General features: G+C 73.0%; 132 protein-coding genes, 4 pseudogenes and 5 riboswitches. Of the genes and pseudogenes, 67 read left to right on the top strand and 69 right to left on the bottom strand.

Translation table 11 applies throughout. From position 1 onward, the window contains the following. The 4 genes and pseudogenes from NX794_RS21415 to eccCa all read right to left on the bottom strand — a co-directional run. A pseudogene (locus NX794_RS21415) lies at positions 1 to 1,144 on the bottom strand (hypothetical protein); the annotation flags it as partial. A gap of 5 nt (positions 1,145 to 1,149) precedes the next feature. Continuing rightward, positions 1,150 to 2,439 (bottom strand): type VII secretion protein EccB, encoded by a 1,290-nt coding sequence (gene eccB / locus NX794_RS21410; protein WP_258780251.1) that lies wholly within the window; start codon positions 2,437 to 2,439, stop codon positions 1,150 to 1,152. Positions 2,440 to 2,450: 11 nt separating this feature from the next. Next, entirely contained in the window at positions 2,451 to 3,848 is a 1,398-nt protein-coding gene (eccD, locus tag NX794_RS21405) for a type VII secretion integral membrane protein EccD (RefSeq protein WP_258780250.1), read from the bottom strand. Beyond that, the gene (gene eccCa, locus NX794_RS21400) at positions 3,845 to 7,879 is read right to left on the bottom strand and encodes a type VII secretion protein EccCa (protein WP_258780249.1); all 4,035 of its coding nucleotides are present in this window, start codon (positions 7,877 to 7,879) and stop codon (positions 3,845 to 3,847) included. The genes eccD and eccCa overlap by 4 nt, the downstream gene beginning before the upstream one ends. 229 nt (positions 7,880 to 8,108) lie before the next feature. On the opposite strand from eccCa, the gene NX794_RS21395 reads away from it, so the two are divergent. Then, entirely contained in the window at positions 8,109 to 8,735 is a 627-nt protein-coding gene (locus tag NX794_RS21395) for a response regulator transcription factor (RefSeq protein ID WP_258780248.1), read from the top strand. A gap of 169 nt (positions 8,736 to 8,904) precedes the next feature. Next, a complete protein-coding gene (locus NX794_RS21390) occupies positions 8,905 to 10,188 on the top strand; it encodes a ricin-type beta-trefoil lectin domain protein (protein ID WP_258780247.1) in 1,284 nt (427 codons plus the stop codon). Between the two features lie 12 nt (positions 10,189 to 10,200). On the opposite strand, the gene NX794_RS21385 is transcribed toward NX794_RS21390, so the two are convergent. Both NX794_RS21385 and NX794_RS21380 read right to left on the bottom strand, forming a co-directional pair. Next, positions 10,201 to 13,668, bottom strand: coding sequence for an ATP-binding protein (locus tag NX794_RS21385; protein WP_258780246.1), 3,468 nt, complete (start codon positions 13,666 to 13,668; stop codon positions 10,201 to 10,203). A gap of 97 nt (positions 13,669 to 13,765) precedes the next feature. Further along, positions 13,766 to 14,338, bottom strand: a complete 573-nt coding sequence (locus tag NX794_RS21380) for a TetR/AcrR family transcriptional regulator (protein ID WP_258780245.1) — start codon at positions 14,336 to 14,338, stop codon at positions 13,766 to 13,768. Positions 14,339 to 14,428: 90 nt separating this feature from the next. Here NX794_RS21380 and NX794_RS21375 point away from each other — a divergent pair, with 90 nt between their 5' ends. Further along, a complete protein-coding gene (locus NX794_RS21375; RefSeq protein WP_258780244.1) occupies positions 14,429 to 15,661 on the top strand; it encodes an FAD-dependent monooxygenase in 1,233 nt (410 codons plus the stop codon). Here NX794_RS21375 and NX794_RS21370 read toward each other — a convergent pair. Together NX794_RS21370 and NX794_RS21365 are read right to left on the bottom strand one after the other, a co-directional pair. Next, positions 15,654 to 17,015, bottom strand: coding sequence for a uracil-xanthine permease family protein (locus NX794_RS21370; RefSeq protein WP_258780243.1), 1,362 nt, complete (start codon positions 17,013 to 17,015; stop codon positions 15,654 to 15,656). The two genes, NX794_RS21375 and NX794_RS21370, sit on opposite strands and share 8 nt — an antisense overlap. Next, on the bottom strand, positions 17,012 to 18,130 hold the full coding sequence (locus NX794_RS21365; protein ID WP_258780242.1) for an aryl-sulfate sulfotransferase: 1,119 nt from the start codon (positions 18,128 to 18,130) through the stop codon (positions 17,012 to 17,014). Before NX794_RS21365 ends, NX794_RS21370 begins: the two co-directional genes overlap by 4 nt. A gap of 102 nt (positions 18,131 to 18,232) precedes the next feature. Between NX794_RS21365 and NX794_RS21360 the strand changes: the two genes are divergently transcribed. Together NX794_RS21360 and NX794_RS21355 are read left to right on the top strand one after the other, a co-directional pair. Continuing rightward, positions 18,233 to 18,829 carry a helix-turn-helix domain-containing protein gene (locus tag NX794_RS21360; RefSeq protein ID WP_258780241.1) on the top strand — a complete coding sequence of 199 codons (597 nt, stop codon included), beginning with the start codon at positions 18,233 to 18,235 and terminating at the stop codon, positions 18,827 to 18,829. Positions 18,830 to 18,943: 114 nt separating this feature from the next. Next, positions 18,944 to 19,657: an aminopeptidase P family protein gene (locus NX794_RS21355; protein ID WP_258780240.1), complete on the top strand. Its 714-nt coding sequence runs from the start codon at positions 18,944 to 18,946 to the stop codon at positions 19,655 to 19,657. Positions 19,658 to 19,673: 16 nt separating this feature from the next. Here NX794_RS21355 and NX794_RS21350 read toward each other — a convergent pair whose 3' ends face one another. Together NX794_RS21350 and NX794_RS21345 are read right to left on the bottom strand one after the other, a co-directional pair. Then, a complete protein-coding gene (locus NX794_RS21350; protein ID WP_258780267.1) occupies positions 19,674 to 20,012 on the bottom strand; it encodes an STAS domain-containing protein in 339 nt (112 codons plus the stop codon). 231 nt (positions 20,013 to 20,243) lie between these two features. Next, positions 20,244 to 21,209, bottom strand: a complete 966-nt coding sequence (locus NX794_RS21345; RefSeq protein ID WP_258780239.1) for an alpha/beta hydrolase — start codon at positions 21,207 to 21,209, stop codon at positions 20,244 to 20,246. 171 nt (positions 21,210 to 21,380) lie between these two features. Between NX794_RS21345 and NX794_RS21340 the strand changes: the two genes are divergently transcribed. Next, a complete protein-coding gene (locus NX794_RS21340; RefSeq protein WP_258780238.1) occupies positions 21,381 to 21,839 on the top strand; it encodes a MarR family winged helix-turn-helix transcriptional regulator in 459 nt (152 codons plus the stop codon). An 89-nt stretch (positions 21,840 to 21,928) separates the two neighbouring features. Here the strand turns inward: NX794_RS21340 and NX794_RS21335 are convergent, their stop codons facing one another. Continuing rightward, entirely contained in the window at positions 21,929 to 23,023 is a 1,095-nt protein-coding gene (locus NX794_RS21335) for a YncE family protein (RefSeq protein WP_258780236.1), read from the bottom strand. 126 nt (positions 23,024 to 23,149) lie between these two features. Here NX794_RS21335 and NX794_RS21330 point away from each other — a divergent pair, with 126 nt between their 5' ends. Then, a complete protein-coding gene (locus tag NX794_RS21330; RefSeq protein ID WP_258780234.1) occupies positions 23,150 to 24,121 on the top strand; it encodes a LysR family transcriptional regulator in 972 nt (323 codons plus the stop codon). A 44-nt stretch (positions 24,122 to 24,165) separates the two neighbouring features. On the opposite strand, the gene NX794_RS21325 is transcribed toward NX794_RS21330, so the two are convergent. Then, positions 24,166 to 24,570: a RidA family protein gene (locus NX794_RS21325; protein ID WP_258780233.1), complete on the bottom strand. Its 405-nt coding sequence runs from the start codon at positions 24,568 to 24,570 to the stop codon at positions 24,166 to 24,168. 122 nt (positions 24,571 to 24,692) lie between these two features. On the opposite strand from NX794_RS21325, the gene NX794_RS21320 reads away from it, so the two are divergent. Together NX794_RS21320 and NX794_RS21315 are read left to right on the top strand one after the other, a co-directional pair. Next, on the top strand, positions 24,693 to 25,292 hold the full coding sequence (locus NX794_RS21320) for an isochorismatase family protein (protein ID WP_258780232.1): 600 nt from the start codon (positions 24,693 to 24,695) through the stop codon (positions 25,290 to 25,292). A gap of 10 nt (positions 25,293 to 25,302) precedes the next feature. Further along, a complete protein-coding gene (locus NX794_RS21315) occupies positions 25,303 to 26,235 on the top strand; it encodes a GlxA family transcriptional regulator (protein WP_258780231.1) in 933 nt (310 codons plus the stop codon). Between the two features lie 18 nt (positions 26,236 to 26,253). On the opposite strand, the gene NX794_RS21310 is transcribed toward NX794_RS21315, so the two are convergent. Then, positions 26,254 to 27,087: an SAM-dependent methyltransferase gene (locus tag NX794_RS21310; RefSeq protein ID WP_258780230.1), complete on the bottom strand. Its 834-nt coding sequence runs from the start codon at positions 27,085 to 27,087 to the stop codon at positions 26,254 to 26,256. 483 nt (positions 27,088 to 27,570) lie between these two features. Between NX794_RS21310 and NX794_RS21305 the strand changes: the two genes are divergently transcribed. The 3 genes from NX794_RS21305 (at position 27,571) to NX794_RS21295 (ending at position 30,688) form a co-directional block, all read left to right on the top strand. Then, on the top strand, positions 27,571 to 28,164 hold the full coding sequence (locus NX794_RS21305) for an RNA polymerase sigma factor (RefSeq protein WP_258780229.1): 594 nt from the start codon (positions 27,571 to 27,573) through the stop codon (positions 28,162 to 28,164). Beyond that, positions 28,164 to 28,859: a glycoprotein gene (locus NX794_RS21300; protein ID WP_258780228.1), complete on the top strand. Its 696-nt coding sequence runs from the start codon at positions 28,164 to 28,166 to the stop codon at positions 28,857 to 28,859. The genes NX794_RS21305 and NX794_RS21300 overlap by 1 nt, the downstream gene beginning before the upstream one ends. A 218-nt stretch (positions 28,860 to 29,077) precedes the next feature. Next, the gene (locus tag NX794_RS21295; RefSeq protein ID WP_258780227.1) at positions 29,078 to 30,688 is read left to right on the top strand and encodes an oleate hydratase; all 1,611 of its coding nucleotides are present in this window, start codon (positions 29,078 to 29,080) and stop codon (positions 30,686 to 30,688) included. 130 nt (positions 30,689 to 30,818) lie between these two features. On the opposite strand, the gene NX794_RS21290 is transcribed toward NX794_RS21295, so the two are convergent. Further along, positions 30,819 to 31,565 carry a dienelactone hydrolase family protein gene (locus NX794_RS21290; RefSeq protein WP_258780226.1) on the bottom strand — a complete coding sequence of 249 codons (747 nt, stop codon included), beginning with the start codon at positions 31,563 to 31,565 and terminating at the stop codon, positions 30,819 to 30,821. A 130-nt stretch (positions 31,566 to 31,695) separates the two neighbouring features. Then, positions 31,696 to 32,295: a TetR/AcrR family transcriptional regulator gene (locus NX794_RS21285; RefSeq protein WP_258780225.1), complete on the bottom strand. Its 600-nt coding sequence runs from the start codon at positions 32,293 to 32,295 to the stop codon at positions 31,696 to 31,698. A 91-nt stretch (positions 32,296 to 32,386) separates the two neighbouring features. Here NX794_RS21285 and NX794_RS21280 point away from each other — a divergent pair, with 91 nt between their 5' ends. After that, complete coding sequence (locus NX794_RS21280) at positions 32,387 to 33,091, top strand: SDR family NAD(P)-dependent oxidoreductase (RefSeq protein ID WP_258780224.1); 705 nt, start codon at positions 32,387 to 32,389, stop codon at positions 33,089 to 33,091. Positions 33,092 to 33,109: 18 nt separating this feature from the next. Here NX794_RS21280 and NX794_RS21275 read toward each other — a convergent pair whose 3' ends face one another. The 4 genes from NX794_RS21275 to NX794_RS21260 form a co-directional block, all read right to left on the bottom strand. Beyond that, the gene (locus NX794_RS21275) at positions 33,110 to 33,460 is read right to left on the bottom strand and encodes a hypothetical protein (RefSeq protein WP_258780223.1); all 351 of its coding nucleotides are present in this window, start codon (positions 33,458 to 33,460) and stop codon (positions 33,110 to 33,112) included. Between the two features lie 176 nt (positions 33,461 to 33,636). Beyond that, on the bottom strand, positions 33,637 to 34,647 hold the full coding sequence (locus tag NX794_RS21270; RefSeq protein ID WP_258780222.1) for a 3-oxoacyl-ACP synthase: 1,011 nt from the start codon (positions 34,645 to 34,647) through the stop codon (positions 33,637 to 33,639). Position 34,648: 1 nt separating this feature from the next. Beyond that, positions 34,649 to 41,674, bottom strand: a complete 7,026-nt coding sequence (locus NX794_RS21265) for a non-ribosomal peptide synthetase (RefSeq protein WP_258780221.1) — start codon at positions 41,672 to 41,674, stop codon at positions 34,649 to 34,651. A gap of 59 nt (positions 41,675 to 41,733) precedes the next feature. Beyond that, complete coding sequence (locus NX794_RS21260) at positions 41,734 to 47,589, bottom strand: non-ribosomal peptide synthetase (RefSeq protein ID WP_258780220.1); 5,856 nt, start codon at positions 47,587 to 47,589, stop codon at positions 41,734 to 41,736. A gap of 362 nt (positions 47,590 to 47,951) precedes the next feature. On the opposite strand from NX794_RS21260, the gene NX794_RS21255 reads away from it, so the two are divergent. The 7 genes from NX794_RS21255 (at position 47,952) to NX794_RS21225 (ending at position 56,740) form a co-directional block, all read left to right on the top strand. Then, positions 47,952 to 48,260, top strand: a complete 309-nt coding sequence (locus NX794_RS21255) for an acyl carrier protein (protein ID WP_258780219.1) — start codon at positions 47,952 to 47,954, stop codon at positions 48,258 to 48,260. Beyond that, on the top strand, positions 48,253 to 49,440 hold the full coding sequence (locus NX794_RS21250; protein ID WP_309506012.1) for an acyl-CoA dehydrogenase family protein: 1,188 nt from the start codon (positions 48,253 to 48,255) through the stop codon (positions 49,438 to 49,440). The genes NX794_RS21255 and NX794_RS21250 overlap by 8 nt, the downstream gene beginning before the upstream one ends. Continuing rightward, entirely contained in the window at positions 49,437 to 50,477 is a 1,041-nt protein-coding gene (locus NX794_RS21245) for an HAD-IIIC family phosphatase (protein ID WP_258780218.1), read from the top strand. The genes NX794_RS21250 and NX794_RS21245 overlap by 4 nt, the downstream gene beginning before the upstream one ends. Next, positions 50,477 to 51,442, top strand: a complete 966-nt coding sequence (locus NX794_RS21240; RefSeq protein ID WP_258780216.1) for a 3-hydroxyacyl-CoA dehydrogenase family protein — start codon at positions 50,477 to 50,479, stop codon at positions 51,440 to 51,442. The genes NX794_RS21245 and NX794_RS21240 overlap by 1 nt, the downstream gene beginning before the upstream one ends. A gap of 134 nt (positions 51,443 to 51,576) precedes the next feature. Further along, positions 51,577 to 52,824, top strand: a complete 1,248-nt coding sequence (locus tag NX794_RS21235) for an acyl-CoA dehydrogenase family protein (RefSeq protein WP_258780214.1) — start codon at positions 51,577 to 51,579, stop codon at positions 52,822 to 52,824. Between the two features lie 52 nt (positions 52,825 to 52,876). Further along, complete coding sequence (locus NX794_RS21230) at positions 52,877 to 54,091, top strand: CaiB/BaiF CoA transferase family protein (protein ID WP_258780213.1); 1,215 nt, start codon at positions 52,877 to 52,879, stop codon at positions 54,089 to 54,091. A 204-nt stretch (positions 54,092 to 54,295) separates the two neighbouring features. After that, positions 54,296 to 56,740, top strand: coding sequence for a hypothetical protein (locus NX794_RS21225; RefSeq protein ID WP_258780212.1), 2,445 nt, complete (start codon positions 54,296 to 54,298; stop codon positions 56,738 to 56,740). Between the two features lie 29 nt (positions 56,741 to 56,769). Here NX794_RS21225 and NX794_RS21220 read toward each other — a convergent pair whose 3' ends face one another. From NX794_RS21220 to NX794_RS21205, 4 genes are all read right to left on the bottom strand, one after another. Continuing rightward, positions 56,770 to 59,073, bottom strand: a complete 2,304-nt coding sequence (locus tag NX794_RS21220) for a trypsin-like peptidase domain-containing protein (RefSeq protein WP_258780211.1) — start codon at positions 59,071 to 59,073, stop codon at positions 56,770 to 56,772. Positions 59,074 to 59,132: 59 nt separating this feature from the next. Then, positions 59,133 to 60,149, bottom strand: coding sequence for a trypsin-like serine peptidase (locus NX794_RS21215; RefSeq protein WP_258780210.1), 1,017 nt, complete (start codon positions 60,147 to 60,149; stop codon positions 59,133 to 59,135). A 62-nt stretch (positions 60,150 to 60,211) separates the two neighbouring features. Continuing rightward, a complete protein-coding gene (locus tag NX794_RS21210) occupies positions 60,212 to 60,604 on the bottom strand; it encodes a cupin domain-containing protein (RefSeq protein ID WP_258780208.1) in 393 nt (130 codons plus the stop codon). A 31-nt stretch (positions 60,605 to 60,635) separates the two neighbouring features. Continuing rightward, complete coding sequence (locus NX794_RS21205) at positions 60,636 to 61,841, bottom strand: glycosyltransferase (protein ID WP_258780207.1); 1,206 nt, start codon at positions 61,839 to 61,841, stop codon at positions 60,636 to 60,638. Positions 61,842 to 62,018: 177 nt separating this feature from the next. Between NX794_RS21205 and NX794_RS21200 the strand changes: the two genes are divergently transcribed. Continuing rightward, entirely contained in the window at positions 62,019 to 62,708 is a 690-nt protein-coding gene (locus NX794_RS21200) for a glycosyltransferase family protein (RefSeq protein ID WP_258780205.1), read from the top strand. Between the two features lie 51 nt (positions 62,709 to 62,759). On the opposite strand, the gene NX794_RS21195 is transcribed toward NX794_RS21200, so the two are convergent. The 3 genes from NX794_RS21195 to NX794_RS21185 form a co-directional block, all read right to left on the bottom strand. Continuing rightward, positions 62,760 to 63,371 (bottom strand): hypothetical protein, encoded by a 612-nt coding sequence (locus NX794_RS21195; RefSeq protein ID WP_428985939.1) that lies wholly within the window; start codon positions 63,369 to 63,371, stop codon positions 62,760 to 62,762. Positions 63,372 to 63,494: 123 nt separating this feature from the next. Then, positions 63,495 to 63,923, bottom strand: a complete 429-nt coding sequence (locus tag NX794_RS21190; RefSeq protein ID WP_258780203.1) for a VOC family protein — start codon at positions 63,921 to 63,923, stop codon at positions 63,495 to 63,497. Positions 63,924 to 63,986: 63 nt separating this feature from the next. Continuing rightward, entirely contained in the window at positions 63,987 to 65,381 is a 1,395-nt protein-coding gene (locus NX794_RS21185) for an amidase family protein (protein ID WP_258780263.1), read from the bottom strand. A gap of 409 nt (positions 65,382 to 65,790) precedes the next feature. Between NX794_RS21185 and NX794_RS21180 the strand changes: the two genes are divergently transcribed. Beyond that, positions 65,791 to 65,952: a DUF5670 family protein gene (locus tag NX794_RS21180; RefSeq protein ID WP_258780202.1), complete on the top strand. Its 162-nt coding sequence runs from the start codon at positions 65,791 to 65,793 to the stop codon at positions 65,950 to 65,952. Positions 65,953 to 66,184: 232 nt separating this feature from the next. Beyond that, positions 66,185 to 68,395 (top strand): protein kinase domain-containing protein, encoded by a 2,211-nt coding sequence (locus NX794_RS21175; RefSeq protein ID WP_258780201.1) that lies wholly within the window; start codon positions 66,185 to 66,187, stop codon positions 68,393 to 68,395. A 19-nt stretch (positions 68,396 to 68,414) separates the two neighbouring features. Here NX794_RS21175 and NX794_RS21170 read toward each other — a convergent pair. Then, positions 68,415 to 69,251, bottom strand: a pseudogene (locus tag NX794_RS21170) (aldo/keto reductase). Here NX794_RS21170 and NX794_RS21165 point away from each other — a divergent pair. Both NX794_RS21165 and NX794_RS21160 read left to right on the top strand, forming a co-directional pair. Next, positions 69,246 to 69,866 (top strand): TetR/AcrR family transcriptional regulator, encoded by a 621-nt coding sequence (locus NX794_RS21165; RefSeq protein ID WP_428985940.1) that lies wholly within the window; start codon positions 69,246 to 69,248, stop codon positions 69,864 to 69,866. The pseudogene NX794_RS21170 and the gene NX794_RS21165 sit on opposite strands and share 6 nt — an antisense overlap. 272 nt (positions 69,867 to 70,138) lie before the next feature. Beyond that, positions 70,139 to 70,579 (top strand): subtilase-type protease inhibitor, encoded by a 441-nt coding sequence (locus NX794_RS21160; RefSeq protein WP_428985938.1) that lies wholly within the window; start codon positions 70,139 to 70,141, stop codon positions 70,577 to 70,579. A gap of 36 nt (positions 70,580 to 70,615) precedes the next feature. Here the strand turns inward: NX794_RS21160 and eno are convergent, their stop codons facing one another. The 4 genes from eno to NX794_RS21140 form a co-directional block, all read right to left on the bottom strand. After that, complete coding sequence (eno, locus tag NX794_RS21155; protein WP_258780200.1) at positions 70,616 to 71,890, bottom strand: phosphopyruvate hydratase; 1,275 nt, start codon at positions 71,888 to 71,890, stop codon at positions 70,616 to 70,618. Between the two features lie 32 nt (positions 71,891 to 71,922). Continuing rightward, positions 71,923 to 72,702 carry a 2,3-bisphosphoglycerate-dependent phosphoglycerate mutase gene (locus NX794_RS21150; RefSeq protein WP_258780199.1) on the bottom strand — a complete coding sequence of 260 codons (780 nt, stop codon included), beginning with the start codon at positions 72,700 to 72,702 and terminating at the stop codon, positions 71,923 to 71,925. 3 nt (positions 72,703 to 72,705) lie between these two features. Continuing rightward, a complete protein-coding gene (locus tag NX794_RS21145; protein WP_258780260.1) occupies positions 72,706 to 73,194 on the bottom strand; it encodes an inorganic diphosphatase in 489 nt (162 codons plus the stop codon). Between the two features lie 152 nt (positions 73,195 to 73,346). Beyond that, positions 73,347 to 73,411, bottom strand: a riboswitch (Fluoride riboswitch). A gap of 105 nt (positions 73,412 to 73,516) precedes the next feature. Then, entirely contained in the window at positions 73,517 to 75,208 is a 1,692-nt protein-coding gene (locus NX794_RS21140) for a dynamin family protein (protein WP_258780198.1), read from the bottom strand. A 276-nt stretch (positions 75,209 to 75,484) separates the two neighbouring features. Between NX794_RS21140 and NX794_RS21135 the strand changes: the two genes are divergently transcribed. Next, positions 75,485 to 75,826, top strand: a complete 342-nt coding sequence (locus tag NX794_RS21135) for a hypothetical protein (RefSeq protein ID WP_258780197.1) — start codon at positions 75,485 to 75,487, stop codon at positions 75,824 to 75,826. A 44-nt stretch (positions 75,827 to 75,870) separates the two neighbouring features. Here the strand turns inward: NX794_RS21135 and NX794_RS21130 are convergent, their stop codons facing one another. Both NX794_RS21130 and ettA read right to left on the bottom strand, forming a co-directional pair. Beyond that, positions 75,871 to 76,260, bottom strand: a complete 390-nt coding sequence (locus NX794_RS21130; RefSeq protein WP_258780196.1) for a hypothetical protein — start codon at positions 76,258 to 76,260, stop codon at positions 75,871 to 75,873. A gap of 21 nt (positions 76,261 to 76,281) precedes the next feature. Next, the gene (ettA, locus tag NX794_RS21125; RefSeq protein WP_258780259.1) at positions 76,282 to 77,955 is read right to left on the bottom strand and encodes an energy-dependent translational throttle protein EttA; all 1,674 of its coding nucleotides are present in this window, start codon (positions 77,953 to 77,955) and stop codon (positions 76,282 to 76,284) included. A gap of 35 nt (positions 77,956 to 77,990) precedes the next feature. Next, positions 77,991 to 78,054, bottom strand: a riboswitch (Fluoride riboswitch). A gap of 99 nt (positions 78,055 to 78,153) precedes the next feature. Continuing rightward, a riboswitch (Fluoride riboswitch) is annotated at positions 78,154 to 78,217 on the top strand. A 28-nt stretch (positions 78,218 to 78,245) separates the two neighbouring features. On the opposite strand from ettA, the gene NX794_RS21120 reads away from it, so the two are divergent. Further along, entirely contained in the window at positions 78,246 to 78,737 is a 492-nt protein-coding gene (locus NX794_RS21120; RefSeq protein WP_258780195.1) for an inorganic diphosphatase, read from the top strand. Between the two features lie 28 nt (positions 78,738 to 78,765). On the opposite strand, the gene NX794_RS21115 is transcribed toward NX794_RS21120, so the two are convergent. The 5 genes from NX794_RS21115 to NX794_RS21095 form a co-directional block, all read right to left on the bottom strand. After that, positions 78,766 to 79,311 (bottom strand): hypothetical protein, encoded by a 546-nt coding sequence (locus NX794_RS21115; protein ID WP_258780193.1) that lies wholly within the window; start codon positions 79,309 to 79,311, stop codon positions 78,766 to 78,768. Next, positions 79,308 to 79,592 carry a DUF211 domain-containing protein gene (locus NX794_RS21110; protein WP_258780192.1) on the bottom strand — a complete coding sequence of 95 codons (285 nt, stop codon included), beginning with the start codon at positions 79,590 to 79,592 and terminating at the stop codon, positions 79,308 to 79,310. The genes NX794_RS21115 and NX794_RS21110 overlap by 4 nt, the downstream gene beginning before the upstream one ends. 10 nt (positions 79,593 to 79,602) lie before the next feature. Beyond that, complete coding sequence (locus tag NX794_RS21105; RefSeq protein WP_258780190.1) at positions 79,603 to 81,225, bottom strand: MutS-related protein; 1,623 nt, start codon at positions 81,223 to 81,225, stop codon at positions 79,603 to 79,605. Beyond that, on the bottom strand, positions 81,222 to 82,781 hold the full coding sequence (locus NX794_RS21100; RefSeq protein WP_258780189.1) for a MutS-related protein: 1,560 nt from the start codon (positions 82,779 to 82,781) through the stop codon (positions 81,222 to 81,224). The genes NX794_RS21105 and NX794_RS21100 overlap by 4 nt, the downstream gene beginning before the upstream one ends. A 55-nt stretch (positions 82,782 to 82,836) precedes the next feature. Continuing rightward, a riboswitch (Fluoride riboswitch) is annotated at positions 82,837 to 82,900 on the bottom strand. A 70-nt stretch (positions 82,901 to 82,970) separates the two neighbouring features. Beyond that, positions 82,971 to 83,204 carry a hypothetical protein gene (locus NX794_RS21095; protein WP_258780187.1) on the bottom strand — a complete coding sequence of 78 codons (234 nt, stop codon included), beginning with the start codon at positions 83,202 to 83,204 and terminating at the stop codon, positions 82,971 to 82,973. A gap of 327 nt (positions 83,205 to 83,531) precedes the next feature. On the opposite strand from NX794_RS21095, the gene NX794_RS21090 reads away from it, so the two are divergent. Then, positions 83,532 to 84,824 carry a PP2C family protein-serine/threonine phosphatase gene (locus tag NX794_RS21090; protein WP_258780186.1) on the top strand — a complete coding sequence of 431 codons (1,293 nt, stop codon included), beginning with the start codon at positions 83,532 to 83,534 and terminating at the stop codon, positions 84,822 to 84,824. A gap of 47 nt (positions 84,825 to 84,871) precedes the next feature. Here the strand turns inward: NX794_RS21090 and NX794_RS21085 are convergent, their stop codons facing one another. Continuing rightward, complete coding sequence (locus NX794_RS21085; RefSeq protein ID WP_258780185.1) at positions 84,872 to 85,099, bottom strand: hypothetical protein; 228 nt, start codon at positions 85,097 to 85,099, stop codon at positions 84,872 to 84,874. 201 nt (positions 85,100 to 85,300) lie between these two features. Further along, positions 85,301 to 85,375: riboswitch (Fluoride riboswitch) on the top strand. Positions 85,376 to 85,410: 35 nt separating this feature from the next. Between NX794_RS21085 and NX794_RS21080 the strand changes: the two genes are divergently transcribed. The 11 genes from NX794_RS21080 (at position 85,411) to NX794_RS21030 (ending at position 96,568) form a co-directional block, all read left to right on the top strand. Next, on the top strand, positions 85,411 to 85,617 hold the full coding sequence (locus tag NX794_RS21080; RefSeq protein WP_258780184.1) for a DUF2180 family protein: 207 nt from the start codon (positions 85,411 to 85,413) through the stop codon (positions 85,615 to 85,617). 562 nt (positions 85,618 to 86,179) lie between these two features. Further along, complete coding sequence (locus NX794_RS21075; RefSeq protein WP_258780182.1) at positions 86,180 to 86,656, top strand: phosphatase PAP2 family protein; 477 nt, start codon at positions 86,180 to 86,182, stop codon at positions 86,654 to 86,656. Continuing rightward, positions 86,653 to 87,912, top strand: coding sequence for an MFS transporter (locus tag NX794_RS21070; RefSeq protein WP_258780180.1), 1,260 nt, complete (start codon positions 86,653 to 86,655; stop codon positions 87,910 to 87,912). The genes NX794_RS21075 and NX794_RS21070 overlap by 4 nt, the downstream gene beginning before the upstream one ends. A gap of 207 nt (positions 87,913 to 88,119) precedes the next feature. Beyond that, positions 88,120 to 89,076, top strand: coding sequence for a respiratory chain complex I subunit 1 family protein (locus NX794_RS21065; RefSeq protein ID WP_258780178.1), 957 nt, complete (start codon positions 88,120 to 88,122; stop codon positions 89,074 to 89,076). Continuing rightward, complete coding sequence (locus NX794_RS21060; RefSeq protein WP_258780177.1) at positions 89,076 to 89,759, top strand: hydrogenase; 684 nt, start codon at positions 89,076 to 89,078, stop codon at positions 89,757 to 89,759. The genes NX794_RS21065 and NX794_RS21060 overlap by 1 nt, the downstream gene beginning before the upstream one ends. Before the next feature lie 20 nt (positions 89,760 to 89,779). After that, complete coding sequence (locus tag NX794_RS21055; RefSeq protein WP_258780175.1) at positions 89,780 to 91,249, top strand: proton-conducting transporter transmembrane domain-containing protein; 1,470 nt, start codon at positions 89,780 to 89,782, stop codon at positions 91,247 to 91,249. Next, positions 91,246 to 92,772, top strand: a complete 1,527-nt coding sequence (locus tag NX794_RS21050) for a hydrogenase large subunit (protein WP_258780173.1) — start codon at positions 91,246 to 91,248, stop codon at positions 92,770 to 92,772. Before NX794_RS21055 ends, NX794_RS21050 begins: the two co-directional genes overlap by 4 nt. Continuing rightward, positions 92,772 to 93,596 (top strand): NADH-quinone oxidoreductase subunit B family protein, encoded by an 825-nt coding sequence (locus NX794_RS21045; protein ID WP_258780171.1) that lies wholly within the window; start codon positions 92,772 to 92,774, stop codon positions 93,594 to 93,596. The genes NX794_RS21050 and NX794_RS21045 overlap by 1 nt, the downstream gene beginning before the upstream one ends. Continuing rightward, on the top strand, positions 93,593 to 95,674 hold the full coding sequence (locus tag NX794_RS21040) for a proton-conducting transporter transmembrane domain-containing protein (RefSeq protein ID WP_258780169.1): 2,082 nt from the start codon (positions 93,593 to 93,595) through the stop codon (positions 95,672 to 95,674). The genes NX794_RS21045 and NX794_RS21040 overlap by 4 nt, the downstream gene beginning before the upstream one ends. A 39-nt stretch (positions 95,675 to 95,713) precedes the next feature. Then, entirely contained in the window at positions 95,714 to 96,175 is a 462-nt protein-coding gene (locus NX794_RS21035; protein ID WP_258780168.1) for a universal stress protein, read from the top strand. A 42-nt stretch (positions 96,176 to 96,217) separates the two neighbouring features. Further along, on the top strand, positions 96,218 to 96,568 hold the full coding sequence (locus NX794_RS21030; RefSeq protein WP_258780167.1) for a DUF190 domain-containing protein: 351 nt from the start codon (positions 96,218 to 96,220) through the stop codon (positions 96,566 to 96,568). Here the strand turns inward: NX794_RS21030 and NX794_RS21025 are convergent. The 9 genes from NX794_RS21025 to NX794_RS20985 form a co-directional block, all read right to left on the bottom strand. After that, positions 96,538 to 98,115: a sensor histidine kinase gene (locus tag NX794_RS21025; protein WP_258780166.1), complete on the bottom strand. Its 1,578-nt coding sequence runs from the start codon at positions 98,113 to 98,115 to the stop codon at positions 96,538 to 96,540. The genes NX794_RS21030 and NX794_RS21025 overlap by 31 nt on opposite strands. Continuing rightward, positions 98,112 to 98,846 (bottom strand): response regulator transcription factor, encoded by a 735-nt coding sequence (locus NX794_RS21020; RefSeq protein WP_258780258.1) that lies wholly within the window; start codon positions 98,844 to 98,846, stop codon positions 98,112 to 98,114. The genes NX794_RS21025 and NX794_RS21020 overlap by 4 nt, the downstream gene beginning before the upstream one ends. 163 nt (positions 98,847 to 99,009) lie before the next feature. After that, on the bottom strand, positions 99,010 to 100,641 hold the full coding sequence (locus NX794_RS21015; RefSeq protein WP_258780165.1) for a CotH kinase family protein: 1,632 nt from the start codon (positions 100,639 to 100,641) through the stop codon (positions 99,010 to 99,012). Continuing rightward, positions 100,641 to 101,318 (bottom strand): DUF4956 domain-containing protein, encoded by a 678-nt coding sequence (locus NX794_RS21010; RefSeq protein WP_258780164.1) that lies wholly within the window; start codon positions 101,316 to 101,318, stop codon positions 100,641 to 100,643. The genes NX794_RS21015 and NX794_RS21010 overlap by 1 nt, the downstream gene beginning before the upstream one ends. Further along, complete coding sequence (locus tag NX794_RS21005) at positions 101,315 to 102,202, bottom strand: polyphosphate polymerase domain-containing protein (RefSeq protein ID WP_258780163.1); 888 nt, start codon at positions 102,200 to 102,202, stop codon at positions 101,315 to 101,317. The genes NX794_RS21010 and NX794_RS21005 overlap by 4 nt, the downstream gene beginning before the upstream one ends. A gap of 221 nt (positions 102,203 to 102,423) precedes the next feature. Beyond that, a complete protein-coding gene (locus NX794_RS21000) occupies positions 102,424 to 104,658 on the bottom strand; it encodes a mannosyltransferase YkcB-related protein (protein ID WP_258780162.1) in 2,235 nt (744 codons plus the stop codon). Between the two features lie 67 nt (positions 104,659 to 104,725). Next, positions 104,726 to 106,639, bottom strand: coding sequence for an ABC transporter ATP-binding protein (locus tag NX794_RS20995; protein ID WP_258780256.1), 1,914 nt, complete (start codon positions 106,637 to 106,639; stop codon positions 104,726 to 104,728). Between the two features lie 124 nt (positions 106,640 to 106,763). Then, complete coding sequence (locus tag NX794_RS20990) at positions 106,764 to 106,895, bottom strand: hypothetical protein (protein ID WP_258780161.1); 132 nt, start codon at positions 106,893 to 106,895, stop codon at positions 106,764 to 106,766. A 187-nt stretch (positions 106,896 to 107,082) separates the two neighbouring features. Continuing rightward, entirely contained in the window at positions 107,083 to 107,577 is a 495-nt protein-coding gene (locus NX794_RS20985; protein WP_258780160.1) for a DUF6924 domain-containing protein, read from the bottom strand. A gap of 224 nt (positions 107,578 to 107,801) precedes the next feature. Between NX794_RS20985 and NX794_RS20980 the strand changes: the two genes are divergently transcribed. Then, a complete protein-coding gene (locus tag NX794_RS20980; protein ID WP_258780159.1) occupies positions 107,802 to 108,761 on the top strand; it encodes an amidohydrolase family protein in 960 nt (319 codons plus the stop codon). 39 nt (positions 108,762 to 108,800) lie between these two features. On the opposite strand, the gene cynR is transcribed toward NX794_RS20980, so the two are convergent. After that, positions 108,801 to 109,709 (bottom strand): transcriptional regulator CynR, encoded by a 909-nt coding sequence (cynR, locus tag NX794_RS20975; RefSeq protein WP_258780158.1) that lies wholly within the window; start codon positions 109,707 to 109,709, stop codon positions 108,801 to 108,803. A 125-nt stretch (positions 109,710 to 109,834) separates the two neighbouring features. Between cynR and NX794_RS20970 the strand changes: the two genes are divergently transcribed. The 6 genes from NX794_RS20970 (at position 109,835) to NX794_RS20945 (ending at position 115,386) form a co-directional block, all read left to right on the top strand. Next, positions 109,835 to 110,428, top strand: coding sequence for a carbonic anhydrase (locus NX794_RS20970; RefSeq protein WP_258780157.1), 594 nt, complete (start codon positions 109,835 to 109,837; stop codon positions 110,426 to 110,428). Between the two features lie 50 nt (positions 110,429 to 110,478). Beyond that, a complete protein-coding gene (gene cynS / locus NX794_RS20965; protein WP_258780156.1) occupies positions 110,479 to 110,949 on the top strand; it encodes a cyanase in 471 nt (156 codons plus the stop codon). 54 nt (positions 110,950 to 111,003) lie between these two features. Further along, positions 111,004 to 111,513, top strand: coding sequence for a nucleoside deaminase (locus NX794_RS20960; protein ID WP_258780154.1), 510 nt, complete (start codon positions 111,004 to 111,006; stop codon positions 111,511 to 111,513). Positions 111,514 to 112,065: 552 nt separating this feature from the next. After that, positions 112,066 to 112,347, top strand: coding sequence for a hypothetical protein (locus NX794_RS20955; protein ID WP_258780153.1), 282 nt, complete (start codon positions 112,066 to 112,068; stop codon positions 112,345 to 112,347). A gap of 133 nt (positions 112,348 to 112,480) precedes the next feature. Continuing rightward, a complete protein-coding gene (locus NX794_RS20950) occupies positions 112,481 to 113,098 on the top strand; it encodes an ABC transporter ATP-binding protein (protein WP_258780152.1) in 618 nt (205 codons plus the stop codon). After that, the gene (locus tag NX794_RS20945; protein WP_258780151.1) at positions 113,095 to 115,386 is read left to right on the top strand and encodes an ABC transporter permease family protein; all 2,292 of its coding nucleotides are present in this window, start codon (positions 113,095 to 113,097) and stop codon (positions 115,384 to 115,386) included. Before NX794_RS20950 ends, NX794_RS20945 begins: the two co-directional genes overlap by 4 nt. Before the next feature lie 49 nt (positions 115,387 to 115,435). On the opposite strand, the gene NX794_RS20940 is transcribed toward NX794_RS20945, so the two are convergent. Continuing rightward, positions 115,436 to 116,086, bottom strand: coding sequence for an SRPBCC family protein (locus NX794_RS20940; RefSeq protein ID WP_258780150.1), 651 nt, complete (start codon positions 116,084 to 116,086; stop codon positions 115,436 to 115,438). Between the two features lie 211 nt (positions 116,087 to 116,297). Here NX794_RS20940 and NX794_RS20935 point away from each other — a divergent pair, with 211 nt between their 5' ends. Both NX794_RS20935 and NX794_RS20930 read left to right on the top strand, forming a co-directional pair. Then, positions 116,298 to 116,975 (top strand): TetR/AcrR family transcriptional regulator, encoded by a 678-nt coding sequence (locus NX794_RS20935; RefSeq protein WP_258780149.1) that lies wholly within the window; start codon positions 116,298 to 116,300, stop codon positions 116,973 to 116,975. 43 nt (positions 116,976 to 117,018) lie between these two features. Further along, on the top strand, positions 117,019 to 117,555 hold the full coding sequence (locus NX794_RS20930) for a 2'-5' RNA ligase family protein (RefSeq protein WP_258780148.1): 537 nt from the start codon (positions 117,019 to 117,021) through the stop codon (positions 117,553 to 117,555). Between the two features lie 167 nt (positions 117,556 to 117,722). Here NX794_RS20930 and NX794_RS20925 read toward each other — a convergent pair whose 3' ends face one another. Next, positions 117,723 to 118,805, bottom strand: coding sequence for a tartrate dehydrogenase (locus NX794_RS20925; protein ID WP_258780147.1), 1,083 nt, complete (start codon positions 118,803 to 118,805; stop codon positions 117,723 to 117,725). A gap of 200 nt (positions 118,806 to 119,005) precedes the next feature. Between NX794_RS20925 and NX794_RS20920 the strand changes: the two genes are divergently transcribed. Next, positions 119,006 to 119,920 (top strand): LysR family transcriptional regulator, encoded by a 915-nt coding sequence (locus NX794_RS20920; protein ID WP_258780146.1) that lies wholly within the window; start codon positions 119,006 to 119,008, stop codon positions 119,918 to 119,920. A gap of 64 nt (positions 119,921 to 119,984) precedes the next feature. On the opposite strand, the gene NX794_RS20915 is transcribed toward NX794_RS20920, so the two are convergent. Together NX794_RS20915 and NX794_RS20910 are read right to left on the bottom strand one after the other, a co-directional pair. Then, complete coding sequence (locus NX794_RS20915; protein ID WP_258780145.1) at positions 119,985 to 120,602, bottom strand: SUKH-4 family immunity protein; 618 nt, start codon at positions 120,600 to 120,602, stop codon at positions 119,985 to 119,987. Positions 120,603 to 120,790: 188 nt separating this feature from the next. Then, positions 120,791 to 121,462, bottom strand: a complete 672-nt coding sequence (locus tag NX794_RS20910; protein ID WP_258780143.1) for a hypothetical protein — start codon at positions 121,460 to 121,462, stop codon at positions 120,791 to 120,793. A 198-nt stretch (positions 121,463 to 121,660) separates the two neighbouring features. Here NX794_RS20910 and NX794_RS36095 point away from each other — a divergent pair. From NX794_RS36095 to NX794_RS20865, 10 genes and pseudogenes are all read left to right on the top strand, one after another. Further along, a pseudogene (locus NX794_RS36095) lies at positions 121,661 to 121,783 on the top strand (SAM-dependent methyltransferase); the annotation flags it as partial. Positions 121,784 to 121,785: 2 nt separating this feature from the next. Beyond that, positions 121,786 to 122,196: pseudogene (locus NX794_RS20905) on the top strand (SAM-dependent methyltransferase); the annotation flags it as partial. A 270-nt stretch (positions 122,197 to 122,466) separates the two neighbouring features. After that, positions 122,467 to 125,058 carry a sensor histidine kinase gene (locus NX794_RS20900; RefSeq protein ID WP_258780141.1) on the top strand — a complete coding sequence of 864 codons (2,592 nt, stop codon included), beginning with the start codon at positions 122,467 to 122,469 and terminating at the stop codon, positions 125,056 to 125,058. Positions 125,059 to 125,250: 192 nt separating this feature from the next. Beyond that, complete coding sequence (locus NX794_RS20895) at positions 125,251 to 127,098, top strand: APC family permease (RefSeq protein ID WP_258780139.1); 1,848 nt, start codon at positions 125,251 to 125,253, stop codon at positions 127,096 to 127,098. Positions 127,099 to 127,330: 232 nt separating this feature from the next. After that, positions 127,331 to 127,420, top strand: a complete 90-nt coding sequence (kdpF, locus tag NX794_RS20890) for a K(+)-transporting ATPase subunit F (RefSeq protein WP_016434100.1) — start codon at positions 127,331 to 127,333, stop codon at positions 127,418 to 127,420. Between the two features lie 8 nt (positions 127,421 to 127,428). Then, entirely contained in the window at positions 127,429 to 129,090 is a 1,662-nt protein-coding gene (gene kdpA / locus NX794_RS20885) for a potassium-transporting ATPase subunit KdpA (protein ID WP_258780138.1), read from the top strand. A gap of 32 nt (positions 129,091 to 129,122) precedes the next feature. Continuing rightward, entirely contained in the window at positions 129,123 to 131,225 is a 2,103-nt protein-coding gene (gene kdpB, locus NX794_RS20880; protein ID WP_258780137.1) for a potassium-transporting ATPase subunit KdpB, read from the top strand. Between the two features lie 5 nt (positions 131,226 to 131,230). Continuing rightward, on the top strand, positions 131,231 to 131,938 hold the full coding sequence (locus NX794_RS20875) for a potassium-transporting ATPase subunit C (RefSeq protein WP_258780136.1): 708 nt from the start codon (positions 131,231 to 131,233) through the stop codon (positions 131,936 to 131,938). A gap of 111 nt (positions 131,939 to 132,049) precedes the next feature. After that, positions 132,050 to 132,733, top strand: a complete 684-nt coding sequence (locus NX794_RS20870; RefSeq protein WP_258780135.1) for a response regulator — start codon at positions 132,050 to 132,052, stop codon at positions 132,731 to 132,733. Positions 132,734 to 132,783: 50 nt separating this feature from the next. Then, on the top strand, positions 132,784 to 133,224 hold the full coding sequence (locus NX794_RS20865) for a VOC family protein (protein WP_258780133.1): 441 nt from the start codon (positions 132,784 to 132,786) through the stop codon (positions 133,222 to 133,224). 101 nt (positions 133,225 to 133,325) lie between these two features. On the opposite strand, the gene NX794_RS20860 is transcribed toward NX794_RS20865, so the two are convergent. Then, positions 133,326 to 133,907, bottom strand: coding sequence for a universal stress protein (locus NX794_RS20860; RefSeq protein WP_258780132.1), 582 nt, complete (start codon positions 133,905 to 133,907; stop codon positions 133,326 to 133,328). A 189-nt stretch (positions 133,908 to 134,096) separates the two neighbouring features. After that, positions 134,097 to 134,615: a MarR family winged helix-turn-helix transcriptional regulator gene (locus NX794_RS20855; protein WP_258780131.1), complete on the bottom strand. Its 519-nt coding sequence runs from the start codon at positions 134,613 to 134,615 to the stop codon at positions 134,097 to 134,099. Positions 134,616 to 134,868: 253 nt separating this feature from the next. On the opposite strand from NX794_RS20855, the gene NX794_RS20850 reads away from it, so the two are divergent. Next, a complete protein-coding gene (locus NX794_RS20850; protein WP_258780130.1) occupies positions 134,869 to 135,939 on the top strand; it encodes an alkene reductase in 1,071 nt (356 codons plus the stop codon). Positions 135,940 to 135,980: 41 nt separating this feature from the next. Further along, positions 135,981 to 136,886, top strand: coding sequence for an NADP-dependent oxidoreductase (locus tag NX794_RS20845; protein WP_258780128.1), 906 nt, complete (start codon positions 135,981 to 135,983; stop codon positions 136,884 to 136,886). Positions 136,887 to 136,907: 21 nt separating this feature from the next. Here the strand turns inward: NX794_RS20845 and NX794_RS20840 are convergent, their stop codons facing one another. The 8 genes from NX794_RS20840 to NX794_RS20805 are packed head-to-tail and all read right to left on the bottom strand — an operon-like array spanning position 136,908 to position 144,714. Next, positions 136,908 to 138,080 carry a 4-hydroxybenzoate 3-monooxygenase gene (locus NX794_RS20840; RefSeq protein WP_258780127.1) on the bottom strand — a complete coding sequence of 391 codons (1,173 nt, stop codon included), beginning with the start codon at positions 138,078 to 138,080 and terminating at the stop codon, positions 136,908 to 136,910. A 2-nt stretch (positions 138,081 to 138,082) separates the two neighbouring features. Further along, positions 138,083 to 139,261 (bottom strand): bifunctional 3-oxoadipate enol-lactonase/4-carboxymuconolactone decarboxylase PcaDC, encoded by a 1,179-nt coding sequence (gene pcaDC / locus NX794_RS20835; protein WP_258780126.1) that lies wholly within the window; start codon positions 139,259 to 139,261, stop codon positions 138,083 to 138,085. Continuing rightward, complete coding sequence (gene pcaB, locus NX794_RS20830; RefSeq protein WP_258780125.1) at positions 139,258 to 140,712, bottom strand: 3-carboxy-cis,cis-muconate cycloisomerase; 1,455 nt, start codon at positions 140,710 to 140,712, stop codon at positions 139,258 to 139,260. The genes pcaDC and pcaB overlap by 4 nt, the downstream gene beginning before the upstream one ends. After that, on the bottom strand, positions 140,699 to 141,292 hold the full coding sequence (pcaG, locus tag NX794_RS20825; protein ID WP_258780124.1) for a protocatechuate 3,4-dioxygenase subunit alpha: 594 nt from the start codon (positions 141,290 to 141,292) through the stop codon (positions 140,699 to 140,701). Before pcaG ends, pcaB begins: the two co-directional genes overlap by 14 nt. Beyond that, positions 141,292 to 142,062, bottom strand: coding sequence for a protocatechuate 3,4-dioxygenase subunit beta (pcaH, locus tag NX794_RS20820; RefSeq protein WP_258780255.1), 771 nt, complete (start codon positions 142,060 to 142,062; stop codon positions 141,292 to 141,294). The genes pcaG and pcaH overlap by 1 nt, the downstream gene beginning before the upstream one ends. A gap of 23 nt (positions 142,063 to 142,085) precedes the next feature. Beyond that, positions 142,086 to 143,300: a thiolase family protein gene (locus NX794_RS20815; protein ID WP_258780123.1), complete on the bottom strand. Its 1,215-nt coding sequence runs from the start codon at positions 143,298 to 143,300 to the stop codon at positions 142,086 to 142,088. After that, a complete protein-coding gene (locus tag NX794_RS20810) occupies positions 143,297 to 143,944 on the bottom strand; it encodes a CoA transferase subunit B (protein ID WP_258780122.1) in 648 nt (215 codons plus the stop codon). Before NX794_RS20810 ends, NX794_RS20815 begins: the two co-directional genes overlap by 4 nt. Next, complete coding sequence (locus NX794_RS20805; RefSeq protein ID WP_258780121.1) at positions 143,944 to 144,714, bottom strand: CoA transferase subunit A; 771 nt, start codon at positions 144,712 to 144,714, stop codon at positions 143,944 to 143,946. Before NX794_RS20805 ends, NX794_RS20810 begins: the two co-directional genes overlap by 1 nt. Positions 144,715 to 144,857: 143 nt before the next feature. Between NX794_RS20805 and NX794_RS20800 the strand changes: the two genes are divergently transcribed. Beyond that, positions 144,858 to 146,513, top strand: a complete 1,656-nt coding sequence (locus tag NX794_RS20800) for an IclR family transcriptional regulator domain-containing protein (protein ID WP_258780120.1) — start codon at positions 144,858 to 144,860, stop codon at positions 146,511 to 146,513. 454 nt (positions 146,514 to 146,967) lie between these two features. Here NX794_RS20800 and NX794_RS20795 read toward each other — a convergent pair whose 3' ends face one another. Further along, on the bottom strand, positions 146,968 to 147,708 hold the full coding sequence (locus tag NX794_RS20795) for a dienelactone hydrolase family protein (RefSeq protein ID WP_258780254.1): 741 nt from the start codon (positions 147,706 to 147,708) through the stop codon (positions 146,968 to 146,970). A gap of 487 nt (positions 147,709 to 148,195) precedes the next feature. Next, entirely contained in the window at positions 148,196 to 149,323 is a 1,128-nt protein-coding gene (locus tag NX794_RS20790; RefSeq protein WP_258780119.1) for a glycoside hydrolase family 113 protein, read from the bottom strand. Positions 149,324 to 149,508: 185 nt separating this feature from the next. Between NX794_RS20790 and NX794_RS20785 the strand changes: the two genes are divergently transcribed. The 3 genes from NX794_RS20785 (at position 149,509) to NX794_RS20775 (ending at position 152,192) form a co-directional block, all read left to right on the top strand. Further along, positions 149,509 to 150,114 carry a helix-turn-helix domain-containing protein gene (locus tag NX794_RS20785; protein WP_258780118.1) on the top strand — a complete coding sequence of 202 codons (606 nt, stop codon included), beginning with the start codon at positions 149,509 to 149,511 and terminating at the stop codon, positions 150,112 to 150,114. 100 nt (positions 150,115 to 150,214) lie between these two features. Further along, entirely contained in the window at positions 150,215 to 151,102 is an 888-nt protein-coding gene (locus NX794_RS20780) for a C1 family peptidase (protein ID WP_258780117.1), read from the top strand. Between the two features lie 481 nt (positions 151,103 to 151,583). After that, on the top strand, positions 151,584 to 152,192 hold the full coding sequence (locus NX794_RS20775) for a hypothetical protein (RefSeq protein WP_258780116.1): 609 nt from the start codon (positions 151,584 to 151,586) through the stop codon (positions 152,190 to 152,192). A 234-nt stretch (positions 152,193 to 152,426) separates the two neighbouring features. Here the strand turns inward: NX794_RS20775 and NX794_RS20770 are convergent, their stop codons facing one another. From NX794_RS20770 to NX794_RS20750, 4 genes are all read right to left on the bottom strand, one after another. Then, positions 152,427 to 152,927: a hypothetical protein gene (locus tag NX794_RS20770; RefSeq protein WP_258780115.1), complete on the bottom strand. Its 501-nt coding sequence runs from the start codon at positions 152,925 to 152,927 to the stop codon at positions 152,427 to 152,429. Positions 152,928 to 153,142: 215 nt separating this feature from the next. Then, positions 153,143 to 153,973 (bottom strand): SAM-dependent methyltransferase, encoded by an 831-nt coding sequence (locus NX794_RS20765; protein WP_258780114.1) that lies wholly within the window; start codon positions 153,971 to 153,973, stop codon positions 153,143 to 153,145. 71 nt (positions 153,974 to 154,044) lie between these two features. Continuing rightward, positions 154,045 to 158,139 carry a type I polyketide synthase gene (locus NX794_RS35915; RefSeq protein WP_309506011.1) on the bottom strand — a complete coding sequence of 1,365 codons (4,095 nt, stop codon included), beginning with the start codon at positions 158,137 to 158,139 and terminating at the stop codon, positions 154,045 to 154,047. Positions 158,140 to 158,193: 54 nt separating this feature from the next. After that, positions 158,194 to 169,995 carry a type I polyketide synthase gene (locus tag NX794_RS20750; protein WP_258780113.1) on the bottom strand — a complete coding sequence of 3,934 codons (11,802 nt, stop codon included), beginning with the start codon at positions 169,993 to 169,995 and terminating at the stop codon, positions 158,194 to 158,196. 366 nt (positions 169,996 to 170,361) lie between these two features. Here NX794_RS20750 and NX794_RS20745 point away from each other — a divergent pair, with 366 nt between their 5' ends. Together NX794_RS20745 and NX794_RS20740 are read left to right on the top strand one after the other, a co-directional pair. Next, positions 170,362 to 170,883, top strand: coding sequence for a pyridoxamine 5'-phosphate oxidase family protein (locus NX794_RS20745; protein WP_258780112.1), 522 nt, complete (start codon positions 170,362 to 170,364; stop codon positions 170,881 to 170,883). Positions 170,884 to 171,066: 183 nt separating this feature from the next. Further along, positions 171,067 to 172,447: beta-ketoacyl [acyl carrier protein] synthase domain-containing protein (locus tag NX794_RS20740; protein ID WP_258780111.1), on the top strand; the 1,381-nt coding region annotated here is incomplete at its 3' end.

Genomic DNA, 172,447 nt, shown 5'->3' with positions numbered 1-172,447 from the left:
CCGGGGGAACCGGGTCGGGCTGCTGGGGTTCGGTGATCTCCGGAGCCGGTTCGGGGGACGGTGCCGGGGAGTTCGGCGGGAACGGGAGGGGCGCCGCAGCCGAAACGGCCGCCTGCACTGCCTCGGGCGACGGTTCCGGAACGGACGTCGGCTCCGTGTCTGAGCCCTTGGCCGTCCCCGCGCCCGCCGCGGCAGTGGTCCCCGCGGCGGACCCGCCCCCCGACTCCGTCCGAATGCGCGGCAGCGGCAGCGGCACGGGCACGGGCACGGACGCGGAATCCGGAACCGGCAGCGCGACCTCGGAGGGCACGTACACCGCCTCGGCCGCCTCGGCAGCCGCACCCGTCTCGCCCGGGACCGGCCCGCCGTACAGGACGGTCCGGTGGCCCAGGGCGTCGGCGAGGGCCTGGCCGGGTGCGCGGTCGGCCGGCGTGTCGAGGGCGCCGTACAGCAGGAACCGTACGGCGGACCGGGCGCCGGGCAGCACCGTGTCCCAGAAGCGGGCCACGTCGGCGAGTGCCAGCGGCGGGGTGCCGGGGCTGCCGAGGGCGACCAGGTAGAGGTCCGCGTCGATGGGCAGGGTCTCCATCGCGCGCCGGTACCGGCCGGCCGGCGGGTCCCCGTCGGTACGGCGCAGCCACACGCCCGCCGGTACCGGCTGGGCGACGGAGTGGGTGCCGGCCGGCCGGGTGCGGGCCGGCGCCGAGAACTCCCAGTGCGGTTTGGGGAAGCGCTGCCCCACGGGCTCGGCGTCGCGGCCCGGCCGGAAGCGCAGCCAGGCGGCGCCGTCGTCGCCGGGCACGAACAACTGGCCGGAGCGGGTGGGGATGAGGTCGCCGTCGGGGGCGAGCACCTCGCGGCCGAGCCGGGTGGCGATGAGGCGGCCGGCCGTGCGGACGTCGTCGCCCGTGCCCCGGCCGAACACCAGCCGCGGGCTGCCGTACCGGGAGGACGACAGCAGCTTGGCCACCGCCTCCCACTCCGTGGCGAGGGCGCCGGCGGGCAGGTCCACCACGACGAGGGTGTGCCCCGGGTCCCCGGTGATGCCCTCGGCGAAGGCGGCGGCCCGCTCGTCGAAGCGGCCCTTGGGATGGATCAGCAGGGCGTCGCCCACCCGCGTCGAGCGCAGCCGCAGTCGGCCCACCGGACTCAGCCCTTCGCCGCGGCGGACCGGCTGAGCACCGGGCCGTCGGGGACGAGGGCGAGGACGCCCGCGGGCAGCGTCAGCCGGTGCTCGCCGTCGTGGAACCCGAGGGCCCGCGCGGCGTCGGCGTCGGCGATCCGGTACTTCCGGCCCTGCTCGGTGATCAGGTACTGGTTCCGGCCGCCGTCGGAGGTCGCCAGGGCACCGCCGCCGGGCGGCAGGACGACGCCTCCGTCACCGGGTGCGGTCACGGTGATCCGGTGCCGGCCGCCGGTGAGTTCGGTCAGGCAGACGGTGGCGCCGTCCAGGGCGTGGACGCCGGAGAGGTCGGGCACCCGGCCGGTCGTGCCGTGCTCGGCCGAGACCGGGACGGCCGCGATGTCCGCCTGCCCGACCTGTCGCGGCGCGGGCGCGCCGGGGCGGGCGGCGAGCAGGGCGTACTCGGTGGCGTTGACGCGGGCCAGTCCGTCGGCGTGCATCAGGTAGTCGTGCTCGGCGGTGCCGGTGCCGGCGCGGAAGACCTCGCCGACCCGCGCGGCCTGTCCGGCGACCTTCCCGGCCGCCTTCCCGCTGCCGGCCGGCACCGGCGCGGCGAGCGGGGCGCCGGTCGGGACGGCGGCCAGCCAGTCGGCGGTGGCGGGCAGCACCGCCTGGTCGTCCAGGCCGAGGGCGACCAGCGCCGAGGCGCCGGGCACCGGGTACTTGACGCCGCGCACGAGCAGGTACCGGGCGCCCTTGGGGCCGCCGAGCAGCACCAGCCGGTCGTCGGGCAGCGCGGTGCGCGCGGCGGAGCCGCCGAAGACGAGGGTCTGGCCCTTGCCCGCCGTCGCGTGGGCCGGCAGACAGCGCGACCACGCCCCGGTGGCCAGCGCGGACGCCTCGGGGACGGTGTCGGGAGCACCCTGGATGCCGACGGGCGTGCTGTGCCGTACCCCGGCCAGGGACTTGGCGGACACTGTCTCGGGGGCGGTCCGCTCGCCCGCGATGAGCAGGGCGGAGGCGTAGTTGCGGACGGGACGCAGGACGCCGTCGGCGTAGACGTAGCGGGTGCCGGTGTCCTGCTCCAGGACGACGGTCCCGTCCTTGCGCCAGTCGTCCTCGGCCGCCGGGGAGATCAGCCCGTACACCCCGAACCCGGCGCACAGCAGCACCACCAGGCCCGCCCCGAAGACCGAGCCGAGCGCGGACCGCCGGGTCGGGCTGTCGCCCCGGCCGGGGTCCCCGCTGACCAGGGAGGAGGCGAGGCGGCCCATGGCGAACTGGTAGGCCTGCACGTGATCGCGTCGCGTCTGCATGCGTGTCCCTCCTAGCCCGCGAGGCCGCGGAAGTACGCGTACGCGTGCAGCACCTGGAGCAGCAGCGGCAGCAGGGCGATGGCCGTGAGGATCTCCAGCAGGTCGCCGAAGTGGCCCCACACCGGCAGCAGCCGGGCGCGCGGCAGCCGCCAGGCGCCGACGAGCAGCGCCAGCGCGGCGGCCAGCAGCACGGCGAGTACGACGGCCCGCCCGCCCGGACCGGTGGGCGCCACGCGGACGATCAGCACGAGCCCGATGCCGTAGGCGCCCGCCAGGACGGCGGAGACCCGCTGGAGGGTGCCGTTGGTGCCGCGCGCACGGAGCAGCACGGCCAGGCTGAGCGCGAGCGGCAGCAGCCAGCCCGCCCAACCGCGCTCACGGTCGACGAGCAGCCAGAGGGCGACGCCCCACACCAGCGCGGAGGAGACGCTGATCATGTCGACGCAGGCGGTGGCGACGGCGACCCGGCGGCCGACGCTCTCGCCGGGCTCGGGCTCGATGTCCTGCTGGAGTTCCTCGGCGTCGTGCGGCAGTTGGGGCACCCGCAGCCGGGCCGTGCGCAGGGCCAGCCGGGGTGCGAGGTGCCCGAGCACGAACAGGGCCACCGCGACCACCGAGGCGGCCTGGACACCGTGCAGTCCGGTGCCCTCGGCCAGTCCCGCGCCGGCCGCGGCGGCGACCGCCGTGAGCAGCACGGTGCCGGGCACCACCAGCGGGAGCGCGTCCAGCGCGAGCAGCACACCGGCCAGCGCGACCACGCAGACGGCGCCCGCGAGCACGCCGGTCAGCCCCGGGGCGAACTCCCCGGCGGGGCCTTCGCGCAGCGTGGTGCCGGCCAGGGCGGCGAAGCCGAACGCACCGGTCCCGGCGACCAGGACGCTGCCCCGGTCGGCCCGCATCCGGGCGGCCGTGGCGCAGCCGACGGCCAGTACCAGGGCGATCGCCGCGGCGGCGGCCGCGGTGCCGGGGCCGGGGCCCGCGCCGAGCGTCGCGGCGGCGAGCGCGGCCAGGGCCAGGCAGGACAGGGCGAGGCCGAGGCGGCGGGTGAGCTCGGAGCGCCAGCGGCCGGGTCCCGCGCCGACGGCGTGCGCGACACCGTCCGCGATGTCGTCGTACCGCAGGGCGGGCAGCGCCGCGTCGGCCGGCCGCAGATGCAGGATGTCGCCCTCGCGCAGCCCGGCGCTCTCGGGGGTCGCCTCGGGGTCAAGGGGCTCCTCGCCGAGGCGTTGCAGCACCCAGGGGGCGCCCTGCGCGCCGGGGGCGGTGGTGACCTGGCGCAGCAGGACCGGCAGCAGGTCGGAGACCGTGGTGGTGACCGGGACGGCGAGGTCGGCGCGGCCGTCCGGTGCCTCGACGGTGAACCGGCAGACCTCGGTGGCCGGGGCGGGCGGGGAAGCGGCGTGGGTCATCGTGTTCCTGTGGGGACGGAGGCCGCCGGCACCAGGCCGGTCTGGACGAGCCTGAGGGAGCGCCGGGTGACGAGCTGGGCCCGGCCGGCGGGCAGGGTGCGGGGCTTGGCCTCGCCGATGAACTTGCCCTCCTCCTTGGGATAGGAGAACAGCAGCGCCGGGTTGCCCAGCTCCCACATGCGCCGGATCAGCGGGTCCATGACGGAGCGCATGGCGCCGGAGGTGGAGCGGGCGACGACCAGGTGCAGCCCGATGTGGGCGCCCTGCGCGAGCAGCGGCACCAGCGGCATCATCGGGGAGGGCGTACCGGGCGCGCCGGCGAACAGGTCGTAGTCGTCGACGAGGACGAACAGCAGCGGACCGCTCCACCAGTCCCGCTTCTCCAGCAGTTCCGGGGTGACGTCGGCGCCGGGCTGCCGCTTGGCGACGGAGACGGCGGCGCTGTCGGCGAGCTTGCCCAGCGCGTCGTTGTCGACCACGTACCCGACCCGGTACTCCTCCGGCACGTCCTTCAGGAGTCCGCGCCCGGGGTCGGCCAGCAGGATCCTGGCCTCCTCGGGGCGGTAGCGGGCGGTGATGGCGCGGATGGCGAGCCGCAGGGCGTTGGTCTTGCCCGTCTCGCCGTCGCCGAAGACCAGCAGGTGCGGGGTGGCCCCGAAGTCGTGCCAGACCGGGGAGAGCCGCTGCTCGTCCCAGCCGAGGCAGAACCTGAGATCACGCGTGTCCGCGGGGGCCGGCAGCCTGCGGGCGTCCAGGCTGGTCGGCAGCAGCCGCACGCCGGGTGCCCCGGGGCCGGTCCAGAAGGTGTCGATCTCGGCGACCGCGGCCTTGGTGGCGGCCGTCAGGTCGTCGGTGCGCGAGGAACTGTCGAGCCGGGGCAGGGCGGACAGGAAGTGGTGGCCGGAGCCGGTCAGACCACGGCCCGGCTGGTGCGGGACACCGGCCGCCGCCCGGGAGCCGACCTCGGACTCCATCGAGTCCCCGAGCCGGAGTTCGAGCTTGGTGCCGAGCATGTCCCGCAGCCGGGGCCGCACTTCGGACCAGCGGACCGCCGAGGCGACCACGTGCAGACCGAACGACAGCCCTCGCGCCGCGAGTTCCATGACCCGCTGCTCCAGGTCGTCGAAGTCCTGGCGGAGCGTGGCCCAGCCGTCGACGACGAGGAAGACGTCACCGAACGGGTCGTCGATCGTGCCGTCCGCGCGCAACGCCCGGTAGGCGGCCATCGATTCGAGCCCCCGGGAGGTGAACAGCTGCTCCCGCCGCTCCAGGAGCTGGGACAGCTCCTCGACGGTGCGCAGCACCCGGTCGCGCTCCAGCCGGGTCGCCACCGAGCCGACGTGCGGCAGCCCGGCCGTGGAGACGAGACCGCCACCGCCGAAGTCCAGGCAGTAGAACTGCACTTCGCGAGGTGTGTGGGTGAGCGCCAGGGACAGCAGCAGGGTGCGCAGCAGGGTCGACTTGCCGGTCTGCGGCGCCCCCACCAGGCCGACGTGGCCGTCCGCCCCCGACAGGTCGGCGACCAGCAGTTCCCGCAGCTGCTCGAAGGGGCGGTCCACCATGCCCAGCGGCACCCGCAGCGCGCCCTGCACCCGGGGATCGGCCGCGCCCATGCCGCGCAGCGGGTCCGGCACGATGCCGGGCAGCAGCTGGTCGAGGCCGGGCGACTCGGACAGCGGGGACAGCCAGACTTGCCGGGCCGGCGGACCGCTGTCCTCCAGACGCGCGACGAAGACCTCCAGAAGGCTGTCCTCGGCGGCGCCCTCACCGCCGTCCTCGCCCGGCCGCTCCGCCTCGCCGTCCTGGTCGCGCAGGACCTCCTCGGCCAGCGAGACCAGGCGGGCGCCCGCCTCCTCGGCGGCCGGGGCCGACGGCCCCTGCCGCTCCAGGCCGAAGGCCGTCACCTCGCGCACGGCACCCGCCTGCTCCGCCGTCTCCTCCGGGCCCGGAGGAGCGGGCGCGGGACCGGAGACGTACGCGGCCTTGAACCGCACGAGGTTGGTGGTGTCCACCTTCAGATAGCCGTTGCCGGGCGCGGAGGGCAGCTCGTAGGCGCTGGAGGTGCCGATCACGCTGCGCGACTCCATCGAGGAGAAGGTCCGGAGCGCGATCCGGTACGACAGATGCCCCTCGACCCGGTGGATCCGGGACTCGTCCAGCCGCTGGGAGGCCAGCAGCAGATGGACGCCGAGGCTGCGCCCGAGCCGGCCGATGGAGACGAACAGCTCCACGAACTCCGGCTTGCTGGCGAGCAGTTCCGAGAACTCGTCCACGATGATCAGCAGCGACGGCAGCGGGGCCAGGGTGCCGGCCCCGGCCGCGCGCGCCTTCTCGTACTCGTGGAGCGAGGCGTAGCCGGCCTCCCGCAGCAGTTCCTGACGGCGGATCATCTCGCCGTTGATGGAGTCCCGCATCCGGTCCACGAGGTGGAGTTCGTCCGCGAGGTTGGTGATGACGGCGGAGGTGTGCGGGAGCCGGTCCATGTTGAGGAACGTGGCGCCGCCCTTGAAGTCCACCAGCACCAGGTTCAGGATCTCCGAGGAGTGGGTGGCGGCCAGTCCGGTCACCAGGGTGCGCAGCAGCTCGCTCTTGCCGGAGCCGGTGGCGCCGATCAGCAGGCCGTGCGGGCCCATGCCGCCCTGCGCGGACTCCTTCAGGTCGAGTTCGACGATCTCGCCGTCCTCGGTGACGCCGACCGGCACCTTCAGCCGTGCCTCCAGAGCCTGGCGCGGGCGCCAGGTGGCCGGCACGTCGAAGCCGCGTACGTCACGGACGCCGAGCAGGGTGGCCAGGTCGAAGTCGGACTCCAGGGGCCGGTCCACCAGGTCCACGCCGCCACCGGTGCGCATCGGGGCGAGGGCCCGGGCCAGCGTCTCGGCCTCGACGCGGCCGAGCCGGTCGGCGGCGCCGCTGACGGTCTCCGCGCCGCCGGGGAACTCGACCCCGCCGTCCCGGACGCCGAGCCGCAGCACCTTGGGCCCGCCGGGCACCGCGCCGGTGAGGTCGAGCAGCACCACCCCACGTATCCCGGCGCCCAGCAGGCGCGAGGTCCCCGGCAGCCGGACGCCCTGGGCGACGATCACCGTGAACGGTTCGGCCACGCTGGGCGAGGCGGCGGGGTCGTGATCGGGGCGCTCGCGGACGTCCTGCCCGAGCAGGTCGAGCAGTTCGTCGTGGTCGCCGGCGGCGAGGCGGACCCGGCCGGCGGAGTCCTCCTGCGCCGGATGGGCGTTGTGCGGCAGCCACTTGAGCCAGTCCCACTCGCGGCGCGCGGCCTCGTCGCCGAGCACCGCGACCCGCAGCTCGTCGGGGGAGTGGAAGACCGCCAACTGGCCCAGCACCGCGCGCGCCAGGGCCAGCGCGTCCTCGGTCTCGCCCGTGAACTCCACGCTGGTGAAGCGGCGCAGCGCCACCGGCACGGGCAACCCCGGAACGGTCTGGTGCGCCTTGGTGAACCGGCGCAGCGAGACCGCGCACAGCGGTTCCAGGTCCTCCACCGGCTTGGTCTGCGGCGGCAGGAACTCCAGCGCGGCCCGGCGGGTCGCCAAACCGATCCGGACCCGGGCGAAGTCCTCGTGACCCGGCCTGCGTTCCCACAGCCTCGGTCCGGCCGCGAGCGCCCACAGGTGCGAGACGTCCGGGTTGTCCCACAGCAGCGCGGCCCGCTGGGCGTCGGCGGCTCCCCGGGCCTGCGCCCGCTTCTGACCGAGGTAGCGCAGGTAGTCGCGGCGTTCGGCACGCATCCGGCGACGCCGTTCCGCGCCCGGCCGGCCGATCTGGGTCAGCGTCATGCTGACCATGGCGACGCCCATCATCCCGGTCATCATGTACATCGACGTGCCGCCGCTGCCGACCGAGTACATCAGCACCATGGCCCCGGCGCCCAGGCCCATCGGCAGGTACGTCATCACGGAGCCGAAGTCGGCGGTGGCCGGTTCGCCGAGGACCGGGGGCTCGGCCAGTTCGACCTGTCCCTCGGGCATCGGGGGGCCGTCGGCACGCGGAGAGCGCTTCGCGATGACGGTACTCAACGTGCTCTCTTTCCTTCTTGCCCGAGCCTGGATCTGCCCTGGACCTGCGCGCCGAGCGTAGGCAGCGGGGCGCCCCCGGCCCGCGTCGTACGGCCGATGTCTGTCCCGGCGGACACCGATGCCTGGTCGCGGGGGCAACGTCGCCAAGTGCACGCCAAGTCACCGCCAAGGCGGGCCGGTCACGATCCCCGGGCGTCCACCACCCGGAAGGAAAGCAAGAACGTTGGGGATGATCTCGATCGCGGTCCTCGCCGGTGACCCCCTCACCGGCGAGGGAGCCGTCAGCTGCCTGCGCAGATACCCAGGGCTGCACGTCCTGCCTCAGGACGAGCACCCGCACGCGGACGTGGTCCTCATGATCACGCCGGACGTGACCGAGGAGACGATGCTGCTCATGGAGTCGGTGTCCGCCCGTTCGGCCCGCCCCGGCATGGGCATCGTGCTGGTCACCGGGCACCTCGGCGAGGCACACCTGCTGCGGGCGATGCGGTACGGACTACGCGGGCTGATGTGGCGTCAGGACAGCACCTTCGACCGCATAGTGGAGGCCGTGCGCGGCGTGGCCGACGGCGGGGCCGCCCTGCCGCCGGCGGTGCAGGGCCGGCTCGTCGACCACCTGCGGGCGATCCAGCGCGACGTGCTGGCGCCGTTGGGGCTGACCACCTCCGGCCTCGAAACCCGTGAGGTCGATGTGCTGCGGCTGCTGGCCGACGGCCTCGACACCACGGAGATCGCCCAGAAACTGAACTACTCCGAGCGCACCATCAAGAACATCGTCAGCGTCATGATGAACCGGCTCGGCCTGCGCAACCGCACCCACGCGGTCGCCTTCGCCCTGCGCACGGGAACCCTGTAGCCGCGATCCCGGCCATCGCGGGCGCGGCTGCCGGGAAATCCGGTACGCAGGGGAAGGGATGTCGGTCCTGCCGGGCAGACCGGGCGCCGCCGGCCACCGCACGCGGCCCGCCGGGCCCTAGGGTCACTCGCCGGCAGACCTTCACACGCGGAGACAGGGGCGGGCAGACATGGAGCGCACGACGGGGCGTCCGGACTCCCCCGAGGAACCGGCCGTCTGGGAACGACCGCTGCCGTGGCTGGGGGAGACGGAGTCCCGGGGACTGGCGGAGGCGGAGGGCGAGTCCGGGGCTGCGGCGGAGTCCGCACCTGACTCCGCCGTAGAGCCCGAGTCCGGGAACAGGCCCGAGCCCGAGACCGCGTCCGAGACCGCGTCCGAGCCCGAGGCCGAGCCTCGGTCCGAGGACAGGCCCGACGCCCGAACCGACCCGGAACCCGAGACCGACTCCCACCCCACCCCGGCGGGGGACTCTCTCACCGTCCCGGAACCGGTACCGGCGCCGACCCCCCGGCCGGGCGACGAGGACACCCCGGTCCCCGGCACCGCGGACGCCCCGTCCGGACGCCTGTTCCGCCTGCCGGTGACGCGGACGCAGGCACCCGGCGGCACGGCCGAGGCACGTGCCCGGCGCGCCGAACCGGAGCGTGGCGCACGGGTCGTGGGCGCGGCGATCGCCGGCGGCGCCCTGCTGGTGCTCGGCCTCGGCACCGCCGGGTTCATGGCGATGCCCGGGGACGGCGACTCCGGACCGCGCGCCGCGACCGTCGGCGACGGCGCCCGCCCGCACCTCGCCGAGGACGGAGCGGTGGCACCCTCCCCGTCCCGGTCCGCGTCCAAGTCGGCATCGGCGGACGGCCGTCCGGCCCACCACGACAAGGCGACGCCGGACCACCCCGCCGAGGACGCCCCCGCCGGCAAGGGTTCCTCCCCGAAGCCGGCGGCCGGCCACCGGCACGAGGCAGCCGACGCCTCGGCCACGCACACCTCCAAGACCGCCGGCGCCTCCCCCCACGGCTCGAAGCCCAAGCCGAAGCCGGCCGCCAAGCCGGCCGGACGGGCCACCGTGGTGGCCGGGGACGCGATCGTCGGCTACGGCTCCGCCAAGTGCGTCGAGGTGAGCGCCCACGCGGGCAAGGACGGCTCCCCGCTGCGGCTGTGGAGCTGCGACGGCGACGCCTGGCAGAAGTGGGTCTTCAAGTCCGACGGCAGCGTGCGCTCCATGGGCCTGTGCCTGGACATCGCCAACGCCTCGCAGGCCGACGGCGCGGCCATCCAACTGGCCAGGTGCAACGGCGGCTGGGCCCAGCGCTTCCGCCTCAACAGCGCCCACGACCTGGTCAACACGCAGATCGGCAAGTGCGTCGACGCCAAGGACAACGGCTCCGGCAACGGCACCCGGCTCCAGCTGTGGGAGTGCTCCGGCACGTCCAACCAGAAGTGGCATCTGGGCTGAACCGGCCGCCTGTCACCCTCGGGGTGCGGAGGCCGACCGGGCCGCCGCCGCCAGATGCCGCGAACCCCAGCGCAGCGCCACGTCCTCGGCGAGGGCGAAGTACCGGCGCGCCGCCGCCTCGTCACCGAGGAGCCGGTACAGCTCTCCGAGCGAGTGGGCGAAGGGCCGGGTGACGAAGGAGACGCTCGCGGCGCCGGCGAGCTGGGCGCGCAACGGGAGCAGCAGCGGGACCAGTTCGCGGGCGGCGGGCACGTCCCCGAGGAGGAAGGCCAGTTCGGCCCGGAGGGACAGGGCGATGCCGTACAGGTGGTCCGGTACGACGGGCACGGCCGCCGGAGTGCGCCGGCCCAGCGCGTACGCCTGCTCCAGCTCACCTTGCCGGGCGAGCACCACGCCCAGCGCCAGTTCCGCGGTGGGCATGGCGGCGGTGTCGAGGGCCCGTAGCAGGGGTTCGGCTTCTTCGGGGCGGCCCTGGCCGAGTCGTACGGTCGTCAGGCCCAGGGCGTGGACCAGGTCGCCGTGCGGTGAACCGTGCGCGCGCAGGCGCTCCCGCACCTGGGCGTAGCCGGCCTCGGCCTCGGCGAAGCGGCCCTCGACGTGGGCCAGCATCGCCAGGGTCGTCAGGGTGATCGACTCCGCCTCCGCCAGCCGGTGCCGACGGGCGACCGCCCGCCCTTCCCCGGCGTGTGCGCGCACCCGGGCGACGTCGCCCCGCACCGCGGCGGCCATGGCCCCGATGTGCTCCCGCACCCAGCTGTTGGCGGGCAGGTCGTGCGCGTACCCGAGCACCCGCAGTTCGGTCGCCAGGGTCTCGCGGCGGTCCGGGCACGCGTGCGGCGTGACGGCGGACACCACGGTCAGCGCGGAGGCGAGCAGCAGCGGGTCCCCGACGGCACGGGCGACGGCCAGCCGCCGCGTGGCGTCCGCCACCCGGTCCGTCGCATACGGGTCGTCACCAGCGCTCGTACCGCCGGCGTCCTTCGGGCCGGGCGGCAGGGCGCCGAGGACGGCGGGGTCCAGGTCGGCCCGTGCGAGCAGCCGGTCGACGAACGTGTAGAGCGCCGTGGAGTCGACGAGCCCCCGGGGCCCGCTCAGCGCCGGCCCCGGGCCGAGCCAGGCGCCGAGCGCGGCCGTCGCCAGTTCGTCGGGCGCGATGCCCTCGGCCGCCTCGACGGCGCGCTGCCGGGTGTGCCGCGCCGCCATGATGGACCCGGCCCGGATCTGGGCGCGCAGCAGCCGTCCGAGGAGGACGACCAGCCGCCCGGGCCCGCCGTCGGCCGTACCGTCGTCCGTGGCGGCGGGGATCAGCGCGAAGATCTCGATCGCCTGGTTGAGCAGCTCGACGGCGGTGTCGTGGGCGTAGCTCCGCTCGGCCAGGTCCGCCGCGCCCAGCGAGTAGTCCACGGCGAGTGACGCGGTCCGCGCGCTCGCCGCCCGGGCGAAGTGGTGTGCCAGCGCCGCGAAGTCGTCCGGACGGCGCCGCCGCAGCACCTCGGCGAGCCGCGCGTGCAGGCGCGCCCGGCGCACGCCGACGAGGTCGGTGTAGAGGGTGTCGCGCACCAGGGCGTGGGCGAACCGGACCACCCCGGGCGCCGGTTCGGTGAGCAGCCCGGCCACGACGGACGCCTCCAGGGCGTCGAGTACGGCGTGCTCGTCGTGCGTGCCCGGATCCGCGGCCTCGACGAGCACCCCGACCTCGGTCTCGCGGCCGACGACGGACGCGAGCTGGAGGACGGCGAGCGCCCCGGCGGGCAACTGCCGCAGCCGTCGGCGCAGGACGTCGCGCACCCCTTGCGGCACCTCGGAGATCGCCACCAGCGCGCCCTCGCTGGCGAGCAGCCGGGCGCTCTCCCGCACGTAGAAGGGGTTGCCCTCGGTGCGGGCGGCGAGCGCGCTCACGGTCGCCGCGTCGACCCGGTCCCCGCACAGGGCTCTGACCAGGGTGTCCACGTCGGAGAGCGGCAGCCCGTCGAGCGCCAGCCGGTACGGCGAGCGGTGGGCGAGTTCGGCGAGGGTCTTGGTCAGCCGGTCCTCCGCGTCCGCCGGGCGGTAGGCGGCGATCGCCAGCACCGGCGATCCGACCAGCTCGGCGGTCCGCTCCAGCAGGGCCAGTGTCTCGCCGTCCGCCCGGTGCAGATCGTCGACGATCACCGCCAGCGGCGCGTCCGCCGCCGCCTCCCGCAGCCAGGTGCTGAACGCCCGGTGGAGCCGGAACCGCCCGGCGGACGGCAGCGCGTGGTCGGCGGGTTCGCCGTCTCCCCCGCAGGAGCCGCACGGGCCGCCTTGCTCCTCGCCCGCGCCGTCCTGTTCCGCCGCTCCGCTCCCGGGGCCGTCCCCGTCGCCGTATCCGGCCTGGTGGACCAGTGCGCCGAGGGCGCCCGGGTCGGCCGGGGGCGTCCGACGGGCGAGGGCGCCGAGCGCCTCCACCCACGCCCAGGCCGAGGGCGCGCCGCCGAACTCGGGGCAGCGGCCGAGCACCACCGTCCAGCCCTGCTCCCGCAACCGCCGCTGGAAGCGGCCGAGCAGCGCCGACTTGCCGGCACCGGCCTCGCCGGTCACCAGGATGACGCCGCCGGTCCGCCAGGCGTCGCGCGCGGCACTTTCCAGGGCCCGCAGTTCGTCGCCGCGGCCCACGAAGAGTTCGTCGGCGGGCGGGGCGAGAACCGCCGCCGGGGAAGGCTCGGCCTGTTCCACCGCCGTCGAGGGAGCCGACGGCACCGCCGCGCGCAGTACCTCCGTCCGCCCGGTCCGCAGGGCCCCTTCCAGCTCGGTCAGGGCGTCGCCGAGACCCAGACCGAGTTCGTCGGCCATGACGGCGGCCGCCCGGTCCAGTTCGGCCAGTGCGTCGGCGCGGCGCCCGCAGGCCCACAGCCCGAGGGCCAGCAAGCGCCGGCCCTCCTCGCGCAGCGGATGCTCCCGTACGAGCGCCTCGGCCCCCGGCACCGCCTCCGCCGGGGCTCCGGACGCGAGGGCCGCGCCGACCGCCAGCTCTTGTGCCACGAGGTGCAGTTCACCCAGCCGGGCCGCCTCGGCGCGCGCCCACTCCTCGTCGGCCCACTCGCCGTAGGCCGCTCCGCGCCACCAGCCGAGCGCCTCCTCCAGCAGCCGCCGGGCCTCCGTCGGGGGCGCCGTACGCGCCTGTCGTACCGCCGCCTCGAACCGCCAGGCGTCGACCGCGTCCTCCGGCAGCCGTAGGGCGTATCCCGGCGGGGCGCTGACCAGGACGCCGGCCGGGGCGCGGGGTATGCGGCCGGGTTCGAGCGCGCGGCGCAGATTCGAGACGTAGGCGTGCAGGGAGACGGCCGCCTTCTCCGGGGGCCGGCCCTGCCAGAGGCTGTCGATGAGACGGTCGACGGGTACGACACGGCCGCGGCTGGCCAGCAGGAGGGCGAGCACCGCACGCTGCCGGGGACTTCCCAGGTGGACCGGCGCACCGTCTACCTCGGCGCCGATCGGTCCCAGGACCTGAACACTGAGCATGAGTCGTGAATCTACAGCGCCGTTTCTCCGGCTCCGAGGCGCCTCCGGGCGTGTCAGCGGGCGCTCTCGCCCGCCGTGCCGTCAGCCGGCCGGTCCGTCAGGCGCTCTCGCGTGCGGACCGGACGGCCATGAGGTTGTCGACCAGCCGGGCGGCGTCGGCCGCCGGGTCCATCGGCAGGGACAGCAGGGCACGCACGTAGGCCGGGGACAGGAGCAGCTCGAAGACGTCCATCCAGGTCAGCGCGGTGGCGCCGGCGGCGTCCAGGGCGGCCTGCATCTGTCGGACCCGCGGCTCCACGAAGTCCAGTCCGTTCTCGCCCGCGCCGCCCGCCCGCAGCAGGGCGCGGAAGAAGGCCAGTTGGCCGGGCTGGTTCAGGTCGGTGAGGAGGTTGGTGACCCAGGTGAGGAGGTCGGCGTGCAGGTCACCGGTCGCGGGCAGCGGGGAGCGGCTGTCCAGTTCGTCCACGATCGTGTCGATGATCAGGCCGTCGGCGCTGCGCCAGCGCCGGTAGATGGTGGCGGGGTGCACGCCCGAGCGGGCCGCCACCTCCGCGATCTCGACGGTGCCGTCCGCCGATTCGGCCAGCAGTTCACGGGTGGCCCGGTGCACGGACTCGCGGGTGCGGGCGGTACGGCCACCGGGTCGGGAGGTTCCTGTCGCTTGCGTCACGACACCAGTCTATCGCGAAACAGTTGCGTTTATCGATGGAGGGGCGCTACGTTAAACGCGAATGATTCGCATCAGGCTTCGGAGGTTCCCATGGCACACGTACTCGTCGTCGGTGGCGGAATCGCGGGGGACACGCTCGCGCTGCTGCTGGAACGGCAGGGCTGGCAGGTCACCGTCGCCGAGATCGCCCCGGGCCCGCGCCCCGGCGGTCAGACCGTCGACCTGCGGGGAGACTCCCGGGAGGTGCTGGCCGAGACCGGACTGCTCCCGCAGGCCCTGGACTGCCTCGTGCCGCAGCGCGGCGCGGCATGGATCGACGCCGACGAGCGGCGCCTGGCCGAGATGCCCGTGGAGGCCTTCGACGGACGCGGCTACGTCTCCCGGGAGGAGCTGCTGCGGACCGACCTCGCGCGGATCATCCACGAGGCGGCCGGACCGGGGGTGACCCACCGCTTCGGCGAGACCGTGGACGCGCTGGAGGACACCCCGACGGGCGTGCGGGCCCGGTTCCGCGGCGGCGCGGAACAGGAGTTCGACCTCGTGGTCGGCGCCGACGGCGCGCACTCGCGGGTCCGCGCGCTGCGGTTCGGCCCGGAGGAGCGGTACCGCAAGCCCCTCGGCCTGGCGCACGCCTGGTTCACGCTCACCGAACAGCCCGGAACGCCACGGGTGGACGGCTGGTTCCTGACGCACAACGCCCCCGGCCGCCGGAGCGTGGAAGCCCGTCCCGGACACCCGGGGCAGCAGGAGATCGGCCTGACCTTCGCCGCCGACACCCTGCCCCCGCGCGGGGACCGGGAGGCCCGGTTCGCCCTGCTGGAGCGCACGTTCGCCGATGTCGGCTGGCGGGCCGCCGAATTCCTGGCCGCCGCCCGGCAGGCCCCCGACTTCGCCCTGGACACCTTCGACCAGATCCACGTGCCGCGGTGGTCCGACGGCCGGGTGGTGCTGCTCGGCGACAGCGCGTGGTGCGCGAGCCCGCTCAGCGGTCTGGGCACGGCCCTGGCCCTGCGCGGCGCCGCCGAACTGGCGACCGCGCTGCGCGCGGCCGGGGCCCCCGACGACACCGGCCGGCTGCCCGCCGCCCTGGCGGACTTCGAGCGGGCGATGCGCCCAAGGGCCGCCTCGGCGCAGCAGCTCCCGCCCGGCCGCGTCGCCTCCATGGCTCCGAAGACGGCGCTCGGAATCCGGGTCAACGCGCTCGTGATGCGCGCACTCCAGTCGAAGGCGGCCCGCCCGCTCGTCAACCGGGCCTTCGCCGCCACCGAACACGGCCGCGCCACGGCGACCGCCGAGACGGCACCGGAGACCTCCGCTACCTGACCGGCGGGGGAGTGCCGGGAGCCTCCGGTGCCGGGATGCCGTCCTGCCGGGGCCGCGGCCGGGTGGCGGTCGGCGCCCGGTCGGGCCCCAGCAGCCGGAACACCGCGCTGAGCACCACCGCGGCGATCGCGCCGGCCGCGACTCCGCTGCCGAACAGGATGCGGGCCCAGGACGGCAGACCCGCGTACATCTCGGGCGCCACGATCGGCAGCAAACCCACGACCAGGGCGAGGGCCACGACGATGCCGTCACTGCCGTGGGCCAGGTCGGCGCGGGAGAGCATGCCGAAGCCCATGACCGCGATCACCGCGTAGACCACCAGCCCCGCGGCGCCCACCACCGGCTCCGGGATCGCCGCGAGCGCCCGGGTCAGCGGCGTGAACAGCCCGCACACGATCAGCAGCACCCCGGCCGCCGCCGTCACGAACCGGCTGCGTACGTGCGTGAGTTGGACGATGCCGATGTTCTCGGCGCTGGTCACCATCAGCGACGTACCGAAGATCCCGGAGCCGAGCGAGACGAGGGCGTCGGCGCGCGCGATGCGCGGGACGTCGCGGCCCGGGTCCGCCGGGCGGCCGACGGCCTCGCTGTTGAGGACGGTCTGCCCGGTGGCCTCGGCGAGCGAGGCGAGCGCGAAGACCAGCAGCGGTACGGAGGCGAGCAGGTCGAAGTGCGGCGGCCCGTACGGGAAGGGGTCGGGCAGCGCGAACGCACCGCCGTGCGCCATGTGCGGCTCGGTGCCGGTGAGCACCGCGACCAGCGTCCCGCCGGCCAGGCCGAGCAACACCGCCAACTGCCGCCACACACCGCGCAGGACGAGGAAGAAGAGGGCGATGACGGCGAGCGTCGCGAAGCCGAGGGCCGGCCCCGAGGCGACCATCGGCGCGGTCACCTTGATCATGTTGATGCCGATGAGGACCACGGCCGTGCTCATCACCAGCGGCGGGAAGAGCCGTATCAGGCGCCCGTAGAAGGGCAGCACACAGAGCAGGAACGCGGCGGCGAGCAGCACCGAGCCGGACGCGGTCGCCGGGCCGTACTCCCGCGCGATCTGGAGGAAGATCGCCACCGCGGCGCCGCCCGGCAGCATCAGGAAGGGCAGCCGGGCGCCGACGCGCAGGGCACGCACCCCCACGGACTGGGCCAGCGCGCCCACCCCGCACAGCACCAGCGTCGCGCTGAGCAGGGACGCGGTCTGCCCGGCCGACAGCTTCAGGGTCGTGGCGACGAGGATGGCCGAGGACACGGGCGCGGCCACACCGGCCAGCAGGTGCTGGCAGGCGAGCGGCGCGAGACGCCGGAGCGGCAGCCACTCGTCGACCGGTTCCACGGCCGGCGCCGTCGTGGCGGTCACCGGTTCAGCCACGGCAGTTCGGCCGCGGAGTAGCGGTAGGAGCGGAAGACCGCGTTGGGTTCGGACGGGAACAGCCGCCGTACGTCGCTCTCCTGGTAGCCGCCGAAGTACGGGACCACGTACTCCCAGCACAGGTAGCCGTCCCGGGTCACCTCGAAGAGGCGGCCGGCGGGGGAGTCGGTGACCAGGGTGTTGCCGTTCGGGAGGCGCTGGGCGCTGCCCATGAACGGCGCGAAGAACGACTCGCGCGCCGGGTCCTGGTACTCCCACACGACCTCGCCGCTCGCGCGCCCGATCTCGACGACCCGGCTGAACGGCACGTCCGACCCCGGCCGGAAGACGCCGTTGTCGAAGACGAGGAAGTCGCCGTTCGGCAGCTCGGTCGGGCAGTGCTGCTGTGAGACCACGCCCGGCTCGGAGCGCCACACGATGTCGCCGGTGGCGCGCTCGATGACGACGACCGCGGAGACCGAGCGGAAGCTGGCGAGGACGTTCCCGTCGGCGAGCGGCAGCACGCTGTTGATCAGCGGGTAGTGCTCGCGGGCGTAGTCGGGGTGGAGCGGGAAGGCGTCCCGGTCGAGGCGCTCGGAGACCCTCCACTCCCAGGTGCGGTTCCCGTCGGCGTCGACCTCCACGATCGTGTCCGCCCAGACGGTTCCGCCGTCCGCCTCGGAGCCGGGCACACCGCCCCGCACGGCCGCGGCCGCCGCACCGGTGAGCGGTTCCAGGGCGGTGTACAGCAGCCGGCCGTCGCCGTAGTGATGGGCGTCGTGGTGCTGCAGCGGGTCGCGGTGCTCGCGCAGGACCGTCCCGTCCGGGGCGATCTCCCGCATCAGGCCGCCGCGGTACTTGTGCCACATCGGGAACAGGGCCGGCTCGCCGGGCAGGACGCCGTTGTGGGCGAGGTTGCCGTTCGGGAGGATCCGGGCGTGCCGGCCGGGCCGGTGCGGCAGGTCCCACCGGTGGACGACCGCACCGCGCAGATCGATCAGGTAGACGGCGCCGCCGCCGGTCAGCGGCGCGAACAAGGTGTAGCCGCCGTACGAGGCGTCCTCGTCCAGGGCGATCAGGCCGGTCCCGCGGCGGCGCCGCTGGTTCTGGTCCACACGAGCCATGGAGGCCCCCTTTACTTAACTTTCTTAAGCAGCGGTGAAGGAGTTAACCACGGCATAGGGTGCTCGGGAACGGGCTCGGCGGCGGAAGGGCGTTACAAGTTCATGAACGGCGGCAAGGGCGGCAGCAGCGCCGGCACAGGGGCCGGCGGCGACGACACACCGCGGGTGGGACCCGGCATCCGGCGCAGGCGCCGCGCCCTGGAGCTGACCCTCGCGGAGGTGGCCCGCCGCGCCGGGGTCTCCGTCCCCTTCCTCAGCCAGGTCGAGAACGGCCGCTCGCGCCCCAGCATGAGTTCGCTCCAGCGCATCGCCGACGCCCTGGACACCACCGCCGTCCAACTGCTGGCCTCGGCCCAGGCGCCCCGCCCCGTGGACGTCGTGCGCGGCGACACCGAGCCGGCCACGCGGGGCGGCGTACGGCCCCTGGTCCGTGGCCGGCAGCGGCTGCACGCCCTGGAGTTCACCGGCGACCACGACTGGGGCCGGGAGTACCGCCACCGAGGCGACGAGGTCCTCTACGTGGCGGACGGCTCGGCCGAGGTCGAGGCGGACGGCGCCCGGCATCTCCTCCGGCGCGGCGACACCCTCTACTGCGCCGCCGAACTCCCGCACCGCTGGCGTCCCTTGGAGCCGGGCACCCGGGTCGTGGTCGTCGGCATCGCGGACCACGTGCAGATCCTCGACGACACCGGCCCCTGATCCGGGGGCACGCCCGGGCCCGCCCCGGCCGTACGTGCGGCCTTTTCCCGGGCGAAGCCTGGCATATGCGAGGATGTGCCAGGTCACGTCGGCAGAGACAGACGGGGGAACGCGATGACGCTCGGGGACGGCCGCGCGAGGCCTGACGACGGCAGCCGGGCCGCCGGACTCGTCGCGGCACAGGAGAAGGCGATCGCCCTCTTCGACGAGGTCGCCGCACGCGGCCTGGTGGCACCCGGCGCGGGCGAGCGCGAGGTCAGCGACCGTATCCGCGATCTGGCCAACGAGATGTTCGGCACCACCAAGCACTGGCACAAGCGCATCATCCGCTCGGGCCCCAACACCCTGCTCCCGTACCGGGAGAACCCGCCGGACCGCACCATCGGCGAGGACGACATCGCGTTCGCGGACTTCGGCCCGATCTTCGAGGAGTACGAGGCGGACTTCGGCCGCACCTACGTCTTCGGCGACGACCCGCTCAAGCACCGGCTGCGCGACGACCTGCCCCGGATCTTCGCCGCGGGCCGGGCCGCCTTCGCCGCCGACCCCGCCATCACGGGCCGGCAGCTCCACGCGGAGGTGGACCGTCTGGCGCGCGACGCCGGCTGGGAGATCGGCATCTGGCACGCGGGCCACCTCGTCGGCGAGTTCCCCCACGAGGTCAACGACGGCGCGAAGGCGGAGTCCTACATCACGCCGGAGAACACCACCCCGCTGCGCCGCACGGACCGCACCGGGCGCACCTGCCACTGGATCCTCGAACTCCACCTGGTGGACCGGGCGCGGGGCTTCGGCGGCTTCTACGAGCAGCTGCTCGACCTGGCCTGAGAACAGCCGGCCGGCCTCAGCGGTCGAGGGCCTCGCCCAGGGTGGGAAAGCAGTCGACGACCGTGTCGAGGCCGACGATCCGTACCGTCCGCCAGATGAACTCCGAGGGCGCGGCCAGCCGCAGCCAGCCGCCCGCCGCGGTGAGGGCACGGTGAGCGGTCAGGAGGATGCTGATGCCGCTGGAGTCCATGAACGAGACCCGCTGGAAGTCCGCCACCACGCGCGGGTGAGTGGTCGTGGAGGCGTCCAGGGCCTCCCGGAGCGTCCCGCCGGTGTCACGGTCGATCTCACCGCTCACGGTCAGGACACGGATGTCACCCCTCATGGCCGAGGTTACCGACAGCGGACCGGGCACCGCGGCCCCTCCGGCCCCCGCCTTCGCTTCCTCGGCCACGCGCACGATACTGGCACACCGAGCACCGCGCCCGAAACGGTGCCGGAGGAGGTTGGGGCCGCCGACGCGGACCGGATCGGGCGGCATGGCCCGGAGACCGTCAAGGCCGTCGCCCACAGCCTCGAAGCCCGCCCCGCTCCGGTCGGCAAGCGCGTCGCGGCCCGCCTGCGCCTCACGGAGGGGACGGCCGGGTCACACGGTGCCGAGGGCCGTGCGCAGGATGGCGACGGCCTGGCCGATGGCGGCTTCCGCGGCATGGGTGTCCCGCAGGGCGTTGAGCATGACGAAGTCGTGGATGACGCCCTGGTAGCGCACGGCCGTGACCGGGACGCCGGCCTGCCGCAGCTTGGCGGCGTAGGCCTCGCCCTCGTCGCGCAGCACGTCGGCCTCGGCGGTGATCACCAAGGCCGGGGGCAGGCCCCGCAGTTGGTCGGTGGTGGCGCGCAGCGGTGAGGCGGTGATCTCGGCTCGCGCGCCCTCGTCGGTGGTGTACTGGTCCCAGAACCACCGCATGGCGTCGCGGCGCAGGAAGTACCCTTCCGCGAACTGGTGGTAGGAGCCGGTGTCGAAGGCCGCGTCGGTCACGGGGTAGAACAGCACCTGCTGGACCAGCGGGACGTCGCCGCGTTCCTTGGCCATCAGGGTCAGCGCGGCGGACATGTTGCCGCCGACGGAGTCGCCGGCCACCGCGATCCGGGCCGCGTCCAGGCCGTGGGCCGCGCCCTCGCGGACGATCCACCGGGCGACGGCGTAGTTCTGCTCGATCGCGACCGGGTAGCGGGCTTCCGGAGACAGGTCGTACTCGGGGAAGACCACGGCCGCCCGGGAGCCGGCGGCCAGTTCGCGCACCAGGCGGTCGTGGGTGTGGGCGTTGCCGAACACCCAGCCGGCGCCGTGGATGTAGAGGATCACCGGCAGCGTCCCCTCGGCGCCGGCCGGCCGCACGACGCGGGCTCTGACCGATCCGGTGGGTCCGCCCTGGACGGTGACCCACTCCTCGGTAATCCGCGGCTTGTCGATCTCCCCGGACTGCACCTCGTCGACGGCCTTGCGGCCCTCGGCCGGGCCGAGGTCGAAGAGGTACGGCGGGTTCGCGGTGGCCTCGGCGAAGGCGGCGGCGGCCGGCTCCAGTACGGGGCGGACGGTGGACTCGGACATGGGGTGCTCCTCGCTCAGGGACGTGACGGCGGCCGGGGAGGCCGTCCGGCGGAACGAGGGCAACAGTACTGTGCGATTAAGTCGTGCACAACTGAATCGGTAGCGACTTAGTCGAGGGCGCTGAGACTGGTAGGGTCACAACGGTTACTTCCCGACGTTTGGACCGAAGTCATGGACCCGGACGCGCACCGCGCCGCAGAACAGGGCTCTCTCCTGCTCCAGGACCAGCTCTGCTTCGCCCTCTACGCCGCCTCGCGCTCGGTCATCGCCCGGTACCGGCCGCTGCTGGAGGAGCTGGGACTCACCTACCCGCAGTACCTCGTCATGCTGGCGCTGTGGGAGCAGGACGCGGTCTCGGTCCGGGAGCTGGGCTCCGCACTCCAGCTGGAGTCCAGCACGCTCTCCCCGCTGCTCAAGCGCCTGGAGGCCGGCGGACTGATCGAGCGCCGGCGGCGCACCGACGACGAGCGCTCCGTCGTCGTCCGCCTCACCCCGGCCGGCGCGGATCTCCGCGACAGGGCCCGGACGGTCCCGTCGGCCATCGGTGACGCCATGGGACTGACCGTCGAGCAGGACGCCACGGTCAAGCACCTGCTCCGTGTGCTGACCGCGAACGTCATCCGCGACTGACCCTGCCGTACGGCTCCTTGACCGCCGGCCCCGGAGGCGCACCCGGCGCGTGCGTCACCGGTCTCCCGGACGGCACACCCGGGGCTCGGTCACGGTGCCGGCACGTACGCCAGGCCGTGGGCGCCCGACTCGCCCTCGTGCTCGACCGTCAGAGTGGTGACCACCCTGGCCTCCACCAGGTCGACGACGGTCACCGTGCTGTCCAGGATGGCGGCCACATAGCCGAGCCGGCCGTCCGGTGACGAGGTGATGGTGAGGGGGAAGGCGCCGACCGGGAGTCGGCCGAGCGGCTCCCCTTCCGGGTCGTGGAGGTGGAGCACGCCACCCTGCTGGCCACCGAGGGAGGCTCCGTCGGACCCGGCGGTGACCCGGAGTTCGCCCGCCAGCAGCATGCCCTGGGACGTGGTGTGGACGGGGAAGACCACGTTCTGGGTGCCGAGCGTCCGCACGGTGTGGCCGGTCGCCGTGTCGATGATCCGGACGCCCGCTCCGGGCACCGTCCCCGGGTGGTAATCCCCCTTGGGCGCGGCGACGTACACGTACCGGCCGTCGGGCGAGATGTCGATGCCCTCACTGCCCGGGACCGCGATCCGGTCCAGGAGTTCGCCGGTCTCCAGATCCACGACGGAGACGAAGGGCGCCTCCTTGTTGGCGGAGTAGGCCCGGCGGCCGTCCGGGGTGAGCGCGAACCAGTGGGGCCCGGGCGCGTGCACCGGGACCCGCCGTACCCGCTCGCGCGTGGTGGCGTCCAGGGCGACCAGGCCGCCCGTCTCCTCATCGGTGGCCTCGACGCTGACCCAGATCAGGTCGCGTACCGGATCCATGCGGATGTCGTGCGGCGCGTGGTCCGGGGCGAGGTCCACCGTGTCCACGATCCGGCGGGCGTCCGGGTCGATGACCACCAGCTCCCGGGCCCGGCCGGCGTTCGCGTGGTAGTAGCCGGACCGATAGGTGATGCTGGCGTAGAGCAGGCGCCTGGCCGGGTCGTAGCACAGCTCGTGCGGCTGGCTGGGGAGTTGGAGCACGCCGAGCGTGCCGTGGCCGACGGCGTCGAAGAAGGTGACGGAGGAACTGCCCTGGCTCACCACCGCGAGGACGTCCCCGGTCCTCGGCGAACGGGCCTCCGCGGCGGCTGCGACGGCGGTTGCGGCGGAAGAACGGGCTGTGTCAGGTGTGTTGGTCATGACCGCAAGCCTGGCGACGACCGTCGATTGACTCCAGTGCAAGGTGCGCAAGGATGGCGTGCGTCAGACGCAAACGAGCTGGCGGGGGCGGAACCCGGCCGGCTGTCCAGTGATCGGAGTCACACCGTGACATCGGCCGTCCGCCCTCCCGCCGAACCGCCCACTCCCGGCTCGCTCGACCTGAATCTGCTGGTCGCGCTGGACGCCCTGCTGGAGGAGGAGAGCGTCACCGGCGCCGCCGAGCGGCTGCGGCTCTCCGCGCCCGCCGTGAGCCGGACGCTCGGCCGGATCCGGGCGGTCCTGGGCGACCCCGTCCTGGTGCGGGCCGGACGCGGCCTGGTCCCCACTCCGTACGCCCTCGAACTGCGCCCGCGTGTACGCGCGTTGGTGGAGCAGGCCCAGGCGGTCCTGGCACCGCAGCCGGCCGCCGATCCCGCCCGGCTCACCCGGCGGTTCACCCTCCAGGCCAACGAGATGGTCCTCACCGCTTTCGCCGCCCGGCTGATCGGGGCCGTCTCGCGTCAGGCGCCCGGTGTCGTGCTGCGTTTTCTGCCGGAGACGTCGGAGGAGACCCCGGCGCTGCGGGACGGCCGGCTGGACCTGGAGATCGGGGTGATCACCCGACCGGAGCCGGAGATCCTGGTCGAACACCTCGGCGGAACAAGGTTCCTGGGTGTGGTCCGGCCCGGCCATCCGCTGCTGGACGCGGTCCGGAAGGGCAAGCGCGCCGCGGCACGCGCGTTCGCCGCCGCCGATCACATCGGCGTGTCCCGGCGGGGCCGGGTGCACGGCCCGGTGGACGAGAGTCTGGCCGAACTCGGCCTGCGGCGGCGCGTGGTGGCGACACTGCCCGGCTACACCGCCGCGCTGTTCCTGTGCCGGGAGACCGATCTGGTCTGCCTCACCCCCGTCGGGGTGGCCGAACACTACCCGGCCGCTCTGGGCCTGCGTACCTTCGAAGTCCCGGTTCCCCTGCCACCCGTCGAGGTCGCCATGGCCTGGCACCCACGCGACGACGCCGACCCGGGCCACCAGTGGCTGCGGGACCGGGTACGGGAGGTGTGGCGGTCGGCCCCGCAACCCGCCGGACAGCCCTGACAGCCGTAGGGCGGGGCCGCCGGGTACCGGCCACGGTCACGCCGTCACGGCCGTATCGCCACCGCGTCCACCTCGAACAGCATCCCCGGGAGGGCGAGCGAGGCCACCCCGCTCAGTGTCTGGGCCGGCAGCCGGTCACCGAAACGGGCGTGCAGTGCCTTGCCCAGCACCGCCAGCTTGTCGAGGTCGTGATCGACGACGAAGGTGCCGAGGCGGACCACGTGTCCGTAGCCGAGACCGGCTCCGGCGAGCGCCGAGCGCAGCCGGTCGAAGGCCAGGTCCACCTGGGCCGCGAAGTCACCCGGTACCGGAGCGCCGTCGGCGTCCGAGGCGTACTGGCCGCCGATGAAGACGAGTTGGCCGGGTGCCGACACCGCGTGGCTGTAGCCGAACGGCGTCGGATCGTGGAGGTCGGCCGGGTTGGTGATGTCCCGCTGGTCGTTCGTCATGCACCGGCAACCTCTCGCTGGCACGGAACATTCCGTCGGGCAGTGGTCCATGACCGGATCGGTCCGCCTCCGGACCCGATGAGGTCTGCCGGCGCCTTACCCGTCCCGAGCAGGATGGAGGCATGAACCGAGCCTTGATCGTCATCGATGTCCAGGAGTCCTTCCGCGCCCAGCCGCTGTGGCCGGTCGTCTCCGAGCCGAAGATCGCCGACCAGGTGAGCCGCCTGGTCCGGGTCGCCCGCGACGCCGGGGATCTCGTGGTGTGGGTCCTGCACGAGGAACCGGGCAGCGGCGGCGTGTTCGATCCCGCCCTCGGCCATGTCCGGCTGATGGAGGGGCTGCGCCGCGAGGAGGGGGAGCCGCTGGTCCGCAAGACGTCCCACAACGCCTTCACCACCACCAATCTCCAGCAGCTCCTCACCGAGCGCGGCATCGGTGAGCTGACCGTGTGCGGTATCCGCACCGAGCAGTGCGTGGAGACGACCACCCGCCTCGCCGCCGACCTCGGCTACCGGGTCACCCTCGCCGTCGACGCCACGGCGACCCATCCGCTCCCGCACCGGGACGCCCCCGCCGGGCAGAGCGTCGCCGAGCTGCTGGCCGACCCCCGCACGCTCAGCGCGCGGGAGGTCATCCGGCGTACCGAGTACGCCCTCGCCGGGCGCTTCGCCACCATCGCCACCGTCGCCGAACTGGAGACCGCGCACGGACGTCAGGCATGATGACCGGATCGTGAACCACGTCGTCTTCCTCCTGGTCCCCGGTCTGCACCTGCTGGACCTGGCCGGCCCCGCGCAGGCCTTCTCCACGGCGTCCGGCCTCGGGCATCCCTACACCCTCGGCTATGTCGCCGAGCAGGAGCAGGTCCCCACCGCGCAGGGCGTGCCCCTGCTGGCCGGCCTCGCCTGGCCCCAGCTCGGCCCGGATGACCTGATCGTGGTGCCGGGCTGGCGGACGGCCGCCCTCGCCGACAGCCCGGTCCTCGGTGCCGGCAGCCTGCGGGCCCTGCGGGACCACCACGCGCGGGGCGGCACCGTCGCCAGCGTCTGCGCCGGAGCCGAGGCCCTCGGCCGGGCGGGACTCCTGGACGGCCGGCGCTGCACCACCCATCACGACGTGCAGCACGAGCTGGCGCGGCGCTACCCCCGGGCGACCGTCGTCCGCGACGTCCTCTACACCGCGGACGACCGGGTCGTCACGTCGGCCGGCATCGCCAGCGGCATCGACCTCGCCCTGCACCTGATCGCCACCCGCCACGGCCCGGCCGTCGCCGCCCAGGTCGCCCGGGACATGGTCGTCTACGCGCGGCGCAACGGCCACGAACCGCAGGCCAGTGCGATGCTCCGGTACCGGTCCCACCTCGACGACATCGTGCACCGCGCCCAGGACCTGCTCGACACCCGCTTCGACCGGCCATGGCCGCTGCCCGCGCTGGCGGCGGCCGTCGGCGTCAGCGAACGCACCCTGACCCGCCTCTTCACCCGGGCCACCGGCGGCCTCACCCCGCTGCGCTACCAGCAGACGCTGCGGCTCGAACGGGCCGAACACCTCATCAGCCACGGAACCACCGTCGACAGCGCCGCCCGCGCCGTCGGCTTCCAGGACGCCCGCATGCTGCGCCGGCTGCGCGCCCGCACCGGCGGTCCGGATGCCGACGGCGCGTGAACTCCCTGGGTGCGGGGCTCAGGGCTTGCGGGCGACGGCGCCGTAGCAGGCCGCCTCGGCGTCCGTGAAGGTGAGGTGCGCCTCCTCGGGGTCCGGGTGCCAGCGCAGGATGGGCTGGACGCCCGGATCGAGCAACTGCCAGCCGTCGAAGAGCCGCGCCATCTCGTCCCGGGTGCGGGCCTGTACGGGGGTGCCGGCCTGCCGGTAGGTGGCGGCGAGTCGCGCGATGGCCTCGGGGTCGAAGTCGGGCGTGGCGTGGCTGATGACGAGGGCGCTGCCGGAGGGCAGGGCGTCCTTGAGGACCTTGACGATGCCGTGGGCGTCGTCCTGCTCGTCGCTCACGAAGTGCAGCAGGGCGTTCAGGCTGAGCGCGATGGGCCGCTCGAAGTCGAGCGTGGAGCGCAGCGTGGGATGGGCGAGCAGGGCGTCGGGATCGGTGACATCGCCCTGCATGTAGGCGGTGGCGCCGTCGGGGTGGCTGTGCAGCAGGGCCCGGGCGTGGGTGAGGACGATCGGGTCGTTGTCGGTGTACACGACGCGGGCCCGGCGGGTGACGCCCTGGGCGACCTCGTGCAGGTTGGGCGAGGTCGGGATGCCGGTGCCGATGTCCCAGAACTGCTCGATGCCCAGGCGGGCGACGTGGCGCGTGGAGCGGCGCATGAAGGCGCGGTTGCTGCGGGCGGCGATGAGGGCGGCGGGGAAGGCGGCGATGGCCCGGGCCGCCGCTTCCCGGTCGGCGGGGAAGTTGGTGATCCCGCCGAGGTAGTAGTCGTACATACGGGCCGAGTGCGGCCGGTCCAGCTGGAGATCGACCACGTCGCCGCCGTCTCGCACGGTGCTGCTGTCGTCCATGCCCGTCCCCCAAGTTCGGCGTGGATGCTGTCTTCGCGACGGTACGCCAGGGTGCGCCACCCCTGTCCGCCATGCTGAGCTTCCTCCCCCCGAAGCCGCCGGGACAACCGGAAGATCGGCCAGCGTTGCGCACGGCGTCGCGCAAGGACCAACGCTGACAAACCTGTTCGAAGGCATCGCCTGGGATACGGATGGGTAGCCATGCCCTGGCCGTCAGTGAAGAAATCCCGCGAGCACCTTGCACAAGACGGCCGTTGATCCGGTTGGCTGATGAACGGGAAAGCGTATTTCCCACACCGACGTCGCCTCGACCTGATGCGGTGCGGTGCACAGCCGAACAGGACGCTCGTGGACATCGAACTGGTCACCAGGGTGACCGGCCCCCGACCCCTCGCCGCCGTGCGCGCCGGAATACACCACCAGCGGGGCGTTCCCCGTCTCCGCGGCCCGGTCCGACACCGTCGCCGGCGAGGGTGAGGCCCGGTGCTCCCACCCCTGGACGACTTCCACCGGCATCATGCCGCGTTACCGCGCGCCCGGTCCGGGCGGCTGGCGTTGACCTTCGAGGCCTTCCACGACTACCACCGCAAACTCTGGATGCGTTTCGCCCACATCCAGGTCGGCAGCCGTTCGAGCGCCGAGGCCGTCGTCGACGCCGCCTGCGTCCGCCTGAAGAAGACCTGGCCGCACGCCCTGCTCCAGGAGTCCGTGCCGCAGTACGCCTGGCAGGTCCTGAAGGAGGAAGTGCACCGCTGGCTCGCCGAACGCCGCCTGGAGCCGCAGGTCGGCGACGCCGCCTACCTCACCGCCGTACAGAAGCTGCTCATGCACGAGATGCGCGACGAACTGCGCGTCATCTCCCAGGAGATCGGCCTCTACGCCGCCATCTCCGCCCTTCCCGAGCGGCAGTACGACGTCATCCTGCTCCGCTTCCTGCTCGGCATGGGCGAGGCGGAGGTCGCCGAGTACCTCGGCATCGACGGCGCCACGGTCCGCTCCCACATCCGCCATGCCCGGCGCTCGCTCGCCAAGCAACTGCACATCCCCTACAAGGACGACAAGGAGGGGGAGAACTAGTGGCCCGTACCGACCACGAACCCGTCGCCGACATCGCCACCGCCCTGGCCGCCGCCGAAGCCCTCACCGACACCTACCAGGACTACGACACCGGCACCGCCCTGCATCGCGTCGGCACCGCCGCCGAGCAGCCCGTCGCTTCCCGCCTCCCCCTTCCGTACCCGACCGTGCACGAACAGGCCGCGCACGATCTCGACCTCGCCGTCAGCCTCATCGTGGACGCCCCCCAGGCCCACCTCAGTCTCAGCCGGCTGCTCGACTCCGACCCCATCGAGCCCGAGGGCGCCCTCGTCTTCGCCGCCCTCCTCCACCTTGCCGGCTACGCCGACCCCGCGCAGTTCTGGTTCGAGTTCGCCGCCGGCGCCGGAAGCCGTACCGCCGCGTTCTGCCTGGCCCTCCTGCACCAGCAGCGCTCCGAACACCGCACCGCCGCCTACTGGCACTCCCAACTGCGCGCCCGCTCCCGCAAACCGGCCCGGCCCTCCCACGCGGCACCCCAGCGGGCCGCCCTGCTCCCCGACAGCGTCCGCCGCGACCTGATCAGCCTCTGCTGGCAGGGCCGCCGCCCCTCCCTCCCCCCGCGTCTGCAGGCCGTGATCCACAGCCTCCCTGTCGAACCGGCCGACGACGACTTCGGCGAGATCCCCCGACCGGACCACACCCTCATCCGGCTACCGGCGGTCACGACGAGATGACCGGATCGCCGGCGCGGACGGTGAGCGCGAGGCGCCACTCGACGCTCGGCCGGCACTGCTCGCTCGCGGCCGCCGTGAGGCCGTCACCGGGGGCCGAACGGCTCTGATCCGCCCGCCACCGGGGGCCGAAGGTCCCGCGCTCGTCGGGATGGGGCGAGGAAGAGGCGCTGCGGCACTACGTTCGGAACGGAGCCCAGTCCGAAACGAAGGTGCTGACAATGAGTGACGACAACCGGCAGCTGTGGATCGTCGGCGGCGGAATCGCCGGCATGGCGGCGGCGGCCTTCGCCATCCGCGATGCCGGCCTGCCGGGCGAGCGGATCCACATCCTCGAAGAGCTGGACATCGAGGGCGGCTCCCTGGACGGCGCCAGGTCCCCGGCCCACCGCGACGCCTACGTGACCCGCGGCGGACGCATGCTGGAGGAGGAGGCGTATCACTGCGTGTGGGACCTCTTCAGCTCCATCCCGTCCCGGGACGACCCGGACACCAGCGTCACGGACGAGATCCGGGCGTTCAACGAGAAGGTCGGGACACACGCCAAGGCGCGCCTCATCGACGGCCGGCACCGCGTCCTCGACGCCTCGGACTTCGGCTTCTCCGTCCGGGACCGCGGCGAGCTGACCCGCCTCATGGGCACCCCGGAGAAGCTGCTCGGCAGCAAGCGGATCGACGAGGTGTTCGGCCCGCACTTCTTCACCACCAACTTCTGGCAGATGTGGCGCACCACCTTCGCCTTCCAGCGCTGGCACTCGGCGGCCGAACTGCGCCGCTACTTCCTGCGGTTCGTCCAGGAGTTTCCCCGCATCCACACCCTGTCCGGGGTGCGCCGCACCGTCTACAACCAGTACGACTCCATGGTCGTACCGCTCCAGCGCTGGCTGGTCGCGCAGGGGGTCGACGTGCGCTTCGGCACCCGGGTCCTGGACGTCGACTTCAGCGGCACCCCCGCCACCGGCCGCCGCGCCACCCGCCTGCACATCCAGGACACCGACGGCACCGGCCACATCGACCTCGGCCCGGCGGACTTCGCCCTGCTCACCCTGGGCTCCATCACCGCCGACTCCACCTACGGCGGGAACGACACCGTGCCGGAACTCGTCCGCGACCGCCGCGACCAGGGCTGGTCCCTGTGGGAGACCATCGCCCGCAAGGCCGACGACTTCGGACGGCCCATGTCCTTCTACGGCAACGTCGACGAGCACAAATGGGAGTCGTTCACCCTCACCCTGCGCGACGATGCCCTGCTGAAGCGCATCACCGCCCACACCGGCAACGAACCGGGCACGGGCGCGCTGATGACCTGGGTCGAGTCCGGCTGGCACCTCTCCATCGTGGTCCCCTACCAGCCGCACTTCCCGGACATGCCCGAGAACACGTACACCCTGTGGGGCTACGGCTTCGAGATCGACCGCCCGGGCGACTACGTCCGCAAGCCCATGGCGGAGGCGACGGGCAGGGAGATCCTCACCGAACTCGTGCGCCAGCTCGGCTTCGACGACCTCCTCGACCACGTCCTGGAGACCACGGACGTCACCACGGTGATGATGCCGTACGCCTCGGCCCTCTTCGCCTGCCGGGCCCCCGGGGACCGGCCCGAGGTCGTCCCGGAAGGCGCCCGCAACTTCGCCTTCGCCGGCCAGTTCGTCGAGATGCCCGACGACGTCGTCTTCACCGTGGAGTACTCGGTCCACGCCGCGATGCTGGCCATGTACACCCTGCTCGGCGTCGACCGCGCCATCCCGCCCGTCTACCAGGGCCTACGCGACCCCCAGGTCGCCGCCCGCGCCACCCGCACCCTGGTCCGTGGCCGGGGCGACGACTCCTGAACCGGCTCGCCGGGTGTCCCTACGGGGGCGTGGGCGTGCGGGGCGTGGCAGCCGGCATCGATCTCGCCGAGGCGACGGCACCTGCGTGGACGTGAAGGGAGGGGACTGTCAGTGCCTGGCGCCGCCATGGTCACCGGGGCCATGCCTCCAGATCCTCCGTCACGGGCAGGCACTCGGCGAGCAGGTCGACGACGTCGCGCCAGGCTCGCCGCGCGTGCCGTGGGTGGTAGCCGACGCCGGGTACCACGGGGTGGCCGACCGGCGGGTGGTGGAAGGCGTGCAAGGCGCCGCCGTAGACCACGAGGCGCCAGTCGACGCCCGCGGCCTGCATCTCGGCGGTGAAGGCGTTCCGTTGCGCGGGCGGCATGATCGGGTCTTCCGATCCGACCCCGGCCCACACCGGGCAGCGGATGCGCGCCGTCTCGCCCGGTCGGCCCGTGGTCAGTGCGTTGACTGTCCCGATCGCGCGCAGGCTGACGCCGTCGCGCCCGAGTTCCAGCGCGATGGCGCCCCCGGTGCCGTAGCCGACGGCGGCGATCCGGTCGGGGTCGGTCCGCGGTTCGGTGCGCAACACGTCGAGCGCCGCGTGGCCGATGCCCCGCATCCGGTCGGGATCAGCGAGCAGCGGCAGGCAACGGGCCAGCATCTCCTCGGGGTCGCTCAAGTAGCGCCCGCCGTGAAGGTCGAAGGCCAGCGCCGCATATCCCAGTTCGGCGAGAGCATCGGCCCGGCGGCGCTCGACGTCGCTGAGTCCCATGCCCTCTGGCCCGAGCAGCACAGCGGGCCGGCGGTCGGCGCCGACCGGGAGCGCGAGGTGCCCGATCATCGTCAAACCGTCGGCCGGATACTCGACCGTACGCGTCGTGATCGTCGTCATGAGACTGGACTGTAGTGATCGTCGAGCCGGGTCCGGCGGGTGTTCTGCCGCCGGCAGAACAGCGGAAGTGCGACCATGTCGGGCCCCTGGCGCGCCCGGCCCTCGGATAGGAACGGTCAAGTGCCGGAGGTCAGTTCGGGCGCGGTCTGAGGAGGTCGTCCACCAGGGTGTCCACCAGGCTGCCGGGGACGCTCGATCCCGTCAGGGCGCGGTAGACGATCGGGCCGAGCAGGGCGTCGATCGTGGCGTCGGGGTCGAGCCGGGGGGAGATCTGGCCGTCCTCGGCGCCGTGCGCGAGCATGTCGCGTTCCTGGTCGCGGCGTGGGGCGAGGTAGCGCTGGTGGAAGCTCTCGGCGGTGCCGGGGTCGTGTTGCGCCTGGGCGATGAGCGCGAGCAGGACCTTGCCGGCCGGATCGTCGCCGAGGAAGCGCGCGAAGTCGTGCACGTAGCCGCGGATGCTGTCGGCCGTGGGGTTGTCGGCGGGGACGGGAAGGCGTTTGCGGCTGTCCTCGATGAGCGTGTCGAGGAGGATCTCGACCTTCGAGGGCCACCAGCGGTAGATCGTCTGCTTGGCGACGCCGGCGCGGCGGGCGATGGCCTCGATGGTCAGCGCACTGAAGCCGTGCTCGGCGAGGAGGTCGTCCGCGGCGTGCAGGACGGCGAGTCGTGCGGCCTCGTCGCGCCGGTTGCCTGAGCGCGGTCTGGGGGGCTGTGAACTGGCGCCGGACATACGGCACACCCTACCCGGCAGCCGTCCGGGGTATTGCCTAGACGCGACGTCGCGTCTACTCTGAAAGTCTGTTCGCCACGAAGGAGCGCATATGTCCGGCACGCCTCACCATCAGCCGCGCCAGGCCCTCGTCATCGGAGCCTCTCGGGGGCTGGGGCTCGTCCTCGCCGACGAGCTGGCTCGCCGTGGCTGGCACGTCATCGCCACGGCACGCGGGGACGGCGGTGAGCTGCGCGCGAGAGCCGATGCCCGGGAGGGGCGGCTGGCCGTTGAAACGCTGGAGATGACCAGCTCTGGTCAGCTGGCCGCGCTGCGCGAGCGACTGGCCGGCCGTCGGCTCGATCTGCTGTTCGTCAACGCCGCGATGGACCGGGGAAACCTGCCGATCTCCGAGGTCTCGACCGAGATGTTCACCGAGGTGATGATCACCAACGCGTTGAGCCCGCTGCGTACGCTCGAAGCCCTGCGCGGGCTCGTCGCCCCCGGTGGGACGGTGGCGGTGATGTCCTCCGAGCAGGGCAGCATCACGCTGAACACCGAGGACGGCTACGAGCTGTACAAGGCCAGCAAGGCCGCGCTGAACCAGCTGATGCGCAGCTACGCCACCCGTCATGCCGACGACGGCCACACCAAACTGCTTATCGACCCCGGCCACAACCGGACCCGGCTCGGCGGCCCCGACGCACCCCTCCTGCCCGAGGAGAGCATCCCGGCCGTCGCCGACGTCCTCGAAGCCCAGGCCGGCGCCCCCGGCCTGCAATTCCTCGACCGGCACGGCAACACCGTCCCTTGGTAGGAGGGTGAGGCGTGGATGTCAGCTCACGGCCAGGCCGCCGATGCGGAGTTCGACCTCGTCGTCCACGTGGCTGACTTCGCGGACCAGCCACGTGCGTGCGTCGACGGGAGTACCCGCGGCGGTCGTGTAGGCCGGGACGCCGAGAAGGACGGCGCCCGGCTCGGGCGTGCGCAGTTCGGCGTTGGTGATCACCCCGTCCGAGAAGCGCAGGTCCACCTCGACCGGCCTGGGTTCAGCTGCGAAGGCGGCCGGGTCGGGCAGGCCCTGGACGCGGGGGCGGGCGCCCGGGAAGAGGTGGGTGTGGTCGCAGACGGCCGGGAAGGTGTCGGCGTCGGCCGGCCCTCCGGGGGACGAAGAAGCGAGGGACATCCGGCACTCCAGAAGGGCGTTCGGGGAAGCGGTGGGGTGCCTGTCAGTGTGGTGGCAGGGGTGAAGGTCCGGCCGGTTGCCGCCGCCCTATCGGTTGCCCGATCACACGATCGGCCTGGTCGACGGTCAGTTCGACGTCTCCGAAACCCGCCCCGGCACCGCGTCTCCCTCCCCGGTCACAACGCGTGCGAGCGGACGTCGGAGCCGGTGCCGCTCTCCACCAGCAGCGCGCTCCAGGAGGCCACCGGGCTGATGTTGAGGACGAGGGAGGGGCCGGGACGGTCCGGGTTCTCGCGGGTCAGGGCGGTGTAGAGGTTGAAGAGGGGGTCGTTGGCGCCCAGGTGGCCGAAGCGGCGGAGGTTGTCGCGGCAGGCGGGGTCGAGGGCGACGCCCAGGGCCTCCTCGTGGAAGCGGAAGGCCCCCAGGGAGAGGTTCTGGCCGACGTGGTGGCGGATGTCGGGCGGGCGCAGGCCGTTGCGGTCGAGGAGCCGGTCACGCAGCGCGCGGAGCCGGACCCGGCTCTCCATGGCCAGGGTGAACGAATAGCGGGGCACGTCCGTGCACACCTCCCGCCACGCCTGCTCGGGGCGGTCGCGGAAGTCGACACGGAACAGGTCCCAGTAGGCGCCGCTGCTCTCCATCAGGATGTCGGTGACGCGCACCGGGCCGCCGTCACGGGTGACGAGCAGGGCCTGACCGCAGTCGCCGTACACGGTGACCGGATGGCGGTAGCGGTGCGGGGCCGCCGGCCGGCTGCCGTGGACCACCAGGACGTGACGGACGTCGGGGTCGCCGTACAGCAGGCCCCGCGCGGTCAGCAGGGCCGGAGTGAGGGAGGCGCAGCCGAGACCGCCGACGGAGAACGTCAGCGCCCGGTCGGCGCCCAGCAGGGCCTGGAGCCTGGTGACTTCCGAGGTGATGAACGCCTCGGGCGCCCGGGGCTCCACCACCACGAGCGCGTCCACGTCTCCCGGCTCAAGGCCGGCCTCCGCGAGGGTCTGCCGGGCGGCGCGCAGGGCCAGGTCCACGGTGCTCAGGCCGTCGTCGGCGCGGACCTCGTCGATGCCCAGGGCCTCGCACACCTCCCGCTCGGCCGCCGGCAGTCCGGCGAGTTCCGGCAGGTCCGCGACGGCGACGGCGGTGGGCGGCAGATACCAGGAGGCCGCGCGCAGGGTGATGGCGGCCACCTCAGCCCGCCAGTTCCGTGAAGGCGCGCACGGTCTCGTCGGCGAGGGCGCCGGCCTCCTTCTCGGTGTGGCTGTCGTCGTAGAGCAGGACCAGCCGCAGCGCGCCCTCGGTGACGGTCGACGTCAGGACCAGGGGGAAGCCGCCCGGCAGCAGTCGGGGGGCACCGGAGGTCAGGTCGCGGCGGGCGCGCAGCAGCCGTACGCCGGTGTCGAAGCCGGAGCCGTCGTGGGTGCCGTGGATCACCAGGACCGCGGGCTCGGGCAGGGCGCGCAACCGGTCCACGCCGGGGGAGCGGGGGCTCAGGTGGCGCAGGATGCCGTAGCCGACACCGTCGTTGGGGACGGAGCGGACGGTGTCCGTGACGGACGCGAGAGCGTCCAGGACGTCCGCGCCCGGGTCGGCGGAGAGGGTCAGCGGGTGCAGGGTGGTGAACCAGCCGATGGCGGGGGAGGGGCCGGCCGGGCGGAAGACATTGGGTTCGGCGCGGCCCTCCGTCATCACGGAGACCGTGTGGGTGCCGTGCCGGCGGGCCAGGGCGCAGGCGAACGCGGTCATGGCGGCCGGTTCCGCGTCCGGGCCGCCGCGCAGCACCGGGGCCACCTGGTCCGCCGCCACCGTGCGCTGCACGGCACCGCCCGCCGGCCGTCCGCCGAAGGGGGGATCGCCGACGGGGTACGAGCGGGCTCCGCTCTCCAGGACACTGGTCCAGTAGGCGAGTTCACCGGCCAGCTCGTCGGAGGACGCCATGTGCGTCAGGTGCCGGGACCAGGCGGGCCAAGTCGGCACCGGCACGGGAGCCGGCAGCGGGCGGCCGGCGGCGAGTTCGCCGAGGAGCGTGTCGAGTTCGTCGATGAGGACGACCGTCGACATGTTGTCGAAGACGAAGTGGTGGATCAGCAGGACGACCCAGGCCGGGCGGCCGTGCCCGCGGTCGTAGTAGCGCACGCGCAGGGCAGGCCCCCGCTCCAGGTCGACCAGCGCCTTGAGCCGCGCCAGGTCGGCCGTCAGGAACGCGCGCTCGGCCGCCGGGTCCAGCGGCGGCAGCACCAGCGAGTCGTACACGTCGACGGCGCCCGGCTCGGCCCGCTCGATCCGCCAGCCCAGAGTGTTGCGGGGGAAGTGGTAGCGCAGTGGTTCGTGCCGCGCCAGCAGATGCGCGACCGCGGCCCGCACGCCCTCGGCACCGACCCGCGCGCTGATCTCCAGCAGGTGCGCGTCCGCGAAGTCCGGTGCGCCCGGCGGCATACGGTCCAGGAACGTGCGCATGATCGGCGTGAGTGGCACCGGCTCCGGCTCCGCTCGGCCGGAGCCGGTGCCCGAGGTGTCGGCCGGCCGCGTGGTGGGCGTGGTGACCGATGCCGCCGCCGCCAACTCCCGCAGACTGTGGTGCTGGAGCAACTGCTGTGGCGTGAAGTGGACGCCTGAGCGGGCGGCGCGGGCCGCGACCCGGACACCGAGCACCGAATCCCCGCCCAGGTCGAAGAAGTTGTCGTCGGGCCGGACCCGTTCGCTGCCCAGCAGTTCGGCCACCACCCGGGTCAGGACCTCCTCGGCGTGCCGGGTGCCGTACGTGTCGGGGGAGGCATTCGCCAGGGCGGTCGGGGTGTTCGGCACAGCCGTCTCCTCCAGGGGGGCGTGGTCGAGCCGGCGCAGCAGGGCGCGGTCGAGCTTTCCGGTGGCGGTGAGGGGCAGCCGGTCGTGGCGGACGACCGTCCTCGGCACCATGAAGGCGGGCAGCCGGAGCCGGGCCCACTGGCGCAGGCTCTCCCCGCTCGGTGCCGGGTGCCCGGTGGCCACATGGGCGGTCAGCCGCACCGTGCCGCCGGGGCCCGGTGCGGGCAGCACCACGGCGCCGTGGACCGAGGGGTGGGTGAGGAGTACCCGTTCCGTCTCGGCGGGCTCCATCCGCTGCCCGTGGATCTCGATCTGGTCGTCCAGACGGCCCCGGAACTCGATCGTGCCGTCGGGGCGCAGTCTCCCGAGGTCGCCGGTGCGGTACATCCGGTTGCCCGGCTCGGACGCGAACGGGTCGGCGGTGAAGCGCCGGGCGGTCAGACCGGGCAGCGCGCGGTACCCGCGGCCGACGGCACGGCCGCCGATGGTGATCTCCCCGGTCTCGCCGGCCGCGACCGGCGCGCCGTGGCCGTCCAGCAAGTACACCGAGGCGCCGGTGACGGGCCGTCCGATGCCGGGCAGATCCGACAGGTCGGCGAGTGCGGCCACCCCAGTGGTGCCGTCCGGTCCGGCCACCCCGGTAGTGCCGTCGGGCTCGACCACCCCCGCGGTGGCGACGACCGTGCACTCGGCCGGCCCGTACATGTTCAGCAGCCGGAACGGGCAGTCGGCCGGCGGTCGCACCCGCAGCCGGTCGCCGCCGGTCGCCAGCACCCGCAGCCGGAGCCGTCGCGGCCAGGCGCACTCCGTCAGCACGGTCTCGGCGAGCCGGGTCGGCAGAAAGGCCGCGGTGACGCCGTCCTCGGCGAGCCGGCGCAGGAACGCGCCCGGCTCCTCCAGCGCGGTGGGCGGGAAGTGCAGGGTGGCGCCGGCGCACAGGGCCGACCAGATTTCCAGCACGGCCGCGTCGAACCCGGGTGCCGCCGTCTGCGCCACCCGGTCGTCGCCGGTCAGCTCCATCGCGTCCTGGTACCAGAGGACGAGGTCGAGCAGAGCGGCGTGCGGGATCTCGCAGCCGTGCGGTCTGCCGGTCGAGCCCGAGGTGTGGACGACGTAGGCCAGATCGCCCGGCCCCGGCCGCCGTACCGGAACCGTGTCCTCACCGCCGCCGGGCTCGGCAGGGCGTACGGGCAGGCAGCGGCGGCCGGGCAGCCGGCCGACCACCGGTGCGGAGGCCGGGATGCCGGCGCTGTCCAGCACGTCCTCGATCCGCCCGCGCGGCCAGGCCGGGTCGAGGGGCAGGAAGGCGGCGCCGGCCCGCACCACGCCGAGCCAGCCCACGACCAGGTCCGGGCCCCGGTCGGCGACCACCGGCACCAGGCTTCCCGGTCCGGCGCCGGTGGCGTTGAGGGCGCGGGCGAGCCGGTCGGCCGCCGCGTCGATCTCCGCGTACGTGTGGGTCCCCGAGGCGGTGACCACCGCGGGCCGGTCGGGGTGGCGGGCCGCCTGTCGCCGTACCAGGTCGCCGACGAGCCGCTCATCCCGAGGGGCCGGCTCCGCGCCGACGAGTACGGCGGGCGGGCCGGGCCGCGCGAGTGGCGGGGCGGGCAGGGAGTCCAGCGGGCGGCCGGGGTCCTCCAGCGCGGCGTCCAGCAGCCGGGGGAGCCAGTCGGCCAGGCCGGTCATGGTGGTGTGGTCGAACAGGGCGAGCGCGTACTCCAGGTAGCCGTGCAGCGGGCCGTCGTCCTGGTCGGTCACGCCCACGGTGAGGTCGAACTTTGCGGTGCCCGGCGCGATGCCGCCCGTCGCCGAGTCCAGCAGCCTCGACAGGCGCAGGTCGCCGGGGGGCAGGGCGGGGGCGGGCGCGTTCTGGTAGGTGTAGGCCACGTCGTACACGGGGTGGCGGCCGGGCTCGCGGTGGCGGCAGACCGCGGAGACGATCTTCTCGAACGGCATGTCCTCGTGGTCGAGCACGCCGGCGACGGTCGCGGCACAGCGGCGCACCAGTTCCCCGAAGGCCAGCGGCCCCTCCACCCGGGTGCGGAAGGGCGGCAGGTTGTTGAAGTAGCCGATCAGCTCGTGCGTGGCGGGCTCGGTCCGGCCGGAGGTGCCCACACCGACCACCACGTCGGTCATCCCGGCCCAGCGGTACAGGGCGGCGTCGACGAGGGCGAGCATGGTGACGAAGGTGGTGACGCCCTGGGCGCGGCTGTAGGCACGCACCCGGGCCGCGAGCGGGGCGTCGACGGTGAACTCGGCCATGGCACCCCTGACGTCCTGCACGTCCGGGCGGGGGCGGTCCAGGGGGAGGGGCCTGGTGGTCAGCCCGGCCAGTTCGGCGCGCCAGAAGTCCAGGTCCGCCGCCAGCCGCTCGCCGCTCAGCCGGGTCCGCTGCCAGGCCGCGAAGTCGGCGTACTGAATGGGCAGTTCGGGTAGCTGGGCTGGCGCGCCGGTGGTCCGGGTGCGGTACAGCGCGAAGAGGTCGCGGAAGAACACCGACGGCGACCATCCGTCGAAGACGATGTGGTGGTGGGTGTAGAGCAGGACATGGTCGTCGTCGGCGAGCCGCAGCAACGACGTGCGGAGCAGAGGGCCTTCGGAGAGGTCGAAGGGGCGCAGCGCCTCCTCGTGGGCCAACTCGACGGCATGCGACTCGCGTTCGGCTGGCGGCAGGGTGGTGAGGTCCACCAGCGTGAGGTCGGGGCCGGCGGGCAGCGGTTCGGCGTACGGCTCGCCCTCCTCGTCGCGGACGCGGACCCGCAGGACCTCGTGGCGGGCGGCGAGGTCGGCCAGCGCCCCGCGCAGCGCGTCGGCGTCGAGCGGGCCGCGCAGGCGCAGGTCGGCCGGGATGTTGTAGAGGGGGCCCGGCGGGTGCAGCCGGTCCAGGTACCACAGTTGTTCCTGCCCGTAGGACAGCGGGAGCCGGTCGCGGGAGGCCAGCGAGGGGATGGTCCGCCGCTCGGTGGAAGCTTCGGTCGATCGCTGTCGGCCGGCGAGGTGTGCCGCCAGGGCGCGGACGGTGCGGTGGGCGTACAGGTCGGCGAAGGTGAGGGTGACGCCGAGGTCGTGTTCCAGCCGCCGCAGGACGCTGATGCCGGCGATCGAGGTGCCCCCGAGGGCGAAGTAGTCGGCCTCCGAGTCGAGTTCGCCGGTGCCGAGCACGTCCTGCCAGACGGCGGCGACGAGCCGCTCCGTCTCCGCCGCGCCCCGGCCGGGCGCGGGAGGCCGCCGGTCTTCCGGTACCGAGGTGCGGGGAGTCGTACGCCCCGTGGCCGGGGAGACGCCCTCCGGGGGGCGGGGCCAGCAGCGCACCGGGTCGAAGGGGTACGTCGGTGCCGCGATGCGGGGGATGGCGGTGCCGCGGTAGTGGCGTTCCCAGTCGACCGTGGCGCCCAGTGCGTACAGCCTGCCGAACCGCTCCAGCAGGCCCCGGGTCCCGGCGCCGGCGAGCAGCGGCAGCAGCGGCAGGTCCGGGGCCGCCTCGCGCAGGGCCCGGGACAGCATCCCGTCGGCACCCATCTCGACCAGCACCGCCCCCTCGGCACGGAAGGCGCCGACCGCCCGGCGCAGCCGGTCCGGATCGACGGCGGCCGGTTCCTCGGCGTCGGCGGCACGGGCCGCCTCCTCGGTGCTCATCTCGCCCCGGACGGCGCGTACGGCCGGGGCGTCGGTGCCGCGCCCGACGAGCTGCGTGCCGGTCAGCCCCCAGCTCTCCAGCAGCCGGTGCAGGGCGAGTTGGCGGAGAAGCGTCTCGCCGCGCGAGGCGGTGCCGGACGGGGGCGTCACGGTCGCCAGGGCGGGCTCCAGGGCGGCCAACTCCGCCCATTCCGCGGCCGGAATGACGGCATCGGGGGAGAACAGCAGCACGACGGGCCGCTGTTCGGCCGCGTCCTCGGGTGCGGGCAGCGGTGCCGACCGCAGGGCGCGGGCCAGGTCCGCCGGGTCGGCGGCGGTGACCGCCAGGCGGTGCGGGTGGTCGTCCCGGCCGCGGTTGAGCACATGGGCGAGGGTGCGCAGATCGTGTGCGGTGCCCGCCGCGAAGTCGGCCAGCCGGGTGCGGTACCGGTCCAGGGCGGCGACGGACTTCGCCGAGACGGTGACCAGGCGCACGTCCGGGGCCCCGGACGGCGGGGGCGGCGCGGGCAACGGGTCGGGGGCCTGCTCAAGCACCGCGTGCACGTTGGTCCCGGTCAGGCCGAAGGAACTGACCCCGGCACGGCGCGGCAGACCGTCTGCCCCCGGCCAGGGGCCCCCGGCCGGACGCAGCCGCAGCGGACCGTCGAAGTCGATCAGCGGGTTGGGCTCCGTGAAGTGGGCCAGCGCAGGGAGCACCCCGGAACGCAGGGCGCCCAGCGCCTTCAACAGACCGACGATCCCCGCCGCGTTGCCCAGGTGCCCGATGTCCCCCTTGACCGAGCCGATCACGCAGGACGGGGTGTCCACACCGGCGTCCAGGAACGCCAGCCGCAGGGCGTCGGCCTCCACGACGTCGCCCAGCGGCGTCGCCGACCCGTGACACTCGACGTATCCCACAGTGCGTGGGTCGATGTCCGCGTCCCGCCACGCGGCGGCGATCACCTCCGTCTGGGCCCGCTGGCTGGGGGCGCCCATGCTGGCCGCGCGGTAGCCGTTGTGGTTCACGGCGATGCCCTTGAGCACGGCGAGCACCGGGTCCCCGTCCGCCAGCGCCCGGCGCAGCGGTTTGAGCAGCACGATCCCGCCGCCCTCACCCCCGACGGTGCCGTCCGCACGCGCGTCGAACGGCCGGCAGGAGCCGCTGGGCGACTCGATGCCGCGCAGGGTCTCCCGGTCGTCCCGCACGGTCAGCACCGTCTGCACACTGACCCCGCCGGCCAGCGCGAGGTCGGCCTCACCGCAACGCAGGGCCCGTACCGCCTGGGCCACCGCGGCCAGCGCGCTGCTGCACGCGGTGTCCACCACCAGCGCGGGTCCGACCAGGTCGAGCAGGTACGCCACTCGGGCCGCCGTCGCGGCCGACAGCGTGCCGAGGATCTGCTGCGGGTCGTCGCCCGGGCACAGCGTGTCGTACAGCGAGTCGGTGTGCGCGAGGCACACCGCGGTCCGCGATCCCCGCAGCCGGCCGGGGGCGTACCCGGCGCTCTCCACCGCCTGGTGGGACAGTTGCAGGACCAACCGCTGGTGCGGGTCCATGAGTTCGGCCTCGCGCCGGGAGATCCGGAAGAAGGCGTGGTCGAAGAGGTCGATCCGGTCCAGGTAGCCGAGGGGCAGGTAGGCGTCGCCGGGCGGCGCGTCGTGCAGGCGGACCCGTTCGGCGGTGGGTGGCGCGATGCCGTCGTACCCGGTGCGCAGCCGCCGGTGGAAGTCGTCCAGGCCGTCCGCCCCCGGGAACAGCCCCGCCGCTCCGATGATCGCCACGTCCTCGTGCCGCATTCCTCAACTCCCGGTCGGTCCTCGGTCGTCATGGTCTCGGGGCCGGCCCGGCGCGCTCGTCACAGGTCGTGCCGAGCGGTACGGGCGCCGCCGGTGCCCTCGTCCAGCAGCCGTGCCATCGCCTCGATCGTCGGATGTTCGAGAAGCTGGACGATGGGCAGCTCCCGGCCGCACAGCTCCTCCAGCCGTCCGCGCAGGTCGACCAGGCGCAGGGAGGTGCCGCCCGCGTCGAAGAACTTCTCCCGCACGTCGAACACGTCCCGGCCGAGCAGCGCCGTCCAGGCGTCGGCCACGGACTTCTCGGTGGGCGTACCCGGCGGCCTGGCCAGGGGCGCCGCGGGGCCGGGTCCCGGTGCGTCCCGGGCGGCGAGCGCCTGTCGGTCGGTCTTGCCGGACGGCAGACGCGGCAGCGCGTCCAGCGGGACGACCGAGCCGGGCACCGCCGCGCGCGGCAGATGATGACTCAACCACGCGCGCAGGTCGCCGCCTTGACGAGCGGAACCCGTCACGAAGGCCCGGATGCCCGGACGGCCGTCCTCCCCGTCGACGGCGACGACGGCCGCCTCCGCCACCCCGGGGCACCGGGCGAGCAGGTGCTCGATCTCGTCCAGCTCCACCCGCACCCCGCTCACCTTGACCTGGCGGTCGGTACGGCCACGATGGTCGAGGAGTCCGTCGGGACGGCGCCGTGCCAGATCGCCGGTGCGGTACATCCGGCCGCCGGCGCCGGGGGCGAACGGGTCCGCCACGAACCGCGCGGCGGTCTGTCCGGGCGCGCCCAGATAGCCCTGCGCGACACCGGGCCCGGCGACATACAGCTCGCCGGTCACCCCGGGCGGCACGGGACGCAGCCGGCGGTCCAGGACATAGGCCCGCACGCCCGGCAGGGGGCGGCCGATCGGCGGCGGCCCGCTGTCCGGCAGCCCGCGCGTGTCGCACCAGGTGGCGAAGACCGTCGTCTCGGCCGGCCCGTACCCGTTGACCACGGCATACGGCACCGGACCGGCCGGCAGCCGGGTCAGCCGCTCCCCGCCGAGCAGCACATGGCGCAGCCGGCGGGCACCGGCCAGGGCGCCGTCCGCGAACAGCCGCTCCCCGACGGCGGTGGGGAAGAAGCACAGTGTCAGCCCCTCCTCGGCGACCCAACGGCCCAGCGCGCGCGGGTCGCGGCGCAGCGCGGGCTCGGCGACGCACAGGCACGCTCCCCGGCACAGCGCCGCCCAGACCTCGCCCACACTGGCGTCGAAGGACAGGTCGGCGACCTGACCGTGCCGCTCGTCGGGGCAGGCCGGGAAGGCCTCGGCGTAACCGGCCAGCAGGCTGACCACACCGCCGTGGGTGAGGACGACACCCTTGGGGCGGCCCGTGGAGCCGGAGGTGTGGACGACGGCCAGGGGATCGTCCGGCCCCGGGGGAGGCGGCGCCGTGGCGTGGGGCGCGGGAGGCAGCTCGGTGTCGGCGTCCAGCACCAGCACGGCACCGGAGTCGGCCGCGATGGCGGCCAGGCGCCCGGCCGGCGCGTCCGGTTCGGCACTGAGGCAGGCCGCCCCGATCCGGGCGAGCGCGACGAACGCCGTGACGGCCTCGGCACCCGGCGGCAGGACGACCCGGACCCGGTCGCCGCGCCGCACGCCCCGGCCCGTCAGCCGGGCGGCGAGGTCGCGGGCCCGGCGGTCCAGTTCGCCGTAGCTCGTCGTCCGGCCCCGCACCCGCAGCGCCGGGGCGTGCGGTGCGCGCCGTACGACGGCGTCGAACAGCTCGGTCACCGTCTCGCCCCCGAGGTCCCGGACCGGTCCGGGACCGGGCGCGGTGAGCGCGCGCCGCTGCGCCGCGTCGGTCAACGGGAAGCGGTGCAGAGGTACGTCGGGGGCGGCAGCGGCGGTGTCGAGTACGGCGAGCAGGTGGCGGCCGATCCCGGCGACGGTTGCCCGGTCGAACAGGGCCGTGCGATAGCGGAGTTCGGCCGACAGCTCCCCGGCACGCTCACGGAACTCGAAAGCGAGGTCGAACTGCGCCACGGGCAGGTCGACATCCTCCTCCGTCACCCGCAGAACGGGCGAACCGGCCTTCGCCGCCGGGGTGTTGTGCAGGACGACCGCGACCCGGGTCAGCGCCGGACGGCCTCGCTCCCCGCTCTGCCCGAGGCCCGCGACCACCTGCTCGAAGGGCGTGTCCGCGTGGTCGAAGGCCGTCAGCACGCCGTCCCGGACCTGGGCCAGCAGACCCGTGAAGGACAGCGCCTCGTCGACCCGGGTCCGCAACACCAAGGTGTTCACGAAGAAGCCGACCAGCCCCTCGTACTCGATACGGTCGCGCCCGGCGACGACGGTGGCCACCGGGATGTCGTCCTGCGCGCAGTACCGGGCGAGCACCAGCTGCACGGCCGTCGTCAGGACCGTGAACAAGGTGGTGTCATGGCCGGCGCCGAGCGCGCGCAACCGCCGGGTGGAGTCGGCGGTCACCGTCAGCCGCTCGGTGCTCCCCGCCGGATGCCAGGTGGCCGGGCGCGGCCGGTCGAGGGGCAGGTCCAGCGGGGTCGCGCCGGCCAGTTGCCGGCGCCAGTAGGCGAGGCCGGCCTCGGTGTCCGGGCCGGCGCGGTGCCGTTGCCGCTCGGCGAAGTCGGCGTACCGCGCGGGCAGCGGAGCGAGGGCCGGCGGCTCCCCGTGCGCGGCCGCCGTGTAGCAGGCCGTGAGGTCGCTCAGCAGGACCGCCATCGACCAGCCGTCGCAGGCGATGTGATGCGTCGCCAGGTGCAGGACGTGGGTGTCCTCGGCGAGCCGCAGCAGCCGGACCCGCAGCAGCGGCCCGTGCCTGAGGTCGAAGGGCTCGGTGGTGTACGCCCGCAGCAGCCGGTCCAGTTCCCGCGCGCGGGCGTCCGGGGGCAGCGCCGACAGGTCCGTCAGGTCTGCCGTCACCGGGGCGGGCGGGTGGACGCTCTGGTGGGTGCCGTCGAAGGTGGCGCGCAGCACCTCGTGGCGCCCGGCGAGCGTGGTGAGGGCCGTGTCCAGCGCGCCGAGGTCGAGCCGGCCGTGCAGCCGGAGCGGCAGGACGGAGTTGTACTCGGGGCTGCCGGGCGCGAGTTCGTACAGGTACCAGAGCCGCCGCTGGCCGGGGGAGAGAGGCGTGCGCACGGCCGAGGCCCGGGTGTCCGGCGCCGGGTCGGCCGGGCGGCGCTCGGGCAGGGCGCGTTCGGCGGGCGTGCGGGGAGCCACATGGCGCACCTCTGGGGCGACACGGGTGGACGGGGGTGCGGTGGGGGCTTGGGGCGCCCGACCGCGGGCGCTGCCGGGCGGGGACGGCAGCGCGGACAGCGGGCGGCGGGCCGCACCGGGCGCCGCGACCAGCAGCGCGACCAGATGGCCGGCCAGGGCCCGGCAGGTGTCCGCGTCGAACAGGTACGGGTCGTACACCAGCCGCAGCGCCAGGCTCTCGCCGGCGGAGACGACCACGTTCAGCGGGTGGTTGGTCACCTCCACCGCGTCCAGGTCGGCCAGGTCTGCGCCGAGAGCGGCGAACGCGGCGGTGTCCACCGGGTAGTTCTCGAACACGACGATGCTGTCGAAGAGGGCGGCACCGCCCGGCTGTCCGCCGGGACGCGGCAGGGAGGACACCGCGAGGTGGTCATGGCGCCGGTCCGCGATCCGCTCGGCGTGCAGCGCCGCCAGCCAGGGAGCCAGCTCCGCCTCCGGATCGGCGCACACCCGTACCGGCACGGTGTTCACGAACATGCCGATCATGGCCTCGACGCCGGGCACGTCCGGGGTCCGCCCGGAGACGGTCGCCCCGAAGCACACGTCCGCGACACCGCCGTACTGCCACAGCAGCACCACCCACATGCCCTGCACGACGACGTCCACCGGCACCCGGTGCCGACGGGCGAAGTCGTACAGCTCGGCCGAGGCGGTGGCGGTGAGACGGGCGTCCACCACCGCGTCCGACCGGATGCGGTGGGCGCGCGCGGGCGGCCGGTCGAAGGGCAGCGGGGTGGCCGTACGCAGCCCGGCCAGCCGCTCCCGCCAGTGCCCGGCCGCTACGGCGGTGTCCCGGGCCGCCGGCCGGCGCAGGTACTCGGTGGAGGCGGGCCGCGCGGGCGGACCGGTGTCGGGGTCGGCGTGCCGGGCCAACACGTCGGACAGGACGAGGAAGACGCTCCAGTCGTCCAGCAGCACACGGGGGAAGGTCCACACCACGCGGACGCGGTCGCCGGGCAGCCGCGCCAGGGCCAGCCGCATCAGGGGCGGCCGGTCCAGGGCCAGGGGTGCCGCGCGGTCGGCGGTCAGCAGGTCCCGCAGCCGCTCCTCCTGTTCCGCCCGGGGCAGCGCGCGCCAGTCGTGGTGGGCGACCGGCATGGTGCAGTGCCGGTGCACGGCCAGCAGGGGCCGGCCCGCGTCGGCCCACACCACGGCGGCCCGCAGCTCCGGCGTCCGCTCCACGGTGTGCTGCCAGGCACGGGCCAGCGCGCCGGGATCGGGTACGCCCCGCACTTCGAGATGGACCTGCTTCAGGTAGACACCCGCGTCCGGGGCGGACAGCTGGTGGAACAGCATGCCGCTCTGCACGGGAGTGAGCGGGAGCAGGTCCCGCACCGCGCGCCCGTCACCCACGAGCCGGTCCACCTCGGCCTGCTCCAGACCGGCCGGCGGGAAGCCCGACGGCTCGACCCCGGCCCCCGAGAACTTCACCTGGTCGTCCGCGCGCCCGAGGAACTCGACCTGTCCGTCGAGACGTTGGCGCACCAGGTCACCGGTGCGGAACATCCGGGAACCGGGCGGGCCGAAGGGATCGGCGGTGAAGCTCCGGGCGGTCCACCCCGGCCGGCCGTGGTAACCGCGGGCGAGTCCGGGGCCGGTCAGGCACAGCTCGCCGGTCTCTCCGGCGGGCACCGGCCGCAGCTCCCGGTCCAGCACCCGGACCCGCGCACCGGCCACGGGCCGTCCGATCAGCGCCGCGCCGCCCGGACGGACACGCCGGCTCAGCGCGTCCACGGTGGCCTCGGCCGGGCCGTAGGTGCTGCGACAGACGACGTCGTCGGCGCGGGCCAGTTCCGTGCAGAGCGCCGTGTCCGGTGCCTCGCCGCCCACGGTGATGTCGAGCGGCCGATGACCGCCCCCGGACAGCAGACCCGCGCGCAGCAGCAGCCGCAGCCGGGAAGGGGTGTCGTGCAGGACGTCCAGCCGGGAGCGGGCGCACAGGTCGGCCAGTGCCTCCGGGTCGTCACGGGTCAGGGCGTCGACGACGTGCAGTTCGTGGCCCGCCACCAGCCACATCAGGGGCGCCCAGGAGGCGCCGAAGGTCGGCGGGAGCGTGTGGGCCACCCGCAGCCGCCGGCCCCCGGCCGCCCGCGCCGTCGGCCCGGCGCACCGGGACTGGTGGTCGAGGTAGAGGTTGACCAGGTTGGCGTGCGGGATCGTGACCCCCTTGGGCCGGCCCGAGGAGCCCGAGGTGTACAGGAGACAGGCGGCGTTGGCCGGGAGCGGGCGCACCGGGACCGGGGTCCCCGCGCCGCCCGGCCCTTCCGTGTCGTCCGCGTACAGCCGGGCCGGGCCGTGCGCGGGCAGCCGCCGCCCCGCCTCCCGGCCGGTGAGGACGAGCGCGGCGCCGGAGTCGGCCGGCAACCGGGCCAGCCGCTCGGCGGGGTGCTCCGGATCGAGCGGCACCAGCACGCCCCCCGCCCGCAGCACGGCCAGCGTTCCGGCGACCAGGCCGGGGCCCGGCTCCAGGCAGAGGCCGACCGGAGTCTCCGGGCGGACGCCGTGCGCGGCCATCAGGACGGCCAACCGCTCCACACGAGCGTCCAGTTCGGAGAAGGTGAGCCGTGCGGCTCCGCACACGAGTGCCGTCGCGTCCGGTGTGCGTGCGGCCCGCGCCGTGAAGAGATCGTCCAGGAGACGGTCGTCCCCGTGCCGTCCGCGCATGCGACACCTTCCCGTCCGGCTGTGCACAGTCTGCGAAGCGTGCGAAGTGGCGCGGTTTCTCGGGACAGCGGTGGGAGCGGTGTTGGCCGCGTTCTTCTGGCACCCGCGTCCGGAACGGCCGGACCCCCGGTGTCAGATGCGGGATATTAACAAGCACACCTCGGCGCGGCAATGTCCGGTCCGATGGGTACCCCTTACCGGTCAGAAACCTCTTTCGCACCACCCGGCACACGTTTTCCGCCACATCCGGCGCACGTGAGGGTATTGACGACCACCGTCACCCCCTCTCCATTATGGTGCGCGCCGAGGGATTCCCGTGATCCGCGGTGATCGTTCCGTGCCCGTCCTTTCAGGGAGGCCGTGTGAAAGATCAACCATCAGGTGATCCGCCACCCGACGATGTCCTCGCCGAACTGAGGGCCTTTTTCGGCCAAGTTTTTCCGGGAATTGACCTCGGGGCCGACGACGACTATTTCCGGCAGGGAAATGCGGATTCGTTGTTCGCGCTCGAACTGGTCACCTTCGTGGAACAGCACTTCCGCGTCGGCATCGACGTGGAAGATCTCGACCTCGACAACTTCCGGACGCTCGGCCGGACCACCGCCTTCGTGCACCGCAAACGCGCCGGGGCGGCCGTCGAACGACGCCCGGGAGGACCGGGGAATGACTGAACCGGACGGAACGGACCTCGCCCGCCTCGCCGCCGCCCCGGAGGACCGGGACGCCCTCACCCGGCTGCGGGCGCACGCCGACGACTGGGACCGGGTCCAGCGGCTGCCCGACGGCCTGGTCCGTGGACTGGGCGACGCCGGACTGCTGGCCGCCGACCTGCCGGCGCGGCACGGCGGACGGGGGCTGTCGGCGTCCGCGCTGGGCACGCTGTGCGCCCGCCTCGGCGGCGTGTGCACGGCACTGCGCAGTGTGGTCACCGTCCAGGGCATGGTCGCCGCCGCGCTCTCCCGGTGGGGCACGGACGAACAGCGCGCCCGGCTGCTGCCCGCGCTGGTCCGGGGCGAGCGGCTGGCCGCCTTCGCCGCGACCGAGGACGGCGCCGGCACCGAACTGAGCGCGGTGGAAGCGGAGTTGCGCCGCGACGGCACCGATCTCGTCCTGCACGGCACCAAGAGGTGGGTCAGCCTCGGCGAGATCGCCGACGTCTTCCTGGTCCTCGCCCGGCTCGACGGCAAGCCGGCCACCGTCCTGGTCGAGGCCGGCGGCGCCGGTGTCTGTGTCGACCCGGTGCGCGGCCAACTCGGCCTGCGCGCCGCCCATGTGGCCCACGTGCGCTTCGACGGCGTACGCCTGCCCGCCCGGGACCAGGTGGCACCGGCCGGGTTCGGACTGTCCCACGTCGTGGGCACCGCCCTCGACCACGGACGCTTCACCATCGCCTGGGGCTGCGCCGGAATGGCCGGGACCTGTCTGGAACTCGCCGCTCGGCACACCGCCGCCCGCGTGCAGGGCGGCGTCCGGCTCAGTGACCACCAGGCCGTCCGGGCCGCCCTCGGGCGCGGGCTCGCCGCCGTCGCCGCCGCGCGCGCCCTGTGCCTGCGCGCGGCCGAGTCCCGGCAGGACGGCACACCGGCCGCCCTGTCCGACACCGTCGTCGCCAAGTACACCGCCGCACGCACGGCGGCCGATGTCAGCCAGGACGCCGTCCAGTTGCTGGGGGCCGCCGGCTGCGCACCCGGCAGCGCGGTGGGCCGCTTCTTCCGGGACGCGCGGATCACGCAGCTCATCGAGGGCGCGGAACTGGTCGCGGAGGTGCGGATGGGCGATCTCGCGCTGCGTGAACACGCCGTGGCGCGGCCCGCCGCCGGCCGTACGGCGGCCGAGGGGGCGCCGTGGTGAACACGGTCAAGTGCCTGGTGTGGGACCTGGACGACACCCTGTGGGACGGCGTGGTCCTGGAGGGCGACCGGCCCCCGCCCTTCGAAGGCGCCGTCCGCGCCCTGGAGACCCTGGACCGGCGCGGCGTCCTGCACGCCGTCGCCGGCCGTGGCGACCGCGCCGCGTCCACCGCCCACCTGGCCGCACTCGGACTGGACACCTGGTTCTCCGAGGTGGAGATCGGCTGGGGCAGCAAGGCCGACGCCGTACGACGCATAGCCCGCTCCCTCGGCATACCCCTGGACGCCGTGGCCTTCGTGGACAACGACCCGGCCGAACGGTCCGAGGTCGCCTCCGCCCTGCCCCAGGTGCGCTGCTACCGCGCCGACCAGGTCGGCGGCCTGGCCTCGCTCGCGGAGTTCCGGCCCGGGCCCGGCACCGCGGAGGCACGCGGCCGGCGCGGCCTCTACCGGGTCGAGCGGCTGCGCGGCGACGCCGAACGGGACTTCCCGGGGAGCCGCGGGGACTTCCTGGCCTCGCTCGACCTGGTGATGACCGTACGACGGGCCGGCGAGGAGGACCTGGCGCGCGCCCGGGAGCTGACCGTGCGCACCCACCAGCTCAACACCACCGGAGTGACCTTCGACCTCCCGGAGCTACGACGGCTGTGCCGCTCGCCGCGCCACGAGGTGCTCGTCGCCGCACTGCGCGACCGCTTCGGCTCGTACGGCACGATCGGGCTCACCGTCTCGGAGCTGACCGGCACCGACGCCGTACTCCTCCTGCTGCTCACCTCCTGCCGGGTGCTGTCCCGGGGAGCCGGCGGCGCGCTGCTGGAACACCTGGTGGGCCGGGCCCTCGCGGCCGGACTCCGCCCGGTCGCGCACTTCCTGCCCACCCCCGTCAACCAGGCCATGCTGGTGACCCTGCGCTTCGCCGGGTTCGAGGTCCTGGAACAGGACGGCGAACGGATGGTCCTGGCGGTCGACCCGGCCCGGCCACGCCCGGCACGGCCCGGGCACGTCCGGGTGGCTTTCGAAGAGGAGAGGACCGGGTGATGACGGAAACGGCGGACGCGGCGGACGCGGTGAATGCGATGGACGTGACGGACGTGACGGACGAGCGACCCTCCCCGGTCGGGGTCGTCGGCGCGGGCGTGATGGGCCTGGGCATCACCCAGTGCCTCACCTCGGCGGGCCACCCGGTCGTGGTGGTCGACACCGACCCGGCCGCCCTCGACACCGGGCCGCGACGGCTGCGTCAGGCACAGCGGCTGAGCCGCCTGCTCGGCCCGGGCAGGGCGCGCCCGGCACCCCCCGTCCGGTGGAGCGCCGCCCTCGCCGACCTGGGCGAGGCCGCGTTCGTCATCGAATGCGCGCGGGAGCGGATCCCGGTCAAGGAGGAGATCTTCCGGGAACTGGACCGCCACTGTCCGCCGCACGCCGTCCTGGCCTCCTGTACCTCCGCGATCCCCATATCCCGGCTGGCAGAGGTCACCGAGGAGCCCGGCCGGGTCCTGGGCCTGCACTTCATGAACCCCGCACCCGTCACGGACACGGTCGAGGTCGCCCGTACGGCACGGACCGACCGGCGGACCATGGACCGGGCGCTGGCGCTGCTGGCCGGCATGGGCAAGAAGGCGCTCGTCGTCTCCGACGCGCCGGGGTTCGTCTCCAACCGGGTGCTGATGCTGACCCTCAACGAGGCGGCCACCGTCGTACAGGAGGGCACGGCGGACGCCGCACGCGTGGACGAGGTCTTCCGGGACTGCTTCGGCCACCGGATGGGGCCCCTGGCCACCGCCGACCTCATCGGCCTGGACACGGTCCTGGACACCCTGGAGGTACTGCGCCACTGCACCGGCGACCCGCGCTTCGAGCCCTGTGCGCTCCTGACCCGACTGGTGGCGGCGGGCGCCACCGGGCGCAAGAGCGGACGCGGCTTCCACACCTATCCGGCCGCACACCGGGCCGGCCCCTCCACGACCGGCCCTGACCGGCCGCCCACGGGGATACCTCTGTGATGTGACGGACCGGACGTGGCTCGGGAGGTTTCCGGCGGCCGATCGCGGCCACTCTAGTTGCCGTCTACATCGATCGCCTGGACGGGATCGGGAGGACGTGTGGACCGCCGCACCTTAACCCGGAAGGGGCCGTCATGTCCGAGCACCCCCAGTCCGCCCACGAGCACCACGCCGGCGGCCGGACCGCCGTGCGCATCCACGCGGCCGATCCGGCCGCCGTCGAGGCGGACTTCTTCCACATCGGGGAACTGGTGCCGCCGGAGGACCAGGAACGGATCGCCGCCGTCCGTGACTGGGCCCGCAAGAACGTCGCGCCCATCGCCGACGAGTACTGGGAACGCGGCGAGTTCCCACACCAGTTGATCGCGCAGCTCCCGGAACTGGGCATAGCCGGACTCCAGTTCAGCGGCTACGGCGCACCCGGCAGGGGAGCGCTGGTCGCCGGACTCACCAGCATGGAACTCGCCCGGGTGGACCCGTCGTTCGCCACCTTCTACGGGGTGCACAGCGGACTCGGCATCGCCACGGTCATGGAGTGCGGCAGCGAGGAGCAGAAGCGGCGCTGGATACCCGCCCTGCTGCGCTGGGAGAAGCTGGCCGCCTTCGCCCTCACCGAACCGGACGTCGGTTCCGGGACCGCGCGCGGCCTGACCACCACCGCCCGCCGCGAGGGCGACACCTGGATCCTGAACGGCCGCAAGAAGTGGATCGGCAACGCCACCTTCGCCGACCTGGTGGTGGTCTGGGCGAAGGACGAGGCCGACGGCGAGGTCAAGGGCTTCGTCGTGGAGAAGGGCACCCCCGGCTTCACCCCCCACCGCATCGCGGGCAAGGTCTCCCTGCGCAGCGTGCAGAACGCGGAGATCGACCTGCGCGACGTCCGCGTCCCCGAGGCCGACCGGCTCCAGGAGGCGCACTCCTTCAAGGACACCGCCAAGGTGCTGCGCGCCACCCGGCTCGGCGTCTCCTGGAACGCCGTCGGCTGCGCCATGGGCGCCTACGAGGCGGCCCGCGCCTACGCCCTGGAGCGCGAGCAGTTCGGCAAGCCGATCGCCGCCTTCCAGCTCGTCCAGGACCAACTGGCCCGCATGCTGGCCGACATCACCGCCTGCCAGGCCATGAACGTGCGGGCCGCCCAGCTCCAGGACGCCGGCCGGCTCACCGACCAGCAGGCGTCGATGGCCAAGATGTTCAGCACCAGCCGGGTCCGCGAAGTCGTCGCGCACGCCCGGGAGATCCTCGGCGGCAACGGCATCCTGCTCGACCACGAGGTGGCCCGGTTCTGGGCGGACGCCGAGGCCCTCTACTCGTACGAGGGGACGCGCGACATGAACGCCCTCATCGTCGGCCGCGCCGCCACCGGCATCAGCGCCTTCGTCTGACCGTGCCCCGGCCCGACCACCGCACCCCCCACCACCCGAGGAGCCCGCCGGCATGACCGGACACCCCGCCCCCGCGCAGCACCCCCACGACACCGCCGACGGCCCGGCCGGGCCGCTCGACGGGCTGCGGGTCGTCGACCTCGCCACCGTCGTCATGGGACCGTACGCCGCCCGGATCCTCGGCGACCTCGGCGCCGACGTCATCAAGATCGAGGCCCCCGGCGGTGACGTCATGCGCCAACTGCACCGGCGTACCGAGGACGGGCTGGGCGCGCTGATGCTCAACCTGAACCGCAACAAGCGCTCGGTGGTGCTCGACCTCAAGACGAGCGAGGGCCGGCAGGACGCCCTCGACATCATCGCCACCGCCGACGTCCTCATCACCAACATGCGCCCCCGAGCGCTGAAGAAGCTCGGCCTGACCTACGACGACCTGGCCGAGGACAACCCGCGCCTCGTGTACTGCCAGGCGGCCGGCTTCCGCTCCGACAGCCCCTACGCCGACCGGGCCGCCTACGACGAGGTCGTCCAGGCCACCTCCGGCATGGTCGACCTGATGCGCCGGGCCACCGGCAAACCCGCCTACGTGCCGACCGTCATGGCCGACAAGGTCTGCGGCCTGGCCATCGTCCAGGCGGTCCAGGCGGCCCTGCTCGCCCGCGTGCGCACCGGCCGGGGCCAGCGGGTCGAAGTCCCCATGGCCGACACCATGTTCGCCTTCACCCTGCTGGAACACATCGGTGGCCGCGCCTTCGAGCCCCCGCACGGCGAGGTCGGCTTCCCCCGCTCCCTCGCGCCCCGGCACGAGGCCGTCCCCACCAAGGACGGGTACGCCTGCGTTCTGCCCTACTCGGTCGCCAATGTGCGGGACTTCTTCCAGGAGGTCGGCCGCGCCGACCTGGCCGAGGACCCGCGGTTCGCCGACCGAGACAGCATGCGGCAGCACATCGGCGACCTGTACGACCTGATCGCCCAGTACACCCCCACCCGCACCGGCGCCGAGTGGGCCGACTTCTGCGCCCGCGCCGGCATCCCCTTCGCCCCCGTCCTCGACCTCGACCACGCGGGCGAGCACGAGTACTGGTCCCAGGGCGGCATGCTCGCCCTGGCCGACCACCCCGACGAGGGCGCCTACCGCGTGATCGGCACCCCCTTCCACTTCTCCGACACCCCCGCCGCCCTGCGCCGGCACTGCCCGCCACTCGGCCGGCACACGGAGGAGGTACGTGCCGAGGTACGGGCCATCTTGCGGGCCCGACGGACCTGACGGCACCCGGGGGAGCGGACAAGAGGGCGTCCCCGGCGCCGGCCCCGGCCCACGCCGGGATGAGCAGCCGGCCGTCATGCAACTGCCGTGCCCACCCTCCTCGCAGCGACCCGACGGCCGGACGGCGCGCTGACCGCGTCATTAGAGTGCGGTGCGCGCTCGGGCGGTGCCGCCGCGCGGGCCGAACGGGAGGGCGCGGCGCACATGGCACTCATGTCAGTCCTGGCAGGGCTCGTCGTCGGGGCCCTGCTGCTCGCGCGCTCACCGCGCCGGGGCAGGGACGAGTACCCCAGCGGGCAGCAGCGCGCGGAACTGCTGGAACGACTCCAGGGTTCCGTACGGCGTGAGTGGTCCGAGGAGGCCGACAAGCGCGGCCTCACCCCGGACGAGGAACGGCCCCGGCTGCTGCACACCCAGTGGGCGCCCGCCCCGCCCGCCCTCTCCGACGGCCGCACGCGCGGTCTGACCGGCACCACGGCGGACATGCCCGGGCTCGTCGAGTCCTTCACGGCGCTGGTGCCGCAGCGCCTGGTGATCGTCGGGCCCGCCGGTTCGGGCAAGTCCACCCTGTTGCTGCTGTTCCTGCTGGAACTGTGCCGCATCCGCGAACAGGACCCGCACGGCACGACGGCCGCCGCCCCGGTGCCCGTCCTGTTCTCCCTCAGCTCCTACGACCCGCGCCGCCACGACCTGCTGGACTGGTTGGCGGGACGGCTGGCCACCGAATACCCCGAGACCGGCTCGGCCGCGACCGCCCGCCACCTGCTGCGCGACGGCCATGTGCTGCCCTGCCTGGACGGACTCGACGAGGTTCCGCCGCGGCGGCTCGTACGCGTGCTGACCCGCATCCGCAGGGCGTTCGCCACCGGACGGCCGGTAATCCTCGCCTGCCGCACCGAGGAGTACGGGCGAGCCCTGGCCAGGGGCCCGGTGCTGCACGGGGCCTCGGTCACCGAGGCGCGCGAGCTGGCCTTCCCGCACGTGACCGGCTACCTGCGCGACAGCCTGGGACGGGGCGGCCCCGGCCGGGCGGAGTGGGCCGACCTGATCGGGCGGCTGGAACACGGCTGGGGGGTGCTGGAGAGCGAGGTGGACGCGGCGCGTGACCGCGGGATGCCGTTGCCCGGGCCGAGCTGGTCCCTGCTCGTCTCCCCGGACGGCCGATGGGCCGACGGGCCGGCCGGAGACCGCTGGACCGCCCAGGTGCGCGCCGCGGCGGACTCCGCCGGCCCGGCAGCCGAGGTGAGCCCGCACCTGCTGGCGGCCCTCGGCGAGGCACTGACCTCGCCCCTGACCGTGACCCTCTTCGCCGACCTCTACGCCCACGCGGACACCGAGGACGAGACCCCGTTCCAGCGACTGGTGCGCTGCGCCCCCGCCGAGGTGCGGGCAACCATCCTCGACAACGCGGTGCGGGTCCTCTTCGACCACCGCCTCACCCCCGACACCTGGCCCAGGGCGCGGCGACACCTGTCCTTCCTGGCCCGTCATCTGGAGCGGACGGACCGCACCGACCTCGCCTGGTGGGAGTTGAGCGGCGCTGTCCACCACGGTGTCTACGGCGGTCTGCTGGGGCTGCTGGCAGCCGCGTCCGGGGGCATCACCACCGCGTCCGCGGTCGACACGCACGAAGGCGTCCTGGCCGCCTTCCAGTTGGGCTGCGCGGCCCTGGGCACCGGGACGCTCGTGTCCTGGTGGGGTCCGGAGCGTGTCGCCTCCTGGCTGGACCGGGCCCTGCGCGCGGGGCCCGCGCCGGCCCGGTCCGCCGCGGACGAGCCCGCGGCGGAGGCGGAGGAAGGCAGCCCGGGGAACCCGCGGTTCGGGCGGACCTCCACCGCGCTGGCCGTCGGCGCGCCCATGGGCGCGATCCTCGGCTTCCTCGGGGCCGTCCCCGGTGACGCGTCCGGGGGGCCGCTCATCGGACTCATCGGCGGCCTGCTGTTCGGCATCCCCGCCGGTCTGCTCGGCGCGGGCGGCCCGGTGCGCGGGCCGCGCTGGTTCCGCCCCGGCACCGGGTTCCTGCGCCGGCTCGCGGGCGGCACCGGTACCGGGTTCGTCGCCGGAGCCGTCCTCGGACTGCTGTTCTGGGCGGCGCTGCGGGCCGTGACCTCACCCTCCTCGGCCGCCTGGGAGCGACAGAGCCGACCGGCATACGTGGCGGCCAGCATGCTCGCGTTCGCCCTGGCCGGCATGGTACTGGGCACCGTGTCGGGCTTCTTGAACTGGCTTCAGGCGCCCGCGCCCGCCGACGACTCCACCTCCCCGAAGACCCTGCTGCGCGGGGACCGCAGACTCGTCGCCGGGTGGGGCCTGGCGGTCGCCGCCGTGGCCGGAACCGGTATGGCCGTGATCATGGCCGATTCCCCGACCGGAGCCGGACAGGTCGTCGAGGGCAGTGTGCTCCTCGTGGTCCTGGCACTGTGGGTCCCCCTCGCGGTACGCACCTGGCCGCGCTACGTCGTCGCCCGCTGCCTGCTCTGGGCCCGCGGCGATCTGCCGTGGAACCTCATGGGCTTCCTCGAACGCGCCCACGACGTGTCGGCCCTCCGGCAGGTGGGCGGCGTCTACCAGTTCCGGCACAAGGACGTGCAGGACCACCTCAGCCGGACCGCGGACCCCTCGGCCGGCGCGAGCGGACGGACGCCGTAGGCGCGCCGCGAGTGTGCCCGCGCATGTCCTCACCCGGTGCCGACGGTGCCGACGGTGCCGAGGAACGCCGTCAAGGCGGCCAGGGCCGCGTCCAGGGCGAGGAGCACGGTCTCGGCAGCGTCCTCGGGTTCACCCCCGTCCGGGGCACGGAACGGCCGCTCGCCGGCGAGCAGTTCGGGATCGGCGACGGCGCACAGCCTCTCCACCTCGTCCCGGCCCAGCCCGGTTCGCGCCGCCAGCACCCGGAACGGCGTGGCGAGCGCCGCCCGCACCGCGTGGGTCCCGGGTGCCTCGGAACCGGGCGGGAGCGCGGCGCGGGCCCGCAGGAGCGCGAGCCCGCCGCCGGGCAGGGTTCCCGAACGCAGCGCGGCCTGTGCCGCGTGTGCCACCCGGGCGGCCGCGGCCGTACGCGGGACCAGGTCCGCCGCGGTGTCCGCGCCGATCGCCAGGGTGACGGCCCGGGAGGTCAGCCAGGCGAGGTGCGCGTCCAGGGCCGCGCGTTCGGCGCCGGAGTCGGTCAGGGAGCGCAACTCCCGGGTGGAGGCGATCCAGCGCCGGAGGGCCGCCGGATCGTGGTGGCCGCCCACGAGCACGGTCTCCGACCCGGAGACCACCGCCAGTTCGGCACGTCCCAGGACGTCGAACCAGGCGGCACCCGGCAGGACCCTTGAGTCCGCGGTGAGTGCCGTGGCCCCGGTCAGCACGGCCAGCGCCCGCAGCGGGTCAAGGCGGCCCGGGCCGACGGGCACGCGCACGACCGTCGGCACCGGACCGTCGGCCGGATCGCCCAGGGACCGCAACAGGCCGGCGCGCGGATCGGACGCGTCCGCCGTCGTGAGGACCAGCAGCGGACTGCCCTCCGCGGCCAGGCGACCGCGCAGTCTGCGGAAGGCCTCGCCGTCGCCCGTCACCGGGTCGAGGAGCAGCACGTACGGTCGTACGAGCCGGATGTGACGCGTCCAGGGGTCGGTTTCCGGGGTGTCCGCGGTGTACGGGAAGGCGTTCCCCGCGGGCAGGCGCAGGCCGTGGCCCGGCACGGGCCGCTCGACGTCCCGGGTGGCCCCGGGTTCGCAGACGAGGACGCCGTCCGGGCCCGCGAGCAGTGCGGCGGCCGACACCGCCTCGGCCAGCTCGCGGTCCGCGGTCGCGCTGCGGGCGACGCCGTCCGGACGCGGGCAGGGCACGGTCATCGCGGCCAGCGCGGCACGTGCCACATCCCCGGCCTCGGTGGCTTGCCGGATGATGTCGCGAGGTGCGGTGTCCGTCCCGAGGTGGCCGGCCGTCTCCCGGATCAGCGCCGCGGCCAGGACCGCCGCGGTCACCGCTCCGTCTCCGGCGGACGCTGCCATCGTACGAGCGGCCTCGACGACCGGGCCGATGCCGAGGGCCTGGCCGGGGCCGGCGTCGCGGAAGTACCCGGCCACCTGGCGGGCGTCGGCCGCCCGGACGGGCTCACCGTCCGGGCCGGGCACCGTCGCATGCGGGCGGTGCGGTCCCAGCAGGGCCCCCATGGCCTCGCCCACGGCCGTGGCCCCGCGCACGGCCGCCGAGCCGTCGCCCGCGGGGGCGGCGACGGCGCGGAACGTGTCGGCGTGGCTCGGGAGCGGTGGTGCGTCGAGGGCGCCGCGCAGCGATCCGGCATGCGGTCCGGCCAGGATGCGCTCGGCGATCAGGGCGGCCGGAACGCCCTGGTTCCAGCCGCCGTTGTGGCCGTGATGGAGAGCCACCACCCGGCCGGCTCGGGTGACCAGCGGACTGCCCGACGCGCCGTCGAGGGTGTTCGCGCCCCGGTAGCGGACACGCCGGCCGTCCTCGCCGAGCCGCGTCCGCTGCGTCTGGGCGTGGTCCGGGGTCACGCGCTGGGAGTAGTGGAAGAGGTACAGCCCTTCGGCGGTGAACACGAACTCCTCGTCCGACAGCCGGTAGTAGCCGCGCGGCCGGAGCACCCCGTGAGCGTCCCGCACGGGGGACGGATGCCCCGCGAGCCGGACGAAGGCGAAGTCGAGGCCGTCCTCGGCGGTGCGCATGCCCTCCGGCACGGGGTCGTTCGCGGCCGGCGGACTGGAGTCGAGCAACTCGGCCAGCCGGACGCGCTCCCAGCCCCCGGCGGAAGACCACCCCGTGCCGTCCCGGTGGTCGAAGACGGCCGTCATCCCTCTCACCGGCTCGGCCCCGGACGCACCCAGGGACAGCGCGACGGCATGGCCCGCCGTGAGGAGCAGGGCCGGCCCGACGAGGAACCCGGTCGCCACCGTGATCCCGTCCCGCTCCAGCCGGGCCACCTGTTGCTCGGCGGCGGTGAGGACGGCCTTGGACTCCTGGATCGACTGCATGCCGGCGGTGGGCGACGTGACGGCCTGGAGCGTCCCCCGTGGATCCGGCCGTCGTGCGGTCACGAGGCGTGCCGGTGGACGAGACGGGCCACGGACGCGGCCCGCACGGCGTAGTTCCGCCGCTTGGGCCAGCCCTGATAGTGGAGGCCCAGGGCCCGGCCGGTGTCCAGGTCCACGACGACGGAGCCGGAGTTGCCGCCGAGTGTCGTGGCGTCGTGGTGGATCAACCGGTCACCCTCGAACGAGATGATCCGGCCCGGCGCCAGCCGCTTGCACTCGAAGATCCCGTCGAAGATGCGCGTGCGGTCCGCCGGATCGTCGTGGCGGCCCGTCCACGGGTACCCGATCACACCCACCCAACGGCCCACCCGCACCCCCTCGTCGCCCTCGGCCAGCGGGATGGGAGGGGGCAGCGGTTCGCCGTCCTCGCCGGCCGGGGCGAGCCTGATCAGGGCGGCGTCGCAGGAGGGGTCCGGTTCCATCCACACCACCTCGGTCACTCTGAACCGGGACTCCCGCGTCCGGCCGTGCTCGTGGTACCAGTCGACGTAGGCGTGCACGCGCGCGCCGGAACTCTCGCGGAACACGAATCCGTCGCCGCGTCTGGTCGCGAACGTCTTCGCCACGTGGTGGTTGGTCACCGCGAGCCCGTCGGCCACCATCCAGGCGGTTCCCACCCAGGTCTCGTCGTGGTTGCGCAGGTCGACCCGTCCCACACTGGGAATGACGCCTTCCAGTCTGCGGCGGGCCGCACTGACCCGGGCGGCGATCACCAGGCTCTCCGCGTCGTCGTCGGGAGCGTCGGCCGCGGTGGCGAACGTGTTGCGCCGGATCAGGTAGACCGGCCGGCCGAACTTCCTGACGATGGCCTCCAGACCGCTGTCGCCGTCACCGTGCCAGGTGCCCTCGGCCATCCGCTTGACGGCGTCGCCGGCCCGGTCGACCTGGAGCATGCCTTCCAGAGCGCCCACCCCTTCAAGACCGCCCGACGACATGACCGCGTCCCTGATCTCCGTGAAGCGGTCGAGGAACTCCTCCCTGACCTCGGCGTCGCCGAAGATCTGCGTGTACTCCATGCCTGCCCCCCGTCGGTGCACCACTGCTGCCGAGGCCCGACACGCTACTCGCCGGGGACTCCTCAGTCGCCCGAACTCGCCTGCTCCGCCGCCGTTTCCACGGCGTACCCCGCCACCGAGGGCCACCGCACGGTGAGTACGACGGAGTCCTCCTCCGCGACCCAGGAGTGATCCACTCCCTGGCCCCAGACGGCATAGTCGCCCTGCTCCGCGAGCAGCACCTCACGGCCGGGGAACTCCAGGCGGAAGCGGCCCGAGACGAGGACCAGGAGAGCCGTCCGCACCTCTCCCCGCACCCACCGGGCGCGTCGCTCACCCCGTGGATGGACTCCCCACTTGACCTCGACGGCGTCGCTGTGCCGAGGGTCGCCGGGCTCCTTGAAGTGGCCGAGCAGCCAACCCCGGTCCAGTGCCGCGTCCTTGCCCGCGTGACCCACGTAAACACCGTCTTCCATGCGGCCGCACGCTAGCAGCCGTCGCCTCCGCTCACCGGAGGCTGTCGACCAGCAGGTCCGCCGCCACCTGTGCCCCGTCGGCGCGGATCTCGGCACCCAGCGCCTTCGCCCGCGCCCGGGTCTCGGGCGCCAGCGCCGTCTTCAGCGCGCGGCTCAGGGACTCGGCGCCCGGAGCCGGGCCGTCGAGTGCCGCCCCGATGCCCAGCGCGGCGACCCGGCCGGCCCAGTACGGGTTGTCGGACACCTGGCCGGCCACCACCACCTGGGGCACGCCGGCGCGGGCGGCCGTCGCCGTCGTACCCGCGCCGCCGTGGTGCACCACGGCGGCCACCTCGCGGAACAGGCGCTGCTGGTTGACCTCGCCGATGGCGAAGCAGTCGTCCCGGTCGTCGATCAGACCCAGGTCCGCCCAGCCGCGCGAGACGAGCGCGCGCCGCCCCAGCGCGCGGAGCGACTCGATGACCCCGTCGGCGATGTCCTGCGCCGGGCGCGCGCTGCCGAAGCCCACGTACACCGGCGGCGTGCCGGCGCCCAGAAAGGCCAACAGGTCCGCCGGGAGCGGCCGTTCGTCCGGCAGCCGCCATGTGCCCGTCTGCGTCACGTCGAGGCCGGGGGCGCCGGGCCATGGACCCAGGGCCGGATCCGCCGCCAACCACGGCCGGTCGGTCAGGACATGGTCGCGGACGTTGTCCACCGGAGGCAGGCCGAGTGAGGCGCGGTGGCCGTTGAGATCATCGGCGAACTGCGCGTTCACGCTACGGGCGTCCAGCTCCCACCGCGTCCGGTTGTCACGCGTCTCCGGCTCGGGCCAGCCCGGCCGGGGCGGCGGCGCGTGGTGCGGCGACGGCAGGTGGACGGCCGCGTAACTCGCGTACACGTAGCGGACGCCCGCCGCCTCGGCCACGGACCGCGCGGCGATCTGGGCCAGTCCGGCCGCCACCAGTACGTCGCAGCCGTCGACCGCCGCCGGGATGACCTCGAACTGGGTGCCGAGCAGCGCGCTCCGGTACCGGGCCAACTCCGCCGCCGACGGCAGCCCGGTGCCGCGCGTCACCACGCGCACCGGAGGCCCGACAGGGATCACGTCCACCCCGAGACCGGCCGCCCGTCGCGTGAACTCGTCGTCCGGCGGGACGCACATCCGCACCTGTGCGCCGAGTGCCCGCAACCGCGCCGCGAGTGCCACCAGCGGTTCGACATCGCCACGCGTGCCGTAGGTGGACAACAACACCCGCATGGTGCGCCCTCTTTCGCCAACTCGGCATGTTCGACGCCGACTTCCTATCACGGCGAGTCCCGGTGTCCTTTCCGGGCCGGCTGTCCAGCGGTTACGGTGGGCTGCCCCGCCTGATGGGGCGCACGAGGTCCGTGATGGTCGCGCCAACCGGAAAGCTGCCGCATGCATAGTTCCTCGGTGTTCACGCCCGACATCTCGGTCATCCTGCCCTGCGCCGGGTTCGGGACGCGCTTCAGCGCCCCCTATCCGAAGGAGTTGCACTGTCTGGGACCCGGGGTCACCGTTCTGGACCGCAGTCTGGAGGCGGTGGTCGAACTGACCAAGAGCGGGCTCAACGTGCGTCTGGTCGTCGTGTTCGGGGCGCACAAGATGGAGACGGTGCGTTATCTGGCGCGCTATGCCGAGACATTCCAGATGGTCTTCGTGTACCAGAACGAGTCGTACGAACCCGGTCTCGACGGAGCGGTCCGCTCGGCTCTGCCCCTGACCGAAGGACCGGTGGCCCTGGTCCTGCCTGACATCGTTGTCTCCGGCGTGGACAGCGCGGGCAGTCTCCTCGCCGCGGTGCGGCACACGGAAATGACCGGGTGGAGTGTCGTGGCGGCCGAGGAGCGCGATCCTGGCATCCTGCGGCAGATGGGCGCGCTGGCCGTGGTCGAGGCGGGCGGCCTGCGCACCGTGCAAGCGGCCACCGACAAGCCGACGGACCCCTCGGGCTACAACGCGTTCTGGGGCATGGTCGCGGCCGCCGAGCACGAAGCGCACAGGCTGCCGGACGTGGTGGGGGAGGAGGTGGACAGCCCCCTGGTCGGTGCGGTCGCGCTCATGGTGGACCGGATCGTCAACTACAACACGCCCGGGGGCTGACGCGCTTGCCCACGCCCTCCCCGGCAAGCGCGACACAGCCACCCCCTGGCATCACATATGGGCGCTGATCACCCCGCCGGCGCTGAGGACGATGTACACGCCGTTGGCGTCGACGCCGGCGTCCTGCTCGTTCGCCTCCAGCGTGCCGTACACCGCGCCGCCGTGGCCGAGGATCTGCGCCCGGTACCGCAGCTCGCCAACCTTGGTGACCTTGGCCGTCCAGCCGCCCGCCAGCTTGAAGGTGCCCGGTCCCTGGTGGCCGCCGCCCATCCAGGAGTGGACCTGGCCGTCCAGGGTGAGGACGACGAACATGTCGTTGGCGTCGAGCCCCGCGTCCCTGTCGTTCGTCTCCAGCGTGGCCAGGACGTCACCACGACTGATGATCTTCGCGAGGTAGTGCTGGGCGCCGAGTTCGTAGATCTCGGCCTTGCTGCCGTCCGCCAGCTTCTGGGTACGGACCGGGGACGCCTTCCTGGCCGAGGCGGACGACGCGGTCGAGGCGGTCGACGCGGTGACGTGGTGCGCGGCGACGGTCCGTACGCCGGCACCGTCCCTGTCCGCACCGCTCGCGCCCCCGCTCTGGAAGCCGGTCAGCGACAGCGCCGCGGCGGCGACGACGGCGGCCAGGGCGGCGGAACGGACGGTACGGCGAGTGGTCATCATGGGAAACCCCCGGGTAGGTGTAGGGATGCGGTCGCGCTTTCCGTTACACCCCGTCAGATGACGCTCGCTGTACGGTCGTTCATCGCCGTCTGTCCGCATTCGGTAACAGGATTCGGCGGGCACTCAGTCGATGCAGAACTCGTTGCCCTCGATGTCCCGCATGGCGATGCACGAGTCGTGGCCGTCGTACAGAAGTCGCACGCGTACCGCGCCCAGCGGCACCAGCCGTGCGCACTCGGCTTCGAGCGCGGCCAGGCGCTCTTCCCCCACGAGTCCGGTACCGACTCGCACGTCGAGATGCACCCGGTTCTTGACGGCCTTGCCCTCGGGGACGCGCTGGAAGAACAGTCGCGGGCCCGCCCCCGAGGGATCGACGCAGGCGGACCAGGCGCCCCGGTCCTCGGGAGCCCGGGAGCGGTGGTAGTCGTCCCACGTGGCGAACCCCGCCGGTGGCGGCGATAACACGTACCCCAGCACATCGCACCAGAAGCGGGCGAGACGCTCGGGTTCCGCGCAGTCGAAGGTGACCTGGAACTTCCTGATCGTGGACATCGGCGCAAGATACCCGAAGGGCACCGCCCCGCACGGAGGGGCGGCCCCTGTTTCGAACGGTTCCTACGGAAGGTCGGGCCCCGTCGTCGGCAGATAACGCGGAGCGCGCCAGGCATGGAGGCGTTGCTCCACCGCCGCGCCCAGGGACAGCAGTGCTTGGTCCTGGTGGCTGCCGGCCATCAGCAGGACACCGACGGGCAGTTGGCCGACGGACCCGGCGGGGACCGAGAGTGACGGGTAGCCGGCGACGGCGGCCGGGGTGGACGACGGGATCACGTCGTTGTCACCGCGGGCGCAGTCGGTGGTCCAGGCGGGCGGGTTGGTCGGGGCGGCGATGGCGTCCAGGTGATGGGCCGCCATCGTCTCGTCGATGGACCGCCTCGACAGGTCCCGGAGTTCCGCCCGCTCGGCCCGGTACCCCGGGTCCGTGGTGGGCGGGGCGGCCAGGGCCCGCTCGAAGAGTTCCTGCCCGGCGAAGCAGGTCTGTTCCGCCGGGTGCGCGCGGTTGAAGGCGATGAGCGCGGCGAGGTCCCGCGGGCCCTTCCGGGTGGCCAGGTAGGTGTCGATGTCGCGGTCGAACTCGGTCAGCAGCGCGGGGAATTCGAGTGCGGCGAGCCGGTCCTGGTAAGGCGGTGTCACCTCGACGACCTCGGCGCCGCCCGCACGCAGGCGCCGCGCCGTGCGGGACATGACGTCGTCCACCTCCTTGCCCAGGGACGGCAGCCGCCACAGCCCGATGCGCTTGCCCCGCAGACCGGTTCCGCCGCTCGTGGGGCCGGGATGGCGGGGTTCGCCGGCGAGGACCGACAGGGTCAGGGCCACGTCGGTGACGTTGCGCGCCATGGGGCCGGCCGTGTCCTGCTCGGCAGAGATCGGCACCACGCCCTCGCCGCTGACCAGGCCCAGCGTGGGCTTGAGGCCGACCACGCCGTTCATGCCGGCCGGGCAGACGATCGAGCCGTCGGTCTCGGTGCCGATCGCCACCTGGGACAGGGACGCGGCGAGCGCGGCCCCCGAACCCGCCGACGAACCGCACGGGTTACGGTCGAGAACGAAAGGGTTGTGCGTCTGGCCGCCCACCGCCGACCAGCCCGAAGTGGGCTTCGCGGCACGGAAGTTCGCCCACTCGGACAAGTTCGTCTTGCCCAGGATCACGGCACCCGCCTTCCGCAGGCGGGTCACCAGGGCGGCGTCGGTGTCCGGTGGGCTCCCCGCCAGAGCCAGTGAACCCGCCGTCGACAGCAGGCCCCGGGTGTTCACGTTGTCCTTGACCAGGACCGGGATGCCGTCGAGCGGCCCCCGGGTGGCGCCGTCACGGTGCCGGCGGTCGCTGGCGGCGGCCTGTGCCAGGGCCGTGGGGTCGGTGCGCAGGACGGCGTGGATCTTCGGATCGACGGTCGCGATCCGCCTCAGATAGGTACGGGTGAGTTGGGACGGCGTCAGCGATCCGCGCGCCATGCGGACCTGGAGCTGCGGGATGGTGACCGTGTCGAGGTCGAGGCCGTAGGCCCGGGTCGGTGTGGCGGAAGGGGGTGCGGCGGCCTGCGCGGGCTGGAGCGGCGAGGCCGCCCAGAGAGAGCCCGCGAGCGTGGCCGCGACCAGTGCCGCGGTGCCTCGGCCGCTCGCGGTGCCTCTGCGCCGTACCGTGCCCTGACGGGTGTCTGACCGGTGGGACTCCGTGTGTCGCATGGAGCCAAGCCGACTACACGGCCAAGTCGCGCGCAAGGGAACCAGGTTCGTGTTTCCAGCCGAATTCGGCCGGCGGGCAACTCCTCCGCATGCCCCGAAGTGCTGCGAAAACACGATGGACATCGCGGTGATTGGCCGAGGGAATGCCGGGCACAAGGTGGCCCGGAGGTTGATAACTATGGTTCCCCTGCTTCTCGTTCTTCTGCTCGCCCTGATCCTCTTCGGTGCCGGTTTCGCGCTCAACGCCCTGTGGTGGATCGCCGTCATCGTGCTCGTCCTGTGGCTCGTCGGGTTCGTGGCCCGGCCCAAGGGCGGCAGCGCGCGCTGGTATCGCTGGTAAAGCCGACCGTCGGCATTCCGGCAGGTTTCCTTGCCGCGGGCCGCGCCTCCGATCGGAGGCGCGGCCCGCGGCGCTGTGTTTCACAGGATTCCTGTGAAATCCACGAAACGCGGGTAACGCGGGTAATCCGACAGTGTCCGACAGCGACCGACAGCCATCGTGCGCACCGCGAGCGGCGGCTCCTCTTCCGTATGCTGGCGCCCGAAGGCCTGAGTGATCGAGGGGGACACGCGTGCCGCTGCACAGGGACGACCCGAGGTCCATCGGCGGCTACAGACTGCTCGGCCGGCTGGGCGCCGGTGGCATGGGCCGGGTCTACCGGGGAAGGTCGCGGTCCGGCCGCGAGGTCGCCGTCAAGGTCGTGCACGCCCAGTACGCCCGCGATCCCGTGTTCCGCGCCCGCTTCCGGCAGGAGATCGAGGCCGCCCGCCGGGTGAGCGGAGCCTTCACCGCGGCCGTGGTGGACGCCGACCCGGAGGCCGAAACCCCCTGGATGGCCACCCAGTACGTCCCCGGCCAGTCACTCGCCGCCCGCGTCCGCGACCACGGCCCCCTGCGGACCGCCGAACTGCGGCCGCTGGCGCTGGGCCTGGCCGAGGCGCTGCGGGACATCCACCGGGCCGGCGTGGTGCACCGCGACCTGAAACCCGCCAACGTACTGCTCGCCGAGGACGGCCCCCGCGTCATCGACTTCGGCATCTCGCGGGCGGCCGAGAGCCACCACGCCCTCACCGAGACCGGCCAGGTGATCGGCACTCCGCCGTTCATGTCGCCCGAGCAGTTCACCGACGCCCGCACGGTCGGGCCCGCCTCGGACGTCTTCTCCCTCGGCGCGCTGCTGGTGTACTGCGTCACCGGACGCGGCCCGTTCGACACCGACAGCCCCTACCTGACCGGGTACCGGGTGGTCCACAACGACCCCGTCCTGGACGGGGTCGGCGGTCGTCTGCGCGAGGTGCTGGACCGCTGTCTGGCCAAGGACCCCGATGCCAGGCCCGAGCCGGAGGAGCTGACCCGGGCGCTGGCCGAAGCCCTGCCGGAGCCGCCGCCCGGCGAACCGGAGACGACACCCCTGCGCCTGCCCGCCGCCCTCTCCGGCGGCCCGGACCACGCCGCCACGGAGACCGCTCCCGACCACCGGCCGGTACGACGGCACCCCGCGCGCCCGCTCCTCGCCGCCGCCGGTGCGCTGGCCCTGGCCCTGACGGCCTACCTCCTCCTCGGTCCCGGCGACGGCGACGGCGCCGCGCGGGCCGGCAGCCCCTCCGCCGGCCGCTGGAGCGCCCTGCCCACCGGTTGGAAACCGTGGCAGACGACCGCGTACGCCGACGCCGAACAGGGCGTGAAGAAGGCGCCGGGATACGAGGGCGACCGCGCTCCGGCCTGTCTGCCCGACGCCGACGCCCTCTACTGCGCCGGTACCGCACTCCTCCCCGAACGCGTCGACGCCACCACCGGACGCACCCTGTGGCGCTCCGGCATCGCCCCCGCCGAGCTGCCGGCCGCCCGGTACATCACCACCGTCCTCGGCGTCCACGAGGGCGTGGTCCTGGTGGAGTTGACCGTGACCCGCGACGACGGCACGGGCAAGTCCCAGTCGGTCCTGGCGCTCGACGCCGCCCACGGCACCAGACTCTGGTCCCATCCGGTCCGCACCGACAGCCTCGGCTCGGCGTACGCCGCCGGCCTGACGCTGACCCAGGAGGGCGACGGCGACACGCTCACCGTCCGCTCCGCGCGCACGGGCACCGTACGCCGGCAGATCCCGCTGCCCGAGGGGTACGACTGCTCGCCGCTCGCGGTCGATGACCGTCCCTACGCGGAGTGCGCGGCGCGCGCCGAGGGCTCCCACGCCAGCAGGTTCCTCGTCCTCGACCCCGACGGCACCGCCGACCACACCCTGACGTCTCCTGCCCAGCAGCGGAGCTTCGTCGGCGTCCGAGGCGGGCGGCTGCTCTTCGTGGAGTCGGACGACCGGCCCGTGGCCAACAGCCCCGACCAGATCTACACCCGCCTCGTGTCCGTCGACCCGCGCACCGCGCGCCGTACGGTGACCGGCCTGCCCGAGCGCTACCGGGGCGGGACCCCGGCGCTGGCCCACGGCACGCTCTACTTCGCCACTTCGAGCGGCTTGGTCACCGCGGTCTCGCCGGTGACCGGGAAGCGGCTGTGGCGAAGCCATACGACGCTGGAGACGCCGGGCACGGTCTCGGTGGACCCGAGGGGGCGCACCGTCTACCTGGCCGCCGGCAGCGGCCGGGTGGCCGCCCTCGACGCGGCGCGCGGCACCCCGCTGTGGGAGTCCGCGGCGCGCGCGGAGGTCCTGGACAGCGGGCTGCTGCCCACCGTGTGGTTCCACCAGGGCGCCCTGATCCTCGCGGCGTCCGACGGCACCCTGTTCACCCTCGACCCCTCCCACCCCGACCGGCGGCCCACACCGTGACGCCACGGCCTACGGACGGTCAGCGACCGAGCGCGATGTCCCCGGAACGGGGCGGGACCGCGTCCAGGGCGGAGAGCGCCGCCTCGTCGAGCGTGACCTCTCCGGCCCCGACGTTCGCCGCCAAGTGCTCGGGGTCGGCCGTGCCGGGGATCAGCAGCACGTTCGGGGCGTGGCGGAGCAGCCAGGCCAGGCCGACCTGTGCGGGCGACGCGTTCGCCGCACCGGCGGCGGCGATGACGGCCGGCTCGTCGGTCACCTTCGGCGTCCCGTCGAAGGCGCTGCCGAGGGGGGAAGTAGGGAACCCAGGCGATGTCCTCGGCCAGGCACAGCCGGAGCATGTCCTCGTCGTCGCGGGCCAGGAGGCTGTACGCGTTCCGCACACACACGATGCCGGCGGGCAGGGCACGGCGGAGCACGTCGAGGGAGACGCTGCCGAGGCCGATCGCACCGATCTTGCCCTCGTCGCGCAGGGCGGTCAGCACGGCGAGCTGGTCGTCGAGGTCGACCACCTGGTCCCCTGTCGCGCGCAGGCCCGGGCCGCTGTCCGTACGGCGGAGGTTGACGACCGGGATCTGTTCGAGTCCGAGGGCCGACAGGTTGTCCTCGACGCCGGCGCGCGGTTGTCCGGGGCGCTGCGCGAGGCGGAGGGGGAGCGGACCGTCGCGGTCGGGCTCGGCGCCGACCTTGCTGACCACGATGACGTCGTCCTCGGGGCGGAGGGCTTCGCGGATCACGTCGTTGACGTAGCCGTGGCCGTAGAACTGGGCGGTGTCGACGTGGTCGATGCCCAGCTCGACGCCGCGGCGCAGAGGGCGATCGCGGCCCCGCGGTCGTTCCGCAGGCGCTCCACCTGCATGGCGCCGAACCCGATCCGCGACACGGTGCGGCCTGCGAGCCGCCCGGCGCCGCCGGCGCGCGGCGCAACCGCGACCGACTGCTCGCCGCCGCCTGGGATGCCTTCGCGGGGACGACGGACGCCGTGCCGCTGGACGCGATCGCCAGGGCGGCCGGCGTCGGGATCGGCACCCTGTACCGGCACTTCCCCACGCGCGAGGCGCTCGTGGAGGCTGTCTACGGCGCGGAGCTGGACGAGGTGGTGTCCAGCGCGACGGCGCTCCTCGCCGAACTCGAACCCTCGGCCGCACTGCGGGCGTGGATGACGCGGTACGCGGCGTTCGTCAAGGTCAAGCGCGGCATGTCCGACACGCTCCGCGCGGGCTGGGCGTCGGGCGGCATCGCCACCCCGGCGACACGGGAACGCGTCACGGCCGTCATCGCCACGATGCTGCGCGGCGGGGCGGAGGCCGGTTCGCCGCGCTCGGACGTCGATCCCGGGGACGCCACCGTGATGCTCCTCGGCGTGTTCCTCGCGACCGAGGCGAGCGCCGCGCCGGACCGGGTGGAACGACTCCTCGACCTGATCGTGGACGCGCTGCGCCCGGCCGGGTCGCGCTCCGCTGTCGAACGGTGACGCCTGGTCGGCTTTCCGGCCATTCTGTACCGCCGCCGCCTACCGCGACCTGGCCTTTTACCCCGCCATTACCCACCAGATTCAAACATCTCCGCAGTGAATGGGGAATTTCACGCACGCTCGCACCGCCGCGACCTGCACACATGTCGTTCACATGGCGCACACAGGGTAGGCACGTCTCAAACCCACTGCGCCGACTGGCACTTGCTCCGTTGCGCGGGCGAAGCTGCTCCCGGCTCACAAGGCCACCGACCCTCACCAAGGAGTTTCTCGTGCGCATCAACCCGCGCTTCGCCGGTGTCACCGCGGCCGTCACCGCCCTGCTGGGCGCCACGCTCGCCGCCACCTCGGCCGCCACCGCCACCGCGGCACCGGCCGGTCTGTACGCCCCCTCGGCGCTGGTCCTGACCGTGTCCCACCCGGGCCAGACGGCCGACACCGCCGCTCGCGCCGTCACCCTGAGCTGCGCGCCCGGTGCCACCGGCACCCACCCCGCGCCCGCGGCGGCCTGCGCGGAGCTGCGCGCGGCGGGAGGACAGCTGGACTCCCTGCTGTCCACGACGCCCGGCCAGGCCTGTACGCGGATCTGGTCCCCCGTCACCGTCACGGTCGATGGCGTCTGGCAGGGCACCCGCACCTCCTGGAAACACTCCTTCGCAAACGCCTGCGAGATGAACAACACCGTCGGGCAGAGCAGCCTGCTCAACTTCTGACCCGCCGCGGAGGCCGGCCGGGCGGCCGCCGCCCGGTCAGCCGGTGGCGAGGCCGAACGGCAGCTCGGGCGTGCGGTCGGCGATCTCGATCAGCCGGTTGTACTTGGCGACGCGTTCCCCCCGGGCGGGTGCGCCGGACTTGATCTGGCCGCAGCCGGTGCCCACCGCCAGGTCGGCGATGAACGCGTCCTCGGTCTCGCCCGAGCGGTGGGACACCATCTGCGTGTAGCCGGCCCCGCGGCAGATCCGCATCGCCTCCAGGGTCGCCGAGACCGTCCCGATCTGGTTGACCTTGATCAGCGAGGAGTTGGCGGTCTTCTTGCCGATCGCCTCGCGCAGGATGGCGGGATTGGTGACGAAGATGTCGTCACCCATCACCTGCACCCGGTCGCCGAGGCGCTGCGTCAGGCGGCTCCAGCCGTCCCAGTCGTCCTCGGCCAGGCCGTCCTCGATCGACCAGACCGGGAAACGGTCGATGATCGCCTCGTAGCGGTCGATGAGCTGATCACTGGTCAGGTCCTCGCCCGCCACCCGGTACCGGCCGTCGGGCCCGCGGAACTCGCTGGCGGCCGGGTCCAGGGCGATCGCGACGCCATCGCGGCCGGGGGAGTAGCCGGCGTCGGTGATCGCCTCCACCAGGAGTCGCAGGACGTCCTCGGGGCGGTCGATGGCGGGGGCGAAGCCGCCCTCGTCACCCAGCCCGGTGGTCTGCCCCCCGGCGGTCAGACGGGCGCGCAACCGCGCGTACACCTCGGCTCCGGCGCGCACGGCCTCGGGCAGGCTGGGCGCGCCGAGCGGGGCGAGCATGAATTCCTGGAAGTCGAGGTCGTTGGCGGCGTGCGCGCCGCCGTTGACGACGTTGAAGTGCGGCACCGGCAGCCGTGGGACGGTCCCCGCCACCTCGGCGAGATGCTGCCACGGTTCCCGCCCCGCGCCGACCGCCTCGGCGCGCCAGGCGGCGAGCGAGGCGCCGACGACGGCGTTGGCGCCGAGCCGGGAGGTGGTGTCGGTGCCGTCCAGCTCGGTCAGTTCCCGGTCGATCTCGGCCGCGGAGGCGAAGTCCCGGCCGGTCAGGGCCTCGGCGATCTCACCGTTCACGTGCCCGACCGCTCGCAGCACCCCCTGTCCCCCGTAGCGTGCCTGGTCCCCGTCGCGCAGTTCGACCGCCTCCCGGCTGCCGGTGGAGGCGCCGGACGGAACGCCCGCCCGGACCCGGACACCCTCGGCGGTGGTCAGGGTCACGGCGAGGGTGGGGCGGGCACGGGAGTCGAGGATCTCGACAGCGTGCAGTTCGCTGATCCGCAAGGTCATGAGCTTGTGCCTTTCCGGCAGGGAGACGAATGTCAGGACAGGGGGAGGCGGTGGCCCTCGGCCGCGACCGCCGCCGCCCCGGCCCGCGCGGCGCCCGGGTCCAGGTAGGTGCCGCCCCGGGCAACGGACCGCAGGTCGGGGTCGAAGTCGTAGCGCAGCGGCGCGCCGGTGGGGATGTCGAGCCGCTGGACACCGGCCTCGTCCAGTCCGTCCAGGACCGTGACGAGGGCGCGCAGGGAGTTGCCGTGCGCGACCACCAGCACCACTGCTCCGGTGCGCAGCCGGGGCGCGAGCACGTCGGCCCAGTAGGGGACGACGCGGGCGGTGACGTCGGCCTGGCTCTCCACGGCGGGCACCGCGTCGGGGCGCAGGGTGGCGTAGCGGGGGTCGGCCCGCAGCCGTACCAGGTCGGGTGCGGGCAGCGGTGCCGGACGGCCGTGCAGGGAGCGGCGCCAGTGGTCGTACAGGCCCGCTCCCGCCTCCGCGCGGACGTCGTGTTTGCGGCGGCCGGTCAGGGCCCCGTACTGGCGTTCGTTCAGCCGCCAGCTGCGCTGTGCGGGGATCCACTGCCGGTCGAGTCCGGCGAGGACGATGTCGGCGCTGCGGATGGAGCGGCGCAGCAGCGAGGTGTGCACGACGTCGGGCAGCAGGCCGTCACGGGCGAGCAGCCGGGCTGCCCGCTCCGCCTCGTGGACACCTTCGGAGGCCAGCGGGACATCGGTCCAGCCGGTGAAGCGGCCGGCGGCGTTGGTGGTGCTCCGTCCGTGCCGGAGCAGCAGGAGGGTTCCCGCGCGGGCCGGCCGCTCACCCACGGGTCACACTCCCGCTTCGGCGGCCCGGGCCCGGGAGGCGTCGATCTCCGCGTACGCCTGGTCGCGGCCCTCCCAGTGCGATCCCTCCACCGACTTCCCGGGTTCGAGGTCCTTGTAGACCTCGAAGAAGTGGGTGATCTCCAGCCGGTCGAACTCGGGGATGTCGTCGATGTCCTGCACGCCGGCATGACGCGGGTCGTGGGCGGGCACGCACAGCACCTTCTCGTCCGGGCCGTGTTCGTCCTTCATGACGAACATCCCCACAGCCCGGCACTCGACCGTGCAGCCGGGGAACGTCGGTTCCCCGACCAGCACGAGGGCGTCGAGGGGATCGCCGTCGCGGCCCAGGGTGCCTTCGACGTAGCCGTAGTCCGCCGGATACTTGGTGGAGGTGAACAGCAGCCGGTCCAGCCGGATGCGGTGCAGCTGATGGTCCATCTCGTACTTGTTGCGGGAACCCTGGGGGATCTCCACGGTCACGACGAACTCCACTGTGGTCCTCCTCGAATGGACGGCCGCCCGGGCGAGCGGCTCGATCGGCGACAGACGCGCACGGGGGAGCGCGGGCGGGGGACGGGGCAGGGCGGCCATGAGGAGGGGGTGCGGGGCGGCGGGTGCGGGCATGGCTCCTCCTGGTCACAACTGTTCGACCAGGGACCGTCAGCGGCATACTGCCGCGGTTGCGGTGAGCCCCATCACCGACGCTCTCGACGCGCACCCGTAGTGTGCCCCACAGGTCGCCGTCCAGGCATCCAGCCTACGCCGAACGGGTCGCCGTCCGGCACATCCCGGCGCCCGGCACGCTGCCGGGCTGTCACGACGGCGCGGGCTCCAGCTCGCTGACCACCTGCCGCAGGCTCCGCTCGCGGTCGGCGAGACCGGCGTGCTCGGCCGACTCCCGGCGCGGGCCGGCGGACTTCGCCAGGGCCCCGCCCAGACGGCGTCCGATCGCGTCGTACCGGTCGGTCACAGCGGTGACCATCTGGCGGGTGCTCTCGGCCAGCCGGGACTGGAAGTCGGCTCGCACCCGCCCGATCTGCATGGGCACGAGGTCGGCCGCCTCGGCGGTCAGATGCGCACGGGACCGCCGGACGCCGGCTGCACCGGGCAGGTGCCGACGGGCCCAGCCGGCCAGGAGTTCGGTCTGTCCGACGTCCTCCTGGAACCGGTAGCGGAAGCGCGGGTCGGGGACGAGCGGGCCGCCGTCCGCGGGTGACGCGAGACCGACGCCGATCAGGTCGGCGACGCTGTCGCGGAACGTGTCCAGGTCGCGGGCGAGCCGGTCCCGCACCCGCCGGTCGAGCGCCGACAGGCGGTCGGTCAGCTCCTCTTCCCGGGCCAGCCGCCAGGCGTCGACGGCGTCCCGGGTCAGGTCGGCCAGCCGCCGCCTGCCCTCGGCCTCCCGCTCGCGACGCGGCCGGCCGCCGGACTCCTCGTCCCAGACCGCGCTCCACGCGTCGCGGACCGCGCCGGTCAGTGCCGGACCGGCGTCCCGCGCGGCCTCGTCCACGTCGGCCAGGGCGCGGCGGCCCTCGGCACGGATGAGATCCGCCGCCTCCTGCCGGCGCCGGGCGAGCGCGTCCAGTTGTGCGCGCAGCGCCGCCACCCGCTGCTCCCTGCGGGAGGCGTCCAGGTCCGCTACGGCACGGGCCATCAGCACCTCGTCCAGGAGCCCGACCGCCAGCCGGCGGGTACGCGCCGTGAGCGAGCGCAGCAGGTCCGTGTCGCGGTGCTCGGCCAGGTAGCCGGTGAGAGCGGTGGCCAGCCGGTCCACGTCCCGGTGCGCGCCCTCACGGGCGACGCACTCGAACACCGGGACCGTCTCGCCCAGGGCCTCGGCGACCACCCGCCGGGTGAAGCCGGCCGCCTCGCGCAGCTCGTCCGCGTCGAGCTGGTCGGCCTTGTTGAGCACGACGAAGGTCCGCACCGACGCCTGTCCGACGCGGCGCAGCAGCTCCCGCTCGGCCGCCGACACGGGCGGATCGGCGGTGAGGACGAACACGCAGGCGTCCATCGCGCGCAGCCCGGCCACGGCCTCCTCGGTGTTCTGGGCGTGCACCGACCCGGTGCCCGGGGTGTCGACCAGTTCCACCCCCCGCGACAGCAGCGGGGCGTCCAGCGTCAGCACCACCTCGTCGACGTCGCGCCGGTTGCCCGGATTGGCCGCCTGGGTGACGAACCGGGACAGCGCCGCCGGCTCGTGCCGCTCCACGCGTCCGTCGGCGTAGCGGACGGTCACCGTCTCGGGAAGGCCTCCACGGACCGTGGTGGCCAGGGCGGTCACCGGCACCACACCTGTCGGCAGCAGGTCGCGCCCGAGGAGGGCGTTGAGCAGGGTGCTCTTGCCGCGCTTCGCCTCACCCGCCACCAGGACACGGAAACCGTCCCGGCCGAGCTGGCCGCTCACCAGGTCCAGGGCTCGCCGGTCGCTCGCGTCACCGGCGCCCGCGTCCGTGAGCCGGTACAGCCGCTCGTGGATTTGGGCGAGGTCGGGACTCGTGTGCACAGCGGTCTCCCTACCGTGTCGGCAGGGACCGTTGGCGGCCGACGGCCGCGGTTGGCGGTGGGCCCCTCCACCGTCCTCTCCTCCACCGTAACCGCTCCGGGTGCCGCCCGCCGAGCCGCACACCGCACGTCCCCCGGGCCCCCGCTCGGCGTACCCTGGACGTGCGCGAAGCGCTCGGCGCTGGACCCCGCCGAGACCACCCCGCCCGGGGTGGCCGCCCCGCCCGCCGGCCGATGGCTCCTACCCCCTCGTCAGTGGCATCCGCGGGAGGACACCATGGCCGGTACCACGTCCAGCCCGCACGCCGGCGCCCGTCTCACGGTCACGGCGGGGCTGTTCACGCCCGCCTGGCTGCCGCCGGGCGGGCGCGGCAACGGTCTGCGGGCGCCGTCGTGGGCGCCGATCGCCGACATTCCCGCCCGGCACGTCGGCACCGTCCTGGAGGCGTTGCTCCGCGCCCGTGTCCCCGCCCACGCGGCTCCCGCCCCACGCCCCGTCCGTGTCGTCACTCCGGGCGAGCGGGCGCCGGGCGCGGTGTGGCGGCTGCGGGTCGGCTCCACCTCGTACACGCGGGCCGAGGACGTGCTGATGCGGCTGCTGCGGACCCTGGACGTCTGACCGGCCGTGCCGACGGCCGCGCGGCATCCGGAAGCGAAGGATGCTCATCGCGGATTTTCCGGGGGCGGCGGCTCCTGGGCTCCGGCGGGGCAGTCGGCCACCCGGAGGCGGCCCCGGCCCGTGCGGCGGGCCAGTACCCGGGCGGCGTGGTGGAGGGTGCGGTAGGCGCCGATCTCGCGGGCGGTGCGGGCGGGGACGGCGATCCAGCGGGTGCGGTGGCCGTCGTGGTGGCGCCGGACCCGTCCCAGAAGCCGTCCGTCGCAGGCGACGACCTGGATGACCGGGTGCCCGGGGAACAGCGGGGTACAGGCCAGACCCCGTACCTCGTACAGCCGTTGCAGGGCCTGCTCCTCGCACAGGCGCCACTTCGCGTTGACGGTGGCGAGCCGGGCCGCCCCAAGGACGGCCGACGCCTCCTGGTCGAGGTGGGTCATCACGGTGCTCCCCTCGGGCGGTCAGCCGCGGACCAGCCGGCGGTGGGTGACCCGGTGCGGGTGAGCCGCCTCCGCTCCCAGCCGGTCGAGCTTGTTGGCCTGGTAGTCGGCGTGGTTGCCCTCGAACCAGTACCAGTCGGCGCCTCCTTCCCAGGCCAGGATGTGGGTGGCGACCCGGTCGAGGAACCAGCGGTCGTGCGCGGTGATGACGGCGCAGCCGGGGAAGTCGAGCAGCGCGTTCTCCAGTGACGCCAGGGTCTCCACGTCGAGGTCGTTGGTCGGCTCGTCGAGCAGCAGCAGGTTGCCGCCCTGACGGAGCGTCAGCGCCAGGTTGAGCCGGTTGCGTTCACCCCCGGACAGCACGCCCACGGGCTTCTGCTGGTCGGCGCCCTTGAAGCCGAAGGTGGCGATGTAGGCCCGCGAGGGTATCTCGACGCCCCCGACACGGAGGTGGTCGAGGCCGCCGGACACCGCCTCCCACACGGACCCGCCCGGGTCCAGCCCGGTGCGGTCCTGGTCGACGTACGAGATCCTGACGGTGTCGCCGAGCCGCAGGGTGCCCGCGTCGGGTCGCTCCTCGCCCACGATCATCCTGAACAGGGTGGTCTTGCCCACGCCGTTCGGGCCCAGCACGCCGACGAGGCCGCCGCGCGGCAGGGAGAACGACAGGTCCGCCATCAGCAGCCGGCCGGCGAACCCCTTGGTGAGGTGAGCGGCTTCCAGTACCAGGCTGCCCAGCCGCGGGCCGGGCGGGATCCGGATCTCCTCGAAGTCCGGCTTCCGCGCCCGGGCGGCCTCCTCGGCCAGCTCCTCGTAACGCCGCACGCGCGCCCTGGACCTGGCCTGGCGCCCCTGGCCGGCGGAGCGCACCCATGCCAGCTCCTCGGACAGCCGCCGCTGCCGCCTGGCGTCCTTGCGGCCCTCCACCCGCAGCCGGGCCGCCTTGGTCTCCAGGTAGGCGGAGTAGTTGCCCGTGTACGGGTAGGCGTGGCCGCGGTCGATCTCCAGGATCCACTGGGCGACGTCGTCCAGGAAGTACCGGTCGTGCGTGACGGCGACGACCGTGCCGGGGTAGGCCGCCAGGTGCTGTTCCAGCCAGGCCACCGACTCCGTGTCCAGGTGGTTGGTCGGCTCGTCCAGCAGCAGCAGGCCGGGCCCCGACAGCAGCAGCCGGCACAGCGCGACCCGGCGCCGCTCGCCCCCCGAGAGCCCCGCGACGGGAGTGCCGGGCGGCGGGCAGCGCAGCGCGTCCATGGCCTGCTCCAGCCGGGAGTCCAGGTCCCAGGCGCCGATGCGGTCCAACTGCTCCTGCAATGCGCCGAGTTCGTCCAGGAGATGGGTCATCCGGTCCCCGTCGGCCGCGCCGAGGAGGCCGGTGACCTCCGCATAGCGGCGCAGGGCGCGGCGGACTTCCGCGACGCCGGCCTCGACGTTGTCGTGGACGGTGCCCGTGTCGTCGAGCCGGGGCTCCTGTTCCAGGATGCCGACGCTCACACCGGGCGCGGGGAAGGCCTCGCCGTCGACGGGCCGCTCCAGCCCCGCCATGATCCGCAGGACGGTGGACTTGCCCGTGCCGTTCGGACCGACCACACCGATCCTGGCGCCGGGCAGGACGGAGAGGGTGACATCGTCGAGGACGACCCTCTCGCCGTGGGCCACACGGATCTTGCGCATCGTGTACACGGACATCGCGATGCCTCCGAAAGCCGGGCCGCCAGGTGCGGCGGCTGCTGCTCACAGAGGCCATCAGCACGGGCCGTGCGGTCGAGGGCGAGCCTCATCGCCCATCACCCCTCCATGGTGCGCCCGCGCTGCCCGGACCCGCCAGCCCGCCGTACCGCGCTCGAACCCGCGGACGCGGGGGTTCCCCGGACCTGGTCGCGGGGATAACGGAAGTGAGGGGGCGATGAGGCTCGCCCTTGACCGCACATTTCGTGCTGATGGCCTCTACGCAGCGCAGAGACGGTCCATGGGAGGTGCTCGCGATGGAGGTCACGGTCGCGGTGGCGGCGACGGTCGGGTCGCCGTTCGCCCCGCACGACGGAGCCGACCGGCACGATCTGGTCGACTCGGGGTCCGTCCGGGTGACGGGATATCCCGTAGGGGGCGGCTGGGTGGGCGAGACCCTCACCGAGGAGGGCGGCCCGGCGGCCGTCGTGCTGCTGATGGCGGAGCCCGCCCTGCCGGACCAGTCGGTCCGCGCCCGCGCCGTCGCCCTGGTGCACGCCCTCGTCGACGGACAGCCGCGCACCGAGGTGCTGTGCGTGCCCGCGCACGATCCGAACTTCGCCGCCCTCACCGACGCGGGAGCGCTGCGGGCCTGGCACGCCGACGAGGCGGCCCTGTCCGCGGTCCTGCACCGGCTCGACCCGGCCCACCGCTGGCGGGTGGCCGACTGCGAGGACGCCGCGGCGGCCGAGGCGTTCCTGGCCGAGGCCCGCCACTGCTACGAGCGTCTCACCGGCTGCCTGGAATAGCCGCGGCGCCCGCGCGTCGCCCGGCCGCTCAGGCGATGTGCAGCCAGACGCCGATCCACGTCACGGCCACCCCGCCGCAGCCGAGCACCGCGGCCCACCGCACCGGACTGCCGGCGAACAGGTGCCCCAGCGCCGCGCCCAGCGCCGTCAGGGCGACGACGGCCAGGACGACCACGATCCACGACAGGCTCGGTACGGCGGACCCGATCAGCAGGGGCACGGTCGCCCCGGTGAAGCTCGCGGTGCAGGCGATCACCGTGGCCATGGCCGAGCGGGCCAGCGCGAGGCGGCCGAGCCGGGTCGTGGCCAGCTGACCGCGCCGGGTCAGGTTCAGCTGCCGCGAGGCCCGGATCAGGTAGGAGCGGCGGTCGGCGTAGTCGGCCACGAACACCGCGAACGCGGCCGTCGTCAACGCCACCAGACCCACCCGGAACGCCAGCGAGGGGCTGACGGGCGCACCCGAGCCCACCAGGGACGCCGCGGCCAGCGTCAGGGCGTTGAGCAGACCGTCCACCAGGCCCAGGACGAGCGGCAGCGTGGACCGGGCCACCACCCGTCGGGTGCGCGAGGTCATCGCGACCGCGGCTTGTTCTCCAGCACGTACGTGCCGGCCACCACCTCGTCGATGCTGTGGACCACGGCCCCGGTCTGCTGGATCGCGTCGGTCAGCGCGTCGACGTCGATGGCATCGCCCTCCACGGTGACGTTCGTGCCGACGGTCTCGATGTCGATCTCGGTGACGGCGATGTTCACCGCCTTCACTCCGGGCGCGGCCTCGATCACCGACGCGAGGTGGATCAGATCGGGTTCGTCGATCGTCTTGTCGACGTCCAGGACCAGCCGTCGTACGGGCATCTCCGGCTCCTCACTTGGTCACGTCCCGCACCCCGGACGACTCGACGTCAGGGCTGGGGCACAGATCGGAAGCGGCGGGCGCGGGTGCGTCCCGCGGGCTCTCGGCGGGCGGGTCCGGTGCCGGCCCGGCAGCCGTCCGGGCGGGCTCACCGAAGACGTTCCGGTACAGGTCCGCGCCGAAGCTGGTCGGCAGCGGCTCGCCGGGCACCAGACGGTGGGTGCGGGTGCCGTCGGCGCGCCGCTCGGCCCGCAGGAACACCGCCTTCCCCTCGGGCGGCCCGGCGTACAGGCCGTGGGCGAGACCGTAGAGGTGGGTGACGAGGACGACCTTGACGCCGCAGTCGAGAAGCGCACCGGTGATCTGCCGGCCCAGTTCGGAGCCCTCGCGCTCGTTGGTCGCGGCGAAGGACTCGTTGAACAGCACGAGCGCGCCCGGTGTGACCTCGTCGGCGATGGCGCTCATCCGTGCCAGTTCCTCGTCGAGCTTGCCGCTCTCCATCTCCTCGTCCTCCTCGCGCCGGAAGTGCGTGAACAGCCGGGTCCGCACGCCCGCGGTGAAGGAGTCGGCGGACACGAACATGCCGGCCTGCGTCATGAGCTGGGCCAGGCCGACGCTGCGCAGGAAGGTGGTCTTGCCGCCCTCGTTGGCACCGGTGACCACGAGCAGCGCCGTGTCCTCGGCGTCGACGTCGTTGCCGACGACCCGCTCCTCGCGGCGCAGGCTCAGGCAGGTGTCGTACAGGCCGTGGCAGACCAGGGTGGGCCGGCCGGTGGGCAGCGGGGTCGGCACGCAGAGCGGCTCGCCCTTGGCGGTGAGCTTGCGGTGGAGGTTCAGGCAGGCCAGGTAGAAGCCGAGTTCGCGGTCGAGCATCCGGAGGAAGCCGAGGATGTGATCGGCGGAGCGGGCCAGCGCGTCGGCGGCGAGAGCGACCCCGCGGTCGCGCAGTTCGGCCAGCGCGCGGGCCCCCGCCTCGTCCCGGTCGGGCAGGCGGTACGTGTACGAGGGCGGGCCCTGGCCGGCGAGGCGCTCACGCCAGGAGGGTCGGGGTCCCGGCCGGCGCAGCACGTAGCCGGTGCCCTTGCAGCCCTGGCCCAGCCGCGCGCCGACCATCACGCCGTTCCTGAACCGCAGTCGGCGCAGGTGCTCGTCCATGACGTCGAAGCAGGCGTCGTCGAGTTCGGCGCGCAGCATGCCGAGGAACCGGACCAGCCCCGGGGACCGGACGTCGTCGGCATACCGGTCGGCGATCCGGCGCAGCTCGCGCAGTCGTCCGGCGTACAGCTCCATCGCCTGCACGGCCCGGTGCATGATCGAGGTCGGGCTGCGCAGGAACGTGGGCCAGATCCGGTGCTCGGCGTCGATCGTCTCCACCACCAGCCGGTACATCTCGGTGAGCAGGCCGGGCCGGCGCAGGAAGTCGCCGAGGATCCGCTGGCGGTAGACGATCGCGTCCGGTTCGGTCAGGGAGGTCAGCACGACCTGGCGGGCGGTGTCGCGCAGGAAGTCGTCGCCGTCGGCCATGGCGTCGAAGAGCGTGTCCAGAGCGAGGTCTCGGGTCAGGTCCGCCGCCTCGGGCACCGGCGGGGCGTCCCAGTCCAGGTCGCGGTCCGCGTACAGCAGACGGGCCTTCACGAGGTCGTCCTCCCTGCCGTGCGGACGGTGATCCGGTCGGTGAGCCGCTCGTAGGTGAGCCGGTACTTCTCCGCGATGGCCAGGGCGTGGGAGAGGCCGTCCGCGGGCCGGCGCACGATGCGGTAGGTCCGCACCGCCGGATCGCCGGGGACGACGGTGCTGGTCATGCTCACCGTGGCGGGGCCGAGGCGGGACAGCTCGTCCACGAAGGTGACGCACACGCACAGCAGGTCCCGCTCGATGATCTTCCGCAGGACGCGGGTGCCGAGCAGGAGGGCGTCGTCGAGGGTGGTGGAGGTGAAGACCTCGTTCATGATGACGAGGCCGGCGGGCGTGGCGCGTTCGAGGATGGCGCGGACGCGCACCAGGTCGTCCTTGAGCTTGCCGGAGAGGTCCGCGAGGTTCTCGCCCCGTTCGAAGTGCGTGAACACCTCGTCGCACAGGAACAGGCGGGCCTCGCCGCCCGGCACCGGGCAGCCCAGGGCGGCAAGCTGGTGCAGCTGGCCGACGGTGCGGGCGAAGGTGGTCTTGCCGCCCTGGTTGGGGCCGGAGACGACCAGAACGCGTTCCGGGCCGCGCAGTTCGAAGTCGTTGGTCACCACCGGGGTGCCGTCGTCGACCAGCTTGACGGCGAGCGCCAGGTCGAACACGTCACGGCCCGCCACCGCCTTGGACGTCGTGGACACCTCGGGGAAGCACAACGGCAGCCCGGCCGCCCGCAGTCGGTCGGCCAGCTCCAGGTAGGCGAGGTAGAACTGCACCTCGCGGTCGAAGGCGGCGACGGTGGGGTCCAGCGGGTCGTGGTGCCGGGTACAGAAGTCCTCCAGCGTCCGGAACACGTCGGGGAACAGCATCGCCACCCGGTCGAGGACGGCTTCCTCGATGTGGTTCATGTCCAGGAAATCCGGGGCGGAGACCCGGGAGGACGTGGCCTCCTCCTGCTTGAACTTCTCGAACGCGGCCAGGACTTCGGCGCCGTAGTCGGCTTCCCCGGCATAGCGGGTCACCGTGACCTTGCCGGCGCCGACGGTCATGCAGTAGTGGACCGAGGCGAGGGACTCCCGAACCCGCCTCACGCCCTCGGTGAGTTCGTCGAAGGGCTCGGAGCGGACGTAGCCGGCGAGGAAGGCACGCAGCGACCGCAGCGCGCGTGAGGCCACGTCCGCCCGGTCCAGGACGTCCGCCAGCGTGCGGACCGCCGTGCAGTACGTCTCGGCGGTGTCCACCAGCAGGCTGTCCCGCTGGTGCGGGTGACGCGGCTTCGCCGCCTGGTCCCGCCGGCGGCGCATCTCGCGCATCCCGGCGGCGAACCGGGCCACGCCCTCGGACAGGGCCTGGTCCTCCAGATCCCGGAACACCTCGTGCCGGTAGGCGATCGCGTCGGCGTCGGTCAAGCGCGCGTAGAAGAACGGCTCCAGTTGGTACGACCGCCTGCCCGCGGTGAGCGAGGAGACGATCTGGTCGAGGTTGAGGTCGGTGTAACAAGCGGGTTCGCGCTGCGCCGCGACGGCGTCCCGCTGGGCGGGGTCCGCGAAGAGCACGCTCGGGAACGGCAAGGTGACGGCACCTCCCTGCTCGTGGCCGTCCGCGGGCGGTCGCCGCGTGACGGTCCGGCCGGCAGAGGCCATCAGCACGGGATGTGCGGTCAAGGGCGAGCCTCATCGCCCAATTCCATAGTGCGCCACCAAGACCGCGTTCCGTCAAACGAGCCCCGGCCGCAGCCGTCCCGGGCCCCGTCCGTCCGCTCAGTCCTCAGGCGGGCGGGCACGAGGGCCTTCCGGCGGCCGCGGACGAGGGCGCTCTCGCACGGGAGCCGTGAACACCAGGACGGCCCAGCCGCCGTACTCGGGACGGAAGACCGCCCGCGCCGCCACCCCCTGCTCCCACAGCCGGTCGGCCTCCTCGGTGGCGGACCGGCGCGCGGCCGGCCCGGTGCCGTGACGCAGGATCCGGGCGACCGGGCGGGTGAGACCGCTCATCGGGCATCTCCTTCCCCCGCAGGTCGGGGACCGCCTACGACGCCGTGCGGCAGCGGGCGGTGCGGCCGCCGCGCCGCCGGCCCCCTTCCACGCTACGAGGCGGCCGGGCACGCTGCCGGTGATGCCGGCCGTCGCGCACCGGGGACGCGGGGATTGCCGGTCCCCGCGCGGGGCATCGGGTGCGGAGAACGGCGACGGGACGCGCTGTCGTCAACCGCGGAACCCGCCCGGAACGGGCCGGCCCCGGAACCTCGCCGCGGACACGCCCCGGGACCCTCCGCGGCGGCGGCCCCGCGGCTTGGTATCGATGACACCGGGAGGAGCCTGATGAAACGAGAGTCATCGGTGCCGGGAGCGCCGTCCGAGGAACTTCCGCCCGAGATCGCCGCGGCCCGGCTGCGGCTGCTCGCCGACGCCAGCCGCGCACTGGCCTCGGGACTGGACGCGGAGGAGTCGTTGCGCCGGCTGGCCCGGCTGGTGGTGCCGCAGCTGGCCGACGCCTGCGTCGTGGACGTCGTCGAGGGCGAGGGCGTGCGCCGTCTCACGGTCACCGACCGGGACCCGGACCGTGCGCTGCGGGTGCTGTCCGGCGGGGTCCTGCCCGGCCCGGACGACTCCGCCTGCGCGCTGGCGAAGGTGCTGCGCGGCACGGGACCGGTGGTGGTGACCGACTTCGGCCCCTCCGACCCCGACGACCGGCTGAGCAGCGCCCAGGGGGCGCTGTACCGCACGCTGGGCGCCCGGACCGCGCTGGTCGTGCCGATGCGGGTACGACGGCAGGAACTGGGCGCCCTCACCCTGGTCCGCCGCTCCGGGGACGCGTTCGACGAGCAGGAGCAGAGCCTCGCCGCCGACCTGGGCCAGCGCGCCGGCCTCGCGCTGGACAACGCGCGCCTGTACGCCCTCCAGGAGCACACCGCCGAGCAGCTCCAGCTCTCCCTGCTGCCGGACCTGACCGGCCTGCCCCACCTCCAGCTCGCCACCCGCTACCTCCCGGCCCGCGAACGGGCCGAGGTGGGCGGCGACTGGTACGACGCCTTCCCGCTGCCAGACGGCTCCGCCGTCCTCGCCATCGGGGACGTGGTCGGCCACGACCTCGCGGCCGCCGTCCGCATGGGACAACTGCGCAACATGCTGCGCGCACTCGCCTACGACAGCGGGGACGACCCGGCGGGGGTCATGCGCCGCCTCGACCGGGTGATGCAGGGGCTGACCGGCATCGAGCTGGTCACGGCCGTCATCGCCCGCGTCGAGACACCCGCCGCCGGGCCGTGGCGGCTCACCTGGACCAACGCCGGCCACCTGCCGCCGCTGCTGGCCGAGCCCGACGGCCACACCCTGCTGCTCGAAGAGGGCCACGCCCCCATCCTGGGCGTGGACCCCGCGCTCACCCGTGAGACGGCGACCATCACCCTGCCGCCCGGTGCCACCCTGCTGCTCTACACGGACGGCCTCGTCGAGCGGCCCGGAGAGGACATCGGCCGCGGTCTGACGAGGCTGCGCCAGCACGCCGCCGCGCTCGCCCGGGAACCACTGCCCGTCTTCCGCGACGAGCTGCTCACCCGGTTGAGTGATGTCCAGCACGACGACGTGGCCGTCCTGGCCCTGCGCGTCCCCTGAACGACACCGGTACACAGCGACGGGGAGAAGCCGGTCGGAACACCCGCCTACGGCGGCCCGCCGGACGACTCGTCGTCCGGCGCCGGGCGGCCCCGCACGGCCGGCGGGAGCCACGTACCGACGCCGATGACGAGAGCGGCGATCGTGAAGGCCGGCAGCGGGAGGCCGAGCACGAGTACGGCCGCCCCGGCCAGGACGGCACCGCCCACCAGGCACAGTGTCAGCGTCGCGACCAGCCCGACCGGGCCCGGTCGGCTGGTGGAGTGGTCGGTCACGGCACGGCTCTCCCTGCTCGAAACCCGAAAGTCGAACAGGGACCGTTGGCGGCAGGACCGCGGTTGACGGCGAGCCCCACCGCCGTAGCGCCCTTTCACCTTAGGGGATCCGCAGGACCGGACAAGCCGGGCGCGGCCGGACGGGCGTCGTCCGGCGACGGACGGACCGAGGCCTTGACCACGGCCCCGGCTGCCTGTTCACTCGACATCGGCGATGGATCCCGCCTGGACCTCGGTCCGAACCGCCCCGCCCGGGCTGATGGTTCCTGACCATTGTCAGGAACGCATGCCTTCGGGAGGTACCGGGCGCGATGAACTGCTTCGACTGCCAGGACCTGGACATCGCGACACCAGCCGTCGCCATCTGCCGTGTCTGCGGCGCCGGCGTGTGCCATCGGCACGCGCGGACCAGGCCGCGCGTCCTGCACGAGCTGACCGGCACGGGTCTCGCGACGAAACCGCGCGCCGCACGACGGCTGTTGTGCGGCACGTGTACGGCTGCCGAGAGCGGCGGCTGACCGAACTCCCTTCCGGCGTGAGTCCCACCGAGGCGTACACCCGCGAGCCCCGGTCGCGAGGAAGGGCACGGTCGAGGGTGCGCCACCCGACAGGTGGCGCACCCTCGACGCACCGCACGCACCCTCGGCCGTCGGGGTTTACCGCGGCCCATGCCGGATACAAGTGGGACGGTACAGGCGCGTTCCTCGCGCCGAGCGGCGGTGGATCCCGCCGTGGTCACCGGTCCGCCGGCGACCGAACCGCCGACCCGGCCAATGGTTCCTGCCCCGCCCCACGTGCCCGCGCACGGAGGAGGAAGGCAGCGCCATGGCCGGCTCCGCACAGCCCACCACAGCCCAAGCCCGGCTCGGACGCCTCGCGGGTCACTCCCGGCCGCGATCCCCCGTGTCGACCAGCGAAAGGGCCCACCCGTGGCCCCGCCACGGGAACACGCCGACGGAAACGGCCTCTTGGCACGCGCTGCGCGCCGCGGCCCGCCTGGCGTTGCCTGCGGCTCTCCTGACGGCCGCCGTCCGCCGGGGACTTGTCACGCCAGGGGACATCCGCTGGGCGCCGACCGCCGTGAGCGGCCCACGCGCGGTGCGCGCCTGGCGGGCCGTCACCGCACTCGGGTCCCGGCCCGTCGCCTACACCGTCGTGGCCGGCCGGTGTCTGCTCGCGCCGCCGGGCCGAGGGGCGGGGGCGCGGCTCGCACCGCCGGCCGTACTCGCCGTCGCGGACGCCGTCCGGGAGCTGACGTGCCGGGCGGTGGACCGGCCACGGCCGCCCGGGGCCGGGCGCCGCACCGCCGTCCACGGGGCGAGTTTCCCCTCCCGGCACACCATGACGGCGCTCATCGCCTGGGACCTGGCCTCGGGAAGCCGCCCGGCGGCCGTCGCGGTCACCGCCGCCGTCGGCGCCAGCCGGCTGGCCCTGGGCGCGCACTGGCCCACCGACGTCCTGGGCGGCTGGCTGTTCGGCGCCGTCGGCCTGGCCCTGGCGGACCTGTGCGGCGGGCACCGGCGCCTCCGCACGCGGGACAGCGAGGCGAACCGGTGAAGCGGGAGCCGGTTCGGACGACGACCGGGTCCGGTCCGCCGGAAGCCGAGACGTGGCTGAGCCCCGGGGTCGGCAGCGTCGGCGCCGCGAGCTTCTGCAGCGACGCCGGGCACGAGATCACCACCGCGATCCTGCCCACCCTGCTCACCTCCACCCTGCACGCCACCCCCGGCGTGCTCGGCGTCGTCGAGGGCGTGAGCGACGCCCTGACCGGTCTCGCCAAGCTGGCCGGCGGCCCGCTCGCCGACGTGCCCGAACGCCGTGCCCGTCTCGCCACCGGTGGCTACCTGGGCACCGCGCTGGCCACCGGCGCGATCGGGCTCGCCGCGACCGTCTGGCAGGTCGGCGTCCTGCGCGCCCTCGCCTGGGCCTCGCGCGGCCTGCGTTCCCCGGCCCGCGACGCGCTGCTCGCCTCGCTCGCCCCGCCGCGGGCCTACGGGCGCGCGTTCGGCCTCGAACGCGCCGGGGACAACCTCGGCGCCGTGGCCGGGCCGCTGCTCGCGGCGCTCCTCGTCTCGCTCCTCGGGGTGCGCGGCGCCCTGTACTGCGCGGCCCTGCCCGGGCTGCTCGCGGCCGTCGCCATCACCGTGGCCGGCCGCGAGGCCCACCGGGCGCTGAGCGCGCCACGGGCCGGGGCGCGCACTCGTGTCGACCTGCGCCGGCTGCGGCGCACCGGCCTGTTCCGGGTGCTGGTGCCGGTCGCGCTGTTCGAACTGGGCAATGTCGCCGTGACCCTGCTGATCCTGCGGGCCACGCAACTTCTGCACCAGCCGGGCCGGAGCCTGGCGGCGGCGACCAGCCTGGCCGTCCTCGTCTACGCGGCCCACAACGCGTTCGCGGCCCTCGTCTCCCTGGCCGGCGGACGCTGGATCGACCGCGGCGGCCCCCGGAGCGCGTTCGTCGTCGGCGCACTGGCGTACACGGCGGCCTACGCCCTCTTCGCCGTCCCCTGGCACGGCTGGCCGCCCCTGCTGCTGGCCTTCGTCCTGGCGGGCACCGGGATCGGCCTGATCGAGACCGCGGAGTCGACCATCGTGGCGCGGACGGTCGGCGACGAGTCGCGCGGCAGCGGTTTCGGGCTGCTGGGCCTCGTCCAGTCGCTGGGCGCTCTCGCCTCCTCGGCCGCCGTCGGTCTGCTGTGGAGCCGGCAGGGGGCGGCAGCCGGATTCGGGTACGCGGCGCTGCTCACCGGTGCGTCCGCCACCGTCATGTGGGGGGTGAACCGTGCCCGCTTCCGTGCGGCGCCCACCGTTTGACGCCCCGTCGCGTCACGATCACGCTGGAGTCCCGGCGACGAGCCTCGCCGTCGACCGCGGACGCGCGCCGCTGACGGGCTCCACGGACGAAGCGCACCCTGCTGGGACGCCCTCTGCACGGGAGGCTCGGATGGCCGGCGGCCGGTTCACGACGCTCAGCGCCTCGGCACGCCCGCGCCGGGTGCCGCCTCCGGGGCGGTGGCGGCGGTGAGCCTGTCCACGTACGCGGTGCAGGCGCTGCAACCGCTCACGGTGCTGGTGGCCGCCCCCGGCCTGTCGGGGTGGATCGCCAAGGTCGAGGCGCGGCTGCAGGGGCGGCGCGGGCCGCGCGTCCTCCAGCCGTACTACGACCTGGTGAAGCTGTTCGGCAAGGAGTCGCTGGCGCCCGAGGGCACGAGCTGGTTCTTCCTCGCGGCCCCCGTCGTCGCGATGTGCTGCTATCTGACGGTGCCGCTGCTGATCCCGGTGCTGACCACGTTCGGCCTGCCGCTGGGCTACACGGGCGACATCATCGGCGGCAGCTTCCTGCTCGCCCTCGCCAGTTTCTCCGTCGCCGTCGCGGCGGCCGAGAGCGGCGCCCCGTACGCCCAACTGGGGGCCAGCCGCTCCAAGACGTTCGGGGCCATCACCGAACCGGTGATGCTGTTCGTGGTGTTCAGCGTCGCCCTGATCACCGCGACCGACCTGCCGTACGCCCAGGCCGCCGCCGTGCGCTCCTCGGGAGCCCAGGTGATCCGCCCGGCCCACCTGCTCGCGTCGGCGGCCCTGTTCCTGGTGATCCTCTACGAAACGGCCCGCATCCCCGTCGAGACCCACACCGGCACCAACGAGTTCGGCATGATCGAGGAAGCGCGCGTCTTCGAACACTCCGGCCCGCAACTGGCCCTGCTGAAATGGGGGTCGGCGATGAAACAGCTGATCCTCTACACCATCCTCATCGACGTCTTCCTCGCACCCTGGGGCCTGGCCTCCACCACCGGCGCGCTCTCCGTGGCCCTGGCCGTCGGCGCCCTGCTCGGCAAGGCGGCCCTGCTCGGCTGCGTGGTGGCCGTCATCGACAACAGCTTCGCCAAACTGCGGCTGTTCAAGATCAGCGAGTTCGTGGCGGCCGCGTTCCTGCTCGCCGTCCTCGCGGTGTTCACCCTCTACCTGGGAGGCGGCTGATGAACGCGCTCCTCGCCGCAGGCAACGCGCCCACCACCTTCGAGGGCGCCACCAACACGGTCGCCGTCCTGCTGCTGCTCACCGAGTTCGCGATGCTCCGCGCCTCCCTGTCCCGCTCCCAGGTGCACCTGTACGCCGTGCAGTCCTTCCTGGTCTCGGTGCTGGCCGTGATCGTGGCCGCCGCCCGTGACCTGCCCGAGCTGTACGCGCTGGCCGTGGTGTCGCTGCTGCTCAAGGCCGGCGCCGTACCGTGGCTGATCAACCGGCTGCTGCGGGACGCCCGGGTGGAGATCGCCGGGTCCGGCGCGATCGGCGTGGCCAGTGCCACCCTGCTGTCCCTGGCGCTGGCCGGGTTCGGCTTCTTCGCCGTCGGCTCGCTCGACATCCGCAGCCGGTTCCTGCCGCACGCCGCGCTCGGCCTGTCGGTGTCGATCGTGCTGGTGGCGTTCGTCCTGATGATCGTGCGGCGGGACGTCGTCTCGCAGGCGGTCGGCTTCTTCTCCCTGGAGAACGGCGTCTCCCTCGCCTCGCTGGTGGTCGCCGCCGGCATGCCGCTCATCATCGAGGTGGCGTTCCTGTTCGACCTCCTCGTGGCCGTCGTGGTGTTCGGCGTACTGATGCGCGTCCACCACCACCGCACCGCGTCCCTGTCCACCGAGTCCCTGACGTCGCTCCAGGGCTGAGCGGGAGCGAGAGAGGTGCCATGACCGTCGTCCTGATCCTGCCGGCCCTGCTGCCGCTGCTCCCCGCGGCGGCCGCCCTGGCCGCCCCGGTGCGTGTCACGCAGTACCTGACCGTCGGCTCGGGCCTGGCCGCCTTCACCCTCGCCTGCGCCCTCGTACCGCATGCCGGCCGCCGCGACCTGCACACCGGCATCCTGCGGGCCGACGCGCTGTCCGCGGTGTTCGTCCTGGCGACCGCGTTCGTCTACGCCGCCTGCGCCGCCCACAGCATCGGCTACCTCCGCCACGACGAGCGGGCCCGCGACTTCCCCCGCTACGCGCGCCGCTTCTACCTCGGCTTCAACCTGTTCGCCTGGTCCATGCTGTGCGCGCCGCTCGTGGACGGCCTGGCCCTGCTGTGGGTCGCGGTGGAGGTCACCACCGTCGTCTCCGCCCTGCTCGTCGCCGTGGACAACACCGAGGGCGCCACCGAGGCGGCCTGGAAGTACGTCCTGCTGGCCTCCGCCGGCCTGGGCGTGGCCCTGCTGGCCACCATCTTCATGTACTACGCCGGCTCGCAGGCCCTCGGCCAGACCTACGACCTGGCCTTCGACCCGCTGATGAAGGCGGCGGCGCACCTGCCGCCCACGGCGGTACGGCTGTCCTTCGTGCTGGCCGTGCTCGGCTTCGGCACCAAGGCCGGCCTGGTCCCGGTGCACACCTGGCTGCCCGACGCCCACGCGGAGGCCCCCACCCCCGTCTCCGCCATGCTGTCCGGTTCCCTGCTCGCCGTCAGCTTCTACGCCGTCCTGCGCTACTACCAGATCGCCGCCACCACGCTCGGCCCGACGTTCCCGCGCACCGTGCTGCTGGTGTTCGGCATCGCCTCCCTGCTGCTGGCCGCCCTGTACCTGCTCGACCAGCACGACATCAAACGGCTGCTCGCCTACTCCAGCGTCGAGCACATGGGCATCCTCGCGATCGGCGTCGGCTTCGGCGCGCCGATCGCGCTCGCCGGAGTCCTGCTGCACGTCCTCGCGCACGCCGCCGCCAAGGGCAACGCCTTCATGGGCGCGGGCGCGCTGGTGCGGGCCTACCGCACCAAGGAGATCCACCGGCTGCGCGGCGCCGCGCAGGTGCTGCCCTGGTCGGGTCCGATGTTCCTGGCCGCGATCCTCGCCCTGTCCGCGCTGCCGCCGTTCGGGATCTTCCGCAGCGAGTTCCAGATCGTCGCCGGGGGACTGGACTCGGGACAGTACGGCCCGGCCGCCGTCCTCGTCGTCCTGGTGACCCTGGCCTTCCTCGGGCTCGCGCTCGCGGCCACCCGCGTCGTCCTCACCCCGGCGCCCGCGAGCGGGGCGGGACTGCGCGAGCCGGGCGAACCCAGCGTGTGGATGGTGGTGCCGGTGGTCGCGGGCCTGCTCGCCCTGCTCGTCCTCGGACTCCATCCGCCCACCGACCTGGCCCACCTGCTCATGCGAGGGGCCACCGAACTCGGAGACCGGTCATGACAGCGGCCCAGCCGGCCACGGCACCCCGCCTCCTGAGCCCCACCGCCTGGCGGCGCGCCCTGCGCCGGCACACGTCCGGCGACGAGCCCCACCAGGCCAGGTTCGCGGGCCTGTTCGGCACCGGGGGACGTGGGGGAGAGGTGCGTCTGCTCGCCGTCCTCTTCCGCCCGGACGGCCACGATCCCCTCGTCCTGGAGACCGCCCTGCCCCAGGACGGGCTGTCGTACCCGTCGCTGAGCCCGGAGCTGCCGGCCGCGTTCTGGTACGAACGGGTGCTGCACGACCTGTTCGGTGTCGTCCCCGAAGGCCATCCCCGGCTCGACCCGCTGATGCTGCCCCTTCAGGACCCCGGCCGGATCCCGCTGCCCGGCACCGCCCGCCGGCCCGAGCCGCTCGTGCCGGACGAGGCCGCCATCCCGCGCGCGGTCACCGGGCCCGGCGTGTTCACCATCCCGCACGGCCCGGTCCGCTCCGGTGTCGTGGAGTCCGTCGAATACCTGGTGGAGACCGCGGGCGAGGACATCCCCCGCGTCCAGATCCGCGTCTTCCACAAACACCGCGGCGTCTCCAAGCGGTTCGAGCACCTCACACCCGAGGACGGCGTCCTGGCCGCCGAACGGGTCGAGGGCATCGCCTCCGTCGCGCACGCCCTCGCCTTCGGCCACGCCGTCGAGCAGTGCGCGGAGCTGGCCGTCCCGTGGGCGGCGGGTCTGGTCCGGGTCCTGTACGCCGAACTGGAACGCGTCGCCAACCACCTCGACGTCATGGTCAAGCTCACCGACGCCGCCGGGCTCGCCGTGGCCACCGCCCGCTTCGCCCTGCACAAGGAACGCCTGCTGAGACTGACCGGACGGCTGTGCGGCAGCCGCTACGGCCGCGGCGTCGTGGTCCCCGGCGGGGTGCGGGGCCTGCCACGTCTCGCACCGGCCGCGCTGGACGGCGAACTCGCCGCCCTGCGTACCGCGATCGCCTCCGACTGGCGCGCCGCCATGAACAGCCCCTCGTTCCTCGACCGGCTGCGCGGCACCGGTCCGCTCGCCCCCGGCATCGCCCGGGCGCACGGCGCCCTCGGCCCCCTCGGCAGGGCCTCCGGCGCCGGCGCCGACGTCCGCTACGAACGCCCCTACGACGCCTACCCGTCGCTGGGTCTCGGCGCGCCGCCCGAAGAGGCCGAAGGCGACGTGATGGCCCGCACCCTGGTACGCGAGGGCGAAGTCACCCAGTCCTTCCACCTGTTGCGCCAGACCGTCGCGGAACTCCGGGCCCTGGACGGCGACGCGCCCCTGCGCACACCGGTGCCGGACGACCTCACCGGCCACGGGGTGGGCAGCGCCGAGGCGCCGCAGGGCGAGACCCTGTACCTGCTGCGGATGGAGCGGGGGCGGGTCGCCCGGTGTGTGCCGCGCTCCGCCTCCTTCCACAACCTCGTGCTGTTCCACGAGGTGTTCGCCGGTGACATCCTCACCGACTTCCCCTTCATCGAGGCGAGCTTCGGACTGTCGATCGCGGGGGTGTCCCTGTGATGCCCTGGTTCACCCGCGGCCTGCGCGAAGGAATCCTCACCACCCGCTACCCCGACAAGCCCGACCCGTACGCCCGGGACTTCCCGGCCGCCGTGACGGTACGCCCCACCGCACCCCGCGTCACCCCCGACGAGGTCACCGCGCTGTGCCCCACCGGCGCCCTCACCGCCGCCGACGGCACGGCCCGCCTCGACCGCGGGCGCTGCATCCTGTGCCGGCGCTGCACCCGCGCCCGCCCCGACGTGTTCGCCGAGGCGTCCGGCACCGAGACGGCCGCCGTCACCCGCGGCGCGCTCGTGGTCCCGCGGGCACCGCAGGACGAGCCGCCCCTCGACGAGGTCCGCGCCCAACTGGCCGCCCGCACCGCCCGCTTCCGCCGCTCCCTGCACATCCGGCACGTGGACGCCGGATCCGACGGCAGCGAGGAATGGGAGATCAACGCGCTGACCAATCCGGTGTACGACATCCATCGTCTGGGCCTGTTCATGACGGCCAGCCCCCGCCACGCCGACGTGCTGATCGTGACCGGAGCCGGCGCACGCGGCATGGCCGCACCCCTGCGCCGCACCTACGAGGCGACCGCGCGCCCCGTCGTCGTCATCGCCGCCGGCACCGACGCGTGCGGCGGCGGCATGTGGGCCGACACCTACGCGACGCACGCGGGCATCGGCGGTCTTCTCGACGTGGACATCTGGGTGCCGGGCTCACCGCCCAGCCCGTTCTCGCTGCTCCAGGCGCTGCTGCTGGCCACCGGACGGCTCACCGCGCGAGCCCCCGAACCCCCGGCGGCTGCCGGGGCCGACGGTACGGAGGTCCCACGGTGACCGCCCTGATCCTGGCCGGCCTGCTGCTGTTCGGCGCCGCCGCGCTGCTCGACGTCTGCGTACCGCTGTCCGTGCTGCCGGCCCGCCTGCGTCCCGCGCCCTACCTGCTGTGCGCGGCGGGCAGCGGCTGCCTGGCCGCCGTCAGCGCCACCGCCCTGCGCGAGCCGTCCCCCGTACCGCAGGTGAGTTTCGGCGACTGGCTCGGTTTCGGCACCGCCCACCTGCGCGTCGACCAGCTGTCCGGCCTGTTCTGGCTGCTGACCTTCGCCGTCGCCGTGGCCGCCTGTCTGACCGCGGCGGGCTGGGCACCGGGACGCGTCACGAGCCGCGGCCCCGGCGCCTCCTGCGCCCTGGTGCTCGCCTCGGTCGCGGTGGTGGAGAGCGCGGACAACGCCTTCCTGTTCCTGCTGGCCTGGGAAGGCATCACCATCGGCTTCTATCTGCTGACGGCCGTCGAGCGGCGCCGCGTCGGACCGGCCGTGGCCACCTTCGGCTTCGGCAAGGTCTCCGGCGCGGCCCTCCTGCTCGGCCTCCTCCTGCCCGCGGCCCACACCGGCGGCTTCGCCCTCGCCGGCTTCGCGCAGCTGCCCGCCGGCACCGCGCGCTCGGCGGCCTGGGCCCTGCTCGTCCTCGCCTTCGCCATCAAGATCGGCCTGGCCCCCGTACAGGTCTGGCTGCCCCGCGGCTACGCCGCCGCACCCGCCGGACTGCGGCCCGTCATGGCCGGTGTCGCCGTCAACGCCGGCTTCTACGGCCTCTGGCGCACCCTGGACGTCCTGGGGCCACCGCCCGCCTGGCTCGCGGTCACCCTGCTCCTGCTGGCCGCCTTCACCGCGTTCCTCGGCATCGCCCACGCCGCCGTACAGAACCGCCTGGAACGGGTCATCGCCTACTCCAGCGTCGAGAACGCCGGACTGATCTGTACCGGCTACGCCGTCGCGCTGATCGGCACCCTCACGCACAGCGACGCCCTCACCGCCGTAGGACTCGTCGCCGGCACCCTCCAGACCGTCACCCACGCGATCGCCAAGACCCTGCTCTTCGCCGGGTCCGCGGCCCTCGAAGCCGACGCCGGCACCGGTGACCTCGAACGGCTGCGCGGCACCGCACGCCGGCTGCCCTGGGCCGCCACCGCGGTGGCCGTCGGCGCCGTCACCCTCGCCGGGCTGCCGCCGACCGCGGGCTTCGTCTCCGAGTGGTTCCTGCTGGAGAGCCTGATGCAGCAGTTCCGGCTCACCGCCTTCCCCTACGGCCTCGCCCTCGCCGCGGCCGGCGCCCTCATCGCGCTCACCGCCGGTTTCGCCTCCGTCACCTTCGTCCGGATCGTCGGCATGGTCGTCCTCGGGCCCCGGAGAGAGGACACGCCACACCGTGCCGGGCGCCGGGCCGACCTGGGCACGGCCGGACGCGTGGGCGTGGCCGTCCTCGCCCTGGGCGGTCTGGCCACGGCCGCCCTGACCCCGCTTCAGCTCCGGGTGATCGGCACCGGCCTGACCCCTCTGGTGCCCCGGCACGTCAGCGCCGGCGCGCTGGCCTCGCCCTGGGTCGTCCAACCTGTCTTCGCGGAGTTCTCCAGCCTCTCTCCCGGCTGGCTCTGGGTCGTGATGCCCACGCTGCTCGCGGCCGTCTGCGCCCTGCTGGTCGCGGCCTCACGGGGCCGGGCCCTGCACGTGCGGCGCGTCCCGGCCTGGCGCTCGGCGAGCGGCGGCGTGCACGGCGACGACCAGTACACGCCCTTCGGCTACGCCAACCCCACCCGCCGGGTCCTGGGCGCCGTCCTGCGCACCCGGACCCGGGCCACCCCGGTCTCAAGCGGCGAGACCGGCACCGCCACCGGCCCTCCACCCGGGCCGGCCCGGGACCGGCCGGTGCCGACGGCCGCGACCGGCGGCACCCTCGACTACGCCTCCGACGTGGTCGAAGTCGTCGAGGCCTACTTGTACCGGCCGCTCTTCGGCCCCCTGCGCGCCGCCGTCTCCCTGGCCAAACGGCTCCAGTCCGGCCGTCTCGACGCCTACCTCACCTACATGCTGATCGTGCTGGTCGCCGTCCTGGCCCTGGTGGCCGCCCTGTCGTGAACCGCCGACGGCGGACCGGACCCCCGAGGAGAAGCTGCCATGACCGCATCCCCGTTCCACCGGATCCTCGTCGGCTGGGACGCCTCACCGGGCGCCCGTGTGGCCCTCGCGACCGCGTCCGCCATGGCCCAGGACGGCGGCACCGTCATCGTCCGCGCCGTCCTCGTCCCCTCCGAACACGCCGAGACGGGCGGCGAGCAGAGCCGGGACCTCAGCGCCCAACGGAGCTGGTCCCAGGACCGGTTCGACCAGGCCCGGCAGACGCTGCCCGCCTCCGGCTCCCGTGTCCGCCTCGAATGGGGCGAGAGCCAGGACATCGCGTCCGACCTCACCGCGAGCGCCGCGGAACACGGCTGCGACCTCATCGTCCTCGGCCGGCACGGCGAGGACAGCCACCTCCGGTCAGGGCCCCTGGGCCCCGTGGCACGGCAGGTGGCCGACCAGGCCACCGTCCCCGTACTCGTCGTCCCCACCGCCTCCTCGGGCCGCGACCGCGCCTGAGACACCCACCACACCACAGCACCCCTGAACGGAGCCTCACCCATGAGCACCCGCACCCGGCCCGGACTCAAGGTCACCGTCTTCGTCGGCGAGAGCGACACCGCGCACCACCGGCCCCTGGCCGCCGAGATCGTGCACCTCGCCCACCAGGCGGGCATCGCCGGGGCGAGCGTCTTCCGCGGTGTCGAGGGCTACGGCGCCCACTCCCGCATCCACACCCAGCGCCTGCTGTCCCTGAGCGAGGACCTGCCGGTGGCGGTCGTCTTCGCCGACTCGGAGGAACACGTACGGGCCTTCCTGCCCCGGCTGGAGGAGGTCATCACCGAGGGGGCGGCCATCATCGAGACCTGCGAACTCGTCCGCTACGTGGCCGACGACCAGCCCGGCACCTGACGGTGCCGAGCGGCCACGGCGTCGTCGTCCGGCGCGATGGCGGGGTCGGGCAGCACCAGGCGGAAGGCGCAGCCCTCGCCGGGGCGGTTGTCCAGTTCGAGACGTCCGCCGTGGGCGGCGGCGATCGCGGCGGCGATGGCGAGCCCGAGACCCGAGCCCGGTTCGGCGGGCGGGTCGAGCGGTGTCGCCCGGTAGAAGCGGTCGAAGACGTGCGGGGCCTCGTCGGGCTGGATGCCGGGGCCGTCGTCGGCGACCTCGATGACACAGACGGGCGTACCCGAGGGCAGCGGCGGACCGCTGCCGAGCCGCCGGCCCGCCGTGGCACGGGTGGCGCCGACGCGGACGCGGACCCGGGTGCCGGCGGGCGTATGGGCGCAGGCGTTGGCGAGCAGGTTGCCCAGCACCTGGGCGAGCTGGTGGGGATCGCCCGGGGCCTCGATGACGTCCAGGTCACGTTCGGGCCCGGAGGGATGGGCGGCGAGGGGTTCGAGAGTGATGGCGTGCCGGGGGTGACGTATCGCCGTCGTGGCGATGGCGTCGGCCGCCAGCGAGAGGAGATCGACGGGTTCCCGGTGCGCGACGCGGGTGTCGCCGTCGCCTTCGCCCAGCTTCGCGAGGAGGAACAGGTCGTCCACCAGGCGGCTCATCCGGTCGGCGTTGTGGGCGATCAGGGCATGCGCCTCCCGGCGCCGCCGCCCCGGCATCCCCGGTTCCTCGATGAGGAGTTCCGCGAAGCCCTGGACGGCGGTGAGCGGAGTGCGCAGTTCGTGCCCGGCGTCCGCGAGGAACCGGCGCAGCCGCTGCTCCGAGGTCTCGGTACGGTGCAGGGCGGTACGGAGGCGGTCCAGCATGGTGTTCAGGGCCAGCCCGAGGCGGCCGACCTCGGTGTCCGGGTCCTCCACGGGGACGTTGAGCTCCAGGGCGCCTTCCGTGATGTGCTGGGCCGTGCGCTCGACGCGGGTGAGCGGGCGCAGGCCCAGCCGGACGGCCCCGTTGCCCAGGACGACGACCCCGACGGCGACGGCGGCACCCAGGCCGAGGCTCACCCAGAGCAGCTTGGTGGTGGCGCCGTCCACGGTGTCCAGGGGCAGGGCGACGACGGTGCGCATGCGGTCGGGGCCGGAGTAGGAGACCGCCCGCCAGCCGGACCCGCCGGCGCCCCCCTCGGCCGCAACGGTGCTCGGCGTGCCCGTCACCTTCAGATCGGCGGCCCGCTCGGGCAGCCGGGGCCCGGCACCCGTACCGCCGCCCAGGGAGGTGCGCAGCCGGCGCCCGCTCCCGTCGTAGAAGAAGACGCGGTAGTCCGAGGGCAGCGCGCTGTCGGACGTCGGCAGCCCCGCCGTGCCGCCGTCGGCGAGGTCCTGGTAGACGCGGTCCGGCGGCCGGAAGTGGGAGAGCCGGTCGTCCACCTGGTCGGTGAGCCAGCCGCGCAGCACGGCCAGGCCCGCCAGCTGGCACAGCAGGACGGCGCTGGTGGCGAGGAGCCCGGCGATCAGGACCAGCCGTCCGCGCAGGGAGTGCGGGCGGGGCAGGCGCGGCCGCCTCACCGGGTCACCGGGTCCGTCTCCTCGCGCGGCAGCCGCAGGCAGTAGCCGACGCCGCGCACCGTGTGGATCAGCGACGGCGCGTCGCGGTCGATCTTCCGGCGCAGGTTCTTGACGTAGGTGTCCACGATCCGGGTGTCACCGGAGAAGTCGTACCGCCAGACCTGCTGGAGGATCTCCGGCTTCTCCAGCACCCGCTCGGGCTGCGCCAGCAGGCAGGCCAGGAGCCGGAACTCGGTGGGCGACAGCTTGACGGGGCGGCCCGCCCGCTGGACCTCGCGGGTGCTCTCGTCGAGGGTGACGTCGGCGTACCGCAAGGGCGGGCGGAAGCCGCCGGGGGCGGTGCCGGACGCGGCGCTGCGGCGCAGGATGGCGCGGACGCGCAGCAGCACCTCCTGGACGTGGAACGGCTTGGTGACGTAGTCGTCGCCGCCGGAACTCAGGCCGATGATGCGGTCCTCGACACCGGTCCGCGCGGTGAGGAACAGCACCGGTGTGTAGACGCCCTGGGCGCGCAGGTCGCGGGTGAGCCGGAAGCCGTCGGTGTCGGGAAGCATGACGTCGAGGACGATCAGGTCGGGCTTGCGGCTGCCGGCCTCGAACATGGCCTCCTGCCCACTGGAGGCGCTCGCCACCGCGTAACCGGCTGCGCTGAGCGCCGAGGTGAGCAGGGCGCGGATGCTGGCGTCGTCCTCCACGACCAGGACGGTGTGCCCGGCGCCGGGCGTACGCATGGGGGTTTGCGGGTCGTTCACGTTCTGGCACCTCGGAGTACGGGCAGGTGGAGCCGCAGCGGGACGGATCCTGGTCGTGCGGCGCGATGAGAGGCGGTGACCCTGTACACAAAAGCCGTGTACAGGGTCGCCATGGCTGCGTCCCGACATTCCGTCGGAACTGTCAGCCGGTCACCTCCTTGTCCTCGGCCAGGGCCTTGGCACGCTCCGTGACGGTCTTCTGGAGCTTGGTCACGGCTGTGTCCAGTTCCCTGGAGCCGGCACCGGCGGAGCGCGCCTGCGCCGCGACGTCCTTGAGCTTCTCGGACGCCGTGCCCGAGCCGTAGAACTTCTGGTACAGCTCGCGGTACGCCTTCTTGTAGACACCGTCGAAGGCGTCGGAGTCGAGGAACCTGGTCTTCAGGGGGTGCTGCATGAAGCCGCCCTGGCCGCCCTTCGCGGTCCCGCCGCCCTGACCACCGCCGGCCGCCCCGCCGGGCATTCCTTCCGGCATCCCCGAGGGCATGCCCTCAGGCATTCCCTCCGGTGCTCCGCTCGGCAGCGCGCCGGGCTTCCCCTGGGAAGCGCCCGACGCCGCGGCACCACCACCGGGCACGCCACCGCCCATGCTGATCGAGTCCTCGGGACCGGCGGTCGCGTCCCCGCTGAAGGTGAGGTTGTAGTCCCAGCCCAGGACGGAGAACTTCTTGGTGCCCAGGTCGTACCAGAGCAGGTAGTTCTTGCCCGGGCCCGCCATGTCGTCGAAGTTCAGCAGCAGGTTCTGCGCGGCGAGATAGGCGGCGAGCGAGTCGACGTCGACGTATTTGTCGAGGTCGCGCGCGAACTCCTCGTCCGAGGCGCTGTTGACCCACTTGATGAGCTTCATGACCGGTTCGAGGTCCTGGCTGCCCTTCTTGTTGAGCTGCTTGAAGGAACTCTCGTACTCGGTGGGGTCGTTGCCGTGGTACTCGAAGCCGCCGCTCGCCTTGGCCTTGTAGAGCACGCCGTTGCCGTCGGCCACGTCGTCGGCGTAGTCGGTGTCCGGAGCCTCGACCATGAGGCGGGTGGCGGCGGGCCGGTTGTTGATCTTCACCTCGGTGAAGGCGTACCGCTCGGCCTTCTGCCCGCTGTCCTTGGTCAGCGCCAGCGACAGCGCCTCGTTGACGGGGACCTGGCCGTTGCTGCCGGGGCGCAGCGAGATCTCCCGCTCGCCCTGGTAGGCGCGGCCCTCGACATACTCGTCGACCTTGACCAGCCAGGGCAGTTCCTCGGGCTTCCGCGCGGACAGGTCGTACTGCACCATGCCGCCCATGCCTCCCATCCCGCCCTGGCGGTCCCCGCCTCCGCCACCGGCCGGAGCACCCTGCGCGCCCCCGGGCCGCCCCCGGCCACCGCCGGGCATGCCCTTGTTGCCGCGCAGGGACGACAGGGTGGAGTTTCCCTTGAGCCGGATGCCGACGTCGTTGAGGTAGACGCCGTCGATGGTGAGGTCTGCCTCGATGTAGTCCTTGGTGCCGTCCTCCTTGAACTCCTTCATCATCTTGTCGAAGTCGGTCTGCTGGTAGGTGAGCTGGACCGAGTGCGACACCGAGGTGTCGTACAGGCCCACCGAGCCCTGGACGTCGTCGGTGATGGCGTCCGCCTCGACGCGTGAGGACGACGTGACGTACGGGGAGATCCGCGCGTCGCCGAGGAAGTAGACCATCGCGGCGAGCCCGACACCCAGCGAGGCGGCCGGCTTCCAGTGATGGCGCAGGCGGACGGGCACCCGGTCCCGCAGTCGCCGTTCGCGCCGCACGCTGGCCTCGCCGCTCATCACAGGTCCGTCGTGTCGTAACCGGTCAGCACTGTCACCCGCTGGCCGGAGGTGCGTTCCTGCAGGGCACTGACCAGATCGCCGGGCTCGGCGCCCTTCTTCAGCCGGACGGTGTAGAAGATCTCGCTGAGCGCGCCGCCGCGTATGGTCTCGGTGCTGACCAGCTCGAACTCGGTGGTGTACTTGATCAGCACGTCACGGATCTGCGGCGTGTAGTCGTCGCCGGCCGGCACCTGGACCTTGACCACCTGGCGCTGCACGTTCAGCGCGAACCAGTTGAACTTGTGCATGACCAGGATGACGGCGCAGATGACGACGGCGCCCACCGCGGCCAGCGTGTAGAACCGGGCGCCGCAGGCCATGCCGATCGACATGGCGAGGAAGATGAAGCCGACGTCCCTGGTCTCCTTGACCGCGTTGCGGAAGCGGACCACGGACAGGGCCCCGACCAGCGAGAACGCGCGCGCCAGGTTCGAGCCGACGACCAGCATGATCAGCGCGACGATCATGCCGACGATGACCAGCGTCTGGACGTAGGACTGGCTGTAGGAGACGTTGCGGTGCGTGTACCGGTAGACGTACCCGATCAGCGTGGACAGGATGAACGAGAGCGCCATCGCCGCCACGACATCGGCCACGCTGAACGTGCCGCTGAGTTCCTGTAGATCGAAGTTCACTGTGCTCCTACCTTCAACGACGCGTCCTGCGCCGACCGCTGCTGCGGCATCTGTTCTCTTGTGGGGGTGAGAGGCGGGTGGTCCGCCTCGTTGATGTGGAAGACCGAGCGGGGTGCCAGACCGAACGCCTCGATGGACTGCACGTACTTGGAGACCCGGATGAGGTTGAGGTTGCGGCGCGCGGCCAGATCGGTGATCCAGTGCGGGGTGCGCTCGTTGACCTTGATCTCCATCACCGACAGGTGCGGCGGGATCGTGAACCGGTTCTCCGTCGTCGCGGTGCCGAAGTGGAAGTCCCGGTCCCGGCCGCGGATACGGCGGTCGAAGGTGACCCGCAGCCCGGTGTCGGCGTCCCGGCCCACCAGCGCCTCACGCTGGTAGCCGGTGATGGCGGTCGGCTGGAGGTTGAGCCGTACGACGAGTTCGAGGACCTCCTGGACGAAGGCGCTCTCCTTCGGCGAGTGGTCCACCATCTCCCGGCCGTCGCACAACTGGCGTGCCACGCCGTAGGGGAGGGTGATGCGGCGCTTCTGCGTGACCCGGTTGACGCGCTGCTTGATCTCCACGCAGACCGGGGACTCGTCGGTGACTCCGTCGAGATCGCCGTAGTGCCGGATGCGCAGCTTGCGGCGGAACTTCAGACCCTCGATCTTCTCCCAGTAGAACCGGAGTTGAGGAGTGTCGTAGTACAGGCTCCACACGCCGTAGCCACCGACCGGGCTGTGCAGGTCCTGGTCCATCCGCTCGGCCAGCTCGTCGCGGATCTCGGCCGCTTGCTCGACCGGGACCAGGTACTTCAGCTCGAACCGGTTGAACGCGTGCAGCCGGCTGGCCACATGCAGCGGTTCCTCGCCCGCCGCGGCTGCCTTCGACAGGAACACCATGCGCCTCCTTGTACGTACGTTGCGGACCGACGGCCCCGCTTACGCAACCAACGGCACATGAGGAGCCCATGAGAAACGTGGGTTGATTTCAGGAGTCTTCGAGAAGGCTGAAAAGTGAACGACGGGTGGACGGCTGCGGCCGGACAGGATCCCCGGGCATGGGACGGCCCCAGCGCCCCGCATACCGGGTGCGCTGGGGCCGTACCAGGTCAGCCGGTGTCTCAGCCGACGTCCGACGGGTCCAGCCGGTAGACGGCCGACTGGTTCTGCCGGGCGGAGGAGCCCGAGGAGGCGGACGAGCCGGACGACGTCTTCTTGCCGTAGGCGCTCTCCTTCACCTCGGTGCCGTGCTTCTGCACCCACTGGGTGACCTGCCGGCTCAGGCTGTCGTCGCCGCCCATCGCGCCCATGCCGCCGCCGACCTGGACGTAGTGCAGCTCGCCGCGCTTCACCAGGTCCTTGAGCTTGTCCAGCGTCATGGCCTTGTCGGTGCCCATGAAGCCGAACATCGAGATGACGGGCTTGCCCGAGCTGAGGATCAGCTGGCCGGCCGACTGCGAGTTGGAGACGGCGATCAGCCACTTGGCGCCGTCCTGGTGCTTCTCCAGGTACGAGACCAGCGCACTGTCCACCGCACCGCCCGGGCCGCCGGCGAAGCCGCCGCCACCACGGCCGCCGAAGCCGCCGCCCGTGCCCTTCTCACCGTTCGGCAGCTGACCGCCGCCGGGCATCTCGCCCCCGTTCGGCATCTGGCCCCCGTTCGGCATCTGGCCCCCGTTCGGCATCTGACCGCCGTTGGGCATCTCGTCGTTGCCGGGCATCTGGCCCCCGCCGGGCATCTCACCGCTGCCGCCCGTGGGCGCGCCGCTGGGCAGCTTCCCGCCGGGGGCACCGCTCATCCCGCCCTTGCCCCCGAATCCGAAGCCGCCGGTGGACGGGCCGGCCGTCGGGTTGACGCCGCCCATGGCGCTGTTGTCCGAGGAACTGAGCGCGGGGGAGACCGCGTAGGCCGTGGGACCGGCCAGGCCCGCCACGATCGCCGCCGCCGTGGAGGCGACCAGCAGCCACGGCCGGCGGGTGGAGCGGAAGACGTACAGGCCGACGATCGCCAGGACCGCGGCCACCCCGACGACCGGCCACAGCCAGGTGTTCCAGCCGCTCGCCCGGCGCAGCAGCACGACGGCCCAGAGACCGGTCACCGCGATGCCGGCGGGCAGCACCCACGACCAGCGGACGGTTCCGCCACGGAAGACACGCCACAGCGCGACGCAGCCGGCGCCGGTCAGCGCGGCGAGGCCCGGCGCCAGGGCGGTCGTGTAGTACGGGTGCATCGTGCCCTTGGCCGTGGCGAAGGTGACGTAGTGCAGGACCGACCAGCCGCCCCACAGGATCAGTCCCGCGCGCGTGATGTCGGTGCGCGGAGCCCGCCCGCACAGGATCAGCGCGACGACGAGGGAGAGCGCCGCGAAGGGGATGAGCCAGGAGATCTGGCCGCCGAGGACGTCGTTGAACAGCCGGCCGAGACCCGGGGTGCCCGCGAAGCCGCCGCCTCCGCCGGGACCCCCGCCGCCGCGCGTGCCGCCGCCTCCGCCGTTGCCGTCGCCGCCGAAGATCCGGCCGAGGCCGTTGTACCCGGTGATCAGGTCCCAGGCGCTGCCGTCGGTGGAGCCGCCGATGTACGGCCGCTCGTCGGCGGGCACCAGGGACACCGCGGTGGTCCACCAGAAGCTGGAGACGGCCAGCGCGACGGCGGCCAGCGCCAGGTGGACGGCCTTCTTCTTCCAGCCGAGCCGCGACGCGACCAGGTAGACGGCGAACACGGCGGGCAGGGCGATCCAGCCCTGGAGCATCTTGGTGTTGAAGGCGAGGCCGAAGCAGACCGCCGAGCCGAGCAGCGGCAGCAGCTTCCCGTCGCGGGTCGCGCGCAGTCCGAGGGCCGCGCCGGCGACCATCAGCAGGACCAGGAGCGTGTCCGGGTTGTTGTCCCGGTTGATGGCGACCGTGATCGGGGTGAGGGCCAGGACGAGCGCGGCGAGCGTCGCCGCGACGTACCCGAAGGTGCGCTTCACCGAGGCGTGCAGGATCCAGATCGAGCCGAGCGCGGCGAGGATCTGCGGCAGCATCATCTGCCAGGTGCCGAAACCGAGGACCCGGCAGAACAATCCCATGACCATCAGGGCGAACGGCGGCTTGTCGACGGTGATGAAGTTGCCCGCGTCCAGCGAGCCGAAGAACCAGGCCTTCCAGCTCTTCGTGCCGCTGTAGACGGCGGCGCTGTAGAAGCTGTTCAGGCCGGAGCCGGAGAGGTTCCAGGCGTACAGCGCCGTCGCCAGGACGAGGATCGCGAGCAGGGCGGGCAGTGCCCAGCGCGGGGCCTTGTCCCGGGCCGCGCCGGGTGGGGCCGGCGGTGCCGAGTCGGAGGTCACGGGTGAGGTGGAACGGATGGCAGATGTCACTTCCGCATCGTGCGACGCGAAGGTGAGCGGACGCTGTGCCGAGCCTGGGTGCCCCCTGTGAAACCGCTCAGGGGGCGGCGGGCGCGTACGGCGTGGGATAACCGTACCCCGGTGCGGAGAGGCCGACCGTGGGCGTCTCCTGCCCGGGCACCGGGTACGCCTCACCGGTCGTCGCCGCCGGGGCCGCGAAGCCCGCCCGGTCCGGTGCCGTGTCGGCCTGGGCGCGGTACAGCCGGTGATACAGGCCGCCCCGCGCGAGGAGTTCGTCGTGCCGGCCGGTCTCCACGATCCGGCCCTGGCCGACGACGAGGATGCGGTCGGCGGCGGGAGCGAGGCCGAGGTCATGCGTGATCATGATGGTGGTCCGGCCGCCCATCAGCTGGCGCAGGGGCTGGACCACGCGCTGGGCGGCCGACGCGTCCAGGCCCGTGGTCGGCTCGTCCAGGACGAGGACGGGGGAGTCGCGCAGGATGGCCCGCGCGATGGCCAGGCGCTGGAGCTGACCGCCGGACAGGCGCGCGGAACTCGGGTCGATCCTCGTGTCGTAGCCGTCGGGGAGCCGGCCGATGAAGTCGTGGGCGTCCGCTGCCCGGGCCGCCGCCTCGATGGCCCGGTCACTGGCGCCGGGGCGGCCGCAGGCGATGTTGGCGCGGACGGTGTCGTGCAGGACGAGGGTCTCCTGCGGGAGCAGGGTGACGTACTCGCGCAGCCGGGCCAGCGGGAAGTCGCGCAGGGGCGCACCGTCCAGCAGGATGTCGCCGGCGTCGGGGTCGTAGAAGCGCAGGAGGAGCTTGGCGACCGTCGACTTGCCGGCGCCGCTCGGGCCGGTGACGATCACCAGCTCGCCGGGGCGGGCCGAGAAGGAGAGGCCGTCGAGGGCGGGCCGGTCGGCCCCCGGATAGCGGAAGCCGACGTCACGGACCTCGACGAGGCCGTCCGGACGGCCCGTCCCGGTGTCCTGCGGCGGATCGGTGACGGAGGGCCGGGCGTCCAGGACCTCGATGAGCCGTTCGGCCCCCGCCGTGGCGGCCGTGACGGTGAGCCCGAGCTGGGCGAGGCCGCGCACCGGGGGATAGAGGTAACCGAGGAAGGCGGAGAAGGCCAGCAGCTGGCCGAGGGTCATCCGGCCGGTGGAGATCTCCCAGGCGCCGATACCGATCACCGCGAGCACGCACACCGTCTCGATGACCTGGACCAGTTGTTCGTAGGCCTCGTTCAGGCGGACGGAGCGGACGGAGGCGCGGAACCAGGCGGTGGCCTCCCGGTGCAGCCGGCGGCGTTCGGCGTCCCGGCGGTCGTAGGCCTGGGTGAGCACGATGTTGTCGAGGGACTCCGCCACGACGGAGGTGATCGCGCCGTCGGCGACCCGGCCGGCGCGGGAGACGTCCTTGATGGAACCGGAGAACCGGCGTGCCGCCAGCCAGAACAGGGGCGCGAGGACGAAGGTGGCGGCGGCCAGGTCCCAGCGCAGCCAGCAGGCGGCGGCCGCGTAGAAGAGGGCGGAGAAGGCCGCCGACGCGGCGCCGACCAGCCCGGACACGACCATCGTCTCGATCGCTTCGACGTCGCTGGTCAGCCGGGAGAGCAGGTCGCCCTGGCGGTGCCGCTGGAAGAAGTGCGGCGGCAGTTTCTGCACGTGGTCGAAGACGTGCTCGCGCAGCCGCAGCACGAACCGCTCGGTGACCCAGGCCGCCAGCGAGTTCCCCAGGTAGGCGACGATCGCACCCGCGACCGCGACCCCGAGCCAGGTGCCGGCCGGGCTCCAGAACGCGGCCAGGGAGCCCTTCTGGAGGGCGTGGTCGGTGAGGTCGCCGAACAGCAGGATGGCCTTCGTCTCGGCGAGTGCGGCGAGCACCGTGCACACCCAGACGACGAGCAGCGGCTTTCGCAGGCCCTTGGTGAGCGGCCAGAAACGACGGAAGGCCGTTCGGGCGGCAATGGTGGGGGTCTCGTTCGCGACTTCCGCGCCGTCGTCGGTCATGAATTCTTCGACGGTCACCACAACTACCCTCCGGTCGTCCGTCAGAGGTGGAATTCGATGAGAAGCGGATAAGAAAAGAGGGGGCCGACGGCATGCCGTCGGCCCCCATCAGTTCACCGCCGGGTCAGTGCTTGTCGCCGTGCACCGGCTTGGGAAGCGGCTTCGGGGCGTGCTTCCTCGGCTTCGGCTGGGGCAGCGGCGGAAGGTGCTTCCCGTGGTTCTTCGACGGCAGCGGGGCAATCTTCTTGAAGCTCATTCTCGGCTCCTTGCTTTTCGCATTTTCGGTGGCTTCGAATTCCGCGTCCGGAACCCGACACCTAAGAAGCTACATGCCTGTCGTGCCGTCCGGCGCCAAAAATGGCAAAGGAGCGCTGTGAATATCCTGAGGTACCCTGTGAATTGGTTGATAACGCTGAGATTTTCCTCCGGCGAACGCGGACGCCTCACAGGAACCCGCGATGGATCCTCTGCGCATCATCGTGTGCCGAGCTGGAGAAGTCCTCGTAATCCATGTTCGCGATGGCGAGGTTGCCGACCATCTCCGCCACGGCTGTCGGCGATATCCTGAACCGACAGGTGGACCCGGGCCCGGGGAACTCGTCGTCCCGGTCCTCCATGTCAGGGTCGGTGCTCACTGCCGGCAACGGGTGTTCGCCGCGCATCGAGGGGCCGTCAGCCAGGAAGACGACGTCATGCAGCGTCTCGTGCGGGTCCGCCGGGAGCGCGGCCAGCACCTCGTCGGCATCCGCCCCGGCCCAGCCGGGGTCGTCGACGAGGTGACACGGGGGTTCGGAGACATCCTCACCCCAGGGCTGTCGCAAGCCCACGGCGATCCGCTGCCAGCCGGCATCGTCGGAGTAGTCGGTGCGTATCACGACAGCGTCCCATTCCCCGGCATCACTCAAGTCGATGGCCGGACGCTCCCGCGGGCTCGTCATACCCGTCATGATGCTTCAGCCCGGCCGCCACCACCTCGTCGCCGTCCCGCACCGGCGCGGCCACCGTCACCGGCCCCTGACTCCGTCGTTCCCTTCATCGCAACCACCCGTGCCGACCTACGACCCGTCTCCGTACGGTGGCACTCGCGGGCGTCCCGGAAGGCCGTACCGGTGCCCGGCAAGCCGTACCGTACCGGCGCCCCACAGACCCATGGAGGCCGCACATGACCCCGACCGGACTCATCGACGTCCACGCCCACTTCGTCACCGACGGCTATGTGACCGCGGCGCGTTCCGCCGGCATCGAACACCCGGACGGCATGCCCGGTTGGCCGACCTGGAGCGCGGGACAGCATCTCGACCTGATGGACCGCGGCGGGATCGACAGGTCCTACCTGTCGGTGTCGTCGCCGGGAGTGCACTTCGGAGACGACGAGGCGGCCCGTGCGCTGGCGCGCGAGGTCAACGAGTTCGGCGCCCGCGTCCGCGCCGTACACCCGGAGCGGTTCGGCCTCTTCGCCTCCCTGCCGCTGCCCGATGTCGAGGGCGCGCTGGCCGAGGCCGCCCACGCGCTCGACGTCCTGGGCGCCGACGGAGTGACTGTGGAGAGCAACCACCGCGGCGTCTACCTCGGCGACCCGCGCCTCGAACCCCTCTGGGAGGACCTCGACCGGCGCGGCGCCGTGGTCTTCGTCCACCCCACCTCGCCGCCGCACGCCGACCAGGTTGCCCTGGGCCGCCCCCGGCCGATGCTGGAGTTCCTCTTCGACACCGCCCGCACCGCGAGCGATCTGCTCTTCCGCGGCGTACTCGCCCGGCGTCCGCGCGTCCGGTGGATCCTGACCCACGGCGGGGGCGCGCTGCCGCTGCTCACCGACCGGATGGAACTCTTCCGCACCCTCTTCGGCGAGGGCACCGCGAACGCGCCGAGCACCGCCGAGCAACTCGGCCGCCTCTGGTACGACATGGCCGGAACCCCCTTCCCGCGCCAGATCCCGGCCCTCGAAGCGGCCTTCGGCACCGAACACCTCCTCTACGGCAGCGACTACTGCTGGACGCCCGTCGAGGCGGCGCTCGCCCAGGTGGCCTCCGTCGACTCGGCGGCACGACCCTCCGCCGACGACACCTGGCGGGACCTCACCACCCGTAACGCGCATCGCCTGTTCGCCGCGGACCCGCGGTGACCGCCTGAGCGTCGTCCGACACCGGCCCCGCGCCCTGGTTCACAGCGGCGCGGGGTAGCCGCGGGCGCGGACGAGGTCGTGGGTGAGATCGGTGAAGGCGCGGGCGGCGGCGGAGCGGTACGCGTTCTCGCGGTGCAGGAGGGTGACGGTGCGCGTGGGCAGGGGCGGGTCGAGCGTGACGGGGGAGAGGTGGAGGTGCTCGTGGGTGACGGCGTCGGGCAGGACGGTGGCCAGGGAGGTGCGCCGGACGATCTCGGTCAGGGCCTGGACGGAGTTGGCCTCGACCGTGATGCGAGGAGCGGTCCGGTGCCGGGCGAAGTAGCCGTCGATGTGCCCCCGGGTGGCGAAGTCGCCGTTGAGTAGGGCGAGTTGCGCCTCCCCGAGAGCACGGACCGGTAGCGGGCCGGACATCGCCCGCCCGTGTGCGGTGCCGGTGACGAGGCTGAGGCTCTCGGTGAACAGCGTGGTGGCGGTGACGCCGGGCAGGTGAGTGCCGGCGAAGGCGATGCCGAGGTCGAGTTCGTCGGCGAGCAGCGCCGCCTCGATGCGGTCCTGGGTCGTCTCCGCCAGGGTGAGGCTGATACCCGGGTGACGGGTGTGCAGCTCGGCGGTGAGCGGGCCGATCAGATAGGCGGTGAAGGTGGGTGTCACACCCAGCCGCAGGTGCCCCCGGGACAGGTCCTTGACGTCGTGGATGGCGCGTTCGGCGGCGGCCAGGTCACGCAGTGCGCGCCAGGCGTGCTCGGTGTAGACGGCACCGGCGTCGGTGAGCCGTACCGTACGGCCGGTGCGGTCCAGCAGCTGCGAGCCCAGACTCCTCTCCAGTTGCCTGATCTGCTGGGAGAGCGTGGGCTGAGAGATGTGCAGTTCCTCGGCGGCACGGGTGAAGTTGCCGTGCTCGGCCACGGCGAGCAGATAGCGCAGGTGACGCAGTTCCAGAGCAGCCATGCCCAGAACTATAGATGAGGCCTATAGCAGCTATCCCTACTCGCTCTTGGACACTATAGGAGCAGGTCATGCAGGGTGGATGTCACCAGCCCCACCGGGGCGATCACCACCCGAAGGGAGTGACCATGCGAGACCTGACCGAAGGCGTCGCCCGTTTCCAGGAGGACGTCTTCCCGGCCCGGGCGGAGCTGTTCGCTCGTCTGGCCACGCATCACGCGCCGCACACGCTGTTCATCGGCTGCTCCGACGCCCGCGTCGTCCCCGAGCTGATCACCGGCACCGAGCCGGGTGACCTGTTCGTCGTCCGCACCGCCGGCAATCTGGTGCCCGCCCACACCCCCGGCGCCGACGGGGTGGCGGCGAGCATCGAGTACGCGGTCGCCGCACTGGGGGTGAAGGACATCGTCGTCTGCGGTCACTCCGCATGCGGCGCGATGACCGCCCTCGCCGAGGGCCACGACCTCAGCGGCGCCCCGGCGGTCGCCGCCTGGCTGCGGCACGCGGACGCCTCCCGGGCCCGCGCCACCGCCGGCCGCGACGTTCCCGCCCTGGTGCGGCAGAACGTGCTCGCCCAGCTGGCGAACCTGGCCACCCACCCCTCGGTCGCCCGCGCCCTGGCAGCGGGGGAGACCGCCCTGCACGGCTGGGTCTTCGACATCCCCACCGGCCACGTCGAGAACCTCACCGCGGCCGCTAACGCCGCCCCGCACGCGGCCTGACCTCCCGGCTTTCCCGCCACCCCCACCCACGAGAGAAGGACACACCGATCATGACGCACGCCCAGTTCGACCCCACCGCCCGCGAGACCCTGGCCGTCCAGGCCGTGGCGGCGAAGACCCGCAAGAACCTGTCCTGGCAGCAGATCGCCGACGCCTCCGGCCTGTCGGTGGCCTTCACCACCGCCGCCGTCCTCGGCCAGCACCCCCTGCCGGAGAAGTCCGCCACGGCGGTCGCCGGGCTGCTGGGCCTGGACGACGACGCGGCACTGCTCCTGCAGACCATCCCGGTCCGCGGTTCCCTGCCGAACCGCATTCCGACCGACCCGACCATGTACCGCTTCTACGAGATGCTCCAGGTCTACGGCACGACTCTCAAGGCCCTGGTGCACGAGCAGTTCGGCGACGGCATCATCTCCGCCATCAACTTCCGGCTGGACGTGCGGAAGGTCGCCGACCCCGAGGGCGGCGAGCGCGCCGTCATCACCCTGGACGGCAAGTACCTGCCGACCAAGCCCTTCTGACCGGCGCCACCACCACGTCACACCCCCCTCTCCCCGCAACCTCCGGAGAACCATATGGACTTCGTCCAGCGCACCGTCGACATCGCCCGTCGGAACGTCGCCGAGGGCGGCCGCCCGTTCGCGACCGTCATCGTCAAGGACGGCGAGATCCTGGCCGAGAGCGCCAACAAGGTCGCCCAGACCGACGACCCCACCGCACACGCGGAAGTCCTCGCCATCCGCGACGCCTGCACCAAACTCGGCACCGAGCACCTGACCGGCACCATCATCTACGTCCTCGCCCACCCCTGCCCCATGTGCCTGGGAGCGCTGTACTACTGCTCCCCGGACGAGGTCGTCTTCCTCACCACCCGCGAGGCGTACGAGCCCCACTACGTCGACGACCGCAAGTACTTCGAACTCGGCACCTTCTACGACGAGATCGCCAAGCCCTGGCAGAAGCGCCGGATGCCGATGCGCCACGAGCCGCGCGAGGACGCCGTAGACGTGTACCGCCTCTGGCAGCGACTCAACGGCGGCGACCGCCGGGTCCCGGGCGCCCCCGCCGGCCAGAAGATGGTCTGACTGGCGAAAGCCGCCGCGGCCGCCGGCGTCGAGCATCTGGCCCTGTTCTCCTCGGGCAGCGTGCTGCTCCCGTCGGCGCGCGGTGACTTCCTCGCGGGGGAGCACCGCCGGACCCGCTCGCGCTGGGTGAGCAGCGCCGGTCCGGTGAGCATGCGGCTCACGGCTTCCCGGCGGACGCCCCGCAGTGCCGCGAAGGCGACCGCGGCGATGCCCTTCTCGTGTACGGGGGCGCTGGGCGCCTCGGGGTGGACGAGGCGGACGGGCCGCACCCGGCCCCGGCGGTCGGCGCCCCGATCGCCGGGGAGGAGGCGTCGGACGAGGAGAGCTGGGCGCACTTGAGCCGCTGCATGTCCAGGCCGGAGGCGCTGACGCGCTGTCAGCCCTTCACCGTCCAACCCCCGAAGCCTTGCCGCACTCGACCTCCTGGTCGCCGGGTACGGTCGGCCGCGCGCCGGTTCAGATTCCGTTCAATGAAGGGCAAGGTAAAGGTAAAGGTTGACCGGAGATACTGCGGCAAAGGTCGCCAAATCCCACACATATTCCCGTGTCTTGTTGATCAAGATCGCTACCTTCTATCCGGCTCCCGACCTCACCGGTGAAGGGCTCCAGGACACCGACAACGGCGACGGCCACAACGTGTACATGCAGGTCAAGGTCGAGGGCCATGACTGGAGCCGGTACAACGGGAAGCAGAAGAAGACGGTTCCCCTCGACTACTACAACTGGGACGGCGCCGAGCGCTACACGGTGGACGCCTACATACGCGTCTGCCGCGACAAGGGCTCGCTCCACCCCGACAACTGCTCGGTGACCAAGCACTTCAAGCGGCCGTAGCCGACAGGTCGGCTTGCCTTCGGGCCCAGGTGTCATACCTGGGCCCCCCGGCCTTTCCTGGGGGAAAACCATCACTACCTCACACATCCTCTCCGCCGTCGGAGTCGACCTGTCCTACGGCAGCCAGCCGGCCGTGCGCGACGCCCATCTCCATGTCGCGCCCGGCGAAGTGGCGGCCGTCACCGGGCAGAGCGGATCGGGTAAATCCTCACTGCTGTACTGCCTGGCCGGGGTGCTGCCCCCCACGCGTGGACAGGTGCGCTTCGAAGGGCGGGTGCTGGGTGCCCTCTCCGACGAGGAGATGAGCGCGCTGCGCCGGGAACGCTTCGGCTTCGTCTTCCAGTACGGCGAACTGCTGCCGGAGTTGACCGTCGAGGAGAACGCCGCGCTGCCGCTGCGCTTGAGCGGCCAGGGCAAGAAGTCCGCTCTGGCGGCGGCCGGGCGGCTGCTGGAGCGGCTCGGGCTGGGCGACCTGCGCGAGCGGCGGCCCTCGCAGGTGTCGGGTGGCCAGAGCCAGCGTGTCGCGGTGGCCCGCGCCCTGGTGCACCGTCCGGCGGTCGTCTTCGCCGACGAGCCCACCGGGTCGTTGGACAGCGCCAACGCCGCGGCCGTACTGCGGGAGTTCCTCGGCCTGGCGCGCTCGCAGGGCACGGCCGTGGTCCTGGTGACGCACGATCCGGCCGTCGCCGCTCAGGCCGACAGCCGCTACACCATGGCCGACGGAGTGCTCTCCCCCGGGGGTGGCGCATGAGGGAGTTCATGCTCGGCCTGCGCCTGCTGTTCGGCGCCGGGCGCGGCAGCCGTGTCCGGTTCTTCCTCATGGCGGCGGGCAGTTCCCTCGGTGTGTGCTGCCTCGCCCTCGTGCTGACGATTCCCGCCATCCTGAACGCACACGACGCGCGGGCCGCGGCCCGGGAACCGCAGACGGCGTCGGCTGCCAAGGCCCGGACGGGCTCGACGCTCGTCCTGGAGCGCAGGGATCCGCACGGCTCCAAGCCGTTCACCCGGGTGTTCGTCGCCCACGGAACCAAGGGCACGCAGCAGCCGCCGCCCGGCCTGAAAGCACTCCCGGAACCAGGTGAGTTGTACCTCTCTCCGCGCCTGCACGAACTGCTGCGCGCGGAGCCCGCCCTCAAGGACCTGCTCCCCGGCCGGGAGAAGAGCAGAATCGGCCCCGCGGGTCTCGGCGACCCGGACGAGCTGTACGCCTATGTGGGGACGACCCGGGGGAAGATCGCCGGCGACGCGGACACCGGGGAGTTGCGGTCCTTCGGCTACTCCTACGCCCCCAGCCCCGTCGTCGAGCCGTCCACCCTCACGAACCTCCGCTTCGCCCTCGCCACTCTGGTCCTTCTCCCCCTGGCCGTCTTCCTGTCGGTGTGCGCCCGGCTCTCCGCCGCCAGCCGCACCCGCCGCCTGGCCGCGCTGCGCCTGCTGGGGCTCAGCACCAAGGGCACCCAGCGTGTCAACGCCGCCGAAACCGTGGTCGCGGCGCTGCTCGGCGCTTTCCTCGGGCTCGGCGAGTACGGGATTCTCAACCAGGTGATGTCCCGCTCCGGCCTGCCCGCGCTGCGCTGGTATCCGGCTGACGGAGCCCTGTCCTGGACCACCGTCGCCGTCTGCCTCCTGGGGTGCCCGGCGCTCGCCTGGTTCGTCGGCCGGGCCGGCGCGCGCACCGCCGCCGCCAACCCTCTGGCCGTACGGCGCACGGCCGTACCGAAGCCCCCCACGAAGTGGGGCGGCCTGTTGCTGGTCACCGGCCTCGGTATCGTCACCGGCTTCTGCGCGACCGGCCTCACGGACCACCCCGCCACCAGCGACGGCGTGTTCGCGCTCCTCGTCGTGGGTGGCGTCCTGCTGACCGGGGCGGGGCTGGTACTGACCCTGCCATGGCTGTCGTACCTCTTGGCCCGCAAGGTGGCCGGCACCACCCGGTCCCTGGCGCTGAACCTGGCCATGCGCCGCAACGAGGTCGAGCCCGGCAGCGCCATGCGGGTCGTCACCGGCCTCGTCCTGCTGGTGTACGCGGCCTCCCTGGCGCAGGGCGTGCTGATCGAGTTCGAGCAGGTGAGCAAGCCGAACAACCCTGTCCAGGACTACTCCATGCCGCTACCGGCGCTCTCCGAACGGCAGCAGGAGCAACTCACCGAGGTGCCGGGTGTCCGCGCCCACGCCCGGACGATGGTCTCCTGGAGCAAGCCCGGCCCCTCCGGCATCCCGCCCCAGGCCACAGCGCTGGTCGCCACCTGCGCCGAACTGAAGCGGCTGGTACGGCGGACCGAGGGCTGCGCGGAGGGCCGGATCATGCGGCTGGTCAACCCCGACAGCGCCGCCGATCCGGACATCCACCCCGGAGCCTCCTTCCCCTACCGGCTGAGGAACGGGCGGCGTCCGGTCTCGGTGACCTTGACGATCCCGTCCGCGACGGTCGTCATGCACCCGTACGACCCCTCCGCGGTCGGCGACGCGTCCGTGATCGTCCCGCCATCCGCGCTGCCCGCGCACGCTCGGCCGCAGTCGGGCTCGCTCGTCCTCGACAGCGACTCCGATCCGCACGTCGTCCGCGAGGTGCTGGACGGCATCGGCGCCATCACGCCGACTGTCTCCGTCGAACCCGTCGGCGTCAACGTCGACAGCCTGTCGCAGATCGCGGTCATCGAGACCCTGCTGGTGCTCGGCATGATCATGGGACTGGTCATCGGTGTCGCCGCCTTCCTGGTCGCCGTCACGGACCGGGCCGTCGAACGGCGTGCCCAGGTCACCGCGATCACGTTGATCGGGGCGCGAGCCCGCACGCTGCGCGCGGTGCAGAGCACACAGGTCGTGCTGCCGCTCGCCATCGGCCTCGTACTGGCCCTGATCAGCGGCAAGCTCGCCGAGTCCAGTTATCTGGTCACCGGGGGCGGCGAGGTCTTCTGGGACTTCGCCGGGATCCCCGTGCTGGCGTGCGCGGCGCTGGGCGTGATCGTTGTCGCGACACTGGGCACGCTGCCGCTGGTGGGCCGCCGCATCGATCCGGAACTCATCCGCCGGGACTGACCTGAGGCACCGCAGCCGCCCGGCGCCGTGTCATGGGCGCGGACGGAGTTCACGGTTGCCGCTCACGCGCCTCGGCGGCCGTCTTCAGGTCCAGCAGCCAGGCTTCCAGGCCCTCGCGCAGCACCTTGGTCGCGGTGGATACGTCCGCCTCGACCACCGGACCGGTGTGCGTCTCCTCGGTGCTCACCCGGACACCGCCCCGCACCTTGGCGAAGGTCCACACGTGGACGCCGTCGATGCGGAGCCCCTCGGCGGCCTTGGCGGTCGCGGGACCGGTCCAGCGGATGCAGGAGCCGTGCTTGAGCTGCTTGACGGTCGAGGTGATGTCCAGGTCCAGGGCGGGGGTGGTGGGCGTGGACGGCACCGGGATCGTCCAGCGGAAGGCCGAACCCGTGCGGAGGGGGCCGTGGTCGAGGCGCTCGGCGGAGGCGACGGGCTGCTGCCAGGACGGCCAGCGCTCGACGTCGGTCTGCAGCCTCCAGATGGTGCTCAGCGGCGCGTGGATCACGGACGCCGTCCGGTAGCGCACGCGGGCGGTGGGGCCGACTCCCTTGCCGCGACAGGTGAGAGACCCGTCGGACGGCGTGTCGTACCCGGCGCCCATGGCCGGGGCGGCTTCGGCCGGGGCGGCGGCGCCGAGCAGGCCGGCGGTGAGGAGCAGGGCGGCGATAACAGAACGGGTGACGCGGAGGTGAGTCATGGGTTCCTCGGTTCCTTTTCTCGAAACGGTGGGTTGGTCGACGGTGGGTTGGCCGCGACGACGCACCCTCCGAGCCGGATTCGCTAGAGGTTCCTGCGGCCGTTAGAAGTTATAGCGCCTAGCGGGTGAGAGGGTCAATCGTTTCCCTGATAGCCTCTAACTGGTTCTTGAGCGCATAGTCGTGCGCACTCGCACGGAAAGGCGGCAGTCGATGGCCAGGGCGGACGCGGACACCCAGGCGAGCACTCCCCGGGAGCGCTACCGGGCCCAGGTGCGCGAGGAGATCAAGGAGCGCGCCCGGGAGCAGATCGCCACGGCCGGGGCGTCGGCACTCTCCCTGAACGCCATCGCCAAGCAGCTGGGCATGAGCGGGCCCGCCCTCTACCGCTACTTCGCCGGCCGCGACGAACTGATCACCGCGCTCGTCCGGGACGCCTACCGAAGCCTCGCCGACACCCTCGGTGCAGCCGCGGCGGCCGGGCCCGACCCGGCCCGGCTGGCGCACGCCCTGCGTGACTGGGCCCTGTCCGACCCGCACCGCTACTTCCTCGTCTACGGCACCCCGATCCCCGGCTACCACGCGCCCGAGGACACCACCGCCATCGCCGACGAGGTCATGACCGTCCTGCTCGACGCCTGCACGACGCTCGACGCCGACCGGCCCGCCACCCCCTTCGGCACCCATCTCCAGGAGCACCGGACCTGGGCCGAGGGCCACCCCGCACCGCCCGCCGCCCTGCACCGGGCGCTGGCCTTCTGGACCCGGCTGCACGGGGTGCTCTCCCTCGAACTTGCCGGCCACTTCACCGGCATGGGCTTCGACCCCGCCCGGTACTTCGCGGCCGAACTGGAGTCCCTGACCGCGCCCCTGAGCGAGCCCCCGGCCTGACGGCGCGGGGAAGCAGAGGCGCGCCCGCCGGTAGGCTGCGGCGGTGCGCACGGTGGAGTTGTTGTTGGACGAGGCGGCTGACCTGGCGGTCCGGGAGGCCTGGCGGCGGCTCGCGGACGCCGGGCTGCCCAGTCAGGCCCGCCACCGCTCACCGACCAACAGCCCACACCTGACGCTGGCCGCCTGCCCGGAGCTGACCGCCCCGATCCGCTGGGAACTCGCCGAGGTGGCCGCCGCCCTGCCGCTGCCGGTGCGGTTCACCGGCGTGATCCGCTTCGAGAGGCCCACCTCGGTGCTGGCCTGGGCGCTTGACCTCGACCCCGCGCTGGCCGGCCTGCACCGCCGGGTGTGGGAGGCGGTGGCCTCGGACAGCCCGCCCGACACCCTCAACCCCTTCCACGAACCCGGGCGCTGGAGCCCGCACATCACCCTCGGCCGGACCCGGCGGGCCGGTGCCTTCGCCGGCCGGCGGGTGCCCGAACTGCTGCCGGCACCACCGCTGTCGGTCCGGCTCACCACCCTGCGCAGTTACGACACCGAGACCGGCGCCCTGGAAGTGCTGGAGCCCCGCCGCCCCTGAGACGCACCCGGCCGGTCAGGCGGGGCGACTTGCATGTGCATGAGGGGTGCGTACTGCTGGCCGGCATAGCAGTCGGAGTCGTGCGAGTCGCCTTGTGCGGTCGGGCCGGGACAAAGAGGCCTTCGCAGCGAGTCAATGACTCCCCGGCAGGGCGCCCCCCGTCGAGGTCACACCGAGGCCGCGATGCGGTCCGCCACGGCTGTCCCGAGTCCCGCGGTGGTGCCGGTGCCCCCGAGGTCGGGAGTGACGACACCCGGCTGCTCGTGCAGCACGCTCTCGATCGCGGCCACCGTGCCGGCCGCCGCCTCGTGTTCCCCGAGGTGGGCGAGCATCATCGCGCCGCTCCAGATCTGGCCGACGGGGTTCGCGATACCGAGTCCGGCGATGTCCGGTGCCGATCCGTGAACCGGTTCGAACAGGCTCGGGAAGGCCCGTTCGGGGTTGATGTTGGCGCTCGGGGCGATACCGATGGTGCCGGTGCAGGCCGGCCCGAGGTCGGAGAGGATGTCTCCGAAGAGGTTGCTGGCGACGACGACGTCGTACCGGTCGGGCCGCAGGACGAACTTGGCGGTCAGGATGTCGATGTGGTCCTTGTCCGCGGTCACTTCGGGATACCGCGCGGCCATCTCGGTGGCGCGCTCGTCCCAGTACGGCATGGAGATCGAGATGCCGTTGCTCTTCGTCGCCCAGGTCAGCCGCTTGCGGGGGCGGGTGGCGGCCAGCTCGAAGGCGTAGCGCAGCACCCGGTCGACGCCCGTCCGCGTCATCACGGTCTCCTGCACCACCGTCTCACGGTCCGTGCCCTCGAAGATCCGGCCGCCGATGCTGGAGTACTCGCCCTCGGTGTTCTCCCGCACGACGTAGAAGTCGATGTCCCCGGGCCGGTGATCACGCAGGGGGCTGCGCACTCCGCGCAGCGACCGGACCGGACGCAGGTTGACGTACTGGTCGAATCCCCGCCGCAGTTGCAGGAGGCTGCCCCACAGCGACACATGGTCGGGGACGACCTCGGGCCGGCCGACCGCGCCGAAGAAGATCGCGTCGAAGGCGCCCAGCACGTCCCGCCAGTCCGCGGGCAGCATCGTGCCGTGCTCCAGCCAGTAGTCGGCACTCGCGAAGCCGAACCGGGTGACGTCGAGGGCGAACCCGTACACCTCGGCGGCCGCGCGCAGACACCGCAGACCCTCGGGCACGACCTCGCGGCCGATCCCGTCACCCGGAATCGCCGCGATGCGATAGGACCTCGGCACGGTTCCCCTCCTCTGACCAGACGACCGATGCGCTCGCCCGGCGGTGAACGCTCCATCCAGGACGTCGTTCCGCCGCGCGGTGTCGCCCCACCATGGACGCCGGAGGCGGGCGTCACCAAGGGCGTGCGCGGCAAGGTAGCTTTTCTGCCATGGAAAGCCTTCGTCGCCCGGTCCGCCCTGCGGCCACGAGCCGTGGGCGAATGGACGACCTGCACCTCTTCCACGTCGTCGCGTCGAGCGAGACCCTGACGGCCGCGTCACGGGAACTCGGCTGCTCCCTGCCTGTCGTCAGCAAGCGCCTCAGCGCGCTGGAGCGCCGTCTCGATGTCCGGCTCGTCCAGCGGGGCGCCCGACGGCTGACGCTGACCCCGGAAGGCGTGCTGTACGCCGCGCGCGTGGCGGCGATCCTCGACCAGGTGGCCGAACTTGAGGACACCGTCACCGGCGGATCAGGGGAACTGCGCGGGACCGTCGTCGTGGAAGCCACACCAGGCCTCGGCCGCGCGCACATCGCGCCCCTGCTCGGTGAGTTCGCCGCCGTCCACCCCGGACTGCACGTCCGCATACAGACCTCTGAACTTCCGCTACGGCGACGTGAGTTCGACGTGGCCGTGCATGTGGGCACACCGCCCGACTCCGCACTGCGGATGCGGCGCCTCGCCGAGAACCGGCGCGTGCCCTGCGCGGCGCCGTCCTACCTCGCCGAGCGCGGTACCCCGGCCCGGATCGAGGACCTGGCCGACCACGACTGCATCGTGCTGCGGGAGAAGGAGAGCGACTTCGCGCTCTGGCGCTTCGGGAACGAGGACAGCCCTCGGCATGTGCGGGTCCAGGGCAGCCTGTCCAGCAACGACGGTGACATCGCGACCAGTTGGGCTCTCGAAGGCCGTGGCGTGATCATGCGCTCGGAATGGCATGTCAGGCCTCACCTGGAGCGTGGCGAACTCGTCCGTGTGCTGCCACATGTGCCGACACCGGCCGCCGACATCTACGCCCTGCTGGAGGGGGACGGCCATGTCACGCGCCGCGTCAGCGCACTTGTCGAGCACCTCGCCCTGCGGCTCCCTGAACGGCTGGACAGCGCGAGGCGGGAGAAGGGACACAGGCCGGTGTGACCCGAGGTCGGTGAATCGCTCGCCGGACATGGCCGCGCGGTTCGTGGGTGACCCCGGCCGGTGATCAGCTGAAGAGCGAGCGGGCTCCCGGACTGTCGCCCTTGAAGCGTTGGCCCGCCGCGATCTCGTCGCCGACCACCGACCAGACGGTCTCGTCGTCCTGGAAGGGGAGCGGGTCGACGCCGCTGATTTCCCGGCGGATTCGCTCGACCTCGCGCTCCAGGCGCTCGAACTCGGCTTCCTCATCGCCCTCGCCGCCTGCGAAGGTGAACTCCTCAAGCAGGCGCTGAAATTGGAGAGTGACCTGGACGAGGGAGGAGACATCGGTGTGAAGGGCCTGCACGGTCTCCTCGTCGGGGTCGAAGGCGTACACCTGGCCGGTACCGGGGTCGAGGGCGAGATGGGCGTTGAGCAGCCAGCCGATGACGGGCCATTCGCCCGCGTTCTCCGGGGCGTTCTCGAAGTCCTCGGTAGCGACGACGTCCTGGACGAGGGGCAGCCGGCCGGTGTCCTCGTCGGGCTCACGCAGCCCGAGCGTTCCGGTGGGGACGCCGACGGACTGCAGGAGCCGGGCGCCCACCACGTCCGCGGTGGAGGCCGGGAAGGCGGTGGCGGGCAGGGTCGCGATCGAGTCCTGGCCGAAGAAGCCGACGAGTTCGCCGCGGGTGACGTCGAAAAGCACTGTGACAACTCCGAACTCCGCGGTCGCGCAGGCGACGTGAGACACTCCGTGGATGGGGTGATCATCGCGGATCGAGGCGCTTCCGGCGACTCCGGTCCGACCCCGCCGCGCCCGCTCACCCGCCACCCCCGGGTGGGAGCCGTTGCTCTTCCGCCGTCCTCCCCTGGACGCGGCGGGCGTGTGCTCGCTCAGTGACCGGCGGGCGCGCTCACCGACATGGCGCTCCGGAAATCGGTGAGTGTGAGCGTGGCCTGGATGTCGGACGCGGACACGAAGTGGATCTGCTGGCGTACGCGCACGATGCTGCCCTCCTTGTCGATCCACACCTGGGCGTCGATCGTCGTGGCGGGGCTCAGATTGCGCCCGGTGGTCCTGTCGACCGATGCGACGTCCTTCGGCGTGAGGCGGGCCGACACACGCACGGGCTCGCTGCCCTGGTGCACCGAGGCGCCGTGACCGAGCATGAGGCGCAGGTACTGCGGAAGCCGGTCGACGGGTATGCCGCCCTTGGCCGCCGAGGCGGGGAACTCCTGCCACACACCGTGGGTTCCGCGGGCGCGCCGGTACACCTTCCGCCGGGTGATCACGACGTCTTCGGCGTACTGCTCGGTCCTCTCCGCCGTGCGCCCCGTCAACGGAGCGTTGAGGTTGACCCGTCCCTCCACGAGCTGCAATCGTCTGGTCCCGGTTTGCGTGACGGCTCTGAGCGCGGCCGAATACGGGGCGTCGTCGGCCGCGGCCAGCCGGTCACGGACCACCTGCCGGCCGGACTTCGCCCGCGCGGGCGAGCCCGAGGCGCATGCCGAGAGGATCACTCCCGAGAGCGCCAGAATCAGGGTCGCTGTCCGGTGGTGCGTCAAGTGCGGATCCTCTGTGTACTGGGCCCGGAGGAAGAACGCCCCGGGCGGCAGGCGGATGGTGGGACCATCCTCCCCAGCCGCGAGGAGCAGGGCGGCGTGCGGGGGAGGTGGTGTGATCGAGCGTGCGCCAGACGGTTACCGGATCGGTCCCCGCGCCCGTACAACCCTTCCAAAGGCCCGCACCGCGCCGCCCTACCGTGGACCCGTGCGACCGCCGAACGCTACGACGCCGAGGAGACCGAGATGTCCTCGGCCGCTGTCCTCGGACCGACTCTCGCCCTTCTCGCCCAGCTCGCCGGAGACGGCCGGGCACTGGAGTTCGCCGCAAGGTGGACGAGGACGCGCTCCCGGTGTTCATCGGAGGCATGGCCGCCACCGCCGTACCCGGCGAGTTCTCCCTTGTCCATCTCGTCTACAACACCCTCTCGAAGCCGCTGCGGTTCCTGCTGCCCGGTCAGGTCGCGGTGCCGTTCGACGTCGCCGACCGGCATCTCGGCTTCGACACCCTCGACCTCGTGGAACAGATCCTCGTCTCCCACCACCTCACCCGGGGCGGCGACGACGGCCGCTACCGACGCGACAGTTCCCGGCACCGGTATGTCTGGCCGGCCGAACTCGACCTGATGGCACGGATCGCAGGACTCCGCCTGGAACGTCGCGTCGCGGACTGGGACGGGACGCCGTTCACCCAGGACTCCGCGAAACACATCTCCGTGTGGCGCAAGCCGGCCTGAGGACGGCGGACGGCGCTGAGGCGTCAGCAGCAGGAGACGTCGCTGCCGTCGAAGAACACGGATCGGAGCCCCCTTCCAAAAGAGCACCGACCTCCCGGAACACCCCTCACCCTGTCCGGTGAGGGCACATCAAGACAGTGTCAATGTCTCCGGAAACGCCGCCAAAGAAACGCTAACGACCAGGTCGATCGCCGCACCGAGCGGCTTCCTTGACGAGGGAACCCTCCCGCGCGGGGAAATCGGATCAGTGAGCGGAGCGCGTCGGCGGCGATGAGTGATGTACGGCCCGGACGGCTGAAGGTCTACCTCGGGGCGGCACCAGGGGTCGGCAAGACCTACCGGATGCTCGACGAGGGGCGGCGCCGTGCCGCCCGTGGGGCGGACGTGGTGATCGGCTTCGCGGAGTGCCACGGACGCCCGCACACGGAGGCGATGCTCGACGGCCTGGAGACCGTCCCGCGGGTGCCCTGCCCCTGGCGGGGCGGACATGCCGAGGAGATGGACCTGGGCGCGGTGCTCGACCGGCATCCACAGGTCGCGATCGTGGACGAGTTCGCCCACGGCAACGTCCCCGGAGGCGGCCGCAACGCCAAGCGCTGGCAGGACATCGAGACCCTGCTCGACGCCGGCATCGACGTGATCACCGCGCTGAACATCCAGCATCTGGAGTCCCTCAACGACGTGGTCGAGAAGATCACCGGGGTGCCGCAGCACGAGACCGTGCCGGACGAGGTCGTACGCCGCGCCTGGCAGATCGAGCTGGTGGACATACCGCCCGAGGGGCTGCGTCGGCGCATGGCGCACGGAAACATCTACGCCCCGGAGGAGATCGACGCGGCCCTCGCGAACTACTTCCGGCCGGGCAACCTGACGGCGCTGCGGCAGTTGGCGCTGCTGTGGGTGGCCGACCGGGTCGACGAGGGACTCCAGGAGTACCGCGCCCAGCACGGGATCGGCCGGGTCTGGGAGACCCGTGAACGCGTGGTGGTGGCGCTGACAGGGGGACCGGAGGGCGACACGCTGGTACGACGGGCCGCCCGCATCGCCGACCGGTCAGCCGGCGGCGATCTGCTCGCCGTGCACGTCGCGCGCAGCGACGGCCTGGCCGCCGGTGTCTCGCACGCCTCCCTGGCCCGGCAGCGCCGGCTGGTGGAGGACCTCGGCGGAAGCTACCACTCGGTCGTCGGCGACGCCGTGGCCACCACGCTGGTGGACTTCGCCCGCGCCGAGAACGCCACCCAACTGGTGCTGGGCACCAGCAGACGGGGCCGCCTGGCGCGCTTCCTGACCGGACCGGGCACCGGTGAGACGGTCACCGAGCTGTCCGGCGACATCGACGTCCACCGGGTCACCCACGAGCGGGCCGGACGGGGCACCCTCCTGCCCTCCCGGCGGCGCACCCTGTCCACCGCCCGGCTGATCGCCGGTCCGGTGGCCGGACTGGTGCTGCCGGTGCTGCTCACGACCGTCCTCGCGCGGCTGCGGGGATCGCTGAACCTCACCAGCGAGGCGCTGTTGTTCCTGCTCGCCGTGGTGGGCGTGGCCTGCATAGGCGGGGTCGTCTCGGCGGTGATCGCGGCCGTCACGGCGTCCCTGCTGCTCAACTACTGGTTCATCCCGCCCATCGGCGCGTTCACGCTGGACGACCCGAACGCGCTGGTGGCCCTGGCGGTGTTCGTGGTCGTGGCCGCCGTGGTCGCGGCGGTGGTGGACCGGTCCCTGCGGCTCTCCCGCCGCTCGGCCCGGGCGACGGCCGAGGCGGAGACCATGTCGTCCCTGGCCGGAAGCATCGTGCGCGGAGAGGCCACCATCCCCGCCCTGCTGGAGCGGACGCGCGAGACCTTCGGCATGGAGTCGGCGGACCTGGTGGAGGAGCCGCCCGACTCGGCCGGGGTGACCACCGCCCCCGCGGTTGCGCCCGACGCGGGCGGAGTGACCACCGTCCCCGCGGACGCGCCCGACGTGCCCGACGCGCCCGACGTGGCCAACGTGACCACCGTCCCCGCCGGGCCCGGCGCCCACCTCGCGCTGCGCGGCCGCGAACTGTCCTCCTCCGAGCGGCGCGTGCTGGCCGCGTTCGCCGCGCACGTCGGCTCGGCGGTGGAGCGGGCGCGGCTGGCCGAGGCGGCGGCCGAGGTGGAGCCGGTACGGGCCGCCGACCGCCTGCGTACCGCCCTGCTGCGGGCCGTCGGCCATGACCTGCGTACCCCACTGGCCGCCGGCTGGGCCGCCGTCACCTCCCTGCGCAGCCGGGACGTCGCCTTCACCGCCGAGGACCGGGACGAACTCCTCGCCACCGCCGACGAGTCCATGGCCAAGCTCAACCGCCTGGTGGAGAACCTCCTCGACCTCAGCCGCCTGGAGGCCGGCGCCCTCACCCTGAACCTGCGCCCGACCTCCCTGGAGGAGGTGCTGCCCATGGCCCTGGCCGACTTCGCCGACGTGCGGGTGGCGGACGTGGAGAGCGTGCCCGCGGTGCGAGCCGACCCGCCGCTGCTGGAACGGGTGATAGCGAACCTGGCCGGCAACGCCGCCCGGCACTCCCCGCCCGGAAAGCAGGTGCTGGTCACCGCCAGCGTCCTGGCCGGGCGGGTGGAACTGCGGATCGTGGACCGGGGCCCCGGCCTTCCCGCCGATGGCCGCGACCGCCTCTTCGAGCCCTTCCAGCGGCTCGGCGACACCGACAACAGCACCGGCCTCGGCCTCGGCCTCGCTCTCGCGCGCGGCCTGACCGAGGCGATGGACGGCATCCTCAGCCCCGAGGACACTCCCGGCGGCGGCCTCACGATGGTGGTGTCACTGCCCACGGCCGGGCAGCGGATGGACGCCGAACCGCCCGAGCGGAGCGTGGGAAGGGCGTGACAAGCACCGTACGACGGGCGTGATCGCGGGGTCCCCCTGCTCACCGGCCCGTCAAGGTGCCGTCAAGGCAGGCCGACCGGGCGCGAAGATGCCGCAAGGAACGGCCGTGCCGGCGAGAACCGGACCGAACCTGGGTGCACCCGCGCGACCCCGACGGCCGTGCGGAGCCGAGGAAACAAGGAGTACGCACCCATGTCCGTCCTGACCACCACCGAGCAACCGGACTCCGCCCCCGCCGGCGAGGAGCCGCCTGATACCGGCGAGCGGCACCGGCTGACCGCCGTCACCGGCCTCGCGGCACTCTCGCTGGACGCGATGGCGTCGGTGGCGTACGGCCCGGAGGCGATCGTCCTCGTCCTGGCCGCGGCGGGCGCGCACGGTCTTGGGTTCACGATGCCGGTGACCTTGGCCATCGCCGGCCTGCTGGCGGTGCTGGTGGCGTCCTACCGGCAGGTGATCGCGGCCTTCCCGGATGGCGGCGGCTCCTACGCGGTGGCGAAAAGGCACCTGGGCGCACGCACCAGCCTGGTGGCCGCCGCCTCGCTGGTGCTGGACTACGTGCTCAACGTCGCGGTCGCCGTGACGGCGGGCGTGGCCGCGCTGACCTCCGCCTTCCCCGCCCTGTACGACGACCGGCTGTGGCTGTGCCTGGCGGTCCTGGCCCTGATCACGGGCGTGAACCTGCGGGGCATCGTGGAGTCGGCGAAGGCGTTCGTCGTACCGACGGTCGTCTTCGTCGGCTCGATCCTCGTCCTCATCGCCGTCGGCCTGTTCCGCTCCCACCCGGTGAGCACGGCCGCCGCGGCCGGACACGCCTCCGTCGTCGCGGACAACGCCTCCACCGTGGGCGCGCTGCTTCTGCTCAAGGCCTTCGCCTCCGGCTGTGCGGCGCTGACCGGTGTGGAGGCCATCGCGAACGCCGTCCCGTCCTTCCGGGTGCCGCGGACCCGCCGGGCCCAGCGCGCGGAGGTCGCCCTCGGCGCCGTCCTGGGGCTGATGCTCATCGGCCTCTCGGTGCTGATCGGCCGCTTCCACCTCCAGCCGGTCGAGGGCGTCACCGTCCTCGCCCAGCTCGCGGACGCCTCCCTCGGCCACAACTGGGCTTTCTACGTGATCCAGTTCGCCACGATGATCCTGCTGGCGCTCTCGGCGAACACCTCCTTCGGCGGGCTTCCCGTCCTGCTGAAGCTCCTCGCCCGCGACAACTACGCCCCGCACGTCTTCGCGTTGAAGGCCGACCGCCAGGTGCACCGGCACGGCGTCCTGGCCCTCGCGCTGGTCTCGGCCGCGCTGCTGGTCCTCTCCGGCGGCGACACCAACACCCTGGTGCCGCTGTTCGCGATCGGGGTGTTCGTCGGCTTCACGGTCGCGCAGGTGGGCATGGTGAGGCACTGGCGGCTGGAGCGCGGAGGGGGGTGGCGCGGGAAGGCGCTGCTCAACGGCTTCGGCGCCCTGCTCACCGGGGTCGCGACCGTCGTCGTCACCGCGAGCAAGTTCACCGAGGGCGCCTGGCTGATCGTGATCGCGCTGCCCGCGCTCGTCGCGGCCTTCGAGGCCGTGCACCGTGCCTACGGCCGGATCGGCGAGCGGCTCGGCCTCGGCCGCGTCCCCGAGCCTCCGCACCGCGAGCGCTCGCTGGTGGTCGTGCCGGTCTCCTCGCTCTCCCGGCTGACCTCGGAGGCGCTGACGGCGGCGGCCTCGCTCGGCGAGGAGGTCCGTGCGGTGACCGTGTGCTACGCGGATCCCGAGGACCGGGCGCGGACGTCCGCCTTCGAGCGTTCCTGGGCCCAGTGGGACCCGGGTGTGGAACTGGTGCGGCTGCCGTGCGAGCGGCGCGGCCTCGGCCGCCCGATAGCCGCGTACGTCCGTGCGGTGGCCGCCGCCGCACCCGGCACCCGGGTGACCGTGCTGATCCCGGAGGCCGAGCCGGAGCGCCTGTGGCAGCGGCTGCTGCAGAACCAGCGGGGAGCCGTGGTCGCCCACGCGGTGCGGCGGGAGACGGACGCGGTGATCTGCCGGCTCCGCTTCCGGCTGCTGTGAGGCGGGTCACCGGTACGGACCGGAGGGTGTAAGAGTCCCGTCAAGGCCGTACGGGCCGCCGTAAGAGGGCCGTCAACGACGACCGAATCCGGCCACGGAGGCGGTTTCCTCTAACCGTCCGATGCAACCGAACCTCACTCCAGGAGTTCACGATGGCCGATCTGGCCTTCGTCGTCACCGTGCTCGCGGGCTTCGCGCTGGTGGCCCTCGTCGCCAAGGGGGTGACGAAGCTGTGACCGCCGAGAACATCGTCGGCCTGGTCGTGGCCGTCGCCCTGCTGGGCTATCTCGTCCTCGCCCTGATCTTCCCGGAGAGGTTCTGAGAACAGACATGGGTCCCGTACTGGCAGGCGTGCTCCAGCTCCTCGCACTGATAGGCGTGCTGGCGCTCGTCTACATCCCCTTCGGCACCTACATGGCCCGGGTCTACTCCTCCCAGAAGCACCTGCGGGTGGAGAAGTGGATCTATAAGGGCATCGGTGCCCACCCCGACACCGAGATGACCTGGCCGGCGTATCTGCGCGCGGTCCTCGCCTTCTCGGCGGTCGGCGTCCTCTTCCTCTACCTGCTGCAGCGCCTCCAGGGTGTGCTGCCCGGCTCGCTGGGCTTCTCCTCGGTGAACCCGGCGCAGTCGTTCAACACGGCCGTCTCGTTCGTGACGAACACCAACTGGCAGTCGTACTACGGCGAGCAGACCATGGGGCACGTCGTGCAGACGGCCGGTCTCGCGGTGCAGAACTTCGTGTCGGCCGCCGTGGGCATGGCCGTCGCCGTGGCCCTGGTACGCGGCTTCGCCCGCTCGCGCACCGGTGAGCTGGGCAACTTCTGGTCCGACCTGGTGCGCGGCACGCTGCGGATCCTGGTGCCGGTCGCCGCGATCGCCGCGGTGATCCTCGTCGCCTGCGGCGCGCTCCAGAACTTCTCCGGCATCCACGAGGTCGGTCAGTTCATGGGCGGCACGCAGCAGTGGAACGGCGGCGCGGTCGCCTCCCAGGAGGCCATCAAGGAGGTGGGCACCAACGGCGGCGGCTACTTCAACGCCAACTCCGCCCATCCCTTCGAGAACCCCACCGCCTTCACCAACCTGTTCGAGGTCTTCCTGATCCTCGTCATTCCGTTCTCGCTGACCCGCACCTTCGGCGTGCTGGTCGGGAACGTGCGGCAGGGGTACGCGATCCTCGCCACCATGGGCGCCATCTGGCTCGGGTTCACCGCACTGATGATGTGGACCGAGTTCGCCCACCACGGCCCGGCGCTCCAGGCGGCGGGCGGGGCGATGGAAGGCAAGGAGGTCCGCTTCGGCGTAGGCGGCTCCTCGGTCTTCGCGGTGGCGACCACGCTGACCTCGACCGGCGCGGTGGACTCCTTCCACTCCTCCTACACCGGGCTCGGCGGCGGCCTCACGATGCTGAGCATGATGCTGGGCGAGATCGCGCCCGGCGGCACCGGCTCCGGTCTCTACGGCATCCTGATCATGGCGGTCATCGCGGTGTTCATCGCCGGACTGATGGTCGGCCGTACCCCCGAGTACCTGGGCAAGAAGATCGGCGGCCGCGAGATGAAACTCGCCGCCTGCTACATCCTGATCACCCCGGCGCTGGTCCTCGTCTTCACCGCGGCCTCGATGGCGCTGCCGACCCCGCCGCACTCGATGCTCAACTCCGGCGCGCACGGCTTCTCCGAGGTGCTGTACGCCTTCACCTCGGCCGCCAACAACAACGGCTCGGCCTTCGCCGGCCTGAACGCGAACACCGACTGGTTCAACACCATGACGGGCCTCGCGATGCTGCTGGGCCGCTTCCTGCCGATGGTGTTCGTGCTGGCGCTGGCCGGCTCGCTCGCCGAGCAGCAGCCGGTGCCGGTCACGGCGGGCACCCTGCGCACCGAGAAGCCGCTGTTCACCGGCCTGCTGGTGGGCGCGATCCTGATCATCACCGGTCTGACCTACTTCCCGGCCCTCGCCCTGGGCCCGCTGGCCGAAGGGCTGGCGTGATGACCACCCGTACAGAGAAGTCAGAGGACTCCATGTCCACAGCCACTCCCACCCGGGCGCCGCACAGCGACGTCCCCAGCGGGCACAAGTCCGCCGAGGGCCGTGTAGGCGCGGGCCTCTTCGAACCCAGGGCGCTGGTCAGGTCGCTGCCGGACGCCTTCCGCAAGCTCGATCCGCGGGTGATGGTGAAATCGCCCGTGATGTTCGTGGTGTGGATCGGCTCGGTGCTGACCACCGTCTTCTCCCTCAAGGACCCCACCGACTGGTTCGGCTGGACGATCAGCGCCTGGCTGTGGCTGACCGTGGTCTTCGCCAACCTGGCGGAGGCGGTCGCCGAAGGCCGCGGCAAGGCGCAGGCCGACACGCTGCGCAAGGCCAAGACCGACACCGTCGCCCGCCGGCTGCTGACGGACGGCTCCGAGGAGCAGGTCCCCGGCACCGCGCTGACCATCGGCGACCTCGTCGTCTGCGAGGCCGGCGACGTCATCCCGGGTGACGGCGACGTCGTCGAGGGCGTGGCGTCGGTGGACGAGTCGGCCATCACCGGCGAGTCCGCCCCGGTCATCCGCGAGTCCGGCGGCGACCGCTCCGCGGTGACCGGCGGCACCAAGGTCCTCTCCGACCGCATCGTCATCAAGATCACGACGAAGCCCGGTGAGACCTTCATCGACCGGATGATCAGCCTGGTCGAGGGCGCGGCCCGGCAGAAGACGCCCAACGAGATCGCGCTGAACATCCTGCTCGCCTCGCTGACCATCGTGTTCCTGCTGGCCTGTGCCACGCTGCCGCCGTTCGCCGACCACGCGGGCACGCATCTGACGATGGTCGTGCTGGTGGCGCTGCTGGTCTGCCTGATCCCGACCACGATCGGCGCCCTGCTCTCCGCGATCGGCATCGCCGGCATGGACCGCCTCGTCCAGCGCAACGTGCTGGCCATGTCCGGCCGGGCGGTCGAGGCCGCCGGTGACGTCTCCACCCTGCTGCTGGACAAGACCGGCACCATCACGCTCGGCAACCGGCAGGCGGCGGAGTTCGTCCCGGTCAGCGGCACGACCGAGGCGGAGGTCGCCGACGCCGCCCAGCTCTCCTCCCTCGCGGACGAGACGCCCGAGGGCAGGTCGATCGTCGTCCTGGCGAAGGAGCGGTACGGGCTGCGCGAGCGCCACCAGGGCGAGCTGGCCGGCGCCGAGTGGATCGAGTTCACCGCCCAGACCCGCATGTCCGGCGTCGACGTCGACGGCCGCGGCATCCGCAAGGGCGCCACGGCCTCGGTGATCGCCTGGGTCGGGGAACAGGGCGGTACGGTCGCCGCGGACGCGGACACCGCCGCGAACCGTATCTCCGAGGCAGGCGGCACCCCGCTCCTCGTCGCCGTCCGCGACTCCCGGGGCGCCCGCGTGCTGGGTGTCATCCACCTGAAGGACGTCGTCAAGGACGGGATGCGGGAGCGGTTCGAGGAACTGCGCCGCATGGGCATCAAGACGGTCATGATCACGGGTGACAACCCGCTGACCGCGAAGGCGATCGCGGAGGAGGCGGGCGTCGACGACTTCCTCGCCGAGGCCACCCCCGAGGACAAGATGGCCCTCATCAAACGCGAACAGGCCGGCGGCAAGCTCGTCGCGATGACCGGCGACGGCACCAACGACGCCCCGGCGCTGGCCCAGGCGGACGTCGGCGTGGCCATGAACACCGGTACGTCGGCTGCCAAGGAGGCCGGCAACATGGTCGACCTCGACTCCAACCCGACCAAGCTGATCGAGATCGTGGAGATCGGCAAGCAACTCCTCATCACACGTGGCGCGTTGACGACGTTCTCCATCGCCAACGACGTCGCGAAGTACTTCGCGATCATCCCGGCGCTGTTCGCGGCGGTCTACCCGGGCCTGGACAAGCTGAACATCATGCAGCTGTCCTCACCCGACTCCGCGATCCTCTCCGCGGTCGTCTTCAACGCGCTGATCATCATCGCGCTGGTGCCGCTGTCGCTGAAGGGCGTGCGGTACCGGCCGATGAGCGCCGACCGGATGCTCCGCCGCAACCTCGGGATCTACGGCATCGGCGGTCTGATCGCCCCCTTCATCGGCATCAAGATCATCGACCTGCTCCTCTCCCTCATCCCCGGAATCGGCTGATCGCCATGAACAACTCCGTAACGAACACCGCCCGGTTGCTCGGCGCGGCCCTGCGGGCCCTCCTCGTCCTGACCCTGGTGACGGGCGTCATCTACCCGCTGGCCGTCACCGGCGTCGCCCAGGCTCTGTTCCACGACAAGGCGAACGGCTCCGAGATCACGGCGGACGGCAAGGTCGTCGGCTCCTCCCTGATCGGGCAGCAGTACAACCTGCCGCTGAAGAAGGGCCAGGAGACCCCCGACCCCGACCTCAGGTGGTTCCAGGGCCGGCCGGCCAACGGGCTCGGCAGCAACAGCCTCAACACCCGGTACCAGCTGATCCTCTCCGGGGCGACGAACCTCTCCGCCGACAGCGGCGCCGTGCACGGCACCTGCCCGGCCGAGCCCGAGGACGGCACGCTCTGCGCCCAGGTGCGCGCCGCCAAGGCCGCCGTCGTCAAGGACAACTCGGTGCCCGGCCACCCGGTCAAGCCCGCGGAGGTCCCCGCCGACGCCGTCACCTCCTCCGGCTCCGGCCTGGACCCGGCGATCTCCCCGGCCTACGCCGGACTCCAGGTCCACCGGGTGGCCGCGAGGAACGGCCTGTCCGTCGCCGCGGTGGAGGCACTGGTCAAGGACCACACCCGGAGCCGCACCCTGGGCTTCCTCGGCGAGCCCCGGGTGAACGTCCTGGAACTCAACATCGCGCTCAAGGACCTCGCGGCGAAGCGGTGACGGCCCTGTGCGACCCACACGGGAGCCGACGGCCCGGGAGACATCCCGGACCGCCGGCTCCCGCCGCCGTGCGGTCGGCGGCCCGACGTACGACAGGAGAGGCACACTCCCATGACCCGGGTGCTCGTGGTGGAGGACGACCCGCAGCTGGTACGGGCCCTCGTCATCAACCTGCGGGCACGGCACTACGGCGCGGACGCCGCCCCCGACGGGGCCACCGCGCTTCGGCTCGCCGCCGCCCGCCGGCCCGACGTGGTCCTGCTCGACCTCGGCCTGCCCGACATGGACGGCACCGACGTCATCAAGGCCCTGCGCGGCTGGAGCCGCGTCCCGATCCTGGTCCTGTCCGCCCGCCGGTCCTCCGACGAGAAGGTCGCGGCCCTCGACGCGGGCGCCGACGACTACGTGACCAAGCCGTTCAGCATGGACGAACTGCTGGCCCGGCTGCGGGCCGCCGTCCGCCGCACCGAGGACACCCCGCTCGTCCGGGAACCGGCCCTGGTCAGGACCGAGGACTTCACCATCGACCTGCTCGCCAAGAAGGTCGCCCGCGACGGCAGGGACGTCCGGCTGACACCCACCGAGTGGCAGCTGCTGGAGATCCTGGTGACCAACCCCGGCCGGCTGATCACCCAGCGGCAACTGCTCCAGGAGGTGTGGGGAGTCACGCAGAGCAACAAGACCAACTACCTGCGGGTCTACATGGCCCAACTCCGCCGCAAACTCGAAACCGACCCCTCGCACCCCCGCTATCTGGTCACCGAGCCCGGCATGGGCTATCGCTACGAGGGATGACATGGGTACCAGATGCCAGTACGGACTGCGCGACGAAGAAGGAGCACCCCGTGACAGTTCAGCGGCTGGACAACGTAGGCATCGTCGTCGACGACCTGGAGGCCGCCGTCGCCTTCTTCACCGAGCTGGGCATGGAGCTGGAAGGTGAGGCGCAGATCGAGGGAGCCTGCCCGGATCAGATGCTCGGTCTCGACGGGGTCCGCAGCGCCATCGCGATGATGCGCACCCCGGACGGCCACGGCAAGCTGGAGCTGACGAAGTTCCACACCCCCGCGGCGGTCACCGCCGGACCGCTCGACCCGCCTCCCCACACTCTGGGCCTGCACCGTGTCATGTTCGCCGTCGACGACATCGACGACACGATCACCCGCCTGCGCCGCCATGGTGCCGAACTCCTCGGCGAGGTGGCGCAGTACGAGGACATCTACCGCCTCTGCAACCTCCGCGGCCCCTCGGGCATCATCGTCGCCCTGGCCGAACGCATCGGTTAGGTCCTGGCCCTGCGGTCATCCTCGGGTCCGGATGAGGATGCCCGCGAGAACGCCTCCAGGGCCGACAGCCGGGGCGCGGCCGGCCCGACAGCCCGCCGCGGCTATCCCCGGCGGCCTTCGGCGTCGGGCGGAACGGCCTCGAACTCCCGCTCCAGATCACGGGTGTCGAGGCGGAGCCGCAGGACGTTCCGACGGTGTACGGCCGTCAGGGCCGCATGCAGTGGGGATGGCGGAACCGCGAGGACGGGGCAGGCGGCGCGGGCGAGGCAGTAGCGGCTGACCGACGGCCACAGCGCGCGGTGCAGCCGGCCCCGCCCGCCGGCGCCGATGACGAGGAGGTCGCCGCCCCGGCCGGCGATCCGCACGAGCGCCGGTCCGGGGGCACCCCGGACGACGAGCGCTTGTCCGGGCAGCCCGGCGCCGGCGTCGCCGAACACGTCACGCAGCGCTCCCTCCAGCCGCTCCCGCGCGAGGCGCTCCCACTCCGGGAGCAGGGCGCTGGTGGCCGGGAACCTGCGGGCGGCGAGGTCCCCCTCCGGCGCCTCCCACGCGACCACCGGCCACAGCTCCGCACCGCGCAGCCGGGCCTCGTCGGCAGCCCGGCCCAGGGCAGCGAGGCTCCCCGGCGAACCGCTCACTCCCACGACGACACGATCGGTTGCGGCCATGGGGGACTCGGACATCGCCTTCACCTTCTGCACGTGCCGACCGAGGGCTGCCGGTCGGCGAACCTTCGCGGAAACACCTCCATCTCACCCTCGTTCCACGGGACTCGACAGTCCGTGCACCAGTTCTTGGCGTCCTTCTGACGGCCCTCCCGGCACCGACCCGCCAGCGCTGTCGGCATCCCGTCAAGGTCGTCCGGAGCTTCGTCAGTGTCGTGACCGGATGTCCGGCTCCGTGGGCCGGGCTGCGGCTTGTACGAGGTTCTCCTCCAGGCGCTCCAAGGTGGCGAGCGCGTCGGCGCACTCGTCGTCCGTGAGGCCCGTGGTCGAGATGTCCTCAAGCCGGCTCCAGACCCGCTCGACCTCCCGGCGCAGGGCGTGGCTGGCCGCGGTCGGCTCGATGAGCGAGGCACGCTTGTCGGTGGGGGAGGGGCGGCGGCGCACGAAGCCGGCCTGTTCGAGGCGTCGGACGGTGCGCGTCATGGTGGCGGCATCGGAGTCCATCAGGCGCACCAGGTCGATCTGACGCTGGGGGCCGAGTTCCCAGAGGTGCATCATGACCAGCTCCTGGCCCGGGTGCAGACCGATCCGGCGCAGAAGCTGTCCCGCGAACATGCGGTGCAGCCGGGCCAGCCGGAAGATGGCGTGACTGATCGGCCCACCGCCGGCGGCGCCGGGGACCGGCACGGCGGCGACCTGCCCGACTTCAGATGGGGAATCGGCCATCTCTTCCTCACTCTCCTGTTTGAACAGGGTGACTCTACCTTCCCACGAGATCGCCAGGGTCACTTAGCTCGTCCGCTGGAATATATGCGCAGTTCAGAGAGGTGACTACGGCATCGCTCCTGACTTTCGAAGCCGAATAGGAGTTGTTCACTGTCCAGACAAGTGTTTTACTTGTTCGGACAGGAAAATCGGCGGCGGACGGCATCTCGACACCTCCCGCCGCAGACCGCGACTCCTACCGAGGGAACGACCCATGACCACTGCTTTCGACCCGATCGAGCTGGGCGGCGTGCGCCTCGCGAACCGCGTCGTGATGGCGCCGATGACCCGCAGCCGCGCCTACGGCCCCGGCGCGGAGCCGACCGAGCTGATGGCGACGTATTACGCGCAGCGGGCCGCAGCCGGGCTGATCGTCACCGAGGGCATCCAGCCCTCACCCGTCGGCCAGGGCTACCCCGACACCCCCGGCCTGCACACGCCCGGTCAGGTGCGGGCGTGGCGGACGGTGACCGACGCCGTGCACCGCGCCGGCGGCGTGATCTTCGCCCAGCTCATGCACACCGGACGCATCGGTCACCCCAGCCTGCTGCCCGAGGGCCTGGTACCGGTGGGGCCCTCGCCGGTCGCCGCCCAGGGCCGGGTGTACACCCACCAGGGCCCGCGGGAATTCGTCACGCCGAAGGAACTCGGCGAGGCGGAGATCCGGCAGACCATCGCCGACTTCGCGACCGCGGGGCGCAACGCCGTCGAGGCCGGTTTCGACGGCGTGGAGATCCACGGCGCCAACGGCTACCTGCTCCATCAGTTCCTCGCGGACAACACCAACCACCGTACCGATGCCTGGGGCGGCTCCGTCGAGGGCCGGATCCGGTTCGCCGCCGAGGTCGTCACAGCCGTGACGGAGGCGATCGGCGGCCGCCGCGTCGGTCTGCGGATCTCGCCCGGCAACCCCTTCAACGACATCACCGAGAACAACCCGGGCGAGATCTACGAGGCGCTGCTGAACCGGCTCGCCGGTCTCGACCTCGCCTATCTCCACCTGATGGAGGGCCCCGATGCCGAGCTGACCGCCCGGCTGCGCAAGGCATGGCCCGGCACCTTCGTCCTCAACCCGTTCACCCACCCCGACATCACCGGCCCCGACGCGCTCAAGCTGATCGAGGACGGCAGCGCGGACCTGGTGGCCTACGGAGCGCTGTTCCTCGCCAACCCCGACCTGCCCCGACGGCTCGCCGGCGGTGGTCCGTTCAACACCCCGGACCAGTCCACCTTCTACGGCGGCGACCACCGCGGCTACACCGACTACCCCACCCTCACCGTTTGAGCGACGGCCCGACAGGCGGGCCTTGATTCTGGGAGTTTCCGATGTCCAAAGCGATCACCTTCTCCGAGTACGGCGCCCCCGAGGTGCTGCGGCTGTCCGAGGTCACCGCGCCTGAACCCGGGCCGGGCCAGGTCCGGATACGGGTGCGGGCCGCCTCCGTGAACCCGCTCGACATGAAGATCCGCTCCGGCCTGATGGCCGGCGCCGCCCCGGCGCGCTTCCCCGTGGTCCCCGGACTGGACGCGGCCGGTGTCGTCGACGCGGCCGGCGAGGGAGCCGGCGCGGCCGTGGGCGACGAGGTCCTCGGCGCCACCGCGGGCGGCAGCTACAGCGAGTACGCCCTGATCGACGCGCCGGTGGCCAAGCCCGCGGCACTGTCCTGGGAGGTCGCCGCGTCGCTGGTCACCGTCGGCCGGACCGCGTTCCGTGTCCTCGCCCAGTTGGGGGTGCGCCGGGGGCAGACCCTGCTCGTCCACGGCGCCGGCGGCAGCGTGGGCGTCATCGCGACGCAACTGGCCGTCGCGCGCGGCATCACCGTCGTCGCCACGGTGGGCGAACACGACATCGAGCGGATCACCACGCTCGGCGCCACCGCCGTCCGCTATGGCTCGGGCTGGGTGGAGCGGGTGAGGACCGTGGCGCCGCGGGGCGTCGACTTCGTCCTCGACGCCTCCGGTGCCGGCGTCCTCGCCGAATCCGTGGCCCTCACCGGCGACAGTGCGAACGTCATCACGATCGCCGACATGTCCGCCGCACAGTACGGCGTCCGCTTCAGCGCGGGCGGCGCCGACCAGGCGGAGCAAGCCCTGCCGCAGCTGGTCGAGTTGGCCGCCGCGGGGAGGCTCACCCTGCCCGTCTGGCGGACCTACCCGCTCGACCAGGCGGCTGCCGCGCACGCCGACCTGGAGGCACGCCGCAACCGGGGCAAGGCCGTCCTGCTGCCCTGACACCCCGGGCCGTACCGGCCGTCAGGGTATCGACAACCCCGCGTAGTTCAGGGCGAGTTCGGTGCTCGCGTGCGGGGAGTCGGCGATGCGGTCCAGCTGTGAGATCTGGAGCCTGGTGCCGAACTCCCCCTGGTCGGGATCGGTGTGGAGGGCGGTCGTCATGAAGGACGAGAAGTGCTCGGCCCGCCAGACCCGGCGCAGACAGGTGTCGGAGTAGGCGTCCAGGAGGTCGGTGTTGCCGGTGCGCAGGCGCCGGATGAGGGCGCGGGCGAGGACGGTCACGTCGGAGGCGGCCAGGTTGAGACCCTTGGCGCCGGTGGGCGGCACGATGTGCGCCGCGTCGCCGGCCAGGAAGAGCCGGCCGTGACGCAGCGGCTCGGTCACGGAACTGCGCATCGGCAGCACGGACTTGGCGGTGATGGGGCCGCGGGCGAGTTTCCAGCCGTCCAGGGCGAAGCGCGTGTCGAGTTCGTCCCAGACGCGGTCGTCGGGCCAGTCGGCCGGGTCGGTGCCGTTGGGCACCTGGAGGTACAGCCTGCTCACCTCGCGCGAGCGCATGCTGTGCAGGGCGAAGCCGTGCGGGGAGTGGGCGTAGACGAGTTCGTCGCAGGACGGCGGTACGTCGGCCGTCACACCGAGCCAGGAATAGGGGTAGACGCGCTCGAAGGTACGCTGCGCGCTCCGCGGGACGGCGGTTCGGGCGACGCCGTGGTACCCGTCGCACCCGACGACGTAGTCGCAGGTCAGCGTCTTCTCCTGGCCCTGGTGGGTGTAGTGGACCGAGGGCCGCGTGCCGTCCGCGCCCTCGATCCCCCGGACCTCGGCCTCGAAGTGCGGGGCCGCGCCGTCGGCCAGTTGCAGGGCGACGAGGTCCTTGACGACCTCGGTCTGGGCGTACACCCGCACGCGGCGGCCGTCGGTGAGGGAGGGCAGGTCGATGCGGTGGGCGCGGCCGTTCCAGCGCAGTTCGATGCCCTCGTGGACGAGGCCCTCGCGGTCCAGGCGTTCGGCCGCGTCCGCCTCGCGCAGGGCGTCGACGGTGGACTGCTCCAGGATGCCGGCGCGCTGGCGCTGTTCGACGTAGGCCCTGCTCCGGCGCTCCAGGAGGACGCAGTCGACGCCGGCCCGGTGCAGGAGGCGGGAGAGGAGAAGCCCGGCGGGGCCGCCCCCGATGACGGCGACGGTGGTGTGCATGGTCACTCCTCGGGTGCGGAGCCGGCGGTTTCGGCCAGGACGCGGTCGGCGATGGCGAAGGCGGCGTTGGCGCTGGGGACGCCGCAGTACACGGCGGTCTGGAGCAGAACCTCCTCGATGTCCCCGGGGGTGAGGTCGCCGCTGGTCAGGGCGGCGCGCAGATGCATCTCCAACTCGGCGTGGTGGCCCTGGGCGACGAGCGCGGTGAGGGTGAGACAGCGGCGGGTGCGGTGGTCCAGGCCGGGCCGGGTCCAGATCTCGCCCCAGGCGTACCGGGTGATGAAGTCCTGGAAGGCGGCCGTCAGCGGGGTGGTGCGGGCGAGGGCGCGGTCCACGTGGGCGTCGCCGAGGACCGTACGGCGTACCGCGAGTCCGGCGGTGTGCCGGCCGGCGTCGTCGGTGTCGGCCGCGAGGTGGGCGGCGAGTGCCCGCGCGACGGGCCGGGGCTGCTCGACGCCCGCGAGATGGGCCGCGCCGGGGATCTCCACCAGCCCGGCGCCGGGGATGGTGTCGGCGAGTTCCCGGGCGTGGGCGACGGGCGTGGCGGGGTCGTCGCGTCCGGCCACGATGAGAGTGGGGGCGGTGACGCGGTGCAGGTAGGGGCGGGCGTCGTAGCCGGCGAGGGCTTCGCACAGGCGGGCGTACGCCTCGGGATCGGTCGCCGTCCGCAGGGCCTCGACGAGGCTGCTCGCCGCCGGAGCCGAGACGAAGGCGGGGGTGAACCAGCGTGCGGCGGACGCGTGGGCGAGGGAGTCCGTGCCGTGGGTGCGCACGTCGCGGGCCCTGTCGTGCCATCCGTCCGGCTCCCCGAACCGCGCGGACGAGCAGACGACGGTCAAGGAGGAGACACGGTCGGGGTGGTGGGCCGCGAGCCAGATGCCGACGGCGCCGCCCAGGGAGATGCCCGCGTACGCGAAGCGGTCGATGCCGAGGGTGTCGGCGAGGGCCAGGACCTGCTGCCCGAGGTCGGCGACGCCGCCGCCGGGGGGCAGGACGTCCGGGTGGGTGCCGCCGTGTCCGGGCAGGTCCCAGCGGACGATCCGGTGGGTACGGGCCAGCAGCGGGACCTGCTGGTCCCAGACGGACAGCGGGGTGCCGAGGGAGGGGCCGAGGAGGAGGGGCGGGTACGACGGCGGGCCGTCCACCCGGTGGTGCGGGCCGGTGTCGGGGCGGATGGTCATGGTGCTCCTTGTGCGGGCTGCTCGCCCTCGGGGGCGGGGTCCGGTCGCCGCAGGGCCCGGTCGACGAGCGCGGCGGCGGAGCCGTGATAGGCGGACGGGTCCGCGAGGGCGTGGAGTTGTGCTGACGTCAGGAGACGCGTGACGGCCGGGTCGGCGCTGAGCGAGTCGGGCAGGCCGACGGCTTCCCGCGTGGCCTGGTCACCGGCGCGGGTGACGGCCGCGCGGGCCTCGGCGCGGCCGGCCAGCGGTGCGAGGGCGGCCACCAGGCGTTCGGCGGTGAGCTGTCCGTGGGTGGCGCCGAGGTTGCCGCGCATCCGGTCGGGGTGCACGCGCAGGCCCGCGACGAGGTCCGCCGCGGTGGCCGCCATGCCGCCGACGGTGCGCAGGGCGTCGCGCAGGGTCGGCCATTCGGCGTGCCAGGCGCCGGAGGGGCGTTCGTCCTCGGCGACGAGGCAGGCGTAGAGCACGCCGGTGAGGGCGGGTACCCGGCGCGCGGCGCCCGCGATCAGGGTGGCACGCGCCGGATTGGCCTTGTGCGGCATGGCGGAGGAGGTCCCGCCGGTGCCCTCGGTGACCTCGCCGATCTCCGTACGGGAGAGGACGAGCACGTCGGCCGCGATCTTGCCGAGCGCGCCGGAGGCCAGGGCGAGGGCGCCGCCGAGTTCGGCGACCGGGGTGCGCAGGACGTGCCAGGGCAGCGCAGGCTCGGCGAGACCGGTCTCGCGGGCGAACGCGGCGCACAACCGCAGCCCGACGTCCTCCCCGAACGGGCCGTCGGCCCGGGGCTCGTCACCGTCCTCCGCCTCCGCGTAGGCGTGGAAGGCCGCCAGCGTCCCTGCCGCGCCGCCGAGTTGGGCGGGCAGCGCGGACCGTACGGCCGTCAGCCGGTCGTGGGCGTCGAGGACGAGGGAGCGCCAGCCGGCCGCCTTGAGCCCGAAGGTCGTCGGTACGGCGTGCTGGGTCAGGGTACGGCCTGCCATCGTGGTGTCCCGGTGGGCGCGGGCGAGCCGGCCCAGGCCCCCGGCCACCCGCGCCAGGTCGGTGAGCAGGTGGTCCACGGCCTGCGCGGAGATCGTCATCATGGCGGTGTCGAGGATGTCCTGGCTGGTCGCCCCGCGGTGCACGTAGGCGGCGGCCCCGGGATCGGCCTCGGCCACCGCCGCGGTCAGGTCGTGCACCAGGGCGATGACCGGGTTGGCGCCGGCGCGGGCACGCACCGCCAGGTCGTAGGGGTCGAACCGGCCGGGCGCGGTGGCCGCCCGGCTGATCGCCTCCGCCACGCCCGCGGGGGCCAGGCCGAGGGACACCTGGGCGCGGGCGAGGGCCGCTTCGGCCGCCAGCAGGGCGCGGACGCAGGCCGCGTCGCTGGTGAGAGCCTCGACGGCGGTCCCCGCCTGCACGGGGGAGAGCAGCCCGGTGTCGGCGTGGTGCGGGAAGTCAGCCGAAGTCAAGGAAGACCGTCTCCTCGTGCTCGTCGCCGCCCTGCAGACGGATGTCGAAGCGGTGGACCCGCGGGCCGTCCGACGTGGTGATCAGGGTCGCGCGGCGGACGGGGGACAGGCCGGCCAGGAGGGCGTCGTCGCCGAGAGGGCCCGCGTCGTGCAGGTAGGCGCGGGTGTGGAGGTGGTGCAGGAGTCCGCGGGCGAACACGGCCAGCGAGATGTAGGCCACCCCGCCGGGCGGCAGGGTGCGCAGCGTGTAGTGGCCGTCGGCGTCGGTGGGGACGCGTCCGAAGCCGGTGAAGGTGACGGTGTCGCGGCCGATGACCGCGCCGGTGACCGGGTCGCGGCGCAGGGAGCCGGGGGCGCCGGTGCGCGAGCCGTCCGGGGCGGGCTGCCAGGCTTCGACGATCGCGTCGGGGACGGGCTGCCCCGCGCCGTCGAGGACGCGGCCGTGCAGGGTGAGGGTGTCCGGGTGGCCGGGCGGCGCGATGTCCCCGCCGCCGGTGAAGGGCAGCGCGTAGCCGTAGAACGGGCCCACCGTCTGCGAGGGCGTGGGCGGTTGGGGTGCGGGCGTGGTCGTCGGGGTCATCAGTGTCCCTCTTCCGTCCAGGTGGCGGCCGGACCGTCCAGGACGATGTCCCAGTGGTAGCCGAGCGACCACTCCGGCACGGAACGCTCGTGGTCGTAGGCGGCGACCAGGCGTTCGCGGGCGCGGTCGTCGGTGACGGACTGGAGTATCGGGTCGTAGGGGAAGAGCGGGTCGCCGGGGAAGTACATCTGGGTGACCAGGCGCTGGGTGAAGGCGGTGCCGAACAGGGAGAAGTGGATGTGCGCGGGCCGCCAGGCGTTGTCGTGGTTGCGCCAGGGATAGGCCCCGGGCTTGACGGTCACGAACCGGTAGCCGCCCTGGTCGTCGGTCAGGCAGCGGCCCACGCCGGTGAAGTTGGGGTCGAGCGGGGCGGGGTGCTGGTCGCGCTGGTGGGCGTAGCGGCCGGAGGCGTTGGCCTGCCAGATCTCCACGAGCTGTCCGCGCACCGGACGGCCGTCGCGGTCCAGGACCCGGCCGGTGACGGTGATCCGTTCGCCGAGCGGTTCGCCCTGGTGCTGCCGGGTCAGGTCGTGGTCGAGGTCGGTGATGTCGGTGACACCGAAGGCGGGGCCGCTGAGTTCGACCATCTCGGGGTCCCGTACGGCCACGAGGGGCTGTTTCGGGTGGCGGAGCAGGCTGCTGCGGTAGGGCGGGTAGGCCCGGTCGGGGTGGGTGCGCGCGGAGCCGCCGTCGGCGAGGTGCCGGGCGTAGTGTTCGCGGCTGCCGGTGATCTCGGTGCTGATCGTCGCCTGGGTGAGCGGGGTGGTCATGGAGCCTGGGACGGTCATGGGGCCTACCTTTCGAGTACGAGGGCCAGGCCCTGGCCGACGCCGATGCACAGGGCCGCCACGCCGGTGCCGGAGCCGGCGGCCCTGAGCTGGTGGGCGACGGTGCCGGCCAGGCGGGCACCGGAGGCGCCGAGCGGATGGCCGAGGGCGATCGCGCCGCCGCGCGGATTGAGCACCGCGGGGTCGAGGCCGGGCCACTCGGCGAGGCAGCCGAGGACCTGGGCGGCGAACGCCTCGTTGAGTTCCAGCGTGGTGAGGTCGGCGAAGCCGCGGCCGGCCCGTTCCAGGGCGCGGTGGACGGCCTGGACGGGGGCGAGCCCGAAGTAGTGCGGCTCGATGGCGGAGACGCCGTTGGCCGTTATCCGGGCCAGTGGTTCGCGTCCGGTGGCGCGCAGGCCGTCCTCGTCGGCGAGGAGCAGGGCCGCCGCGCCGTCGTTGAGCGGCGAGGAGTTGCCGGCGGTGACGGTGCCGTCGTCCGGGCGGAAGGCCGGAGCGAGCGCGGCCAGCGCCTGGCGGGAGGTGTCCTCCCGGATGCTCTCGTCCCGGCCGACCGGAACGGAACCGCCCTTGCGGCCCGCGACGGGCACGGGCACGATCTCGGCGTCGAAGAGACCCGCGTCCCGGGCGGCGGTGGCCTTGCGGTGGGAGTCCAGGGCGAAGGCGTCCTGCTGCTCCCGGCTGATGGCGTGCTTGTCGGCGATGAGTTCGGCGCTCTCGCCGAGCGGGACCGTCCACTGCGGGTCCATCGCGGGGTTGACCATGCGCCAGCCGAGGGTGGTCGAGTACAGCTGCCCGTGCCCGGCGGGGAAGGGGCGGTCGCTCTTGGGCAGGACGTAGGGGGCGCGGGTCATCGACTCGACGCCGCCGGCGATCACGAGGGAGTGGTCGCCGACGGCGATCGCGCGGGCCGCCTGCACCACGGCCTCCAGCCCCGAGGCGCACAGCCGGTTGACGGTGACGCCGGGCACGGACACCGGCAGGCCGGCCAGCAGGGCCGCCATGCGTCCGACGTTGCGGTTCTCCTCGCCCGCGCCGTTGGCGTTGCCGAACACCACGTCACCCACGGCCGCCGGGTCGAGGTCCGGGGTGCGCTCCAGCAGGGCGCGGACGGTGTGCGCGGCCAGGTCGTCGGGGCGTACCGAGGCCAGCGCGCCGTTGTACCTGCCGAAGGGGGTGCGGACGGCGTCGACGACGTAGACGTCACGCGTGCGGGAGTTCATACGGTGCTCCGCTCGGTGATACGGACAGGGGCCGCGGTACGGGCCAGTACCTCGTCGGTGCCGACACCGGGGGCGGTCTCCACGAGGAGCAGGCCGTCGTCGGTGACGTCGAGCACGGCCAGGTCGGTGATGATCCGGTGCACGCACGCCCTGCCCGTCAGGGGCAGCGTGCACGCGGGGACGATCTTCGGGCTGCCGTCCTTGGCGGTGTGGGTCATGGTGACGAGCACCCGCCGCGCGCCGTGCACCAGGTCCATGGCGCCGCCGATGCCGGTGACCAGCGTGCCGGGCACGGCCCAGTTGGCCAGGTCGCCCCGGGCGGATACCTGCATCGCCCCCAGGACGGCGGTGTCGATGTGCCCGCCGCGGATCATCGCGAAGGAGAGGGCGGAGTCGAAGAACGAGGCGCCGGGCAGGACGGTGACGGTCTCCTTGCCCGCGTTGATCAGGTCGGGGTCCACATCCTCGGGATCGGGGTAGGCGCCGGTGCCCAGGATGCCGTTCTCCGACTCCAGGACGACGTGGACGCCCGCCGGCAGGTGGTTGGGGATGAGGGTGGGCAGCCCGATGCCCAGGTTGACGTACTCGCCGTCGCGCAGCTCCGCGGCGGCCCTGGCTGCCATCTCCTGCCTGCTCCAGGCCATCAGTGCCGCTCCTCGCGCTCGCTCACGGTGCGTTTCTCGATCCGCTTGGCGGCGGTCTGCTCGGGGGTCAGGGCGACGACCCGCTGCACGAACACGCCGGGAAGGTGGACCTCGTCGGGGTCGATCGCACCCGGTTCGACCAGTTCCTCGACCTCGGCGACGGTGATCCGGCCGGCCATGGCGGCCAGCGGGTTGAAGTTGCGGGCGGACTTGCGGAAGACGAGGTTGCCGTGCCGGTCACCCCTGGCCGCCCGGACGAGGGCGAAGTCGGTGCGGATACCGCGCTCCAGGACGTAGTCCGTGCCGTCGAACGCGCGCACCTCCTTGCGCGGGGAGGCCAGCGCCACGCCGCCCGTGCCGTCGTAGCGCCAGGGCAGTCCGCCGTCGGCGACCTGGGTGCCGACGCCCGCCGGTGTGTAGAACGCGGGGATGCCCGCGCCGCCCGCCCGCAGCCGCTCGGCCAGGGTGCCCTGCGGGATGAGTTCGACTTCGAGGTCACCCCCGAGGTACTGCCGGGCGAACTCCTTGTTGGCGCCGATGTAGGAGCCGGTGACCCGGGCGATACGGCCCGCGGTGAGCAGCACGGCCAGGCCGGAGTCCATCGCGCCGCAGTTGTTGGAGACCACGCCGAGCCCGGTGACGCCGCGCTCGTGGAGGGCCGCGATCAGCACGTTCGGCACGCCGCTGAGACCGAAGCCGCCCACCGCGATCGACGCGCCGTCGGGCACGTCGGCCACGGCGAGCGCGGCCGAGGTGACCACTTTGTCCATGGAACACTTCCCTGCTTCCGGCTGCTGTTCGCCTGGTGAACTTTTTTTCGCTATGCTGTCCGTGAGTTTGCCCAGCGGCTTGCGGAACTGTCAATGGCCTTGAAACGGTGCGTTCACGCGGCCGCACCACAGCTGGAGAACAGATGCCACCGCTCCCTACCGCCCCGGCCGAGCCGCCGGCGGAGGCCGTCACCCCCCTCATCCGCGGCCTCGCCGTCCTGCGCGCGCTGAACAACGCGGACGGCTCACTCAGCCTCAGCGGCCTCCAGCACGCCACCGGACTCGCCCGCTCCACCGTCGACCGGATCGCCGGCACGCTCGCGGCGACGGGCTACGTACGCGTGGCAGGCCGCCAGGTCACCCTCGCGCCCCGCCTCATGGAACTCGGCAACGCCTACCTGGCCTCCCTCGGCCTGCCCGCCCTGCTGCGGGAACAGGCCGACCGGCTGGCCGACGCACTCGACGAGTCGGTCTCCCTCGCGGTCCCCGACGGCGACGCCATCCGCTTCGTCCACCAGGCCACCCGGCGCCGCGCCATGTCCCTGAGCTTCCGCATCGGCGACCGGCTGCCCGCCGAACGCACCGCGCCCGGCCCCCTGTTCGCCGCCGCCTGGCCCACCGGCCAATGGGAGGCATGGCACACACGCCGGACGGACGACCCGTACGGGGACACCTTCCCCTTCCTGCCACGGCGGCCGGGCCCCGACGAGGGCACCTTCCGGGCCCGCGCCGCACAGGCGCGGGCCGACGGCTACGCCCTGGACGACCAGCTGATCGAGCCCGGCCTGGTCGCCCTGGCCGTACTCGTCCCGCTGCCCCGCACCCGGACGGCATGCGCGCTCAGCGTCGTCAGCCACACCAGCCGCCACACCGCCGCCGACCTGCGGGACCACCTGCTGCCCCGGCTGCGCGCCGCCGCCACCGACATGGCGGGCCGACTCGACACGGCCGCGTCCCACACGCCGCCACCCACCACAGAGCCGCCGGCCACCTGGACGACCACGTCCAAGCTGGACATGGGCCCCGGATTCATCGAGTCCCTGGCCCGCGGCCTGACCGTCATCACCGGCTTCGACGGCCACCCGTCCCTGACCCTCAGCGAACTCGCCCAGCGCACGGGCCTGTCCCGGGCCACCGTCCGGCGCGCGCTGATCACCCTGCACCACCTCGGCTACGTGGCCGTCGAGGGCCGCGACCACCGCCTCACCCCGCGCGTCCTCGACCTGGGCTACCCCCTGCTGGCCGGCACCACCCTCGCCGGCCTCGCCACACCCCACCTGGCCGAACTGTCCGCACGGGTCGGCGAGTCCACCTCCCTCGCCCTCCTCGACGACACCACGGTCCAGTACATCGCCCGCGCGGCGACGCGCCGCATCATGAACGTCAACATCACCGTGGGCACCCGCCTGCCCGCCTACGCCACCTCGCTGGGACGCGTGCTGCTCGCGGACCTTCCCCCCGCCGAACGCGACGCCCGCCTCGACCGCACCACGACGACCGCCCTGACCCCACGGACCCTCACCGCCCGCGCCGCCATCGAGGACGCCCTCGCACGGGCGGCCCGGGACGGCCATGCCCTGGTCGACGAGGAACTCGAAGCCGGCCTGCGCTCCCTCGCCGTACCCGTCCGCAACCGCGCGGGCACCGCCGTGGCGGCACTCAACGTCGCCATGCACAGCAGCAGCCGTACCGTCGACGAATGCGCCGAACACGTCCTGCCCCTGATGCGGGACACCGCACAGCGGATCGAGAGCGACCTGCACACGGCGGAGCGCTTCACCCACATCCCGCCGACCTGAAACGGAACCAGACACCCTCGCGAACGCCTTTTGCGCGGCGACCGCGCTCCCTACGCGGCCCAGTCGGGCAGGCCCGCCACGGACAGCGTCACTCCCCTCAACGGCCGTGCCCGGCCGAGGAGTCGGGGGCCTGTGGCACGGCGGGCCCCGGCCGAAGAGGTGGCCGGGCAAGCACTCACACGCCGCTCACACGCCGCCTCGGCACTCGCCCGCGAGGCCGGCGGTTCGGCGTACTGCCCCGGTAAGGCGAGGACGCCGCGCGCCGTGGCCCTGGCGTTGCGGGCGGGCGGACCGGGGCCGCAGCACATCACGCTGCCTTCCGGCTCCGTGGGCCCCTGCCCGGAGTTCGGCAGGGGCCCACGGAGCAGAGAGCCGCGGAAGGCCGGGTCCTGCCCGGTCGAAGGGCATGCCGGCCGCTGTCAGCCACCGTCTGCGGCCGGTCCGGTAACCTGGCTCACTTCAGATGCCGGGTGAAGAATCGAGCCGCGTCGTCCGCCGCGAACCGAGGGACGCCGGTGTGCCCGCCCATGTTGGCGGACAAGGACTTCTCCGGGGAACCGAAGGCGTCGAACAGGTCCAGGGCCGCCTGTCGGTCGTTCCCCTCGTCGTCCCACTGCAGCAGGACATGCAGCGGAATGGTGACCAGGCGGGCCTCCTGGAACATGGCGCGAGGAACCAGACTCCCGGCGAAGAGACCGGCGGCCGAGATCCGCGGCTCGACGACCGCCAGCCGGATACCGATGGAGATCACGCCTCCCGAGTATCCGACCGGGCCGCCGATCTCGGGCAGCGACAGAAGAGCGTCCAGAGCGGTCTGCCATTCCGGGACCGCCCTGTCCACGAGCGGGAGGACGCGGGCGTCGACGACCTCGTCGCAGAGGGGCTCGCCTGCCCGCACGGCCCGGCGCAGGTCGGCACGGGCCTGTTCGGCGGCGGGCCAACGAGGCCGTTCGCCGGTCCCGGGAAGCTCGATGGTGGCGGTGGCGAAGCCGTCCGCCGCGGCGCGCCGTGCCCGGGCCGCCAGCCGCGGGTACATCCTGCGCAGCCCGAGCGCGGGGTGCCCCAGCAGGATCAGCGGGACCGGCGCGGACACGGATGCGGAATCCGGCGTCCACAGGATGCCGGGTATGTCACCGAAGGCGAACGCGCGCTCGAAGACACCGTCATCGAGGCGCTGTTGTGAGACGAAGTGCATGGTCATGCCTTTCGGGAGTCCACAGACTGGCGCTCCCGGGCGACGACCTAGCGCCCGACCGTGACCCCCGAGGAGAGCACCCTTGTCGAATCGTTCACGGGTACCACCTCCTCGATCTCTCGCACGGCCTCGGGAAACCTAGCAGCGGTCGCCGTGTTCCGCCAAAGGGTTTTCGCGGAGGCTGGGCGCATGCTCCGGAGACACGGTGCGGCGCCGCTCGGGGTGCCCCACGACATCCTGCGTGGCGCACCGCGCAGGGCGACGGGCCGCACCGGTGCTGTCCGCACCGTCACCGTGGCCCCGCCCTGTGATCACGCCTCCGCCGGCGGCGTGGCCGCTCGGGACGCGGGCGGGGCCGACGAGGGACGGTTTGCCGGCTGTCCTGTTTCCCGGGCGCTGCCCGCCATCCCCTCGCACCCGCGCAAGAGACCCCGCATCGCTGCCCCGGCTACCATCATCGCGTTCCCCGCCCCGCAGGGTAGGACCGTCACCGGTGCGGGCCGACCTGGCCGCAGTCGAGCCGGGCGTACCGCTCGGCCAGTGCGTGGAAGGCTTCCTTCGGCTCCCAGTGCCAGCCCCCGCGGTCCTGCAGCGGCTTCACCAGGGCGTAGCTCGCCATGTCCAGGTCGTGGCGCGGGTCGCCGGGACGGTGGGGCGCGTCCGGGGTGACGAACTCGAAGGCCATCGCCGCGTACAGGCTCATCGACGCGAAGACGTCGACCAGTTCGGCCACATAGGCCGCCTGCGTACGCTCACTGCGGACCAGACCACCCTTGATCTCGGGCGGCTCCTTCTCGTAGTCGACCACGTCCCAGCCCATGCCGGCCGATTCCGGCGCTCCCACGTACGCGCAGGTGCCGAACTCGGTGATGGCCACGGGCTTGCCGAAGCGCCGGTAGCGGGCGAGGTCGGCGAGGTAGCCGGCCCGGTCTGGGTGGTAGCCGTAGTAGTCGATGCCGACCACGTCGAACAGCGACCAGTCGACCTCGTCGTCCTGCGCGGCGGCGTAGCTCAGCCGGCCGTCGAAGACCGACCGGCCGACGGCGGCGGCCTGGGCGATGAAGCGAGTCAGGCGACGCTGCATGCCTACCGGGTCCACGGTGCCGGAGAGCAGGTTGGCGATGCGTTCCCGCGCCGTGGCGCCTGGCACGATTCCCGGAACGAACAGCCAGAACTCGCAGCCGACGCTGAGTTCGACGCTCGCCCCCTGCCGCCGCAGCCTCCGCGCGAACCGGCCACACTCGGCGAGGTGCTCCAGGATGTCGCGCTGCGGCACGTCGCCCAAGGTCGGCTGCAACCAGACGTGCAGGCCCAGTTCAGCGGCCTCAGCGGCCGTCGCGGTGAGACGTTCGACCCCGTCGCCGGTCACGTCCACGGTGTCGGCGTGCAGGTCGTGCCGGATGACACGGAGATCGGCGCGCATCCGCGCGGTGCTCCAGGCCGTTTCCGGCGTTTCTCCCGCCCCGACGGTGTAGACGACCCCCCGCCGGGACAGCCCCCGTGACGCCGCCGCCGCGCCCACGGCCGGCACTGTCACCGCGGCCACACCCACGGCCGCCGCCCCCGCCAGGAACCGCGCCCGGCTGATGCCCTTGCTCTGCTCGGTGTACTCCATGAGCCCACCGTGCCGTGGCCGGCCGGTCGGTGCGATCCGCCATCGGTCTACGGCCCCGCGCCGAAAGTCGCAGCCGTCCGCCGCCCGCTCGCGGCCACCACCGGCCGCACATCACTGCCCTCTTCATCGATCAGGCGGTGTGCGACCCGCTGACCGTCGCGTGACGTACCGGCACCGCCGGCGCCGTGGACGAGGGCAGTGCCACGCGGGCGCCCGGTCTGCTCCGGATGACGCCACCCGCGGTCACAAACGGCATCCAGGCACTGGAGCGGTCGCTCGGCCCGGTACTGGTGGAGCGCCTGCCCGGCGGCGCCGGGCCGACCAGACTCGATTCCACCATCGTGGTGCAGCGCATGGCCGAGAGCGGCACCGGTGCCGACCTGCTCCCGAAGTCACCCTGGCCGAGGGCACCGCCGACGGCCGGCTCCCCGGGTCGTGAACAGGAGAGCCGCCGCGCACGCCTACACGCAGGCCCTGTGACGGTGCGCCGAGGGCGGACAGGCCGTTCCCGCGACCCTGTTGAAGACCGTCTCCGCCGTGTTGAGCGCGAACTGAACAGAATCCGGACCCCTTCCCTGGCCTCCGGGCGGCGGTCGGTTTCGCCATGCTGGTTGACGGGGCCCTGCCGAACGGCTCACTCGGGCGCACGGACGCACCAGCCCAACGATCAGATGACCGGCAAGGAACTCCCTGGCACATCTGCCACGACGGGGCTGCGGAGCCCCCGGTCACCACTTCGACCTGGGGCCTTAACACTTCGAAAGCTAACTGTTAAAAACTGCGCACCTTAGATCACTTGAGGCTCACAGCTGACTCATTGAAACATCTGTCTGCGCCCCACCCCGAGCAGGTGGCCGGGTGTACCCCCACTTCCCCTCAAGGAGGCGAACCATGCGTTCGCACATAGCCGTCGGTGTCACCGCAGCCCTCGCACTGTCGTGCATGACCGCCGCCACGGCGACGGCTGCCGAGAAGACCGTCGCCCCCCACACCCAGCACGACGGCCACGGCTTCGGACTCAACCTGAAGGCCCTGCACGGCAAGCACACCCTCACTCGGGTGGAACGTCACGGTGCGAAGCCGGTGACCCTGCGCCTGGGCAGCACCGCCCCGGCGAGCGCGGACCTCACCCGGTACGCCCTCACCCCGGGCGACCAGGGCCAGGTCGGCTCCTGCGTCGCGTGGGCCACCGGCTACTCCGCGTACGGCATCCTCATGAACGAGCAGGGCATCAGCGGCGCCCCGATGGCGCCGATGTACGTCTACGCGCAGATCGCCAGAGGGAACGACCAGGGCACTCTCGCGAGTGTCGCACTGCCCATGGAGCAGAAGCAGGGCATCGACACCAAGGAGGACTACTGGCAGGGCGACTTCGACTACACCACCCAGCCGGACTCCGACGAACGCGCGAACGCCGCCCATTACACGCTGTCGGGCTACGACAAACTGCCCACCAAGGGCAGTTCGGCACGCACAGCCATCCAGAACGCCCTCTCCCAGGGCGAGCCCGTGGTGATCGGCTTCCAGGCCCATCAGAGCTTCCGGAGCCTCAACTCCCAGAACGCCTCGAACTACAGCTACCTGCCGGGCAATTCGTCCAGCGACAAGGTCATCGGTGGCCACGAGGTGACCATCGTCGGTTACAACAGCCAGGGCGTGAAGATCGAGAACAGCTGGGGCACCAGGTGGGGTGCCGGCGGCTTCTTCACGGTGCCGTGGAAGTTCTTCGACACCGGTGACGTCATGGAGGCCCACGCGGTCGGGGCGCTCAACTCCTGACACCTTCGCAGGCGGCCACCGGCGGCGAAGGAAATGGCCCGCTGCCGCCCGGACGGTCGGCATCAGTTCTTCCCCGCCACACCGCTGAGCCCTGGTGGCCGGCCTGCCCGCCCGCACGTCGGCCCTGGCCTCTCGCCCAGCCCGGGCCGGCAAGGACCGGAGGCCGACCGCGCCGACGGCGCCGCCGTCCGGCCGTGCTTCGCTGCCACCCCGCACACGGGCCGACGCCGACCCCGGCGGCACGACGGTGCGCAGCGAGGCTTCAACGGGCCCCGCCGCGGAAGGGCCGCACCTGATGGTGATGGTGCCGGTTCGCCGCGGCGGGGTGGACGGCGAGGGGCACACTTCGGACCAGCGTCAAGTCCTCCTGACTGGTTTTCACCGCTTGGGTGATTTCGGTGGAAGACCGCCCTGAGGCGCGACATCGTTGCTCAAGGCGCTGACCACGAAGCGTCCATGAGATGAGAGGGCAGGGGCTGCTATGGCCGAGCGGGCGACATGGACGACGCAGGAGTTCGGCACCTCGCATGCGGGTGCTGTCGGGGTACTGCTGGCCGATGGCACCGTTCCGGGCGCCGTCTTCTTCGACGCCGGCTCCGGCGCGGGCGGCGAGAGGGTGACCGAGTGGAGCGTCTACGACGGCCGTGACGGGTACGGGCCGAGGGCGGCCGCGTTGCGCGCGGTGTGCTCGTGTGGCTGGGCCGGCGTCAAGCACCCGCTGGCCTGGGAGGAGATCGGTGAGGAGGAATTGGCCATCGCGGGCGCGGGGGTTGCGGACACCTGCATGCAGGACTGGGACACGCACGCCGCCGAGGTGGACACCTCCGCCGTCGCGCTGCCGCAGTCGGTCACCGGACTGCTGGACCAGTTGGAGAATGAGATCGAGAAGCTGACGAAGACCTCCCCCCTGGCTGCCGTGCGGGCGGCCCGCCAGTTGGAGGTGAGCGCCGTGCAGGTCGGCTACTGGGCCGCCCGGGATGCCCGGAAGGAGGCCACCCCCGCGCAGGCCGCCGCCGCTCTCGGACTCAGCGAGGACGCCGCCCGGAACCTGCTGGCACGCTTCGGCCGCTGGAGCCCCTACCTCCACTGACGCCATGCACCTGCCCGTGGCTGATGCTCCCGCCGGCCGCTTGCCGCCAAGCCCGGTGACGAACGGCCAAAGGCGGCATGCCTCGCTCCGGGCCCCACGCCGGACGACGGCACGCCTCGCTGCTTGTGGAACCTCGTCGCGATCGCGCGGGCCTGCTTGAGCCGTGCAAAGCATCGCTCGACCACGTTGCCGACAAGGCGTCGATGCTCGCCAGCACCTGCCGACGCCAGCCGGTCACCACGAGATAGCGCCAGCCCGCGGCTGCCGCCACCTGCGCGGCCGCGGCGAACCGGACCTCGTCCGCCTCCTCGACCAGATCCCCTGGCCGCACGTCCACCAGCCGGCAGGCCCCCGCAGCGAGCACGAGGAAGTCCGGATGTGTGAGCCCTTCCCCTCCGAGGAGAAGAACCGCAGGCGAAACGGCTGGGACAGCACCTCGTCGAACCCACCCACGAAGTCCAGGACCAGCAGCAGCCACCGCTCGGCCAGACTCTCGAAGCCGTGCTGCCGCCCGGTCGACACCAGGCACTCCAGCCCCGGCCGATGACGCTGACCGGCCCGCTCGGACGTACCAGCTTTCCACGTCACCGTCCATGTACGCGGCCATCCCGGCCCCAGATCCAGGCACTCGGCGGCACGGCCGGGCAGCGCGTACGACAGCACGAGCTCATCGAGCAGGCAGGAATGCGACCACACCGGAGCTTCCAGTACGTCGATGCCCTGTACGTCACCCATGACGACAGCACCCTGCGCGGCCGAGCCGTGTACCAAGGAAACACGGAAGCCAACATCAACACGCGCGTCCGGCCGGTACCCTGCCCCGCCAACGCTCAACTGGCCAACTGAAAGGCTCAGTCACATCGGTGCGGCGGAGCGCTCGGCGAGTGATCGGCCGGCCCGGCGACCCTCGCGCTCGGCCGCTCTCCCCGCTTCGACGGCCGGCGACGCGCTTACGGCGTCTTGTGCGCCGTGGCCACCAGGTAGCCGAACTCCGGCAGCGCGGAGATCGGGTGGACCAGGACCTCGATCAACTGCCGGGCCGCGTCACCGAACTGCTCCTCCAGGGAGCTACGGTGCTCGCTCGCGCCGTCGGCCATGATCCGCAGTGTCCGCCTGGTGTGCTCACTGACGTCCAGCAGCTCGTCCAGCTTCAGGCCCGCGTCGGTGATCAGGGCCCGGTAGTCGTCGATGCCGGGAAGCTCGACGATGGCGAACTTCCCCTTCGCGTCGTCGAGTACGTCCTGGTACTCCGGCCTGATCGGCTCGCGTTGGCAGGTGTCGGCGATCACCAGGCGGCCGCCGGGGCGCAGCACCCGCTTCATCTCCGCCAGCGCGCGGGAACGCTCCATGTGCAGGAGCGATTCGAACGCCCAGGCCACGTCGAACGAGGCGTCGGGATAGGGCAGCGCCATCGCGTCGGCGTGATCGAACCGGACGCGATGGGACAGGCCCGCCGCCGCGGCGCGGGCATTGGCCTCCCGCGCCTGTCCCGAGTTGATCGTGACGCCGGTGATGTCCGCCTCGACCGTACCGGCCAGGCGGAGCGCGGGCGTTCCGATACCGCAGCCGACATCGAGCATCCGCTGGCCGGGCCGCAGCCCCAGTTGCTCGATGAGCACGTCGGTGAGCCGATCCGTGGCGACGTCCACGGAACTGTCGTCCTCGTCGGAAAGCCAGTATCCATAGTGGAAGTTCTCACCCCAGAAACGCAGGAACATGTGGGTGAACACGTCGTAGAAGTCCGAGACCCGCTCCGGCTGGGCATCCATGTGGTCAGTCATGTCCTTCTCCTCCATGGCGTGATCAGTAGCCGCGTGTCCGCGTGCGGGGCTGTTCGACCGGCGTGTGTCGGTCACGGGGCGTCCTGCCTGATCGAGTCGGTGTGCCGGGGACGGACGGGCCGCCGGGCCAGCCAGCTGCTGATTGCCGAGGCGGTGCTCGCGGCGTGTTCGTCGATCATGCTCAGGTGGGTGCCGGGCACGTCGATGGTGTCATGGTCGGGGCCCCAGTGGGCCCGCCAGTGCTCGCCCGTGCGGGGCTGGCCGCCCATCCGTCCGGTGGCACGCAGCAGCAGCGTCGACACGCCGTCGATGTCGGTCGGTGCCCAGTCGTCGAACAACTGGAGGTGGTGCGCCATCGCGGTCAGTTCGGCGCCGCGCGGCGGCTGCGTCGCGGTCCATTCGGCATACGCGTCGCCGAGCAGGTCGAACTGGATCTCGGCCAGACCCGTACTGCCCGGCAGGTGGCTGTCCAGCAGCACGAGTGACTCCGGTGGGGTGCCGAGATCCTTGAGCCGGGCGGCTGCCGCGTGTGCGATCCAGCCGCCGGAGGAGTATCCGACGAGGACGTAGGGGCCGGTCACGTGGGAGAGCACCGTCTCGGCGACCGCAGCCACCAGATCGGTCCGGGTGCGGTGAAGGGACTCGTGGTCGGCGTAGCCCGGCAACGACAGCACAGCCATGTTGTGCGTCGTACGCAGCGTGTCGGCCGTCCGAGCGTACTGGTAGACATTGGAGGGGGCCATCACGGACGGGACGCAGACCAGGGTCGGGCCCGCGAACCCCTGGGAGAACCTGACCGGTTCCCGCATATGGGGCGAGCCGGCACCCACGCGCATCCGGGCGGCGACGGCCAACAGCTCCAACCCGTCCTTCACCTGGTTCTGCGCGCACGCCTGGGCGAAGAGGACCGGCAGCGGATCGGTCGCGGGCGGCGTCGCCCGGTCCGCGCCCGCCGGCGTCGGACGCGCCGGTGCGGCGGCGGGGGCGGCCGGTGGTGTCTCGAGGTCGCCGAGCGCGGCGAACCGGTCGGCCAGATGTGTCGCCAAGGCGTGCGGCGTCGGCCAGTCGATGACCAGTGTCCGGGACAGCTCCAGCCCGGTGACGGCTCTCAGGCGCTCGGTGAGCCAGACTGCGGTCAGCGAGTCGAAGCCCAGCTCGGCGAAGCCCCGCTGGGGGTCCACGTCCTCGGGCGCGTCGTAGCCCATCAGCTGTGCCGCTTGGTCGCGCACCGCGGCGAGCAGGATCTCCGCCCACTCCTGGCGCGGGCGATCGGCCATCGTGGCGCGTACGGAGGGGATCCCGGGGACCGTCTCGGCCGTCACCGCGTCCGACAGCGGGGCGCCCGTCCCGCCGACGACCCCTTGGTCGGCCAGCAGACTCGCCCCGATCGGCAGGTGATCGACCAGCCAGTAACGGCGGCGCTGGAAGGCGTACGTGGGCAGGTCGAGCTGGGCGGCGCCGGAGCCCGCGTAGACCGCGCGCCAGTCGACCGGCACGCCGCGGACGAAAAGGGCGGCCACCGCGTCCAGCAGTGCGGCGGGCTCGGCCCGGCCCTGACGCAGCGTCGGCACGAAGACCCGCTCGGGCATGCCCGGACCGGCCGGCGGCAGGCAGTCCCGGCCGAGGGCGGCGAGGACCCCGCCCGGCCCGAGCTCCAGGAAGGTGGTGACACCGGCCTCGCTCAGGCGCACGACACCGTCGTGGAACCGCACCGCCTCACGGGCCTGCGCGACCCAGTAGTCCGCCGAACGCATCCGCTCGCCCCGGTCCGCCCCGCCCGGTGCGAGCGGCACGATCGGGATGCGCGGCGCGGCGTACGAGAGGCTTTCGATCGCCGACCGGAAGCCGGCCAGGATCGGGTCGATCCGCGGTGAGTGGAAGGCGTGACTCACCCGCAGTCCGCGCGGGCGGAGACCCTTGTCGGCGAGCGTCGCCGTCAGCGTGGCGAGTGTCTTCTCGTCGCCGGAGAGCACCACCGAGGCGGGACCGTTCACCGCGGCCACGGACACGAGGCCGGTCAGCTGATCGAGCATCGGCAGGATGTCTTCTTCGGCCGCACGGACAGCGACCATCGCGCCGCCGGGAGGCATGTCCTGCATGAGGCGCGCCCGGGCGGCGACCAACGCGCAGGCGTCCTCAAGCGACAGTATCCCGGCCACGTGCGCGGCAGTGACCTCGCCGATGGAATGCCCCGCGACGAAGTCCGGGCGTACACCCCACGACTCGACGAGCCGGAACAGCGCGGTCTCGACGGCGAAGAGGGCCGGCTGGGCGAATCCGGTGCGGTCGAGCAGGTCCGGCGGGTCGTCCCCGGCGAAGGTCAGGTCACGCAGCGAACGCCCGAGCGGACCGTCCAGGTGCGCGCAGACGGCGTCGAACGCCTCGGCGAAGACGGGGTGCTCCGCGTACAGCTCGCGGCCCATGCCCGGCTTCTGCGCCCCCTGGCCGGTGAACAGGAAGGCCAGCCGTCCGCGCACGGTGGTGCCTGTCGTGACCGCGGCGTGCGGTGTGCCCCCGGCGAGTGCGCCGAGCCCGGCGAGCAGGTCGTCCCGATCGGCGGCCACGACGACGCCGCGGCTGTCCAGGGCGGCACGCGTGGTGGCCAGTGAGTATCCGACGTCGGTGGGGTCGGCCGGCTCGGCCCGGTCCGTCAGGAAGGCGGCCAGCCGCGCGGCCTGGGCGCGCATCGCGGCCGCCGTGCGGCCGGAGACCAGCCACGGAACGGCCGCGAGCGTGCGGTGCGCGACGCCGTCGCCCTCCCTTCCGGGGTCGTCCTCGGGCACCGCTTCGAGGATGGCGTGCGCGTTGGTGCCGCCGATACCGAAGGCGGAGACCGCCGCACGCCGTGGCCGGTCCCCCGTCTCCGGCCACGGCCGAGACTCCTGCAGGAGTTCGATGTCGCCGGCCGTCCAGTCGACCTCGGTGGACGGCGGGTCGGCGTGCAGCGTCGGTGCCAGCGTGCCGTGCCGGAGCGACATCACCGTCTTGATCAGACCGCCCACGCCGGCGGCGGACTGGCTGTGGCCCAGGTTGGACTTGAGCGACCCCAGGAACAGCGGACGGCCGGGCCGCCTGTCACGCCCGTATGTGGCCAGCAGCGCCTGGGCCTCGATCGGGTCGCCCAGTGTCGTGCCGGTACCGTGTGCCTCGACGGCGTCGACGTCGGAGGACGTGAGCCCGGCCGCGGCCAGCGCGCGCCGGATCACCCGCTGCTGGGACGGGCCACTCGGCGCGGTCAGCCCGTTCGACGCCCCGTCCTGGTTGATGGCCGAGCCGCGCAGCACCGCCAGCACCGGGTGCCGGTGGCGGCGGGCGTCGGAAAGCCGCTCGACCACGACCAAGCCGACACCCTCCGCCCAGGCCGTGCCGTCCGCGGCGTCGCCGAAGGACTTGCACCGGCCGTCCGCAGCGAGCCCGCGCTGGGTGCTGAACTCGACGAACGAGCCCGGCGTGGCCAACACGGAAACGCCACCGACCAGGGCGAGTGAGCAGTCCCCGGCGCGCAGCGCTCCCGCCGCGAGGTGCAGGGCGGTGAGCGACGAGGAACAGCCGGTGTCGAGGGTCACCGCCGGACCCTCCAGCCCCAGAAGGTAGGAGATCCTGCCCGAGATGATCGCTCCTGCCAGGCCGCCGAGCAGGAGCCCTTCGAAACCGGCCGGGTAGCGCGCCAACAGGGCCGCGTAGTCGGTCACACTCGGGCCCACGAACACCCCGGTCTCGCTGCCGTGCAGCGAGTGCGGATCGATCCGGGCCCGCTCCAGGGCCTGCCACGACGTCTCCAGCAGCAGCCGCTGCTGTGGATCCAGGGCGGTGGCCTCACGGGGCGAGATGCCCCAGAACTGCGCGTCGAAGTCCGCGACGTCGCTCAGGAAGCCGCCCTGCCGGGTGTAGCTGGTACCCGGGCGACCGGGGTCGGGGTCGTAGAGCGAGTCGAGGTCCCAGCCCCGGTCCTGGGGGAACGGGGTGATCGCGTCCCGCCCGGTGACCGCCAGCTCCCACAGATCCTCCGGTGAGCGCACGCCGCCCGGATAGCGGCATGCCATGCCGACGATCGCGATCGGCTCGCCGACCCGCCGCTCCAGCTCCTCCGACCGCTTGCGGGCCTGTACGAGGTCTGCCGTGACCAGGTTCAGGTAGTGCCGCAGTTTGTGATCGTTGTCGTCCATCTGCTCCTCGACCTCTCGTCCGACGCCCCGGCACGTTCCACGTGCGTACGGGGATCACTCGTCCCGGCGGCCGAGCTGCGTGTTGATGAAACTGAACAGTTCGTCGTCGGAGGCCGCCGTCAGTGTCGCCACGTCGCCCTCGGCGCTCGCCGCCTCCGCCGGGCCCGTGAGCCGGCTCAGCAGGTCTCGCGCCCGGCCGACGAGCACGTCGCGCACTTCCGTCTCCTCGGTCGGCAGTGCGGAGAGCGACGCCTCCAGCCGGTCGAACTCGGCCAGCGCCGCGTCCGTCGGCGACGGCACGGCGGCGGCCACCTCGGAGCGCAGGAACGAGGCCAGGATCGTCGGATTCGGGTAGTCGAAGACCAGCGTCACCGGCAGCCGCAACCCGGTCGCCGCGTTGAGCCGGTTGCGCAGCTGGACGGCGATCATCGAGTCGAAGCCGACGTCCTTGAAGGCCCGCCTGTGATCGACTTCCTCCGGAGAGTCGTGGCCGAGCACGGCCGCGACGTGCGTGCAGACCAGATCGAGCACGGCCGGTTCCCGGTCCTCCTCCGGCAGCGCGGCGAGCTTCTCGATCAGGGCCGCGCCGCGTTCGGCCGAGGCCGGGGACTCCGCCGTCCGCAGCCGGCGGACGTCCGGCAGGTCGGCCAGCAGCGGGCTGGGCCGCAGTGAGGTGAAGCGGGCATGGAACCGGGCCCATTCGACTCGTGCGACGACCGGGCACGGTTCGTCCTCGGCGACGATCCGGTCCAGGGTCGCCAGACCGGAGTCCACCGGCAGCAGGGGCAGACCTCCGCGGCGCAGCGAGTCGGCCATCTCCTCGTTCTCGGCCGGCATTCCGGCCTCCCACGGGCCCCACGCCACCGAGACGGTGCGGCCGCCGCGGTCGTGCCGTTCCCGCGCCAGGGCATCGAGGTAGGCGTTGGCGGCCGAGTACGCGGACTGGTTGCCGACGCCCCAGGTCGCCGAGATGGAGCCGAACAGCAGCACGGTCTCGATGCTGTCGTGGTCGAGCAGCTCGTCGAGGTGCGCCGCACCGAGCACCTTGGCGGCCAAGGTGTCGCCGAACTCGGTCAGCGTCGTGTCGGCGATCGGGCCGCCGTCGAGGCTGGCCGCGGCGTGCACGACCGCGGTCAGCGGGCGCTCGGCGGGAACGGAGGCCAGCAACTCGACCACGGCGGCCCGGTCTGTGATGTCGCAGGCCGTCACCGAGACCGAGACGCCCCTGGCGGCCAGCTCCTCGACCAGGCGCTGGGCCCCGGCCGCTTCGGCGCCGCTGCGGCTGGCGAGCACCAGATGTCCGGCACCGCGGTCGGCAAGCCAGCGGGCCACTTCGGCACCGAGGCCACCCGTGCCACCCGTCACGAGCACGGTACCGCGAGGCCGCCACTCGGGCGGCTCCTGGTCGGGCGCTGCCGCCCTGACCAGACGGCGGGCCAGGACGGCCCGGGAGCGTACGGCGACCTCGTTCTCGCCGTTGCCCGCGAGCACACCGGCCAGTTCGGCGACCGCGTGGTCGTCCACCGTCTCCGGCAGATCGATCAGGCCGCCCCAGAGCCGCGGGTGTTCGAGCCCGGCGACACGTCCGAATCCCCAGACCAGCGCCTGGGTGGGCGAGCCGATGCGGTCCTGGGGACCGGCCGCCACCGCGCCCCGGGTCACCGCCCAGACCGGGGCGTCGAGTTCGGCGTCGAGCAGGGCCTGGGTGAGCACCACCGTGCCCGCGAGCCCTTGGGGCAGCGCCGCCGCGGCCTCGCACGGCGTCTCATCCTCGGCCAGCAGCGACAGCACCCCGACCGGGCTCGTTCCGTTCGCCGCGAGCTCGCGGAGCCGCTGGGCCAGCGCCGCCCGGTCGAGGTTCCCGCACGGTACGACCCAGGTCTCCAAATCCGGCGCGTGGGCGGCGAGGCGGCGCACGGTCTCCGAGGCCCAGCCCTCGGCCGGCTGCCCCTCGGGGACCACCGCCAGCCAGGTACCGTCGATCGGCGTACGCGTGCCGCCGGGCAGCGCGCGCCACGTGACGCGGTAGTTCCCGTCGTCGGCGTCGGTGTCGGCCGCGGCGTTCACGGCGCTCCGCAGCTGTGCACGACTGACCGGCCTCGCGACGACGGAGTCGAAGGAGGCGACGGGGTCGCCCGCGCCGTCGGTCAGCAGCATCGTGGAGGAGTCGGAGCCGTTGCGCCGGAAAGCGACCCGAAGCGAGTTCGTTCCCCGGGTGTGCACGGTGATGCCGTTCCAGGAGAACGGCATCACCGCCTCGCTCTCGCTGTCGATCAGCCCGGCGACCGGCACCTGCAGGGCGGCGTCCAGCAGCGCCGGGTGCAGGCCGAACCGCCCCGCCTCGGCACGGACCGTGTCCGGCAGCGCGACCTCACCGTACATGTCCTCGCCGTCCCGCCACAGCGCACGGATCCCGGCGAAGGCGGGCCCGTAGGCGTATCCGCGCTCGGCGAGCCGCGCGTAGAGGCCGGTCACCTCGACCGCCTCCGCGCCGGCCGGCGGCCAGACCCTCAGGTCGCCCGGCACCGGGCCGGTACCGACGGGGGCGAGCGTGCCTTCCGCGTGCAGGATCCACCTGCTGTCGGCGCCCGACCCGGTGCGCCGCGAGTGCACCGTGACCGGACGCCGACCGGTGGAGTCGGCGGCGCCGACCGCGACCTGCACCGCCACCCCCGACTTCTCCGAGAGCACCAGCGGCGCCTGGAAGGCCAGTTCTTCCAAGCGGGCGCAGTCGACGTGACGCCCGGCGTGGGTGACCAGCTCGACGAAGGCGGCTCCGGGCAGCAGGAGGGTGCCGAGCACGACGTGGTCGGCCAGCCACGGATGGGTCGCCAGCGACCACCTGCCGGTGAAGAGCACCTGGTCCTCGCCGGCGCGTTCCACGGCGGCACCCAGCAGAGGGTGATCCGCGGACACCAGCCCCAAGTCGGCGGCGCTCGCGGTCACCGCGCCGGCGGGCTCGACCCACAGCCGGCGGTGCTGGAACGCGTAAGTGGGCAGGTCGATTCGGCCACCGGCGGGAAACGCCTTCCCCCAGCCGACCGTTGCCCCGTGCACGAAGGCCGTGGCCAGAGAGCGGGTGAACGCGACGTCACCGCCGTTCCGCCGCAACGACCACGACGCGGCGACCTCGGCGTCCCGGGCCTCGGCCACCGCCTCGACCGCGTCGACGAGGGCCGGGTGCGCGCTGAGCTCCACGAAGCAGCTGTGCCCGTCGTCCAGAAGAGCCTCGACGGCCGCGCTGAACCGCACCGTCTCCCGGAGATTGCGGTACCAGTAGTCGGCGTTCAGATCGGTGCCGTCGACCCGCCCGCCGGTGACCGTGGAGTAGAACGGCACTTCCGCCTCGGCGGGCACGACGTCGGCCAGCGCGTCGACGAGCTCGGCGTGCAGTTCCTCCACCGCGTTCGAGTGCGACGCGTAGTCGACCAGGAGCGTGCGCACCGGGACCTCCTCGGCCGCGAGCGCCGCGCACAGGCTCCGCAGTTCGTCGGCGGCGCCGGAGACGACCACCGACCGCGGCCCGTTGACCGCGGCGACGCCGAGCCCCGGGTAGTCGGCGAGCCGTTCCCGGACCCGGGCGACCGGCAGGCCGATCCAGCCCATCCCGCCGCGCTCGGTCAGGCCGGCGATCAAGCGCGAGCGCAATCCGGCGATGCGGGCGCCGTCGGCCGGCGTGAGGACACCGGCCACCACGGCCGCCGCGATCTCGCCCTGCGAGTGACCGACCACCGCGGCCGGTTCGACCCCGAGCGACCTCCACAGCCGTGCCAAGGACACCATCACCGCGAACAGCACGGGCTGCACCACGTCCACCCGCTCCAGGCTCGGCGCGCCCGGAGCGCCGGTGAGCACGTCCGACAGCGAGGCGCCGTTCCAGTCGACGTGCGGGGCCAGCGCCGCGTCGCACTCGGTCATGGCGGCGGCGAACAACGGGCTGGTGTTCCAGAGATCGAGGGCCATGCCACTCCACTGGCCACCCTGACCTGCGAAGACGAAGACCGGCTGGTTCGTGTCGCCGCCGTTGCCCAGCACGACGTCCTCGTGGGAGTCCGTCGTGCCGCCGGCGATCGCCGTGAGCCCCGCGGTCAGCGTGCCCAGGTCCTCGGCGAGCACCACGGCCCGGTGCTCCAGCGTGGCCCGGCCGCCGAGCGAGCGGCCGAGGGCGTCGAGGTCCACCTCCGGGTGCTCGGCGAGGTGGGCGCCGAGCCTGGCCGCCTGATCGCGCAGTGCCGCCGCGCCGCGAGCCGAGAGGACGAACGGCTTGACGGACTGCGCGAGTACCTGACCGGGCGCGTGCGGAGCGGGCGGCCCCTCCGGCTCCGGTGCCTGTTCCAGCACCACGTGCACGTTGGTGCCGCTGATTCCGAACGCGGAGACGGCACCGAGCCGGGGCCGGTCGCGCTCCGGCCACTCCTGTGCCTCGGTCAGCAGCTTCACGGCACCGTCCGACCAGTCCACGTGCGGGGTGGGTTCCTCGGCGTTCAACGTCCGGGGCAGCAGGCCGTGCCGCAGCGCCTGGACCATCTTGATCACCCCGGCCACGCCGGCGGCCGCCTGCGCGTGGCCCAGGTTCGACTTCAGGGAGCCGAGCCAGAGCGGGGTCTCCTCGGTGTGCTCCCGCCCGTACGTCGCCAGCAGGGCCTGCGCCTCGATCGGGTCGCCGAGCCTGGTGCCGGTGCCGTGCCCCTCCACGACGTCCACATCGGCGGCGGAGACACCGGCATTGGCCAGCGCCTCTCGGATCACCCGCTGCTGCGAGCGGCCGTTGGGCGCGGTCAGCCCGTTGGAGGCGCCGTCCTGGTTCACCGCGGAGCCCTTCACCACCGCGAGGACCTGGTGGCCGTTGCGGCGGGCGTCCGACAGACGCTCCAGTACGAGCAGTCCGACGCCCTCGGCCCAGCCGGTGCCGTCCGCGTCCGCGCCGAACGCCCGGCAGCGGCCGTCCGCGGAGAGGCCGCCCTGCAGCGCGAACTCCTGGAACACCACCGGCGTGGACATCACGGCCACACCGCCGGCCAGCGCGAGGTCGGACTCACCGGTCCGCAGCGCCTGGGCCGCCATGTGCAGCGTGGTCAGCGAGGACGAACAGGCGGTGTCGACCGTCAGCGCGGGGCCCTCGAGGCCGAACTCGTAGGCGATGCGGCCCGAGGCCACGCTGGGCGCCGTCCCGGTCAGCAGGTGGCCGTCGAGACCGCGCGATTCGAGCGCGAGCAGATTGCCGTAGTCATGGGCGCTGAGGCCGACGAACACGCCGGTCTTCGTGCCGCGCAGCGCCACCGGATCGATACCGGCACGCTCGAACGCCTCCCACGCCGACTCCAGCAGCAGACGCTGCTGCGGGTCCATCGCGGTGGCCTCACGCGGTGAGATGCCGAAGAACTCGGGATCGAATTCGGTCGCTCCGTGCAGGAAGCCGGCCGCCCGGGCGTTGGTCGTGCCCGAGCGGCCGGGCTCGGGATCGAACAACTCGGCCAGGTTCCAGCCGCGGTCGGACGGGAACTCCGTGGCGGCGTCCCGGCCCTCCTCGACCATCGCCCACAACGCCTCCGGCGAGTCGACCCCGCCGCCGTAGCGGCAGGCCATGCCGACGATGGCGATCGCGTCGCCGCCGGTGTCCGCCGCGGCGCGCGCGGGTGCCGCCGACGCGGAGGAGCCGGCGCTGACCACCTCGCCGAGCACGTACTCGGTCAGCGAAGTGAGGTCCGGGTAGTCGAAGACCACCGTTGCGGGCAGCCGCAGGCCGGTGAAGGCGGTGATCCGGTTGCGCAGCTCCACCGAGGCCAGCGAATCGAAGCCGATGTCCTTGAACGTCCGGTCCGGCGGGAGTTTCGACGCCGACGCGTGCCCGAGCACCGCCGCGGTCTCGGCGGCGAGAGCGTCCAGGACGATCCGGTGCCGGGCGGCCGGCGGCCGGGCGAGCAGACGGCGGGTCCACGAGCCGGCACCGCCGCCGCTCGCGACGGCGGCACGCCGCACCCGCCCGGAGACCTGGTGGCGCAGCAGGGGCGGCACCTCTCCGCGGAACGCGGCCAGGTCGAGCCGGACCGGCAGCACCACCGGGGCCCCGACGGTGAGGGCCGCGTCGAAGAGGGACAGGCCTTCCTCGTCGGACAGCGGCTTGATGCCGGCGCGTGCCATCCGTTCCCAGTCGGCCTCCTTCAGGGAGGTCGTCATGTGGCTCGTGGCGGCCCAGAGGCCCCAGTCGAGCGAGACGGCGGGCAGCCCCAGCGCGCGGCGGTGCCGGGCGAGAGCGTCCAGGAACGCGTTGGCGGCGGCGTAATTGGCCTGGCCCGGTGCGCCGAACGCCCCGACGGCCGAGGAGAACAGCACGAAGGCGGAGAGGTCGAGGTCCTTGGTCAGCTCGTGGAGGAGCCAGCCGGCGTCCACCTTGGGACGCAGCACGGTGTCCACCTGCTCGGTCGTCAGCGAGCCGACGACACCGTCGTCGCTGATGCCCGCGATGTGCACGACCGCCGTCAGCGGATGTTCGGCGGGGATCGCGGCCAGCACCCCGAGCAGCGATGCGCGGTCGGAGACGTCACAGGCGGCAGTCGTCACCGACGCGCCCAGCCCGGTCAGCTCGGCGGCGAACTCGGTGGCGCCGGGGGCATCCGGGCCGCGCCGGCTCACCAGCACGAGGTTGCGCACGCCGTGCTCGGCGACCAGGTGCCGGGCGACCAGGCCGCCCAGTGCGCCGGAGGCGCCGGTCACGAGCACAGTCCCGGCCGGATCGGCGGGCACCGGGACGGTCAGGGCGATCTTGCCGATGTGCCGGGCCTGGCTGAGGAACCTCAGCGCGTCCGGGGCCCGGCGGACGTCCCAGGTGGTGGTCGGAGGCAGGGTCAGAGCGCCCCGGTCGAACAGGTCCAGCAGCTCGGTCAACATCTCGTGGACCCGTTCGGGGGCCACTGCGAGCAGGTCGAACGCCTGATAGCGCACACCGGGGAACGCCTCGGCCGCCCAGTCGGCGTCGCGGATGTCGGTCTTGCCCATCTCGACGAACCGGCCGCCGCGCGGCAGCAGTCGCAGCGAGGCGTCCACGAGCTCGTTGGTGAGCGAGTTGAGGACCACGTCGACGCCGCGGCCGTCGGTGGCGCCGAGCAGATCGGACTCGAACTGTGCGGTGCGGGAGTTCGAGACGCGTTCGCCGGGGATGCCGAGCTCGCGAACGGCCGCCCACTTGGCGGGGCCGGCGGTGGCGAAGATCTCGGCGCCCAGATGGGTGGCCAGCTGCACGGCCGCCATGCCGACACCACCGGCGGCGGCATGGACGAGCACGGACTCGCCGGGTTGCAGGTCGGCCACGTCGACGAGCCCGAAGTACGCGGTCAGGTAGGTGATCGGAACGGTCGAGGCCTGCAGGTACGACCACCCGTCCGGGATCGGTACCACCATCCGGTGGTCGCCCACGGCCACCGGCCCGAACGGCCCGAAGAACAGGCCCATCACCCGGTCTCCGGGCTCGAGACCGGTGACTCCCGGGCCGACCTCGGTCACCACTCCGGCCGCCTCGCCGCCGAGCACTTCCTGACCGCGGACCAGGCCCAGGGTGGACATGACGTCCCGGAAGTTCAGGCCGGCGGCCCGGACGGATATCCGCACCTCGCCCTCGGCCAGTGGCGCGGCCGCCTCCGGCGACTCGATCAGGGCGAGCCCGTCGAAAGTGCCGGGGCGCGGGGCGGACAGGCGCCAGGCGGCCGTCTCCGCCGGCACGGTGAGCGTCGTCGAGGAGGAGACCCTGACCAGGCGCGGCACCAGGGTCGTGCCCGCGCGTACGGCGACCTCGTCCTCCCCGGCGCTGAGCGCCGCCTCCACGGCCGTGTCGGGCTCGCCGGGCGCGAGGTCGACCTGGACGAGCCGGCCCGGGTTCTCGGCACGCGCCGAGCGGAACAGGCCGTGCAGGGCCGCACCGGTCAGGTCGCCGACGTGCTCACCCTCGTACGTGGCCAGCGCGCCCCGGGTGACCAGGACCAGCCGTGAGGCGGCCAGCCGTTCGTCGGCCAGCCAGTGGCGCACCAGTTCCAGCATCCGGTTGACACCCGAGTGCACGCTCGCAGCCACGTCGTGGTCGTGGTCGGGACCGGGAGCGGCCAGCACCACGGTGGGCACCTCGCCCCCGGCGTCGAGGGCGGCCCGCAGCGCGGGGAAGCCGTCGTACGCCGTGCCTGTCGTGGGCGCGCCGCCGCTCAGGTTCGCCCAGCCGGCGGGCGACGAGGCCTCGGCCTCACCGGCGGGGACCCACTCGATCTCGTAGAGGGGGCCGTGGGCCTGGGAAGTACTCTCGGCGATCTGCTCCGCGGTGGCGGACCGCAAGGTCAGCGAGTCGACGGACAGCACCGTGCGGCCGGTCCCGTCGGCGACCAGCAGTGCCACCGCGTCGGTCCCCACCGGAGTCAGCCGTACGCGCAGCGCGGAGGCACCGACGGCGTGCAGCCGGACGCCCGACCACACGAAGGGGACGACACCCTCGGTGGCGCCGGTGACCGCGATCGCGTGCAGCGCGGCGTCCAGCAGAGCAGGGTGCATGCCGTACGCGCCGGCGTCGCCCACGTGCTCGGGCAGCGCCACCTCGGCGAAGATCTCCCCGTCACGCAGCCAGGCGGCCTTCAGGCCGCGGAACACCGGCCCGTAGCCGTACCCGGCCGCGGCGAAGGTCTCGTAGAAGTCGCCGAGTTCGACCTCCTCGACACCGGCGGGCGGCCACTCGGCCATCTCGGGGTCGTCGCGGCGCACGCCGGCGGTCCCCGAGACGAAACCGCCGGCGTGCCGTGTCCAGGCCGCCTCGGTGTCGGGGGAGTCCGGGTCCTGCTGCTGCGACCAGATGGTGATCGATCGCCGGTCGGTGGACTCCTCCGGCTCGCCGACCACGATCTGCAGCGCCACGCCGCCCCGCTCCAGCAGCAGCGGAGCCTCGATGGTCAGGTCTTCGACCAGCTCACAGCCGACCTGGTCCGCCGCGCGCAGCGCGAACTCGACGAACGCGGTGCCGGGCAGCAGGGTGCGGCCGAACAGGGCGTGGTCGGCGAGCCAGGGCTGGGCGGAGAGCGACAGCCGGCCGGTGCACAGGAAGCCGCCGTCGTTGGCGAGCGAGACGCCGGCACCCAGGAGCGGGGCGTCCACCGAGCGCAGGCCGACCGAACTGAGGTCGTGCCCTCCGACGTGGCTGGTCTCCAGCCAGAAGCGTTCGTGCTGGAACGCGTAGGTGGGCAGGTCGACACTTCGCGCGCCGGTGCCGGCGAAGAAGGCGGCCCAGTCCACCTCGACACCGGCAGCGTGCAGGGTGGCCATCGCCACGGCGATGCATTCCACCTCGTCGCGCCGGCTGCGGAGGGACGGCGTGACCACCACCGACTCGTCGCCGTAGCACTTGCGTACGTCGCTGCTCATCGACGCGGCGGGCGACAGTTCGACGAGTCGGGTGACGCCACGCTCGCGGAGCCGGGCCACGCCGCCGACGAGGTCCACCGGGTCGCGCATCTGCCGGACCCAGAACTCGGGGGTGCACAGCACCTCGGCGGGCACCACCAACGGGATGGTCGGGGGCGAATAGGTCAACGTCTCCACCACGGCCCGGAACTGGGCCTGGATCGGCTCCATCGTGACCGAGTGGCCCGCGACGCCGACCCGCAGCGTGCGGCACGAGTGGCCCAGCTCGGTCAGTCGCGCCACGGCCGTCTCGACCGGGCCCTCCAGCCCCGAGAGGGTGACTGAGCCCGGGCTGTTGATACCGGCGAGCGAAACGCCCTCGAAGTCGGCGATGACCGGCTCCACCACGTCGGCGCCGGCCGCGACCGAGACCATCACGCCGGCGGCCGAGGTCTGGATCAGCCGTGCCCGGGCGGTGACCATGGTGGCCGCGTCCTCGAGCGACAGCACACCCGCGACGTGCGCCGCCGCAATGTCCCCGCAGGACTGACCGAGCAGGTGGTCGGGGTGCAGCCCCCACGACTCGACCAGTCGGTAGAGTGCCACCTCGATCGCGAACAGCGCGGGATGCGCGTACTCGGGCCGGTCCAGCGTCGGGCCGCCCTCGGCGATGATCCGCGGCAGCTCGGGGTCGAGCCGCCCCAGCACCTCCGAGTACGCCGTGGCGAAGACGGGGAACGCGGCCGCGAGCTGGGCGCCCATGCCGGTGCGCTGGGAGCCTTGTCCGGGGAACATCACCGCGGTGAGACCGCGGGACTCGGTGCCGACGACCGCCGTGGCACCGCTGCCGCCGCCGGCCAGCAGGTCGAGCTGCGCGAGCAGGTCCTCCTTGTTGCCCGCGACCACGGCGGCGCGGTGCTCGAACGTCACACGGCGCAGCGCGAGCGACTTCGCGACGTCGAGCAGGGCGACGTCCTCCTCGGCGAGCCAGTCGCGCAGCCGCGTCGCCTGACCGGCCAGGGCCTGCGGAGTACGGGCGGAGAGGAGGAACGGCAAGGCGGTCGGCTGCGTGCTCACCGGCTCGGCCTCGACCGCCTCCGGCGCGGGCGCCTCCTCGATGATGACGTGCGCGTTGGTACCGCTCATGCCGAACGACGACACACCTGCCCGGCGCGGCCACTCGTTCTCCGGCCACGGGCGGTTCTCCGTCAACACCTCGACGCCGCCGACCGACCAGTCCACTTCGTGCGTCGGCTCGTCCACGTGCAGCGTCTTGGGGAGGACGCCGTGGCGCATGGCCATCACCGCCTTGATCACACCGGCGACGCCCGCGGCCGCCTGGGTGTGGCCCACGTTCGACTTCAGGGAGCCCAGCCACAGCGGCTCGCCGTTCTTCTTCTTGCGTCCGTAGGTGGCCAGCAGGGCCTGTGCCTCGATCGGGTCGCCCAGCCGGGTGCCGGTGCCGTGCCCCTCGACCAGGTCGACCTGCTCCATCGGAACCTGGCCGTCGGCCAGCGCCGCCTGGATGACCCGTTGCTGGGAGGGTCCGTTGGGAGCGGTCAGGCCGTTGGAGGCACCGTCCTGGTTGATCGCCGAACCACGGATGACGGCCAGCACCGGGTGGCCGTTGGCCTGTGCGTCGGAGAGCCGCTCGAGCAGGACCAGGCCGACCCCCTCCGACCAGCCGGTGCCGTCGGCGGTGTCCGCGTACGCCTTGCACCGGCCGTTGGGCGCGATGCCGCGCTGCCGACTGAAGTCGACCATGACCAGGGGCGAGCACATCGACGCGACACCGCCGGCCAGAGCCATCGTGGACTCGCCGCGGCGCAGGGCCCGAATGGCGTAGTCCATCGCGACCAGCGAGGAGGAACAGGCGGTGTCGACGGTGACAGCGGGGCCTTCGAGGCCGAACGTGTACGCGACCCGGCCGGAGAGCACGCTGGGTGCGTTGCCCAGCAGCAGATAGCCGTCGACCTCGCGGGGGGCCGTGACGGTCAACGGCACGTAGTCATGGGTGTTGGAGCCGATGAACACACCCGTCTCGGTGCCGCGGAGGGTCTCCGGGTCGATGCCGGCACGTTCGAACGACTCCCAGGCGGCCTCAAGGACGATCCGCTGCTGCGGGTCCATGGCGAGAGCTTCGCGTGGGGAGATGCCGAAGAAGTCCGCGTCGAAGTCGGCCAGGCCGGACATGAAGCCGCCCTCGCGGGTGTACGTCTTTCCGGGCTTCCCGGGCTCCGGGTCGTAGATGCTGTCCATGTCCCAGCCCCGGTCGGTCGGCGAGTCGCCGATCGCGTCGGTGCCACTGGAGACCAGTTCCCAGAGGTCCTCCGGCGACCAGACGTCGCCGGGCAAGCGGCACGCCATCGAGACGATGGCGATCGGCTCGGTGTCCTGGGCCTCCCTCTCCGTGATCTTCTTGCGAGCCTGGTAGAGGTCGCTCGTGACCAACTTGAGATACTGGCGAAGCTTGTCCTCGTTCTCCATACGAGCAACCCCATCTGTCTCTGTCTGTTCCAGTGGCCCGTGGGACCCCGGAGTGGTCCGGCATACCCCGGACTTGTCATGCCTGGACACGTGGCAGGCGTCTGCTGAGGCCGGCGGTCCGGCGAAGAGCTGCGCCGAAAAGGCCTGGGTGGGAGCACGATCAGAACCGCCTCTGGGCGGTCGCGTGAACAACCATGCTCTTACGACGTTGTCGCGGGCACCCCCTAACCCCCCTATTCGCCCTCCCGGTCGGCGCGCGGTTTTTCGGGGTGTCGTTGTCGCAGTCGCACTGCGAGCATGAACCGCGAAAGCCAGACCGGTGTGTCTCGCTGGTCGCCCGCAGCGGACGAGCGAAGGGACAGCAGCATGACTGCCGAGGTGTTGGACAACGAGGAGAAGCCGACGGGGACGCCGGCATTCATCTTCCGTCAGACCGCGCCAGGGCCGACACAACCGTGGAGCTGGGCGGAGAATCTGCTGAAGTCCGCGGCCACTTACTGGCTGGTCACCACCAGCCCGGACGGGCGCCCGCACAGCAGGCCCCTGTGGGGTATCTGGGAGCAGGACACCTTCTGGTTCTCGAGCCAGAACCGCTCCGGCGAATTCCTGAAGGTCAACCCGCGGGCCTCTGTGAACCTGCAGGTCGGCGAGGACGTCGTGATGATCGAGGGCAGTTGCTCCCGAGTGCTCGGGAACGACGACATCAACGTGCTCGCCGAAGGCGTCGGGGTGAAATACGACTGGGAACTCACGGTGAGCGAGGATCGCGTCCACACGCGTTTCGGCCAGAGCGCTCCGGTGTTTCGGCTGAATCCCGAAAGGGTCTACGGGTGGGCGGGCATTGCCGGATGGGAGTCCGCGACCAGGTGGGACTTTCCGCGGCCCTGACCGGCTGAGATCGGCCGTGCGGTAATTACGGCCCAGGTCTCTCCATTGCTCCATTTCGTGGACCGGTGGTGGCGCGCCCCGTGTGCATCGCGCCGCGCCGGTTCGGCCAGAGCGTGGCCCCGGCGGGCCCTCTTGCAACTCACGTTGTCCTCTGACGACTCACGGTGAATGACGCTCGCTGCCGTGGACCTGCAAGACGCGATTCGAACGTGGAAGGGGACGATCCGGGTGGATGTCCGGGCCCAAGACGGCAACATCGCGGTGGTTGGTGCGTCCTGCCGTTTCCCCGGCGCTGACGGTCCTCGGCAACTGTGGCGCCTCCTGGCCGCGGGACGCCACGCGATCACCGAGCGCCCGCCCGGACGACGCGGCCCGAACAGGACGGTCGCGCCCCCCTGGGGCGGATTCCTCGACGCCGTCGACGAGTTCGACGCCGAGTTCTTCGGTATCTCCGCCCGCGAGGCGGCATCCGTCGACCCGCAGCAGCGACTCGTACTGGAGCTGGGGTGGGAGGCGCTGGAGGACGCGGGGATCGTGCCGGACAGCGTGCGCGGCGGCCGACTCGGTGTCTTCGTGGGCGCCTTCGCCGACGACTACGCCCACCTCGTGCACCGCGACGGTGCCACTGCGGCGACCCGGCACACCTACCCCGGTACCGAACGTTCGCTGATCGCCAACCGGCTCTCCCACTTCCTGGACGTGCACGGGCCCAGTGTGGGCATCGACAGCGGTCAGTCGTCATCGCTGGTCGCCGTTCACCTGGCCTGCCAGAGTCTGCTCACCGGTGAGTCGGACCTCGTCGTCGCGGGCGGCGTGCAGCTCAACCTGCTGCCGGAGTCCGTGGACATCGCAGACCGTTGGGGTCCGCTGTCACCGGACGGCCGCTGCTACACCTTCGACGCTCGCGCCAACGGTTATGTGCCGGGCGAAGGCGGCGGGCTCGTCGTGCTCAAGAGGCTCAAGGACGCCCTGGCCGACGGTGACACTCCCCAATGCGTGATTCTCGGGAGCGCCGTGAACCACAGCGGCAACGGGCAGGCCCTCACCCAGCCCGATGAGCTCGCACAACAAGACGTCCTGCGCCGCGCTCACGAGCGCGCTCGCATCAGTGCCGCACAACTCCAGTACGTCGAGTTGCACGGAACGGGAACACCCGCCGGCGACCCCGTCGAGGCCTCCGCGCTCGGTGCCGTTGTCGGCTCCGCCCGGCCGCGAACGCGACCGCTGCCCGTCGGATCGGTCAAGACGAACCTGGGGCATCTGGGGGCAGCCGCGGGGATCGCCGGCCTCATCAAAGTGGCGATGGCGATCCGCCACCGCGAACTCCCGGCCAGTCTCAACTACGAGCTGGCCAACCCGGACATCGCGCTGGACGAGCTCAATCTCCGAGTGCAGCAGGACCTCGGTTCGTGGGAATCGGCCGACAGCCCTCTGATCGCCGGCGTCAGTTCCTTCGGCATGGGCGGCACGAACTGCCACCTGCTCATCAGCGATGCCCCGCCCGCCTCGGCGGCGCCGCGCAGGGAACCTGAGACCGGTGAGGCGGACTCCGGGCAGGCACCGG

Origin of the sequence: Streptomyces pyxinicus (assembly GCF_024753135.1) — a bacterium.
Taxonomy (GTDB): domain Bacteria; phylum Actinomycetota; class Actinomycetes; order Streptomycetales; family Streptomycetaceae; genus Streptomyces; species Streptomyces pyxinicus.
Note: the sequence above shows the minus strand (reverse complement) of the source record. Positions and strands in the feature narration are given on the sequence as shown.

Bases quoted from the DNA above. Each gene is read 5' to 3' on its own strand.
- NX794_RS21115 (WP_258780193.1), bottom strand. From the start codon at position 79,311: ATGACCTCGCGCACCCGACGGGTGGTGGCCCGGTCCACGCTGCCGCTC.
- NX794_RS20745 (WP_258780112.1), top strand. From the start codon at position 170,362: ATGACTGCCGAGGTGTTGGACAACGAGGAGAAGCCGACGGGGACGCCG.
- cynS (WP_258780156.1), top strand. From the start codon at position 110,479: ATGACGCACGCCCAGTTCGACCCCACCGCCCGCGAGACCCTGGCCGTC.
- NX794_RS20855 (WP_258780131.1), bottom strand. From the start codon at position 134,615: ATGGCCGATTCCCCATCTGAAGTCGGGCAGGTCGCCGCCGTGCCGGTC.
- NX794_RS21030 (WP_258780167.1), top strand. From the start codon at position 96,218: ATGAGCACCCGCACCCGGCCCGGACTCAAGGTCACCGTCTTCGTCGGC.
- NX794_RS21235 (WP_258780214.1), top strand. From the start codon at position 51,577: ATGTCCGAGCACCCCCAGTCCGCCCACGAGCACCACGCCGGCGGCCGG.
- NX794_RS20845 (WP_258780128.1), top strand. From the start codon at position 135,981: ATGTCCAAAGCGATCACCTTCTCCGAGTACGGCGCCCCCGAGGTGCTG.
- NX794_RS20775 (WP_258780116.1), top strand. From the start codon at position 151,584: ATGGCCGAGCGGGCGACATGGACGACGCAGGAGTTCGGCACCTCGCAT.
- NX794_RS21205 (WP_258780207.1), bottom strand. From the start codon at position 61,841: ATGCGGGTGTTGTTGTCCACCTACGGCACGCGTGGCGATGTCGAACCG.
- eccD (WP_258780250.1), bottom strand. From the start codon at position 3,848: ATGACCCACGCCGCTTCCCCGCCCGCCCCGGCCACCGAGGTCTGCCGG.
- NX794_RS21365 (WP_258780242.1), bottom strand. From the start codon at position 18,130: ATGGCTCGTGTGGACCAGAACCAGCGGCGCCGCCGCGGGACCGGCCTG.
- cynR (WP_258780158.1), bottom strand. From the start codon at position 109,709: ATGGCTGCTCTGGAACTGCGTCACCTGCGCTATCTGCTCGCCGTGGCC.
- NX794_RS21180 (WP_258780202.1), top strand. From the start codon at position 65,791: ATGGTTCCCCTGCTTCTCGTTCTTCTGCTCGCCCTGATCCTCTTCGGT.
- NX794_RS21385 (WP_258780246.1), bottom strand. From the start codon at position 13,668: ATGCTCAGTGTTCAGGTCCTGGGACCGATCGGCGCCGAGGTAGACGGT.
- NX794_RS20980 (WP_258780159.1), top strand. From the start codon at position 107,802: ATGACCCCGACCGGACTCATCGACGTCCACGCCCACTTCGTCACCGAC.
- NX794_RS21265 (WP_258780221.1), bottom strand. From the start codon at position 41,674: ATGCGGCACGAGGACGTGGCGATCATCGGAGCGGCGGGGCTGTTCCCG.
- NX794_RS21120 (WP_258780195.1), top strand. From the start codon at position 78,246: ATGGAGGTCACGGTCGCGGTGGCGGCGACGGTCGGGTCGCCGTTCGCC.
- NX794_RS20990 (WP_258780161.1), bottom strand. From the start codon at position 106,895: ATGAGCTTCAAGAAGATTGCCCCGCTGCCGTCGAAGAACCACGGGAAG.
- NX794_RS21045 (WP_258780171.1), top strand. From the start codon at position 92,772: ATGCCCTGGTTCACCCGCGGCCTGCGCGAAGGAATCCTCACCACCCGC.
- NX794_RS21110 (WP_258780192.1), bottom strand. From the start codon at position 79,592: ATGCCCGTACGACGGCTGGTCCTGGACGTCGACAAGACGATCGACGAA.
- NX794_RS20870 (WP_258780135.1), top strand. From the start codon at position 132,050: ATGACCCGGGTGCTCGTGGTGGAGGACGACCCGCAGCTGGTACGGGCC.
- NX794_RS21395 (WP_258780248.1), top strand. From the start codon at position 8,109: ATGATCTCGATCGCGGTCCTCGCCGGTGACCCCCTCACCGGCGAGGGA.
- NX794_RS21020 (WP_258780258.1), bottom strand. From the start codon at position 98,846: ATGCGTACGCCCGGCGCCGGGCACACCGTCCTGGTCGTGGAGGACGAC.
- NX794_RS20920 (WP_258780146.1), top strand. From the start codon at position 119,006: ATGGACGACCTGCACCTCTTCCACGTCGTCGCGTCGAGCGAGACCCTG.
- NX794_RS21090 (WP_258780186.1), top strand. From the start codon at position 83,532: ATGAAACGAGAGTCATCGGTGCCGGGAGCGCCGTCCGAGGAACTTCCG.
- NX794_RS21260 (WP_258780220.1), bottom strand. From the start codon at position 47,589: ATGCGCGGACGGCACGGGGACGACCGTCTCCTGGACGATCTCTTCACG.
- NX794_RS21375 (WP_258780244.1), top strand. From the start codon at position 14,429: ATGGCACACGTACTCGTCGTCGGTGGCGGAATCGCGGGGGACACGCTC.
- NX794_RS21250 (WP_309506012.1), top strand. From the start codon at position 48,253: ATGACTGAACCGGACGGAACGGACCTCGCCCGCCTCGCCGCCGCCCCG.
- NX794_RS21035 (WP_258780168.1), top strand. From the start codon at position 95,714: ATGACCGCATCCCCGTTCCACCGGATCCTCGTCGGCTGGGACGCCTCA.
- NX794_RS21310 (WP_258780230.1), bottom strand. From the start codon at position 27,087: ATGGACGACAGCAGCACCGTGCGAGACGGCGGCGACGTGGTCGATCTC.
- NX794_RS20840 (WP_258780127.1), bottom strand. From the start codon at position 138,080: ATGCACACCACCGTCGCCGTCATCGGGGGCGGCCCCGCCGGGCTTCTC.
- NX794_RS21055 (WP_258780175.1), top strand. From the start codon at position 89,780: ATGACCGTCGTCCTGATCCTGCCGGCCCTGCTGCCGCTGCTCCCCGCG.
- NX794_RS21320 (WP_258780232.1), top strand. From the start codon at position 24,693: ATGAACCGAGCCTTGATCGTCATCGATGTCCAGGAGTCCTTCCGCGCC.
- NX794_RS21285 (WP_258780225.1), bottom strand. From the start codon at position 32,295: ATGTCCGGCGCCAGTTCACAGCCCCCCAGACCGCGCTCAGGCAACCGG.
- NX794_RS21340 (WP_258780238.1), top strand. From the start codon at position 21,381: ATGGACCCGGACGCGCACCGCGCCGCAGAACAGGGCTCTCTCCTGCTC.
- NX794_RS21230 (WP_258780213.1), top strand. From the start codon at position 52,877: ATGACCGGACACCCCGCCCCCGCGCAGCACCCCCACGACACCGCCGAC.
- NX794_RS21240 (WP_258780216.1), top strand. From the start codon at position 50,477: ATGACGGAAACGGCGGACGCGGCGGACGCGGTGAATGCGATGGACGTG.
- NX794_RS21185 (WP_258780263.1), bottom strand. From the start codon at position 65,381: ATGGCGCGCGGATCGCTGACGCCGTCCCAACTCACCCGTACCTATCTG.
- NX794_RS21280 (WP_258780224.1), top strand. From the start codon at position 32,387: ATGTCCGGCACGCCTCACCATCAGCCGCGCCAGGCCCTCGTCATCGGA.
- NX794_RS20945 (WP_258780151.1), top strand. From the start codon at position 113,095: ATGAGGGAGTTCATGCTCGGCCTGCGCCTGCTGTTCGGCGCCGGGCGC.
- NX794_RS20765 (WP_258780114.1), bottom strand. From the start codon at position 153,973: ATGACTGACCACATGGATGCCCAGCCGGAGCGGGTCTCGGACTTCTAC.
- NX794_RS21335 (WP_258780236.1), bottom strand. From the start codon at position 23,023: ATGACCAACACACCTGACACAGCCCGTTCTTCCGCCGCAACCGCCGTC.
- NX794_RS21195 (WP_428985939.1), bottom strand. From the start codon at position 63,371: ATGATGACCACTCGCCGTACCGTCCGTTCCGCCGCCCTGGCCGCCGTC.
- NX794_RS21220 (WP_258780211.1), bottom strand. From the start codon at position 59,073: ATGCAGTCGATCCAGGAGTCCAAGGCCGTCCTCACCGCCGCCGAGCAA.
- NX794_RS21215 (WP_258780210.1), bottom strand. From the start codon at position 60,149: ATGGAGTACACGCAGATCTTCGGCGACGCCGAGGTCAGGGAGGAGTTC.
- NX794_RS21390 (WP_258780247.1), top strand. From the start codon at position 8,905: ATGGAGCGCACGACGGGGCGTCCGGACTCCCCCGAGGAACCGGCCGTC.
- kdpB (WP_258780137.1), top strand. From the start codon at position 129,123: ATGTCCACAGCCACTCCCACCCGGGCGCCGCACAGCGACGTCCCCAGC.
- NX794_RS20770 (WP_258780115.1), bottom strand. From the start codon at position 152,927: ATGGGTGACGTACAGGGCATCGACGTACTGGAAGCTCCGGTGTGGTCG.
- NX794_RS21360 (WP_258780241.1), top strand. From the start codon at position 18,233: ATGAACGGCGGCAAGGGCGGCAGCAGCGCCGGCACAGGGGCCGGCGGC.
- pcaDC (WP_258780126.1), bottom strand. From the start codon at position 139,261: ATGACCATCCGCCCCGACACCGGCCCGCACCACCGGGTGGACGGCCCG.
- NX794_RS20900 (WP_258780141.1), top strand. From the start codon at position 122,467: ATGAGTGATGTACGGCCCGGACGGCTGAAGGTCTACCTCGGGGCGGCA.
- NX794_RS21050 (WP_258780173.1), top strand. From the start codon at position 91,246: ATGACAGCGGCCCAGCCGGCCACGGCACCCCGCCTCCTGAGCCCCACC.
- NX794_RS21225 (WP_258780212.1), top strand. From the start codon at position 54,296: ATGGCACTCATGTCAGTCCTGGCAGGGCTCGTCGTCGGGGCCCTGCTG.
- NX794_RS20860 (WP_258780132.1), bottom strand. From the start codon at position 133,907: ATGTCCGAGTCCCCCATGGCCGCAACCGATCGTGTCGTCGTGGGAGTG.
- NX794_RS20935 (WP_258780149.1), top strand. From the start codon at position 116,298: ATGGCCAGGGCGGACGCGGACACCCAGGCGAGCACTCCCCGGGAGCGC.
- NX794_RS21135 (WP_258780197.1), top strand. From the start codon at position 75,485: ATGGCCGGTACCACGTCCAGCCCGCACGCCGGCGCCCGTCTCACGGTC.
- NX794_RS21190 (WP_258780203.1), bottom strand. From the start codon at position 63,923: ATGTCCACGATCAGGAAGTTCCAGGTCACCTTCGACTGCGCGGAACCC.
- NX794_RS21325 (WP_258780233.1), bottom strand. From the start codon at position 24,570: ATGACGAACGACCAGCGGGACATCACCAACCCGGCCGACCTCCACGAT.
- NX794_RS20875 (WP_258780136.1), top strand. From the start codon at position 131,231: ATGAACAACTCCGTAACGAACACCGCCCGGTTGCTCGGCGCGGCCCTG.
- NX794_RS20940 (WP_258780150.1), bottom strand. From the start codon at position 116,086: ATGACTCACCTCCGCGTCACCCGTTCTGTTATCGCCGCCCTGCTCCTC.
- eccB (WP_258780251.1), bottom strand. From the start codon at position 2,439: ATGCAGACGCGACGCGATCACGTGCAGGCCTACCAGTTCGCCATGGGC.
- NX794_RS20790 (WP_258780119.1), bottom strand. From the start codon at position 149,323: ATGGAGTACACCGAGCAGAGCAAGGGCATCAGCCGGGCGCGGTTCCTG.
- NX794_RS21060 (WP_258780177.1), top strand. From the start codon at position 89,076: ATGAACGCGCTCCTCGCCGCAGGCAACGCGCCCACCACCTTCGAGGGC.
- NX794_RS20800 (WP_258780120.1), top strand. From the start codon at position 144,858: ATGCCACCGCTCCCTACCGCCCCGGCCGAGCCGCCGGCGGAGGCCGTC.
- NX794_RS20895 (WP_258780139.1), top strand. From the start codon at position 125,251: ATGTCCGTCCTGACCACCACCGAGCAACCGGACTCCGCCCCCGCCGGC.
- NX794_RS20750 (WP_258780113.1), bottom strand. From the start codon at position 169,995: ATGGAGAACGAGGACAAGCTTCGCCAGTATCTCAAGTTGGTCACGAGC.
- NX794_RS20780 (WP_258780117.1), top strand. From the start codon at position 150,215: ATGCGTTCGCACATAGCCGTCGGTGTCACCGCAGCCCTCGCACTGTCG.
- NX794_RS20985 (WP_258780160.1), bottom strand. From the start codon at position 107,577: ATGACGAGCCCGCGGGAGCGTCCGGCCATCGACTTGAGTGATGCCGGG.
- NX794_RS21130 (WP_258780196.1), bottom strand. From the start codon at position 76,260: ATGACCCACCTCGACCAGGAGGCGTCGGCCGTCCTTGGGGCGGCCCGG.
- NX794_RS21275 (WP_258780223.1), bottom strand. From the start codon at position 33,460: ATGTCCCTCGCTTCTTCGTCCCCCGGAGGGCCGGCCGACGCCGACACC.
- NX794_RS21295 (WP_258780227.1), top strand. From the start codon at position 29,078: ATGAGTGACGACAACCGGCAGCTGTGGATCGTCGGCGGCGGAATCGCC.
- pcaH (WP_258780255.1), bottom strand. From the start codon at position 142,062: ATGACCACCCCGCTCACCCAGGCGACGATCAGCACCGAGATCACCGGC.
- pcaG (WP_258780124.1), bottom strand. From the start codon at position 141,292: ATGACCCCGACGACCACGCCCGCACCCCAACCGCCCACGCCCTCGCAG.
- eno (WP_258780200.1), bottom strand. From the start codon at position 71,890: ATGACCTTGCGGATCAGCGAACTGCACGCTGTCGAGATCCTCGACTCC.
- NX794_RS20795 (WP_258780254.1), bottom strand. From the start codon at position 147,708: ATGCACTTCGTCTCACAACAGCGCCTCGATGACGGTGTCTTCGAGCGC.
- NX794_RS20995 (WP_258780256.1), bottom strand. From the start codon at position 106,639: ATGACCGACGACGGCGCGGAAGTCGCGAACGAGACCCCCACCATTGCC.
- NX794_RS21355 (WP_258780240.1), top strand. From the start codon at position 18,944: ATGACGCTCGGGGACGGCCGCGCGAGGCCTGACGACGGCAGCCGGGCC.
- NX794_RS20805 (WP_258780121.1), bottom strand. From the start codon at position 144,714: ATGGACAAAGTGGTCACCTCGGCCGCGCTCGCCGTGGCCGACGTGCCC.
- NX794_RS21290 (WP_258780226.1), bottom strand. From the start codon at position 31,565: ATGACGACGATCACGACGCGTACGGTCGAGTATCCGGCCGACGGTTTG.
- NX794_RS21015 (WP_258780165.1), bottom strand. From the start codon at position 100,641: ATGAGCGGCGAGGCCAGCGTGCGGCGCGAACGGCGACTGCGGGACCGG.
- NX794_RS21080 (WP_258780184.1), top strand. From the start codon at position 85,411: ATGAACTGCTTCGACTGCCAGGACCTGGACATCGCGACACCAGCCGTC.
- NX794_RS20810 (WP_258780122.1), bottom strand. From the start codon at position 143,944: ATGGCCTGGAGCAGGCAGGAGATGGCAGCCAGGGCCGCCGCGGAGCTG.
- NX794_RS21210 (WP_258780208.1), bottom strand. From the start codon at position 60,604: ATGGAAGACGGTGTTTACGTGGGTCACGCGGGCAAGGACGCGGCACTG.
- NX794_RS20970 (WP_258780157.1), top strand. From the start codon at position 109,835: ATGCGAGACCTGACCGAAGGCGTCGCCCGTTTCCAGGAGGACGTCTTC.
- NX794_RS20960 (WP_258780154.1), top strand. From the start codon at position 111,004: ATGGACTTCGTCCAGCGCACCGTCGACATCGCCCGTCGGAACGTCGCC.
- NX794_RS21005 (WP_258780163.1), bottom strand. From the start codon at position 102,202: ATGGTGTTCCTGTCGAAGGCAGCCGCGGCGGGCGAGGAACCGCTGCAT.
- NX794_RS20815 (WP_258780123.1), bottom strand. From the start codon at position 143,300: ATGAACTCCCGCACGCGTGACGTCTACGTCGTCGACGCCGTCCGCACC.
- NX794_RS35915 (WP_309506011.1), bottom strand. From the start codon at position 158,139: ATGGACGACAACGATCACAAACTGCGGCACTACCTGAACCTGGTCACG.
- NX794_RS21095 (WP_258780187.1), bottom strand. From the start codon at position 83,204: ATGAGCGGTCTCACCCGCCCGGTCGCCCGGATCCTGCGTCACGGCACC.
- NX794_RS21345 (WP_258780239.1), bottom strand. From the start codon at position 21,209: ATGTCCGAGTCCACCGTCCGCCCCGTACTGGAGCCGGCCGCCGCCGCC.
- kdpA (WP_258780138.1), top strand. From the start codon at position 127,429: ATGGGTCCCGTACTGGCAGGCGTGCTCCAGCTCCTCGCACTGATAGGC.
- NX794_RS20850 (WP_258780130.1), top strand. From the start codon at position 134,869: ATGACCACTGCTTTCGACCCGATCGAGCTGGGCGGCGTGCGCCTCGCG.